Here is a 228,882-nt window from a genome sequence, read left to right on the forward strand (position 1 = left end):
CGTCTGTCGAAAACGGATCGCACCTCGATCTTTGAGGAAATCACGGCGCATATGGGAAGGCTGAGCGAACTGGATGCGGAGAAACTGCGAATCCAGTCAGCGCTCGATGCAGTCTGAACGCTCGCCACGCCAACCGGCTTATCGCCTCGGCGTCCCCCAATGCGGCGTCTGCTGATCACTCGTCTTCCGGAATAAACCCGCCGATCTGGCGTTTCCAGAGCCGCGCAAACAGCCCGCCCTGCTCGACCAGTTCCTCCGGCCTGCCCTCTTCGATAATCCGGCCATGATCCAGCACGATGATCCGGTCCATTCGTGCAATGGTCGACAGGCGGTGCGCAATGGCAATCACCGTTTTGCCCTCCATCACCAGATTGAGCTTGTCCTGAATGGCGGCTTCGGACTCGCTATCAAGGGCGGAGGTGGCTTCGTCGAGGATCAGGATAGGCGCGTCTTTCAACAGCACGCGCGCAATGGCGACCCGCTGCCGCTGCCCGCCGGAAAGCTTGATGCCACGGTCTCCGACAAAAGCGAGATATCCTTTTCGCCCCTCACTATCGGCGAGATCGGCGATGAAGGCATCGGCCTTCGCCACTTTCGCCACCTGCTCCACCTCCTCCCGCGTCGCCTCTGGTCGCCCGTAGCGGATATTGTCGCCAACCGACCGGTGCAGCAACGCCACATCCTGGGCAATCACCCCGATATTGCGGCGCAGGCTCATCTGCGTGACCTCGCGAATATCCTGACCGTCGATGCAGATGGCGCCATCCTGAATGTCGTAAAACCGCAGGAGCAGATTGACCAGCGTCGTTTTTCCCGCGCCAGACAGGCCCACCAGCCCGACCCTCTCTCCCGCGCGGACCTTGAGCGACAGATCATCGATCACCGGTCTGCCGGACTTGTAAGCAAAGCGGATATGGTTGAAATCGATATCTCCACGCGCGACATTCAGCTCCGCCGCACCGGCCCTGTCGGTAATGGTCGGCGGCGTCGTCATCACAGGCATGGCATCCTTGATGGTGCCGATCGCCTGGAATATCTGCTGGCCCATCTGCAGGAAGGTGAATGTGTGCCCTGACAGCCGCTGCAATATATAGACCGCGCCGACGAATTCTCCGACCGTGATGACCCCCTTCACCAGACCGGAAAACCCCACCGACAGGATCGCCAGCCACAACGCCATGTTGAGCGCAACCACGACCAGCTCAGACGCGCGGTAGACACGCTGCTCCCTGTGCTGCGTCTGCACCGCCTTGTTCAGAATGCGGCGGATTGCGCCCGCCTCGCTGTCTTCGGCAGCGAATTGCTTGATCATCTGCATGTTGCTGTAGAGATCGGTAATCGCGCCCGAGACAAGGCTCTTTTGTTTCGCCGACCGGCGTGACCGTTCCGTGAAGACGGGAGCCAGTTTGACGGCGAGAACCACATTCAGCACGATCCAGATGAACACCGGCAGCGCCAGCTGCCAGGACAAGGCGGCAAGAAGCGCAAGAGAGCCGATCATCTGCAGCAGAAAACGCGGTCCGATCTGGAATGCGTTGATGATCTGCTGCTGAACGGCTGACGAGACCTGCGAAAGACGCGAGGCGACCTGTCCGGCGTAGAGCTCATGGAAAAATGCCAGATCCTGCCGCTCCACGGCCTTGTGGCCCTGCCACTGGATGGCCACCGGCATGGCGATGCCGAGCGTGTGCGAATTGAGCGTATTGAGAAGAAACGAAGCCACCGGCATGGCGGGAAAGATCAACAACCCAAGGACGGTAAGCAGCGGCCATTCATCGCGCAGAAAAGCCTCCGCCCCCTGCGGCGTCACGCCATCAACGATAACGGACAATCCCCAGATGATCGACAGGTTGATGGCTTCCACCGCCATGGACGACAGGGCAAGAGCAATGAGGACGCCGCGAAACATCTCAATGAAATGCAACAGCACCGCGACGGGGCCTTTCGACGGCAGCGGCCGGAAGGGAATGTCGAGCGGCCGTATCAGCGTCTCGAAAGGGCGAAAAATCGTATCTGAAATCGACATGGGCCTCTCGGATCGCGGTTTGGCATCGACGGGGAGGAATCAGCTACGCGTCCGGCATGGAACCATGACCGGCCCTTGACCTCAATTGTAAAGAATAGCTGGTGCGCGCCCTGAACATGGCGTGAAATGAAACGTTCGCACGATCATGCCGATCATCGGCAAGTCGAAGCAGCGAAAATGATTGCGGGTGAACATGCCTGCAATGGAGAGCAGATAAGGCAAAACGGCGCAAAATCAACGTTTAACGGTTGTCTTCGATTTTCAAGGGCGAACACTGCGCCTTTTTTTAGTGTTTCGAACTTAACTGGGCATCAGAAGGTAATGTCCGACACCCCAGACCTCCCCACCCTGATGCCCGAACAGCCCGGCGGTTGCGAGGAAGAAAAGTCGCCAGCGGCGTTCCCACAGTCTCGCGTCGTTTCCGTAAACGCGCTTCAGGATCGGCCGGACACGGTCAATCTCCCGGTCAAAATTCGCCAGCCAATCAAGAGCTGTCCGTCGATAATGTAGACCGGACCATCGCCAGTCCTGTTCTACAGTGAAAATCTTCCCAAAACGATGGGGAAGATCGAAGGCAGGCATGATACCGCCGGTGAAGAAGTGCCGGGCGATCCAGTCTGCCGGATTATTGTGGTCAAAACGGTAGGATCGGTCACGGTGGTTGAAGACGTGCAGGAAGAACCTGCCTTCCGGCTGCAGCCAGGAACGAACCCGCGCGAATAACATCTGCCAGTTCGACATGTGCTCGAACATCTCCACCGACACGACACGATCGAAACGATTGCCTGTCGTGAAATCATTCATGTCGGCGGTTACCACCGAAAGGTTGGAGAAGCCGCGCTCCCGGGCGCAGCCGATTATGTAGTCACGCTGCGATGCTGAGTTCGAAACGGATGTGATCCGCGCATTGGGAAATCGGCCCGCCATATACAGGGAAAGCGAACCCCAACCGCAGCCGAGTTCCAGAATATCCATGCCATCACGCAGCCCGGCATGGGCCACTGTCTCGGAAAGCGCCACGGTCTCGGCTTCATCCAGCGTCGTCGTGGCGTCGGGATAATAACAGCAGGAATATTTGCGCTGCGCTCCGAGAACCAGCGAGAAAAACTCCGCTGGGACTTCGTAATGTTGTCTGTTCGCCTCGTCGGTGTGGCTGGCTATGGGAAACGTCGCCATATCCTTCGCAAAGGCCAATTCGGCATCATCGGGAATATTTGCAAGCCGCCGTTTCGTTCGCACGCAGAGCATATCTATACCGGCCAGTGTGACCGCGTCAGTGAGCGGTGCGCGTTCTGCGGCATTGATGGCGAAGGCGAGCATATTCATGGCGTTTCCTCGTTCTTGCGCGGGCCCGGAAAGAAGGCGTTGACGCGGCGTTGCAGGACGCGGAACCTCTCTCCGCGCGATTTCAGCATGTGCTCTTCAAGCGGCGGAATGCCGGAGACGTGGACGAGCAGCCAATACATCATGATGGGTGCAGCAAGCGACGCCCAGGACAAGACCTGCTCCTGAACGGCGAGCAGCGGGAAACTGCACCAGAAAAGCCATTCGAAGAAATAATTGGGATGGCGGGAATAACGCCAAAGGCCGGTTTCACAGACGCCGGTTTTTGCTTCCGGCGTTTTCCTGAATTTTGAAAGCTGGGCATCCGAGAGCGCTTCACCGGCCAGTGCGGCAAAAGCGACCGCCGTGGCGAAAATATCGATGAGACGCGGAAAACCCTGGCCGTTGCCGGCAGCGAGATAAACCGCAAGAACGAGCACGAAAGCGGCAATGGCCTGTATCTGGAGGAAGATGAAAAGTCTGAGAGGGGCTGCGCTGCCCCATTGCTTGATGAGCTTTGCATAACGGGGATCTTCTCCACCGCCCTGCGTGCGCATGCCTATATGCCCGGCAAGTCGCAACGACCAGACGACGACAAGGGAAAATAGGACCGCGCGCCGCCAGCCGTCTCCTTCCGCGAATAAAACTGCCGAAACTCCGCCAAACCCGACACTCGCCGACCAGACGGTGTCGATCCAGCCGCTAGAACCGGTTGCTCTCTGCAGCGCCCACGCGCCTGCCATCAGAAGCGACATGAGAATGGCAAGCGTCAGGATCACAGACAACATCACTACTTCACTCACGGTTTGAACAGATGGAGACCGGGTTTCGTGATGGCAAATACGACCGAACCGGCAAAAGAGTTTCAGGTTTCGGAAAAGATTCCAAAAAAACACCAGCCGCTGAAACTTATCCGCCCCCTCCCTCGTATCTGCGCTGTCCCAAGGCAAATTTCTGTAATGCGATGGCGAGGATAGATGACCGACACGGAAACGAGACAAAAAGATAGCCGGTACCGCATCGCAATTGTGGGAACAGGAATTTCCGGCCTGTCGGCAGCGTGGCTTTTGTCGAAACGGCACGATGTCACGGTCTTTGAGGCGGCTGATCGCGTCGGCGGCCACAGCAACACGGTGACATTCGATACGGATAAAGGACCGGCTCATGTCGATACCGGGTTCATTGTCTATAACGAGTGGACCTATCCCAATCTCACCGCGCTTTTTCGAACGCTTGACGTACAGACCGCAGCGTCGAACATGTCTTTTGCCGTTTCCCTCGACAATGGCGACTTTGAATATTCCGGTGGAACCGGTCTTGGCCTGCTGGCACAGAAGAGAAATGTGCTCAGACCACGTTTCTGGGCGATGGTTGCGGACCTCCTTCGGTTTTACCGCAATGCCCCTCGCGACCTGCATTTGATGGGCAATATATCGCTCGACGAATATCTCACGCACAACCGGTACGGATCGGCGTTCCGCGACGATCATCTTTACCCCATGGCGGCAGCCATATGGTCCACGCCGGCCATGGAGGTCGGCCGTTACCCGGCTGCGCATTTTATCAAATTCTGCCGCAATCACGGCCTGCTGTTGCTGCGCGATCGACCGGTCTGGCGCACCGTTGTCGGTGGCTCGCGCGAATATGTAAAACGCATCACGGCGCCATTTGCGGATCGAATTCGCCTCTCGACACCGGTGACACGCATTCGCCGCCTTCCGCGCGGCGTCGAACTCACCACCGCGGACGGGAAAACTGCCCGCTTCGATGACGTGGTGATGGCAACCCATGCAGATCAGGCGCTGGATATGCTCACGGACGCCTCGCCCGCTGAACAGCGCATCCTCGGCGCCTTTGGCTATACGAAAAACCGCGCCGTGCTTCACACCGACAGCAGTTTCATGCCCCGTCGCCGCGCTGCCTGGTCAAGCTGGAACTATGTTGCCGATACGCGCATTAAGGCGGGCCAGCCAAGCATCACATACTGGATGAACAGGCTTCAGCCGCTGGGAGAAACCCCGGACACTTTCGTAACGCTGAACCCGGTCCGGGAACCGGATCAAGGAAAGATCATCGCCGAGGAAACCTATCACCATCCCGTTTTCGACGCCGGCACAGAGCAGATGCGTCAGGAGCTTTGGGCTTTGCAGGGCCTGCGAAACACCTGGTTCTGCGGCGCTTATTTCGGATCGGGTTTTCACGAGGACGGACTTCAGGCCGGGCTTGCGGTTGCCGAAGATCTAGGCGGGGTGACACGGCCATGGAAGGTTGCCGACGATAGCGGCCGGATCATTCGCCTGGATTTGAAAACCATTGCGACGGACACGAAACTCATGGAGGCGACAGCATGACGCCTCCCTTCACGTCAGCGCTTTTTCCGGGCAATGTGACCCATGCGCGCTTCAAGCCGAAAATCCACAAACTGGCCTACCGGATTTATTCGCTGCTTCTCGATCTCGATGAACTTGAGACGCTCGACCGGAAATTGCGGTTTTTTTCCGTGGACCGGTTCAACCTCTTCTCTTTTCATCGCAGGGACCGTGGCGACGGCAGCGCGATTGGCCTGCGCCGGCAGATAGAGACAGCGATGACGGCGGCGGGTATCGCCGTGGATGGAGGGCCTATTCGCCTTCTCACCATGCCGCGCCTGCTCGGCTGGGCTTTCAACCCTCTGAGCGTGTTCTTCTGCTATGGGCGCGACACGTCGCTGAAAGCCATCCTCTGGGAGGTGGATAACACCTTCGGGCAACGGCATTCCTATCTGATCCCGGTGGAGGCCGGCAAAGAGACCGAGATCGTCCAGCGATGCGACAAGGCTTTCTATGTCTCGCCCTTCATGGACATGGACCTACGTTATGTTTTCCGCGTCATTCCGCCAGGTGACAGGTTGAAGATCGTCATCGAAACTTTCGACGATGACGGCGTGGTCCTGACGGCCCGTCATCTTGCCCGGCGCGTCGAGCTGACCGATCGCGCTCTGCTCAAAGCCTTCGTCACCATCCCGTTCCTGACGCTCAAGGTCGTTCTCGGCATTCACTGGGAAGCCCTTAAAATCTGGCTGAAAGGCGTGCGGCTCAAAAAACGTCCGCCGCCGCCCGCCGAACCCGTCTCATTCGTTCATCCATCATCGTCGCAAATCGAGGCCAGAATTCATGACCCCGTTTGAAAATCTCTCTGAATTATCGACGCAGGGCACTCGCCTCAACGGTCGTGCCGGCATGGGCACATGGCTCATCAGCCGGCTGCTGAACAATATCGAGCGCGGCCGACTGCGCGTAACCCTTCCTGGCGGTGGAAACATCGAAAAATCGGGCGATTCGGAAGGTAGCGAAGCCATTCTCGTGCTGCATAACTGGCGGGCCATCCGCAGGCTGCTCGTCAACGGCGATATCGGCTTTGCGGAAGGTTTCATCGAAAATGACTGGTCTACGCCTGACCTGCCAGCGCTCATCCGTTTCGCCGCTCAAAATCGCGAGGCATTTGCAAGGTCGATGCGCGGCAGCCTGCCCATGCGTCTCATCAACCGGCTTGCACACGGGCTGAATGCCAACACCAGACGCGGCAGCCGCCGCAATATCGAGGCGCATTACGATCTTGGCAACGAGTTCTACCGGCAGTGGCTCGATCCCACGATGCTCTATTCCTCGGCGATTTTCGACGAAACCACCACCAGCCTTGAGGCCGCGCAACGCAAGAAACTCGAGCGCATTGCGGAGAAGCTACAGCTGACCGGAAATAACAACGTACTCGAAATCGGCTGCGGCTGGGGTGCACTCGCCATCCATCTCGCCACGCAGCACAATACAAACGTGACCGGCATCACCCTTTCCCCCTCCCAGTTGCGCTGGGCAGAAAATGCGGCGGAGAAAGAAAACAACGCGGGCCGGATCGATCTCAGGCTGCAGGATTACCGCGACGTGCAGGGTCAATTCGACAATATCGTCTCGGTGGAAATGTTTGAAGCTGTCGGCGAAGCCTATTGGCCAAGCTATTTCGAAACGCTGAAACGCTGCCTGAAACCCGGCGGCCGTGCGGTGCTGCAAATTATCTCCATTGAAGAAAGCCGCTTTGACACCTATCGGCGCAAGGCCGATTTCATTCAGAAATACATCTTCCCGGGCGGTTTTCTGCCCTCCGATTCAGCGCTTGAAAAAGCCATGGGACAAACCGGCCTGAAACTCACGGAGACGGAGCTTTTCGGCCAGTCCTATGCGCTCACACTGTCGGAATGGCGCCAGCGTTTTCACGCCCGATGGCAAACGATTTCCCTGCTTGGCTTCGATGAGCGCTTCCGGCGGCTGTGGGACTATTACCTCTGCTACTGCGAAGCGGGTTTTGCCGAGGGAACCATAAATGTCGGCCTATACACGATAGAACACGGATGAGGCGGGGCGAACAAGCGGAGAAAGACAATGAAAATCAGCAGATTGGCAATTGTACCCGCCCTCTTCCCGACGCTGGCGGGCCTCGGTGCGGCAGCAGGCGAGATTGACGGAAACTGGGCGCGCGGCGACGGCAAGGCGAAAGTGCTGATCGCGCCCTGCGGCGAGAAAATATGCGCCACGAATACATGGATCAAACCTGGCACCGCAAAAGAAAAGACCGGTGATCGCCTGATCATGGACATCAAGCAGAGCGAGGCGGGCAGCTATTCCGGCACCGCCTTCGACCCGCAACGGGAAAAATCCTACAAGATAACGGTGACGGTCGCGGGCAATAACATGACCACGAAAGGCTGCATCGTCGCCGGCCTGCTGTGCAAGGGCATAAGCTGGACCAGGATCGACTAGCGCATACTCAAATCGCTTCTCTTTATTCTCGTCATCCCGAAAAAAACGTCGCCTGATCAAAGGCAAAGGAAACACCGATGAAGACATACCTTGCCGCTTATTCCTTCACCCTCATCGCATTTCTGGTGATCGATTTCATCTGGCTGAGCACCATGGCGTCGCGTCTTTACCGGCCAGCCATCGGCGATCTTCTGGCGGAAAATTTCCGCCTTGCTCCGGCAATCGTCTTTTATCTCATCTACGCCGCCGGCCTCACTTTTCTCGCCGTTCGTCCGGCTCTGATTTCGGGCGAATGGACCACGGCTCTGCTTTATGGCGCAGCGGTGGGCTTCATGGCCTATGCCACCTATGATCTGACCAATCAGGCCACACTGAAGAACTGGTCCACCACCCTGACTGTTGCCGATCTACTGTGGGGAACCTTCGTCTCGGCGGCAGCGGCCATCATCGGTTATCTCGTCACGGTCCGCCTCATCGGCCCGCTTGAAAACTCGGCGGGTCTGTCATGACACTTGTCATAACCTGCGGCTTGCGCCCGACGCTCAAAGGGAGTCCATGTAGCGAACGCCCCAAGCATCTCTTGTCTTCTTCCGAAAGACGACCCTATAAAGGAAGGACAGCAAGGAAGGTTCGAATGCAGGGCAAAGAGATCGCAACGCTTATCAACCGCGTCGGCATGGGTGATCGTTCAGCATTCGTCTCGCTTTACCAGGCAACAAGCCCGAAGCTTTTTGCGATCTGCCTAAAAATCCTGCGGGACAAAATGGAAGCCGAAGAGGCGCTGCAGGAAATCTATATCAAGGTCTGGCAGCGCGCCCGAACATTTGCCGTAAGCGCCGGCAAACCGGCGACATGGCTTGCCACCATCGCCCGCAACCACGCGATAGACACCATCCGTGCGCGTAAACCCGCAAGCGATGACATTGACGAGGCCTATGATCTCGTTGATGAGAGCATCCGCGATCCCGAGCAGCAGGTCGTTCTGGTGGATGAAGGCCGCAGGATCGATGACTGCATGCGGGAACTTGAGACTGTGCACGCACAGGCGGTACGTCGTGCCTATGTCGAAGGTTTGAGTTATCTTGAACTCGCCGACGAATTGCGCGTGCCTCTGAACACGGTCAGAACCTGGCTCCGGCGCAGTCTTCTCAAACTCAGAGAGTGCATGCAGCGATGACAACGGGCGACCAGAGTGGCGGAATGCACACGCGCGACGAAATCCTCGCCGGCGAATATGTGCTGGGCGTTCTGCCGCTCGAAAAGCGCCGCGAGGTGGAAAGGCGCATCCAGGACGAGGAAGCCTTCGCGCAACTCGTGCAGCGCTGGGAAACGGAGTTTTCCGACTTCAACGCCGAGTATCAGGAACAGACACCGAGCCCGACTGTCCTTGCCCGCATCGAAGAGCGCCTGTTTGGCAGCAGGGCTGTCAATACCAATGGCAGTCTCTGGAACTCCGCGCCTTTCTGGCGCTGGATATCAGTCGCCACCAGCGCAACCGCCGTCGCTGCCGTCGTCTATGCTGCGTTCCCCGACCAACGGCCGGATACCACCCCGCTTGTGGCCGAGCTTGCGACAACCGACAGTCAGGTCAATCTCCTCGCGTCCTACGATGCGGAATCGGGCCGGATGCGTATCGTACCGGTCGCAACCGGCAAGACGGACGAAAAATCATTGGAATTGTGGCTCGTCATGGATGGCGGCAAGACCCGCTCGCTTGGCGTTTTCCAGCCGGGCACGAACGGCGACCTCATCATTCCCGCCGACATGCGCGGCACCATAACGGATGGCACGACCTTCGCAATCAGCGTGGAACCCTTCGGAGGCTCTCCGACCGGTCAGGCAACCGGCCCAGTCATCGCTGTCGGCACCGCGCGGCATCTGTGAGGTTTCAAACCGGTTTTAGCATCGCCTGAGCGAAGCTTCTGCGCGGCTCTCATTACTGGCGCTGGTGAGAGCGGAAAATCAATCCTTACCGCTTCTCATGCCATGTCATAGTAAAACGCGTTCCCTGCCTCAGCTCGGGATGTGTATGGGTCTGCTCGACACGTGCACCGATATTCTGCGCCATCGCCATGATCAGCTTGGTACCGAGGCCTGTGCCACGCGGAGTCGAATCCGACGACACGCCGACGCCGTCATCTTCCACCAGCAGAACAAACTGCCCACTATCCTCGGAGAGTTTGACGCGAACCGTACCGGTCTGGTCAGGATAGGCATATTTCAGCGCATTGGTCAGAAGCTCGGTAATGATGACACCAAGCGCCACGGCATGATCAGCCTTGAGATCGATTTCGCAAAGCGAAGTCTCGACCGTGACGGAAGAAGAGCCGGGCACCGCCTGGAACAGGTCGCCGATGATAGAGGTCAGATAGGAACTCAGGGAGACCAATCCGACATTGGCGGTATTATAGAGGCTACGGTGCACGCCGGCGATGGCCGAAATCCTGCTTTGCGTTTCCAATAACGCGGTTTCCGCTTCCTGCGATTTCAGGGTGTTTATTTGCAGACGGATCATCGCCGACACCAGCGACAGGCTGTTCGCGACACGATGGTTCATCTCCTTCACCATCATTTCCGCGTGCTCTTTGGCCTTTACCAGCAAACGATCGGCCTCTTCCTTCGTTTGGCGCAGGCGATGGTTTTCCAATGCCTGCTCGATGGCTGTAAGCAGAAGCGGAAAGAAGTCGTCCCCGACATTCTTGATGACGTAGTCGGCAGCACCCGCCTTGAGCGCATCTATGGCGATTTGGGCCTCGTTGGACCCCGTCACATAGAGAACTGGCGCCCTTGCCGGTATCGTCTGGATCGCGGCAAGAAATTCCATGCCCGTCGCGGTCTGGAAATAGTGATCGAGAACGACAACATCGAACTGCCCGTTTTGAAAAAGCTCGAGGCCGGAAGCTACGGAGGTGGCATGAACCACCTCCATACCGTGACGACCGAGAACGCGGCTGGAAAGCCGCGCCAGAGCCGGGTCGTCATCGACATACAAAACGCGCAAAGCCATCATGCCTTCAAGGTATCTGAATTACGGAAAAGAACAGGCCGAGATTTTTGATGGCATTGGCAAAGCCCTCATAATCGACCGGCTTGGTTATATAAACATTCGCGCCAAGATCATAGCATTTCTGAATTTCAGTCTCGTCGTCGGTCGTTGTCAAAACCACCACGGGCAAACGGCGTGTATATTCATTGCTCTTGATCTGCTCGAGAATATTGATGCCCGACATGTCGGGGAGATTGAGATCGAGCAAGACGAGAAGATAACGGTCCTTGCTGACAAGCCCATCCCGACTTTCGCCTAATATAAAGTCCAGCGCCTTGGCGCCGAGCGTAAAAGGCACGATCTCGTTGTTCACGCCGGCGCGCCGCACGTTTTTCTCGATCAGCCGAGCATGGCCTTCGTCGTCTTCGATCATCACGATCGTTACTTCCTGACCGGTCGCTTTCATTTGTCGCTTTCCTTCGTCACGCGTCTGAGGTCACTCGGCATCAGCAGGATAAACGTGCTGCCTTCGCCAAGTTTAGACTCGACTTTAATGTCACCCCCTAAATTTCTGATTAGCGAACGAACATGCGCAAGACCAATGCCCTCTCCCGGCTGATCCTGATTGCCCGCCCGCCGAAAGAGCTCAAAAACCCGTTCGAGGTCCTGTTCGCCAATACCGCGCCCGTTGTCGGCGACTTCGATACAAATAGCTCCACGTCCAGCCGGATAGGCCCGGGCCGTCAGTCTCAGCGGGCGGCCAGGCATCTGGTATTTCACCGCGTTATCGAAGAGATTTCCGAGTATCTGATCGAGAGATATCCGGTCGGTCACGATCGTCAGCTTCGGCGTGTCGACTTCGATCTCGCCGCCATTGGCGTTGATCTGGTGGCGTACCGTCTCAGACAGTGACGAGAGCAACGTTTCTATGTCGACTTTCTCCGGCTGCAGCTTTCGCTGGCCGTCGCGGGATATTTTCAGGATGGCGTTGATCAGCTGATCCATTTTGCGGGTGGACGAGCGGATGAAGCCGATAGCCTCTGGAATATCCTCTTCAACCGCCAGCCGCGCCTCACGAATAACGTCCTCCGGGAGAGACTTGCCATCTGCGAGAACATAACTCGTTACCGGCTTCAGCGAAGTATCGAATTCGGATAGGAAGCCCATGATATTGACGAGCGGCGCGCGCAGGTCATGCGTCACGATATATGCGAAGCGCTGAATTTCCTGATTGGCGCGGCGAAGATCCCGCGTTCTTTCCTCGACACGTTCTTCAAGATGACGATTGAGTTCATCGACATCCTCCCGCGACCTGTTCAGGGCACGGATATAGGTGAAGACAAGGAAGATCGAACCACCGACCACAATGAGGATAGCGAGCGCACCGCCGACCGTTACCCAGCGCAGCTTATTGGCAGCCCCGAGTTGATCCGCAACGATGATGCGCAGGCGATCATCTGTGTCCGATTGCAGGTCCGACAGAATACTCCTGATCTCGTTCATGAAGCGTTTGCCGTCATTATTACGGACGACCTCAACCGCCTCCGTTATTCGGCCCGAACGCTGCAAATCGATGGTCTCACGGGTTTCAGCCAGCTTCGCGTCGATTGTCTGCCTCAAACCCGAAAGAAACTGCTTGTATTGCTCGTCTTCCGTCAGAAGATCGAAAAGTCTTGACTGGCGTTGGGGCAAGCCACGCAGGGCTTCTTCATAAGGCACGAGATAATCGCGATTATTGGTCAGCAGATATCCCCGCTGGCCGGTTTCGATGTCCTGCATCGTCGTCAGCACATCCAAAACAGCGGCACGAAAACGTCGGAGTTCCGCTGTTTCCTGGGAATAGCGGTTATTCACCTGCACCAGCCACAGCGACATGGAGACCATGCCAATCAAAATCGCAACACCCACGGCAAGCATCAAAAGGCTTCGTTGGGCAAACGGTGAAAAACCAGTCACAGAAATACATTCCCGGTAGGCACGAATTAAAGTTGCAAACTAGAATACGACGACATCAGAGGCGACTGTTTTCTTTTTATTTATGGAAGGAACCAGTTTGGGACTTAGGGGTTTTGCAATGTTGATTGGCAGTGCCCGACTGAGCCGAACTGACGAGAATGCGATAACGATGAGCTATAATTTCCAGGGAAAACAAATCCTCGTATTGGAGGACGACGCGCTTCTGGCGATGGATATGGAGGATTTTCTTTCCGATCTGGGGGTCAACGTCGTCGGGCCCGTTTCGCACATTGGCGCGGCCTTGGAAAAAATAAACGCCACTGATCTGGACGGCGCAGTCATTGACCTCAATCTGAGAGGCGAATTGTCCTTCCCGGTCATCGAGGAGCTCAAGGCGGCAAATATCCCTTTCGTCATATGCAGCGGATATGCGGAAATACCCGGAGTGCGTGCGCAGCTGGACGGGCTTACCGTCGTCTCCAAACCCTGCGATTTCGACAATCTCTCGCATGTTCTGGCAAATGAGTTTTCACTGACCAACTAGGGCGGGGCTAATCTCGGTCCGGTGCCCCAAGCCGCTTCTTTTCATGTGGCGACTTAGTCCAGGGGAAAGATGACCTGATATTGCAGGCCGTCGCGGTCGTAGCGAATTTCACTTTCCGCTTGCAATTCGTATTGCGCGCCCCTTGTTACAAGGGTGGTTCCAAAGCCCGTGTCTTCCGGCATTGAGACCGGCGGGCCTCCGCTTTCCCGCCACCGCAGATTGATACGGTCGCGTCCGTCTCCGTCACGAAGCTTTTTCCAGACAACGTCAACCTTTCCGTTCGCACCGGAAAGGGAACCGTATTTCTGCGCGTTAGTCACCAGCTCGTGCAGGATCATTCCCAGCGCCAGAGCGGATTTTGGCGATACATGAACGCCATCCGGACCGTCGAGTTCGACCCTGCTCGTGAAGGTATTATGCGGCTCGATCGCGCGCTTCACGACATCTCTCAAATCCGTCTCACCCCAATTGCTCTGAAAAAGCAGGGCGTGGCTTTCGGCCAGAGCGCTTACGCGGGCCACCAGCCGTTCCTGATAATCCTCGATCGAGGTGCTGCCTTTCGCCGTTCTGCGGATGATCGATATGACCATCGCCATCGTATTCTTGACACGATGGCTTAGCTCGCGGACGAGCAGCTCCTTGTGCAGCTCCGCCCGTTTTCGCTCCTGTTTCTCCCGAGCTTCCGCCAGGGCGCGCTCCACAGCGGATGGCAGTCTCACAAGCCGTTGCTTGAGGACGTAGTCCGTCGCGCCGCGCCGGAATGCATCGATGGCCGCATCCTCACCTAAAACACCGGACACGAAAATGAACGGCGTATCGGGTCTTGTCGCCATAACGACATCGAGCGCCGACATGCCATCGAAGTCCGGCAAAGAGAAATCCGCGAGAATGATATCGAACTGCTGTTTTTCCAACGCCTCGATGAACGATGCCTTGCCAACGGCCCTCGTTACCGCAGGCGGCGTCGAAAGACGTGAAAGCTGTTCTTCGATCAGTTCGGCATCCACCGAACTGTCTTCGAGGAGAAGAAGTCTGCTTGCCTCCATTCGCGACACAGTCTCATCCGCCATTGCGATGTGCACCCGGCGGCGGTTCGTTCAGGAGAGCCCAGAAGACGCCAAGATCCTGTATAGCCTTGAAGAACTGGTTGAATTCCACAGGCTTGACGACAAATGCGTTCACGCCGAGTTCGTAACTCCTGACGAGATCCTGTTCTTCTCGCGACGACGTCAGCATGACGACTGGAATATGCCGCAAGTGATCGCTGCCCTTGACCGTCTGCAAAACCTCAAGCCCGTCCACTTTCGGGAGTTTGAGATCAAGAAGAACCACGGCCGGATCACCGCCCGGGCGGTTATGATAGCTACCGGTTACATTCAGATAGTCGAGTGCTTCCGTACCGTCGCGTGCCACCACCACCTCATTCGCCAGCTGGCATTTCTCAAGAGCGGTCAGCGTTAGTTCCAGATCGCGTGGATTATCTTCCACCAGCAGAATGGGTCTGAGTTCAGGCAATTTTTTCCTCTTCAACTTTCGTAACCGGCAATGTGAAGAAGAACGTGGCTCCCTCACCGACAGTTCCCTCGGCACCGACCAAACCGTGATGGCGTTCGACAATTCGTCGGACCAGCGCAAGTCCAATGCCCGTTCCCTCGAAATCCTCTACCCGCTGCAATCTCTGGAACACACCAAAAAGCTTGCTGTAATATGCCATATCGAAGCCAACACCATTATCTTCGACCGAGTAAGTGACGTCGTCCTCGGTTTCGACCGCAGAAATAGTGATGATCGAGACCGGCTCCCGGGACGAATATTTGATGGCATTTTCGATGAGATTGTACCAGACCTGCCGCAGCAGGGTCGCATCCCCGAATATCACCGGCAACTCGCCGATGCGCCACTCGATCTCGCGATCGGCAACGGCGTGCCCGAGAGAGCGACGAACTTCGCTCACCACCTTCTGCATATCCACCGGTTTCAGGGACAGTTGCGTGCGACCAAGCTGTGAGAAATTCAGGAGATCATCCACCAGCCTGCCGGCGCCCAGCGCCGCCTCTGATATCATCTGCAGATAATGCGAGGATTTCTCGTCCAGGGCATTGCTGCGCTCCCGCAACAACTGCGCAAACCCGACGATATGACGGAACGGGGCACGCAGGTCGTGCGAAACGGAATAGGAAAAGGCCTCCAACTCTTTATTGGTCCGCTGCAATTCCCGCGTCAGATCTGCCATCTCCTCGGCCTTGCGCAGGACAATGCCGATGATCGCACTGCGAAGCTCCCTCGCTGCCGCAAGCTCGGGCTCCGACCAGGGAGATGACGTGTTGCGCAATTGCTCCTTCCAGATTTCAAAAGACTTGCGGGGATGAATGCGCCCGCTCTCCTGCACCGTCTTGTGCGGATCACCGCCCCAGCGTACCGTTTTTATGACTTCCGGCCGAAACCAGATAAGCCAGCTGCCGTGCAACTCCGAAACCCGCATCGCAATAATTCCGCTTGCGGTGGCGGCATAGGCCTCAGCGGCGGCGTAATCGCCGGATAGGTTGTCGGTTGCAAAAACATCGGCAACGTCCTGCTCACCGAGCCATAGGACAAGCTCTTCAACCTGCTGCCGTGACGGCGTCCTGCCGACCAGCTCATAGTCGTCGCCGAGGACGAGTGCCGCGCCGTCCGCTCCCACCTGTTTCAGCAGGTCGTTTTTTTCATCGTCACCCGCAAGCAGTCCATCAACCCATTTTTCGGCAGCAGCCATCCCCTTCAGCAGGCGCGCCTGAATGTGGCCAAGCTCCACCCGGCGGGATGCATCCTGGGAACTCTGCTCCATGGCGATCCGCATCGACAGGAGCTGCGCGGCAAAATCGCAGGCTTCACGGACGGCAAGGGATATCGAATGGGGTGTAGCGTGGTGGCAGGCAATCAAGCCCCAGAGAGCGCCATTGACGATGATCGACACCGACATCGAAGCGGCCGTACCCATATTGCGCATATATTCGAGATGAACCGGCGACACACTGCGAAGGTGAGAAAAGCTCATATCGAGCACTGCTCCCGTTTCCGCATTCACCGGCGGCCTGATCGGGACGGGCTTATAATCGACATCGGGAATCATTCGCAGGCGATTGATGGTGTAGAGCTGCCGCGCCTGCGGCGGGATATCGCCCGCCGGAAAGCGAAGTCCGAGATAAGACGGCAAAGTCCCGCTTCCGGCTTCCGCCACGACATGACCGCTCCAGTCCAGTCCGAAGTCATAGATCAGCGTACGATCATAACCGCTGATCAAAGACACCAATTGCGCCGTCCGAAAAAGCGCGTCCTCCAGCGACGGCGCGCTGTTCAGATATTGCGCCAGATTCGTAAGTTCGCCCATCAGCTTTTCAGCCGACTCGCCCTCTCTTGCCTTTTCGACCTCGAGAATAACCAAAGTCCCGGATCGATGCGCCGAAACAACGAGTTTCTTTTCAGCCCATGCATATCGGAAATTGCTCTCTTCGCCGGAATACCAGGCGGAAAGTTCAGAGATGAACGGCAAGATTGTTTCGGTGACGACGGCACCGATTGGTAAGGCCGCATCAATATAATCGGCAAGATTATCGCTCGCCTGCACAACGGAGAGTTCCCGCGCGGACAGAACCAAAAGGGCTCCATGTTCCTGAATAGCACCGGGAATGTGGATGGGCTCTGCGCCGCAACTATCCAGTTTCGGCGTATTTGAACTCATAACTTTCTCCAGCCGCTCTTTTTGCGAGAACGTTCGACCTGCTCAAAAGATGCGGCCAACCTATTGATTATTGCGGGGATGTAAACGCTCGTTTTCGCAAAATTGCCGAATGATTTCCACCGGATTTCCGGTTACGCAAACGTAGGACGTTCACGCGGCCATAGATTGAAACAATCACGCGATAAGAAATCCGGGCGCTGGCGCAGCAAAATCGGCGCTTGTTGGACGTCAATGATCTTTTTGGAAAAGTCACTGGAGCGGGTAGCGGGAATCGAACCCGCGTATTCAGCTTGGAAGGCTGCTGCTCTACCATTGAGCTATACCCGCGGTGGTGATTTCGATCCGTGCAGAATGGTGGAGGGAGTTGGATTTGAACCAACGTAGGCGTAGCCAACGGATTTACAGTCCGTCCCCTTTAACCACTCGGGCATCCCTCCAGCTTTCTGCTAGGATCGAGCAACCAAGCTCTTCAGATTTCGCTGCGGCGAAGCGCCGTTGCGTCGTCTGTGGCGCGTATATGACGGCCTCGTTCGTTTCTGTCAACACGCCCTTTCACGAATTTTCGGGAAAAAATTCAAACCTGTTTGCAGCCCTGTGGATTATCGCGGGGGCTGGTGCGCGCCTCTTTGCAGAGATATAAGGCGCCATGAGCAAAGACGATCCCAACAACAAATCCACCCGCGACACGCACTATGCCACCCTGCGCCGTGCCGTGCGCGACGCCAAACGCGAGCGGGGCGAAATTCCGACCCCGCAGCAGCCGAAGCGCCGGAACCGCGGTGCTGATGACTGGAAGCCGCCGCAGCTTGCGCCCGATCAGGTGCATCTTTACGGCCTGCATACCGTGCGCGCGGCGCTTACCAATCCCGAACGGCAACTCATCAAGCTATCCGTCACCCAGAACGCCTTTGCGCGGCTGGATATCGGCGAGGCGGATGCCCAGCCCTTCCCGGTCGAGATGGTTTCGCCGCAGGATATCGACAAGGTTCTCGGCCCCGATGCCATCCATCAGGGTGTGATGCTGGAAACCAGGCCGCTGCCGGTCAAGCGGCTCGGCGCGCTGAAGGACAGCCCGCTCATTCTCGTGCTCGATCAGGTCACCGATCCGCACAATGTCGGCGCCATCATGCGCTCGGCGGTCGCCTTCAACGCCGGCGCCGTCATCACCACCATGCGCCACAGCCCAACCGAGTCAGGCGTGCTGGCGAAATCGGCTTCCGGTGCACTGGAACTCATTCCCTATATCCAGATCACCAATCTGGCCGATGCGCTGGGCGAGCTGCACAAGCTCGGCTTCTTCTCCGTCGGTCTGGATTCGGAAGGCCCCGCCCCCATCGAACAGACCTTTAGCGGTGAAAAAATCGCACTGGTGCTGGGCGCCGAAGGCAAGGGCCTGCGCCAGAAGACGCGCGAAACCGTCTCGGCGCTTGCCCGTCTCGACATGCCGGGCGAGATCAAATCGCTCAATGTTTCGAATGCGGCGGCCATCGCCCTTTATGCAACGCAGCAATTTCTGGGCAAAGCGTCGTCCTGACGCTTGCCCTTCCTTGCGAAATCGCAAAGCGCAACGCATGCTGCGCCTTTGTCATTCGCATGGAGCAAATCTCAACATGACCAACCCGACCATCAAACCGACCGGCGAGCTGACTCTCAGAACGCTCGCCATGCCAGCCGACGCCAATCCGGCCGGTGATATTTTCGGCGGCTGGGTCATGTCACAGATGGACTTGGCGAGCGGCATCCGCGCCGCGGAACGCTCCCGCTGTCGTGTGGTCACGGCAGCGGTCAAGGAAATGGCCTTCGAACTGCCGGTGAAGATCGGCGACACGCTGTCCATCTATACCGATATCGCCCGCGTTGGCCGCACGTCCATCACGCTCACGGTGGAAGCCTGGGCGCAGCGGTCGCGTTATGACAAGCTGGAGAAAGTCACCGCCGGAACTTTCATCATGGTGGCAATGGACGAAAACGGACAACCCACGCCCATTCCCGCAGCGGAATAATCGCGTTGCGGCACTGGGCTCCAGTGCCGCTCTCAGCTCAAACGCCATATACAGCAGGCAGCATAGACATCTCGCGCATTGTCAGGATCATTCCTCACCGATGCGATCCCTGTTGTCTCTCCCCTGCCGTCATTGTGTCGCGGTGACATCTCGCCGCAAATATGACATTCCGATCCCATGGGATTCATTCGCAGGATCATGCAGGATAGAAGTTCGGCTGGCGCCATCGCCATGCTGGCGGTTCTGCTTTTCCTTTTGCAGGGTCTCGCCAATGGCCTGACCAGCGGCAATATGGCGACGGCCGCGCTGGCGGCGGATGAGATCATCTGTTCCAGCCATATGCCTGAAGGCGGCTCGGACAAACACGACCCGGCGGGCAAGATCGCCGATGACTGTTGCGGCACGCTCTGCCGTCTGGCCTCGGCCACGGCCGCCGCTCTTCCGGTTATTCCCGTCGAAGGCGCGGACAATATTCTCCCGGCGGTCGAAGTCGCCTTTTTGAATTTCGACGCGGTGCTGTCGCCATCGCCGCCCAATCTGGAATCGCGCCCACGCGCGCCGCCCTTCGCTCCGCAACGCTAGAACACTGTCCGGCCTGCCGGAAAATCCATTCTCTTGCGGAGACATCCATGTCCGTTACGACCTCTTTCGAGGGCGAGCGTGCGCCTGCGCATTCCTCGTCCGCAAATCTTTACCGCGCCGTGTGGCGTTGGCATTTTTATGCCGGTCTCCTCGTCCTGCCCTTCATGATATCGCTCGCCGTCACCGGCGCGCTTTATCTCTTCCAGGACGAGTTCGACAATTTTATCCATTCGGACCTGAAGCGCATCGAGGTAGCGCAAAACGCGCCAAAAGCCCTGCCTTCCGAGATCGTGGCCGCAGCGCTCACGGCCGTTCCCGGCACCGCCGTCAAATATACGACACCGGCCGATCCAGGTGCTTCGACGGAAATCACCGTCAATACGGCGGTTGGAAAGCGGGCCGTCTACGTAAACCCCTACACCGCTGAGGTGGCCGGTTCCTTGCCGGATCGCGGCACCATCATGTGGACGATCCGTTATCTCCACAGCCTGAAATATTTCGGCGCCTATGCCCGCTATCTGATCGAGATCGCGGCCGGCTGGTCCATCCTTCTTGTCGCCACCGGCATCTATCTCTGGTGGCCGCGAAAGCAGACGGGTGGAGTCGTCACCGTGCGCGGCACGCCGAAAAAACGGGTCTTCTGGCGCGATACCCATGCCGTCACCGGCATTTTCGTCGGCTTTTTCATCGTCTTTCTTGCGGTCACCGGCATGCCCTGGTCGGGCGTATGGGGCGCGAAGGTCAATGAATGGGCGAATGGCAGCAACTTCGGGTACCCGGCGGGCATCCGCACCGATGTGCCGATGTCCGGAGACCATCTCGATCATGTGGCGAAGACAAGCTGGTCGCTGGAGCAGGCAAAAATACCGGAATCCACCGCCGCCTCCGAAGGCCAGCCGATCGGAATCGACGAGGCGATCGCACGTTTCGATGCACTCGGCCTTGCCGCCGGTTATGCCGTCGCCCTGCCGGGAAAACCGACCGGCGTCTATAGCGGTTCGGTCTATCCCGATGATCTCGGTCAACAGCGCGTTGTGCACCTCGATCAATATAGCGGAGAGCCGCTGATCGACATGAGCTACGCCGATTACGGCCCGCTCGGCAAGGCGCTGGAATGGGGCATCAACGTGCATCTGGGACAGCAATATGGCCTCGCCAACCAGATCGTGCTTCTGGCGGCCTGTATCAGCATTGTGCTGCTTGCCGTGTCCGCCGGCGTCATGTGGTGGAAACGCCGTCCGAAAGGGTCGCTCGGAGTGCCGCCCTTGCCGCAGGAAAAACGCGTGCTTCGCGGCCTGCTGGTCATGCTCGCCATCGGCGGCGTCATTTTCCCGCTGGTGGGCGCGAGCCTGCTGGTCATGCTCGTGCTGGACCTGATCATACAGTCCCGTCAGAAACGGCGCACAATCTGAAAATGGGAACAGCCGGGCGAAAATCCCGGCTGTTCCCTTGTCATCGGTGAGGCGTCGAGGGGCTGCCCTCAGAACATCGTATTATTGTTCGCCGCCGTTTCCGGAACGGGCTGGATCACATCCCAGTGCTCGGTGATCTTGCCGTCGGTGACGCGGAAGATATCGACGATGGCCGTACCGCGATCGCCGTCCTTTTCGGTCGAATGAATATGCAGATAGACGAGATCGCCATCCGTGGCGCTGCGCACGATGCGCGCCTTCGACTGCGGGTTTTCCTTGAAGTGACCGGTGAAATAATCCACGAACGGCTTCTTGCCATCCGGCACCATGGGGTTGTGCTGCTTATAGCTGTCGACAATGACGGCAGCCCCCTTCTCCACTTCATGCTTATTGAAAACGGTATCGTAAAACTCGATCACCAGCTTGCGGTTGGCCTCTTCCTGGGCGAGATCCCGCTTGGCGGTTTCGGCCAGGACCGGAGCGGCCATCAATGCAGGCGCAAGAGCGAGAGCGGCGATGGCAAGACGACGTGTCACGAAATTCATGGGTGATACCTCTCAATAACCGACGGTGAAACGCTGGCGGGAATGCTGCGGCTTCTCGATTTCATCGACAAGCGCGATGGCGTAGTCCTCGAAGGAAATGCGGCTGCCTTCGGTATTGCTGAGAAGCCCATCCTTGCCGAGACGGAATTTGCCGGTTCTTTCCCCCGGCACAAATTCGGCCGATGGCGACAGGAAGGTCCAGTCGAGCTGTTTTTCCCCTCTCAGGCGGTCCAGAAACTCCGCGCCCTTGGTCGCTTCGGCCTTGTAGGCGGCCGGGAAATCCGGCAGGTCGACAACGCGCTGACCCGGTGCGATTTCAAGGCTGCCGGCACCACCCACCACGAGGTAACGGGGAACGCCGGAGGCGCGCACGGCCTCGATCAGCGTCACGGGATCGCTGGCGGTGAAGTGCACCGCGCTGATCACGGCATCGTGACCTTTAAGCAGCTCCGAAAGCCCTGCCCGATCGAAAACATCGCCCTGTTTTGCCACCACGTTCGGCAGGCTGGCGATCTTTTCAGGGCTGCGGGCGATCGCCGTCACCTTGTGGCCCCGGTCGGAAAGCTCCTTCAGAATACGGGATCCGGCATTGCCGGAGGCTCCGATGAGCGCGATTTTAGCCATGACTTCTTCCTTTGTCGGTATCGTTATTGGTCTAAATAATAGACCGCTAATGAAAGCTATGATATCGCAACCCCGGCCGCAAGAAGTCAGCCGCCGCTGATCAGGTCACACGGCGATGACCTGAAGGGGTAAGAAAATGGAAAGGGCGAGGCAAAATGCCGGATATGCAAACCAAAGAAATCTTCGTCTTCGACCAGCCCTGCCCCATACGCGACGTGCTGGATCGTATCGGCGATCAATGGAGCCTGCTGGTTCTGGAAGCGCTTCAGGGCGGCGTGCTGCGTTTCAACGAATTGAACCGCAAGATCGACGATATTTCCAAGCAGATGTTGTCGCGTACGTTGAAGCGGCTTGAGGAAGACGGTTTCATTCGCCGCACGCTTTATGCGCAGGTACCGCCGCGCGTGGAATACGAACTGACCAATCTCGGCCGTTCGTTTCTGGTGCCGATGCAATTGCTGGTGCAATGGGCCGATGAGAACCACGTCCGTATCTGCAAGGCGCGGCTGCAATATTCCGAAAACGACAATCGCAGCTGACAGGAAGCAGGCATCCAGAGCATTTCCAGTAAAAGTGCGTAGCGGTTTTACGTCCGGATAATGCGATAAACAAAGAGATGGAGCACGTCCGACGCTTCCGTTTAAACCGGACGTGCCCTAGCCCAGCCGGTAGACCTTGCAGACCAGCCCTTCCGGCTGGCGATAGGTCGTGAAGCCCATGGCGTCGTAATAACCCTGCCCGAGCATGTTGTCCGCGCCGATGCTGGCATCGATATTCTTGAGGCCCCGCGCCTCTGCCGCCCTTCGCGTTGCCGCGAAGAGGGCGGATCCTACTCCTCTTCGCGCCGCCTGCGGGCTGACATGGGTGCCGATGATGCCCCAGCCTTCCGCCACGCCATAGGGATTGTCTGCCCGCGCATAACGCAGCGACTGGAACCCCATAATGCGCCCGTCCTCATCCTCGGCGACCGAGCACTCGATACGATCGGTGTGCTGGATATAATTCTCCAGCACCGCCGTAATATCCGTCGGCGCTTTTCGGAGGCCGGCCGAGAATATCTCGTTCTGGACCGCCGCCATTCCCGTCGCGTCGTCAACTCTTGCAGGGCGTATTTTCATCGATACATCACCTCATACCCGTTGCGACTGGTTTCCGGCCGGCAAAGCGCCGGTCTCTTTCGTTTGTCTTCAGGAGCGGAAAATGAAGGAAGCGCCGAAGGCGATCAGCGCAAAACCGATCACGTGATTGATGGTGATGCTTTCCTTCAGCCAGAAGATCGAAAACAGCGCGAAGACCGCGAGCGTGATGACTTCCTGAATGGTCTTGAGCTGCGCGGTGGAATAGACCTCCGAACCTATGCGGTTGGCGGGAACGGCCAGCACATATTCGAAGAACGCGATACCCCAGCTGGCGACAATAGCCAGGAAGAGCGCGCTGCCCTTGTGCTTGAGATGGCCGTACCAGGCGAAGGTCATGAAAATATTGGAGGCGATAAGCATCAGGACAGGCCAGATGTGGGCAGGGCTGATTGAGAACGGCATGATGGGTCCTGGAAAAAGGGAGGGATGTCATGAAATGCAGTATAAAAAGCAGTCTGAAGGTAAACGTCATTCTGCCCGTATGGATTTGCTCTAGCGCATCCGCCCGAAAACCGGAATCGATTTTCTGCAGATTTTAGCAAAGCTGTTTTCAGCCGCTACGCAACGCATCCGGCCGAATTTTGTTCCGCACGCTTCGTTTCCTTTTTGTACTCATTTTTTCGCTGTATCCCCTTCACTTTGTGCGTGACTCCCTCCATATTTCGCCCATGGCCAGATCACCGAAAAACTCCACCTCCTCGCCCTCGGGCTTCGAGGAAGCTCCGCAATCGTCATTCGAAGGTGCGCCGCTCAGCGGCAGCGTCTCCGATTGGGTGAAGCAGCTCGAGGCGGAAGCGGAGGCATCCTCCGTGGAAACCCAGCGCGAAATCGCCTCAAAGGCGGGCAAGCACCGCAAGAAGATCGAGATCGAAGCACGCAAGGACGCGGAGAAGGCCGCCTCGAAGACGGCCAAGAACACCACGGCCTCCAAGACCGCGCGCGGTGTTTCCATCGGCGCATCGAGCGATCCGAAAACCCGCGCCGCCGCCGGCCTCAATCCGGTCGCCGGTATGGACGTATCGCTGGAGGATGCCGCCAACCTCGCGCCGGGCGCCGTCACCGCAACGGTGGACGCGCTGTCGAAGCTGATCGAAAGCGGCAATCCGCTGTTCAAGGACGGCAAGTTGTGGACGCCGCACCGGCCGGCCCGGCCGCCGAAATCCGAAGGCGGCGTTACCATCCGCATGGACTCGGAGTACCAGCCCGCCGGCGACCAGCCGACGGCCATCGCCGATCTTGTCGAGGGCATCAATTCCGGCGAGCGCAGCCAGGTCCTGCTCGGCGTCACCGGCTCCGGCAAGACCTTCACCATGGCCAAGGTAATTGAGGCGACGCAGCGCCCGGCTGTCATTCTCGCGCCTAACAAGACGCTGGCCGCGCAGCTCTATTCGGAGTTCAAGAACTTCTTCCCCGACAATGCGGTGGAATATTTCGTCTCCTACTACGATTATTACCAGCCGGAAGCCTATGTGCCGCGCTCCGACACCTTCATCGAGAAGGAATCCTCGATCAACGAGCAGATCGACCGGATGCGCCACTCCGCCACCCGCTCACTGCTGGAGCGTGACGACTGCATCATCGTCGCCTCCGTCTCCTGCATCTACGGTATCGGCTCGGTCGAAACCTACACCGCCATGACCTTCCAGATGCAGGTGGGCGACCGGCTGGACCAGCGCCAGCTTCTGGCCGACCTCGTGGCCCAGCAATACAAGCGCCGCGACATGGATTTCCAGCGCGGTTCGTTCCGCGTGCGCGGCGATACCATCGAAATTTTCCCCGCCCACCTTGAGGATGCCGCCTGGCGCATCTCGATGTTCGGCGACGAAATCGATTCCATCACCGAATTCGATCCGCTGACCGGCCAGAAAACCGGCGACCTGCAATCCGTCAAGATCTACGCCAATTCGCACTATGTCACCCCGCGCCCGACGCTGAACGGCGCGATCAAGTCGATCAAGGAAGAGCTGAAGGTCCGTCTCGCCGAGCTGGAAAAAGCCGGGCGTCTGCTGGAAGCCCAGCGACTGGAGCAGCGCACCCGCTATGATGTGGAAATGCTGGAGGCGACCGGCTCCTGCGCCGGCATCGAGAACTATTCGCGTTATCTCACCGGCCGTAATCCCGGCGAGCCGCCGCCGACGCTGTTCGAATATATCCCTGATAACGCGCTGCTGTTCATCGACGAAAGCCACGTCTCCGTCAGCCAGATCGGCGGCATGTATCGCGGCGACTTCAGGCGCAAGGCGACGCTGGCCGAATATGGCTTCCGTCTGCCCTCCTGCATGGACAACCGGCCGCTGCGCTTCGAGGAATGGGATGCCATGCGGCCTCTGACGGTCGCGGTTTCGGCTACCCCCGGCTCATGGGAGATGGAACAGGCCGGCGGCGTCTTTGCCGAACAGGTCATCCGCCCGACCGGCCTTATCGATCCGCCGGTGGAGGTTCGTTCCGCCCGTAGCCAGGTGGACGATGTTCTCGGTGAAATCCGCGAGACAGCCGCCAAAGGCTATCGCACCCTCTGCACCGTGCTGACGAAGCGCATGGCCGAGGACCTGACCGAATATCTGCACGAACAGGGCGTTCGCGTGCGTTATATGCACTCGGATATCGACACGCTGGAGCGCATCGAGATCATCCGCGATCTGCGCCTCGGTGCTTTCGACGTGCTTGTTGGCATCAACCTTCTGCGCGAAGGTCTCGATATTCCCGAATGTGGTTTTGTGGCGATCCTCGATGCCGACAAGGAAGGCTTCCTGCGCTCCGAAACCTCACTGATCCAGACAATCGGCCGCGCCGCCCGTAACGTCGACGGCAAGGTCATCCTTTACGCCGACAACATCACCGGCTCGATGAAGCGGGCGATGGAGGAAACCTCCCGCCGCCGCGAAAAGCAGATGGCCTATAACGCCGAACACGGCATCACGCCGGAATCGGTCAAGGCGAAAATCTCGGATATTCTTGATTCTGTTTATGAGCGCGACCACGTAAGGGCCGATATATCAGGCGCTTCCGGCAAGGGCTTCGCCGATGGCGGCCATCTGGTCGGCAACAATCTGCAGTCCCATCTCAACGCGCTGGAAAAATCCATGCGCGACGCCGCAGCAGATCTGGACTTCGAAAAGGCCGCCCGCCTGCGCGACGAAATCAAACGCCTCAAGGCGGCAGAACTCGCCACCATGGATGATCCCATGGCGAAGGAAGAGGCCCGCGCCATCGAAGGCGGCGGAAAAAACAACAGACGCAGCCACTTGTCGATCTCCCCGCCTGAGGGGGAGACATCCGGCAGGACGGAGGCGGGCGCCGCGCCGAACGAAAGCGGCAAATCCCTTTTCACCAAACCCTCACTGGATGAAATGGGCCCCGGCTCAGATGCGGGAAAACCGCTGTTCCGCAGGAACACGCTGGACGAGATGACCGTGGGCAGAACCGAAAAGCCCGTGCGCAGCGCAGTACCGGACAAGCCCGAGACCGAATCCGGCAAACGCTTGTCACCGCTCATGGAAGGCCAGCCGGAGCGTGCTACCGATGATCCGCGGCCGCTGGTGCGTGGCAAGATTGGCGCGGGGTCCTATGAAGATGCCGGCGAGCAGAAGCGCAAAAGCCGGACGAAGGGCAAGACGGGCCGACCGGGACGCTAACGCGCCCCAGGCGTTATGCAGCGCCATGCATGGCTATCGCGAAAATATGGCCGGAGCACTCGCGCGCCCCGGCAACGGCGATCAGCTTTCGCACTGTCTGATCCGCGCCGCGACCTGGCCCGCACCAAACACTTTCGTCAGATCCGCATCCACGGTCATGGCAATGTAGTCTTCATTTTCCGCAGGCTTGATGTAAGTCGAGAAATAGACCGGGCCGGTCGGGAGAACGCCTGTGACACAGGCGCGCAATATCTCGATCTCCGTACTCCCCCTGATGCGCGGCCCCTCGATGCGGGAAAGGCGCACCTTCTCCTGCAATGTTGCAAGCCTTGAAACCTCCTCAGGCTTTATTCTCCACACGCTTGTGGCGGTTCCCTCCCGCTTTTCCGCGTGGAACTGCGCGCGGGCGGCGGCGTCCTTATCCTCGATCAACGCAAACGTCTCGACAGTCTCGCCCTTTACGCCGTCTGTAACGCTGCGAATAATCATCACCGCATCACCGGAACCCAATGACAGATGGGCAGGAAGCTGCAGCCCTACACGCACATGCTCGAAATTCATCGTCAGAAAGTCGAGCCGCATCAGCTTGGGAATACTCGAGATGGGCGTGGTCATACAGCCGGTAAGGAGAAAAAGTAAAATAAGCGAGCGTGTGAAACGCGATAATATCAATGTCACCATGTTTTAAATCCAAAATTGTCAAATGTGCGCAATGGCCTTGGCGGGAACAATCCTTCCCGGAACTGAGACCGTCATACCGGTCCGCAGATGTGAGGGAATGACATTGCAGCAGAGTTACGTCTTCCGGAACTCACGGTTCCCTTGAACGTTGACCGCCCTTATGGAATGGCAACCAGCATGGAGACACGGCATGCATCTCAGAAATCTGGCGCTCTCATACCTTTTCCTCTCCTGCACCCCGAGCTTTGCCGGCCAGATCGAGGATGCCACCTTCCACAGCGCGGCCCTCAACGCGCCGCTTCCCGTCAATATCTACCGCCCGGATGGCGCTCCACCGGAAAACGGCTGGCCGGTGCTCTACCTCCTGCACGGCCATGATGGTGACCAGAATAGCTGGCGCGATCTCGGCAATATCGAAAAGACGCTCGATACGCTCATCGAGGCCGGCGCCATACGCCCGCTTGTCGTCGTCATGCCCGGTGTCAAGAACAGCTGGTATGTGGATTCCGCCGCCGTGGGCGGTCCCGGCGATTACGAAACCGCCCTGACCGGCGATCTGCGCCACCAGATCGAAAAAACACTGCCGGTGCGGAAAGATCGGGAAGGCCGCGCCATTGCCGGCCTCTCCATGGGCGGCTTCGGCGCCCTGCATCTCGCCTATGGCCACGAGGACCTCTATGGCGCCGTCGCCAGCCTGTCGGGCGCCATCTGGCAGAATGTCCCTGCCGCCGATCTCGACAAGACACCTGCCGAACTTAAGCTCATTCAGGACAGTGCTTTCTTTCACCGGGTTGACCGCGCCACCGTTACAAGCGGCATCGTGCTGCCCTCAACCGGCGACCATTTCTCCGGCGCCTTCGGCACGCCTTTCGATGCAAGGCTCTTCAACGAAAAGAACGTCTTCACCCTCGTGGCGCAGCATGTCGCTGAAAGCCAGGATCTGCCCGCCACCTATCTGACCGTCGGCGACGATGACGGCTTCTTCCTCTGGCGCGGCGCCATCGCCCTGCATGAGACGCTACAGGCCGACAAGCGCAAATCTGAATTGCGCATGACCGATGGCGATCACGTCTGGTCGGTGTGGAAGGTCTCGATCATCGACGCGCTGAAGTTCATCGATGGGGAGTGGGACAAGGCCGCGGACGTAGCCCGGGACTGAGGCATCGCCCTCCCCACCACCGGTTTCATCACTTTCCGGCTCGTTTCTTCCCGCTCGTCGCTGCCACATTCAACGCCACCGCAGCCTGTATCAGCGCCGCTAGCGCCTGGTCATCCACGACATCCCCCTCGTGAAAATCGATCGCGCGCCGCGTGTTTCCCTCCAGGCTGGAATTGAACAGCCCCGCCGGGTCCTCCAGCGACGCGCCCTTGGCAAATGTCATCTTCACCGCGCTTTTGTAGGTTTCACCCGTGCAGAGAATACCGGCATGCGACCAGACCGGCACGCCGCGCCATTTCACCTCTTCGATAACCTCGGGATCGGCCGTCCTGATCACCGCACGGATATGCGCAAGCGTGTCGCCGCGCCAGTCGTCCAGCTCTGCAATTTTCCGGTCGATGACCTCGGATGCCGCAGCCTCTTCCGCAGCTTTCTCCGTCACAGTTTTTGCCATGATACCCTCCCGATTTCGCCGCGCCGCCGCTCCCGGCCTGCTGCACATCTGTTCCGGTTTTCAGCATAGACCAAAATTTCCTGCGCTCCCATGCGGAACCAAATTCGCCCTTCACCGTTTCTTCCCCGAACGCAACGTTCAGCATACAAAGGGAAGAAACATCATGAAAATCAATGTCATCGCTCTCGCTGCCGCAGCAGCGCTCTCCTCTTCCGTGGCTTTTGCCCAGACGGCAACCACGGCTCCTGCTGCCGGCGCGGATGCCACTTTGTCCGGCCCCGGCATCACCATGGGCACCAAGGCCAGCGGCCCGCTGAAGTTCGTCAATGTCCAGAAGACCGATCTCACCGCCTCCCAGCTTGACGGCATGGACATCTATAACGCCCAGAACGAAAACATCGGCGAAATCGAAGATGTCGTCATCGGCGACGGCAAGTCGGTGATCGGCCTTGTCGCCAGCGTCGGCGGCTTCCTTGGCATCGACAAGAGCTATGTGGTTCTCGATCCCGTTTCCGTCGCCGTCCACAACGACAACGGCACCTGGAAGGCCTATGTCGACACCACCAAGGACGCACTGCAGAACGCACCCAAGCTCGATTACGACAAGCTGGACGACTGATTACCCCTGCAGTCGTACACTTGTCTCCCCCGCGCCGAGGCGCGGGGGTTTTCGTGTGGATTATTCCGCGCAGGAGCCGGCGATCCTCGCCCACACCCCCTTGCCTGACCGCATGCCCCTCGCCTATCTTCGGCGCGCAAACCACCAAGGATCGATGCGTGCCCGCCCATAGTCTTTTTTCCCTTTCCGTCAGCACCGCCCTGTTGCTGAGCGCCCTTCCGCTGTCAGCGCAGTCCGCCGGCTGGAAACCCGCCGAGCAGATAAAGACCTATGCCATCAGCGGTAATTCGGGTGGTGCGCTTTACCAGTCGATCGGCGAGCGCGGCCCCACTGCCGGCGTGCAGGCCATTGCCCACACCACCTTCAAGCTGACATGGCGGCGCGATTACCGCCCGCAGCCGGATGGTGCCTGTATTCTCGCCACAGCAAGGCCCAATCTCACCATCATCTATACCTGGCCGAAAGCGCCGGCCAATCTGCCGCCCGCCGTCGCCGCCAGCTGGAAGACCTTCATTTCCGGCGTGGAAACCCATGAGCGCGTCCATGGCGAACACATCCTCGACATGGTGAAAAAGATCGAGGCCTTCAGCACCGGCCTGAGGGCGGAAAACGATCCCAAATGCCAGAAGGTACGCGTCGTGCTGCAGCAGCGGCTGGGCGAGCTTTCCAACGAACAGCGCCAGCGCGGCCGCGATTTCGACCGCGACGAGCTTTCCCCGGGCGGACGGGTGCACCAGCTCATTCTCGCCCTCGTCAACGGTCCGTGACGGGCGCTTACTCCGCCGCCTCGCCTTTCAGCAAGGGCTCGGCCAGCATCACGCTTTCCAGCTCGTAGGAATAGCCCTCGAGCATCGTATAGGCCTGTTCGATCGCCTCGATCTGAGCTTCGGCGTTGCGGATCGCTTCAGCGATGGACTGGCTGCGGGCGCGCAGCATGGAACTCAGCACATCGGTTTCCGGCTTGCGGCCAAGACGGTCCATATGTTTGCGAACCCGGGTGCGGTGCCGTTCCAGTTCGAGAATATGGAAACGGCTTTTCAGAATATCATCGGTCAGCTTGCGGCGCATGGCGGCCACGGGGTCGAAACTGCCGGGCTCGCGTTCGTCCAGAATGAACTCATTGACCAGCGTTTCCAGCATCAGCAGGCCCTTCAGGTCCTTGGCGTCGGCAAGCTGCGGATCATAGCCGGTATCGTCGAACACCTTGCGGCGCACCGGATCCTTCAGAAGCTCATAGGCGGTTTGCAGGCGCGCGAACTGCTCGGCATCGCCACCGCTGTCGGGATGGGCGGCCTTGGCCACCTTGCGGTAAGCCGATTTGATCGCCGCCTCGTCGGCATCGCGCTCCACGCCAAGCAAAACATAGGGATCAATCACAAAAACACCTTCAAACGCAAACTGTTACCCGCACACCTGATGCCACCCTCATAAGGCCTGCGAGTGGATCATAGGCCAAATCCGCCCGGCACGGCACCCCGCCCCGGCGGTTAAACCGGCAAAGCCCACACAAAAGCCTTGCCGCAGGCGGCAGGACGACCGGCGGAAAGCCCTTGAGGCCGAATTTTGTCGGACCCAAGGCGACTATAATGACGGGCAGGACAAAATTGTGGAAAGCGGCGGCAAAACATGCCGCCCCTGCAGCACCGCATTTGCCGCAGCCGGCCCAAAACCATCCTGAAGAAAAGCGTTACCGGCGCGTTTTCAGGAGGTTATGGTGGAACCTCGCCAACGGGTGTAAGCTTGGCTTTTGGATCCTGAGGGAGGACGATCCGATGCCGCAAACCATTACCCAGACCGTCACGGACTACATCCATGCCATGGCCTATGCGGATGAAAGCCTGATGCGTGACGTTTTCGACCCGCGCGCCAGCATCGTCGGAACCTTCGAAGGCGAAATCGAATGGTTATCCCTGGAGGACTTTGTTGACCACATGCGCAAAAGCGAACGTGGCCTCCCCGATCATGATCCCGCTTTCGAAATCATGGGTATCGACAAGGAGGGCGACAGCGCCTCGGTGAAGCTGACGACCCGTTTCGACGGCATGGATTTTTATGAATATTTGTCCCTGCTGGAACGCGACGGCAACTGGTCGATCGTGCACAAGCTTTATCACGTAAAGCCATAGGGATTTTTAAAACCGCCACCCCGCTTTGTGCGCTTCTGCCCGCTCGCGTTCCACTCTCAGCGACGGGCCATAATTGCGATTCTGGTTGCTTTGCCGCTGGAAGAACTAAAACAGATCGCTGTAGATCGCCGTTATCCAGAGCGCGTTAACGAAGAGCCAGACAACACCGAGCCACATAATTTTGCGGCTGCTATCGGTTCTCATTGCCACAACAGCAATCAGCAGGCCGCCGACTATCCTTGCCAGATACCATGGCCCGAGCTGTTCAAAGTGTTCCTTCCCCTTGATGTAGGTGTCCATCAGATCGAAGACGAACGACGCGGCAAACAAGGCAAAAAACGCATGTCGCCTGCGCACGAAAAAACTTTCCCGCTCGGACAACTCCTGAATATGATCGGGATAAAGCAGCGTCGACATCAAAAAGAAGAGCGACGTGTAAACCAGAACGAAGATGTAGATCCAGAAATTCCAGTTATGGATGAGCCGCAGGGCAAACTCCCACCACCAGAAGTGGACCGCTCCAAGAAGCAGGACAATCGACCAGACGATCTGCGCGTGCATGCGATCGGTTTTTTGCGGCTCCTGCAACCTTCTGGAAAGACCAGACAAAACTCTGGTGATTGCCAAGCCGAGGATGAGGCTTACCAATATCCGCAAATGACCGTATGCATCCATTGGAAGCGCCCGCTGTTGCTCAACTTATCGCTGAACAATATGCTTAAACCCGCAGGCTTTACAATCATCCTGAAAGACCAGGCAATAAAGGGGTCTGTCTCGCGCCCCAGACTAAGCGGCAATCCCGTCGCCCTGTTGGGCGAATTGTTGCCGCATCACTGGGATCGACCGACCAATCCGAGGCGCCAAGGACATATTCGGCGGGCGCTTACGATCCGCCGTTTTTCTTTTCGTTCTTCGCTTGATCGTGGTGCCACTTAATGGCGAAGAACATGCCCGTGCCTAACACGAGAATCTTGAGCGGAAAGACGACTATAGGGAACCAGTCTACCCAATCCCAATCCATCATTTGCATATTTCCAGGCTGTTACTTGACACTATCTGTCGTGAGGAGCGCTACCTCAAAACTGCTGCTGCAACAACTTCATATGCGCGGTCTTTTTGACGCAGCCCCGCCGCTCCGCTTCATCTGCGGCTGTCGTATCCGCCGCGCCCGCCAATCGAAAAACTTGCTTTCCCTGGCGAAAACCGTGCCCGCGCCCCGCTCGAAATTCTTGTCTTTCTTGCTTGTGGCGTCTTGGTGAATTCATTCGGACAGAACTGGACGCCAAGCGGCTTCACGTCATCATGGCGCAGGGAAACGCGCTGGCGACGGAATGTAAAATGCGCCGCGCAGCAAAATGGATGATTTTGAACGACAAGATAAAACATTGATAAACAATGAGAAAACTGGTGCCCCCGACAAGGTTCGAACTCGTGACCCCCTGATTACAAATCAGGTGCTCTACCAACTGAGCTACAAGGGCAAGCCAGTGCCTTGCCAACTATCAGATTCTGACTTGGTGTAAAGCAAAAACTGTCGGCAGGCCGTCAGTCGGTTGCTTTTCCACACCGCGACGGCCCGCTTGTCCGCATGATCACTATTAAAGCAGAAGGCCCATAAAATAAGCGAAGTATTTACGCGGCGGAGATAGAATGGCCATGAACCATAACCATTCCAGCGAGAATAACGCATCAGATGCGCGCGAGCATACAGAAAATCCAGCTGACAGGCACGATCATCATTGCCGTAAGCTCCATCCTGCTGGCTACCCTTGCCGCGCTGCCCAGCGTCTCCAACTATCTGCGTTACCGGACGAATGCGCAGCAGCTTGGCCGCTTTGAAACCGCGCTCCAGTCCGCCTGGCTGGTTTCGGCAGAGCGCGGTCCTGCCAACAATCTGATGGCGTCGTCTGCCGTGGACGCAAGCCTGGTCGAAGCCCTCGCCGCGGCGCGCAAGGCGACGGACGACAAGTTGTCCCAGGTCGAGACCTCCTTCGCCGAGGAAATTAAAGCGCAACCCGGCTTGGCGAAATCGCTTGCCGAAACCCGCCAGAAGCTGGCGGATTCGCGAGAGGCGGTGGACGACGTTGCGGCCCTGTCGCCTGAAGCACGCAGCTACAGCGCCATGGCCAACGCCATTCAGTCGATGTTCAAGGCGGCGGACAGTGTCAACCTGCTTCGCGGCAGGGCTGCGCGCGCCATCATAACAAAGACGCCTGACGTGGCGATCGACATCGCCATGACCGGCACGGCCGGCGTGATGCGCGACAGGATCGGCCGCCTCGGTTCCTATGTCATCATGAGCATGCAGGCAAACCGGCAGGACAGGTTAAGCTATCGCGCAAAGTTCGACACCGAGATGCAAAGCCTGATGCTGGTGAAGTCATCATTGTGGAACTATACCGCCGCCTATCTCTCGACCCCGCGTCTGGACACCGCATTTCGTGAGTTTGAGGCCTATTATTTCGGTCAGGCGCTTCGCTATGCGCAGAATACGATTGCCATCGTCGTGCCATCTGCGCGCCCAAGCGTGCGTGAGTTTTCCGAAAGCTACATTCAGGGCATGCGGTCGTCGGACAAGCTGCGTGACCTCATTCTTGCCGAAACCCGGGCGAGAATCGAAAAGAAGAAGCAGGAAGCGCTCATCTATGGCGCAGCGTCTCTGTTAATCGCCTTCATTGCGGTTCTGGTCCTGCTTCGCCTCACATCGGTCTACAAGACAGCGCTGTTCCAGCCCATGCAGTCCGTCCGGACGCAGATCGCCGCGATAGCGGCAGGCGATCTTTCCGAGGCACACTATAAGGATGGCGTCGCTCCGGAAGTGAAGAAGATGTTCCAGGAACTTGATTTCCTGCGCGAACAGCTTCGCCAGAAAGGAGAAATGGAGGACCAGCAGCGAGCGCTGGCCGAGCAGCTGCGCAAGCTCTCCGAAACCGACGCCCTGACGGGCGTCTTCAATCGCCGCGCACTGGAAAAGGCCGTTCGCACCATCCTCAGCGGCAACGAGCAATGTCCGGCGCTGGGCGTGATGATTGTCGATATCGACCACTTCAAGTCGATCAACGACCGATACGGCCACGCCATGGGCGACCTCGCGCTGCAGAAAACGGCGAGCCTTTTGAAGGGCGCATTGCGCAAGGACGACATTCTTGCCCGATATGGCGGTGAGGAATTCGTCGTTGTGCTGCAGGATGTCAGCCACGCCACGGCGACGGCCACCGCCGACCGCCTTCGCCGCCTGATCGAGGCCCAGATCATCGATGAGCAGAGCGGCCTGTCCCTGACGGCAAGTTTCGGCGTGGTCTGGCAGGAAGCGCGTGCGATCAACAGCTGGGACGAATTGATCGCCATTGCCGACGACCGGCTTTACGAGGCCAAGCGCGCGGGCCGTAACCGGGTCTGGGCAACCTATTTCCCCAAGGTCGCGAACGGCTGAGCGACATTGCCGGCGGCAGGTTTCGCCTCGCCTATATCAGATCCAACGTCATGACCACGGGGCAATGATCGGAAGCCTTCGGGCGGTCCCATCCGGTGCGCGGATAACGTTCGACCTCCTGCCCCGGCGGGAATACCGTCCGGAAAGGCTGTCCATTGCGAATGATTTCGGGCACATGCGTGGCGTTCGTCTCGGCGAGACGCGGCGAAAGCCAGATATAGTCGAGCTGGCACAGATGCTGCTCCTGAGGACCGCGGGAATGATAAAGCGTCCAGCGGTCCATGACGTCACGGCGCATCATCGGATTGACCACGAAATCATCGGCCGTAAAAACATCAAGCGCGCTGCGCTCCTCCTCGATCGGCGCAAAGCTGTAGCCGCTGCGCCGGTCGCCGGAAATCGCAATACGCTCCTGATAGTCGTTCATATCACCGCAGATCGCGAAGTTCTTGTTACGGCTATTGCCGACACCCCAGCGGTTTTCGATGATGCGGCGAACGGCCATGGCCTCCGCCTCGCGGATAGGCATGGTGGCAAGCCGCGCATCGACCGGATCGCGGGAATTGGTCATGGATTTGAAATGCGTGACGTAGAGCGTCAACGGTTTGCCGCCGATCCTCAAATCGATTTCCAGACAATCCCGTTTGAAAATCTTGTCATCGATCTGGTTTGTGGCGGCCAGCGCAGGATTGAAGAGATCGAGATTGCGATAGGTCAGCGCCGCATGGCTCTTGATATCGACCACCTCGATCTTGTCGCCGTCTCGCGTTTCCTCGCGCATGACGACGGCGACATCGATACCGCGACTGTCATTACCCTCGACCAGATATTTCTGCAGGTAGCCATTACCGACCATGCGGTAGAGATAGCCATATTCGAAGGCCTGCAGCGCAGCCATGTTGTCGACTTCCTGCAGGCAGAGAATGTCGGCATCCGCATCGGCGATGGCGAGCGCCGAAAGCTGCCGCGTATCGTCGGTAGACGAGACCATCCGCGCGCTTTCCAGCGCCTGATAGGTTGCCTCATCCCTGATATCGAAAAGCTGGATCGCCCTGTCGCGCCGCGTCTGGTTGCGAAAGCCGGTGAAATCGAAACGGGTGAGGAGATTTTCGATATTGAAGGTGGCAAGTCGAAGCGACATGAATCAATCCTATTGCTGCGGGGAAAGCTTAGCCGGTGTCGCACCGCATCGCCAGTAGCCTAAAACACATCGCGTTTGACCAGATTGGCCCACAGAGGTGCCGTCAGGACTCCATACGCCAGTACATCTTCCATCCTCATTCCTGTGCTTGTCAGAGGAATCCGGCCGACGTGCGTCCGCGCGGCGGGGAGATTCCTTTCAGCCCAAAGACTTGGGCTGGCTGGATCCCTGTAACAAGCACAGGGATGAGGAGACGTCATTTTCAGGCTAAAGCCGCCACGCTGCACGAATGGCGACCGGCAACCGATCACCGATCGCAACCGCTTCCCGTGAATAGGCCCTGATCGCCTGCCCGTCCGGCAGATCGAGACGCAGGGCATAACGCTCGCCCTCGTAAAGAACCGAGGTGACAGTGCAGGTAATCCCCTCAGCATCCCGCACCACATCCTGCGGCCGCACCAGAATATCCATCTGCGATGCTGCTCCGCTCTCCATCGCCGCACGAAGCCCCGGCCAGTCGAGATCCCGCGAAGCGCCTTCCCGCAAGGGCACCGTCAGGATCGCCCCCTGCCCCACCAGAGAACCGACAAGCCTGCCCTCCGGCCGCGCATAAAGCTCCGCCGGCGGCGCGACCTGCAGCAGCTTGCCATGCGACATGACCGCGACATCAGTTGCGAGCGCCATGGCTTCGGCCTGGTCATGGGTGACATAGATCATCGTCGCGCCGGAGCGTGCGTGAAACTCGCGGAAGGTCTCCTCCATCTCCTGCCGCAGATGGCGGTCGAGATTGGCGAGCGGTTCGTCAAGCAGCACCACATCGGGCTCGGTGACGAGGCAGCGGGCGAGCGCCACACGCTGCCGCTGCCCGCCGGACAATTCGGCGGGACGGCGATCAGCAAAGCTTTCGAGGCGAACGGCGGCCAGCGCCTGTCGCACCTTCTCGCGATATTTCTCTCCCGAAATACCGCGCACCTTCAAGGGATAACCGGCATTGTCGGCGACCGACATATGCGGCCACAGCGCATAGGACTGGAACACCATCACCATGTTGCGCCGCTCCGGCGGCACCATGCTGTCGGCATCGGCCAGCACCCGCTCGCCGAGCAGGATGGAACCATCAGTCGGCTGTTCGAACCCGGCGATCATGCGCAGCACCGTCGTCTTGCCGCAACCGGAAGGTCCGAGCAGCGCCAGGAAACCGCCATCACGCACCGTCAGCGACACATCGTCAACGGCGGGCTTCGACCCCGCACCAAAAATTTTGGATAGGCGATTGAGGATCAGTTTCGCCACGGGACGACTCCTTTCGGCAGATAGCGCCCCAGAATTTCGAGCAGCAGCATGAGAAAAATCACCATGATGACAACGAGCACCGAAAGCGCCGAGGCGAGATCGAAGCTGCCGCTGTCATCGAGGTTGTAGATGAGGACGCCGAGCGTCTGCGTGCCAGCCGACCACAGCAGCGCCGAGACCGTCAGTTCATTGCAGGCGATCAGGAAAACGAGAATGACGGAAGCGCCTGCCGCCGGCCCGACCAGCGGCAGGATTATATCCTTGAGCCGCCTCCAGAAACCCGCGCCGGACAGCCGCGCCGCCTCTTCCAGCGATGGATCGAATTGCAGGAAGGCGCTGACCATCGGTTTCAGGCTGACCGCGAAGAAGGAGGAGAAATAGGCGAGCAGGATGATCCAGATCGTGCCGTAGAGCGTCACGCCGAGGAGCGGGATCGGGGCCGCGAAAAGCAGCACGAAGGAAACGGAAATAACCACGCCCGGAAGCGCATAGGGAATATCCACCAGCGCCGAGAGCAGGAACATGAAGCGGCTCTTGCCACGCACGAGGAAGTAGGCCGTCAGCACCGTCACCGCCAGCAGGCAAAGTGATGTGGCAGTCGCCAGAAACAGCGAATTACGGAAGGCCGTGCGGGTCACGCTCTGCCGGTAAAGCAGTTCCTCATAGGCATGCAGTGTCGCGGTCTTGAGGCTGAGCGGCACGCCGTAGGCGGGCGCGAGCGAACTTGCCACCAGTGCCGCAAGCGGCGCCACCAGCATGAAGAACAACACGAGCCACAGGGCAAGCTCCGCCGGCACCCGCCACCGCGCCAGCCCAAAAGTCGCCGCCTTGCCGGAAAGGCCGATGATGCGATAGTCCCTGCCCTTCATCGCCCGTTCCTGCAAAGCAAGCCCGGCCACGGAAATGATGGCGATCATGGTGGAGAGAATGGCGATATCGCCGAAGGTGCTGGTGCCGAAACTGGCGAAACGGCTGTAGATCAGCGTCGGCAGGGTAAAGATCGAGGCGGGAATGCCGAGGATCGCCGGAATGCCGAAATTGCCGACATTGGACACGAATGAGATTGCCGCCCCGGCGATCAATCCCGGTGTCGAAAGCGGCAGGATGATATCGAACAACACACGGCGCGGTGAAGCACCCGAGAGCTTGGCGGCCTCGATACCATCCTGTGGCAAGGCCAGCAGACCCGCGCGCAGCGACAGATAGACGAGCGGCGCATGCTGCACGCCGAGCAACAGCGCGATGCCGGCAGTGGAATAAAGCGGCTGCGGCGATCCCATCGCCGGCGCAAGGCCGATGGCCTTCAAAAGCGTGCTTGACGGGCCGGTCATGCCGATCCACGACAGCGCCGTCACCTGCGGCGGGATCATCATCGGCAGCATGAACAGAAAGCTCAAGATCGACTTGCCGCGTATGTCGCAGAGCGTCAGCGAAAGCGCAAAGGCGCCGCCGATGCCAAGCGAAATCAGCATGCCGAAAAACGAGGTGGAAAGCGTGTTCAGCGCCGCATCCCACAGGGCCGGATCGGCCAGAAGTCGCCATATGTCACCATTGAGTGACGAAATGATGCCGGTATAGGCGAGCCGCCCGAGCGGCAGGGCGCTCAGCGCAAAAACAACGCTGACCACAAAAGGAAACAGCCAGCGCGGCTGGCTGCTTCCATAGGCATTGGAACGGGTCATTCCGCTTTATCAGCCCTTAGAGCCGAAGATATCGGAGAAGGTCTTCAGGTCCTGTCCGGAGTTCTTCAACGCATCAGCAGCGTTGAGCGGCAGAACCTTGAGCTTGTCGCGGGCCGGGAAACCTTCCGGCATGCCGGCGTCGGCGCGCGCGGGAATGTAACCGAGCTTGACGAAGCCCTGCTGGCCCTTTTCGGAAAGCACGTAGTCAACGAACTTCTTGGCTGCTTCCTCGTGCTTGGTGCCCTTGATGATCGCGACCGGCTCGGTGACAGCAGAAACGCCCTCTTCCGGGAAGACGAACTCGACCGGCGCGCCCTTGGCCTTTTCGCGGATCGGCATGTAGTCGACGACCACGCCATAGGCCTTTTCGCCCGATGCGACGGACTTCAGGACCGCGCCGTTGCCGCCGCCGGCAATGGCTTCATTGGCCTTCAGCTGCTTGTAATAATCCCAGCCAAGATCCTTAACGGCGGCGAGTGTCTGCGCATGGATCAGCGCGGCACCCGAGGTCAGCGGGCTCGGCATGGTCACGAGACCCTTGGCTTCCGCCTTCGCCAGATCCTTCCAGCTGGTCGGCTTCATCGCGGCAGCGGTGTTGTACATGATGCCTGTTGTGATGAGCTTGGTGGAATAATAGAAGCCATCCGCATCATAGAGCGAGGCATCGATATTCTTGGCTTCAGGGGACTTGTGAGCCAGAAGCTGGCCGGCCTGCTTCATGCGCTCCAGCGTTACCGTGTCGGCGATCAGCAGTACGTCGGCAACCGGATTGCCGGCATTGATCTCGGCCATCAGCTTGGCCATGATCTTCGGCGTCCCGTCACGCACCCATTCAACTTCGAGACCCGGATTGGCGGCCTTGAAACCATCAACGGTCGCCTGCGCGTCCTCGTTCGGCTGGCTGGTATAAAGCACCAGATCGGCGGCATTGGCGGCTGTGGCGATGAAGCCGAGCGATACGATGGCGGTGAAAGCGGAGAGCAGCGTTTTCATGGGTCCAGTCCCTGTTGTTCGGTGGGACCGCTAAAACATGATTGCATAACATGTATGTGACAGGCAGGATTTTAGAGGTGTAATCCCTAGGGTTCGTCGGGATTGAGAGTAACAATGCTCCTTGGCGCTTGCGGCTTACCCCCCTCTGCCCTGCCGGGCATCTCCCCCTTAAGGGGGGAGATCGATTTGCGGCAAGGTTTCGCCTATCTCAACGCTTTAGAATGAAGTGGCAGGAGAGCGTCTTGCCGATCTCCCCCCTTGAGGGGGAGATGCCCGGCAGGGCAGAGGGGGGTGAAGCCGCAACCTCTGTAACTGCCGGAAAGTCACTCAAATCGCCGGAACCACCTCGCCCGTAGTTGCCTGCGCGGTCGCGATCAACCGCCCAAGCCGCTTCATGCCTTCCTCGATCATCGCCTCGTTAGCGCAGGAGAAGCTGATACGCAGCGTATTCGTGCCGGAACCATCCGCGAAGAAAGCGCGGCCAGGAACGAAGGCGACTTTTTCCGTAGCGATGGACTTTGCCAGCAGTGCGGCCCCATCCATGCCTTCCGGTAGGGTCACCCAGATGAACATGCCACCTTCCGGCTTCGTCCAGCGCGTGCCCTTCGGCATATATTTGTCGAGTGCGGCCAGCATCGCATCACGGCGGGCGCTGTAAGCAGCCTTGATCTTGGCAACCTGTTTGTCGAAGCCGCGCGAGGCGACCCGTTCGATGGCGATCTGGTTGATTGTCGAGGAATGCAGGTCGGCGGCCTGCTTCATCAGCACCAGCTTGCGGATAACAGGCGCAGACGCGACGATGTAGCCGACGCGAAGGCCGGGTGCGAGCGTCTTGGAGAAACTGCCGCAATAGATGGTGCGGGTATTCTCGATGCCGCCCGAGCGGGCGATATCGAGCGCCATGATCGGCGGAACAGCCTCGCCATCGTAACGCAGCGACTGGTAAGCAGCGTCTTCGATGACGGCGATGTCAAGCTCATCGGCCAGCGCCAGAACCTTTTCGCGGCCGGCCAGATCGACGGTTTCCCCGGTCGGATTGGAGAAATCGGCCGAGAGATAAGCGAACTTCACCGCGCCGCCGAGCTTGGCCGCGGTTTCGCGGTATGCCTCGGGCGTGTGGTTGCCGCCGGGGTTCAGCTGGTCGTAATTCGGCTCATAGGCGTTGAAGGCGGAAAGGGCGCCGAGATAGGTCGGCCAGGTGACCAGCGCTGTATCCTTCGGCGACAGGAACAGCTTGCCGAGATAATCGAGACCCTGCTGCGAACCGGAAACGATGAAGACGTTATCGGCAGTGCATTCGATGCCGATGTTGTCCATCTCGCCGGCCAGCCATTCGCGCAGCGGCTTGTAACCTTCGCTCACCGAATATTGCAGCGCTGCATTGACCTGCGCGCCGGAAAAAATTTCCGCGTAAGCCTGCTGGAATTCCTCTGCGGGGAAAAGAGCCGGGTCCGGAATGCCGCCGGCAAAGGAGATGATATCGGGCTGCTCGAGCAGCTTCAGCAGCTCGCGGATTTCAGACGCTTTCATGCGCGAAGAGCGCGTGGCGAAAATTTGTTCCCAATCAAGCATGGGTACGTTTCCTCTTGTGTCGTTTTTATGCGTGCATCTTTACAGAAATGTCGATACGTCAGCAATACTGACTTATCAGTTTTTCGAATTATTTCTGCCTCCCTGCACATTGTCCGCAACCGGCCCCTCTTGAGGCCCGATTTTGCGGACAAAGCCAAATACACCCTTGCGCAAAGCTTCACAATCACACCTTTGCGATTGACGCGACATGGTTTTCCGGCTGGATTGCGCGCGCGCCGCAACGCGGCGAAAGCATCATGGGAGTTTGACGACATGCTGAAAAATATCGACCCGGCGCTGAACGCCGACGTTCTGCACGCGCTGCGCGCCATGGGTCACGGCGATACGCTGGTGATCTCCGACACCAACTTCCCTTCCGATTCGGTTGCCCGCCAGACGACTGTCGGCAAGGTGCTGCATATCGACAATGTCTCTGCAGCCCGCGCCATGAAAGCCATCCTGTCCGTCCTGCCGCTCGACACGCCGCTGCAGCCCTCGGTCGGTCGCATGGAAGTGATGGGCGCGCCCGATCAGCTGGAGCCGGTGCAGGCCGAGGTGCAGAAGGAAATCGACGCGGCGGAAGGAAAATCCGCCCCCATGTACGGCATCGAACGCTTCGCCTTCTACGAAAAAGCCAAACAGGCCTATTGCGTCATCACAACAGGCGAAACCCGGTTCTATGGCTGCTTCCTGCTGACGAAGGGTGTCATTCCGCCGGCCGAATAAGGCCGGGAACCGGAAAATTCGCCAGCCGCCGGCCTTCATGACAATTTCAAGTTGTTGTGGCAAAAACTTCCACTAGGCTTGAAAAACCAACCGGAGGTGTGCGGATCATGACCCAATATGTCCTGGCGTTCTGGAATGTCGAAAACCTGTTTGCGCCGGAGGGCTATCCGGCGCGCGAGCCGTGGATTGCCGAGCGGCTGAAGAACGATCTGAAAGGCTGGACAGAGGACCTGTTCAGGACCAAGGTCAGGCAGCTCGGTCTGATCATAAGTCAGATCGGCGGTGCGGGACCGGATCTGCTCGGTGTGTGCGAAGTCGAGAACCGTTTCGTGCTGGAGACGCTGGCGGAACATCTGAACGACCTCATGCCCACGCGCGCCTATCGCGTCGTGCACGCCGATTCCAGCAAGGACCAGCGCGGCATCGACACCGCCTTCATCTACGACAGCAAAAAGCTGCTGATCAACGAAAACGAGATTTTCAGCCATTTCGTGATGCGCCGCACCGGCACACGCGACATTACCCAATGCACCTTCATCACCAAGGGCGGCCGCCAGCTTATCGCGCTCTCCAATCACTGGCCGTCGCGCTCGGGCGGCGCGGTGGAAAGCGCCGGTTTTCGCATGACCGCCGGTGAAACGCTGGGTTACTGGCACCAGCGGATCAGGGAAGAGAAAGGCAACGACATCGCCGTCATCGCTTTCGGCGATTTCAACGACGACCCTTCCGATGCATCGCTGCGCTATCACGCCAATTCCACCCGCGAGCGCGACGATGTCGAAAGCTCGCAATCGGCCATGTTCTACAATCTCACCTGGAATTATCTGCGCCAGCCGGTGGTGGATTCCGTCGGCACGGCAAGAACGATCTACGGCACGCTCTATTTTAACGGAGATGCCAATATCTTCGATCAGATCCTCGTCTCCCGATCACTTCTGAGCGGCAGCAGCGGCTTCAAGGTGCACGAGGAAACCGCGAAAATCGAAGCGATTGCCGCCATGGTCAGCCATAGCAAGAACGAGGGACCGATCCGCTTCGGTCTTTCGAAAGGCGATGCGGTCAAAAACGTCAATCTCGGCGGATTTTCCGATCACTTCCCGGTTTCGGTGGTTATCGAGGAAGACGACGCGATCGTGTGACCGGGAGCCCTCTCAGCCGGACAATACAGAAAAGGCCGGAGCTTTCGCCCCGGCCTTCCAATCTTCCATCAGCAATGAAGCTTAGTTGACAGCCTTGTCGACCAGCTTGTTCTTGCCGATCCAGGGCATCATGCCGCGCAGCTTTGCGCCGACTTCTTCGATCTGGTGGGCGTCGTTGTTGCGACGGATACCCTTGAAGCGGGCGCCGCCGGCCTTCCATTCCTGCATCCACTCGGAGGTGAACTTGCCGGTCTGGATGTCGTGCAGAACGCGCTTCATTTCAGCCTTGGTGTCGGCAGTGATGATGCGCGGACCGGTGACGTATTCGCCCCACTCGGCCGTGTTGGAGATCGAGTAGTTCATGTTGGCGATGCCGCCTTCATAGATCAGGTCTACGATCAGCTTCACTTCGTGCAGGCACTCGAAATAGGCCATCTCAGGTGCGTAACCGGCTTCGACCAGGGTTTCGAAACCGGCGCGGATCAGCTCGACCAGACCGCCGCAAAGAACGACCTGTTCGCCGAAGAGGTCGGTTTCGCACTCTTCCTTGAAGTTGGTTTCGATGATGCCCGAACGGCCGCCGCCAACGCCGCAGGCGTAGGAGAGAGCGAGTTCAAGGGCGTTGCCGGAAGCGTTCTGGTGAACGGCAACGAGGCAGGGAACGCCGCCGCCCTTCTGGTATTCGCCGCGAACCGTGTGGCCGGGGCCCTTCGGTGCGATCATGACGACGTCCAGCGAAGCCTTCGGCTCGATGAGGCCGAAGTGAACGTTGAGGCCGTGTGCGAAAGCGATGGCTGCGCCGTCGCGGATATTGCCGGCGATGTCGGCCTTGTAGATGTCGGCCTGGAGTTCGTCCGGCGTCGCCATCATCAGGAGGTCGCCCCACTTGGCGGCTTCGGCAACGGTCATGACCTTGAAGCCGTCGGCTTCGGCCTTCTTGACGGTCGGCGAACCGGCCTTCAGAGCGATGACGACGTTCTTGGCGCCGGAATCCTTGAGGTTCAGCGCATGGGCGCGGCCCTGGGAGCCGTAACCAACGATGACGACATTCTTGGACTTGATGAGATTGAGATCGGCATCACGATCATAATAAACGCGCATTTTATGGTCCTTCCCTAATGCTTGTCTCTCAGTTGTCTGAACCGGAATCTCAGGCGGGTTTGCCGCTGAGTTCCGAATGTACCTTTTCCGTGCCGTAGAGGGTCAGAAAGGCGACGACCGCCTTCTTCGCCCGGGCGGAAAAATCCTTGTCCGGCGCCTCGCCCAGCAGCATGCGCACATGCAGATCCGAAACGATGAGACCGTAAAAACTGCGATATGCCTCCTCGGCATCATCGAAACGCAGGTAACCCGAACGGCGACCCGCCTCGATCAGCCCGCGGGCGCGGCGGTCGATCTGGCGACGGCCGCGTTCCAGCAGCAGATCGCCGAGCTTCGAACCGTCACGGCTCGCCTGCCCTATCGCCAGACGGTTGAGCGCCAGCGACACCTCGCCCGCCAGCACATCAAGCAGATCATGCGCGAAAACCTCGAGGTGATCGGCAAGCTGCGGCGCAGACACGCGGTCGCCCGCCTTTTCGAAGGTGCGGACCTTGCTTTGCTGAAAGGTGATCATTGCTGCCAGCAGGCCATCGCGATCACCGAACCACTTGTAGAGGCTTTCCTTGGAACAGTTGGCCGCACGCGCCAGACCGGATGTGGTGAGCGCTTTCTCGCCGCCCTCGACCAATAGACGCAATGCCTGATCCAGAACGGCGTTCTGGCGCGGCGAAAATTCCTGCGCTGTGATCGGGTCGGAAGCCAAGTCTTTTCCACTCCAGGGGCTCGATTAATGTACCGTACGGTACGGTTCGAGCGCCATTTAAGCGGAGGCAGCTGTCCGGTCAAGCGGATTCTTGAGAGGAGGACGAAAATTGACGCGCTGTTGCGCAGTGTGAATGGGAGCGGGGGGCTCCAGGGGGTTATGCGTTCGTAGCGTGTCCGATGGCGCGTGGGACTTACCCCCCTCTGCCCTGCCGGGCATCTCCCCCACAGGTGGGGAGATCGATATGCGGCTAAGCTTCGCCCATCGCAATGGTAGAGAATGAAGCGACGCCAAAGCCGCTTGCCGATCTCCCTCCTTGTGGGGGAGATGCCCGGCAGGGCAGAGGGGGGTAAGTCCGACGCGCCATCGACCCGCTATGAATGGACAGTCCCTTCTACCCCGCCACAATTTCACGCGAGGCATCGACATCACGCGACGGCGACAGCCCGTAGAAGCGGCTATATTCACGACTGAACTGCGAAGGGCTCTGGTAACCGACGCGATGTCCGGCAGTGCCCGCATCCAGCCGCTCCAGCAGCATCAGCCGGCGCGCCTCATGCAGGCGCAATTGCTTCTGGTACTGAACCGGCGTCATGGCCGTGATCGTTTTGAAATGATGATGGAAGGAGGACACGCTCATGCCGATATGCTCCGCAAGATCCTCGACGCGCAGCTGGCGCGCGAAATTCTCGCGCAGCCAGGCAATGGCGCGGGCGATCCGGTTGCCGTGGCTGCCGGCCGCGATGATGTTCATCAGCTGCCCACCCGCCGGTCCGGTCAGGATGCGGTAGAGGATTTCCTGCTCGATCAGCGGCGCCATTGCCGCAATGTCCGCCGGGCGGTCGAGCAGGCGCATCAGCCGGATGGCCGCATCGAGCAGCTCCGGCGTGGCGGCATTGACGACGATGCCGCGCTGCGCGTTCGCCGGCTCCGCAGGCGGGTCGATAGGCACGCGCCGCATGAGATCGAGCAGCTTTTCACTATCGATCGCAAGCGCGATGCAAAAATGCGGAACCTCCTTGCTCGCCTCCACCACGCGCCAGGCAACCGGCAGGTCAAGCGATGTCAGGAGATAGTCGCCCGCACCGTAATTGATGGTGTCCGTTCCCAGCTGGACGCTTTTCGATCCCTGGATCACCAGTGCGAAACAGGGGCGGTAGCTGCCGTGGCACGGCGCGCTGGGCGTCGTGCGTCGGCTGATGCCGAGAGATTCGATCGCCGTCTGCACCTCGCCGTCGCTTGTGGCATATCGCGCGGCGATGGAGGCGATCTCCTGATAGAGATTAAACGGCAAGGACATAGGGGAATTCCCTTAACTGAAGGAGGAAATGCAGCGGATGTCATTTATCTAGAAAGCCTCCCGGCCCGCGCAAAGAGCACGCCCGCATATTTTTGCAGGATCGTGCAAAAAGGCTGGAGGATCGCTCTAACGCCTTCCCAAGCTTCCGTCGCATATTCCGCCGTCACTTCCCCACCCCCGAAAGGATATTCAGATGGCTATAGCAAGAGGTTACGCTGCGACCGACGCGTCAAAGCCGCTTACCCCGTTCACCTTCGAACGCCGCGAGCCGAACGATGACGACGTCGTCATCGACATCAAATATGCCGGCATCTGCCACTCGGACATCCACACCGTCCGCAACGAGTGGAAGAACGCCGTCTATCCGATCGTTCCCGGCCATGAGATTGCCGGTGTCGTGAAAGCCGTCGGCTCCAAGGTCACGAAGTTCAAGGTCGGCGACCATGTCGGCGTCGGCTGCTTCGTCGATTCCTGCATCGGCTGCGCCACACGCGATCTGGACAACGAGCACTACATGCCCGGCCTCGTCCAGACCTATAACGACGTCGATCCCTTCACGAAGACCGCGACCCATGGCGGTTACTCCGACTCGATCGTCGTCAAGGAAGGTTACGTCCTGTCGATCCCGGACAACCTGCCGCTCGACGCTTCCGCACCGCTTCTCTGCGCCGGTATCACCCTCTATTCGCCGCTGCGCCGCTGGAATGCCGGCCCCGGCCAGAAGGTCGCGATTGTCGGCATGGGCGGTCTCGGCCATATGGGCGTCAAGCTCGGCGCGGCCATGGGCGCGGATATCACCGTCCTTTCCCAGACCCTGTCGAAGAAGGAAGATGGCCTGAAGCTCGGCGCGAAGGACTATTACGCCACCAGCGACGCCTCGACCTTCGAGAAGCTGGCCGGCACCTTCGACCTGATCATCTGCACGGCCGGCGTCGCCATCGACTGGAACGCCTATCTCGGCCTCCTGAAGCCCAAGGGCAGCATGGTCGTGGTCGGTGCGCCGGAACATGCGATCCCGGTTCACGCCTTCTCGCTCATCATCGGCGCGAAGAACCTGTCGGGTTCGATGATCGGTTCGATCAAGGAAACCCAAGACATGCTGGATTTCTGCGGCGAGCACAACATCGTCTCGGAGATCGAGACGATCAACATCCAGGACGTCAACGAAGCCTATGAGCGCGTGCTGAAGAGCGACGTGCGTTATCGCTTCGTCATCGACATGGCATCGCTCGACGCTTGATGGACGTCAAATCGACGTCGTGATTTAAAAAGGCGGGGAGCAATTGCTCCCCGCCTTTTGATTGGGGCAAACCTCTCCTTCCACGCAAGTCATCCTCGGCCTTGTGCAGATGATCGGGACAGGCCCGAGCAGGACGACGGAGAGGTTGTCACCCTAAGGACAAGAAGCGGCGCGGGCTCCCCGCCCTTTCCGCCTGCGCCTCACGCCTCATCCTTCAGCGTCTCTTTCTGGGTAATCAGCCGCGCACTGTGCTGGCCGCTCAGATAGATCCACAGCCAGCTCCACGCCACCGCCAGCCGCGACCGCGTTCCAATCAGGAAGTAGATATGGGCAAGCCCCCAGATCCACCATGCCAGCACGCCCTTGAGCTTGAACCGGCCGAAATCGATCACCGCCGCACGTTTGCCTATGGTCGCCAGATTGCCCTGGTGGCTGTAGCGGAACGGTGATGGTAACGGCTGGCCGGAAAGCCGCGCCTTGATGACCTTCGCCACATAAGCGCCCTGCTGCTTTGCCGCAGGCGCGATGCCCGGCACCGGTTTGCCGTTTTCCTGATTGACAGCGGCCGTATCACCGATGACGAAGATGTCAGCATCATCTTCCAGATTGAGATGAGGCCCAACAATGGCGCGTCCCGCCCGGTCGGCGGCGGCATTGAGCCACTTCGCGGCGGGCGATGCCTGCACACCAGCGGCCCAGACCACGGTGCGGCAGGGATAATAGGTCTCGCCCACCGTCACACCGTCGTCGCTGCAGGCCGTCACGGGTGTTCCGAGCAGAACCTCGACGCCGAGCTTTTCGAGCGCCTCTTTGGCATAGGCTGACAGGTCTTCCGTGAAGACCGGCAGGACGCGAGGGCCGGCCTCTACGAGCAACACCCGGGTCTTTCGGGTATCCACATTGCGGAATTCCGGCGGCAGCGCCTTGTGGGCAAGCTCGGCGATCATGCCCGCCATTTCCACGCCCGTCGGGCCCGCCCCGATGATGACGAAGGTCAGCAGCGCCTGCCGCTCATCTTCACTGGTGGCGAGCTCGGCCCGTTCGAAGGCCAGCAGCAGGCGGCGGCGGATTGTCGTTGCATCTTCAAGCGTCTTGAGGCCGGGGGCGGAGCGCTCCCACTCGTCACGGCCAAAATAGGCGTGGCGCGCGCCGGTGGCCAGCACCAGCGTATCGAAGCCGATCACCTGACCCGAACTTAAATGCACGGTCCGCGCGGCCCGATCTATGCCATTCACCTCCGCAAGCAGGGTCGTGACCTCCTTGCGGTCACGATAGAGATGGCGGATCGGCCAGGCGATTTCGGATGTCGCGAGAGCCGTCGTCGCAACCTGATAAAGCAATGGCTGGAACAGGTGATGATTACGACGATCTATCAATGTAATACGGACAGGGGCCCCCTCCAGCCCGTGTACCAGTTGCAAACCGCCGAAGCCTCCACCCACGACGACAACATGATGTTCTTGCATATGTCTCTGCCTTCAAAAGCTCGCGCACGGAGCATGCGCCAGCTAACTATAGGCAAAAAAATTGACTTCGGTTATGAAATAGCCTGACCGCAGGCACGGCAAAAACGCCGGACTGTTTCAGCCATGCCATATTCCAGCGCATCCGCCGTCAGCCCGTGACCGATGGAAACCTCGGCCAGATAAGGGATACGTTTCATCAGCTTTGGCAGGTTTTCGACGGTCAGGTCATGGCCGGCATTGACGGCAAGCCCGAGCGCCGCAGCATGGTCCGCCGTCTGTCCGAGCTTTTCAAGAAGCGCGTCGCCCTTTTGCGGATCGTCAAAGCAGCCGCCATAGGGGCCGGTGTAGAGTTCGATACGCGCCGCCCCCGTTTCGAACGCCCGCTCAACCGGCTCGCGCTCGCCATCGCCATCGGCAAAAAGCGAGACGCGCATGCCGCCAGCCTTCAGGCGTCCCACCACTTCCTTCAGGAAAACGCCATGCTTGCGGAAATCCCAGCCGTGGTCGGACGTCGCCTGCGACGGGTCATCAGGCACCAGCGTCACCTGTTCCGGCTGCGTTTTCTCGCAAAGGACAAGGAAATCCTCGGTCGGATAACCTTCGATGTTGAATTCCGCGGCGGGGAAACGATCGTCGATCAGCGCACGCAGCACCGGCAGATCGGAAAAGCGGATATGGCGCTGGTCCGGCCGCGGGTGTACAGTCAGCCCGCTTGCCCCCGTCTCCAATGCAATATGCCCGAAATGCGCGACATCCGGCCACGGAAGATCGCGACGGTTGCGTAACATGGCAATTGCGTTCAGATTGACAGAAAGTTTTGCGGGCATGGCATCGGGCTCCGGTTCGGAATTGACATCCTGTTTCACGCAGGTTGAGGCCAATCGCAAGGAGGCCGGCAAATTTTTTATTATTGCGGGAACGAAAATAGGCAATACACGTTACGGTTCTGATGTAGCGTTTGGCATGAGGTCTTGATCGGAAAATATGTCCGTCTTGGGGGAACAAGCAACGGACACCTTTAAAAAGGCAGGCACACTGTCAAAGAGCGCGAAGGGGGAGACAATGCAGGATGGCCGGATGCCGTTCGAAAGTCACGGCGATGAGGACAAACCCAATCTAAGGATCAGCAGCTTTCTACCGGATGTAAGCCTGCCCTCCTCCCTGCCCGCAGAACCCGTCCCCATCGCCGACATGGCCAATATCTTCGGGGTAACTCACCGGACGCTGCATTTCTACGAGGAAAAGGCGCTGCTGACCTCCAGGCGCATCGGCCAGATGCGGGTCTATACCCACCGCAACGTCCAGCGCATGGCGGTCATCAACGTCTGCCGCGAAGTGGGTATTTCCGTCGCCGCCATTACCGAGATCATGGAAAAATTCGTCCGTTCGCTCTCGCAGGGCGAGGCGGACGACATATTCCACGCCGCGCTGCGGCAGCGGAAGCGGGAATTGACGGCCGAGCTTTCCACCCTTCAGCGCCAGGCCCAGCAGATCGAGGAGTTGCTGGTCGCCGACGCGGAAGCGGACGGCATGGATGGCGCGGAACGGGCGCCGGCAAAGGACATCGCCCTTACCGACACCGAGCGAAAATGTCTGGAACTGATGGCGGAGGGTTATGCGCCGGTGCGCCTCGCCCGCGCCCTTGGTCTTTCGGGCACCGATCTCAATGTTCTCGAGGCAAAGATCATCGGCAAGTTCAATGCCAGCAACCGTTTTCAGGCGGTCGCCAAGGCGGTTCTTCTCGGCGTCATCCGCGCCTGATCACGATCAGCGAACGATTGTCAGGGTCTCTGCCGCACGGGTGATGGCGGTGTAGAGCCACCTCTCGCGCGAGTCCCGGAAGGCATAGCTCTCGTCGAAGAGAACCACGTTGTTCCACTGCGAACCCTGCGCCTTATGCACGGTCAGCGCATAGCCGAAATCGAACTCGTCATACCGCTTGCGCGTGGACCACGGAATTTCCGTTTCCACATCCTCGAAAGCCGCCTTCAGCAATTTGATCTTGGCGGCGCCGCGATCCATATCGTCGTCTTCGGGCCGGATCATCAGGTTGATGCCGGGCTTCACCGTCTCGCGCGATGAGCTCATCACCTGCCAGAGCGAGCCGTTCAGCAGGCCCTTGGCCGGATCGTTCCGGAGGCAGACCAGCTTGTCACCGGATTGCGGGTAATCGGCGGTAAAGCCCTTCAGCTCGCGAAGCCGCTGATTGTAGCGGCGGCGGGTACGGTTGGTGCCGACGAGTACCTGATCGGCATCGAGCACCAGCGACTGCGTCACCTCCGACTTGGAAATCACCTGCGCGGAACCATAATCGCCGCGCATGATCTCCCGGCCTTCCCGCACATCCATGGCAAGATGGATGATCGGATTGTCCTTGGCCTGCCGATGAATCTCCGACAGCAGATAATCCGGCTCCTGCTCGGTAAAGAAGCCGCCGCCCGAAACCGGCGGCAGCTGCCCGGGATCGCCAAGCACGAGAATCGGCGTGCCGAAACTCATCAGATCCTTGCCAAGCTGCTCGTCCACCATCGAACATTCATCGATGATGATGAGCGCCGCCTTGGCGAGCGGGCTCTGGCGGTTGATGGAGAACATCGGCGCAATCGAGGTCTTGCCGGTTTCCTCGTCTTCGACAGTTTCTTCACCGCGCGGGCGGTAGATCAGCGAATGGATGGTGCGGGCATTGGTTGCACCACGCGAACGCAGCACCTGCGCCGCCTTACCGGTGAAGGCCGCAAACAGCACCTCGCCATCGACATTTTCCGCGAAATGCTTGGCAAGCGTCGTCTTGCCCGTTCCGGCATAACCGAACAGCCGGAAAACCGGTGTGCGGCCTTCCTTCAGCCAGCGGGAAACAGCCTTGAGCGCTTCGTCCTGTTGCGGTGAAAATAACATGCGCCCTCATCGCAGGATTCGAGCGTGGTGCGCAACAGAAAAAGAACGAAAGATGAATCGCCTGACGAGAATGACGGCCTCAATGGGCCGCCTGCTTCTCGACGAGTGCCGCCAATTGCTCCGCAACCGTATTCCAGCCGTCGAAGAACCCCATCTCCGCGTGCCTGTTGCGATCCTCAAGATTGTTGTGCATGGCGTAAGCCACATATTCCATGCCGTCGGGATGATCGCGAAACGTCATCACGGCCGTGAGGAACGGCTGGGCGGAGGGGCGAAAACCCGCGGTCAGCGCATCGGTGAAAACCAGACGCTCCTCATGATCCACCGCCAGAAAACATCCTTTGACATGCGGACCGAAGGCCGCGCCATCCTCGCTATACCGCGTTTCGAAGGCGCCGCCGGGATGAAGCTCCATTTTGTCGACACGGCATTGGCCGGGATGCGGCACCCACCACTGTTCAAGACTGGTCCTGTCCGTCCAGGCATTCCAGACGAGCCGGCGCGGCGCCCTTATGATGCGTGAAATTTTCAGGTCGAGATCGGGATTGAAAGTGTCGGTCATCGGTCATTCTCCCCTTTGCTGGACATCCTGTCCTGTTGTGCCATGACAAACTGTTCGAGCCGGTCGGTGCGGCCTTCCCAGATGGCGCGCTGTTGCGAAAGCCAGCCATCGAGCATGGAAAACCGCTGCTTCTCCAGGGAGCAGAACCGGACACGCCCCTGCTTGCGCGTCACGATCAGCCCCGCCTCTTCCAGCTGGCGGATATGTTTCATGAAGGATGGCAGGGCCATGTCGAAGGGTTCGGCCAGCGTTCCGATGCTCGCCTCCCCGCCGCCCAGCCTCAGGATCACCGCCCTGCGGGTCGGATCGGCAAGAGACTGGAAGATATCGTTGAGTGCATCTGAATAGTTTTCCATAAGGCTAACTATCACATCAAAACACTTAGCTCAATGGATAAGTTTAAAAATGCGTCGAGACAGGGAATAATTCGTCAGGTTGCGGTGTCTCTTGATGTGCTGGCGGCAGAGGCCGCCCGAACCAAGGAGGATATGTCCATGAAGATCCGCTTTATCGTTCCCGCCCTCGTTCTGGCTTTTGCCGGAACGGCCTATGCCGCCCCTGCGGTCGAAACGGTCAAGACCGCCAAAGGCGACGTGCTGGCGGGTGAAAAAGGCATGACGCTCTACACTTTCAAGAACGACAAGAAGGGCGTATCCAATTGTTATGACAAATGCGCGGTAAACTGGCCGCCGTTTTTCGCAGCCGCCAGCGACAAGGCCGAGGGCGCCTATTCCCTCGTGAAGCGCAAGGATGGCAAGATGCAGTGGGCAAAGGATGGCATGCCGCTTTATTACTGGGTCAAGGATACCAAGAAGGGCGATGCCACCGGTGATGGTGTGAACGGTGTATGGGATGCCGCAAAACCCTGATGGCATGAATGGCGAAAAGCGGGGGAACCATTCCCCCGCAGCCGGCAGCTTCGAAACGGAGATGCTGGCGCTGATACCCATGCTGCGCCGTTATTCCCGCAGCCTTTCCCGTTCTGACGCCGATGGCGAGGACCTCTTGCAGGACTGCGTGGAAAAGGCGCTGGCCAATCAAAGGCAATGGCGCGGAACAGGTTTAAAAACATGGGCTTACACGATAATGACGAATCTTTATCGTAACCGCCACCGCGCCGAGAAACGTCACCCGTCCGAAAGCCTCGACGGCCATGAGACCATCGCCGGCGCGGAGACGCTCTCCGACACGCTGGAGAATGACCGCCTGCACGGCGCGCTCGCCCTTCTTTCGCCCGACATGCGCGCGGTGCTGATGCTGGTGACGGTGGAGGGCTACAGTTATCAGGAGGCGGCCGAGACACTATCGATCCCGCTCGGCACCGTCATGTCCAGACTGTCCCGCGCCCGCGAAACCCTTCGCCAGCACCTGGCGGCGGATAATATCATACCCCTGCGGAGACCACGATGAAACGGCCCGACGCCATAACCGAAGACGACCTGCACGCCTATGTCGACGGACTTCTTTCCGACGACGACCGCGCGGCTGTCGAGGCCTGGCTGGCGGAAAGGCCGGAAGAGCAGGCCCGCGTGGAGGAATGGAGAAAACAGGCCGATATTCTGCGCAATGCCTTCGCCTCCTATGCCGCCGCACATCCGCATGACGCATCGATGCTCAGCCCGCAAAAGAGGGAGCGCGCATGGCGGGTAAAACCGGTTCTCCTGCAAACAGCGGCCGCCCTTTTGATCTTCGTGGCGGGTGCTGCGGCCGGCAGGCTTCTGCCGCCGTCTTTTTCCACGCCGCAGGACGTGACTCTGGCGTCGCTGACGACGGATATTCCGGCACAGGCGAAATCCGCCTATCTCATCTATGCGAGCGAGGTGCGCCATCCCGTTGAAGTCGGCGCCGGAGAGCAGCAGCATCTCGCGACATGGCTCGGCAAGCGGCTCGGCTACCCCTTCACCATCCCCGATCTCTCGAAGATCGGATATGACCTCGTCGGCGGGCGTCTTATCCCCGTCAGCGGCAAGCCGGGCGCGATGCTGATGTATCAGGACAAGACCGGCCGCAGGGTGACGGTGCTGATCGGCCACAACGAGGAAAACCGCACCACCAGCTTCCGCATGGCCAGCGCCGACGGTATCGAGACCTTCTACTGGATCGACAACGAACTGGGTTACGCCGTGTCCGCCGAACTGACGCGCGACGAGGTGCAGGCGATCGCCGAGGAATGTTACCGGCAGTTCCCGACGTGAAGACCGCTATTTCAGCATCGGCCAGAGGCTGATGACAAGAAGCACGGCCATGGTGATATTGAACCATTTGAGCCGGACGGGGACAGCGAGCCAGTCGCGCAAGGCGGAGCCGAAGCCGGCCCAGGTCGAAACACTGGGAAGATTGACCGCGGCGAAGGCCACGCCAACGACAAGAACGGTGAAGAAATATTGCCGCTCATCCGTATAGGTCGCCATCGCCGTCACCGCCATCACCCAGGCCTTGGGATTGACCCACTGAAAGGCGGCGGCAGCAATGAAACTCATCGGCGCCGATGCGGCCGAACCTTCGCTGAGGCTGCGGGAAGTACCGATCTTCCATGCGATCCAGACGAGATAGAGACCACCTGCGAATTTCAGGCCGGTGTAAAGCACGGGCACCGAATGCAGCAACGCGCCGAGACCGAAGCCGACCCCGATCAGCAGCGACAGGAACCCTGCGCCGATGCCCAGCATATGCGGGATGGTGCGGCGGAATCCGAAATTCACGCCTGACGCAAACAGCATCATATTGTTCGGGCCTGGTGTGATGGAGGTGGTGAAGGCAAACAGCACCAGCGCAACAAAGGTTTCGGCAGTCATGATTTCTCCTTGAGCAGAAACCCTATCCGTCGGACCATCATCAAGCCACCCCGCCGGATCGATGGGCGCGGTCAATTTTTTTGATGGATCAATACTTTCCATGCCGGGTTTGAGAAGTCGGAACAAAGGGCTATTGTCCAATCACCAATCGCTGGAGCGAACCGATGTATGACGACATTCCTTCCGTCACCCTGCCATCAGGAAAAGAGATTCCGGCCCTTGGCCTCGGCACCTGGAACATGGGGGAGACGCGATCATCCGCGCCGCAGGAGGTCGAAAGCATCCGCAAGGCGATCGATCTCGGCATGACGCTGGTCGACACGGCGGAAATGTATGCGGACGGCAGATCGGAGGAAGTGGTCGGCGCGGCAATCGCCGGCCGTCGCGACGAGGTGTTTCTGGTCAGCAAGGTCTACCCCTGGAACGCCAGCGCCAGAGGCACGGCGGAAGCCTGCGAGCGCAGTCTCGCAAGGCTCGGCACCGACCACATCAATCTCTATCTGCTGCACTGGCGTGGCGAGCACCCGCTTGCGGAAACCGTAGCGGCTTTCGAAAGGCTGAAGAGCGACGGCAAGATCGGCGACTGGGGCGTCTCCAATTTCGACAGCGACGACATGGAGGAGCTTTTCGCAGTTCCCGACGGCAAGAACTGCGCCGCCAATCAGGTGCTCTACAACCTGTCCCGACGCGGACCGGAGTTTTCGCTGCTGCCATGGTGCCAGGAGCATGGCGTGCCGCTGATGGCCTATTCCCCGATCGAACAGGGCCGTATTTTGAAGAACCATGAACTCATCCGCATCGCCAAGGCCTATCAGGCAACCCCGGCCCAGCTGGCGCTCGCCTTTCTTCTGGAAAGGGACGGCGTCATCGCCATTCCGAAATCCGCCAATATCGCACGGGTCGAGGAAAACCGCGGTGCGACCGATCTTGAAATAACCGATGAAGACTGGGCGGCGCTCGATGTCGCCTTCCCGCCGCCGACACGCAGAACAGCGCTGGAAATGCTTTGATATAACAGCGCTTTAAGACACTGTCCGGAATCTGTCTAACAGGCAGTTGAATCGGAATGTGAGCAAAACAATTGTGCCAGCGCCGCGGCAGACGGCGCTTGAAAAACGGCGCGGAAAACCGCGCCGTTGTGTCCAGAAAAGCACCGCTCCGTTACGGTATGCGCCGCTCATATTCCTCTTTCAGTCCCAGCCATGTATCCCAGAACGGCCCCGGCTCCTTCTCCTGAAGACGGGCGGCGAGAATGTCGAGATGCACATGCCAGCCAGCGCTGACGTCAAGCCTCGTCCTCCTGTCGGCCAACCGGCGATGAACCAGCGTCAGCAGCACATCCTTGCCAAGAGCCTGAAGTTCGATCGAGACCTCGCCACCTTCGCCCCAACTAAAGACGAGACGGTGCGGTGGAACCACGGTAATGATGCGGGAAGCCATACGGTCTTCTTCGGAAAAGCCTTCCGGGCGCCGGCCGGGCGGATCGGAAAGCTCATCGTTGCGCCACACCAGTTCGAACGGTGCATCCGGCGCAAGCCGCATTTCACCGGATGCCAGCCAGCGGCGGCGAAGTTCGCTTTGTGTCAGATAGGCCCAGACCCGGTCGATCGGTCCCGGCAGCAGCCGTTCGATCTTCAGGGTCGTCGGCTCGACGAGACGGCCATAGGCGTCAGGCATTGCAATATCAGCCATTGTCATTTCCTCCATCTGCAGGGATTTTTCCCTGATCATCCTCCCTGAGCATCTGCTCAAGAATATCGAGGCGACTGCCCCAGAACTGCCGGTAGAAATCCAGCCATTCATGCGCTTCCGCCAACCGTTCCGGCGAAAGGCGGCAGACATGGGTGCGCCCCCTCACCTCACGGCGGATGAGCCCGGCATTTTCCAGCGCCTTGATGTGCTTTGAAGCCGCAGCGAGCGATATGTCGAACGGCTGGGCCAACTGGCTTACCGTGCGCTCGCCGCGGGACAGATCACGCAGCATCGTGCGTCGCGTGGCGTCGCCAAGGGCATGAAAGACGGTGTCGAGATGTGAAGCGGATAATTCAACCATGTTGTTGAATATAGACTGCCGATCCAGAAAGTCAACCATACGGTTGAATGTTGGATCGAGCGGAACAACGCCATAAAAAACCCGCGGCGAACCGCGGGCTTATATTTCAGCATCTGCTCCAAATACGGAGATTACATTCCCTGCGAACCGCGATTCATCGCCGCAATACCGGTGCGGCAAATTTCGATCAGGCCGAGCGGCTTGATGATGGCCACGAACTGGTCGATCTTCGATGACTTGCCGGTGATTTCGAAGATGAAATGCTCGACAGTCGCATCCACCACCTTGGCCTGAAACGCATCCGCAAGGCGCAGGGCTTCAGCGCGCACTTCACCCGTGCCGGCGACCTTGATGAGCGCCACTTCGCGCTCGATAGGCCGCTCCTGCCCCAGTTCGCGGGCACGAACGGTGAGATCGAGAACCCGGTGCACGGGCACGATACGTTCCAGCTGCGCCTTGATCTGCTCCAGCACGATGGGGGTACCGCGCGTGACGATGGTGATGCGCGACAGATGCGCCTCATGTTCGGTCTCGGAAACCGTCAGGCTTTCGATGTTGTAGCCACGGCCGGAAAACAGGCCGATGACCCGGGCGAGAACACCCGGCTCGTTGCTGACGAGAACCGACAGCGTATGATTTTCGACGGCAGCCGTTTCCTTCTGGATGAAATAGGCGGAGCCGGTGGGCTGTAGGTGTGCGTTCATGTCCTTTTCCTCTCCCGGCTCAGACTAGCTGACGGCCCTTGGCGTCAATGGCGTTGGCAACAGCTTCATCCGTCGCCTCATCCGGCAACAGCATCTCGTTATGAGCCTTACCAGACGGGATCATCGGGAAGCAATTGGCAAGATTGGCAACGCGGCAATCGAAGATAACCGGCTTGTTGACCGCGATCATCTCGGCGATCTTCTCGTCCAATTCCCTAGGATCGTCGCAATACATGCCGACCGCTCCATAGGCTTCCGCGAGCTTGACGAAGTCAGGCATCGCTTCGGTATAGGAGTTGGACAGGCGGTTGCCATGCAGCAGCTGCTGCCATTGGCGCACCATGCCCATGTACTGGTTGTTGAGGATGAAGATCTTCACCGGCAGACCGTACTGGATGGCGCAGGACATTTCCTGAATGCACATCTGGATCGAGGCGTCACCGGCGATATCAATGACGAGCGCTTCCGGGTGTGCAACCTGAACGCCGATGGCTGCCGGCAGGCCGTAACCCATGGTGCCGAGACCACCTGACGTCATCCAGTGGTTCGGCTCCTCGAAGCCGAAGAACTGCGCCGCCCACATCTGATGCTGCCCGACTTCTGTCGTAATGTAGGTGTCACGCCCCTTCGAAGCCTCATAAAGCCGCTGCAACGCATATTGCGGCATGATGACATCGTTGGAGTTCTTGTAGGCGAAGGAGTTGCGGGCACGCCAGCGCTCGATCTGCGCCCACCAATCGGCGGTCTGCGCCTTTTCCGGTTTCTTCGGCAAGGCGCGCCACAGGCGGACCATATCTTCCAGAACATGGCCGACATCGCCGATAACAGGCACGTCGACGCGAACCGTCTTGTTGATCGACGATGGGTCGATATCGATGTGGATCTTCTTGGAATTCGGCGAAAACGCGTTGATGCGGCCGGTAATTCGGTCGTCGAAACGCGCGCCGACGCAGACCATGACATCACAATCATGCATCGTCATATTGGCTTCGTAGGAACCGTGCATGCCCAGCATGCCGAGCCAGTTCTTGCCCGATGCCGGATAGGCGCCGAGACCCATCAGGGTCGAGGTGATCGGGAAACCGGTCAGCTCTACCAGTTCACGCAGCAGACGGGTGGCCTCCGGGCCGGAATTGATGACGCCGCCGCCGGTGTAGAAAACCGGCTTCTTCGCCTTCGACATCAGCTCGATGGCCGCATGAATGGCATTGAGGTCGCCCTGGACCTTCGGCTTGTAGCTCTCATGCTGGATGGCGGCGGAAGGCGGCGTGTAGGTGCCGGTGGCGAACTGGATGTCCTTCGGAATATCGACAACAACAGGTCCGGGACGACCCGTCTGCGCGATGCGGAAGGCTTCATGGATAATGCCCGCCAATTCGTTGACGTCCTTCACCAGCCAGTTGTGCTTGGTGCAGGGGCGCGTGATGCCGACGGTGTCACATTCCTGAAACGCGTCGGAGCCGATCAGCGATGTCGGAACCTGGCCGGAGAGGCAGACGAGCGGAATGGAATCCATCAGCGCATCCTGCAGCGGGGTGACCGCATTCGTCGCGCCGGGGCCTGACGTGACGAGCATGACGCCGACCTTGCCGGTGGAGCGGGCATAACCTTCGGCGGCGTGGCCGGCGCCCTGCTCGTGGCGCACGAGAATGTGCTGGATGTCTTCCTGCTGGAAAATCTCGTCATAGATCGGAAGCACGGCACCGCCGGGGTAACCGAAGATGTGCTCGACGCCGTTATCCTTCAGCGCCTGCAGAACGATCTCCGCACCTGTCATGCGATTGCTGTTTTCCGTATTGTCCTTATCCGTCATTGCCTGTTTCCATCCCGCTTTGGCTTTGGATATCGAGGAGCCCGAGGGCCTGTTTGAAGACATAAAAAAAGGCCCCTAGAGGAGCCTCGTTCAGCGCATGGGTGCTTTCGCCGGATGGTTACACCATCCTGCCCATGCGCCGTCCCACCACGATAAGTACGTTAAGATTTTTCATGGGGCGGAGTGTTAGCCAGAAAACCCCCAGCCGTCAACGCATATTGCAGGAAAAAATCGCCGCCGCCTTCTTTTATTACCCGCAAGCAGACTTCCGCGAAATTTTCGAACGCAGCCGGTACACCTGTTGTTAAGCATAATATTTTAATATCGAGAGCGCAGATACTGCCCGAACCACCGCGATATCGCATGTACCGGGAAAAAATGTGAATAACGACACGTTTCATAACGCGTCCCGCATGGACGAAAACGAACGGCGGTCCGGCCAGCAGCCGGCGAACCGCATGCTCGGCCGCGTCATCGCCTGTAACGGCGCACACGCCACCATTGCCGCCGAAACCGAACCGGGCACCACCGTTGTGTCGCAGCTCTGGTCTGTCGGACGCCTGATCTCGATCGAAATGGGCACGAGCCGTGTCGCGGCCCTCGTCTTCGCCATGCGCACGGGCGAGGACTATTGGGCAGCGGACAGACCGAACAGGCTGCTGATCGACGTTGAACTCGTGGGCGAAGTTTACCGCACCGAGGACGGCAGCGAACGCTTTTCCACCGGCATCTCGCGTTACCCCTATCTCGGCGCGGTGGCGCACCGCATCCGCACCAGCGACCTCTCGAAGATCTACGACAGCGGCAAGCGTGACGCCTGCGTGATCGGCAGGCTGACGCAGGACGATACGATCGGCGCCACCATCAGCATTCCGCAGATGCTTGCCAAACATTTCGCCGTCGTCGGTTCGACGGGCGTGGGCAAGACCACCGCCGTTTCGCTGCTTCTGAACAAGGCGATCGAGACCGACCCGAAACTGCGTGTCCTCATTCTCGATCCACACAATGAATTCGCGGCCGCTTTTCCCGATCATTCCGTCGTCATCGATACGGATACGCTGGACCTGCCCTTCTGGCTGATGCGGCTTGAAGAATTTGCCGAGGTCATCTTCCGCGGTCGCAAGCCGGTGCCGGAAGAAATGGATGTCCTCCGCGACATCATTCCCGAAGCGAAGAAGGCGTTTCGCGGCACCGAAGGTTCCGCCGTCCGCCGCACCTCCGACAAAAGCGCGATCACACCGGATACGCCGGTACCCTACCGCATGGCCGATCTTCTCGCCCTCATCGACGAGCGTATCGGACGGCTGGAAGGACGCGGCGAAAAACCCGCATTGCGCACGCTGAAAGGCCGCATCCTCTCGGCCATTAACGACACGCGCTACAACTTCATGTTCTCCAGCAATACGATCAGCGACACCATTCTGGAAACGGTGGCGCATATTTTCCGTATTCCCGGCGAAGGAAAGCCGATTTCGGTATTCCAGCTGTCAGGCATTCCCTCCGAAGTGGTGAACTCGGTGGTTTCGGTCCTCTGCCGCATGTCCTTCGAACTGGCGGTGCTGGCGCGCGGCTCGCTGCATATGCTTGTCGTCTGCGAGGAAGCGCACCGTTATGTGCCTGCCGACCCCGAGCGCGGCTTTTTCCCCACCCGGCAATCCATCGCCCAGATCGCCAAGGAAGGCCGCAAATACGGCATTTCGCTCGGCGTCATCAGCCAGCGGCCGAGCGAACTGGACCAGACCATCCTGTCGCAATGCTCGACCGTTTTCGCCATGCGGCTCTCGAACGAGATCGACCAGAAGATCATCCTTTCAGCGGTACCGAACGCATCGACATCGACCACCAGTTTTCTGTCGTCCATCGGCAATGGTGAGGCCATTGCTTTTGGCGAGGCCGTCAATGTACCGATGCGCATGCGTTTTGACCGCGTCGTCACGGCCAAATTGCCGAAGGCGAGCGGCATCACCAGCCATGTGAACCACGAAACCCCTGATACGGTTGACCTGAACAGCATCGTCACCCGCATGCGCGCCACGCCAAAACCCGTTATCACCGGCTTCCAGCAAAGCGTTGAAGCGGCCTTTTCCGATCTGCCGGAACCGGCAGCACCGAACCGGTCAACGGATGAGGTCGATAGCTGGAAGCAGGAACTGGGCACAGCTGCAACGGAGGGATATGAACCCTATCGCCCGGACATGCTGCCTGGCCGCACGCTCCCTGCATCACCAAATCCGGCGGCACCCGATACCGCCTCTGGCGCCGTCAACGAATTGCGCAAGGCCAGTTTCCAGATGCAGGCGCAAAATGGCCCGCCGCCCGGCGATACACGCCCTTCGCTCCGCGAGAGCCTCCTGAAGAAGCCGCTCGGCAGCCTCTACCGGAAAGACTGACGCCCGTTCACGGCTGGATGCGTGTCCAGTCGTCTCCCATCTGATTGCGGAACCAGGTCATCTGCCGTTTGGCATATTGACGGGTCGCGGCCGCCGATTTTTCGATAACCTCCGCCTCGCCCATGCGCCCGGCCAGCATATCGGCGATCTGGGCAACGCCGATCGCCTTCATTGCCGTTGCATCAGGCGGAAGATTGAGCGCGAGAAGCGCCTGCACCTCCTCCACCGCGCCGCTCTCCACCATCGCCTCAAAACGACGATTGATGCGATCATGCAGCACCGGCCTTTCCGGCAGGACGACGAATTTCTGCGCCCGGTCGGGGTCGATAATCATAGGGCCCCGGGCCTGCTGGAAATCCCGGATCGATTTCCCCGTCGCCTCAAGCACTTCAAGCGCCCGGACGATACGCTGCCCGTCCCCCGGCTGGAGCGTGTCCGCCATGGCCGGATCACGGCCGGCGAGTTCCGCATGAAGGACCGCCCCTCCCTCCTCGACCAGCCGGGCGCGCAATCTCTCGCGGATGTCCTCTGGAATGTTGGGCATGTCGGAGAGGCCGCCCGTCAATGCCTTGAAATAAAGTCCCGTGCCGCCGACGATGACGGGGAAACGCCCCTGCGCCCGTAAATCCGCAAGCAGGGCAGAGATGTCCCGCAGCCATTCGCCCGTTGAATAGAGGCTGCTCGCCGACACATGGCCGTAAAGCAGATGCGGCACGCCCTCCATCTCGTCTTCGGATGGCCGGGCGGTCAACACCCGTAGCGTGTCGTAAACCTGCATGCTGTCGGCATTGATGACGACGCCGTCCCGCTCCCGCGCCAAACGAAGCGCAAGCGCGGACTTGCCGCTTGCCGTCGGGCCGGTTATCAGGATCGCATCAAAATTCTCATCAAGGTTTTTCATCATGGCTCTCGTTGCCACGCTTATCGCCAATCCGTCAAATCCTGTTCTGACACCGGCCCTCGGCGAAGCGGCCGCGAAGGCCGTCAACGCATCGGGCCTCTACTGGCTGGCCGATGGCATTGCCTGCGATATCGCCCTGCCCTCCGGCGCTGCCATCGAACAGGCACGCAGCGCGATTGCAGCCGCGCTTGCCGGAAAACCGATCGATATCGTCATCCAGGAACAGGATCAGCGGCGCAAGAAGCTTCTGATCGCCGACATGGATTCGACCATGATCGGCCAGGAATGCATCGACGAACTGGCGGCCGAAGTCGGGTTGAAGGACAAGGTCTCAGCCATCACCGCCCGCGCCATGAATGGCGAGATCGCTTTCGAACCTGCTTTGCGTGAGCGTGTGGCGCTGCTGAAGGGCCTGCCGGTCTCTGTCATCGATGACGTCATCGAAAAGCGCATCACGCTGACCCCGGGCGGCAAGGAACTGATCGCCACCATGAAGGCGAAGGGCTATTACACCGCCCTCGTGTCCGGCGGCTTCACCGTCTTCACCGGCCGCGTCTCCGCGATGCTCGGTTTCGACGAGGACCGCGCCAATCTGCTGGGCGAAGCCAATGGCGAACTTGATGGCACCGTTGCCGAACCCATCCTCGGCAAACAGGCAAAGGTGGATGCACTGAACGATATTGCAGCAAAGCTCGGCATTTCGCCGGAGGAGGCAATGGCAGTCGGCGATGGCGCCAACGATCTCGGCATGCTGCATCTGGCCGGCGCGGGCGTGGCCCTGCATGCCAAGCCGGCCGTGGCAGCCGAGGCGCAGATGCGCATCGACCATGGTGATCTGACCGCGCTTCTATACATCCAGGGCTACCGCAAGACGGATTTTGTCACTCCATGATCATCCGAGAGACACAGAGACTCATTCTGCGCGAGTGGAAGGAGAGCGACCGTGACCTGTTCCGCGAAATCAACGCCGACGAAAAGGTCATGGAGTTTTTTCCCTTCCGCCGCAGCCATGCGAAAGCGGACGCCGTGCTGGAAACCATCAACGGCATGATCCGCGGCAGCGGTTACGGCTTCTACGCCATGGAATTGCGCGAGACCGGCGAAGTCATGGGCTTCTGCGGCATTTCCCCCGTCATGAATCTCGACCCGCCCTTCCCGCTCGGAACCATGGAAATCGGCTGGCGGCTCGCCACCCGCTTCTGGGGCCACGGCTATGTCACGGAAGCGGCGCAATCGCTGCTCGTCATGGCCTTCGATGAAAAGGAGACGCCGGAAATCGTCTCCTTTGCCGTGCACAACAACCAGCGTTCAACGCGGGTGATGGAGCGTATCGGCCTCAAGCGTGATCCTTCACGCGATTTCGACCATCCGCGCGTGCCGGAAGAGACGCATCCGCATCTGCGCCCGCATGTGACCTATGCGTTGACGCTGGAGGAGTGGCGGGCGCGATAAGACCCTGCCCGCCAAGCCCGAACATCACTTCACGGCCGCATTGCCGCCATCGGCAAACAACGCCGCTCCGGCGACGAAGCTCGCCATGGGGCTAGCGAGGAAAAGCGCTGCCTGCGCGATTTCCTGCGGCTCAGCGATACGTTTCATCGCATGCAGGCCAGCGGCCCATTCCTTCTGCGCCGCATCGCCGGCGGCCGGTGTATCAACCCCGCCGGGCAGCAGCGCATTGGCACGAATACCGCTGATGGCATAATCGGCGGTAATGCCTTTCACCAGCCCCATCAACGCCGCCTTCGCCGCGCCGTAAGCCGCCATGCCCGGTATGCCGACGCTGGTGCCGACGAAGCTTGAGGTAAAGACGATGGAGCCGCCGCCACGCGTCAACATCAGCGGTATCTGGTAACGCGCCCCCAGAAAGGCGGAGGTAAGATTGACGTTGAGTACATCATCCCATTCCGCAGGCGAAATCTCCGCCAGCGGCTTCATGGCCCCCACCGCACCGGCATTATTGACGGCGATATCGAGGCCACCGAACACGCTCACGGCCGCCTCTGCCAGCCGGGAATGGGTTTCGGCAAGACCGGCATCACCCGCCACCGCGTGGACGCGGCCGCCGGTCTCACGAATGTCGCCGGCAACCTCCTGCAGCGCCTTTTCGCCGCGCGCATTGAGAACGACCGCCGCGCCGTGAGCGGCAAACAGCATCGCCGTCGCCCGGCCGATGCCGGATGACGCACCGGTGATGATGGCAACCTTGTTTTCAAGCAATTTCATATCCTTGGCCTCCGTTTAATGGAGCCCAAGGATTAGAGAGCGGCCGGAATGACAACCACCCGATTCCTGACGGATCGGACGAAAGGCGTTTATTCCAGCGGCAGCGCCACGACGCGCAGATTGCCCTGGGCATCCGCCACCATCATATGCGCATTCTTGCGGCCTTCGGATTTCAGGCCGTTGACGCGCACCAGCACATCGCCCGGAACCTCCATGAAGTCCTGCCCGACCTCGACGATGATATCGCCGGCCTTCATGCCCTTCTGTTCGGCGGGTGACCCCGCATCGACGCTGGCGACAAGCACGCCTTCCACGCTTTCGGCAATGCCCTTTTCGGTGCGCAGCTCGTTGCTCAGCACCACGAGATTCATGCCGAGCACGCTCTGCGGTGCTTCACGCACTTCCGGCGTCTGGTCCTGCGCCTGATCGTCGGTGCCGCCATCGTCTTCCGGTGCGACCACACCGCCATCGCCGTCTTCGCTCTGCTGGTCGTCGGCCGAGGCCTTCTCATCCGTCGCATCCTGCAACTGGCCGAGCTTGACCTTGACGGTCTCCTCCTTGCCATCACGCAGGATCACCACATCGACGTCCTTGCCGACAGGGCTTTCCGCCACGATCCGCAAAAGGTCGCGCATCTCGTGAATATCCTTGCCGTCGAATTTCAGCACGACATCGCCGGCCTGGATCGGGCCATTTTCCACCGGTCCGCCCTTGGCGACGCCGGAGATAAGCGCACCCTTGGCGCTGTCCATGCCGAGGCTTGCCGCCACATCGTCGGTGACGGGCTGGACACGAACACCGAGCCAGCCGCGGCGCGTCTCACCGAATTCGATGAGCTGCTGGACGATATTCTGGGCAAGCTCCGTCGGCACGGCGAATCCGATACCGATCGAACCGCCGCTCGGGGAAATGATCGCCGTATTGATGCCGATCACCTCGCCCTTCATGTTGAAGAGCGGACCGCCGGAATTGCCCTTGTTGATGGCCGCATCCGTCTGGATGAAATTGTCATAGGGGCCGGCATTGATATTACGCCCGCGCGCGGAAATAACACCGACCGTCAGCGATCCGCCAAGCCCGAAGGGATTGCCGATGGCCATCACCCAGTCGCCGATGCGCATGCTGCGCGAATCACCGAACTTGACGGCCTTCAACGGCGTTTTCGGCTCCACCTTCAAGACGGAAAGATCGGTTTTCGTATCGGTGCCAACCAGTGTCGCCTTGAGCTTCGAACCGTTAGGGAAAATCACCTCAATGGCGTCGGCGCCCTCGATGACGTGGTTGTTGGTGACGACGTAACCGGCCGGGTCGATCACGAAACCGGACCCCAGCGAATTGACCTTTTCACCGCCTTCCGGCTTCTGGCTGTCGAAATAATCCTTGAAGAATTCCTGGAAGGGCGAACCCTCCGGCAGTTTCGGCGGAACCGGGCCCTTGCCGTCGGTCTTGACGTTCTGCGAGGTGGAAATATTCACCACCGCGTCGAGAAGCGGCTCGGCAAGATCAGCCACCGATTCCGGCCCATGGCTCTGCGCCAATGCCGCAACCGGTGCCGTAAGGCTACCCGCCACAAGCGCGATGCCCGCGATTGCGGCGATGCTGCTGCGAAAAGGCGAAAGAAGGGTCACGGCCATAAGCGTCCTCGCGTTTCAAATAGTCCTGCCCTGCATATATCGGCAAAGCATAAGGCGGAATGATGAAGTGTAAAAATACCTTTTCGTGAACAGGCGGGGGACGCCTTGCCCGTAGTCACAGCTTTGGCACGAAAACGGACCAAAAAGAAAGGGCCGGTAAAAACCGGCCCTCCAAAATCATTTTATCCGTTATCAGTTCGCCGGCGCCGGCGCAGGTGCGGCAGGCGCCGTGGACGGAGCACCGTCGATGTTGTTGAAATAACGGAAGAAGGTAGAGTCCGGAGACAGAACCAGCGTCGTGCCTGTTCCGCTCAGTGAGCTGGAATAGGCGGCCATCGAGCGATAGAACTCGAAGAAGCTCGGGTCGCGCTGGAAAGCTTCACCGAACACCTTGTTACGCTCCGCATCGCCTTCACCGCGCAGCACTTCGGACTGACGACGCGCATCGGATTCGAATTCCACGACCTGACGGTCGGCGATAGCGCGGCGGCGCTGCGCTTCTTCGTTACCACGGGCGCGGATCAGTTCGGCCTCGGCCAGACGTTCCGACTTCATGCGCTCGAAGGTCTGCTGCGAGACTTCCTGCGTCAGGTCGGTACGGCGAATGCGCACGTCAACGATGCTGATGCCGAGCGATTCCGCATCGGGACGCAGATCGTCACGCACTTCCTGCATCATCGATGCACGTGCATCCGAGAGCGCGGATTCGAAGCCACGCAGACCGTAGACCCGGCGCAGCGATGCGTCGAGACGGGTACGCAGGCGCGATTCCGCCGACATCTGGTCACCCGAGACCGTCTGCCGGAAGCGGCGTGCATCCGTGATGCGATAGACCACGAAGGCATCAACCTCGTAGAACTTGCCGCCGGAGACCTGAACACGAATATTGTCGTGATCAAAACGCAGCGCGCGGTTTTCGACATATTGTACGCGGTCGGCGTCCATGAAGGCGAAGGGCAGCTTGAAATAGAGGCCCGGCGCGGTTTTGACATCCTGGATTTCACCGAAGCGAACGACGATGGCCTGCTGGCGCTCGTTGACGACGAAGATCGACGAATAACCGAGGAAAAGCACGACGGCGAGGCCGACGAGAATGGCCGTAAGACGGTTGCCCATATTAGTTGCCTCCCTGCTGTGCCGCGCCCGGATTGCCGCGCATGATCTCGTTCAGAGGCAGATAAGGCACCACACCCTGTTTTTCGTCGATGATGACCTTGTTGGAGCCCTTCAGGACCTGTTCCATCGTTTCCAGGAACATGCGCTGACGGGTTACATCAGGCGCGGTGCGATACTGGTCGTAGATGGAGATGAAACGCTGCGCTTCACCCTGTGCCTCGTTGACGACACGCGACTTGTAGGCGTTCGCTTCTTCGAGGATCTGCGCGGCCTGACCGCGGGCGGCACCGAGCTTCTGGTTGGCGTATTGGTTGGCTTCCTGAACGAAGCGGTCTTCGTCCTGTTCGGCGCGCTGCACTTCATCGAAGGCGTCGGCCACTTCGCGCGGCGGCGCCGCGTCTTCAATAGCCACCGCATTGATGGAGATGCCGGCGCCATAACCGTCCATCGTGGACTGGATGATGGTGCGCACATCCGCTGCGATCGCCTGACGGTTATCGCGGAAGATGTCCTGTGCCGGACGACGGCCGACGACTTCGCGCATGGCGCTTTCGGAAACCTGCTGCAGGGTTTCAGCCGGGCTGTCGACGTTGAAGAGGTAGGATTTCGGATCGGAGACCGTATAGAGCACCGAGAACTGCACGTTGACGATGTTCTGGTCGCCGGTCAGCATCACGCCGCTCGCTGAAGACGACGAAGCGCGCGAACCGATATTCTGCTGCTGCTCGGTCACCTTGACAATTTCCACCGTCTCGATCGGCCACAGATGGAAATGCAGGCCCGGCATCGAAATTTCATCCTTCGGACGCCCGAAACGCAGCTCCACGCCACGCTCGTCCGGCTGGACGGTGTAGATGGACTGGATGCCGAGGAAAACCAGAACGACGAGAACAACGATCGCAACCGCGCCGCCGTTGAAGCCGCCCGGCAGGACATTCCTGAAACGGTCCTGGCTGCGCCGGATGATCTCTTCCAGATCGGGCGGGCCGCCATTACCGCCGCCACCGCCGCGAGGCCGGTTAGGCCCCTGCCCCCATGGGCCGCCACCGCCGCCCTGGTTGTTTCCGCCACCACCGCCGCCGCCCCAAGGGCCGCCGCCGCCATTCTGATTGCTCCAGGGCATCAATACCTCTTTATAAAAGCCTCTCCCGATCCCGTTCGAAAGCGATTGCTCGCGTGCGGCGGGAATATGGACCCGTTATAAGAAGGAGAAGCGTGCGTTTCAACGCAGAGGTGGTAACTAAATACCCAATCAGGGTAAATAGTTCACTTTGACGCGGCTCTGCGCAAATAAGTGGTGAACAGAACCGGATAATTGTCCTTTTCCCCGGCGGGAACGGCATTTTCCTCGATTTTTTCAAACACGGCGGGATCGATCTCCGGAAAAAAAGTGTCGCCATCAAGCTTTACGGCCACATGGGTGACGGAAAGTTGATCGGCAAACGGCATGGCCTGACGGTAGATTTCCCCGCCACCGGCAACGAAAACCTCGTCCACACCCAGTTCCGCAGCCTTGCTTTTGCCAAGCGCGAGGGCGTCTTCAAGCGACGACACGACATCCACGCCATCAGGCCTGTAATCGGCATTGCGGCTGACGATGATGTGCGGCCGGCCCGGCAAAGGACGCTCGCCCACCGAGAGAAATGTCTTCCTGCCCATGATGAGCGGTTTGCCCATCGTCATCGCCTTGAAGCGCTTGAGGTCAGTGGAAAGCTTCCAAGGCATATCGAGGTCGCGGCCGATAACGCCGTTTTCCGACACCGCGACGATGATGGTGATGCGCGGCTCGCTCATACCGCGATCGGTGCCTTGATGGTTGAATCCGCCTCGTAGTTTTCCAGCGTAAAGTCTTCGAACTTAAAGGAGAAGAGATCTCGTACATCCGGGTTGAGGCGCATCGTCGGCAGGGCCTTGGGGGTCCGCGTCATCTGCAATTTCGCCTGTTCGAAATGGTTGGCGTAGATATGCGCGTCACCAAGCGTATGGACGAAATCGCCGGGCTTCAGCCCCGTGACCTGCGCCACCATCAGCGTCAGAAGTGCGTAGGAAGCAATATTGAAAGGCACGCCGAGGAAAATATCGGCCGAGCGCTGGTAAAGCTGGCAGGACAGCTTTCCATCCGTAACATAGAACTGGAACAGGCAATGGCAGGGCGGCAACGCCATCTCGTCCACCAGCGCGGGGTTCCAGGCCGAAACGATGTGGCGGCGGGAATTGGGATTGGTTTTCAGGGCCTCGATCAGAAGCGCGATCTGGTCGATATGGCGACCGTCAGGCGCCGGCCAGGAGCGCCACTGTGCGCCATAGACGGGGCCGAGATCGCCATTCTCGTCAGCCCATTCATCCCAGATGGAAACGCCATTTTCCTTGAGATAGGCAATATTGGTATCGCCCTTCAGGAACCACAGGAGTTCATGGATGATCGAGCGCAGATGCAGCTTCTTGGTGGTGAGAACCGGAAAACCTTGCGCAAGGTCGAAACGCATCTGGTAACCGAAAACCGAGCGCGTGCCCGTGCCGGTGCGGTCTCCACGGTCGGAGCCGGTTTCCATGACATGCCGGAGAAGATCGAGATATTGTTTCATGCGTTCTGCCGCCGATTCCCTGATATCGAGGGAATATAATAGCACAGGGCGGCAGAACCAATCACCTAATGCGGGCTTATCCCCGGATCAAATCAAAGCGACTGAAGCTTACCCAGTTCCTTGGCGACCAGGTAATAGAAAGTCACGCGCGACTTGGAGCGGTCCGCGGCCATGGCCTTGGCGACAGCATCGATTGCCTGATCGGCCGCACCGTCGGTAACGCCGAGCTTCTTGCCGCACCAGCTCGCCTTCACGCGCGCAAGCTCTTCCGGATCGGAAGCGGACACCAGCGAGGAATCCCGGTTGCGCAGGGCAATGCCGAGATGCTTGACGATCTTGCCGACAATGGCTTCGTCGGCTGCTGCGTCGTATTTCTTCACATCTGCGAGATAGTCAGTCATGTCCACTCCTTCGTGTGTCCCCGGCCCGGTGTTGCTTCTGGTGACCGGTTGCAGGGAGAATGGGACAGCAATCCCTCGTCGTCAAGAATTGTCTAAAGTGCGGGCCGCAATCACGAAACCTTTTCATGGAATTGTCATCACCCCCCTTTTCTCGGGCGGGTGAAACGCCTATATGAGCCTTGCCGGGGCAACCCGGCTATGGCGATAAACGGTCGGTGTAATAAACCTATTGGACCCGGGGGCGGTACCCGGCGCCTCCACCAAAAACCGGCGGGCTTTTCAAGATGAAGGCCGGCTTTTGATGGGGGCGAAATAGGATCGACAAGGGCGTAAAGATCGAACTTTTGCTCGGCATGATACCGCCGTTATCGGGTCACAAGTGTAGTTGCAAATGACAACAACGCTAAGGAATATGCTCTCGCTGCCTAATGGCGGTGCGGGAATTCCGCTCTAAGTCCTCACGGTTAGCCCCGTGAGGCGGGGTTCGGAGGTACCTGGCAACAGAAACCTCCACCTTCTCCATTTTGCCTGAATTGATTATATGATAGCTGACTTGCGAACGGCGTAGGCTTTTCCGTTGCTGCCGTTCAGGACATTGCGTATACTTGGGCAACGCGTGAGCGTCAGGATCGGAAATGATCCCGGCTCAAGGATTACGCGAAGATTCAAAGTGTTACAGCGTCCTTGGCGCGCGAGCCGCGCCGCACATGAAAAGACGTTCGAATAAGGGAAAGACAGGACCGCATGGGGCAGGATCATATCCGTTACGACATTCTCGCACAGGATGCCCTTCGCGGCGTTATTCGTAAGGTTTTGGGTGAAGTGGCCGCAACCAGCCGCCTGCCCGGCGACCACCATTTCTTCATTACATTCCTGACCGGCGCGCCGGGCGTGCGGATTTCCCAGCACCTCAAGGCGAAATATGCCGAACAGATGACCATCGTCATCCAGCACCAGTTCTGGGACCTCAAAGTAACCGAAACCGGCTTTGAAATCGGCCTCTCCTTCTCTGATACGCCGGAAAAGCTGGTCATTCCCTATAATGCCATCAGAGGTTTCTACGATCCTTCCGTCAATTTCGAACTCGAATTCGACGTGCCTCTGGCCGAAGAAGAAGAGATGGAAGAAGCCGAAATCACCGCTTATCCCGTTTCCCATGAGCCGAAGCCGGCTGCCGCTTCCGAAACGCCCAAGGCCGGCGAGGAAAAGAAGGAAGGCTCGGTCGTTTCGCTGGATGCCTTCCGCAAGAAGCAATAACGGCTTACCCCGAGCGTACGAGACCCGAGGAGACATATCCCCATGGCGGCCGATATCGTCAATCTGCGTCAGTTTCGGAAACAGAAAGCCCGTAGCGAAAAAGAAAAGCAGGCGGAGCAGAACCGCCTGTCCTTCGGCCGCGCCAAGGCGGAAAAAAATTTCACATCAGCCCTGAACGAAAAAGCCGAAAAGGCGCTCGATCAGGGGCGGCTCGAAAAACCCGATGACGGGGTCGGCAAAGACTGACAAGCCGACGGACCGCGCGAATTTCGGGACTATCGGAAAAGAATCGCAAAACAGGGACTTGCCGGGGAGATATGATTCAGACCTCCAACCGGATCCACCGGAGACCGATCTGATGATCCGCAAGCACTCCGCGACGTTGCACGGTCACCGCACCAGCATTTCACTCGAGGACGCCTTCTGGGACGAGTTGAAAATCATAGCGGACAGACGCAAGATCAGTTTCGCGGCCCTGCTTGCCGAAATAGATGACAACCGCGCCGCCGACAGCAATCTGTCCTCGTCGCTGCGGGTTTATGTGCTGAACTGGCTGAAAAACCGCTGAGATTTTCTGACGTACGGTAAAGACACGCAATCGATCACGACCTGCAACGCCTCTATCCGGATTTGTCTCCCGGACTACAAAAAATACTGCTGAAAACTCGTAACGCCGTGAAAGCATTCATTAAACATTGGCGGCCTAGTCTGCGCTGCAAGGCATTTCCCGTATTGCGTAGCCTTGCTTTCAAATACTGTTTCCAGACCTTTCCCATCCACCACGAGGCGTTCCGGGGCTCCCCCCGTTAGGGAACGAGTTTGCCGTGAGATTCTCGGCTCATGCTCGAGGATGATGCAACGTTCCGGGACAGGTTTCCGCACTTTCGCAATATGAAGGCCGATCAGCCTTCCCCTGCCCGCAAGCTTACGGCGTGGCAGGAGCGTTTTCCGGCGCCAGTTGCCGGATGGCGTTTTCCGTCGGAGGCACCACCAGAACCGGCGCGGATTGCCGCTCGGGTACCGGCTGTTGCCCCTGTTCCTGCTGCTGTTGTTGCAACCGCTCCTGCTGTTCCTTTTCCTGGCGCAGACGTTCTTCGGCTGCCGCCTTCAGACGCGCCTCTTCGTCAGCCTTGGCCTTGGCTTCCGCCTCCGCCCGCTCCTTCTCGGCCTGCCGCTCGGCCGCCTGAGAGCGATAAAGCGCGACTTCGCGGCGCAGGCGCTGCTTTTCAAGAACACTCGCCTGCATGGCCTCCACCCGGCGGCGTTCCTTTTCGAAAGCCCTGAGCGACAGGTAATTGCTGAGCGCTGAAACATCGGTCGTCAAAGCCGGCGCGGCAAGCGGACCGTTATAGTTGAGACGCACCGATGGCTCGGCCCCTGCGACCGTTTCGGTACCGGGATTGAACAGAAGATCGAGGTCGCCATTCACGGTCGAAGCCGCAAGATCAACCGTCGCGTCGGCCGTCAGCGTTACGGGATCGATCCCCGCACGCAGATTCTGGAAATGAAGCGCGCCGCCATTCAGCGAGAACGGCAAGGCCACATCGCCAAGCCCGATTTCACCCTGCCACAGGCTCTGGTCCACCAGCGGCCGCACCTTGGGCGCGTCGATCGGCTGCTGCAAACCATCAGCCGCCTGCAGGATCGGCGGGAAGGCACCGGGATTAAGTCCCTTCAGCACAAGCCCGCTGGCCCTAATTTCACCCGATCCACCCGCTGATTTCAGCATCTCACCGACACTTTTGCCCGTCGATTCGGCCGTCAGGTCAACGGCCACCCGACCTGTCGCAACCGGCCCGTTGGCATTGGCCCAAAGGATCGGCTCCGGATTGGCATCGGTCACCGCGATCTTGGTGCGGAAAATGCCCGCACCTTCGCCCGTCGACATGGCAAGCCGCCCCGTCAGCTTACCGCCCATGAAGGTGCCGGCAACGTCATCGAGCGACAGACTGCCCGCATCATGCGTGACCCTGGCCGAAACACCGGTGACGGTACCAAAGGGACCGGCCTCGAAGCTTTCCGCTTTCAAGGCGAGCGAAGCCTTGAGCTGCGGGAAGGCTGGCATGGCCAGAGGCTTGGCATTGAGCGCTCCGGTTTCCGGGTCGATCACCGGCCCATAGATCGCATCCCCCAGCCAGGCGAGTTCGACGGTTCTGACGGAGAGATCACCGTCTACAGGATGGGGCGTGGCACGCTGGAATGTCAGATTGCCCGAGAAAGGGTTTCCGCCCGCCTGCCCGCCGATCGAGGAAAGTGCGATCTTTTGCCCGTCCACCGCCACTTTCGCATTGGCCTTCAGCGCCATGCCGCCGCCAAGCTGCGGCAGACCGACAGCGTTCATGATGAGGTATGGCTCGATGTCAGCGCTTTCGAGCGCCACATCGGCGCTGCCCTCGCCGAAATTGGCGGCCGAAACGGCAAAGGAACCGTTCATCGAAAAATGCGTCCGTTCCGTCGAGAAGCGCAGCTCCGTCTGGGCGGGTGAGCCGAGCGTGCCGTTGAGCTTGACCGAGAGAAGTCCTTCGCCATCCGCATCAAAAGGCAGCGGATCAAGCCCCGCCTGCCCGAACAGGATTGCGGTCGACTGGTTCTTCAGGACGGCTTCCAGCGACATGGCCGTATCATCGGTGATCGACAGGAAATCTGGCATCTTGGCAACGGCCGAGAGCCGGCTGCCATTGACGGTGCCGGAGACGGCGACATTGGCCCCGCCATTTTCGCTGTTGACGGAAACATCCATGGCAAGGTCGGAATTGGCGTACCATGGCGCGCTCGCCGCCAGACGGCTGAGGAATGGATGGTTTGGCAATTTCTGCTGCAGCATGGTGAAGAACGGCTGCATATCCGCGGCATGCAGGTTCACCGTGCCCTTGCCGGCATATTTCAGCAGCGAACCCTGCAATTGCCCTCTGGCCTTCACCTCCGCGCCGGCAATATCACCGGCCGTCATGTTTTCAAGCGAGAGAACCCCGCCGGCCATGGTGAAGGCGGTTTCGACGTGATTGGCGGTCACACCGGCCATGTTGAACCGGTCGGCCTTGAATTTTGCGGTAATGCGGTGGTCGAGGACGGAACTGCCGACCTGATCGCCAAGCGCCAGACTGCCGAGCGCCCTCAGCGCATCGAGATCGATTTCGTTGCCCGAGAGATCGATGAAGAGATTGGAAGTCTTGCCGTCGGAACGCCGCTCCAGCTCGCCCTTCAGCGAGGCATCGCCGATCGCAAGCTCCAGATTGTCGAAACGCTGATTGAGCGTCGTCAGTGAAACATCGGCGGAAAAACCGGCGGCATTGAGCTGGCGGATCGCCGGATCGACGGAACCGGAAAGCCAGTTCGCCAGCCCCGAAGGCTGGTTGGAGGCGAGCAGCAGATTGCCGTTGAAAGCGGGGCCGCCAAGCAGCGTCAGCGATCCCTTGGCTTCAAGCTGGGTCCTGCCCGGCAGCGTCGCCACGGCATTCACCACCTGCCAGCCGCTGCCTTCCGGGCGCACATCCAGCCGGATGTCGCGGATGGTCGTATCGTCGGAAACGAGTGCGGGAAGGCTGATGCTCGCCTTGCCCGGCACCGGCGGAACCGGAATTCGGGCCACTACGGCCGCAAAGGCTTCAATGCGCTGGCGAACCGAGGCGGTGGGCTGGCGTGAGGTCTTGCCCGTTTGCACGACAGGCGGCGCGAAGCGGGCGACATCTATCTGCTGGCCATCGGCCGTCAGCAGGAATTCCGGCTTGGCGCCGGTATCGAGCGTCGCCTCGCCCGTCACGACATAAGGATTTTCGCTGCCACCGAGTTCCATGCGGTAACTCGGGATACGCACGCTTTCATTGGTCAGTTCAAAACTGCCGCGGGTGCGCGGCGAAGAAAACAGCGATTGGCCCGCCTGCTGCTTCTGTTTTTCATCCTCACGGAAACTGAAGGAGAAAGAACCGCTATAAGCGGGTTTTCCCGCCGTTGCAGCAATCGCACCATCGAGATCGACCTCAACCGGATGCTCATCCGGCACCACGCGGACCCTGAGGCCCATGCGGCCGGCGGCATAATCCGGCTCGCTGCTGGAGAGCGAGAACGACCCCGGATGCCCGTCAATGGCAGCGCGCCCTTCGGCCTTCCACGGCCCGGCCAGCGAATTGGCGGACATGTCGGCGTTGAGACCGGTCACCACGCGATTGCGGCCGGATTGCTCGTCGATGAATTCGATCTGCCCGCCTTCGATCTGCACGCTTTCCAGAACCACGGTGCGGGCGGGAATTTCCGCCCGGCTGCCGCGCATCCAGTCCAGCGTGCCATCTTTCAGCAGCCTGATCTTCGCCTTGGGCTCCTCGATGCGCATGTCGAAGATGCGGGCCTCGCCCGAAAGGAAAGGCGCAAGCTCGGCATCCATGGAAAAACGCGCGACCTGAATGAGCGGCGATCCATCCGCATCCGTTCCGGCGCGCACATCATGCAGCGTTACCGAGGGGAAAGGCAGGATGCGGGCCTCAACGCGGCCATGCACAACCACCTTCTTGCCGAGAATACGGCTCGCCTGGTCTTCAAAATCGCGGCGGAAATCCGTCCAGTCGACGAAATAGGGAATAAGCAGCGCCGAGAACAGCACCACGGCCAGCAGTCCGCCCAGAAAAACCAGAATACGCCCGAGCACTGACCTGCATCTCCCTTCGCGAACGCTGCAAACCTATTCTTTTCTGCCTTAACGGCAAGCAGCCTTTTGTACCAATCAATTGTGAGGATGATCAGACAAGCCGGAACAACTTGCCCGGATTGAAGATATTATCCGGATCGAGCGACGTTTTGATGGCGCGCATCACATCCAGTGCATTGCCGGCCTCTTCGGCAAGAAAACTCATCTTGCCCTGGCCGATGCCGTGTTCGCCGGTGCAGGTGCCGTCCATAGCAATGGCGCGGCGGTTGAGACGGGCGACGAAGGCTTCGGTTTTCGCGACGCTTTCGGCATCCTTGCCATCAAACAGAATAAGGACGTGGAAGTTCCCGTCACCCGCATGACCGACAATCGGCGCGAGAAAACCGTTTTCCTCAATATCCCGCTGCGTTTCCACCACGCAGTCAGCGAGGCGCGAAATCGGCACGCAGACATCGGTGGACAGCCCATCGAGATGCGGCGCGAGCGCCCGCGACGCCCAATAGGCGTCATGACGCGCTTTCCAGAGCTTGTTGCGCTCGGCGGCATCGCTCGTCCAGCGGAAGTCGACGCCGCCGCATTCCGCCGCGATCTCGGCAAACTGCTGCGATTGCAGCGCCGCCGTCTCCTCGGTGCCGTGGAACTCCACGAAAAGCGTCGGCTTCTCCGCGTAGTTCAGGCCGGAATAGGCGTTGCACGCCCGCACCTGCACCTCGTCAAGCAATTCGATGCGGGCAACCGGAACGCCCATCTGGATCGTCATGATGACGGCATCGCAGGCCGCCTTGATCGTGTCGAAGGTGCAGACACCGCCAGCGATCTTTTCTGGAATGCCCTGAAGCCGCAGCGTCACGGACGTGATGACGCCGAGCGTCCCCTCGGCCCCCACGAAAAGCCGCGTCAGGTCGTAACCGGCGGAGGACTTGCGGGCGCGGCGAGCGGTGCGGATTTCCTCGCCATTGGCGACAACAGCCGTAACGGCAAGCACATTGTCTTTCATCGTGCCATAACGAACGGCATTGGTGCCTGAGGCCCGCGTCGAGGCCATGCCGCCGATCGAGGCATTGGCGCCCGGATCGATCGGGAAGAACAGGCCGGTATCGCGCAGATAGACGTTGAGGTCCTCACGCGTAACACCCGGCTCCACCGTCACGTCAAGATCTTCGGCATTCACCTCAATGATGCGATTCATCCGGCTGAAATCGATGCAGATTCCGCCGTTGGGCGCATTGACCTGCCCTTCAAGCGAAGACCCCGTTCCGAAGGGAATGACCGGAACCTTGTATTGGGCGCAAGCCTTCACCACGGCCTTCACATCATCGGCGCTTTCGGCAAAAACGACCCCGTCAGGCGCCTGCAGGGTCAGATAGGTGGTGGTGTGGCCATGTTGCTCGCGAAACGCCTGGCCCGTCTGGACCTTGTCGCCGAGCTGCTGCTTCAGCACCGCGAGCGCAGACGCAATGCCCTCTTCATTCCGGTCACCCGCCACAACATCTTTCAGCGCCATCATCCGTCTCCACCGCAACATCTGCCCGTAACGGATTCGATCCGTTACGAAATTCCGTCAGGTGGTATGGGATAAGGTTAACGCTTTGTCCAGCATCGCGATTGCGCCTCATGCGGTTTGGCGACAACCCCACCTTACTCCGCTGCGAGCAACGGCTTGTCCTCCTCCAGCGCCTTGCGGCGGGCGGCAAGTTCGAGTTCGCGATGCAGACGGATTTCCTCATCCGCCTGCGGCTTGGCAAAGCGGGCGATAAGCAGATAGGAGACCGGCGTGATGTAAAGCGTCACCAGCGTCGCGAAACCGAGACCGCCGACAATGACCCAGCCGAGCGCAATGCGTGCTTCCGCACCTGCCCCCTGCGCCAGCACCAGCGGCACGCCGCCCAGAATTGTGGCGATCATCGTCATCATGACAGGGCGCAGGCGGATGCTGGTGGCCTTTTCAATGGCTTCCCGAACGGTCGCGCCCTGATCGCGCAGATGATTGGCGAATTCCACGATCAGGATGCCGTTCTTGGCCATCACGCCAACAAGCAGCACAAGACCGATCTGACTATAGACGTTGAGGCTCGATCCGGTGACCAGCAGCGCGATGACGGCGCAGGCAAGGCCGAGCGGCACCGTCGTCATGATGATAACCGAACTCAACACGCTTTCGAACTGCGCGGCCAGCACGAGGAAGATGATGGCGATGGCGAAACCGAAGGTCAGCAACATGCCGCTGGAGTTCTCCTCAAGCGTCGCCGCCTCGCCGAGCGGCAGCAGACGGGCGCCGGGCGGCAGGACGGATTGCGAAAGCTCGTTCACCTTCTCCAGCGCCTGACCGAGCGAAACACCGTCCTTCAGATTGGCCGTGAAGCCGACGGAGGGAAGCTGCTGCTCGCGATTGAGCTGCGGCGCGACCGCATTTTCCTTCAGCGAAGCAATGACCGACATCGGCACGATCTTGCCGTCGCCCGTTTTCAGGAAGACATTTTCAAGATCGGTCGGATCATTGATTGGCCGGGTGGAAGACAGGAGCCGCACCGGGATTGCATCGCCATCCACGAAAACGTCAACGACCGAGCGTCCTTCCAGCAACGACTGCATGGCGCGCGACAGCCCGGTGATATCGATGCCGAGATCGGAGGCGCGCTCGCGGTCGATGGAAACGGAAAGCTGCGCCTGATTGGGCTCATTGTCGAAACGCGGCGTATCGAACAGGCCGCTTTCCTCCATGGAAAGCAGCAGTTTCTGCGTCGCCGCCGTCAGCGCCGCATAGTTGCTGCCGACCATCGCCATCTGCAAACCGTTGCCGGCGCCACGAATACGCAGGCTGTTCGGCTGCATCGCACTGCCGCGCAGCGCCGGCACCTTGTTGGCGGCGGACGTGACGTCAGCGGCGATCTGATTCTGGGTGCGCTCGCGATCGGCCCAGGGGGCGAGCGTCAGCACCATGAAACCGGTATTGGAGGAACCGTTCATGCCCGTGATGGAATAGATATTGCGGATTTCCCCGCTGTCGCGCAGCGGTTGCAGATTTTCCTCGATGCGCTGCAGCTGGTCGCGGGTATATTCAAGGCTGACGCCCTGCGGCGCGGTAACCCGCATCATGATCGAGGCACGGTCCTCGCGCGGCGTCAGCTCGTTCTGGATCATGCCGAAGGCAATCCACGACAGACCCGAAAAGATCAGCGCCACGATAATGACGATCAGCGGATTGTTCAGGCAGGCGGAAAGCGTCGACTTGTAGGTGGAGGCAAAGACATTGCCAAACCAGGCGAGCGGTCCCGTCTGTTCCTTCAACCCCTCCTTCAGCATGCGGGAAGCCAGCATCGGGCAGAGCGTCAGCGCCACGATGGAGGACAAGCCCACGGCGAAGGCCAGCACGAAACCGAATTCGCGGAACAGGCCGCCAAGCTGGCCCGGCAGGAAGGAGAGCGGAATGAAGACGGCGGCTAGCGTTGCCGTCGTTGCGATGACCGCGAAGAAGACTTCCTGCGTGCCGAGAACGGCAGCGGCGCGCGGCCCCATGCCTTCCGCCCGGCGGCGCACGATATTTTCCAGCACCACGATGGCGTCATCGACCACCAGGCCGGTCGCCAGAACGATGGCGAGCAGCGTCAGAATATTCACCGAGAAGCCGACCATGTAGATGGCGACAATGGTGCCGATCAGCGCCACCGGCATGGTGATCGCCGGAATGAGGGTGGCCCGCCAGTCGCGCAGGAAGAGATAAAGCACGACGACGACGATGATCGCCGAAAGACCGAGCGCCAGCTCGACCTCGTGCAGCGCGCCTTCGATGAAGACCGCGTCATCGCTGGTGACGACGATGCGTGTGCCTTCTGGCAGATTGGCCGACATGGCATCGACGGCGGCCTTCACGCCGGTGGAAATATTGAGCGTGTTGGACTGCGCCTGACGGATGACGCCAAGACCGACACCCTGCACGCCATTGGAGCGCAGCGAGGTGGATTCGTCATCCGCACCGAGCATGACGGTTGCTACGTCGCGAAGGCGGATATTGTTCTTGATGAGAAGGTTGGAAAAATCCTCGGGCTTCGTCAGGCTCGCCGTGGCGCGCACGACGATGTCCTGCGTCGTGCTTTTCAGCGATCCCGCCGGCACGTCGAGTGCCGCGCTGGCCAGCGCGTTGGAAACATCGGTCACGGTCAGACCACGGCTGGCGAGTGCTGCCTGATTGAGATCGACGCGAAAAACCTTTTCCTGATCGCCATAAAGCTCGACATCGGCAACGCCGTCGACAGCAGCCAGGCGGTCGATGATCTCGTCATCCACCAGCTTGGTCAGATCTTCCATGCTGAGCGTCGACGAGGTGACGGCAAGGCGCATGATCGGCTGGCTGTCGGAATCCGCCTTGATGATCTGCGGCTCGTCGGCATCATCGGGCAGCTGATTGGTGACGCGGCCGATGGCGTCGCGCACGTCGTTGGCGGCAACGGCCATGTCGACATTGTCGCCGAATTCCATCGTCACGCGGCTGGTGCCGAATTGCGAATTGGAAGCGATGGATTTGATGCCGCTGACACGCGCCACCGCACCTTCGATGGTCTGTGTCACTTCCTGGTCGATCGTCTCAGGCGCAGCACCTTCATAGGTGGTCCTGACGCTGATCGACGGCCGGTCGACGTCAGGCAATTCGCGCACCTCGACGCCAACCAGAGCGGCGAGACCAGCCACGACCAGCAGCGTGTTGAGGACCGCCGCCAGAATAGGCCGGCGCACGAACAATGCGGTGAAAGCGAGCTTGGAATCCTGACCGGAAGGCGACTGCGTCATTGGCTGGCGACCTCCTCCGGCTTCGGCTGTTCGCCGACGCGGACAGCACCGCCTTCACGCACGCGCTGAAGGCCCTCGATCACGACAGGCTCGCCTTCCGCCAGCTCCGCCTTGACGAGAACCGCATCAGGGTTGCGCTGCACGATCTGCACCCGAACCTTGTTCGATTTGTTGTCGGTGACGCGCCAGACATAGGAGCCTTCCGCATCCCACTGCACGGCCAGAGGATCGACCGAAGCATAGGTCTCCCCGGCAAAACGCATGGTGACGCCGAAGGACATGCCGGCCCTCAGTTCGTCCTTCTCGTTACCGAACTTCGCCCGGATGCGGATCGTGCGGCTTGCTTCATCGACACGGTTGTCGACAGCTTCGATTTCACCCTTGAAGGTTTCGCCGGGACGCGAAATGGAGGTCGCCTCCACCGGCATTCCGACCTTGATCACGGTTGCAAACCGCTCGGGTGCCCAGAAATTGACGAGAATTTCCGACCGGTCGTCGATGCTGACGATGGTTGACTGCGTGGTGACGTTGTCGCCGATATTGGCGGCGACGATACCGGCCACACCCTCAATCGGCGCGACGATGTCGCGGCGCCTGAGATTGAGTTCGGCAGTGCTGAGCGCCAGCTTGGCGGATTCTTCGGCAATCTGCGCATCCATCACATCGAGGCGGGAAACGGATTTCAGGTTCTTGTAGGAACTGGATTTTTCAATCGCGCTGCGCAGCGCGACCTGCGCCTTGTCGCGTTCGATCACCTGCTCTTCGTCATCGAGCCGCGCAAGCACCTGCCCCTTCACGACACGCGCGCCGGCGGCCGTGCGGATTTCTGAAAGCGTGCCCGATGTCTGCGGCATGACGACGACTGACTGGATCGCCTGGCCGTTGCCGATGGCGTTCAGCCGATCATTGACCGTGCCCTTTTTCACCGGAGCCGTCACCACCAGGGTGGCGTTGCCGTTGCGCCGCGAACCACCATTCTGGCCTGTGGGCGAACCGGCCGTTGCGACCTCTATCGCGCCTGCCGGCGTTTTGCCGAGCCCCATGCTGGCGAGCACATTGCGGGCTTCGGGCGAATAAAAGCCCCAGAGACAGAGCCCTGCCCCCACCACGGCCAGACTGACACCCACCTGTTTCCAGACCCGCATATAGTTCTCCGGTTGATCATCGCAGCATAAAGCAGCCCCTGAAGCGCAGGCTTCGGGACATCAGCAGTATTCCCCCTCGTTTAAAACGAGGCAACGCACAAATCCGTTTCTTACGTAATTGTAATTTGTGATGGATTCTCGTCGAGCACACGACGAAGGCCATTTTTATCGCAAATATTCTTCAGCGCGGTAATCTGCCCCCAGGAAAAGAGCCGGAGGAAGCCATGAGCACCGTAACGAAAGTACAAAATCCCGAAGCCGATCCGCGCGTCAAGGCGGTATTTGACGACATCCGCACCACCCGCAAGTCGGACTTCATCAATAATATGTGGCTCTACCTCGCCTTCGATCCTGACCTTCTGGAAAAGACATGGGCCGAGGTCAAGGCGGTGATGGCGACACCTTCCGCGCTCGACCCCGTGGTCAAGGAAATGCTTTACATCGCGGTGTCCGTCACCAATGGCTGCTCCTATTGCGCCCATTCCCACACGGCCGCCGCCAAAGCCAAGGGCATGACCGGCGAGCAGCACGCCGATCTCCTGCGGGTCATCGCGCTTGCCGCCAAGACCAACCAGCTTGCGGTGGCGCTGCAAGTCCCGGTGGATGCCGCTTTTGATGCCGACAGGCAGGCATGAAGCAAAAAATGCCTTGGAATAGGCGTTTTGACCGATGATACCGGAATAAAAGCAGAACGCGGTTCTGGCCTTTATATCCCGAATCACTACATTGGGCCGCATGAGCAACAGTTTCGACGATATGCCGTTCTTCGATGAAGAACCCGTGACGCCGCGCAGAGCGACGAATAATGCAGGCGCGGAAAGCGCCGGCGGGCTCGGCATTGCCGCCCGCGCGATGGCTGCGCGCGATCAGACGCGTGCCGCGCCCGATTATCTTTCCGGCCTCAACCCGGAACAGCGCGACGCCGTGGAAACGCTTGACGGACCCGTTCTTGTCCTTGCGGGCGCCGGCACCGGCAAGACCCGCGTTCTGACGACCCGCATCGCCCATATTCTCGCAACCGGCCGTGCTTATCCCAGCCAGATCCTTGCCGTGACCTTCACCAACAAGGCGGCCCGCGAGATGAAGGAACGTATCGGCGTTCTGGTCGGCGGCGCTGTCGAGGGCATGCCCTGGCTTGGCACCTTCCACTCCATCGGCGTCAAGCTTCTGCGCCGCCATGCCGAACTCGTCGGCCTGAAATCGGATTTCACCATTCTCGATACGGACGACGTGGTGCGGCTGATCAAGCAGCTCATTCAGGCCGAAGGTCTCGATGACAAGCGCTGGCCGGCAAAGCAGTTTGCCGGCATGATCGACGGCTGGAAGAACAAGGGGCTGACGCCGCCGGATATTCCGGAGGGCGACAGCCGCGCTTTCGCCAATGGCAAGGGTCGCGAACTTTACACCGCCTATCAGAACCGGCTGAAAACACTGAACGCCTGCGACTTCGGCGATCTTCTGATGCACCCGATCAGCATCTTCCGCCGCCACACGGATATTCTGAAGGAGTATCACCAGAAGTTCCGTTACATTCTGGTGGACGAATATCAGGACACCAATACGGCGCAATATATGTGGCTGCGGCTTCTCGCGCAGCGCGCCAAGGACGAGCCGCAGAACGTCTGCTGCGTGGGTGACGATGACCAGTCGATCTATGGCTGGCGCGGCGCGGAAGTGGACAATATCCTCCGCTTCGACAAGGATTTTCCCGGCGCCAAGGTCATCAAGCTCGAACGCAACTATCGCTCCACCGAGCATATTCTCGGCGCAGCCGGGCATCTGATCGCCCATAATGAGGGCCGTCTCGGCAAGACGCTGTTCACCGAACGCAGCAGCCCTGACGATGAAAAAGTCGTGGTGCATGCCGCCTGGGATTCCGAGGAGGAAGCCCGCGCGGTCGGCGAGGAAATCGAACAGCTTCAGCGCAAGAACCACAAGCTGAACGACATGGCGATCCTCGTTCGCGCCTCCTTCCAGATGCGCGAATTCGAAGACCGTTTCGTGACGCTCGGCCTCAATTACCGCGTCATCGGCGGCCCACGCTTTTATGAGCGCCTCGAAATCCGCGACGCCATGGCCTATTTCCGCCTCGTCTGCCAGCCGGCCGACGATCTGGCCTTCGAGCGGATCGTCAATACGCCGAAGCGCGGCCTCGGCGATACGACCATCCGCAACCTGCACGACTATGCCCGCGCCCGTGATATTCCGATGCTGGCGGCAGCCGCCGATATCATCGAGACCGACGAGCTGAAACCGAAGGCCCGCAAGGCGCTGTTCGATGTGGTGCAGGATTTCCGCCGCTGGCAGGGTCTCCTGGAAAATACCGAGCACACCACGCTTGCCGAGCAGATTCTCGACGAAAGCGGCTATACCGCCATGTGGCAGGTCGACAAGACGGCCGAAGCGCCCGGACGGCTGGAAAACCTCAAGGAACTCATCCGCTCGATGGAGGCCTTTGAGAGCATGCGCGGCTTCCTCGAGCATGTGGCGCTCGTCATGGATGCCGAGCAGAACGAAAATCTCGATGCCGTCTCCATCATGACGCTGCATTCCGCCAAGGGCCTGGAATTCGACACCGTCTTCCTGCCCGGCTGGGAAGAAGGCCTGTTCCCGCACCAGCGGGCTCTGGACGAAGGTGGTCGCTCCGGTCTGGAGGAAGAACGCCGCCTCGCCTATGTCGGCATCACACGCGCCAAGAAGCTCTGCCATATCTGGTTCGTCTCGAACCGGCGCATTCACGGGCTGTGGCAATCCACCCTGCCCTCGCGGTTCCTTGATGAACTGCCGCCGGCCCATGTGGATGTCGCCGCATCCGACAGCAATTACGGCGGTTATGGCGGACGCGGCGGCTACGGCCAGTCGCGCTTCGACAAGGCCGACCCCTTCACCAACAACTATTCCACCCCCGGCTGGAAGCGCGCGCAGCAGAACCGCAGCGACGCCACCCGCGACAATTGGGGCACCCGCTCCGGCCATGCGGTGGAACGCATCGGTTACGGCGAAAGCGGCCCGCGCACCCGTACGATAGAGGGCGAGCTGGTGGCGAAATCCGTCGCGGACAAGCCGTCGAAATTCTTTGTCGGCGACCGCGTTTTCCACCTCAAATTCGGCAACGGCAATATTTCCGCCATCGAAGGCAACAAGCTGACCATCGACTTCGATCGCGCCGGACAGAAGCGCGTGCTGGATGGATTTGTGGAAAAGGTTTGATTCGACAACTATGAGTGCCCGCAGACCGCTTTTTCCGTAGCCCACGTCATGCCGTTGCAATAAAGGAGTTGCAATGGTGATGTGAAAACCGGGTGAGGACTGCTTTGCATATATTACCGAAAAGCCAGCGCAAGCTTGCGGTTTTCCTGATCAACATGGACAGCGCCACCAAACGCCTCGCGGATATGAACGCGCGCCTTGACGCCATGGGGCTGAAGGCGGAGCGCGTCCCCGGCGTCAATGGCAGGGAACTGAATTACCCGATCCCGGAATTCAGCGAGATTTCGTACATGCTCATGCATGGCCGCCGCACCTCGCCGCCGGAGATTGGCTGCTACCTCAGCCATGTCGCCTGCGCCCAAAAATTCATGGCGGGCGATGCCGATATCGCGCTCATCCTTGAGGATGACGTGGTCTTCGATGATGATTTTCTCAACGCCATCGATGAGGCGGTGCTGAACGGCGGCGACTGGGATCTGCTGAGGCTGACAACGGTCAGCAATGGCCGGAAATTTCCGTTCCGCCCGCTTTCCAATGGTCGTTCGCTCGCCATTGCGATCACACGGGAAAAAGGGTCGGGAGCCTATCTCGTCAACCGCCGCGCCGGAAAATGGATATCGAAACTGATCCCCATGCGGCTCGCCTATGACATCGCATTCGATCTGGAATATCTCGCGGGCCTCAAGGCGGCGTTCATCTACCCGCTTTGCGCCACGCAAGATGCGGACGGGGAAAGCCAGATCCAGAACAATCTGCGCATCTACCGCCTTCCGCGCTGGCGTTATTTCACCGTACTGCCCTATCGCGCCTTTCTGGAAACCAGTCGTTTCCTGCTGCGCGGCATCCGCTTCGTCATGGCGAAGGCGAAGGTGGCTATGGGAGGCGGCAAGGGCAAGACCGCTCCAGCCAGTCATTGAATTATCTATCTTACACTTCGCCGGGCGTGAATCCGACAAGATAGACGGCCGCGACCACGGCTGCGAGAAGGAAAATCGAAACGACGAAAATCGTCATCCGGTTCAATGGTTTGCGCGTCGTTTTCTTCATGGTGGAATAATGCGCGGCAGGGTGGCTTGTTCCGCAACGCACAGGATAATGTCGCGTGAAACATCAAAGCGGCGCAATTCGATTCCGCTTCAGGCACATATCGGCTAAAGCTCGGGTTCCTCTTCAGCTTTCCGGCCCGCCATGACAGACACGACGCATCCACGCCTCAACCCGCTGCATCTCGCCGCCGCCTTCGCCAGCGGCTGCCTTTTGACATTGATGGTGCATTTCAACGGTCAGCTTGCCCATTACGGCAATGCGCTGTTTTCCTCCTGGACAGCGCATGGAACCGGCACGGTGGCCGCCCTGATCTATCTCGCCATCATGCGCCCGAAGAAAGACGCAGCAGCGCCGGCAAAACCAAAAGCGCCGCTCTGGGCCTATTGCGGCGGGGTGGTGGGTGCCGCCATCGTCATCCTCACCTCCACCGCCGTCAATTCGCCGCTGGCGCTTTCCGGCACCATTGCGCTGGGGCTTGGCGGACAGGTGATCTTCAGCCTCCTGGCTGATCTTTTCGGCCTCTTCGGCCTGCCCAGAAGGAAGCCGGACCTGCGGGACATGGCCGCGGTGGCGCTGATCCTGTGCGGCAGCGCGCTTATCATCCTTGTGGGGAGAACGGCATGATACTCTGGATCGCCATGGCCTTTACCGGCGGCGTCTTCGTGGCGCTGAGCCGCCAGATCAACGGCCGCCTCAGCCTGTCGAACTCGCCGCTCATCGCCTCCTTCTGGAACCATATCGTCGGTTTTGGTGTGCTGACCGTCATCGGCCTTATCGTCGGCGGCCTCATTCCGCCGGGCGCGGCCGATGCGCCATGGCTCGCCTTTATCGGCGGCCCGATCGGCGTCGTCTTCATCGCTTCGGGAAGCTGGCTCATACCGCGCATCGGTGCGGTCAATACCGCCCTTCTGGTCATCAGCGGCCAGATGGTTTCAGGCGTGGTTCTTGATCTTTTCAGCGATCATCCGCCGAAAATCTGGGCAAGCGCACTTGGGATTCTGCTGATCCTGGCCGGCATGGTGCTGACACAGCGGCGCGGTCGCTAAAGCATTTTCAGTAAAAATGCGCAGCGGTTTTACGTCCGGAAAATGCGTAGAACTTAAGAAAGCTCAGGAGTCGCTGCCGCGCGAGAACATGCCGATCAGGGTCTTGCCGCCGCTTTTACCGCCGCTGCTGGCAAGTGTCGGCCGGTTACCGTTCAGTTTCGGCACCACCACCATGCGCTTGACTTCGCCGCGTTTGAAGGCCGCAAGGAAGCGCGAATAATCGCGGAACACCACGCAGCCGTTCGATTCACCGCGTTTTGCCAGCATGTAGGTGTGCGCCAGAAGACCGTCGCGGCCGTGCGGGTTGACGCCGCTTTCCGGCGTCAGACGAATGGCTTCGACTCCGTGGAACCGCGCCTCGCGCATCGTCAGACGATAGCTGGAGGGCGGCGTCGAACCGCGCATTCTCACATGCACATAATCGGGGTTGTCGCGCATCTTGCCGATGCCGGAATGCGCCTCCAGCTTCTCGCCGTTCGGCATATGCACGACACCGGAGGAAATATCATAGATCGCCGTTCCGTTGCCGCGATCCGGCCACGGAACCGCATCCATCTTGCTCGGCTCGCGTATCGGATTATCAGGCTTTGCAAAGGCGAGCATGGCGCCGGTGCTCTGCTTGGGCGGCGCAGGTGCGCGCAGGGGAACCGGCGCATCAAAAGCAGGCGCCGAAGCAACCTCGGCCCTGGACGGTGTGGCAGGACGCGGTGACGGCTCGACCGCCTGAGCCGTCGCGACTTCAGGCCGGAAACTCGGCAGCGGCACATCATCGGGCAGCAGGCTGCTTGCTTCTTCCTCGATCTGCGGCCGCGCCAGTGCCACTTCAAATGCCGGATGCTGCGGAACGGCGCTCTGATAGGCGACCTCGGAGGTGCGTCCAAGCGCCGAATCGACGATTGCCGAAGGCTTGAGCGCGGCGAGTTCCTTAACGGTCGCCTGCCCTTTCGCGTTCGCTGCCGCGCCGAAGCGCTCGCCGAATTCCTTCGCACCAATCTCGGGCATGATGCCGGCAAGGCGAACAGCCTTCTGCTGGCCGTGGCTATGGTCGCTCAAACGGGAAAACTTGCGGATGTGAATATCTCGCGCGGCCGTGCGAACAATCGCCGTCTCAGCCGAATCGAGCCTCGTCACCAGGGTCTTTTCAAACTGTCCGACACCATGCGAGGCAGCGGCCATGCTATGCAGCGAGGCAAAGGCTGCGACTGCGAAAAGGCTGGCAAAAACGCCGCCGCCGAGAAGCGCGGACATCCGTCCGAGCGAAGAGGATTTGCCTCTCTTGGCGGAAGACGAACCGGTAAAGCCGGCACCATTATAGGCCGCAGCAGAAAACGCCATGATACTCGTTACTCGAACCGTTCACGCATACCCGGCCGACGCCGGAGGGATTTTGGGACATCCGAAGAGCGGGCAGACACCACGCCGGTTTCGGAATTGACTGGCTCGAAGCATGACGAATTATGGTAACCAAAGTGTTTACGAGTCCCTGCAAAAATATTTCGTTAAGGTCTGCGCATTGTAAGGTGAAGGCAAAACAATGACTTGCGCGGGTACTGCGTGCATCCGCACTGCATCGTCCCGGGAAATACCCCTTAAAGGAGCGTCATCGGCCTAAAAATCTCCGTCGCCGCATTGTCAGGTAAATTCCGACTTGGCCGGAAATTTGCTGCAAATGCGGCAGGACTGCGACAGGGCAAGTCCCTGCCGGAAACACCCATGCTTACCGGAGAAATCGAAAGGGGCTTGATCCGCCAAAGCCGGCTTGGCATCCTGCCCTCAAAAGGGAGGCACATCATGAAGGCGCTGCTGCTCATCGATATCCAGAACGGGTTTTGCCCGGGCGGCAATCTGGCCGTTGCCGATGGCGACAGGGTCGTGCCCATCGCCAATGCCCTGATCGACAACGGCGGCTACGATCTCATCGTCGCCTCGCAGGACTGGCACCCGGAAAATCATGGCAGCTTCGCCTCGCAACATCCCGGCAAGAAACCCTTCGACATGGGCGAACTCTCCGGCAAACCGCAGATGATGTGGCCGGACCATTGCGTGCAGGGTACACCGGATGCGGAATTCCACCCTGATCTCAAGACGGAAGCCTTCGATTACATCCAGCAGAAGGGCGAAAACCCCGCCGTCGACAGCTATTCCGCCTTTCGCGACAATGATCAGGGCGCGACGACGGGACTGGCCGACTATCTGAGTCGCCAGGGTATCACGCAACTCGACGTCTGCGGCCTCGCCACCGATTACTGCGTCAGCTTTTCGGTGCTCGATGCCCTCGACATGCTGCCTGATGTGAAGGTGCGTTTCATCGAGGATGCCAGCCGCGGCATCGATCCGCAGGGCATCAAGGCCGCGATTACCACCATGCGGGAAAAGGGCGCAATCGTTCTCAAAAGCCGCGACATTCTGCGGGACTGAAGAACACTGGGCTTACCACTCTCCCTCATTCCTGTGCCCGTCACAGGAATCCAGCCGACGCGCGTCTGCGCGGCGAGAGAGTCTTTCCAGCCCAAGGACTTGGGCTGGCTGGATCCCTGTGACGAGCACAGGGATGAGGAAGGAGAGTGCCGTTACCGCGGCTTCGGTTTCTCCAGAACGTCGATATCGCCTGCTGCATCCTCAAGGCGTCTCAGGATCGCGGCATGCGCATCCCTGAGCCCCTCATTATAAAAAACATGCCCCAGCTCCTCTGCCAGAAAGTCGACGAAGATCTCCGCCTGCAGATGGCCGATCTCGGTTTCGGTCTCACGGGCAAGATAATCCCTGATACGTGCGGCCAGCGCGGCCTTTTCCTGCTTTTCCAGCATCGATCTTCCATCGTCTGACTGTTGAGGTGCACGAGAAGACGGCGGTGAAGCCGGCCCGGCACCGGCCATATGGGGCGATACCGTAACGGAAGCTTCAAGTTAATCAATCGATCCATTCATGCAATTCGTTTGCCAGCCGGACGGGACGGCGATAGAGCGGCGGCAAGGAGTTTCCAGACATGTTCAATGCAGATTTTCGCGAGGGATTGAAGAGCGGTTTCCCGATCGCCCTCTCCGCCGCCCCCTTCGGTGCGCTGTTCGGCGCCGTCGCAGTCGATAACGGGCTGAGCGTCACCGAAGCCACGATCATGAGCGGCACCGTCTATGCGGGTGCAAGCCAGCTCGTTGGTATCGAACTGTTCGGCCAGAAGGTTGCCCCCTGGCTGATCGTTCTTTCCGTCTTCGCCGTCAATTTTCGCCATATCCTCTATTCGGCCGCCATTGCCCGGATGATCTCGAACTGGTCATTCCTGCAGAAGGCTGCTGGTTTCTTCGTGCTGGTTGATCCGCAATTCGCCGAGTCGGTCAGGAAATACGAGAATACCGGCACGGTCGGCTTTTCCTGGTACATGGGCTTTGCCGCGCCCGTTTATGTGCTGTGGCTGGCCATGACCATTCTCGGCGCATCGCTCGGCAATATGGTCGGCGATCCGAAAGCCATTGGCCTCGATGTGCTGCTGCCGATCTATTTCATGGGCATGGTGCTGAGCTTCCGTCAGCGGGAGAATTTCTACCCTGTCATGCTGGCAAGCGCGGTTGGCGCAACGGTTGCCTATCACATCGTCGGCTCCCCGTGGCATGTGAGCCTCGGCGCGGTCGCCGGAATTCTCGTCGCGGTCCTTTATCCGCCGAAACCGAACGGCGCATCGAATTCTGAAAACGGGGTGGAAACGCCATGAGCGACATGCTGCACACCGATACGCTGATCCTGATCGCGCTCGCCGCCATCGCCACCTACCTCACCCGCATCGGCGGTTATGTGCTGATGACGCGGATGAAATCCATCCCGCCACGCATGGAAGCGGGATTGAACGCCGTTCCGGTCGCGGTTTTGACCACGCTCGTCGCACCCGCCTTTTTTGAAGGCGGATACGAGGTCAAGATCGGCATGGTGGCCGCCCTGCTGGTCTGCCTGCGGTTTCCCGGCCTCACGATGCTGGCCGTCGGCTGGGCCATCGTCATCGCCATCAGGCATTTCGGGCTGCTTTAAGCGACCCGCTCCAATGGCCTCGTGGCGGCAACGAGCCACGTCTTAACCTCCTCGTCGGTGATCAAGGGAGAAAGCTTCTCCAGAACCCCGGCGTGATAGGTGTTCAACCAGTCGAGTTCTTCGTCGGTCAGGAGAGCGGTGACCACCAGCCTGCGGTCGATGGGGCACCATGTCAGCGTCTCGAAGGAGAACATCGGCTGGTCGCCGCCGGAGACCTCTTCCGCCTCGCGCACATAGATGAGGTTCTCGATGCGGATGCCAAAAGCGCCGGGCCGGTAATAGCCCGGCTCGTTCGACAGGATCATGCCGGACAGCAGTTCCTGCGTCGAAAGCCTTGAGATACGCTGCGGCCCCTCATGCACCGAAAGATAAGAGCCGACGCCGTGGCCGGTGCCATGGGCGTAATCCGCTCCCGCTTTCCAGAGCGCGATGCGCGCCAGCGGGTCGAGATCGCAACCACGCGTTCCCTTGGGAAACCGTGCGGTGCTGATGCCGATCATGCCTTTCAGCACCAGTGTGAAGAAACGCTTCTGCTCCTCCGGAACGGCGCCGATCGCAATCGTGCGGGTGATGTCAGTGGTGCCGTTGACATATTGCGCACCGGAATCGACGAGGAACATCTCCCCATCCGCAAGTGTGCGGTCCGTATCTGTCGTGACGCGATAATGGATGATGGCGGCATGTTCGCCGGCACCTGAAATCGTGTCGAAAGATACGTCCTTGAGCGGGTTTTGCAGCCCCTGCCCCACCTTGACCCGAGCGGCCTCGAGCGCCCTGACGGCGGCAATTTCGGTGACGCTGCCGGGCTGCTGGCGGTCCAGCCAGCAGAGATATTCGACCATGGCCGCCCCATCCTGCACATGAGCGGCTGCCGAGCCGGCCAGTTCCGCCTTGTTCTTGCGCGCGCGCGGCAAGCGGACAGGATCAGCCTCCTCGATCAGGGTGCCGCCCGCCGCGGTGATCGCGCCGGTCAGCGCCACCGGCGTCAGATCGGCATCCACCATGACGCGACCTTTAGTGCTGGCAATGGCGTGCAGGCGGTCGGCGATTTTCGAAGGCGGCAATTGTGTCGCGAGCTGCGCCAGATAAGCCTCGGTCTCAATGCCGGTCTTCCGCTTGTCGAGAAAAATATCCGCCCTGCCATCCGCATAGATGATGGCGCGCGCGAGCGGATGCGGCGTATGCGGCACGTCATTGCCGCGAACGTTGAAAATCCAGGCAATGGACGACGGATCGGTAACCAGCAGGGCATCCGCGCCCTTTGCCGAGACCGTTTCCGCCAGCGAGGCGATCTTTTCCTTCGCCAGCTTGCCGGTAAAGGCCTCGGGCTGGATAACGACGGGCTCCAGCGGCTCGGATGGACGGTCCTGCCACAGGGCATCAAGCGGGTTCTTTTCGAGGAGAACGACCGAACCGCCTTTGCCGGCAAGCACCTTTTCCAGCCGCTTCAACTCCGCGCCGGTGTGCAGCCACGGATCGATGCCGAGCCGGAAACCCTGTGGGGCATGTTCGGCAAGCCAGACGGAGGGCGGCGCGCCAACCAGATCGCCGCCGCTGAAGATCGATTGATCGACCTGCGACTTGAGTTGCGTTGTGTAACGGCCATCGACAAAAGCCACCGCCTCCGCGTGCGTCACCAGCGCAATGCCGGCGGAACCGGTAAAGCCGGTCAGCCATGAGAGGCGCTCGGCGCACTCAGGCACATATTCTCCCTGATATTCATCGGCGCGCGGCACCAGAAAACCGTCGATGCCGAGGGCGTCGAAACTGGCGCGCAGCGCCTCGACACGGGCCTTGCCAAATTGCGGCGCGGATTTGTTTTCGAAGGTCTGGAACATGAGCGTCTTTCGGGAACTGTCATGAGAAAAACTGTATGATCGCGCCATCAAATCGTTGGCGCGGCACGACAATGCCATGCGGACAAAGCCGGTTTCAAGCCATATATGACAGAGCGGATTGCGGCGATAAATTGTGCATATTTTGCGAAATAAGTAATACTCAAGGCGATATGACATGCAAAATACGCATATCTACCCTGAGATATCTCCTCTAACCAAACAAAAACACATCGCTTATCTTCAGGGCAACACAGCGAGAGAGACACTCTCCTGGCAAACAAGGATTTGAAGCAATGGCAAAATCTTTCCTCCGTACCGCCTTCGATCGCGTCGTTGAAGCACGCGAGCGTCAGGTCAGCCGCCATGTCAACGCCGCCCTTCTGAACCTCGACGACAAGTCGCTCGAAGCGCTCGGCATGAACCGCGCCGATCTGCGTCGCAAGGCAAAGTCCAGCTACGTATTCTGATAGTGTCCGGTGCGGAGATCCTCCCTCCGCCGCGCCGAACAGGAATACGTCAACCCGCTTGAGCAAACTCCTCCCATCTGCTCGCGGGTTTCCAGGCGGCGCGAAAGCGCCGCCTTTTCTTTTACCCCGAAAGGGATGCTGCGGAAGCTTCAGTCCTTGCGCAGGTGCAGCGTCACCCAGCCATTACGCCAGATCGTGCGGACATGGGAAAGCCGCGCGCCATTATAGGCGGAAAGCACCTTCCAACGCTGTGACGCCAGAATGCCCGACAGGATGACGGTGCCCCCGGGCGCCAGATGCGTGACGAGCTGCGGCGCCATCTTGATGAGCGGCCGCGCCAGAATATTGGCAATGATGAGATCGAACGGGCCATGCTTGCGGAAAGCGTCCGAGTGGAAACCCGGCGCTGTCTCCAGCGCAAGCCCGGAGACGATACCGTTCAGCCGCACATTCTCCTTCGCCACCTTCACCGCGATGGGGTCGATGTCGGTTGCAAGCACGGGAATTGGACGCATCTTGCGTACAGCAATCGCCAGAACGCCGCTGCCGGTGCCGAGATCCAGCGCATTGCGCACCGTTCTCGCCCGCAGAACTTCCTCGATCATCTCAAGGCAGCCGGCCGTCGTGCCATGATGGCCCGTACCGAAAGCCTGCCCCGCCTCGATTTCGATTGCCAGATCGTTCGCCTGCACCTTATCGCGATCATGGGCGCCATACACGATGAAGCGCCCTGCCCTGACCGGCTTCAGCCCCTCGAGCGACTTGGCGATCCAGTCAACGTCAGGAACGGTCTCCTTCTCGATGACGAGACCGGGAAAGGCAGGAGCAAGCAGCGCGCTGACACGCTCGCGGAACTCTTCTTCCTGTTCAGCCATCAGATAGACTGAGGCTTCCCAGATATCGCGCTTTTCATCCACCTCGGTGGTGGCAATCGCGACATCCTCCTCGCCGAAATAGTCCGACATGAGATCGAGGATTTCACCCGCCTGGATTTCGGTCGTGGTGACGTAAAGTCGGATTTCGCTCACGGCGGGCTGCTTTCTCTGGCTAATAGTTCTGTGTCTGCCTTTGCCACAAAACCGCAGTCAGTCCAATAAGCCGCGCGTAATTAAACCTTCGTACCCTTCAGAAGATTCTGAAGTTTCTGCTCGGCGACATCGGGATTTTCACCATAGGCAATCGTCCCCGCAAAGCGGCCATTGGCATCGAGCAGGATGACGGACGCCGTGTGATCCATGGTGTAATCGCCATTCGGATCCTTCTCGTCCACCGGCACCTTCTTGGCATAGATGCGGTAGCCCTTCAGCGTCTCGGCAATCTTGTCGGCCGGGCCGGTGATGCCGGTGATCCGCTTCGAGACGTTGGAGACATATTGCTGCATGATCTCAGGCGTATCGCGCTCGGGATCGACGGAGACGAAATAGGCCTGCAGCTTGTCGCCGGCCGGGTCCACCTTCTCCATCCAGCCGTTCAGCTCGAACAGGGTTGTAGGGCAGACCTCCGGGCAATGGGTGAAACCGAAGAACAGCGCAGTAGGCTTGCCCTGAAAGGCTTTTTCGGTAATCGGCTGGCCGGTTTGCGCCGTCAGTTCGAACGGCACGCCATAGGCCGTCTCCACCATCTGCTCCCGGGTTTTCGTCATTTCGATCGTCAACCAGCTGACGACACCGGCGAGAACGAGCACGACAGCCCACAATACGATGCGAATATTTCTCATTTTCCAATCCTACCCCGAAAGCCGGCAGCATGTCGCAGGCCCTGGCAACAGATAACGAAAGGCGGTGGCGACGGCAAATCAACTGGGCGTATTTGAGCCGACCGCGCTGATTTGTCACAAATCCGCAGCGGAAAAACGTCAGAGGCACCAGGCGATGCCGCTCTGCACCGTAGACAGGAAAATATCCGTGCCGTGCCGCACCCAGCCGTCAAAGGCAAGAAGCACGATGGCAAGCGAGGCCACAGCCGCAAGACTTGCCAGAATAAACTTCAGCGGATGGGAAACGAGCGCGTTCATATGCCTATCATAACCTGTTTGCGTGGGCGCGAAAACCGCCAAAATACTGGGTTTTGCCGGCAGGCGCGGGGCAATTGTTAGGGAAAGTTTAAAATCTTGCTGTGCATTATGACCATAGCGGTTTTTAAGCCTCGACATGATGTCTCCCGGTCCATTCTCCGGCCACCGCATAAAGCTCAATCCTGCGCGGGCCTGTTAGAGAGCCATCAGAGGAAACCTGCCGTCATGTCCAACGCCATCAAGCAATCCGGCGCATATCTCGAAATCGTTTCCTTCCATCTGAGCGATCAGGAATTCTGCATCGACATCATGGCGATCCGCGAAATCCGCGGCTGGGCGCCGGTTACCCCGATGCCGCACACCCCGCCCTATGTTCTCGGCCTGATCAACCTGCGCGGCGCCGTCATTCCCGTCATCGACATGGCCGGCCGCCTTGGCATGAAAATGACCGAGCCCTCCGAACGCTCCGCCATCATCGTCACCGATATCGGCGGCAAGCTGGTCGGCCTTCTGGTGGAGCAGGTCTCCGACATGATGACCATCCGCTCCGAAGACCTGCAGCCCGCGCCCGACATCATTCCGGAAGAGCAGCGCAGCTTCTGCCGCGGCATCGTCGCGCTGGAAAAGAGCATGGTCTGCTTCCTCAACCTCGACACGGTCATTGCCGACGAGCTGGCGCGCGAAGCAGCCTGATCCAGGCATCTATAACGCAATTGCGGGGGCGAGCCTTACGGCTTGCCCTTTTGCCATGTGACCTGCTGGTTATAGAGCGGCACCGTGGAAATCGCCATCTTGGCCGAACCGTCAGTCAGCTCCCGTGCATGCACCAGATAGATAAGCGTGTCATTGGCCTTGTCATAGACGCGGCTGACGACCAGCTTCTTCCAGACCAGCGACATGCCTTGCCGGAATACTTCTTCCCCGCCCTTCGAGAGATCGATATCGCCGATCTCCACCGGCCCCGTCTGGCTGCAGGAAATGGCGTTGTTGGATGGGTCTTCAAACCAGTTGCCGTTCTTCAGCCGGTCGATGACGCCGCGCTCGAAATAGGTGACGTGGCAGGTCACGCCCTTGATCTTCGGATCGGCAATCGCCTCGATGACGATGTCGTTGCCGATCCAGTCGACGCCAACCTCACCCACGACCTGCGAATGCGCGGCAGTGACAGGAAGCAATGCCAGAAAGCCCGCAAACAAACCCGACAGAGTTTTCGTCGTCATCGCATCTTCTCCGTTACGCTGCTTCAAACATAAGTGCGCGGAACGGTTACGCAACCCGGGAGACGGCGCGTTTTTTCATGCTGCAGGGCTGGTAACCGGTGGAGGTGAGACGGCCTGCGACCATGCCGATCTTTTCCGGCAGGTCGCGAACATGGGTAACGCGCAGCGCCTTGGCCGCCGCAATCGACGCTGCCGCGCAGACAACGGCATCTTCGGCGGCATTATGGTGCACGAAACGCAGCTGGAGGTGATGGGCAATGACATTCAGCTTGTGCGATTCCAGCTGCGGCCAGACGTGCCGGGCGATCTTGACGCTGCACAGATAAGAAAGATCGGGATAGGACTGCCGGTACTTGTCGAACGACGCCCGCATGACGCTGAAATCGAAGGCGGCATTATGGGCGATCATCGTCGCACCGTGGAAGTCGTCGATGAACTCCTCCATCACCTCAGGGAATTCCGGCGCGTCCTCGACATCGGCAGGGCGAATCCCGTGTACGGCGATGTTGAAGGGCGAAAACCGCATGTCCTTCGGCCGGATGAGACGCTCCTCGACGCGAACGATCTCGCCGCCCTCTATCCACGCAAGCCCGACGGAGCAGGCGCTGCCCCGCTCCTCATTGGCGGTCTCGAAATCGATCGCGATGGTTTTCAAGAGTGATTCCCGTTGTTTCATTCCGGCATAAACCGGATTGGCCTCAAAGAGAACCGGCCTCGGCTGAACGCGCTTCCGAAAGCATCCAGTCGATGAGTGTGACCAGATCGGGATTATCGAGCATACGCCTGGGATAAACGAGGAAATAGGCAAGCGTGCTGGCCATGTCCTTGCCGAAGGGGGCGATCAATGCGCCTTCCGCAAGCTCGCGGGAAACGAGCGAACGCCGGGTCAGCGCAATGCCGTGCCCGGCCTTGGCCGCATCCAGCGCGCCGTTGCTGTCGATGAAGACGGTGCCGCCGGTGGCATCGACATCAGATGCCCCCGCCGCCTCCAGCCAGCGCCGCCATTCATTGCGGTTTTCATCATGCAGCAGCGGAACGGACTTCAGATCGCCCGCCTCCTGAAGCGGCCCGTATTTTTCAAGAAGCTGCGGCGAGCAGACCGGCAGCGTGCTGTCATCGATAAAGCGGATACTCTCAAGCCCTTCATACCGGCCAAAACCATGCCGCACCGCCAGATCGACGTCGTCCCTTGAAAAATCCACCAATCGGTTCGTCACGCTGATGCGGACATCCACATGCGGGTGTTGTTGCTGGAAGGCCGGCAATCGCGGCATCAGCCATTGCACGGCGAAAGTCGGGGTGCAGCTGAGCGTCAGAACGGTGATCTCAGATCGCGCCGTCAGTTCCGCCGTCGCCTCGCGCATCATCCGGAAGGCAGTGCGAAGCGCGCCGTAATAACGTTCCCCTTCACGCGTCAGCTGGATGCTGCGCGGTTTGCGGGAAAAAAGCTGCACACCAAGCCGCGCCTCCAGCTCCCGGATTTGCAGGCTAACCGCGCCGGGCGTGACATTCAGCTCATTGGAGGCAAGCGTGACGCTGCGATACCGCGCTGCGGCCTCGAAGGCCTGCAGTCCTTTCAGAGAAGGAAGTTCGGCTGCCATGATTTAGCTCACCTCAATTATCGCACGAGAAACAATCGTTTGAAAACACCATAAAACAGGGAGTAAATAGACGCAACAAGACCTGAAATGCAGTGAAAGCCATCCAACTTCGATTTGAGCTAAACTCAACCGATATCGGGTGGATGGCGGCGGTCCCGTCTGCGATCATGTCGGTGCTCATGCTTTGGGAGATGATGATGGCGATACAGAAACAGATGGATGCCCGCGAATGGGCGATGCTTGTCGCGCTTTCGCTCCTGTGGGGCGGATCGTTCTTTTTCATCGGTGTCGCGGTCAAGGAATTGCCGCCGGTCACCATCGTTACGCTGCGGGTCACCCTTGCCGCCACAGCGCTTCTAATCGTCTGCCGCATCATGGGCCTTCGCCTGCCGCGCGAAGGGGCGGTGTGGCGTGCGTTTTTCGGCATGGGCCTGCTGAATAACATCATTCCCTTCTGCCTGATTGTCTGGGGCCAGACCCATATTGCCAGCGGGCTTGCCTCGATCCTCAATGCCACGACGCCCCTCTTCACCGTCATCGTCGCGCACTTTCTGACCGCCGACGAGAAGATGACCGGCAACAAGCTCACTGGCGTGCTGATCGGCTTTGCCGGCGTGGCTACCATGATCGGCCCGGCCGCCTTTACCGGCTCATCTGGTCTCTGGGGCCAGATCGCCATTCTTGGCGCCGCCGTCTCCTATGCCTTTGCCGGCATTTTCGGCCGCCGCTTCAAGGCCATGGGCGTGCCGCCGCTGATGACCGCCACCGGCCAGATTTCCTCTTCAACACTGATGCTGATCCCGGCCGCCCTTCTCATCGATAAGCCTTGGACACTCGCCATGCCTAGCCTCGGCACCTGGGGCGCGCTGATCGGCATCGCCCTCCTGTCGACAGCGCTCGCTTACCTCATCTTCTTCCGTATTCTTGCCAGCGCCGGCGCCACCAACCTTGCCCTCGTCACTTTCCTCATCCCGGTCAGCGCCATCCTGCTCGGTTCGCTGCTGCTCGGCGAGCAACTGGAAATGAAGCACTTCGCCGGCATGGCAATGATCGCCGCCGGTCTTGCAGCGATTGACGGCAGGTTGCCGGCAAAACTCAGAAGCCTGCTGCGCAACGCCCCGGCTTGACAGAGCTACACGGCAAAAGCATTCTGCGCGCATGATCGCGAAACAGAACACCACCCGTCGCCATACCATCACCGGCCACCCGGCAGGGAAAGGTATGTCGTCGCTTTAAGCGATCCATTTCCACCCTGCCATTAGAGCAGGGTTCGCAAGCCTGCTCCCATACGCCCCAAGGAGACAGGCATGCAGAACGTGAAATTTGCCGATAATGAAGATGATCAGTTCCGGTTACGCGACATCCTCCTGCGCGCGCCGCGCCTGGATGATGCCGAAGCCCTGACCGAACTGTTCAACCTGCCGGGCGTCCGCCACGGCACGCTGCGGCAACCTTTCCAGTCTGTGGAAAAGACCAGAAAGGCAATGGAGAACCGCGGTCCGAACGATATTTCGATCATAGGCGAATGGCGCGGAAAGATCGTCGCCAATGGCGGGTTGTTTCGCAGGGCAGGACGACAGGCCCATATCGCCGACCTGGCGATCAGCGTTCACGACGATCTCGCGGGAAAAGGGGTGGGGTCGCACCTTCTTGGGGCGCTGATCGACACAGCGGATAACTGGCACGATATCCGCCGCATCGAGCTCAACGTCTTCACGGACAATCTCCCGGCAATCCGGCTCTACGAGAAATTCGGTTTCGAGCGCGAGGGCACCCTGCGCAACGATGCCTATCGTGATGGAAAATACGTCGATGCCCATGTGATGGCACGACTTCGATAGGCGCTTTCAGCGTAGAAGGTGATCCGCAAACACTTCCCGAATGGTCCGCCGCGACCATTCGGCCATTCTTTCGTTCCGCCCGCGCTCGGCATCCAGCACGATCAACGCCTTCCACAGCGCCCAGCCGCGCCCGCGCTGCCATGTGGCATCATCAAGCTCCAGCGCCTGACGAAAAACGGCACGGCTTTCGGCATTGAGCACATTCCAGGCGAGAATGAGATCGGAAGATGGATCGCCGACGCCGGAACTGCCAAAATCGATGACGGCTGAAAGGCGGCCGTTCTGCACCAGCAGATTGCCCTCGGCAATGTCGCCATGCACCCAGACACCCTGCCCCTGCCAGCGGCTGGAAAGCGCCAGCTGCCAGATCTCCATGGCCAGCGCATGATCCACCTCATCGGCAAGGCGTGCTGCCGAGGCCTGCGCCTCCCCGTCATAGACCGAGAGGGAGCCGCCGCGATGAAAGTTATGCGCGCCCGCGCGTGGGCCATCCGAAGCATCCACGCCGTGCAATGTTTTCAAAAACGCGGCAATATCAATAGCGACAGTCGAAAGATCGACGCGCTCCAGATGCCGTGCGAGAGGTTCGCCCTCAAGCCAGCGATAGACGGACCAGCAGAACGGATAGCCTTCTCCCGGCTGCCCCAGCGCCAATGGTGCAGGGATCGGAAAAGGCAGGAGCGGTGTAAGCGCCGGCAGCCACCGGTGCTCCTTTTCCACCTGCGCAACATAACGGGCGGCACTTGGCATGCGGATCAGCATGTCGCCACCAAGGCGAAAGCTGCGATTGTCCCAGCCGCTCAGTTCCACCGGCCGGACCTCGAGATCAGCCCATTGCGGAAACTGGTTGGTGACCAGCGCCCGGACCTGCTGTGTGGTGACGACGATGCGATCATCCATGCTGTGCTCTCCGTCTCAGGCGCAAAGCTTTAGCGGCAGAGGACAACATTGCCATGACGGCGCATCAGCCGCCGATCAGTGCCAGCCACTCGTCCTCGTCCATGGTCTGCACGCCCAGTTCCGTCGCCTTGGCAAGCTTGGAACCGGCTCCCGGTCCTGCGACCAGAATATCGGTCTTTTTCGAGACGGAACCCGCAACCTTGGCGCCGAGGCTTTCGGCCCGGGCCTTAGCCTCATCGCGGGTGAACTTTTCCAGCGAACCGGTAAACACAACCGTCTTGCCTGCCACCGGGCTGCCTTCGGTAGAGGGCTTTTCGGCCTCCTTCGGGCGAAGCTCCCGTATCAGACGGTCGATGACATCGAGATTGCGCGGTTCCTTGTAGAACTCGATGATGGCGCGGGCCACCACCTCGCCAATGCCGTCGATGCTGTTGAGTTCGGCCCAGGCATCGCTCGCCGGATCGGCCGCCGCCTTCATGCTCTCTTCGAAATGTTCGTAAGTGCCATAGGATCGCGCCAGAAGCTTCGCCGTGGTCTCGCCCACATGACGAATACCGAGCGCGAAGATCAGCCGGTGCAGATCGATCTCGCGGCGGGCGTCGATGGCATCGAACAGCTTCCTGACGCTGACCTTGCCGAAGCCGTCGATATTCTCGAGCTTGGTGAGGTGAGAGCCTTCCTGCCGCGCCTTCAGCGTGAAAATATCAGGCGCGGTCTTGATCGAGAGCGCCGGATCGTCGCTTTCGAAGAAGAAGTCTATCTGCTTGGTGCCGAGCCCTTCGATATCGAAGGCGTTGCGCGAGACGAAATGTTTCAGGTGCTCCACCGCCTGCGCCCGGCACACAAAACCGCCGGTGCAACGTGTGACCGAGTCGAGCTTGCCGGTCTTTTCATTGCGCTCCCGCACCGCATGGCTGCCGCAGACCGGACATTTCTCCGGAAAGGCATATTTCGCCGCCTCGGCCGGGCGCTTCTCCAACAGCACGTCCAGTACCTGCGGAATGACATCGCCGGCGCGTTGCACAATGACCGTGTCGCCAATGCGGATATCGTGATCCTCCGGGCGGATGCGCTCGCCGCTATTGCCGATACCTTCGATATAATCGGCATTATGCAGCGTCGCATTGGTGACAACGACACCGCCGACGGTGATCGGGGTGAGACGCGCGACCGGCGTCAAGGCGCCGGTACGTCCCACCTGAATTTCAATGTTCTCAACCGTCGTGAATGCCTGCTCGGCCGGGAATTTATGCGCGGTCGCCCAGCGCGGGCTGCGCGAGCGGAAGCCCAGTCTCTCCTGAAGGTCGAGCCGGTCGACCTTATAGACCACACCATCGATATCATAATCGAGATCGGGCCGCGCGACGCCGATTTCATTATAATGTTCAAGCAATTGCTGGGCGGAGGTGAATCGCTTCATCAGCGGATTGACCGGGAAGCCCCATTCCCTGAACTTCTCGACGATGCCGTATTGCGTATCGGCAATCCGCGTCGGCTGGCCGCCATTCGAAACCTCACCCAGGGCATAGGCAAAGAACCTGAGTTTGCGTTTCGCCGTCACATTGGCGTCGAGCTGGCGCAGGGAACCGGATGCCGTGTTGCGCGGGTTCACATAGGTCTGCTTGCCTTCCGCTTCCATAGTCGCATTGAGCGCCAGAAAGTCGCTCTTCGCCATATAGACCTCACCACGAACCTCCACCACATCGGGCGCGTCCGAAGACAGCTCGTTCGGGATTTCCTTGATGGTCCTGATATTGGCGGTGACGTTTTCGCCCGTCGTGCCGTCACCACGCGTCGCCGCGGTCTTCAGCCTGCGGTTCTCGTAGCGGATCGACATGGAAAGCCCGTCGATCTTCGGCTCGGCGGTAAAGGCGATGGAATCATCAGGCAGATGCCCGAGGAAGCGATAGACAGAACTCACGAAATCCCGCAGATCCTCTTCCGAAAACGTATTGTCGAGCGACAGCATCGGCCGCGCATGCACGATTGGCGCAAAGGTCGGAAGCGGCGCGAAGCCGACTTTCTTCGATGGGCTATCGGCCCGCACCAGCGCTGGAAAAGCCGTCTCGATGGCATCGTTGCGCCGCTTCAGCGCATCATAATCGGCGTCCGAAATCTCCGGCGCGTCCTTGCCGTGATAAAGGGCGTCATGGCGAGCAAGCTCGGCCGCCAGAAATGCGAGCTCGGAAGAGGCTTCAAGCTCGGTGAGGTTTTCGACGGATTTCTGGTCTTTCGACATGACGGCCTCTTTTCGGAATTACCGAACGCTTTTAGCCGAAATAACAAACATTAAAAACAGTTTTGCCGCTGGACTCACAACGCCGAAAGGCGCTCCAACGGCATTGTCGCGAACGATCAGTCCTTGGCGGCAAGCAGACGAGCGGCCGCAGCCCTCGCCTCGTCCGTTACCGATGCGCCGGCGAGCATGCGGGCGATCTCTTCGGTGCGGTGTTTCGGCTCCATGGTGGCCACGCGCGTGGCGATGCGCTCGCTGCCGTCGCCGGATGGGCCTTTGGAAATGAGGAGATGAGTGGCAGCCCGTGCGGCCACCTGCGGCGCATGGGTGACGGACAGGACCTGCACGGTTTTCGACAGGCGGCGCAGCCGCTGGCCGATGGCATCCGCCACAGCGCCGCCAACACCCGTATCGATTTCGTCGAACACCAGCGTCGGCGCCGATCCGCGATCGGCGAGCGCCACTTTCAACGCCAGCAGGAAACGGGACAGTTCGCCGCCCGAGGCCACCTTCATGATCGGACCGGGGCGCGTGCCCGGATTGGTCTGGACGTGAAACTCCACCGTATCGATACCGTCAGCCGTCGCCTGCTCGGGATCGGAGGTCACCTCGACGGTAAACCGCGCCCGCTCGAGCTTCAGCGCCGGAAGCTCGGCCATGACAGCGTTGGAAAGCGCTTCCGCCGCATTGCGGCGTTTGTCGGAAAGCGATTGGGCGGCACGGTCAAAATCGGCCTTTACGACGCCGAGATTGGCCTCGAGCTTGCCGAGTTTTTCTTCACCGGCATCGAGATCGGCGAGATCGGCCACCATTTTTTCGGCAAGAGCCGGCAGGTCTGGCACGGCGACATTATATTTACGGCCCGCCGCGCGCAGCGCAAAAAGCCGCTCTTCCACCCGCTCCAGCTCACGCGGATCGAATTCGGTGCGGCGCAATGCCGCTTCCACTTCCATCTGCGCATTGGAAAGGCTGTCCAGCGCGGCATCCAGCAATTGCACGGTGTCTTCAAGCAGGCCGGGAGCCTCGTGGCTCTTGCGCTCGAGCCGGCGCATCATCGATGCAATGACAGGCACGGGCGAGGCATTGCCGTTCAGAAACTCGCTGGCCTCAGCGATATCGCCGGCAATGCGTTCGGATTTCTGCATCACCGCCCGGCGCTCGGCCAGTTCTTCCTCTTCTCCGTCACGCGGCGAGAGCGTTTCCAGTTCCTCAACGGAAGAGCGCAGGTAATCCGCCTCGCGCGCCGCCGCCTCCACCTTGGCGCGGTGCGTCTTCAGAGCCCGGTCGGCATCTTTCCAGGTGCGGTAGAGGCCCTGAACAGCGCGAGCCTCATCGCTCAGCCCGGCAAAGGCATCCAGCAGCGTCCGGTGTGCATCGGTGTCGACAAGCGCGCGATCATCATGCTGGCCGTGGATTTCGACCAGGAATTGACCGAGCTGGCGCATCATCTGCACGCTGATGGCCTGATCGTTGATATAGGCCTTGGTGCGCCCGTCAGAGGATTGCACCCGGCGGAAAATCAGGTCGCCGTCGTCATCGAGACCGTTTTCGCGCAGGAGAAGCCGGGTCGGGTGATTGTTCGGGACTTCGAAAGTGGCAGTAACCTGCCCCTTTTCTTCACCGTGGCGCACAAGGCCGCCATCGCCGCGGCCGCCAAGCGCCAGCGAGAGACTATCGAGAAGAATGGATTTGCCCGCACCCGTCTCGCCCGTCAACACGGAAAGGCCTGCCTCGAAACCGAGGTCAAGCCTTTCGATCAGAACGATATCGCGAATCGAGAGCTGGACCAGCATGGCCTATGCCCCGGTCTCAGGCGCCGATAAGCTTCTTGCCGGCGCGCGAAATCCAGGACCCCTTGTTTTCACGCGGCTCCAGCCCCTGACCCTTCAGCAGCTTGTAGGAATCCGCATACCATTGGCTATCAGGATAGTTGTTGCCGAGAACGGCGGCCGCTGTCTGTGCTTCATCCACCAGGCCCATAGCGTAATAGGCCTCAGTCAGACGCGCCAGCGCTTCCTCGATCTGGTTGGTGTTCTGGTACTGCTCGACGACGATGCGGAAACGCGAAACGGCGGCGAGATATTCCTTGCGCTCAAGGTAATAACGACCGACCTGCATTTCACGGCCGGCGAGCTGGTCGCGGGCGAAACGGATCTTGGCCTGCGCGTCAGCGACATATTCCGAATCGGGATAGTCATTGACGACCTTGTTCATCGCCTCGACGGTGCGCTGTGCTGCGCGCTGATCCTGCGTCACGTCGGAAATCTGCTTCGAATAGGCAAGGCCGATCATGTACTGAACATAAGCGGCGTCCTTCGAGCGTGGATATTGCCGCAGGAAGCGGCTGCCGTTCGTGATGGCCACATCGTTCTTGTTGGTGCGCGTGGCAATGAAGGTCTGCATGACAAGCGCCTTCTGGCCCCATTCGGTAAAGGGATATTGCTTGTCGATCGCCTCGAACTTGCGTGAGGCCTCCGTCATGTTGCCGGCGTTCATGTTGGCAAGCCCCTGCTTGTACAGAACGTCAGGCGGATCGGTCTCGACGCCGAGCTTGGTAATGTCGATATCCGGATCGGACTGGCAGGCCGTGACGACGACACTCGCGCCGACCAACATCAACGAAACGGCGATCCCCCGCATCGTACCCTTCATTGCACCAGACCCTACATGCTTCATTCGACAGTTCCCACTTCCCGCGCAAATACATAAGCATCGGCTTTGCACTGGCGTTCTAGCCATAAAAGCATCCGCAGGGCAACGCAATGATGACGCATTAACGCATTTTTATGGCATCGACCCATGCAATCGCATGAATATCAGACGATATAACGCAACTTCTTGTTCGCATCACGAAAAAGCCGCCCCAAGGGGAGCGGCTTTTTCTGTCAATTGATAGCCTGCGAAGGAACTCAAGCAGACCAGGGTGCGAATTCCGGCATGTTGACCGCAACGAATTCGCGGGCGCGTACCATCTGGTTGCGGGCAGCCGGAGCCTCGACGATCTCGTAAGCGGTGCGGTCGCTCAGCAGGGCCTTCAGCGCATTCGCATTGACCTTGTGGCCGCCGCGATAAGAGCGGTAACAGCCGATGAACTGCGCGCCGGCAAGCGCCAGGTCGCCCACGGCGTCCAGCGTCTTGTGACGGACGAATTCGTCCTTGGCGTAACGCAGGCCTTCCATGTTGATGACGCTGTTGTCGTCGGAGATGACGACCGAGTTCTCAAGCGAGGAACCGAGCGCATAACCGGCGGCCCACAGACGCTCCACGTCACGCATGAAGCCGAAGGTGCGGGCGCGCGACAGTTCATTCTTGAACGTATCCGCCGTCAAGTCGCCCTTCCAGGACTGCTTGCCGATCAGCGGCGTGTCGAAATCGATGTCGACTTCAAAACGCGTGCCGTCATAGGGACGGAACTCCGCCCAGGAGGCGCCCGAATCGATACGCACCGGCTTGGTGACGCGGATGTAACGGCGCTTCACGCCCAGGTTCTTGATGCCAACAGATTCGATCGCCTCGATGAAAGGTGCGGAGCTGCCGTCCATGATCGGCGCTTCCGGACCATCGACCTCAACGACAAGGTTATCAAGACCCATGGCGTAGATGGCAGCCATGACGTGCTCGATCGTCGCTACCGACTGGGAGAGCGAACGGCCGAGCACGGTGCACAGATCGGTATTGCCGACATTGGCCGAAACCGCCTTAAGCTCTGTAACGCTGCCATTATCGTGAAGGCGGTGGAAGACGACGCCCGTTCCGGCTTCTGCGGGCTGGAAGGTCATCGAGACCGGATTGCCGGAATGCACGCCAATGCCTTTAAGCTGAACAGCATGTGCGATAGTTGTCTGAAATCCGAGCAGTCCGATAGTCATGCGTCTATGCCTTGTTTTGCAAACCGCGCTGCTTCAGCCAGCGCCGTTCAAGTTTTTCAAGCCGGTTTTTAACGACCGGAAAAGTCAATCTGTTCCTTCACCCAGCCTCATACATACGCACATGTAGGTGCCACGACAAATCACTGTTCGTTTCGGATTGTTACATGCGCAAGCCATTGAAAACGCGAATTAATTTAGTGTTAATAACGTAAAATAAACAAAACGCCCGGATCGTGTGATCCGGGCGTTTCAAGAGGCTTATGGAATCGCCTTTAGTTGGACTGGCGGCGCAGGAAGGCCGGGATTTCCAGCTGGTCATCGTCGTGATGGCTGGACGAGGCAGGCGTTGCACGGCCGTGATCGTCAAGCTGGCCACGACGCGGTGCGTAGAGGCTTGCTTCCGGCGAAAGCGGGGCGCGGCGCTGCTGCGGTGCCATGCTCGGCGCATCCATCATGTCGGACGGAACTTCTTCCTCTTCACGGCGGCCAAGCGAGTTGGTGATGCGCTTCAGAAGACCCATCGGGCCACGCTCTTCCTGTGCGGCAGGAGCGGCATGGGTGCGGTGGTCCAGCTCGGCCTTCACGACCGGCGGGAAGTCTTCGACCTTCGGCATGCGAACCGGCTCAGGCTGACGGGCAACCGGCGCGGGTTCCTGGTAGACAGGAGCCTGCGGCTGCTGCATCCGCGGAGCCTGAGCGGCAACCTGTTCCGGAGCGTGATAGACCGGCGCCTGCGCAACCGGTGCCGGAGCGGCCTGCTGAACCGGCTGGGCCGGACGGAGGGCAGCCGGTGCTTCAGCCGGAGAAGATGCGAACAGCTTGCTCTGCGGACGGAAATCCTGGGCGGGCTGCTGGTGTGCGGCGAAACCGAGTTCACGTTCCATTTCGGCTTCCGCCGAACGGATGGTCTGGGCGATCGGGTCTACGGCCTTCTGTGCCTGCGAGACTGCTGCAGGCTGAACTGCGGCCGGAGCGGGAGCAACGGCCGCGGAAGGACGGATAAGCGGCTTGGCAACAGCAGCTGCGGCGCGCATATCGGCAATGTTCTGTTCGCCAACGCCAGCAACGCGGTCGATGCCGGTTGCGACGACGGAGACGCGGATGAGGCCTTCAAGCGCTTCGTCGAAGGTTGCGCCGAGGATGATGTTGGCATCCGGATCGACTTCTTCGCGGATACGGGTCGCCGCTTCGTCGACTTCGAAGAGGGTGAGGTCGCGACCACCGGTGATGGAGATCAGGAGGCCCTGCGCACCCTTCATCGAGGTTTCGTCGAGCAGCGGGTTGGCGATCGCCGCTTCCGCAGCCTGCATTGCGCGGCCCGGACCGGAAGCTTCGCCGGTGCCCATCATTGCGCGGCCCATTTCGCGCATGACCGAACGGACGTCGGCGAAGTCGAGGTTGATAAGACCTTCCTTCACCATCAGATCGGTAATGCAGGCAACGCCGGAGTAAAGAACCTGGTCGGCCATGGCGAAGGCGTCCGCAAAGGTCGTCTTGTCATTGGCAATACGGAAAAGGTTCTGGTTCGGAATGACGATCAGCGTATCGACGGACTTCTGCAGTTCCTCGATACCCTGTTCGGCAAGACGCATGCGGCGGCCGCCTTCGAAGTGGAAAGGCTTTGTGACGACGCCGACCGTCAGGATGCCCTTGTTGCGCGCAGCCTGTGCGACGACCGGGGCAGCACCCGTGCCGGTGCCGCCGCCCATGCCGGCGGTGACGAAGCACATGTGGGTACCGTTCAGGTGATCGATGATCTCGTCGATGCACTCTTCAGCAGCCGCGCGGCCGACTTCCGGCTGGGAGCCGGCGCCGAGGCCTTCGGTGACGTTGACGCCGAGCTGAATGACCCTGTCTGCCTTCGTCATGGTCAACGCCTGCGCATCCGTGTTGGCGACGACGAAGTCGACGCCCTGGAGGCCGGCCGTGATCATGTTGTTGACAGCGTTACCACCACCGCCACCGACACCGAAGACGGTGATGCGTGGCTTCAGCTCTGTGATATCAGGCTTCTGCAGCTGTATCGTCATTTTAACATTCCTTCTTTCTCTGGCCGCATCGCCCCGCTGGCCGATTCTTGAAACTCAACTCTGAAACCTCCGGCTTGCGCCACGAGGCCACTCAAAAACTCTCTTTCAGCCATTGCCCCACCCGGGCTATCCGGCCGCTACCGTTACCAAACGGCGAGAACATTCCGCCTTGCGCCGCATGAATTTCGATGTCCGCCACCTGCGGGTAGATCATCAGTCCGCAGGCGGTTGAAAATGCCGGTCCCTTCGCCGCCACCGGAAGACCGGCAACGCCCATGGGGCGGCCGATTCGAACGTTGCGGGCGAGAATGCGCCGTGCCGTTTCCGGCAGCCCCGTCAGCTGGCTTGCGCCGCCGGTCAGGACAACGCGCTTGCCGACGATGGGACTGAAGCCGGACTTCTGGATACGATCACGGATCAATTCCAGCGTCTCTTCGATACGCGCCCGCACGATGCGGGTTACAAGTGCTCTTGAAACTTGCGATGGTTGATCGCGATCATCTTCGCCAATCGGCGGGATCGAAATCATGTCGCGCTCATCCGCGCCATTCAGCAAAGCCGAACCATGCACCACCTTCAGTCTCTCCGCATCTTCGATTCGTGTCGAGAGGCCTCGTGCAAGATCTGTCGTAACGTGATGACCGCCAAGGCCGATCGCGTCGGTATGAATGAGACGGCCTTCGGCAAAAACCGAGATCGTCGTGGTGCCGCCACCCATGTCGATGGCCGCGCAGCCAAGCTCGACTTCATCGTCCACCAGAGCGGCAAGACCGCTGGCATAGGGCGTCGCCACCATGCCTTCGACGGAAAGATGCGCGCGGTTGACGCAAAGCTCGAGGTTCTTCAGCGCCGTGCGTTCGACGGTCACGACATGCATATCGACGCCGAGAAGATCGCCATACATCGACAGCGGATCACGAATGCCGCGCTCGCCATCCAGCGAATAGCCCGTCGGCAGAGAATGCAGGATCGCCCGGTCCTGACGCATGGACTGCTGGCTTGCCGCCACCAGAACCTTGCGCAGGTCGCTTGCTTCCACTTCCTGACCGCCGAGATCAATGCTCGCGGTATAGATATCGCTCGCCAGTCTTCCAGCCGAAACATTGACGATCAGGCTGTCGACGGTAAGGCCCGCCATGCGCTCGGCCGCATCGACCGAAAGACGGATCACACCTTCGAGTGCGTCGAGATCGGCGATCACGCCGGATTTCACGCCACGCGAACGCTGGTGGCCAATGCCGATGATTTCCACCTTGTGGGTGCGGCCAGGCAGGATTTCACTCTCTTGACGCGGCGTCAGCCGGCCGATCATGCACACGACCTTGGTCGAACCGATGTCCAGCACCGAAACGATGTGGCTGCGCTTGGAAGAAAGCGGCTTCAGACGAGGCAGGCCGAAATGGGAAGAACCGAAAAAGCTCATGTGTTCTTCTCCGCTTTCTTGAGAGCCTTGGTGCGCGCGTCGACAGCAGCCTGACGGCGCTCCGTCGCACCTTCGGTCAGCTGGATCGTGGTGCGATCCGCCAGTCTGAGATCGACTGCGGCGACATCGCGCGACAGGACCTTTTCTTCGAGATCAAGCCGCGCCAGCAATTGCAGCGCCTGCGGCAGGTTTTCTTCCGGCAGCTTGACGACGATGCCGTTGTCGAGGTGCAGATCCCAGCGGCGGCCGGCAATGCGTACATAGGCGCGAACGCGGTTGCGGATTTCCGGCCAGTCGGCCAGCTGCTCGACGAAACCGGCAGCGCCCGTTTCCGCGTCGCGTCCAACGAACAGCGGCAGGGAAGCGAATTTATTGTCACGCAGCGGCGCGATGACGCTGCCGCTCTTTTCGATCAGCGACAGTTCCGAGCCATGCTGCCAGATGCCGAAGGCCTGGCGTTCTTTCAGGCGAACCTCGATCGTCTTCGGGTAGACCTTACGGATATCCACGTCTTCCACCCACGGAAGCTGCACGAGCTTGCGGCGCGCCGCATCGATGTCGAGTGCAATCAGCGAGGTGCTGCCATCAAGGCCGAGAAGCTGGAAGACATCGATTTCGGAGGTCTGCAGATTGCCGGAGACCTTCACGTCCTCAACGGCGAAACCCGCAGCAGAGGTCGTCGCCTGCGTAACGATATTTGTGTGGCCGCCGAGCGACATGCCATAAAGGCCAGTCACCGCGTAGAAGGCGACGGCCGAAATCGTGCCGGTATGGGCGGGAATGTGGATGCGTCCGGTCGCAAGGCTGACGCAGAAGCGCACAACACGACGCAGCGGGCGCGGCAGCACCATGCGGTCGTCGGCATTTGCCGTCGCTGCGAATTGCTCGCGCTTTTTTGCCGTCGACTTTTTGCCGGTCACCGCAAACACGAAGCGTCCTCCACCATCCAGCTGACAAGGTTACCAAAGGAGCGGCCAGCATGGGCCGCCATTTCCGGCACCAGGGAGGTCGGCGTCATGCCCGGCTGCGTATTCACTTCAAGCCAGATAACTTCGCCATCTTCTGAGAAGCGGTCGTCGTAACGAAAGTCTGAACGGCTTACGCCACGGCACCCGATCGCCCGATGCGCCATAACCGCCAGTGTTTGAATTTTTTGGTAAATTTTCGGTGAAATTTCTGCCGGAATGACATGTTTCGAGCCACCAGCAGCGTATTTAGCGTCAAAATCATAGAAATTGTGACCGAGCGGCACCACTTCGGTGACGCCAAGCGCCTCGCCGTCGAGCACACCGCAGGTCAATTCGCGGCCATGGATGTAGCGTTCGACCATCACCTGGTCACCATAACGCCATTCCGACGAAGTGAGGATTTGCGGCGGATGCGACTGGTCTTCCTTGACGATGACAACGCCGAAGCTCGAACCTTCACGCACCGGCTTCACCACATAGGGTGGAGCAAGCGGATGTTCGCTGGTGAAATCGAAGCGGTTCATGACGCGCTCGGCGGCAACCGGCACCCCGGCAGCCGCAGCGACTTTTTTCGCCTGCGCCTTGTCCATGGCGAGTGCGGAAGCCAGCACGCCGGAATGTGTATAGGGAATGGCCAGATATTCGAGAATACCCTGAATGGTGCCGTCTTCACCGAAGGGACCGTGCAGCGCATTAAAGGCGACATCCGGGCGCAGCTCATCGAGCACGGCCGCGACATCGCGCCCCACATCGACCCGGGTGACCTTGTAGCCCTCGCCCTCAAGCGCGAGCGCGCAGGCATTGCCCGACGACAGGCTGACTGGCCGCTCCGACGAAAACCCACCCAAAAGAACAGCTACGTGCTTGCCGCCCATCGATACCTCTGACACCAACTCTCCGTTACGAACCACGCTCCGAACCGACCGAATTTGAAGAACGGTGATTCTGGCACATGACCCTTGAGATCAGTTAAACGCCATTAAGGTTAATGAATCGTTTACTTTCGTTAACCACCGCGCCCAACGTGCCAAGTTCCGTTAAAGAATCAGCACCGATCCGGATTCCCTCCTTGGAATCAGAGAGTTGCATGGATTGCAACATGCAGGTTTTCAATGATCGGAAATAAAATCGCACGAGCGCACCTGCTGCTCCGCGATAAAGGCAAGATCGAAACGTTAACGGACGGGATTATTCCCCAGGGAAAATTATCTGGCGTTTCAGCGTTTTAAAACCGCAGCCTGAATCAGTCTCTCAATCGCCGAAGCGCATCCGGCAGCACGCAGCCGAGCCTGTCGCATTCATCAATCACATTATTTGCATTATTTCTTTTTTAGCATTCCATAGGAACAAAAATTGCGTTAACGCAGACATCGCCTCCCAAGGCATGACATTGCAATCATCCAAAATGGAACCAATACCATGACCGACGCGATATCTCCGGTATCGCCGACCGCTGACAATTCGAACGCTGTAAAGACAAATTCGCCTGCACGAGTTCTCACTGCCAGCCTGGTCGGCACGACCATCGAGTTTTTCGATTTTTACGTTTACGCCACGGCCGCAGTGCTCGTGTTCCCCGCCTTGTTCTTTCCGAACAATGACCCGATGACGGCGCTTCTGGCGTCCTTCGCCACCTTCTCCATCGCCTTTTTTGCCCGTCCGCTGGGTGCTGTGGTCTTCGGTCACTATGGTGACCGCGTCGGCCGCAAGACGACACTTGTCGCCGCGCTACTGACCATGGGTGTATCGACCGTCGTGATCGGCCTCCTGCCCTCCTATGAGACCGCCGGCGTCCTTGCACCGCTGTTGCTGGCGCTGTGCCGCTTCGGCCAGGGCTTTGGCCTTGGCGGCGAATGGGGCGGCGCCGTCCTGCTCGCCACGGAAAACGCGCCTCCCGGCAAGCGCAGCTGGTACGGCATGTTCCCGCAGCTCGGCGCCCCTGTCGGCCTGCTCCTCTCCTCCGGCGTGTTCTGGATCCTGCTGCACTTCATGTCGCAGGAAGCGCTGCTCAGCTGGGGCTGGCGCATTCCCTTCGTCGCTTCGATCATTCTGATCGCGGTCGGCATGTGGGTTCGCCTGTCGATCACCGAGACACCCGACTTCCAGAAAGCGATCGAAAAGGAAGAACGTGTGGCCGTTCCGGTCGCGGAACTGTTCCGCAACCACAAGCGCAGCCTCGTGCTCGGCACCTTCGTGGCGCTGGCCACCTTTGTGCTCTTCTACATCGGCACCGCCTATCTGCTGTCCTATAACGTCAAGGTCCTGAAAATCCCGTTCCTTGACGCGCTGGAAGTGCAGATTCTCGGCTCCATCGTTTTCGGCATCTTCATCCCGATCGCCGGCAAGCTCGCCGAAAAATTCGGCCGTCGTGAAATTCTGATCATTACGACGGTGCTGATCGGCCTGTTCTCCTTCCTGCTGCCCGGCCTGATGACCGGTAGCGAAGGCTCCATCTTCGTCTTCGCGGCCCTTGCCATGATGCTGATGGGCATGACCTACGGCCTGATCGGCACGGCGCTCGCAGCCCCCTTCCCGACCCGGGTGCGCTACACCGGCTCGTCGATCACCTTCAACATGGCCGGCATCTTCGGCGCATCGCTGGCGCCTTACATCGCCACATGGCTGCAGGTGAATTACGGCATGGGTTATGTCGGCTACTACCTCTGCGTATCCGCCATCATAACGCTGGCCTGCATTCTGCTTTCCCGCAAGGACGAAGTCTGAGCCACACAAGCGTTCCGAATATGGGAAGGCCCGCGAAACCTGGCGTTTCACGGGCCTTTTGCTATTCAGCATCTTTTACTGGAAACGCTCTAGGCGACGGACTGACGGATATCCCGCTGGCCCGCCACGCAGATACGATTACGCCCCGCGCCCTTTGCCTGATAAAGCGCAAGATCGGCATTATGCAGGACTTTTTCAAAGACTTCGGCGTCCTTCCGGACAGCCACTCCGATCGATATGGTGACACCGATCCGCATATCCTGATAGTCGACTGGCACCGCCTCGATGCTCGCCCGCAGCCTTTCGCAAACATCCAGAAACGATGACGACCCTGTCTCGCGCACGACGACGAATTCCTCGCCGCCTATTCTGGCGACTTTGGCAGAGGCGTCAAAGGAAGTACGTATCCGCTGTGCGACGCTGGAAATCACCGCGTCACCGGCCAAATGGCTGAACCTGTCGTTCACCGACTTGAAATGATCGATATCGAGGAACGCGACGCAATAATGCTGACCGAGATTCATGCATCCGGCATAAAGCCCGAGCCGATTGCTGAGGCCAGTCAATGCATCGGTATGGCTCAGATGCAAAAAACGCTCGTGCGATTGCGCAAGAATCTTCACTTCCCTGGCATTGAGCCAGCAGACCAGCCACGTCATCGTGAATGCGATGACGGAACACAAGGTCACGCCGAGTATAAGACCGTTGACAAGGTCCGTCACCAGCCCGAACTGCGCCAGGAGAACCAGACCGCCGGAACATATCAGCAGAGCCATGATCGTTGTGACACAGGCAACCCGAAACGAAAATTCCAAAGGTTCAAGCCGCCTGCGGCCCTCTGGCGTCGCAATCGAAAAACTCATCATTTCGATCAGTTTTCTCCAGAGATCCAAGACCGTCTCCAATAGTACCTAAATCAATCACTGAAAATTCTTGTCAAACACCCTTTGATCGACGAGCGGCATGCTATCTGAGATAACATGCCGCTCGTCGCTTATGTCAAAAAACTATAGGATACAACTATTGACCGACCGTTACGGCCAACGCCAACGGTCATATGACGGAGAAGCCCCTGTAAGAAAATCGGAAGCCAAAAACTCAGCTTCCCAGAAAAGGCTCCACCTCACGGCCCGGCATGAAAAGCCCTAGCCGCTTGATTTCCCACTCCAGCCGGATGCCCGACTTCTCGAACACGCGCTTGCGGATGGTCTCACCCAGATATTCCAGATCGTAGCCGGTCGCGTGGCCGGTATTGATCATGAAATTGCAATGCAGTGATGACATCTGCGCGCCGCCGATGACCAGACCGCGGCCGCCCGCCTCATCGATGAGTTCCCATGCGGAATGACCTTCGGGATTCTTGAAGGTCGAACCACCAGTCTGCTCACGGATCGGCTGAACTGTTTCGCGATGGTGACGCACGGCGTCCATATCGGCGCGGATTTTCGCCTTGTCTTCCGGATAACCCTCGAACAATGCGCCGGTGAAGATCAGGCCCTTGTCGGCGCCGGAATGGCGGTAGCTGTAGCCCATATCGGCATTGGAAAGCACATGCTGTTTGCCCTGACGGTCAACCGCATAGACTTCCACCACGCGCTCGCGCGTCTCACCGCCGTTTGCGCCCGCATTCATACGCAGCGCACCGCCGATGGAGCCGGGAATGCCGTAATAGAAATGGAAGCCGCCAATGCCGTTATCCATGGCCATGGCCGCAATATGCTTGTCCGGGCAGATCGCACCGGCCTTGATGCGGTTTTCGCCGGCAAGCTCCACCTGGCCGAAACCTTTGGCCGACAGACGGACGACAACGCCCGGGATGCCGCCATCGCGCACCAGAAGGTTGGAGCCGACGCCGACCACCGTCAGCGGCACGTCTTCCGGCAGAATTTTCAGGAAGGCAATCAGATCATCGGTATCGTGCGGCTGGAACATGACTTCCGCAAGACCTCCGGCTCTGAACCACGTCACGCGGTCCATGGGCGCATCCGGTGTCAGACGTCCCCTCAGTTCGTTTACCCCGTCGCCGAGCCTCCCCAGCAATTTAACCCCATCGACCTGTCTCATTCAGACTTTCCTGATATGCTCTTCAATTCCGAAGGCAGCGCTGCTGCCCATTGCGTGATATTTCCAGCCCCCAAGAGAACCACGAAATCACCCGGATTCGCAATGCCTGCAACCACTGAGGCGAGATCTTCCCGTTTCTCAAGAAAACGGGCGTCACGATGGCCGGCGGCCTTGATGGCCGAAACCAGCGCTTCCGAACTTGCGCCTTCGATCGGATCTTCGCCCGCAGCATAGACCGGGGCAAGAAGAATCGTATCCGCATCGTTGAAACAATGCGCGAAATCGTCAAACAGGCTGGAAAGGCGGCTGTAGCGGTGCGGCTGATGCACCGCGATGATACGGCCATTGCAGGCTTCCCGCGCCGCCGCCAGCACAGCCTTGATCTCGACCGGATGGTGGCCGTAATCATCGAAGACCTGTACGCCATTGGCTTCGCCCGTCAGCGTGAAACGCCGCTTGACGCCTGCGAAGGAGGCGAGACCCTTCTTGATGTCAGCTTCCGAAATACCGAGACGATTGGCGACGGCAATCGCGGCCGTCGCGTTCGAAACATTGTGTCGGCCGGGCATCGGCAGGACGAGATCCTTGAAGGAGAATATCTTGCCGGTACGACGACGGCGGATTTCCACGTCGAAAACCGAGCGTGTGCCATCGATGCGCACATTCGAAAAACGCACGTCGGCCTGCGGGTTTTCACCGTATGTGATGACCTTGCGATCCTCGATGCGGCCGACCAGCGCCTGCACTTCCGGGTGGTCAAGGCACATGACGCCGAAGCCGTAGAACGGCACGTTCTCGACGAACTGGCGGAACGCCGCGCGCACAGCATCAAAATTGCCGTAATGGTCCAGATGCTCCGGATCGATATTGGTAATGACGGCCACGTCGGCCGGCAGCTTCAGGAAGGTGCCGTCGGATTCGTCGGCCTCCACCACCATCCACTCGCCCTCGCCCATACGCGCATTGGTGCCATAGGCATTGATGATGCCGCCATTGATGACAGTCGGGTCGAGATTGCCGGCTTCCAACAGGGTCGCGACCATCGAGGTGGTCGTCGTCTTGCCGTGGGTGCCGCCAATGGCGATGGCGTTACGGAAACGCATCAGCTCGGCCAGCATTTCGGCACGGCGAACGATCGGCAGGTGTTTTTCCCGCGCGGCGATGAGTTCCGGATTGTTCTTCTTGATCGCGGTGGAAACGACCACGACCTCGGCGTCACCGAGATTGTCCGCCGTATGGCCGACGAACACCTCGATGCCCTTGTCGCGCAGACGCTGCACATTGGCGCTGTCGGCCTGATCCGACCCCTGAACGCGGTGGCCGAGATTGTGAAGCACTTCGGCAATGCCGCTCATGCCGATCCCGCCTATGCCGATGAAATGGACAAGGCCTATGGCTTTCGGCATCTTCATGCCCCAACTCCTTCATTCTTCTTCTTGAATTCCTGTACGGACTGGCCGGAAGCAATGGCCTCCACCAAATCGGCCAGCACATCCGCCGCATGCGGTTTACCCGTTGCCTTGGCCGCCGCTGCCGTTGCCGAAAGACGATCCGGTTCCGAAAGCGCCGAGGACAGGAGGCCGGAGAGCTTCTGCGGCGACAGTTCCGCCTGCTTGATGACGCTGGCCCCGCCCGCCACCGAAAGTGCTGCCGCATTGGCGGCCTGATCGTGATCCAGCGCATGCGGATAAGGCACGAGAATGGACGGGCGGCCGATCACCGAAAGCTCCGATACCGTCGAAGCGCCCGAACGGCTGATCACCAGATCGGCCTCGCCGATGCGCGACGCCATGTCGCCGAAGAAGGGCGAAACGTCAGCCTTTACGCCAAGCTTCTGGTAGGAGGCGATGACGCTGTCCTTGTCTTCAGGACGCGCCTGCTGGGTGACGACGATGCGCTTGCGCTGCTCGTCTTTCAGCAGGCAGATAGCCGCAGGCACCGCGCTCGAAAAGAACTGCGCGCCCTGGCTGCCGCCGAACACGACAAGCTGAAAAGTTTCACCCGTCTGCGACGGGGTATAGGGAATTTCAGATGCCGCCAGCACCGCCGGGCGCACCGGATTGCCGGTCGCCACCGTCTTGTCGGAATATTGGCCATTGGCGGGCGGCAGGAAGCCGCCGGCGATCGCCTTCACACGGCCTGCCAGCGCCTTGTTAGCGCGACCCATCACAGCATTCTGCTCATGAATGATGGAAGGCACGCCAAGGCCGGTGGAAGCCAGAAGCGGCGGCACGGTGGGATAACCACCGAAACCGACAACCGCGACCGGCTTCAGTTTCGCCACCAGCCGGCGCGCCGCGCGCAGGCCAACCCAGAGCTTCCAGAGCGAACGCGCCACGGAAATCGGGTTTTTCGAGCCGATGGTGGCAGACGGCACCACATGGATTTCATCCGCCGGGAACTTGCCGGCATAACGCTCGGCGCGGCTGTCGGTGACGAGATGCACCTGATAACCGCGCGCCTTCAGCGTATGCGCGAGCGCCTCCGCCGGAAAAACATGGCCGCCGGTTCCCCCGGCGGCAAGAAGAACAATACCCTTGCTCATGATCGTTTACTCCGCGGGAACGCCGGAACCGACGCGGAAGAAACTCCGCTCCTGCGCCCGCTTTTCGGGTCTGTGGCGTGTCAGCGCCAGAAGGAAGCCGGCGGTCACGCAGATCGCCATCATCGACGAACCACCATAAGAAATCAGCGGCAAAGTCATGCCCTTGGCGGGCATCAACTCGAGATTAACGCCGATATTGATCATCGACTGCATGCCGATCTGCAGCACGAGACCGGCCACGGCAAAGCGGCAGAAATCGTCCTTCTCCTTGAAGGCGTGCGACAGGCCGCGCAGCACGATGAAGGCGAAGATCGCAACGAGGAACATGCAGAAGACGATGCCGAATTCTTCCGCCGCCACCGAGAAGATGAAGTCGGTATGGCTGTCGGGAATGATCCGCTTGACGATGCCCTCGCCCGGTCCGCGACCGAACCAGTCACCACGAATGATCGCTTCGCGTGCGGTATCGACCTGAAACGTATCGCCCTCACCCGTCCAGAACCGGTCGATACGACCGGCGACGTGCGGCAACATGAGATAGGCGGTCACAATGCCGCCGACGCCAAGGCCGCCGAGCATGATGATCCAGAACCACGGCACGCCGGCCATGAAGAACATGCCGCCCCAGACCACGGATGTCAGAATTGTCTGGCCGAAGTCCGGCTGCGCGATCAGGAGTGCCGCCACGATGCCGAAAGTGATGATGGCGAAGAGATTGCCCGGAATTTCCGGATGGCGCGCCCGCTCGGCAAAGAGCCATGCGCAGACGATGACGAAGGCCGGCTTCATGAATTCCGACGGCTGGATCGAGAAGGTGCCGATGGAAATCCAGCGCCGTGCACCCTTGACCTCGATGCCGAAGAACAGCGCGAAGATCATCATCAGCAGCGAGGCGATCAGCATGATGACCGCCACACGGCGCACCTGGCGCGGTGACAGGAAGGAAAGGCCGACCATGATCGCCAGCGACGGCACCATGAACATCGCCTGACGCTCGACGAAAAAGAAGCTGTTGAGGCCGATACGTTCGGCAACCGCAGGCGATGCCGCAAAGGACAACATCAGGCCGATGCCCATCAGCGCGATGAACGCCGCCAGAAAGAAACGGTCGATGGTCCAGAACCATTCCGCGACCGGACCTCGATCAACTCGGCTTACCATGGCCTTCAGCCCCCTTTTCCAGAGTCAACCAGCATCGTCATGCCATCGAGCGCCGCGACCTGCGCGACGAACGAATCACCTCTGATTTCAAAGTTCTTATATTGATCGAAGCTTGCGCAAGCCGGGGACAACATCACGATATTGCCGGCCGTCGCATCTTTTTCCGCATCCGCCGCCGCATGCTGCACGGCTTTGTCCAGCGTGCCGGATATTTCGTATGGCACCGCCTCGCCGAGCGTTGCGGCAAATTCCGCCGCAGCCTCGCCGATCAGATAGGCCTTGGCGATGCGCGGAAACAGCGGCGAAAGACTGGTAATGCCGCCCGCTTTCGGCAGACCGCCGGCGATCCAGTAGATACGGTCGAAACTCGAAAGCGCTGGCGCTGCCGCATCGGCATTGGTCGCCTTGCTGTCGTTGACGAAAGTGACATTGCCGCGCCGGCCGACCGGCTGCATGCGATGTTTGAGGCCGGGGAAGGATTTGAGACCGGCGCGGATTTCCTCTTCCGAAACACCCACGGCAAGGCAGGCGGCAATTGCGGCCGCCGCATTCTGCGCATTGTGGCTTCCACGAAGAGTCTGGATACCGTCGAGATCGACCAGCAGCGAGAAGGTGCCGCCATGCGCCCGCAGGATGTGGCTGCCTTCGGCATAAAGACCTTCGGAAACAACATTGCGTTTCGAAATGCGCTCGACCTTCACGCCGGCACGCTCGATACGGTCGGCAATCAGCGTCGAATGGCTGTCATCAACACCAACGATTGCCGTGCCGCTACCCGCCACCAGCCGTTCCTTGACGTCGGCATAATGCTGCATCGTGCCGTGACGGTCGAGATGGTCAGGCGTCAGATTGAGCAGGATACCGGCAGTCGGATTGATCGTCGGTGCGAGATCAATCTGGTAGGACGAACACTCGACTACATAGAAGCGCTGCGCCTTCGGCGGATCGAGGCTCAGCACCGCCGTGCCGATATTGCCGCCGAGCTGCGTATCGCGGCCCGAAGCCTTGAGAATATGCGCGATCAGCGCCGTCGTCGTCGACTTGCCGTTGGTGCCGGTGATGGCGATAAAAGGGCAATCCGGCGCATGGGCGCGCCGCTCGCGGATGAAAAGCTCGATATCACCGATGATCTCCACGCCCGCTGCCTTCGCAAGGTCGACCGACCAGTGCGGCTTCGGATGCGTCAACGGCACGCCGGGCGCCAGCACAAAGGAAGAAAACGAGGCCCAGTCTATCGTGTGCAGGTCCGCCGTGGTGATGCCTTCGGCCTCGGCCTTCGCGACGCTGTCGGGATTGTCGTCGAAAGCAACGACATCGGCTCCGCCGGCAACCAGCGCCCGGGCGGTAACGAGGCCCGAACCGCCGAGCCCGAAGAGAGCGACTTTCTTACCCCTAAACGACGTGACCGGGATCATCGCTCACCTCAGCTTCAGGGTGGCGAGGCCGAGCAGCGCAAGGCCCACGGAGATGATCCAGAAACGGATCACCACCTGGCTTTCCGTCCAGCCTTTTTTCTCGAAGTGGTGATGGATCGGCGCCATCAGGAAAACGCGCCTGCCGGTGCGCTTGAACCAGAATACCTGGATGATGACCGACAGCGTTTCCATCACGAAGAGACCACCGACAATCACCATGACGATCTCGTGCTTGGTGGCGACAGCGATCGAGCCGATCAGGCCGCCGAGCGCCAGCGAACCCGTATCGCCCATGAAGATGGCGGCAGGCGGCGCGTTGAACCACAGGAAGCCGAGGCCCGCGCCGATGACCGCGCCGACGATAACGGCAAGCTCACCCGTGCCGGGCACGAAATTGATCTGCAGGTAATTGGCAAAAACCGCGTTGCCGGCGAGATAGGCGATCACGCCGAAGGTAGCGGCAGCGATCATGACGGGCACGATGGCAAGCCCATCGAGACCATCCGTCAGGTTCACCGCATTGCCCGCACCGACGATGACGAAAGCACCGAACAGCACGAAGAAATAACCGAGATTGATCACGAGTTCCTTGAAGAAGGGAAAGGCGATGGAGCTGCCGAGCGTGCCGCCATGCGGTGCGGAAGCTAGCGCCATCTTCATCATGAAGAAAACGGCAATCGCCGCAATCAGGAATTCGATGCCGAGACGGGCCTTACCGGAAAAGCCCTTGTCGCTCTGTTTCGTGACCTTGAGATAATCGTCGTAAAAGCCGATTGCCCCGAAACCGAGCGTCACCATCAAAACGGCAACGACATAGACATTCGAAAGGTCACCCCAGAGCAGCGAACCGCCGAGGATACCTGCAAGGATCATCAGCCCGCCCATGGTCGGCGTGCCGGCCTTCTTGAAATGCGTCTGCGGCCCATCGGCACGGATCGGCTGGCCCTTGCCCTGACGCACGCGCAGCGAGTTGATGATGGCCGGTCCAAACAGGAAGACGATCAACGCAGAGGTGAACATCGCCGCCCCCGCCCGGAAGGTGATGTACCGGAAGAGGTTGAAGACTTGAATTTTATCCGACAGTTCGACGAGCCAGATCAGCATAATTGCCCTTTCAAAAGGCTATTTCAGACTTGGCGTTCCGTCTCGGGGAATGCCGGATACTTGTCAAGCAGCGCGGCGACAATCTTGCCGAAACCGAGGCCAAGTGACGATTTTACCATCAGCGCGTCTCCCGGTTGCACCCATTGCAGGGCGAAATCGGTGAGTTCCGCCGTCGTCGGGAACCAGATGACGGTCACGCTATCAGGCAGCGCATCGCGCAGCGCCGCCATTGCCTCGCCCGCAAGCCACACATGTTCGATACCGGCTGCGAGCAACGGCCCGGCCAGTTCCTCATGCAGCTGCGCGGAAAACTCACCCATCTCCAGCATATCGCCGAGAACGGCGACGCGCCGGCCGTGACCCTGCGTTTCCGTTTCCGCCAGCACGGCAATCGCGGCGCGCATGGAGGCCGGATTGGCATTGTAGCTTTCATCAATCAGCAGGAAGGAGCCGCCATTGATGGAGAGATGGTGGCGCTGGCCACGCCCCTTCACCGCCTCGAGCGATCCCAGCGCCTCGAAGGCGCGGTCGAGATTGGCGCCCGTTACGGCAACCGCGCCAAGGACCGCCATGGCGTTGTCGGCGATGTGCCGGCCGGGAATATTGATGTGCAACTCGCTGGTTTCGCCGTTCAGTATCGCCCAGATCGTCGAGCCCGTCGCCGTGCTCTCGAAATCCGCGAGGCGGAAATCCGCCTTGGCGTGCTGCCCGAAGGTGAGGATATGTTCGATACCCTGTTCCTGCGCCGCCTCTTCAAGCTGCTCGAATTGGGCGTTGTCGCGGTTGAGGATGACGGAACCACCCTCCTCCAAACCTTCAAAAATCTCGGCCTTGGCTGCGGCGATCTCTTCAATATTCTTGAAATTGCCGAGATGGGCAGGCGCGATGGTCGTGATGATCGCCACATGCGGGCGGACCATCTTCACCAGCGGCCGGATTTCGCCGGAATGGTTCATGCCGATTTCGAACACGCCGAATTCCGTATCGGCGGGCATGCGCGCCAGCGTCAGCGGCACGCCCCAATGGTTGTTGAAGGAAGCCACCGCCGCATGCACCCGGCCGGATGGGGCGAGCGCCTGCCGCAGCATTTCCTTGGTCGTTGTCTTGCCGACCGAGCCGGTCACCGCGATGATGCGCGCTGACGTTCTTTCACGCGCCGCAATGGCGAGTTTACCGAGTGCGGTAAGAACATCTTCCACGACGATCATCGGCACCGTCAGACGGCCAAGAGCCGGCAGTTTGCCTTCGGCCACGACGAGCAGACTGGCCCCGTTGGCGACGGCAAAACTCGCATAGTCATGGCCGTCAACCCGGTCGCCCTTGATGGCGAAAAAGGCCTCGCCGGCTTTGACAGTCCGGCTGTCGATGGAAATGCCGGTGATTCCGGTCGACAGGTTGCCCACGGGGCGTCCTGCCGTAATGGCGATCATGTCGGCGACTGTCCATAACCAGCTCAAATTTTCGATCCTTCCAGCCCTGCCAGTGCAGCGCGCACCTGTTCATGATCGGAAAACGGCAGCGTCACGGAACCGACGATCTGCCCCTCCTCATGCCCCTTGCCCGCAACGATCAGCGTATCGCCATGCGACAGCATCGACACCGCATGCCGGATCGCCTCCGCCCTGTCGCCGATTTCCAATGCGCCGGGTGCCGCCGCCATGACTTCCGAACGGATCGTCGCGGCGTCTTCCGAGCGCGGATTGTCGTCGGTGACGATGACGATGTCGGAAAGCCGCGTCGCAACCTCGCCCATGATCGGGCGCTTGCCCTTGTCACGGTCGCCGCCGCAGCCGAAGACGGTGACGATGCGGCCAGAGGTGAAAGGCCGGACCGAGGTCAGCACGTTCTCCAGCGCATCCGGCTTGTGGGCGTAATCCACATAGGCGAGCGCACCGTTCCCCGTCTGGCCGACAAGCTCCAGACGTCCGGCAGCACCGATCAGCTTCTCAAGCGCCTTGAGCGCTGTTGTCGCGGCAACGCCGGTGGACATGGCGAGACCTGCAGCGACGAGAGCATTCGCAACCTGAAAATCACCCGCCAGCGGGATGTCGACTTCATGGATCACGCCGTCATGATGCACTTCGATCATCTGCTTGTGACGGAAGTGCTCCACCCGTTTCAAGGTCAAATAATCACCCTTGCGGCCGACGGTGCGCACATCGAGACCCGCTTCGCGCGCCGCCCGTATTGCTTGGTCCGACCACGGATCGTCAGCAAATATCACTGCGGGAGAGCCCTTCTCCATCAGCGTATCGAAGAGCCGCATCTTCGCGGCCATATAGTCCTCGACGGTCGGATGATAATCCATGTGGTCGCGGCCAAGATTGGTGAAACCGGCGGCTGCCAGCTTCACTCCATCGAGACGGCGCTGGTCGAGACCATGGCTGGACGCCTCCATCGCCGCGTGGGTCACGCCTTCGGCCGCAAGTTCGGCCAGAAGCGCATGCAGCGTCACCGGATCGGGCGTGGTGAGCGCGCCATAATCCTCGCGGCCGGGAGCGATGACACCCGTGGTGCCGATCTGTGCGGCGGCATGGCCGGCGAAAGCCCAGATCTGCCGCACGAAGGAGGCGACGGACGTCTTTCCCGCAGTGCCGGTGACGGCGACCATGGTTTCCGGCTGTTTTCCGTAAAAACGGGAAGCGGCAAGGGAGAGATAAAGGCGTGGATCCGTGACGGAAAGCACCGGCACGTCGGCATCCAGCGCATGTCCGGAAACGACGGCAACCGCACCCTTGGCAACCGCGTCCTTCACATAGGCCGCGCCATCCGCCCTGGTGCCCGCAACCGCCACGAACAGGCTGCCGGGCGCAGCCTTGCGGCTGTCTGCGGTGACCCCCCCGATTTCGATCGCCCCGATCTCAGACAGGAGCAATTCTTTCAATTCCGGAAACGCATTTCCGGATATATCTCGCAAATTCATCGACTGTGTCCGTCTTGTCCCCCCGGCGCGAATCGCCGGAATATCATAAGCTAACAATCAATAAGACACGAGCAAGGCCGAGCCATCCTTGCCGAACTTCGGCTTCACGCCCAGCACCGCCGCCGTGCGGGTGATGATATCGCGCACCATCGGCGCCGCAGACGTGCCGGCAAGCGCTGCGCCGTTGCCCTTGTCCGTCTTCGGCTCATCGATGAAAGACAGCACGACATATTGCGGGTCATCCATCGGAAAGGCCGAGAGGAAGGCGTTGAAGTTCTTGTCGTGCACGTAACGTCCGTTGACGACCTTGTCGGCCGTACCGGTCTTGCCCCCGACGTTGAAACCATCGACGCGCGCGTTGCGGCCCGAACCGTTGACACCGTTCCATTCAAACAGAAAACGCATGTCCTTGCTGGCGCCGGGTTTCAAAACCTGCCTCGCCACCTGATCGGCCTGTTCGCGGGTACGCGGCAGGAAAGTCGGTTCGATCAGTTTGCCGCCATTGACGAGTGCTGCACCGGCGACCGCCGTCTGCAGCGGCGTCGTGGAAACGCCGTGGCCGAAGGAAATGGTGATGGAGTTGATCTTCTTCCATTCGCGCGGCTGCGACGGCAGCGCCACTTCAGGCAATTCGGTCTGCATGCGGGTCAAAAGGCCAAGCCGCGTCAGGAATTCCTTGTGGCCTTCCGTTCCCACGGTGTCGGCGATCTTGGCCGTGCCGATGTTGGACGAAAACTGGAAGATTTCCGGCACCGAAAGCATTCGGCCCTTGCCGTGGAAGTCCTTGATGGTGAAACCGCCGATGCGGATCGGATAACGCGCATCGAAAGTATCGCCGAGACGGACGCGGCCCGAATCGAGACCCATGGCAATCGTGAAGGACTTGAAGGTGGAACCCATTTCGAACGTGCCGTTCGACATGCGGTTGAGCCAGCCTTCCTTGGCACCTTCGGCCGGGTTGTTCGGGTCGTAATCCGGCACGGAGGCCATGGCGAGCACTTCGCCGGTATGCACATCCAGAACCACCGCGCCAGCGCCGATCGCCTGGAACTTGGTGATGGCCGAGGTCACGACTTCACGGACAATGGACTGCACGCGCAGATCGATGGATAGCTTCACCGGTTCCAGCGGCTGGTCGCTGGTCATGCCGAGCGCCGTCAGATCGGCAAGGCCCTGGCTGTCGACGTAACGTTCCATGCCGGCAACGCCACGGTTGTCGATGTTGACGTGGCCGACGACATGCGCAGCGGTCGGCCCGCCGGGATAAAAGCGGCGCTTTTCCGGACGGAAGCCGACGCCGGGAATACCGAGCGCAAGAATCTGGCTTTGCTGCTTCGGCGTCAGCTGACGGCGCAGCCACTGAAAGCGCGAATTGGAAGAAAGCTTCTGATAGGTGCCGCGCTGGTCGAGATCCGGCAGGACAGTACGCAGCTTCTCAATGGCCTCGTCGATATCGACGATGCGATGCGGTTCGGCAAACAGCGAGACGGTGCGGATATCGGTGGCCAGAACCTCGCCGTTGCGATCAAGAAGATCGGGGCGCGACGCCATCAGCCGGTCTGCGGGCGCGATGCTCGACACTGTTTCCTGTTCCGCCATGCCATATTGCACGAGACGGCCGCCCACGACGGCATAAAAGGCGACAAAACCGAAAATCAGAAGGCCAACGCGGCTTTTCGCCTGGGCGGCCCGCTTCTTGCGGGCGCCCTCAAACGCCGCATGGTCGGTATAGACACCGGTGGTGCTGGCGGAAAAGTGAGCCTTGCTCTTCAAAACCATGACGCGGGAGAGAAAAGACATCAGCGGTTCACCGATCCTGTTATGGTTTCATCCATATCGCCGGTTTCATCACCAGCGGCGGCGGAGGCGACCGGTACAGGCGCCGGTGCCGGACGTGAAACGCGCGCACGTGGCGTGGGCACCGGAACGCCGTTGACAGCGATCTGGCCCGCAGGCGGCGATTTGGGCTTCGAAGCGCCACCGAGGGTAGCCCCCGGCTTGGAGCCATTGACGGCGGCGGCGATGACATCCTCGACGCTCATACCTTCAGGCTCAGGCGGCTGCGGCAATTGCGAGCGCAGCATGGGCAACTCGCGCGGCTGCGCCAGCTGCGTCGGCAGCGTCGGCGAAAGACCGAGTTCCGTTTGATAGGCATTCACCAGACGGTGCAGACGGTTCGGCTGCGTCAAGAGCGCCCAGTCGGCCCTCAAAAGATCGATCGTATCCTTTTCAAGCTTGATCTCGGCCTCCAGCTTGCGGACTTCCTCAAGCTTCAGATCGGCCTTGTGCTTGATCGAATAGGTCACCACAGCCGCAGCGACCATGACCCCCATCAAGATGACATCGAAAGTGCGCAGCATATCAGCCTCCCATCTTTTCAAGGCTGGCGAGATCAGGAAGCTCGAAAATCGAGAAATCTGCAGCGCGCGCCGGGGCTGTGGTGCGCAGGCCAGCGCGAAGCTTGGCCGAGCGAGCCCGCGGATTAAGTTCCGCCTCCTCGTCGCTGGCGGCGATCATTGGCTTGCCGATGTTCTCGAAAATGGCCGGCTTATCCTCCACCATCGGCAGATGCCGGGAACCGGCGGCCTTGCCCGAACGGTCGGAGAAGAATTTCTTGACGATACGGTCTTCCAGCGAATGGAACGTGACGACGACCAGCCTTCCGCCGGGCTTCAAAACCTGCTCGGCGGCAAACAAAGCCTGCGCCAGCTCGCCCAGCTCATCATTGACGAAAACGCGCAGCGCCTGAAACGCGCGCGTTGCGGGATGGATCTTGTCCTTCGCCTTGCGCGGCGTGACGATCTCGATAAGGCCCGCCAGATCACGGGTGGTTCGGAACGGCTCTTCCGCCCTCTTCTTTTCAATGGCGCGGGCAATGCGGCCGGGCTGCTTCTCTTCACCGAGAAAACCGAAGATGCGGATCAGATCGCTGACCTTGGCGCGATTGACGACATCGGCCGCCGAGACGCCGGAAGCGGACATGCGCATATCGAGGGGGCCGTTTTTCTGGAAGGAAAAACCGCGCTCGGCCTCGTCGATCTGCATGGAAGACACGCCGATATCGAGAACGACGCCGTCAAGCCCGCCTTCAGGCGCATGCTTCGCGAGATCGGAAAACTGAGACTGAATAAGCGAGAGCCGGCCGCCATTGGCGGCAACCATGGCCTGGCCGCCAGCGATCGCGGTCGGATCGCGGTCGAGCGCGATGACATTGGCGCCCTGATCGAGAATGGCCTGGCTATAACCGCCGGCGCCGAAAGTACCATCGAGAATGATCTTGCCGGGCGCAGGCTCCAGCGCGGCAATGACTTCGCGAAGCAGGACAGGGATGTGACGCTGAGGTCCGCCATCGGCATCAGAAGATCGTCCGCCAGAATTCGCCGCCATCCCGTGTCCCCGTCCTAGGCGGGGCGAGCAGCCGAAAAACCGCGCCCCGCTCTTGCTTCCGCCTGCGCCGCCAAAAACGCATCCGGTTGCCAAAGCTGAAAATGATCCGCCCGCCCAACGAAGGTGACCTCGGTGGATATGCCGGTGAATTCCCGCACAAAATCCGTCACCATCAATCGACCTTCCTGGTCGAGCTTCATGAAAACGCCGCCGCCGTGAACCAGCAGCGACATTGCGTTCGCCTCTGGCGAGAAAGCATCCATGGACGCAATCTGCCGCTCGTAGCGCTCCAGCAAATCCGGACCGCCGACACTGATTGCCGGAAACGCAAAATCCTGGAGACAATAAAGCTCCTGAATGCCGCGCTTCGCCAGCACCGAACGAAACGGAGACGGAACCGAGACGCGCCCCTTGGCGTCGATCCTGTTCGTCACGTTCGATAAAAAGCGGTCCATTACTCAACTCGCCAAAACCGCATGCCGCAAAGCGATCCATCCGCTCCGCAGCCGACACCGGTACGCACGACACATCGCCAAGCGCCAGGGCGACATGCCCTGCAGCAGCCCCTCGTAGGCTCCTCACTCGTTTCAGCGATTGCGGGTCAAAAACACGACCCAATGTGGTGTGCATTTGGGATATCATGGGACACTATGGGCGTCAATGGGAGAAGCCGGCACGATACCGACTTCGCATCGGAAATTCATAAGCCGTTAAGTTTAACGAATGGTTTACTTTGCGAACTCATGTGCCAGCAAAAACAATTAAAGCTTGGGCCGACATGCCTATTTTTCGCTTGAGAAACAGACACTTGCCGATCCTCGTCGGACACGCGCCATTTAAATCGCAAAAGGCGCTCTGATGCCGCCGCGGCAACGGCAGCCTGGCTGGTATCACGGCCATCTGTATGATTTAGCGATAGACCAGTTGCAGCGGCTCGATGTGATGCCGAAGCACTGCACATCTTGCGTCTCAGCCAGAACCGTCATTCTCAGCAAACAACAACGCCGCCACGGCTTGACTTTTTAAACTTTCAATTGATTTTGATTTCTGAAGTTGTGTTTTTCATTGTGAGATAATAATGCCGAATTACGTGGCGGGCTTACCTGCCTTCTTAAGTTATTTTTTGATTGGCCTGGTCTGCCTGGCAGCTTTTTCCGCCATCTACACCCGCCTTACTCCCCACCGCGAAGGGGAGTTGATCAAGGCCGGCAACATCGCCGCCGTCGTCGCTTTTTTAGGGGCGTTGATCGGCTTCAGCCTGCCTCTGGCCTCGGCTGCGGCCAACTCCGTAAGCCTTCCCGATTATGTGGTCTGGGCGGTAATCGGCCTGCTGGTTCAGATTTTTGCATTCTACCTCGCCAAACTCAGCATGACCGACCTGCACCTGAAAATCATCGAGGATAATGTCGCGGCCGGGCTCTGGAGCGGCGGCATCGCTGTGGTCATCGGGATTCTGAACGCCGCCTGCATGGCGTATTGAGGAACAGACATGTATTTGGACGTGACAGAACATCCGCGTCTCGCCCTCGGTACGATTGCCGCAATAGGCCTTTTTATAGCTTTTTCACCGGAGGAAGAGGTCCTTTACACCTCGGTTGACAAATGCCTCGCCTCCGGTGTCTATCCCAAGGCTTGCCAGGCGGCATCCGAAGACGCCAGCCAGCACCACCTTGCCACTGCACCGAAATTTCGCAACATGGTCGCATGTGAAATGGAATACGGCGCGGGAAACTGTTCTGAGCTAAGGCAAAATCTCAATTCCAATAACGCCACCGGCACGAGCGTATTCGCACCTTCACCGGCAGGATTTGTCATGCCTCGGTCCATCGAAAACTTTGCAGACTATAGCGAATATCGTCGCCGTCAGCAAAACAGCAAGTCGGGCTCCTCTGGCGCGATGTCCGCCTATCGAAAACGCAACGGTGACCTCGTCACACCGGATGTGAGTGCCAGCGAACAGAACGGCGGCTCATTCGGAGGCGGCCCAGGCGGCGCGCTGGTGAGTGACGTGAAGACGCTCAACGCCAAAACGAACGTCAAGGGCCGTGGCGGATTCGGCGGCCACTCCTTTTCCGGAAGCTGACATGCGCCGCATCACATTCCCACCGCGTCCAGATTGGCGTGAGAAGGCCAATGCTGTCGGTTTCTCCTTCCATGAAATGCACGGCGAACCTTACTGGGTGGACGATGCGGCCTATTGCTTCAGCCTTGATGAAATCGAACGCGATATCGAAGAACCGAGCCAAATCCTGCACGACATGTGCATGGATCTCGTCTCCGACATCGTAAACAGCGAGGAGGCGCTAACCCGTCTTGCCATCCCGCGCGATTATCACGACGTGATCCGAAATTCCTGGCAGCGGGGCGACCGCCACCTGTATGGCCGCTTCGATCTTGCCTATGACGGACATGGCCCCGCAAAGCTGCTCGAATATAACGCCGACACGCCCACTTCCGTCTTCGAAACGGGATATTTCCAATATAACTGGCTGACGGATCAGGTCGCCCTTGGGACGCTCCCGGCGCAAACCGACCAATTCAACTCGGTTCAGGAAGCCTTGATCGAAGCCTTTGGGCAATTCTCGCGAGACAGGATTTTCCATTTCGCGGCGGTCAGCGACAGCGCCGAAGATTGCGGCACGACGATTTACCTCATGGACTGTGCCATTCAGGCTGGCCACCGCGCCCAATTTCTCGATATCAGAGACATCGGCATCGATGCGAGCGGGCGTTATGCTGACCTCCAAAGTCGCGTCATCGAGCGCTGCTTCAAGCTTTATCCGTGGGAATTCATGTTACGGGAATCCTTTGCCGTCCATCTGCCTGCGCAGGACAGCATTTTCGTGGAGCCGGCCTGGAAAGCCGTACTATCGAACAAGGGCCTACTGCCCATGCTTTGGCAGCGGCATCCCAATCACCCGAATCTGCTGCCGAGTTTCTTTCCCGACCATCCGGCAATATATGAATTACGCGATTACGTGGTGAAGCCGCTTCTCTCGCGTGAGGGCGAAAATGTCAGCCTTTACCGAAACCGGCGCGAGATTTTATCGGCCCCGGGCAGTTACGGCAAAGAGGGGTATGTTTTTCAGGCCTACGCGCCATTGTTCAAGAGCGAGTTCGGATACGCCGTGCTCGGAAGCTGGATCGTCGCCGACCGACCCTGCGGGCTAGGCATTCGCGAGGACGTGTCGCCCATCACGGCAAATCTCTCCCGCTACGTTCCCCATATCATCGAGGGCTGATCCCCGCCGAAAAAGTCGGCAGGAAAATTCGCCAGTTGGCCTGTAAGCCGGGTTCTGTATGGCCCCGGTTTGACCCGGAACGTGGCAGCCATTCATCTGGGACGGCATTTGCATGCCGCCTCGCGCAACCCACCCGGATGACGGGCCTGGAAACCGGCTGTGAACGGGCTTTCGCCCATCCCGTGTCATCCCTATTCGGTCTTGCTCCCGGTGGGGTTTACCTTGCCGCCGCTGTTACCAGAAGCGCGGTGGGCTCTTACCCCACCCTTTCACCCTTACCATGCGATGCATGGCGGTTTGCTCTCTGTGGCACTTTCCCTGGGGTCACCCCCGCCGGACGTTATCCGGCACCGTATTTCCGTGGAGCCCGGACTTTCCTCACCTTACCGTCTTTCGACATTGGTAAAGCGCGGCTGCCCGGCCAACTGGCATGGGCTCCATAACCATGTTCCGGGGCGAAAGCCACCGAAAAGCGCAGGCAAGGACTAAAGAAATGTGGGTTTGAAATCCGTTGAGAAGGCCCCGTCGGCGATTTCTCCGTCCCGCAGCAGCACAGCGCCAAGCCGGCCGATCTCATCGGAGCTCTTGGCCGCCGTGCCGTTGCCGCCGGTCAGAACCGCGATGCGCGACGAGGCGGTGAAACCGATGGCCGGATAACCGCTCCCCGTTTTGGAGACGACGCAGGCGGCCATCGAGACACGCGAGAGATCAATGGAAGGCACGAGCGTTCCGACGATGTCAGAGAGATGATCCCGCACGCTTTCGCGTCCACCGGAGCGGAACCATTCCCGGATTTCCGGATCACTGCCGAGCCTCTTGTCATCGGGGTCGCCGCCGATCTTCAGGTAGAATTTGCCATCGGGATAGCGCACCGGCGGCAGCAGGTAGATATGTTTTGTCGGCTCACGCGGCTCATAGATCAGCGACGGCATGTCCGCATATTGCGCAAGGTCGCCCTCATCTATCTCGAAGAAAGCGACGGTGCGTGCATAGACATCAAGAGCCACCGGCTGCGGCAGCAGATCTTTGGTGATCGAGAAGCCACCGGCCGCCACCAGCACCCGGTCTGCGGTATAAACCGCACCTGAAGCCGTCTGAACCGATGCCCGGCCACCCTCTTCCCGCGTCGAAACGACGATATCGTCAATAAGCGTGACACCTGTTTTTTCAGCGAGAATAGTTTGCGCCTTCACCAGCGCCCGTGGATTGACGTATCCGGCATTGTTCCTCTCGAACACTCCCTCGCAACCCGGCTCGAAGGTGAAATAGGGAAAGCGGTTTTCGAGGCTTTGACCGTCCAGCAGTTCCGTCGAAACGTCGAGCCGCGCCGCCGCCTTGCGGACATCGTCAACAAAGGAATTGTCACCGCCCCGCTGAGGCCCCACCATCAGGCAGCCGACCGGAGCATAAAATTCAACGCCGCTTCTGGCCGCAATATCGGCATAACGCGCGATCGAGCGGTTGGCGAGCAGCGCCCAGTCTGCGTCACCATCGATGGTGCGGGTAATCCGCGCTGCGTCATAGTGGCTGGCGAAAACACCCTGATGCGATTTGATGTCGGCAGGTTCACCGGGACCGATCAGCGCGACGCCATCCGCCGTTTCCGCCAGATGGCGGGCGGCGGCCGCCCCCATCATGCCGCGACCCACGACAATATATCTGAAATGTCCCGACATGCCGCCCTCTTTACCCGCTCACTTCCGTCGCAACCTTTTAGCCGCTTCGTCCGTAAATGTCAGACGAAAACCGGCGACATTTCAGCGGCGAATTCATCCTCGGTCAGCTGGCCGTTCAGAAGCAGCACAGCACCCAGCCGTCCAATCTCGTCCGAAGACTTGGCGGAGACGAAATTGCCGCCGGTCAGAACCGCGATATTGGAGGATTGCGTATAGCCGATATAGGGATAGCCGCTACGGGTAATGGAGGCGACACAGGAGCCGGAGGTCACGGGGCAGCCGGCAAGCTCCGGCATCAGGGATAGCGCCCGCTTTTTCAAAAATTCCACCTCACCCGGCGTACCGTCCGAGTGGAACCAGTCTACCGCTTCGGTGAGCGTTTCAAGCCTGCCCTTCTCGCTTTCTCCGCCGATCTTCAGATAGACATTGCCATCGGGATAACGCACCGGCGGCAGGATATAGACGATGTCGTCCTCGGTTTCCGCGAGCACGATGGTGGAAGGCATCGCACCGAACAGGGCCTGCCTCGCCTCATCCAGCTCGAAAAACACGATGGTACGGCCCGTTGCCGCCATATCGACCGGCGATGGAAGAAGTTCCGCCATGTTGGTAAAACCGCCCGCCGCGACAATGACCTTTTCGGCGGTATGGACGGCCCCTTCGCGGGTCGAAACCTCCACGCCATGGGAGGTGTCGCGAATATGCGCCGCCGTCTCACGCAGCAGTTTCGCGCCCTGCACCTCGGCAACGGCGCACTGCGCTTTCACCAGGGCGCGTGGATTGACGTGACCGGCATTCTGCGCCTCGAAATAACCGCTGTGATCGGCCGGCAGGGAGAACATCGGAAACCGGTCTACCAGCACATCACGGCCCAGCGTCTCTACGCCGAGATCAAGACGGTCGGCCGAGGAAAGGGCGCGCGAGACATAATCTCCCGCAAGACCCTTGCCGTTGCCGGTGAAAAGGCAGCCTGCTTCAGTGAAAAAGCGGATACCGCTTTTGGCCTCGATCTCCGCATAACGGCGGATGGAGCGTTGCGCCAGTTCCGCCCAGACCGGATCGCCGTCAAACCCGCGTGTGATGCGCGCCTCATCGTAATGACTTGAAAACACACCTCGATGGGTCTTGCGATCGGCGGGTTCGCCCGGTCCGATCAGCGCCACGCCATCCGTTTGCGCCGAAAGATGCCGCGCCGCGGCCGCTCCCATCATCCCGGCCCCGACGACGATATATTTGAAATCCGGCATGTCATGCTCCGTATCAGCTTTGCTTCTGACTACAGCATGCCGGGCCGAACCGGAATCGCTTTTCGCAATTTAACAAGCAATACAAACCGGCCTCAGCCGGCCAGCAGCGCCTGCACCTTGCCGCAATAACGCTTGGAGACCGGGTTCATGCGGGTGGCGCCATGGCCGGCATTGTAACGCAGGATCGTGCTGCAGACCTGGCCCCCGCCCAGCTGGTGCGCCGTCGCCAGATATTGCATGCCCCAGCGAATATTGGTCTCGGGATCGTAGAGCGCCTTGGTGGTGCCGCGATAGCCCATCATCCGCGCCGTTGCCGGCTTGATCTGCATCAGCCCGACCTCGCCTGCGCTGCCGCGGGCCTTCGGATTGAACTTGCTTTCGACCGAAACCACGGCATGCGCCAGATTGGTGGGAACGCCGTAACGCTTGGCATATTTGACGATCAGATCGGAATAATCGTTCCTGAGCGAGGAAGGCAGGCTCTTTTCGGGGATGGGATAACCGGGCTTGCGGAAGAAGGTCTCCAGCGTCACGGTTTTGGTCTTGACGTCCTCGTCTTTGGCAAAAGCAATCCCCGCCTGCGAAGCGAGCATAACAACGCCCGCCACGACAGCAACAACAACCCTGTTCATATGTAGAAAAATTCTCCAGATCGGATGACCGGAACAATGAAGCGACACAAATAGTCTGCGCCCGGAAAGTCGATCGCGACCTTCCGCTGTCCAGTCTCCTTGATTGATATTGACGGTAAGTTCCCCTGAAGAACGACACCGCATGCAGTGACGTTCTTAAACTTCCTCAATGCGGATTAACTGTGGCACAAGAAAAAAAGCGACTTGAACACGCTGGAAAAGCGGGAATGCTTTTCCAGAATCGGCGGTTAAGCGCCCGAAAATCTCGGCAGGCTGGCGATCAGCCGGTGCAGCGTGTCAATGGTGGAGAAATCCGCGATGCCATCCACCAGAGCGGGGCGGAAATGCCGCTGGAAAGCAGCCACGGCGCCTTCGGTTTTTTCGCAATAAGCGCCTGTTATTTCAACGCCATAACCATAAATGGACAGCATCGACTGCAGCGCTTCGACCGGCTGGCCATGGTCCCCGCGCTGAAAAAAGCGCCCGCCACGGATCGGCGCAGGCTCCACCCAATGGCCGACACCTTGCTGCGACAGGATGTCCCACGGGAATTTTTCACCCGGATCGACCTTGCGGATCGGGGCGACATCCGAATGCGCCAACACCCTTTCAGGGGCGATATTCCAGCGCTGGCCGCAATCGCGACACAATTCGATGACGGCTTCGATCTGCTTTTTCGGAAATTCCGGCAGGCCGCCTGGATGGCCCTGATTGGCAATTTCGACACCAATAGAGCGGGAATTGATGTCTTCGTCCCCCGCCCAGGTACTTTTGCCCGCATGCCAGGCACGGCGGGTTTCCGACACGAGCTGGATGACGCGCCCGTCCTCGAAGACGAAATAATGGCTGGAGACCTGGCTTTCGGGATTGCAGAGCCATGACAGCGCACCATCGGCCGTCGTCATGCCGGTATAGTGCAGAAGAATGATGTCAGGACCGGCTACACCCAGCCTTTCGCCATGATTAGGCGAAGGCGCAACGGCTGCGCCCCCGAAATCCGGGGTAAAATCCGGCAGACATTCACTCATGCGACGCGGCGTTCTTTCTCAATGGCCGCATAAGCGGCGTTGAGAGCCGCCATACGCTCATTCGCGGCCGCATGCAATTCCATGGGAACGCCGCGGGCGATGAGCTTGTCGGGATGGTGTTCGGCAACCAGCGTTCGGTACCGCTTGCGGATATCCAGAAAATCGTCCGAAGGTGAAACACCGAGTACGCGGTAAGGGTCGCGCCCGTCCATGTGGACGTGCCGCGCCATGATCGTTTCGAAATGATCTTCGGTGATACGGAAGATTTCCGCGATCCGGCCGAGGAAGGCCAGTTCCCGCTCGTGGATCAGCCCGTCGGCCTTGGCGATGTGGAACAGGCCGTCGATGACACTTTCCAGCATCTCGCAATTGGCGTGCCCGGAACCGCAAAGACCCGCCAGCCGCTCCGCATAGGCTTCGTAACCTGCAACGTCCTGACGCGCGAGGTTATAAAGACGAGCGACGTTCTTGGCTTCTTCTTCCGGGAAATCGAAAATCTGCCGGAAAGCGCGAACCTCGGCATCGTTGACGACCCCGTCGGCCTTCGCCATCTTGGCGGAAAGTGCAATGATGGCCACGGAAAAGGAAACCTTGCGGCGGGTTTCCGGATCACCTTCGAAAAGGGTGCGGATGGCTTCCACCACGCGCCCGAGTGCACCGCCTGCCGCGTCGCCGATTGCGCCGAGCAGCCGTTCCCACAGGGATGAAATTTGCAGACACGCGAAATCGAACATCATGCGACAAGCATGACGGGATATTGCCGCGAATGCAATATGTCCAGCGGTCCGGCGGCATTAACTTTTATTCATCTTTGCGACAGTTTTGCTTCAGGAACAAGAGCGCGGCAGACGATGGGACCACGGTTTTCCACAGACGGCAGATAGCCGGCCACCGGCTATGCCGATTGAAACGATTATATTCCACCACTTTGCTCAAGCCGCTGAAAAACCGCGAGAAATCCGCGTTTTTCTTCATAAATTCACTTTACACCTACACGCGGCTGTCGCATCCATTTGCCAGACATGTCTTTGGGTATATGTGAAAAGGAGAGCCATGATGGCCAAACAGAAAGTCGCAATGCTGACCGCGGGTGGCCTTGCGCCCTGTCTCTCTTCGGCCGTGGGCGGCCTGATCGAGCGTTACAGCGACATTGCGCCCGAGATCGACATCATCGCTTACCGCTCGGGTTATCAGGGCGTGCTTCTGGGTGACCGTATCGAAATCAACAAAGACATGCGGGAAAAAGCGCATCTGCTGCACCGTTACGGCGGCTCGCCGATCGGCAACAGCCGCGTCAAGCTCACCAATGCCGCCGATTGCGCCAAGCGCGGTCTGGTCAAGGAAGGCGACAATCCGCTGCGCGTCGCCGCTGACCGGCTGGCGGCCGACGGCATCACCATTCTCCACACCATCGGCGGTGACGACACCAACACGACGGCTGCGGACCTTGCCGCCTATCTCGGCGCGAACGGCTATAACCTCACCGTCGTCGGCCTGCCGAAGACGGTGGATAATGACGTGGTGCCGATCAAGCAGTCGCTCGGCGCCTGGACGGCCGCCGAAGTCGGCGCCTCCTTTTTCGACAATGTCAGCAACGAGCAGAGCGCTGCACCGAAGACCTTCGTCATCCACGAAGTCATGGGCCGCCATTGCGGCTGGCTGACGGCCGCCACCGCCCGCGCCTATATCCAGAAGACCAGCGGCAATGAATATGTCGAAGGCCTGATGATGAACACGCAGATGAAGAACATCGACGGCATCTACCTGCCGGAAATGGCCTTCGACATCGAGGCGGAAGCCGAGCGCCTGAAGGAAATCATGGACAAAAACGGCTATGTCACGCTGTTCGTGTCGGAAGGCGCCGGCCTTGATTCGATCGTTGCCGAACGCGAAGCGTCCGGAGAGGCCGTCAAGCGCGACGCCTTCGGCCACGTCAAGATCGACACGATCAATGTTGGCGGCTGGTTCCAGAAGCAGTTCGCCAGCCTCATCGGTGCTGAACGCTCCATGGTGCAGAAATCAGGCTATTTCGCCCGCTCCGCCGCCGCCAATGGGGACGATCTGCGCCTCATCCAGGGCATGGTCGATCTCGCGGTCGAAAGCGCGCTCAACAAGGTCTCCGGCGTCACCGGCCATGACGAAGACCAGAATGGCAAATTGCGGACGATCGAGTTTCCGCGTATCAAGGGCGGAAAGCATTTCGACCTCTCTGCAAAATGGTTTACCGAAGTGATGGAACACGTCGGTCAGCCGTTCACAGCGGCCTGATTTTACGATAGTCTAAAATAAGACGGCGACAGGGAGGGCAAGGAGGAAGAGAATGTCTGGACAGGCCTGGCTGATTTTTTGTGCAGCATGTGCCGTTGTGTTCGCACTCCCCTCTCCCCTTGTATTCTCTGTTGCCTCCTATGCCGCCATCCGCGGCAAAAAGACGGTCTTCGCCTCCGCTGTCGGCGGCGCGCTCGGCATCGTCACGGCCATGATGATTTCGGCCATTCCGGTGGCCGGTCTCGCCTACCTGCCGCAATCCTTCGTGGAAATCGTGCAATGGGCCGGCATCGGCTGGCTGATGCTGTTTCTGTTGTGGACCTTCGCCACGCCGGCCGCCCAAGCGGCCAATGCCGATAATGACAATCTGCCGGGCAAATCCTGGAGCGGCATTTTCCGCGATTGTTACGCCATTGCCGCTTTGCGCCCGCGCTACTTCACTGTCTTTCTGGCGCTGTTGCCACAATTCGTTTCCACGTCAGGCAACACAATTGAAACGCTCGCCATGGCGCAGGCCGCCATCCTGCTTCTGGCGCTTGTGATTCTGACCGCGCAGGCGCTGTTTGCAGGCCCGACGCTCGCGCTGGTGCGCCGCATGTCGGGCGACAAGAAAATCCGGCCGAAATACCGCACTCACTTCATTTCCGGCCGCGCTGTCAGCGCCGGATACAGGCGCATCGCAGCCTGAAAAACCGGGCCGCCACGTCCCGGCTTGCCGCTATCCTTACAATAGGTTAATGAAGGCTCGACGGGACACTGCCTGCTTCGCTCGACGCGGGGGTATCGAAAGACAGGCATAACGAAGGCGGCAACATGCGAAATTCGGGCAAATTCCGCGGAAGAAGTGCACTTCTTCTGTCTTCCACCGTGGGTCTGGCACTGGCATTGAGCGCATGCACAAGCGTCGAATATACCGCGAAGGAAGGGCCTAACGGCCCGAAGATCGCGACGGTCAATCCCGCTACCACTCCTGCGCAAACATCGACGCAGCCGGCAACGGCCGAAGCCGCAGCGGGCGCAACCTCGGCAGCATCAGCGGTGCAGACCGCCGAAACCGCAACCTCTTCCCAGCCAGCAGCACTTCCCACTGCCGTCGCCGTCAAGGGCGGACGCGTGGCCCTGCCGCCGGCGTCCGAAATCGCAGCCGCCGCAGCCATCACCGCCCAGATGCAGCCGCACCAGACGGAAGTGGCTCAGGCCGCAGGAGCGACATCCGCACCCACCGCCGTTGCAGCACTCGCGCCGACAGGTGCCGCTCCCGCGGCAGCAGCCATCGAAACGGCGGCCAAGCCGGCTGCCCACAATGCCGCCGCCGATCTGCCGCAGGTGGTTGCCATCAAGGGCAGCTTCCCTCCCGCACCGCCGCCGCCCGGCTCGCCCTCCATCGGCACCGAACTGACGGCGGAACGCAAAGTCATTCCGCTACCGAAGCCGGACAGCACGGTTCTGGCCTATGCCGCCGGCCCCACCAATGCCGCACTTGCCGCCATCCGGCAGAACGAATCAATGACGGCGCCGCTTAATTCCGCGCCGGCTGGACGCGAAAAGCTGAGCGGCCTTATTACCAAATACGCCACCATGTATGATGTGCCGGAAGATTTGGTTCACCGCGTGGTGCAGCGCGAGAGCCGATACAATCCCGGCGCCTATAGCAGCGGCAATTTCGGCCTGATGCAGATTCGGCACGCCACGGCCCGCTCCATGGGCTTCGATGGCCCCGCCTCCGGCCTCTTCGATGCCGAAACCAATCTCAAATACGCCGTCAAATATCTGCGCGGCGCATGGGTTGTGGCTGGTAACGACCGCGACAATGCCGTCCGGCTTTACGCACGCGGTTATTATTACGATGCCAAGCGCAAGGGCATGCTGCACGTTCTGCGCAAGTGATGGCCTCTGGCGGCGCTGGGAGCGCCGTGCAGCTAAGCAGCCTTTCCAAATAAACGCCGCGACGTTTTTTTCGTCATCCTCGGGACCAGCCCGAGGATGACGCCGTATCCAATGGAAGCTTATCGGCAATCCGAGATACGGGCTGGTTTTCCGCCGTCTCCTTTATTCCCCGTCTTTGCCCACAGCCCCTGTCATCAAATTGTAGTGTCACGGCTGTAGACGCCTCTCAATCGACTGAGAGGTGAACATATGACGAGTGCGGCACCCAAGACCGGCTTCAGCAAGAACACAAAACTGAAGTCCGCATTGCTCCAGCACAAGGCGCTCTCAAAAAGCGGATTGTCCGAGCGCTTCTTCGGCGTCCTCTTTTCCGGCCTCGTCTATCCACAGATCTGGGAAGACCCTGAGATCGACATGGAAGCGATGGAGCTTGGCGAAGGCCACCGCATCGTCACCATCGGCTCGGGCGGCTGCAACATGCTGGCCTATCTCTCCCGCAACCCTGCCAGCATCGATGTGGTTGATCTCAACCCGCATCACATTGCGCTGAACAAGCTGAAGCTTGCCGCGTTTCGCCATCTGCCGGCCCATCAGGATGTGGTGCGCCATTTCGGCCGCGCCAACACCCGCAGCAACAGCCACGGTTATGACCGCTTCATCGCCGAGCATCTCGACGCCACGACCAAGGCTTACTGGTCGAAGCGCACCCTTTCCGGCCGCCGCCGCATCTCGGTGTTCGACAGGAACATCTACCGTACCGGCCTGCTCGGCCGCTTCATCGGCGCCGGCCATCTCATGGCCCGGCTGCATGGCGTGAAACTCACCGAAATGGCCAAGACCCGGACGCTGGACGAACAGCGCCAGTTTTTCGACAACAAGGTCGCACCGCTATTCGACAAGCCGGTAGTGCGCTGGCTGACGAAGCGCAAAAGCTCGCTTTTCGGCCTCGGCATTCCGCCCCGACAATATGACGAGCTGGCAAGCCTTTCCGACGACGGCACGGTTGCCTCCGTGCTGAAGGAGCGGCTCGAAAAGCTCGCCTGCAACTTCCCGCTCAGCGACAATTATTTCGCCTGGCAGGCCTTCGCGCGCCGTTACCCGGAGCCGCATGAAGGCGCACTGCCTGCCTATCTCAAGCCGGAATATTACGAGACGATCCGCAACAACACGGCGCGCGTCGCAGTGCACCACGCCACCTATACCGAGCTTCTCTCGCGCAAGCCGGCAAGCGCCGTCGACCGCTACATCCTCCTCGACGCGCAGGACTGGATGACGGACGTGCAGCTCAACGAATTGTGGTCGCAGATCAGCCGCACCGCCGCCTCGGGCGCACGCATCATCTTTCGCACCGCCGCCGAAAAGAGCGTCATCGAAGGTCGGCTTTCCCCTGATATCCGCAACCAGTGGGTCTATCTCGAAGAGCGCTCCAACGAGCTCAACGCCATGGACCGCTCGGCCATCTACGGCGGCTTCCATATTTACGAGAGGGCTATGGCATGAAAACCATCGGCGAGAATGTGGGCCTTGCAGACAGCGCGCATGCGAGCCTGATGGACCGCATGTATCGCCACCAGCGGCATATCTACGATATAACCCGCAAATATTACCTTCTCGGCCGCGACAGGACCATTTCCGGCCTCAACGTGCCGAAGGGCGGCACGTTGCTGGAAGTGGGCTGCGGCACCGGTCGCAACCTGCTGCTGGCCAGCCGCAAGTTTCCGGACGCGAAACTGTTTGGCCTCGACATTTCCGCCGAAATGCTACTGACCGCCTCCGAGAATTTCGCCGGCAAGGCGGAACGCCCCATTCTGCGCGTGGCCGATGCCACCGCCTTCCGTGCTTCTGAATTCGGCCAGTCCGAAGGCTTCGACCGCGTCATGATCCCCTATGCGCTGTCGATGATACCGGACTGGGAAAAGGCGATCGAACAGGCGCTCACGGCGGTAAAACCAGGCGGTTCGCTGCATATTGTCGATTTCGGCCAGCAGGAACAGTTGCCGAATTGGTTCCGCACGCTTCTGCAAGCCTGGCTCACCCGCTTTCACGTTACGCCCCGCGCCAATCTCCGCTATGTTCTGGCCAATATGGCCGGCCGTTTTGACGGTAACCTCGAATTCGAGGAAATCGCCCGGGGCTATGCGTGGCGGGCTGTCATCACACTTCCGGTCGTTGAAGCGCAGCAGCCGAAAATCCACCGCATATTGGCCGACGCCTGATTCCCGGGGGCGGTGCGAATCTTTGGGGGCCAAAGGGGGGGCGACCTCAAGGCTCCTGCCGGGCCAGATTTCGGCGTTAAAACCGCAAACCGCTTCGAATCCAGCGACTTGCGGGGTGCAAAAAGCACGTTGCCCCTTGCCATATCAGTTTGTTTACCATGTTATGCATAAATCGGGAGATACGGCGCGCCATTTTGCTGCCGTGGATGGGCAACATTTTCATCAGGATTCCAATGCGGCTGCGTTTATCGGCACTATTGTCGGCTTTGCTGTTGATCGGCGGCTGCACCTCCACCAGCTATGACCTGCTGGAAACCGCATCCGTTTCCAAACCGAAATTTTCCGATACCGATCCGCAGGATTTCGGCATGAACAACCCGCACCGTCATGAGGTGCACGGCATCGACGTGTCCAAATGGAATGGTGATGTCGACTGGCAGACCGTCCGCAAGTCAGGTGTTTCCTTCGTCTTCATCAAGGCGACAGAGGGATCGGACCGCATCGATCCGAAGTTCGGCGACCATTGGCGTAGCGCGGCAGCCGCGGATATTCTGCACGCGCCCTATCATTTCTATTATTTCTGCTCGACAGCGGATGCCCAGGCGGACTGGTTCATTCGCAACGTGCCAAAGGATGCCGTCACCCTGCCGCCGGTTCTCGACGTGGAGTGGAACCCCTCCTCGCCCACCTGCAAGACGCGCCCGGCGCCGGGCGTCGTTCGCACCGAGATGCAGCGTTTCCTTGATCGTATCGAGGCCCATTATGGCAAGCGCCCGATCATCTATACCTCTGTTGATTTCCACCGCGACAACCTCGTCGGTCAGTTCAAGGATTACCATTTCTGGGTGCGTTCCGTTGCCGCCCATCCGGCCAAGATCTACGAAGATCGCAAATGGGCCTTCTGGCAATATACGGCAACCGGCGTCGTGCCCGGCGTAAACGGTCCAACCGACATCAATGTCTTTGCCGGCACGGAGAAAAACTGGCGGAAATGGATTGCTTCGGCCAAATAAGACGGCCAAGAAGCAACACTTTCGAAAAATCGGCGTTGTTCTGCAACGTCAGATCGCACGGTCCGTTTTTTTGTCGCAAACATATGGGTAAAGCGGGCTAACAACCTATCGAGGAAATTCCCATGCCCACGTTCCGGTCGCGCAGCATCGTTTTTGCCGCCGCTTTGTCGCTTCTTTCCACCGCCTCCGCCTTTGCCACCCCGCCCGTTGCCTCGCCTGAGGATCCCAAGCAGGTTGCCTGCGGCGGCGATCTCGGCGCATTCCTTGAAGGCGTGAAAGCCGATGCGCTCGCCAAGGGCATTCCGGCCGATGCTATTCAGAAGGCGCTTGCGGGCGCGCAGATCGATCCGAAAGTGCTCTCGCGTGACCGCGCCCAGGGCGTCTTCCGCCAGACCTTCCTGGAATTCTCCCAGCGCACCGTCAGCCAGGCCCGTCTGGATATCGGCCGCAAGAAGCTGCAGGAACTCTCCTCCACCTTCGCCCGCGCCGAAGGTGAATATGGTGTACCGGCCGGCGTCATCGCCGCCTTCTGGGCCATGGAGACGGATTTTGGCGCCGTGCAGGGCGATTTCAACACCCGTAACGCGCTGGTGACCCTTTCGCATGATTGCCGCCGCCCGGAACTCTTCCGCCCGCAGCTACTGGCATTGATCGAAATGGTCCAGCATGGCGATCTCGATCCCGCTGCCAACACCGGTGCGTGGGCCGGTGAAATCGGCCAGGTGCAGATGCTGCCCAAGGACATCATCGCCTTCGGCGTCGATGGTGATGGCGACGGTCACATCAACGTCAAGAGCAGCGCCCCGGATGCGATCCTGACGGCTGCGAAATTCATCCAGCATCTCGGTTTCAAGAAGGGCGAACCCTGGATCCAGGAAGTGTCGCTGCCGGAAAACCTGCCCTGGGAAAAGTCCGGCCTTGGCGGCCCGCTGACCGCCGGTGACTGGTTCGCGCTGGGCGTAACCCCGCGCGACGGCAACAAGAACTTCGCCACCCTGCCCGCGGCCCTCATCATGCCGCAGGGGCGCAAGGGACCGACCTTCATCACCTATCCGAACTTCAACATCTATCTGGAATGGAACCAGTCGTTCATCTACACGACCTCGGCCGCGTATTTCGCCACCCGCCTGATGGGCTCCCCCGTTTACAACAAGGGCAATCCGGAGCCCGGTTTCGATGACGCGACGATGAAGGAGCTTCAGACCAAGCTCGAAGCGCGCGGACACAATGTCGGCAAGGTGGATGGCATTCTCGGTTCCGGCACCCGCGTCGCCATCCAGAAGGAGCAGCAGCGTCTCGGACTGCCCGCCGATGGCTGGCCGTCTACCGCACTTCTGCAGGCGCTTTAAGCAATCTTAACGGCGCCTTCCGGCCTTTAATCTATCGGCCGGAATCAAGGCATAAAGTGTTAATCTCGACCTGATGACTGGGGATAACACCCCGGTCATTTACTTTTTTTAAACATATGAAGCACTGCGTGATAAGAAAATAATCTTTTATTTTCAATTAATTACAGAAAATCCTTTTTTATATCGCCTGGCGACGTGCTGCACTGCATCACAAAAACCGCTTTTCAACCGCCACAAAACGGTCATATTATCGAACCTGTCAACAAGAGGAGGCACCCATGGGACTTACAAAATCTCTCAATGCCTTGGCAGTCGGTTTGGCGTTTTTGTTCGTAGCGATGATGCTTTTCATCTGACGCGACGTGAAGACCAAACGCAGATAAGAACCGTAGATGACACGAGTTTAAAAAGCGCAGGCCCCGAGGGACCTGCGCTTTTTTCATGTCGGTACTCTGCTGCTTTAAGTCAGGCGGCGCTGCGGCGCAGACGCTCCAGCCCAAGATTTTCAAGCACAGCGTCGACCAGCGGCGCGCGGTTCATGGTGTAGAGGTGGAACTCATTGACACCGCGACGCTGAAGATCGGCGATCTGTTCGGCGGCAACCTCCGCAGCCACGCGGGCACGACCCTCCAGATCGTCGTCATAGCCTTCAAAACGCTCATCCAGGAAACCGGGAACGCTGGTGCCGCAACGGCCGGCGAAACGCTTGAGCTGGGTGAGGTTCTGGATCGGCATGATGCCCGGAACCACCGGTATGGTGATCCCCGCCGCCGTCACCCGCTCCATATAGCGCTCGAACACGTCGTTATCGAAGAAGAACTGCGTCAGCGCACGCGTCGCGCCATTATCCGCCTTGCGCTTCAGCATATCGATATCAACGGCATCGCTCGCGCTCTCGGGATGTTTTTCCGGATAGGCCGAAACGGAAATCTCGAAATCGCCGATCTCGCGCAGTCCCTTCACCAGAGCCGCCGCGTTCTCGTAACCTTCCGGATGCGGCTGGTAAGCCGTGCCGATGCCGGTGGAGGGATCGCCACGCAGCGCCACGAAATGGCGAACGCCGGCGTTACGGAACTCTTCTATGACCTGATGCACGTCCTCACGGCTGGCATCCACGCAGGTCAGATGTGCTGCGGTCGACAGATGGCTGTCACCGATCATGCGGCGCACCGCATCCAGTGTCGGCGCTTTTGTGGATCCACCGGCGCCATAGGTGACGGACACGAAATCCGGATCCCACTTCTTCAGCTCGGCAACCGTTTCCCAGAGCTGGGTTTCCATCTCGGCATTCTTGGGCGGGAAAAATTCGAAAGACAACCGGATATCGCCATCACGGCGTGCGGTTTCCGACCTCAACATATCATGCCCTCCCGGCAGCAAGTAAAACGGCCTCTTGCACCACATCGTCTGCCATCAGCAGCCGCTGGTCTCGGGCAACCCAGATCGTCACGTCCAGAGCTTCGTCAGACGCTTTTTCAGAATGAAGATCGACGGCGCGGTCCGGAGCAAGTCCGGCCTTTTTCAGCCATTCTTCCATCAGCGGATGCGAGAAACCGAGCCGCACATGCGCATGTTCATCGCGCAGATATTCGAAGGAATGCGGCGCAAGGTCGATGACGATCAGCCGCCCACCGGGACGCAGCATGCGCGCGGCTTCCGAAAGCGCGATTTCCGGCTGGTCGAGGAAATGCAGGACCTGATGGATAACAATCAGATCGAAATCCTGTCCTTCCAGCGGCAGATTGAGAATATCGCCATGACGGACCGAGGCATTGACCACGCCCGCCTTGTCGAGATTGGCACGCGCCACCGACAGCATGTCACGGCTGGCATCGACGCCGATCGCGCGGCGATAGATGCCGCTCAGAAGCTGCAGGATACGGCCGGTACCGGTGCCCAGATCGAGAAGCGAATCGACAGGCGTGGTGCCCACCAGCTTCAGGAGCGCGCCTTCCACGGCCTCGTCACTGACATGCAGGCGACGCAGTTCGTCCCAGGCGGAAGCATTGCGGCTGAAATAATCCTGCGCCCGCTCCGCCCGCACCCGCTTGACAGTGGCAAGCCGTTCACTGTCACGCTGGAGAACGGCATCCGACGGCGACGCGGCGCCAAGCAGCTGCCGAACGACACCCGCAGGTTCGCCATCCTGCCGCAAACGGAAATAGGCCCATGCGCCTTCCTGATAACGCTCGATAAGCCCCTCTTCCGTCAAAAGCTTGAGGTGACGGGAGATACGCGGCTGCGACTGGCCGAGGATTTCGGTAAGATCGGTAACCGTCAGATCGCCTGCCGCCAGAAGCGCAAGCAAGCGAAAGCGTGTCGTCTCACCCGCCGCTTTCAACAGATCCACCAATTTGTCCAGACCGAACGTCACTCTGCCGTGCCTCGCAAGCTAATCAAGATATAAAGATATCTTTATGTCGATGTGGCGTTCGATGCAAGCGTAAAGTGTCGTGCGAGACGATCATGTCCACTTATTACACGGAAAAAGGCCCGCTTTACGGCGGGCCTTTCTTGAAGAGATGATGAAAGGATCAGCGTGTCAGGCGCTTGTAGCTCACGCGGCCGGGCTTGATGCTTTCCGGGCCGAGGCGGCGGACCTTGTCCTTTTCGTAGTCTTCGAAGTTGCCTTCGAACCATTCCACATGGCTGTCACCCTCGAAAGCGAGGATGTGGGTGGCCAGGCGGTCGAGGAACATGCGGTCGTGGCTGATGATAACGGCGCAGCCGGCGAAGGCTTCCAGCGCTTCTTCAAGCGCTGCCAGCGTTTCCGTATCAAGGTCGTTGGTCGGTTCGTCGAGCAGCAGCACGTTGCCGCCGGCCTTCAGCATCTTGGCGAGGTGCACGCGGTTACGCTGACCACCCGAGAGGTTGCCGACCTTCTGCTGCTGATCGCCGCCCTTGAAGTTGAAGGCGCCGCAATAGGCGCGCGAGTTCACTTCGAACTTGCCGAGCTTGATGATGTCGTTGCCGCCGGAGATTTCCTCCCAGACGGTCTTGTCACCCGCCAGCGTATCGCGGCTCTGGTCGACATAACCGAGCTGAACCGTCTCGCCGACAGTTACCGAACCGCTATCCGGCTGTTCCTGACCGGTGATCATCTTGAACAGCGTGGACTTACCCGCACCGTTCGGACCGATGACGCCGACGATGCCGCCGGGCGGCAGCTTGAAGGAAAGGTTTTCGATCAGCACGCGGTCGCCATAGGACTTGGTGAGGTTTTCGGCCTCGATGACAACGCGGCCAAGACGCTCGGCAACCGGAATAACGATCTGCGCGTCGCCGGGACGGCGGTTTTCAGCTGCTTCCACCAGTTCGTCATAGGCCTTGATACGGGCCTTGGATTTCGTCTGGCGTGCCTTGGGGCTGGAGGCGATCCACTCGCTTTCGCGGCTGATGGCCTTCTGGCGCGATGCATCTTCGCGGGCTTCCTGCTGCATGCGCTTGGCTTTCGCCTGCAGGTAAGCGGAGTAGTTGCCTTCATAGGGAATGCCGCGGCCACGGTCGAGCTCGAGAATCCAGCCCGTGACGTTGTCGAGGAAGTAGCGGTCGTGGGTGATCATCATCACGGCGCCGGGATAGTCGCGCAGGTGCTTTTCAAGCCACGCAATGGTTTCCGCATCAAGGTGGTTGGTCGGTTCGTCGAGCAGCAGCAGGTCCGGCTGCGACAGCAGCAGGCGGCACAGCGCCACGCGGCGGCGTTCACCACCGGAAAGGCCTGTTACGGCTGAGTCACCGGGCGGGCAACGCAGGGCGTCCATCGCCATTTCGACCTGGTTTTCGAGGTCCCACAGGTTCTGGCTGTCGATGATGTCCTGGAGCTTCGCGCCCTCATCCGCCGTTTCGTCGGAATAGTTCATCATCAATTCGTTGTAGCGGTCGACGATTGCCGTCTTGCTCGCCACGCCTTCCATGACGTTTTCCATCACGGTCTTGTTTTCGTCGAGCTTCGGCTCCTGCTCGAGATAACCAAGCGTCGCGCCTTCGGCCAGCCATGCCTCGCCGGTATATTCCTTGTCGAGACCGGCCATGATCTTCAAAACAGTCGACTTACCGGCGCCGTTCGGGCCGAGGATACCGATCTTGGCGTCGGGGTAGAAGGAGAGATGAACGTTCTCCAGAACCTTCTTCGCGCCATAAGCCTTGTTCAGCCCGGCCATGTGATAGATGAATTGACGTGCCATTGTAGCGAATGCTCCACATCGGATTTTTAAGAGTACGTATCGGGAAATTTGCCGCTATGTAGGGTAAATAGGACCTTGGGGCAACCTCTGGCACGATTATGACCCCATGATTATGACAAGGGATGTTATGGCAGGACAGGCGCGATCATGAATGAGACGACCGACGACTTGGCCTTCAGCCGTATTGAGAGACTGGAAGCCCCCTCCGGCGCATCCATCGCCTTTCGCCACCAGCCCTCCGCCCTTTCCCCGGCGCGCGGCGTGCTGATGATCTGCCACGGGCTGGTTGACCATGCAGGCCGCTATCGCCGGTTCGCGGATGTGATGTCGAAGCAGGGTTTCGAAGTCTATGCACACGACCATCGCGGCCATGGCCGCACGAGAGCGGCAGATGCGCCTCTCGGCCGTTTTGGCTGGAAGGACGGCGCGGAAAAGGTCGTTGCCGATGTCATGGCGATGCGCCGGATGGTTGGCGAAAGGCACCCCGGCCTGCCGGTGATCCTGTTCGGCCATTCCATGGGTGGCCTCGTGGCGCTTAACACCGCCGTCAGCCATCCGGATGCCTTCGACGGCCTGTCGATCTGGAATTCCAATCTCAATCCCGGCCTCATGGGCCGTGTCGCACAGGTTCTGCTGCGGCTGGAAAAAATGCTGAAAGGCTCTGATGTGCCGAGCGCCATTCTGCCGAAGGCAACCTTCCGCGCATGGAATGCCCGAATGCCGGAAAGGCGCACCCATGCCGACTGGCTGAGCCACGACAGGGCGGCGGTGGACGCCTATGTGGAAGACCCGCTCTGCCAGTTCGAGGCCAGTGTTTCCCTGTGGCAGGATGTTTTCCAAATGTCCTATCGCGCACCGAAACTCATCGAGCGCCTGCCAAAAGCCTTGCCGCTTCTGCTTGTCAGCGGCGATCAGGACGCCGCCACCAATGACGGCCAAGAGATCGTCTGGCTGGCGGAGCGTTTCCGGGAGGCCGGTTTCAGCCATGTCGAGCACACGATCTACAAGGGCATGCGGCACGAGACCTTGAACGAGATCGGCTGGCAGGCCGTGGCGGCGGATTTCGCCGCCTGGTGCGGGCGCGTCGTCGGCGATTGAGGCGGCCTTTGCCGAAACGGAATAAGTCCATGAGATAAAATCACATGCGACGCGGCAAGCAGCGGTCTATAAACCGGCAGACACAAATACCGGGGGACAGATGACCGACATGCCGAACAGGAAACCGCCGCTATCAGGCATTCGCGTCGTCGAGCTGGCGCGTGTTCTGGCCGGTCCCTGGGCAGGGCAGATGCTGGCCGATATGGGCGCCGACGTCATCAAGGTGGAAAACCCCGAGGGCGGCGACGATACCCGCGCATGGGGCCCGCCCTTCGTCGAAGATGCCGATGGAGAAAACCTCTCCGCCGCCTACTATCACGCCACCAATCGCGGCAAACGCTCCATCGTTGCCGATCTGAAGACGCCCGAGGGTTGCGAGCTGGTGCGCCGGCTGGTGCGCACCGCCGATGTCGTCATCGAGAATTTCAAGCGCGGCGGGCTTGCCAAATATGGCCTCGATTACGAGAGCCTGCGGGCGCTCAATCCGAAGCTGATCTATTGCTCCATCACCGGCTTCGGCCAGACCGGGCCTTACGCCGATCTCGCCGGATACGACTATATCGTGCAGGGCATGTCCGGCTTCATGTCGATCACGGGCGAAGCGGATGGCCAGCCGATGAAGGCGGGTGTTGCGGTTGCCGATATCTTTACCGGCATCTATTCCGTGTCAGCCATTCAGGCAGCCCTGATCCACGCCATTCGATCAGGCGAAGGCCAGCACATCGACATGGCGCTTCTCGACGTGCAATCGGCCGTGCTGGCCAACCAGAACATGAATTACCTGATTTCCGGCAAGCCTCCCGTCCGACTCGGCAACGCCCACCCGAATATTTCCCCCTATGAGGTGGTGCCGACGGCCGATGGCTTCCTCATCCTTGCGGTCGGCAATGACGGCCAGTTCCGCCGCCTCTGCAATATTCTCGGCATCGGTGCGATTGCCGATGACGAGCGTTACGCGACGAACAAGGCCCGCGTGGCCCATAAGGTCGAGGTGCGGCAGATCGTGTCCACGGAAACCTTGAAATGGCAGAAGCGCGATCTTCTGACCGCCTGCGAAAAGAACGCCGTCCCGGCCGGGCCGATCAACTCCATCGAGGAAATGTTCGCCGATCCACAGGTTCAGGCACGTGGCCTTCGCATCGATCTGGAGGCCGAAGACGGCACCGTCATCCCCGGTGTCCGCACACCGATTATCATGTCGCAAACGCCGCTGCGCTATGAACGCCCGAGCCCGAAGCTCGGCGAACATCAGGCGCAGGTGCTGGCCGAACTGGAAAACATCGAAAGGACCACGACGCCATGACTGCAGCCGGAATGAAAAGAACAGGCGGGCAATTGATCGTCGAAGCGCTGAAGGCCAATGGCGTCTCCCGCGTTTCCTGCGTTCCGGGGGAAAGCTATCTCGCCGTGCTGGATGCGCTTTATGAAAGCGGCATCGAAACCGTGGTCTGCCGCCAGGAAGGCGGTGCCGCCATGATGGCCGACACCTGGGGCCGGCTGACCGGCGAACCAGGCATCTGCATGGTGACCCGTGGTCCGGGCGCAACCAACGCCTCGGCCGGCCTGCATATCGCAAGGCAGGATTCCATTCCGATGATCCTCTTCATCGGCCAGGTGCAGCGCGAAGCGCGTGAGCGCGAGGCCTTTCAGGAAGTGGAATATCGCCGCGCCTTCACCGAATTCGCCAAATGGGTGGGCGAGATCGACGACGCCCGCCGCATTCCCGAATTCGTCACCCGCGCCTTTGCCGTCGCAACCTCCGGCCGCCCCGGCCCGGTGGTGCTGACGCTGCCCGAAGACATGCTGGTGGAAGAGGTCGAAGCGCCCCAGGCGAAGCCCTACACACCCGTCGAGGCACATCCTGGCCCGTCGCAGATGGCCGCCTTCGCAAAAATGCTTGATGAGGCAAAGCGCCCGGTCTTCATCATCGGCGGTACGCGCTGGTCCGAGGAAAGCGTCGCAGGCTTCAAGGCTTTTGCGGAAAAGCACAAACTGCCCGTCGGCTGTTCCTTCCGCCGCCAGATGCTGTTCGATCATCTGAGCCCCTCCTATGCGGGCGATGTCGGCATCGGCATCAACCCGGCGCTGGCCAAGGAGATCAAGGGATCCGACCTCGTGGTTCTGCTCGGCGGCCGCCTCTCCGAAATGCCGTCTTCCGGCTATACCTTGCTCGACATTCCCTATCCGTCGCAGAAACTCGTCCATATTTATCCGGAAGCGGAGGAACTTGGCCGCGTCTATCGACCGGATCTGGCAATCTGCGCCGCGCCGGATGATTTCGTTAGCGCCCTCTCCTTGCTCACGCTTTCTGCAAATGCCGCATGGGCGGATCGCACCGCCGCCATGCATGCGGCCTATCTGAATTGGTCCGCCCCACCGCAGACCGGCCCCGGCGCGGTGCAGATGGGTCCGATCATGGACTGGATCGAGGCCAATGTGCCCGAGGATGCGATCTTCACCAATGGCGCGGGCAACTATGCGACCTGGGTGCATCGCTTCCATCGTTTCCGTCGCTACAACACGCAATCGGCGCCAACATCAGGCTCGATGGGTTACGGCCTGCCGGCGGCGGTTGCCGCGAAGCACCTTTTCCCGGAGCGTGAGGTGATCTGCTTTGCAGGTGACGGCTGTTTCATGATGCACGGACAGGAATTCATCACCGCCGTGCGTTACGGGCTGCCGATCATCACCGTGCTGGTCAATAACGGCACCTATGGCACCATCCGCATGCATCAGGAGCGGGAATATCCCGGCCGTGTCAGCGGCACCGATCTCGTCAATCCGGATTTCAACGCCTTTGCCAAGGCCTATGGCGGCCACGGCGAAACGGTGGAAAAGACCGAAGACTTCGCCGCCGCCTTCGAACGGGCCCGTGCAAGCGGCAAGCCGGCCATCATCGAAGTAAAGCTGGATGCGGAAGCGATCACGCCGACACGTACCCTGACGCAGATCAGGACCCGAACCTGACATTGCCCTCCGATATTGGTGATAGACACGGCTCCGGCATGGTGTAAATCCTGACTGAGACTCACAGCTTAGGATACGACATGCCGGACGCAGCCCCTCCCGTCATCACTCCACGCGGCGCGAAGATCGAACCCTCGGCCGGCGCGCCTTTCGAGGCGGTGCGCGTAGCCCGCGACGTGCTGCACACATCCCGCACGGCAGCGCTCGCCACTCTCGATCCCGTCAGCGGTTATCCCTATACGACCGCGACCAATATCGGCATCGAGCCGGATGGCGCGCCGTTCTTCTTCGCGGCCGGGCTGACGCTGCACGCCCGCAACATGGAGGCCGACCCGCGCATCTCGCTGACACTCGCGCCGTTTGGCAAGGGCGATGCGTTGACGCTGCCAAGGCTGACACTGGTGGGCAAGGCGGAACAAATCGGCCCGGATGAAGTTCCACTCGCCATCGGGCGCTACATTGCCCGTTATCCCAAGGCCAAGCTCTATCTCTCCCTGCCCGATACGCGGCTTTACCGGCTGCGGACAGAGGGCGTGCAGATCAATGGCGGCCCGGCCCGCAATGCCAGCAACATCACCCCGGCCGATCTGCGCACCGATCTATCAGGCGCGGAAGAGTTGATGGCGGCGGCGGAAAGCGAAGCGACCCGCCTCAACGCCATCAAGGGCGAAGCATCCCGGCTTACCGTTCTGGCCGGCGCAAAATCAGGCCGCTGGACGATCACCTCCATCGACCCGGATGGAATCGATCTCGCCTCGGCCAGCGATCTGGCGCGGCTGTGGTTTGCTGAGCGGGTGACGACGTTGAAGCAATTTGAGAAGGCGCTTGCTTAGCCGGTGAGGTGACAGGCGCAAGCGATTCAAAAACCATGAAATTGCTTCTACTTGGCATTTTGTGGCCATGTCGCCCCGTCACCCCGGACTGGATCCGGGTCCAGCGCGATCAAGTCTTTGATCGCAGAAGACTCTTTTTACGGCGCAGGCGCGGCGTGGCTGGATGCCGGGTCAAGCCCGGCATGACGGGGAGAGTTTTTTGACCCCATCCCATCAAAAAAGGCCGGGCTGCAATCCGCAACCCGGCCTTTTCTCAGAAATCAAACCGTTGCTCAGAGAGCAGCGGTCACGATGAATTCAACCTTGTAGTCCGGGGTCGCAAGCGCTGCTTCGCTGGTGGCGCGGGCCGGCGGGTTTGCCGGGTCGATCCAGCCTTCCCAGACGGCGTTCATTTCGCCGAAGGTGGACATGTCGGAGAGGTAGATGATGGTCTGCAGGATCTTCGACTTGTCGGAACCGGCAGCGGCCAGCAGGCGATCGACTTCAGCGAGAGCCGACTTGCTCTGCTCGGTCACACCAGTGCCTTCGCCAACCTGGCCGGCCAGGTAAACGGTGTTGCCGTGAACGACGGCGCCGCTCATGCGCTTGCCCGGCTCGATACGCTTGATGGTCATGGAAAACTCCTGTTGATTGGCATTAAAAATCTAGATGCGCGGAAAATCAGCCGCGCAGGTGATGGGTCTTTTCGTAGATCGCCGTCGAGCGCGCGCCGGAGCGGCAATAACCAAGCATCGGGCGCTGCAATTCGTCCAGCGCATCCACCATGCCCGTAACGGCATCGGCGTCGACGCCGTAACGGCCAACAGGCACATGCATGATGGTGAGGCCAAGCTGCTCGGCACGCTCGGCAATATCGGCAAAAAGCGGCTGGCCCTCTTCTTCGCCGTCAGGGCGGTGGCAGACGATCGACTTGAAGCCGAGCGCCTTGATCTCGTCCAGATCAGCAACGCTGATCTGTCCCGTTACCGAATATTCGTCGTCTATGCGCCTGATATCCATGTCATACCTCCGCTGAAACCGGCGTCCGCGCCGCTGGCTGTCATCCTTAAATCCGCATCCGATGTAAGCGGTCAAACCCCATGCGTCAATGATGCGTGGCCTTCATTCGGTACAGCTCAGAGGATGGAAAAGCGCAGGCCGAAGGAACGGCTTTCGCCCGGCTGAAGAATATTGAACTCGCCCGCCGCCTCAAGCTGGCTACGCCCTACCCAGCGATGCGAAACCGGCTCGATGCCGAGCACATTGGCGGGCTCCTGCTGGTTACGCCACATCTGCAGATAGGGCAGCGTGTCCGTGCGAAAACGCATGGTCAGCGTCTTCCCGCTGATGGCCGCAATCGGCCCAAGCTTCAATTCCGCCCATTCATCTTTTCCAGCAGAGACACAGAAAACATTGCCCGGCTCCTCGCCAAAACGCCAGCCATGGCCGCCGCCCTCCAGCATCGTGCCTTCCAGCCGCACGGCATCGTCAAACAGGCGGGCGCCGACATTCATGTGATACATCAGGAACACCGGGATCGGCCGCTCGGACGTATTGACGATCCTGTCATCAAGGCTGACTTCACCGCTTTCGCCATCGATGCTCCATGTCCGTTCCAGCAGCGCTGTGCCGCCATCGGCAAGCTTCACGGGAACCTCGACACGCGCCAGCGCATTGGACTCCTGAACATCGAAGACGATGGTCGTCGCGGGATGCGAGGAGAAGGAGCCATGCAGCGGATATCGACGCCCCTCACCGTCGCCGTCGATCGGTTCGGGATGGCGGATATGGTCGGGACCGCAGGTGAACAGAAAGCCTTCCAGCGAATGGTCGATACGCGCATCGCCATCATCGGGAATGGCGCGGCCGGGCGCGATGTCAATGCCATCGACGACGCAGGCGCCGATATCGAAAACGGAGGTTTCATCGAGGAAAATGCGTGGCGATCTGCCAGCCTGAAACGAACGCAAGATAACCTCCCTGTGGCACTAAAAACGCATGGTTCACGGAAACGCTACTAACTGTGACGGAAATTAAGATTGCATTAACCGCGAATTCACCTTTTTCACAATAGGGTCAAGATTGCGGTGTGTTTATCGGTGAACAAGCAAGGGATAGCAGAATCGTGAAACAGTTTCTTAACGCAGCTCTGGGTCTGACGGTCGCGCTGGTGGCGGTTATCGCCCCGCTGCAGGCTGGTGCGCAGCAGCGTTATGGCGACCAACAGCAGACAATGCTGGTCACTCCGGACGGTCGTGTGCTCGACTTCATGCCGGAGCGCGGTGATATCGTCATCAGCCGTGATGCGATGGGTCGCACGGTGTTTTACGACCAGTACGGCAATCTCCTGGCCACCGAAATGCCCTCCGGTTATCAGCAGCGTCAGCAGGCACGCCAGCGCGACACCACCTATTATCCGCCCGCCCCCGGCGGCCAGTATCGCGAGCCGCAGCGCGACTATGGCTATCAGGACAATGGCAGCGTGCGCGATTACCGCGAATATCGCGGCGACGGCTCCGACGACAATTTCTATACCGGTTCCGTTCCCGCGCCCGGCGCGGTTGAAAGCGGCCCACTCGGTCAACCGATGCCCGGCGAGAGCACCACGGCCGCCGTTCCGCAGCCGGATCACCTGATTGAGCGGCATACGCCGGTGACCACACCTGTCAACCGCTCGCGTCAGGAAATCGTCGCGCTGCAGACCTTCCTCGATCGCGAGGGCATCTCGCCCGGCGTCATCGACGGCAAGATGGGCGACAACGTCAACAAGGCGATTGCCGCCTGGCAGGACATGACCGGCGAAAAGCTCGATCCGAACAACTCCGATGATATTCTGGAGCGGCTGCGCGCCTCCGGCGGCATGCCGATCGTGGATTATACGATTACCGCCGCCGACGCCGCCGGTCCCTATGTCGCCTCCATTCCGGACGACTATGCCGCAAAATCACAATTGCCGGCCCTCTCCTTCACCTCCACGTCCGAGGCGCTGGCCGAACGCTTCCACATGGATGAGAACTACCTGAAGGAACTGAACCCCGGCATCGATTTCTCCGTGCCCGGCACCATCATCAAGGTGGTCAATCCGGGTGAGACGAAGAAGGGGCAGGTCGCCCGTATCGTTGCACACAAGGGCATCAAACAGGTCTTCGCTTATGGTCAGGACGGCAATCTGATCGCCGCCTATCCCGCCACCATCGGCTCCACGGATACGCCGTCGCCGAGCGGCACGCATACGGTGGAGCGCATCGCGCTCAATCCGGGCTACACCTATAATCCGAAGATCAACTTCAAGCAGGGCCAGAACGACAAGATCCTGCAAATCCCGCCGGGTCCGAACGGCCCGGTCGGCACGGTCTGGATTGCCCTGTCGAAGCCGACCTACGGCATTCACGGCACGCCGGAACCGTCCAAGATCGGCAAGACCAACAGCCACGGCTGTATCCGCCTGACCAACTGGGATGCGACCGAACTGGCGAAAATGGTCCGTCCCGGCGTGGTGGTCGAATTCGCGGAATAGATTGACTGGAACAAAAAAAGAAAAAGCCCGGCGGTTTGGTCCGCCGGGCTTTTTTCGTTGATGGAGTTTCAGTCGCGCTTTTCCGTCAGGAAATATAGAAGGGCCGCCACCGGCAAGGCGAAGCCGATCCACGAGGCGGCCTGCCATTCGCCGACAGCATAGGCCCAGCCGCCCACGGCGGAACCGATCGCACCACCCATGAAGAACGTCGCCATGTAGATGCCGTTCAGGCGGCTGCGGAATTCCGCTCCGAGCGTAAAGATCGCCCGCTGGCCGAGCACCAGATTGGTGGTGACGCCGAAATCCAGAACGATGGCAGCGACGACCAGAATGGCGAGCGCCAGATGTGAGCCTTCAGGCGCCAGATGGGTGACGGCGAAGGAGAGCGCCACCGCCACCAGTGCAAAGAAGGTGGCCGCACGCGTCCAGCCGCGATCGGCCATCCGCCCGGCAATCGGGGCGGCCACGGTGCCGGCCGCACCGGCCAGTGCAAAGAGCGCAATCTCGCCCTGGCTCAGATTAAAATGCGGCCCGCTCAGATAAAGCGGCGTCGTGGTCCAGAACAGGCTGAAAGCCGCAAACAGGAAGGCATGATAGATCGCCCGCCGCCGAAGGATCGGCGTGTGAAGCGCCAGCCGGCCCATCGAGGCCATCAAGGCCCCATAGCTCAACCGCGCATCGGGCATGCGGGTGGGCAGAAGCCGGAAAAGCACCACGGCAAGAAGCGCCATGACTGCCGCAGACGTCAGAAAAACACCGCGCCATGACACCACTTCCGACAACAGGCTGGAAACCGGCCGCGCCAGCATGATGCCGGCCATCAGCCCGCTCATGACATTGCCGACGACCCTGCCGCGAATGGCGTGCGGCGCCATATGGGCGGCATAGGGAACGATGACCTGTACCGCGACCGAACTGACGCCGACCAGGAAGGCCGCAATCAGAAACGGGGCCGCATGCGGCGCGAATGCCGCTCCCACAAGGGAAAGCACCGCCATCGCGACGGAACTGACGACCAGCTTGCGGTTTTCAACGAGATCGCCAAGCGGCACGACAAACAGCAGACCGATACCGTAACCGATCTGAGTCAGGGTTACGATAAGGCCGGTAGCGCCGGCGGAAAGACCAAGTTCCGCCCCGATAATGCCGGCAAGCGGCTGGCCATAATAAAGGTTGGCGGCAATCAGTCCGCAGGCTGTCGCCAGGAGGAAAGTCAAGGCCGGGGAAATGGATGTTGCCTCAACATCATCCCCTTCAATTACACGCGTCGTCATCATTTTCTCCAATATGGAAACAATCGTTTCCTAAATAATCACAAAAATCACTCGGCAAGCTTCATGGCGATATCCACCACGGCCACCATGTCTTTGAGGCTGCGCCCCGTCTTTCCCACCACGCGCATGCCGTACATCATGCACAACATCGCCCGGGCGAGATCATCGGGATCAGCCTTTGAACCTACGGAACCATCCTTCTGCCCTTCGGCAACGAGACGGGCGACGATGCGCTCTCTCGCCTTCACGGCCCGCTCGACCACAACTGCAATGTCGTCGTCCAGGGCCGCCAGATCGGCAGCAGCACCAACCACCAGACATCCATCAGAACCGACACCGCCATGCGACCGTTCAGCATAGAACATCAGGCCTGCCCTAAGACGCTCGTAACCGGTATCGAAACCGGCCACCGCTGCCTCGAAACGCTCGGTCTGTACGATCCTGTAGCGCTCCATCGTGGCGATGAACACGGCCTTCTTGTCCTTGAAGGCCTTGTAAAGACTGCCCTGCGCCAGTTCCATCGCATCGGTGAGATCGCCAACGGAGGTGGCGTGGTAACCGCGTCTGGAAAAGACACGGATCGCGCCATCAAGCGCATGATCGAGATCGAACTCGCGTGGCCTGCCGCGATGGCGCTGTTCCTGAGAATTGGGTTGGGCGATATTGGTCATGGCCGCAATATAGGAAACGATCATTTCCAAATCAAGCAGATAATTTGTCGCCTGCGCCCGGTTAGTCGGATGAATCCGGGCGTCTCGCTATTTCCCGATACAACGCCTCGGCAGAAACGCCTATTTCAGCTGCGAGGCCCTTCCATTGACCCTTGGGCGGAAGCCTGCCTTCGTTGACGGTGATCCATGCATCGAGCCGCGCACTGACCGAGCGCAGCGCCAATATTTCCGCACGCGTTCTGACATTTTTCAGCTCGCCGGAAATATGGCTTATCCATTCCAGCGCGAATGCTGGCTCGCGTTCAAGCAATTGCCGCAGCGTGCCGATTGGCACGAACAATGCGCGCCCTGCCGTCATCGCAATGGCGTCGCAGTGATATTGCTGCGAGAAGACCGAGGCTTGGGCAAGAATCGCCAGGGGCCCCGCGCGCTGCAACACCGCACTATGTCCATCCGCCTGAAACCGCATCAGGTGGACGTAACCCTCGGCGACCAGCGCCAGCATGTGAATGGGGTCGCCCTGATGAAAAAGGTATTCACCTTTTTCAAAGGATCTGGAGATGGACGCCCTCGGGCGAAGCTGGTCAAAAATCGAACTCGACATGATTTCTATCATGTCCGGCAAACCGGCCGGCTGGCAAGCTCAGGGGATCGCAACAGCTCGGACAGCACCCATGAAATTCACGGTTCCTGTATTCCTCACCGCCCTTATCCCCCTCTCCGCCATGGCGGAAGAGCAGCATCGCCACCAGTCTCCCTATGCGGGCCAGCAGAGCCGAACCATCAAAAGCCTGTCGGCCGAGGATATGGCCGAACTGGAACAGGGAGGCGGATGGGGCTTTGCGAAGGCCGCCGATCTCAACGGCATGCCGGGTCCCTCACATGTCGGAAAGATGGCGACCGAACTGGCGCTGACGGTGGAGCAGAACACCGCCGTCGAGCAGCTGTTTCAAACCATGCGAAAAGATGCCGCGACAGAAGGCAGGCAAATGATCGCCGGCGAAGCGGCGCTGGATGCGAGCTTCCGTAACGGCGCAATCGATGCGGATCAACTGCGCGCGCAGCTCGACCGTATTGAAGAAAGCCGCGCCAGGCTGAGATACATCCACCTTGCCGCTCATCTCGAAACGGTGAAGCTGCTGACCAAGGAACAGATCGCACGTTACAACAAGCTGCGCGGCTATGCGCCTTGACGAGCCGGAGATGTCCTCTGGCCTTAAGCAGGCGGACGGAACCGTCCCTGCGTTTACGGCAGCTCCGGCTCTCAGGCGGCTTTGCGGGCGAAGAGGCGCGCAGGTTGCGTGCCGAGCCGCAGAAGCCGTTGCGGCAGAAGGTCGACGACCTCAGTCGCGAAGGCTTTCGCGTTCTCCACGGCCTTGTCGATATTGCTGACCTTGTCCTTGTCGAGACAGAGAAGCGTGCCGCCATAATCGAAAATATCGCGATAGGCCGCTCTCTCGACAATCGGCGTATTCAGAACCGATACGTTCTTTTCCGCGAGCAGCATCTTGACGAGAAGCAGGGAGCGTGTCGCCACCATGGCATTGACCCGCGTCAGCACGATGGAATGGGCGATCGCCTTGCCCATCTTGCGGTTCAGGAATTCGATATGATCGAGAACCTCGGCAGCGCCGCGCGCATCCATGGCTGAGCCCTGTACGGGGATCAGCACATGGTCGGAAATACCGAGCGCCATGGTCAGAAGCGGGGTTTTCGCTCCCGGCAGGTCGATGATGAAACAGTCGGTGTTCGCTTTATTCTCGCGAATATGGCCCTCGAGCGAGGCCATCGTCACATGCGAAATCACCGAGAGATTTTCGATGTCGCCTGATAATTCGTGCCAGCGGGAAATCCACAATTGCGGATCGGCATCCAGCACCGTCACACGGTGGCCGCTGCGGGCAAGTTCGGTTGCCAGAAGCAGTACGGCGGTGGTTTTTCCCGCGCCGCCCTTGGTGTTGGCAAAAGTAATGACAGGCATGATATTCCCGATTGATCAGAGCCGTTTCATGCTCATTCACGCACCGAAGCAATTCATGGTGCTTTCCGTAATCTTAACGAACAGGGTTAATAAAAGGCTAAGAACGGTTATGCCGCGCAACGAAAAGCCCGCGATGGAGTATCGCGGGCTGTCGATAATTGGCAGCGTCCTCTTCGGGCTTACATCGCACGGCGTGAAGGCGCGGCATATTTCCTCTCCCCGCCGGGGAGAAGCCTCTCGAGCTCTCACAAGCCTGACGAATAAAGGCTATCCCTAAAAGCAGTCCTCGAACAGTTTCCTGGTATTCTCCAGCGTCATCGGCACCGGATTGCCGCCGCAGCTCGGATCCTTGATCGCTTCCGCCGCCAGCTCATCGATGCGATCAGGCTTGATGCCCATGGCGGTCAGGTTATCAGGCACGCCGAGTTCCTTGCGAAGCTCCAGCACATAGTCATAGAACCCATCGAAACCGCCGGAAATGCCGAGATAGGCAGCCGCGCGGGCAATCTTGTCTTCGATGGCCGGGCGATTGAAGCGCAGCACCGCAGGCATGACAACAGCATTGGTCATGCCGTGATGGGTGTTGTAGACCGCACCGATCGGATGCGAGAGCGAGTGAATGGCGCCAAGTCCCTTCTGGAAGGCAACCGCCCCCATCGCTGCCGCCGCCATCATATTGGTGCGTGCTTCGATGTCAGTACCATCCTTATAGGCGCGCGGCAGGAATTCCTTGACGAGACGCAGACCCTCAAGTGCCACACCGGCACTCATCGGATGGAAGAACGGCGAGGAATAGGCTTCGAGGCAATGGGCAAAGGCATCCATGCCCGTTCCCGCCGTGATGACCTTCGGCATGCCGACCGTCAGCTCCGGATCGCAGATGACGACGCCGGGCAGCAGCTTCGGATGGAAGATGATCTTTTTCACATGGGTCTGCGAATTGGTGATGACGCTGGCGCGGCCGACTTCCGAACCGGTGCCCGCCGTCGTCGGCACAGCGACGATCGGCGCGATCTTGGCGGCGTCCGCCCGCGTCCACCAGTCGCCGATATCCTCGAAATCCCAGACCGGGCGCGTCTGCCCGGCCATGAAGGCGATGGTCTTGCCGAGATCGAGGCCCGAACCGCCGCCGAAGGCGACGACGCCGTCATGGCCGCCATCGCGATAGGCTTTGACGCCGGCTTCCATGTTGATCTCGTTGGGGTTCGGATCAACATCGGCGAAGATCGCCCGGCCAAGGCCAGCCTCTTCCAGCACGTCGAGCGCATGTGCGGTGATCGCCATGTTGGCAAGGCCGCGATCGGTCACGAGCAGCGGCTTTTTGATGCCGAGCGTCTTGCAGGCTTCCGCCAGTTCCTTGATCCGGCCACGGCCAAGCTTGACGGCGGTGGGATAGCTCCAGTTGGCGACGATATTCATTTCGTGACTTTCTTCAGATGGTAGGATTTCGGTCGGGTCAGGTTCTGGAAGCCGAGAATGGAGAGCGAGCCGCCGCGGCCCGTTTCCTTCACACCGGTCCAGCAAAGGGCGGGATCGAGATAATCGGCGCGGTTCATGAACACGGTTCCGGTTTCGATCTCACGGCCGATCCGCCCGGCGCGTGCGGCATCCTGCGTCCAGAGCGAGGCGGTGAGGCCATATTTGCTGTCGTTCATCAGCGCGATGGCTTCGTCGTCATTTTTGACCTTCATGATGCCAAGCGCGGGGCCGAAGGTTTCTTCGGTCATGAACTCCATGGAATGATCGACATTGACGAGGATTTGCGGCGCGACATATGCCCCCTCGCCGTCATCGGCGGGGAAAAGCTTCGGATCGACCAGAGCCTTGGCACCCTTTGCGACGGCGTCTGCGATCTGCGCGCGCACCACCTTGGCGAAACGTTTGTTGGCCATCGGCCCGAGCGTCGTTTCCTGTTCCAGCGGATTGCCGAGCTTGTAGTTGGACACCCAGGCGACGGACTTCTCGACGAATTCGTCATAGAGGTTTTCATTGACGTAGATACGCTCGATGCCGCAGCAGCATTGCCCGGAATTATAGGTGGCGCCATCCATCAGCGTATCGACGGCGGCGTCGAGATCGGCGTCCTCCATCACATAACCGGGGTCCTTGCCGCCGAGTTCAAGACCGAGGCCGGTGAAAGTGCCGGCAGCGGCACGCTCGATGGCGCGGCCGCCTTCCACCGAACCGGTGAAGTTGACGAAATTGAACAGCCCTTCGGAAATCAGCGCCGAGGTCGTGGCATGGTCGAGGAAGACATTGATGAAGACATCGTCAGGCACACCGGCCTCGACGAAAGCCCGCACCATGCGCTCGCCGACCAGCAGCGTCTGCGCCGCGTGCTTGATAACAACCGTATTGCCGGCCATCAGGGCAGGCGCGACGGTGTTGATCGCCGTCATGTAGGGGTAGTTCCACGGGGCGATGACGAAGACCACGCCATGCGCCTCACGCTCGATGCGGCGTTCGAAATTGCCGCTCTCCTCGATGACGAGGGGTGCCAGCGCATCGGCCGCGATGGAAGCGACATAGTTGGAGCGCTCATTGAAACCCTTGAACTCGCCACCATAACGAACCGGACGGCCCATCATATGCGCCAGCTCCGGCACAACTTCGGCCACCATTTCGTTAAGGCGCGCCACGCCTTTCAGAACCAGCTGAACGCGGTCCTCAAGCGGACGTCGCGCCCAGTCCTTTTGCGCCTTGCGCGCTTTCGAAACGGCGGCGCGCGCCGCTTCCAGCGACATCGCCTCCCGTTCGGCATAAACCGAGCCGTCGATGGGCGAGATATTCTGGATCATGGTCATGATGTTTTCCCGTAATGATTAGGCTCGTTCGAAACCGCGCGCCACTTCCCAGTCGGTCACGCGGCGGTCGTATTCTTCCTGTTCCCACCGTCCGGCATGGACATAATGGTCGATCACATCGTCGCCGAAGGCCTTTCGCAGCATTTTCGATCCGTCCAGAAACGCGGTGGCGTCACGCAGGGTCTTGGGTATCTCGCGCACGTCCTTGCCGCCATAGGCATCGCCGACAAAAGCGGGCTCAAGTCCGAGTTTATTTTCGATGCCGTCAATGCCTGCCGCAAGCAAAGCCGCCATGGCGAGATAGGGATTGAGATCGGAGCCGCCGACGCGGCATTCGATGCGGATGCCCTTGGTGCCTTCGCCGCAGAGGCGATATCCCGCCGTGCGGTTGTCGAGGCTCCAGATCGCCTTGGTGGGCGCAAACGTGCCAGCCATGAACCGCTTGTAGGAATTGATATAGGGGGCGAGAAAATAGGTGATCTCGCTGGCATGAGCGAGAAGCCCGGCAACATAATGCCGCATCAGCTCCGACATGCCGTGCTTGGCGTCCTTGTCGAGGAAAGCAGGCGTCTTGCCGTCGACGCTCCACAGCGACTGATGAATATGCGAGGAACTGCCGGCGGCATTGTAGTTCCACTTCGCAAGGAAGGTCACAGCCTTGCCCTTCGACCAGGCGATCTCCTTGGTGGCGTTCTTGATGATGGCGTGCCGGTCGGCCATGGTCAGCGCATCGGCGTAACGAACGTTGATTTCCGCCTGGCCGGCGGATGCCTCACCCTTGGAATTTTCGACCGGAATACCCGCACCCTGCAGGCCCTTGCGCAGCGCCCGCATGACGTCCTCTTCCTTGGTCGTCTGGAAGATATGATAGTCTTCATTATAACCGCTGGCGAGGTTCAGCCCCTTGTAGCCGTTGGCACGCGCCGCATCGAAGGTCTGGTCGAACAGGAAGAATTCCAGCTCGGTCGCCATATAGGCTTTCAGCCCCATGGCCTCCAGCCGCGCCACCTGCTTTTTGAGAAGCGCGCGCGGCGAATGCGGCACTTCCTCATGGGTGTGATGGTCAAGCACGTCGCACAGCACCAGCGCCGTGCCTTCCAGCCAGGGCACACGCCTCAGCGTCGAAAGATCGGGCTTCAGCACATAATCGCCGTATCCCTTTTCCCAGCTTGAGGATTTGTAACCGGGAACGGTTTCCATCTCCATGTCGGTGGCAAGCACATAGTTGCAGCTATGGGTTTCCTCAAAGGCGCTTTCGACGAAGAACTCCGCCTGGAACCGCTTGCCCATCAGACGCCCCTGCATGTCGACAAGGCAGGCCAGAACCGTGTCGATGCGCCCCTCGGCGACATCCATTTTAAGCGCGTCGAATGTGTAGCTCGTCATTTTTGTCCGTTCCCTTTTATTGTGGCGATCGGGCGGCCGGGATGCGGCCGCCCGTTTGTTTGTGCATCAGGCCTTTGCAGCCGCTGCGGTAACCGCAGCCTGCTTGTGCTCCATCGCGAATTCCTCTTCCGGCGACAGGATGAGGCGATGGCGTCCGACAAAGGCAAAATAGGCGATCGCCACGGCAAACCAGACGGCGACCCAGAGCACGCCCTTGGTGAAGTTTGGATCCTGGATCTGGTAAAGCAGCGTGACGATGGCGATGATAACAGTCAGCACCGCGCCCGGAATGCCGAAGGGCGAGCGGAACGGCCGCTCGATATGCGGCAGGTTTTTCCGCAGCAGAATGAAGGAAATCGCCTGCATGATGTAGGAGAACATCGCGCCGAACACTGCCATGTTCAAAAGCACGCTGCCGATGATGCTGCCGCCCTGTTCCGCACCCAGCGAGAACCAGATGACAAGCATGACAGCGAGGCCGACAATTGCGCCGGAGATATTGGCAACATACGGTGTGCGGTATTTGGAGTGTGTGATCGACAGAACGGTCGGGAAATAACCCGCACGCGACAGCGAATAGATCTGCCGGCCCTGCGCATAAAGGATCGTATGGAAGCTGGCGATCAGGCCGGTCAAGGCAACGAGACCCAGTACCACCACGCCGCCATCGCCGTAGATCGCCTTGAAACCATCAAGCAGCGGCTCGAGCGAGGAGCTGAGATGGAAAGCGCCAACGCCCGGCAGGGATGGGTTGAGCAGCACGATCATGAAGGCCGAGACCATCAGCGTCACCATGCCGAGAATGATGCCCTTGGGCATGTCTCGTTTGGGATCGACCGATTCTTCAGCCGCCAGCGGCAGCTGCTCGATGGCGAGGAACAGCCAGACCGCGAAAGGCAGCGTGGCGAGAACGCCCGAGAAACCGAAGGGGAAGAAGGAACCGCCACCTTCCGGCAGCTCCACCGCCTTGCCATCAGGTCCGACACCGATATTGAGCGCGAAACGCGAAAAATCGATATTGGGAATGGCGCTGATCCAGAAGAACACCAGAACGGCGAGCGAAATCAGTGTGATAACAAGTGTGACCTTGAAGGAAAGCTCAAGTCCGAAGACATTGAGCGCAAGAAAGATCAGATAGAACGCTATCCACACGAAGGGTGAATAGGCCGGATCAAGGCCGAGAATGGAGTTCACATAGGCCGTGATGAAGGTGACGACAACCGCCGGCGTCAGCACATATTCGACATTCTCGCAAAGTCCGGTGATGAACCCGCCCCATGGACCCATGGCCGTGCGGGCGAAGGAATAGGCCGCACCCGTATGCGGCAAGGCCGGGCTCATTTCCGCGATTGAAAATGTCAGCCCGAGATACATGATGGCGATGATGATGCCCGCCACCAGCATGCCGCCCCAGCCGCCGGTGGAAAAGCCGAAATTCCATCCGGAAAAATGCCCTGATATGACCGCGCCGACGCCGAGTGACCACAGCGACCACACGCCCGCATAACGGGATAGTCCGCGTTTTTCGAAATAGGATGCATCAGCCTTCTTGTAGCTGACGCCTGATGATGAACTGTCCATGCCCTTCTCTCCTGATAAGAAAAAAACAAGCCAGTCAGCCGTTATTGGCCGATTGTGCCCCAGTTTCCGGCTTCACGCGGGTGCTTCCCTCGCTCTGCCGCACGCACTTGCTGTTCCCTTGCCGCTTCGCGCCTTTCCGGCTTTATTGAATGGCGGCAGTCTCGTCTCAATGGCCGGCCCCGGTGCTTTCACCATCGGCCAGCCCTTGCTCCCTCACCCGTCAATCGATGAGAGCGCCTTCTCCATGAGCTCATGGAGAAAACCGGCAATGGCCGCCTGATCTCCTTCATTGGCGATGAGATCGTTGCGGATTTCGATCATGACGTTCAAAAGCCCGTCCGGCAGCGCATGCAGCCGAAGCGTATGCGTCACACCGTCTTCCGGGCCATAAGGATCATTGCGATTGACCGTGAGAGAAGATCCTTCGGCGCCCGCGAGCATCGCATCCGCCAGGCGGCTGTCGCTATCGTGCAGGATGCCGATCTCAACCTCGCGGAACCGGCCGTGATAAACGGGCGTGAAACTGTGAATGGTTACCACCACCGCCTTGCGGCCATCCGCCTGCCGCTTAGCGATAATCTCGCTCACCCGATCATGAAACGGCACATAAAGCGCTGATGTGCGGGCGAACCGCTCCGCTTCGCTGAGCTCGAAATTGCCGGGAATATCGTAAATTTCGCTTTTCACCGGCATGGCGGAAGGCGATTCGGGCGGCCGGTTGCAATCATAGACGAGACGCGAAAACCGCTGGTAGACGAGCGTGGCGTCAAATTTTTCAGAAAGCAGCCGGGCAACGGCGAGAGCGCCCGGATCCCAGGCCGCATGGCTCGAAAGCACCTCCGGCGAAAGACCCAACGTGCCGTATTTCTGCGGGATGGTGGCGGAGGCATGCTCGCAGACGAGAAGGACATCGCCTTTCGCCGCCGCATTCTCAACGCCGACGGCCTGCCCTTCCGCTTCTGTGAAAAACCGTGAACGCACCGTCATGCACGAACCCCACCCGGAAACCCCGTGTTCCGCCAATGACGAAAAGAATTCTTCACATTATTGCGAGTGTCAAATGGAATTTTGAAATTTTCTCTTCATTTTCCCCATTGACTCGATAGCTGGCACAGATGTTTATTTTAGCCTTGCACCGGCAGAAGACCGGAAAGGGGAAAAATTTGCGCAGCACGACGGCGACCGTGTCGGATGTCATCCATGCCCATTACGGCGCGCTGACCCGTTCGGAAAAACGGCTGGCGGAAAGCCTGCTCGGCAACTACCCCGTCTCCGGCCTCGGCAGCATCACCACGATCGCGGAAAATGCCGGCGTTTCGACGCCAACGGTGGCGCGCATGGTGCAGAAACTCGGTTATAAGGGCTATCCGGAATTTCAGGCGCATCTGCATCAGGAACTGGAAGCAACGATCTCCGGACCCGTCGCCAAACACGACCGCTGGGCCACCAATGCGCCCGGCCTGCACATTCTCAACCGCTTCGCCGACGCCATTACCGGCAATCTGCGCGATACGCTGAGTGACCTCGACACCGCTGTCTTCGACAATGCCGCCGCGCTGCTTTCCGACCGCAAGCGCAGTATCTATTTCGTGGGTGGGCGCATCACCGGCGCGATTGCCGAATATTTCTTCACCCATATGCAGGTGATCCGCCCGAAGACGACGCTGATGTCGTCCAATTCCAGCGCCTGGCCGCAATATATGCTGAACATGAGCGCCGGCGACGTGCTCGTCATATTCGACATCCGACGCTACGAGCACGACATGACGACGCTCGCCGAGGTGGCCAAGGCCAACGGCGTGCAGATCATCCTCTTCACCGATCAATGGACATCGCCGGTGGCGCGCCATGCGCTGCACATTTTCCGCGTCAGGATCGAGGCTCCCTCGGCATGGGATTCCTCCGTTGTCACCCTGTTCGTGGTCGAAGCCCTGATCGAGGCGGTGCAGAGCGGCACCTGGGATGAAACCAAGGAACGCATGAACGCGCTGGAAGGCCTGTTTGAACAGACACGGCTGTTCCGCAGGCCGGAAAGAACATGAATTTGCATAGCCGGCATACGACTTGACGCGGATGCCGCACGCTGATTGGATACCTGTCATCGCCACCAGCACGATAAAACAGGGGAAAACACCAAGCTGGGGAACGCATCTGGTCTAACGGACGAAAACGGGCAACTCCCGCAATTACAGGCATACAATCCTGATAGTGGCGGAAAACGAGTGTAAAGTGGCGGAATCCGGATAAATAATTTGTAATCTGGCCGTCACATTAGCTTCATCGAGAATCCGTATCAGCGTCCGCAATATGAGAACACGAAGAGGAGAAAAAAGTGATCTCTCACTGCCGCCGACTGCTTGCTACGACCACCGCGCTGGTCATCGCCTCCACCGCGATTGCCGCCGCTGAACCGAGCGCCGAACTGATCGCCGCCGCCAAGAAGGAAGGCATGTTGACCACCGTCGCGCTGCCGCACGACTGGTGTGGTTACGGCGACGTGATTGCCGCTTTCAAGGCAAAATACCCGGAAATCACCGTCAACGAGCTGAACCCCGACGCCGGCTCCGCCGATGAAGTCGAAGCCATCAAGGCGAACAAGGACAACAAGGGCCCACAGGCTCCTGACGTCGTTGACGTCGGTCTCGCCTTCGGCCCGCAGATGAAGGCCGAAGGCCTGCTGCAGCCTTACAAGGTCTCCACCTGGGACGAAATTCCTGACAATGTGAAGGATCCGGAAGGCTACTGGTACGGCGACTATTACGGCGTCATGTCGATGTTCGTGAACAAGGACCTCGTCAAGAACACGCCGAAGGACTGGGCAGACCTGCAGAAGCCGGAATATTCCGGTCAGGTAGCGCTTGCCGGCGATCCGCGCGCCTCCAACCAGGCGATCCTCGGCGTTCTCGCCGCCGGTCTTTCCACCGGTGCGAAGTCTGGCAAGGAAGCCGGTGAAGCCGGCCTGAAGTATTTCGCCGACCTCAACAAGGCGGGCAACTTCCTTCCGGTCATCGGCAAGGCCGGCACGCTGGCCCAGGGTGCGACCCCGATCATCATCGCCTGGGACTATAACGCCCTTTCCTGGAAGAAGACGCTGAACGACAACCCGCCGACGGAAGTCGTCGTTCCTGAGAAGGGCGTTCTCGCCGGCGTTTACGTTCAGGGCATTTCCGCCTACGCACCGCATCCGAACGCTGCAAAGCTCTGGATGGAGCATCTCTACTCCGACGACGGTCAGCTTGGCTGGCTGAAGGGCTATTGCCACCCGATCCGCTTCAACGCCATGGTCAAGGCCGGCAAGGTTCCGCAGGAACTGATCGACAGCCTGCCGCCCGCAGCAGCCTATGAAAAGGCGATCTTCCCGACACTCGAGGAAGTCGACGCCAACAAGGCTGCCGTCACCGGCGGCTGGGACAGCGTCGTCGGCGCGAACGTGAAGTAAACTGTTGAAAATGCACCCCGGCCGATCAAAGCCGGGGTGCTTCTTTTATAATGAATACCTTAATAGACAGACCGTTTTAAAAACGGCGTTTGGGGACAAGGCATGTCATCAACCAACACCGGCGGACCATCCGATGCGGGCAGGAAGTTGCCTCTTCACTGGATAGGGATCGTACCTTTTGCCGTTTTTGTTCTGCTGTTTCTGATCCTGCCGACGATGAAGATCGTCATCGGCGCGTTTCAGCAGACGGATGGCAGCTTCACGCTGGAAAACATTGCCGGGCTTTTCACCTCATCAATCCTTGCCGCCTACTGGATTTCGATCAAGATCAGCCTCGCCTCGGCGGCTCTCGGCTGCCTGATCGGTTTTGCGGTCGCCGCCGCCGTGGTGCTGGGCGGATTACCGCAACGCATTCGCGGACCGCTTCTGACTTTTTCTGGCGTCGCCTCGCAATTTGCCGGCGTGCCGCTCGCCTTCGCCTTTATCGCCACGCTCGGCCCGGTCGGCCTCCTCACCGTCTTCCTGAAGACGCAGATCGGCATTGATCTGAGGCTCCTCGGCTTCAACATCCTGTCCTTCTGGGGCCTGACAGTCACCTATCTGTTCTTCCAGATACCGCTGATGATCCTCATCATCACGCCCGCGCTTGACGGGCTGAAGCGCGAATGGCGCGAGGCGGCGGAAATCCTCGGGGCGACCGGCCTGCAATATTGGCGCATGGTGGCCTTCCCCATCCTGCTGCCGTCGCTGCTCGGCACCATGTCGCTGCTGTTTGCCAATGCCTTCGGCGCGGTGGCCACGGCAATCGCGCTCACCGGTTCCTCGCTCAATATCGTTCCGATCCTGCTTTTCGCGCAGATCCGCGGCGACGTTCTCGGCAATCCGCATCTCGGTTATGCGCTTGCCTTCGGCATGATCGTCGTCACCGGCATCGCCAATGCACTTTATATCTGGCTGCGCGCCCGCAGCGAAAGGTGGCTGAAATGAAGCGTTTCTTCGCCTGGGGCGCGCTGATTTTCGGCCTGCTCTATTTCGCCCTGCCGCTGATCGGCATGACCAACTTCTCGCTGAAAATGCGGCGCGGCGAATATTCCTTCGACGCCTATGCCAAGGTGCTTACCGATCCGCGTTTTCAGGAAACCTTCAGCTACTCCGTCGTGATGGCGCTGTTCACCATCGTCTTCGGCGTTCTGCTGGTCGTGCCAACGGCCTATTGGGTGCGTCTGAAACTGCCGGGCCTGCGGCCCTATATCGAATTCATTACTCTTCTGCCGCTGGTTATCCCGGCCATCGTCATCGTGTTCGGTTACATCCGTCTCTACAACACCTCGAGCTGGCTGCCGCTGACCGGCACGACCTTCGGCACAAACCTTCTTCTGATGTTCGGATATGCCACGCTTGCCCTGCCCTATATGTACCGCGCCGTCGACACCGGTCTCAGAACCATCGACGTCTCGACGTTGACGGAAGCAGCGCAAAGCCTTGGCGCAGGGTGGACGACCATCCTGTCGCGCATCATCCTGCCCAATGTTCTGGTCGCGGTGCTCTCGGGCGCGTTTTTGACCTTCGCCATCGTCATCGGTGAATTCACCATGGCGGCCCTTTTGAACCGCCCGGCCTTCGGCCCCTATATGCAGCTGCTCGGCGCCAACCGCGCCTATGAACCGGCGGCCCTTGCCGTGATTTCCTTCGGCATCACCTGGGGTTGCCTGGGTCTGATCCAACTCGTTTCACGCTACCAGAAGGGCGCGCCTCCCAAGGCCTGAGGACAAGATTTTCATGAGCTTTTTGACACTTAGCAATATCAAGAAATCCTTCGGCTCCGTGCAGGTCGTGCATGATTTCAACATGGCCATCGAAAAGGGCGAGTTCGTCTCCTTTCTTGGACCATCGGGCTGTGGCAAAACCACCGTGCTGCGCATGATCGCCGGCTTTGAAATCCCGACTGGCGGATCGATCGTCATCAATGGCAAGGACCAGACGACGCTGAGACCAAACCAGCGCAATATCGGCATGGTGTTTCAGGCCTATGCGCTGTTCCCGAACATGAATGTCTACGAGAACGTCGCCTTCGGGCTCAAAGTCGCCGGCAAGCCGAAAGCCGAGATCGATGCGCGCGTAAAGGAAATGCTCCAGCTCATCCATCTGGAACATCTGGCCGACCGTTACCCCTACCAGATGTCGGGCGGCCAGCAGCAGCGCGTGGCGCTTGCCCGCGCTCTGGCCCCCAAGCCGGAAGTCCTTCTGCTCGACGAGCCGCTTTCGGCGCTCGACGCCAAAATCCGCGTCTCACTGCGTGAGGAAATCCGCCAGATTCAGCAGAAACTCGGCATCACCACCATTTTCGTGACCCACGATCAGGAAGAGGCCCTGTCGATTTCCGACCGGATCGTTGTCATGAATGGCGGCCGCGCCGACCAGATCGGCTCGCCCTTCGATATTTACAACAAGCCCGCGACCCGCTTCGTCGCCTCCTTCGTCGGTACGCTCAACCTCATCGACGCGACCATCGTGGATTCCTCCTCCAACACCATCCGTGTCGGAGAGCAGCAGATCACCCTCCACAAGCCGGTCGATGCGGCGAACGGCGAAAAAATTACTCTTGCCCTGCGACCGGAAGCGGGCTCGCTCGGCAGTGATGCGAAAGGCGATGTCGCCATTTCCGGCACGGTCACCTCCAGCCAGTTCCTCGGCTCCGTCATCCGCACCCGCCTCGATCTTGGCGGCTCGACCCTGTCTTTCGACATGTTCAACGATCCCGGCACAGCGCCCCCCGCCGTCGGTGAGCCGGTGACGCTGAAATTCGCGGCCGGCGACCTGATGGTCATCAAGGACTGAACCACCTTTCCGGATGCAAAACCGCTCCGCCCCCTTGCTGGAAATGGTAGAGCAGGTATCACTTCGAACCTGCATACCAACGATGTGAGGCCATGATGCGCGCGCTTTATTACGAACGATTCGGCGAAACCCCGGTAGTCGCATCCCTGCCCGATCCGGAACCGACCGATGGCGGCGTCGTCATCGCGGTGAAAGCGACGGGCCTGTGCCGGAGCGACTGGCACGGCTGGATGGGGCATGACCCGGATATTCGCCTGCCGCACGTTCCCGGCCACGAATTTGCCGGCGTCATCGCCGCGGTCGGCAGACACGTCACCCGCTTCAAGACCGGCGACCGCGTTACCGTTCCTTTCGTCTCCGGCTGCGGCCATTGCCATGAATGCCGTTCCGGCAACCAGCAGGTCTGCGAAGCGCAGTTCCAGCCCGGCTTCACCCATTGGGGTTCCTTCGCCGAATATGTCGCGATCGATTATGCCGACCAGAACCTCGTGCACCTGCCTCAATCGATGAGCTACGCCACCGCCGCCGGCCTCGGCTGCCGTTTCGCCACCTCCTTCCGTGCCGTGACCGATCAGGGACGCCTGAAGGGCGGCGAATGGCTGGCGGTTCATGGCTGCGGCGGCGTCGGCCTCTCCGCCATCATGATCGGCGCTGGTCTTGGCGCGCAGGTCGTCGCCATCGACATCGCCGAAGACAAGCTTGAGATGGCCCGGCAGCTCGGCGCGACCGCGACAATCAACAGCCGCACGGTTGCCGATGTTGCCGACGCCGTGCGCGAGGTGACAGGCGGCGGTGCGCATGTCTCGGTCGATGCGCTTGGCCATCCGCAAACCTGCTGCAACTCCATCAGCAACCTGCGCCGGCGTGGACGCCATGTGCAGGTGGGCCTCATGCTCGCCGACCATGCCATGCCCGCCATTCCCATGGCCCGGGTGATCGCCCATGAGCTGGAAATCTACGGCAGCCACGGCATGCAGGCGTGGCGTTACGGGGACATGCTGGCCATGATCGAAAGCGGGAAGCTTGCACCGGAAAAGCTGATCGGCCGCCACATCACGCTTTCCGAGGCCGCAACCGCCCTGCCCGCCATGGATAGCTTCAGGGAAAGCGGCATCAGCATCATAGACCGGTTCGAATAGTCCCGGTCCTGTGACGGTTCGCGGACGGAGCCGGGTCAGGCTCAGGCGTTCCTGCGCCCGAAAGCCCGGACAGGAGCGCCGGCCCGGGACGGCGCCTGCTCTGAGGAAGGTGCCGGCACACTTGCGCCCGGACTAGCCTGGTTGTCGCTCCACTGGCGGTTCATCAGTTGTTTCTTGCGTATCTCCAGCGGATCGGACACGGCGTCCGCGGAGCCATTGTCAGTGACGGCTGGTGTCGTCAGTGACCGCGCAAACCACCGTATGATCTGTAGCCCCTTGTGGATGAAAACCAAAAAGCCGACCGCAAGCACGGCAATGAAAATCACCAAGCCCCAGCGGCTGTTCTGCTCGTCACGGGCTGCGCGTTCCATGCGGTGTTTGGTCGTTGGATCAAAACCAAGCGTCGCCTTCAGGCTCGCAATATCCGCATGGCTGAGCTTGGTATATCGGTCGCCGTGATACAGAACATAGCCGCTAGTGCTACCATTCAGATAACCGAGATCGAGCGCCTTCCCGTCCCGGAGGAAAGCTGCGGTGTTCGGCAGATCATAGACGAGATCGATCGTCTCACCGCCGCCAAATCCGGGTATGGCAAATAATCGAACCTTCCGCGCCTCTGCCCCACTCGCGAATATCGCGGAAAAAAGGGTCACGGCGGAAAATAGTGCAATGTAATTCATCCATTCCCCACAACAGCAATGAGAATGCATGACGATTGACACCACTGTATTAATACGGAGTATATATCTGGTTTAGTCTTTTAATTACACAATAGTTATTATGTCCAATCGTATATACGAAATCATACTATATTACAAGTTATGAATTATTATTTTATAATACACTAAGAAATATAGCCCTGCAAAGCCGAATTGAGACCGAACAGTCCGGCGCCATTGGCGCAGGCCGCAGACCACGTTAAACTGCAGTCCTACTGACACACCTCGGGTCTCCAAGACGCGCCGAGGCTCACCACCTCCGCACAGGATGGATATTGGCAAGGACTGCGACATGCTGTTTCTCGACAGCGTAACCATGAAGGAAAGCACGGGCGGGAGGGATGATTACCCTTTCTCGGTTCCGGCGCTGCGCCATCTGGAACGCCTCGAATTCAAGACGCCAATCACCTTTTTTGCCGGCAATAACGGCTCCGGCAAATCGACGCTGCTGGAGGGGCTGGCGGCGGGGATGACGGCTTATGCCATCGGCAATCACGGCCAGGTGGCCGGCGACCTCTATCTCCAGCATGCCGAGACCGTGGCGAAGTCTTTCTATTTCGCCCGTAAGAAATATCCGAAGATTCGCATGTTCCTGCGCGCGGAAGATGTCCTCGGTTATGTCCGTCGCCAGAATGAGGAGGCGCTGGACGATTTTCGCTGGGAGCGGGAGAAGGCTCTGAAAAAAGGCGAAGACTTTCCCGAGGAAACTCCGGAGACGTTTCGCGGGATCATCAGGAACAATGCCATAGACCGGCGGTCGCATGGCGAGGGTTTTCTCGACATTCTGCACCGGCGGGTCCATGGCGCCGGCCTCTATTTTCTCGACGAACCGGAAAGCCCGCTTTCGCCGCAAAAACAGCTCGAACTGGCGGCCCTCATCCGTGACGCCGCCGATAGTGGCGGCCAGTTGATCATCGCCACCCATTCACCGGTGCTCTTGGCCATTCCCGAGGCGACGATTTATTGTTTCGATGAGGATGGCGTCACCGAGCGCCTCTATGACGAGCTGGAGAACATCAGCTTCCTACGACGCTTCCTCGACCGTCCCTCGAAATACCTGAGCGATTGAACATCGATAAGGCTTGAAATCGCGCTGCGCTTGCCGCATGCCCATAAGTAATACGTAATTTAGAAAAGAAGCAGCTTCATGTCTCCCACCACCACACCGGCAGCAGCCCGGCCACTCAACAGCCAGGATTACAAAACTCTCGGTCTTTCGGCCCTGGGCGGTGCGCTCGAATTTTACGACTTCATCATTTTCGTATTTTTCGCGACTGTCATCGGCCATCTGTTTTTCCCGCCGGAAATGCCCGACTGGCTGGTGATGATCCAGACCTTCGGCATCTTCGCCGCCGGTTATCTGGTGCGGCCGCTGGGCGGCATCGTTCTCGCGCATTATGGCGACCGTTATGGCCGCAAGCGCGTCTTTGCCTTCTCGATCCTGCTGATGGCGCTCTCCACGCTGGGCATGGCGCTGATGCCGACCTATGCCACCATCGGCGTCGCCGCCCCCATCCTGCTCATCATCCTGCGTATGCTGCAGGGTGCTGCCATCGGCGGTGAAGTGCCGGGGGCCTGGACCTTCGTTGCCGAACACGTGCCGTTCCGCCGCGTCGGGCTTGCCTGCGGTTTTCTCACATCCGGCCTCTCTTTCGGCATCATGCTGGGCTCGCTAATCGCTTTCGCCATCAACTCGCTCTTCACACCGGAAGACGTGGCCGGTTACGCCTGGCGCATTCCCTTCCTGCTCGGCGGCATTTTCGGCCTGATCGCTGTTTATCTGCGCCGCTGGCTGGAAGAAACGCCGATCTTCATGGAGATGAAGAAGTCAAAATCGCTGACGGACAAGCTGCCGCTCGGGCTGGTACTGAAGCACCATATGCGTGGCGTGATCATCTCCGCTCTGCTGACATGGGTTCTGTCGGCCGCCATCGTCGTCACGACGCTGATGACCGCCACCTTCCTGCAGAAGCTCTATGGCTACACCCCGACGCAGGCGCTCGCCGGCACCAGCTTCGGCACGCTGTTCCTGATCTTCGGCGTCATCATCGCCGGCGCCCTGATCGACCGTATCGGCTCCGGCCTCTTCTTCATGGGCGCGAGCATCTTTTTCGGCATCGCCACCTTCACCTTCTACAGCTACGCCGGCACCTCGCTTCAGACCATGTTCGTGCTTTATGGCGTGATGGGCCTCTCGGTCGGCATGGCGGGTGCGGTGCCCTATGTCATGGTTCGCGCCTTCCCGGCATCGGTCCGGTTCTCCGGCCTCTCCTTCGCCTACAACGTCTCCTATGCCGTCTTTGGCGGGCTGACGCCGATCGGCGTGACGACGGCGCTTGCGATCAATCCGATGGCCCATGCCTGGTATCTGGTCTTCATCGCCATCCTCGCCTTCGCGATCGGCCTCTACCTCTATCTGCGCGGCAGCGAGATCGAGAGCCATGTCGGCATCGAGGAACTGGCGGCGTTAAGGTCGTAAGTTCAACAGTTAACAAAAAAAGCGCGGGCAAAACCCGCGCTTTTTTATTTCAACGACGATGAGTGAAACCTCACGCAGCGCTGTCGATTTCCTCGGCAGCATTCGTCGGCACGTAGTTGAGAACAGGCCCCAGCCAGCGCTCCACCTCTTCCACCGGCATATCCTTGCGGCGGGCATAATCCAGCACCTGGTCGCGCTCCACCTTGGCGACGCCGAAATAATAGCTCTCGGGGTGGCCGATATAGAGGCCTGACACCGACGAGCCGGGCCACATGGCATAGCTCTCCGTCAGTTCCACGCCCGCCGCATTGGTGGCGTCGAGCAGGGCAAACAGCGTCTTCTTTTCGGTGTGATCGGGCTGGGCCGGATAACCGGGCGCGGGGCGGATACCGGCATAGGCCTCGCCGATCAGCTCGTCGCCGGCAAACGCTTCGTTCGGCGCATAACCCCAGAACTCCTTGCGGACGCGCTCATGCATGCGCTCGGCAAAAGCTTCCGCAAAGCGGTCGGCCAGCGCCTTGACGAGGATGGACGAATAATCGTCATTCGCCCGCTCGAAACGTTCGGCAATCGCCACTTCCTCGATACCCGCCGTCACCACGAAACCACCGACATAATCGGCAACGCCGCTATCGACAGGCGCCACGAAGTCGGACAGCGCCACATTGGGACGACCGTCGCGCTTGGAAAGCTGCTGGCGCAGCGTGAAGAAGGTCGCAAGCTCTTCCTTGCGGCTCTCATCCGTGAACAGCCTGATATCGTCGCCCACCGCATTGGCGGGCCAGAACCCGATTACCGCGCGCGGACGGAACCAGTTCTCTTCGATGATCTTCTTCAGCATGGCCTGCGCATCGCTATAAAGCTGACGCGCCGCTTCACCCTGCTTTTCATCCTCGAGGATCGCCGGGAAACGGCCCTTTAACTCCCAGGTCTGGAAGAACGGCGTCCAGTCGATGTAACGGGAAAGCTCCTCAAGATCGTAGGTTTCGAACACCTTGGTGCCGAAGAATTGCGGCTTGACGGCGCTATAGCTCGACCAGTCGATCTTGTGGGCATTCTCCCGGGCACGGGAAAGCGGCAGGCGCAGCTTTTCGCGCTCGTTGCGAGCATGGGCCTCCGCCACCTTGGCATATTCGCTGCGAATGCCATCGATATAAGCGGGCTTCTGCTCGGCGGAGAGAAGTGCCGACACGACGCCGACCGCGCGCGAAGCATCGGTGACGTAGATCGCCTGACCCTGCTCGTAGCGCGGATGAATTTTCACGGCCGTATGCACGCGGCTCGTCGTTGCACCGCCGATCAACAGCGGAATGTCGAAACCCTGCCGCTCCATTTCAGCCGCCACATGCACCATCTCATCCAGCGATGGCGTGATGAGGCCCGAAAGGCCGATCACGTCAACCTTTTCGGCAATAGCCGTTTCAAGGATTTTCGTCGTCGGCACCATCACGCCGAGATCAATGATCTCGTAATTGTTGCAGGCGAGAACGACACCAACGATGTTCTTGCCGATATCGTGCACGTCGCCCTTCACGGTCGCCATCAGCACCTTGCCGGCAGCACTGCGCTCAGACCCGCCATTGAGGCGTTTTTCCTCTTCCATGTAAGGAAGCAGCACGGCCACGGCCTGCTTCATCACGCGGGCGGATTTCACCACCTGCGGCAGGAACATCTTGCCCGAACCGAAGAGGTCGCCGACCACATTCATGCCGGCCATCAGCGGCCCTTCGATGACGTGCAGCGGACGCTCCGCCTTCTGGCGCGCCTCTTCCGTATCGGCCTCGATGAAATCGGTGATACCGTTGACCAGCGCATGTTCCAGACGCTTCTCGACGGGAAGTTCGCGCCAGGAGAGGTCCTGCACCTTGGTGTCCTTGGCGCCTGTGCCGCGGAAACGCTCAGCCACCTCGAGCAGACGCTCCGTCGCGTCGTCGCGGCGGTTCAGCACCACGTCCTCGCAGGCCTCGCGCAGTTCCGCATCGATATTGTCGTAAACCGCAAGCTGCCCGGCATTGACGATGCCCATATCCATGCCGACCTGAATGGCGTGGTAGAGGAACACGGCATGCATCGCCTCACGCACCGGCTCGTTGCCGCGGAAGGAGAAGGACAGGTTGGAAACACCGCCGGAAATATGCGTGAGCGGCATGGTTTCGCGGATGGTCTTGGTGGCCTCGATGAAATCAACGCCGTAATTATTGTGCTCTTCGATACCCGTCGCCACCGCAAAAACGTTCGGATCGAAGATGATGTCCTCAGGCGACAGGCCGGCCTTTTCGGTCAGCAGCTTGTAGGCGCGCGAGCAGATTTCCACCTTGCGCTGATAGGTGTCGGCCTGCCCGACCTCGTCAAAGGCCATGACGACGACCGCCGCACCGTAATTGTGAACGAGCCGCGCCTGCTGGAGAAACTTCTCCTCGCCTTCCTTCAGCGAAATCGAGTTGACGATGGGCTTGCCCTGAACGCATTTCAGGCCGGCTTCGATGATCTCGAACTTCGAGCTATCGATCATGACAGGCACGCGGGCGATGTCAGGCTCGGCGGCGATGAGGTTCAAAAACTCCACCATCGCCTTTTCGGAATCGATCAGGCCTTCATCCATGTTGATGTCGATGATCTGTGCACCGTTTTCCACCTGGTCACGGGCAACGGCGAGAGCCGCCGTATAGTCGCCAGCGGTGATGAGCTTACGGAACTTGGCCGAGCCGGTGACGTTGGTGCGTTCGCCGACATTGACGAAGGGAATGTCCTTGGTCAGCACGAAGGGCTCAAGGCCGGAAAGCGACATGAAGGGCTTGTGCTCGGGAATCGGGCGCGGCTTGTAATCCTTGACCGCTTCGGCAATCGCCCGGATATGCTCGGGCGTCGAACCGCAGCAGCCGCCGACGATGTTGACGAGACCGTCGCGCACGAAGCCTTCCACCTGCCGCGCCATCATCTCAGGCGTTTCGTCATACTGACCGAATTCGTTCGGCAGGCCGGCATTGGGATAGGCGCAGACGAAGGTATCGGCGACGTCAGACAGTTCCTGCAGATGCGGACGCATCGCATCCGCACCAAGCGCACAGTTCAGGCCGATGGTGAAGGGGTTGGCGTGACGCACCGAATTCCAGAACGCCGAAGGCGTCTGACCGGAAAGCGTGCGGCCGGAGAGGTCGGTAATCGTGCCTGAGATCATCACCGGCAGGCGGATGCCCTTGGCCTCGAAACGCTCCTCGCAGGCGAATATCGCCGCCTTGGCGTTCAGCGTATCGAAAATCGTCTCGATGAGGATGATATCGGCACCGCCGTCGATCAGGCCGTCGATCTGCTCGCCATAGGCGATGCGCAGATCGTCGAAGGTGACGGCGCGGTAACCGGGATTGTTCACGTCAGGCGAAATAGAGGCCGTGCGGTTGGTCGGGCCGATGGCGCCGGCCACGAAACGGCGGCGGCCGTCTTCCCGCTCGGCGCGCTGGGCGGCGCGGCGGACAATCTGCGCCCCTTCGCGGTTTAGATCGTAGACCGCATTTTCCATCTCGTAATCGGCCTGCGCGATGCGTGTGGACGAAAACGTGTTGGTCTCGAGAATATCCGCACCCGCCATGGCGTAGCGGTAGTGAATTTCTTCGATGGCGTCGGGCTGGGTCAGGATCAGAAGGTCGTTATTGCCCTTCTGGTGACAGGCGCAGCCGATGAAACGGTCGCCGCGAAAATGGTCTTCGTCAAAACCCAGACCCTGGATCTGCGTGCCCATGGCACCGTCGAGAATGAGGATGCGTTCGCTGGCAGCCTCGCGCAGCGCCTTGAAAATTTCCGCGCCGTCGCGCTTTGCCCCTTCAGGGCCAAACAGATCGTCAAACACGGGCACACTCCTCATTTCGATTTGCAAGATCGCAAGTCGTCAAGTCACATAAAGATATGTTTATGTCAATATATCTTTAAGGGACAGGCATGGCTTTGCGTCGTTGCGTCACGTTACGAAATATCGCTGACAGATGACAGGTTTATACGGCAAGGATATAAGCCGAAGCAGCAAACGCATGGAGGACGCAATGCCCGAAGACGATCACAACAGCCGCAACTGGAATACCCTGCCCTGGCACCGCCAGTGGCTGGTGAAACAGGCCGAGGGACTTTTCGACTTCTTCCAGTATCGCGCCCTCAATCCCGCCGGCGGTTTCTTCGATCTCGACGCCAAGGGCGCGCCGCTGCAGGCAAACGATCCCGTGCGCGGCATCCATGCCTCTGCGCGCATGGTGCATTGCTTCTCCATCGGCCACCTGCTCGGCCGGCCGGGCTGCGGCGATATCGTCGATCACGGCATGACCTATCTCTGGAACAAGCACCGCGATGGCGAACATGGCGGTTATTTCTGGCAGGTGAACGATGCCGGCCCAGTGGACGCCACCAAGCAGGGTTATGGCCATGCCTTCGTGCTTCTGGCCGCCTCTTCCGCCAAGACCGTCGGCCACCCGCTGGCCGACCCGATGTTGGCTGATATTACCGAAGTGCTGGAAAGTCGTTTCTGGGAAGAAAAACATGGCGCCATCGCCGAGGAATTCAATCGCGACTGGTCGCCCATCGACAATTATCGCGGCCAGAACTCCAATATGCACCTCACCGAAGCGCTGATGGCCGCCTATGAGGTGACCGGCGACAATAACTATCTCAGCAAGGCCGAACGCATCGCCGATCTCGTCATCCGTCGCCGCGCCGGCGAGCTGGATTTCCGCGTGCCCGAGCATTTCGACGACAACTGGACGCTGGACAAGGACTATCGCGGCAACGAAATGTTCCGCCCCTCCGGCTCCACCCCCGGCCACTGGCTGGAATGGGCGCGTCTCATCCTGCAATTGTGGATACTGGGCGAACGCCGCCACGACTGGATGCCGGTCGCGGCCAAATCCCTCTTCGTGCAGTCCATGGCGCTGGGCTGGGACCGGGAAAAGGGCGGCTTCTTTTATACGCTGGACTGGAATGACAATCCCGACAAGCGGGCAAAGCTCTGGTGGCCCATGTCCGAGGCGGCGGGTGCGGCCCATTTCCTCAACGAGAACCTGCCGGCGGATGGCTTCTACGAAGACAGCTATCGTCGCATCTGGAGCACCATCGCCAACAACTTCATCGACCATGCCAATGGCGGCTGGCATGAGGAACTGACGGAAGATCTGGTTCCCGCCCACACGCTATTCCCAGGCAAGGGCGATATCTACCATGCGCTCCAGGCCTGCCTCATCCCGCTTTTCCCGGCGACGGGCAGCCTGACGAAGGTGATCAAGGAAAGCGGCAGGGATTATTAAGGCGCTCTGCGGCCAATAGCCCCTCTGCCGTCATGCTCGGGCTTGCCCCGAGCATCTGCGGCCTATGTATCGGACGCAAAGTGGTTGGATCCTCGGCACAGGGCCGAGGATGACGTCGAGCATAAAGCAACCCTCAAAACCCGATGGTTTCCTCGAAATCATCCCATGACTGGTACATTTCATAACGCCCGATTCCGGGGATCGGCACATGCCCGTAATAGGGCGAAAGCTGAAACTCGGCTGCCGCCTCGCCCTTGCCGGCCACAGCAGCCACATAGATGGCGGAGGCAAGCCCGGTGCGGTTGGCGCCATGTTCACAGTGGATGAGAACAGGCTTTTCCGCATTGCGCAGCACGGCCGCCAGCGTTTCCGAATCCTCCACCGAGACCTTTTCGCTTGAACTCAGCGGATAATCGACAAGCCGGATGCCATTGTTTTTCGCCGCGCGGCTTTCGGCTTCATACCAGCCTTCACGCTTTTCATCGCGCAGGTTGATGATCGTCTTGATGCCATAGGCCTTGGCATAGGCCGCGATGTCCTTGCCGCTCGGCTGGGCCGAACGATAGAGTTCGCCGGGAATGACTTCATGGAAATTTCCGGTCAGCTGGCCGATGCCCATATGCGCACCCGCCAGAACCGGCAGGGCGACAAGGCCAATGGCCGTTATTTTCAGAAACTTCAAAACAATACGCAAAACATCAACCCGCGACATCAATCGAATGAAGGGGGAAGTGGCATCGCAAATGGACGAAAACAAGTCAGCGACCATCCCGACCCGTTCCGGCGCGGACGATGGAAGTTGACCTTTCCGCCCGAAGCAACTGTGATGCAAGGGTTTTACGACGGCCGCTCACCGGAGTGAAAATTCTCAAAATACCGTGATCGCCGGAAGCAGTCGAACCGTTCAGTCGAATTCTGCGGATATGACGGTAACGCGCCATTCCAGACGTTGCGGCTCTACCCTTTCATTGTTGCGCAGCCTGAAGGAACGGCAGGCCGCGAACGTCTCCCCGGCCTCGATCCGTCTTTCGCTCACCTGATAGGGATCGAAGGTGACCGAGGCGCGGAAGGCCGGTTCGAACCCTTCGAGCGTATAGGTCAGCCGCTGCACCGCGACATTGTTGTCGTTGCGGAAGCTGAGGCGGATTGGCAATGCCGCATCCGGGCAGGCCGCGTCGAAGCCGGCGGTCGCGACGATATGGTCAAGCCGCTGGTTGCCGCGTCGCCAGTCATAAATCACAAAGGCGGCGGTGGTCGTCCAGATCAGCAACAGGCAGATGACAACGGATTTGAGATGCCGCGGAAACGCAATGAGGGTGAGGAGAAGAATGGCGCTGAGAACGGCTCCGACAATCACGTCGTCCCTCCTCCGCTAAAATAAAGCCTCATGTGAACTCATCCTCCCATGCCCTTTCCGCCCGCAACGATCCTCCTCACCGGGAGGTCGCGACGGTGTACTCTCAGCCGCAGCTTATGCCGCTTCTGGCGCAGCGCAAAGCACCGGCCCCGCCGTAGTCAACCACAACTCTATGGTCGCGTCCCCCGCTGTCAAGACAACCAAGCGTGACACCCGCCCAACACTTTTCCGAACCTTTGACGAAACACCAAAGGGAACCAAACGCGGCTGAAGGCGTTCGCAGCATCAGAACAGCATGGCGGGGCGATAAAACGCCGCGAACCGGGGCAAGACGGCAGCAAGGCCGGGAGGACATGAGCGCCTCTTGGAACCGCCGAACCCCGCCCCATATTAAAAGCAGCTAATCTATGCTATGGATGTCAGTCAGCTCAGGGAGAAAAACGATGAAAACGCTGATCGTAACGTCACTCCTGGCCCTGTCGGCCAGCACCGCAATGGCCGCGGATGCCGTCTACGAAACGCCCGCACCTCCGGTCGCGCAGGAAACCCTGCCGGTCTTCACCTGGTCTGGCCCCTATCTTGGTATTCAAGGCGGCGCGGGCTGGGCAAATGGCGATTTTTCGGCCGGCGGCCCGGTCGCCTCGGATAATTTCGATGGCGGCATTCTCGGCGCCTTCGTTGGTTACAATTACCAGTTCGACAATAATCTGGTGCTCGGCATCGAAGGTGATGTCGATTATAACTGGAACGACAATGACTATGCCGGCGTGCAGATCGGTACCGACTGGCAGGGTTCCGTTCGCGGCCGCGTCGGCTATGCCTTCGACCACGCCCTGCTCTATGCCACCGCTGGCTGGACCGCGACACGCGGCTTCATCGAAACGCCCGGAGCCGGCAAGGACAGCACCACGTTCAACGGCTATACCGTCGGCGCGGGTCTGGACTATGCCTTCACCGACAACGTGTTCGGCAGGCTGGAATATCGATACAACGACTATAGCGACAAGGACATCTTCGGTATCAACACCGATGTCGACCAGCACACTGTGAAAGTGGGTCTCGGCGTGAAGTTCTGATCGCGACCGAAGGATTTCGACAAGAAGCCCGGCCGTCCGCCGGGCTTTTTTATTGCGGAAAGCGTGCATCTTCCGCGATCCCTGCAGTCTGAAATCAGGAAAATATGAACCGCTTGAAAATGAAATATTCACAGGCCGTTCACCCGTCCCGTGCCATCATCCGGGCATAATGAGCCTCTATCTCCCGAAGCAGGCTTATGGAGTAGCGCCCGATGAAAAAGATAATTCTTTCCACTATTGCCGCGCTGGTCGCCACCGGCAGCATTTTTGCATCCTATGGCACCGCTGCCGCGCAGGACTATCCCTATCGCCCGCGCTACGACCGGGGTTATGACCGTGGCGGGCCACCCCCACCGCCCTACCGCGAACATCGCCGCCACAATGATGGCGCAGCGATTGCCGGCGGCCTCGCCGCAGGCGTCATCGGCGGCCTGATCGGCGGCGCCATCGCCAACGGCAACGGCGGCCCCCGCTACTACGAACCGCCACCGCCGCCCCCGCCGCGCTGCTGGTTCGAAGACCGCCGCGTTCCCAATTCCTATGACGGCGGCTGGCATACGGAGAGTATGCGGGTTTGTAACTGACCCGATAGCCGAAAATTTAATCTTGATGATCCGATCAGCCTAACCGGCTGGTCGGATTTTTTGTTGGATGGAACAAAAAATCCAGAAGAGGGCAATGATCGATGGAAATAGGGATCCGCTGCCTGGAATCTCGCTATTTTGTCTAAAATATGAGAAAAATGGTGGGCCCGGAGAGACTCGAACTCCCAACCAAGCGGTTATGAGCCGCCGGCTCTAACCATTGAGCTACAGGCCCTTTCGGAAAACCGATCCGAAACACCGGCTTCGCAATGGTTCGAATCCGGTGGTCACGCTCTAACGTAATTTTTTGAGCCCGACAAGCCATTGATGCTTTCCCAAAACAGCGCCGCCGTATTAGCTACACAATCTAAGGCAATACCCTTCAAAGGGACTCAATCAACGAGGAAACACCATGAAGACAAAAACGGCCCGCCTTTTCGCACTCACCGCAATGACCGCAGCTGCCATGATGCCGCTTGCCGCCCAGGTGTCTGCGCAGGAGGCTTCCCCGCGCGAAGCCACCATCAGTGTTTCCGGTGAAGGCCAGGCGGCCATTGCCCCTGATATGGCGATCCTGTCCTTCAGCGTCGTCAAGCAGGCGGAGACCGCGGCTGCGGCTCTTACCGAAAATTCCAAGGCGCTCGCCGACGTTCTGAAAGCGCTGAAAGAGGCCGCCATTGAAGACCGCGACCTGCAGACCAGCAATTTCTCCGTGCAGCCGCTCTACAAGCACTATGAACCCAAGGACGGCGTCTATGTTGCGCCCGAGATCACCGGCTATCAGGTATCCAACGGCCTGACCGTGCGGGTGCGCGACCTCAAGAAGCTCGGCACGATCCTCGATACCTCCGTCAAGCTCGGCATCAACCAGGGCGGCGACATCACCTTCACCAATGACAAGCCCGAAGCGACGGTGACCGAGGCCCGCAAGCAGGCCGTCGCCGATGCGCTGGCCAAGGCGAAGACGCTGACGGAAGCGGCGGGCGTGAAGCTTGGCCGTGTCATTCAGATCAGCGAAAACTCGCAGCGCCCGATGCCGGTACCGGCGGGCGTGATGCGTGCTTCGATGATGAAGGAAGCCGACAGCGTGCCGATCGCGTCGGGTGAGAACAGCTACAGCGTGGTGGTCAACGTCACCTTCGCTCTCGAGCAGTAAGATCGGCGGCGGGCGGCACTCCTGTGCCGCTCTTCCCCATCCTGAATTCAGCCATTGGCATGATGCAAAACGAAATGCCCCTCGCCTGCCTTTCCGGACAAGCGAGGGGCATTTTTTAATCGTTCTGCCCGACGGGGATATCAGCAGATCGATAAGACTGGCCGCTGTTAGCGCCGGATCACCGGGCAACCGCGCTCATTGGCGAAAACGATGCGATCACGGCCGCGACGGTCAAAGCCTGCCACCACGACACGGCGCGGCGATACATCAACCACGCGGGCACGGCGAAGACCCATGCGGCTTGCCTTTTCTTCCGCAAGCGAAACCGAGCAGCCGCGGCGCGGGCGGTCCGGACGGCCCCAGCCGGGACGATGACCATAGCCGTCCTGAACCTGAACTCTGAACTGGACATCCGAGCCTGCGGAAGCCGCTGGCGCCGTAAAGGAAATTCCACCGAGGGCTATGAGGGTAGCCAGGCCGGCTTTTGCAAAGGTGCTGAACATGAACTTCACTCCGTTTGTTTCTTTGCCGACAGGGGAACATCCCCCGGCGATTGACGAGACCCTAGACCCGCCCGTCTGAATATCAGCAGAACCGAATGTTCAGCAGGCGTTCAGAGAGGTTAACGCGCAATACATCAATCCGGATCCAGACATCACGGCGAGATATGCAGCACGATTTCCCGCCGATGCGGCTGGTCGCGATGTTCGAAAAGATAAAGGCCCTGCCAGGTGCCGAGCACAAGCCTGCCGTCGCTGATCGGCACACCGATGGAAACCGTGGTCAGCGCCGATTTGATATGGGCGGGCATATCGTCGGAGCCTTCAAGGGTGTGGATGATCCAGCGCATGGAAGGATCATCGGAAGGCGGCACGAGCCGGGAGAAAAACACCGTGAGATCACGCCGCACATCGGGATCGGCATTTTCCTGAATGAGCAGCGAGCAGGATGTGTGCCTGACGAAGATTGTCAGCAGGCCTTCCTCCACCCCGGCATGATTGACGAATGCCCTGGCCTCGGATGTGAACTCGTAAAGGCCCTGTCCATGGGTGGGGACGATCATCTTCTTCTGCGGCACAATTTTTCCTTCAAATAATTTGGAACAAAATCGACGCTGCCAACGTTGCAACATGTCAAATTGTATCCGATGACACCACGGATACGACAATCGCATGACGGCGGCTCATAAAAGCACAACGGAAAACCGGCGTCACAGTTGCAAAAATCGGGGAAGGGTTGGCACTATCAGAATGGACTATTCAGGCTTTCCCATCTCACGACAACCAGATTATCTTCGGCACAGACAGACACAGGGTGCGAAAGACTGATTCATGGCACCCAGTGACTATCAAGTCGACCTGACCAATTGCGACCGCGAACCCATCCACATCCCAGGCTATATTCAACCGCATGGCTGTCTCATCGCCTGCGATAACGCCATGCGCATGGTGGTGCGGCATTCCGAAAACTGCCGCGAACTGCTGGGCATTGACGGCGATATCAATGGCAAAACCGCCGAGGACGTGCTCGGTAAAAAACTCGTCCACGATCTTCGCAATGCGCTGACCGTCACCGGCAGAACCACGCGTCCCGCCATGCTGCCGGCCATGGAAATGAGCGACGGCCGCAGCTTCGATATTTCGCTTCACCGCTACAAGTCCACAACGATCATCGAATTCGAACCCTCCGGCAGCGAAACGCAGCCGCTCGGCACGGCGCGCAAGATGGTGGACCGCATCCGCGAGGCGGACAGCCTCGAAAGCCTGATTTCCAGAACGACGCGGCTGGTAAAGGCGACGCTCGGTTACGACCGGGTGATGATCTACCGTTTCGAGGAAGATGGCGCCGGCAAGGTCGTGTCGGAGGCGAAGCAGCCGGAACTGGAAAGCTTTCTCGGGCAATATTTCCCCGCCAGCGACATCCCGCAGCAGGCCCGTGCGCTCTATCTCAAGAACACGCTTCGCATTATCTCCGATGCCAGCGGCGCCCGCGTTCCCGTCCTGCCGGCCGTCGATGCATCCGGCGAGCCGCTCGATCTGTCCTTCGCGCATCTGCGCAGCGTCTCGCCCATCCATTGCGAATATCTCCGCAACATGGGTGTCGGCGCTTCCATGTCCATTTCGGTGATTGTCGACGGGGCTCTGTGGGGCCTCATCGCCTGTCATCACTATTCCCCGCGCGTGCTGACCATGCCGGTCCGGATCGCCGCGGAAATGTTCGGGGAATTTTTCTCCATGCATCTGCAGGTCCTGAAACAGAAGCGCAGGCTCGATACCGTCAACCACGCCCATGCCGCGCTCGACCGTTTCCTGCGGCTTGCCGCGCATCACGCCAATATTGAAGAACTGCTGATCGACAGTTTCCAGGATTTTGCCGATCTGATGCCGTGTGACGGCGTTGGCCTGTGGGTGGGAAACAACTGGCACTGCCATGGCGCAACGCCGCCGCATGACGCCATTCCAAGGCTGGCGCGTTTCGTCGCCTCGGCTTCCGAAGGCAAGGTCTGGGCGACCCATGCGCTGTCACAGGCCATACCGGAAGCGGAAATCTACGCCGGCACCGCGGCCGGAATGCTCGCCATTCCGCTCTCGCAGGTAAAGAACGACTATCTCCTGTTTTTCCGCAAGGAGATCGTGCAGAACCTGAACTGGGCCGGCAATCCGGAAAAATCCTATGAGACCGGCCCGATGGGGGATCGTCTCACGCCGCGCAAAAGCTTTGCGATCTGGAAAGAGACGGTGCGTCTGCAGGCGCAGCCCTGGTCGGAAGCCGACCGGGAAATCGCCGAAGCCGCCAGAATTGCGCTGGTCGAGGTCGCATTCCATCACAGCGAGCTGATGGCGGGCGAAAGGGAACGCGCCGAAGTGCGCCAGCGCATGCTGAACGAGGAACTCAACCACCGCGTCAAGAATGTTCTGGCCATCATCAAATCGCTGGTCGGCAATCCCTCGCAGGAGGGCAAGACCCTGCAGGAATATGTCACCGCGCTGAAGGGCCGCATTCAGGCTCTGTCCTTTGCTCATGACCAGATCATACGCGGTGAAGGCGGCGGCGCGCTTCGCGATCTTCTGGACGCCGAATTGTCGCCCCATCGCTCGCCGGAAACGACGGTGAAACTTGAGGGGCCTCAGGTCACGCTCGATTCACGCGCCTTCTCGGTGATGGCGCTGGTTCTGCATGAACTGGCGACGAATGCCGCCAAATACGGCGCGCTTTCGCAAAATGGCGGGCAATTGCATGTGCGCTGGCAGATCAGCGAAAACCGCGATTGCGAGATTGGGTGGCGCGAAATCCTGCCCACCAAACTGCCCACCCCGTCGCGCGCCGGTTTCGGCACGGCGCTCATCAGCCGCAGCATCCCCTACGATCTCGGCGGGCGCAGCACAATGCGTTATTTGCCTGATGGGCTGGAGGCGGAAATTTTCCTGCCCGCCCGTCACGTCTCATCGGCGACGGTCGCATCCAGCGCGCAAACCGAGGATGAAACCGCACCACAGCCCAGACGCTATAACCGGGAGGAGCCGTTGAAAGTATTACTCGTTGAAGATCAGATGCTGATCGCCATGGATGTCGAGAACATGCTGGAGGATAACGGCATCAAGACCATCGAAACGGCGACCTCGTCGGCAATGGCACTTGAAAAACTGAAGAGCTACGTGCCTGACGTGGCCATTCTCGACATCAATCTCGGCTCAGACACCTCGATCCCGGTCGCGAGAGAACTTCACCGCCGCGGCGTCCCGTTCCTCTTCGCCACCGGCTATGCGGATGGCAGCATGGTGCCGGATGAATTCGGCAATGTGCCGGTTATCCGCAAGCCCTATGATGAGGATGCGCTGATGGCGGGCATTGGGCTACTGGTGGGTGATACGGAGCGGGTGTGAGGTAGCTCTCTAAGCACGCACCCCTTGCAGCCACATGGAGTACGACACGATGCTTCCCGGCTGGTGTATAGGGAGGCCGTTTTGCAGCGCACTTCCCTCCCTCATCTCTGTGCTTGTCACAGAGATCCAGCCAGCCCAAGTCCTTGGGCTGAAAGGACGTTCTTCGCCGCGCGGACGCGCGCCGGCTGGATTCCTGTGACAAGCACAGGAATGAGGGAGAAGGGATGGAATCGACGAATGGAACCTTTGTTTCACTTACCCTCGCGAGGGACAAATGGTCTGCTACCGCCCCGTGAAACCTCGTTTCTTTGCTTCAGCCGCCGTAATGACATCACCTATTTTAAATCTGAAGGCCGTCACCGCGTAATTCTCGACATCCACCTCACATTGAAACGTGACATCGCGCCAGACGTCGCCGACGTTGAATGCACCTCCGGTAGCGTCAAGTAGATTGCCGGATATGCGTCCACCGGTGTCGGAAAAGCCGTACATGCCTCGGGTGGCCGTATAAACCTCTCTTATTTGGGCCAATGCTTCCGCCTGACAAAGTTGCACGATGCGACGACGGGGCGGTAGATCGCCAAAAATCTGCCGTCGCTGCGCTGGAGTTAACACAGCAGACGACAATAAGCTTTTGGCCGCCGGAAGTTTCGCGGGCTTCTCTTCCGCCACCTCCGCAGGCTTTTCCTCAACCGGCTTTGCCTGCGGCACTGGCGGCTGATCCGGCTGCGATTCTTCCTTGATAGGTGAAACCGCGATTTCCCCCTGCGCGGCGGAAGCCTGAAGATCGCGGTTGGCGGCGGGCGGCGCGGGCTTTTCCTCGGCCGCCTTTTCAGGCTGGCTTGCGGGCTCCTCGGAAGGCTCGGTCTTTTCCGCTTCTTCCGCCTTTCCCGGCTTGTCCTCGCGATCCGCCTGCATTTCCTCAGGCCTCATGGCGATGGCCGGCAACGTCGCCTGCGGCTGCGGCAAAGGTTTTGCCTCTTCCGCCGGTGGGGCCGGCGGTGGTGGCGGAGGTTGCGGCTTTTCCTCTTTCGCCTTCTCTTCACCCGGTGGCGGCGCCTCTTCCGCCTTTTTCTCCTCGGGCGGCGGCACCAGATCGACGCTGATGCTCTCCGGCTCCTGCGGTTCGACTATCCGCTCGGGCAGTTCGAAAAGGAAGATCGCAACGACGGCAAGATGCAGGAGAACGGAGACGGGCACAGCCCATCCCTTCCACCGCCATCTGCCTGCCGAAACCTGTTGCATCTCATCGAACCAAATCGAACCGGAGCATTTCCAATAAAAGCGGAATGCCTGTTTTCACACATAAGGCTTGTCGCAGAGTTCGCCAGTGCGGGAAACAAAAAACCCGGCCAGAGGTGACTGACCGGGTTCAATTTTAAAGGAAGCAAAAGCTTAGCTGTCGAGGAAGCTGCGGAGCTTTCTGGAGCGGCTCGGATGCTTCAGCTTGCGCAGCGCCTTCGCTTCGATCTGACGGATACGTTCGCGGGTAACCGAGAACTGCTGGCCGACTTCTTCCAGCGTATGGTCGGTGTTCATGCCAATGCCGAAGCGCATGCGCAGAACACGTTCTTCACGCGGCGTCAGCGAGGCCAATACGCGGGTCGTCGTTTCGCGCAGGTTCGCCTGAATGGCGGCGTCGATCGGCAGCAGCGCATTCTTGTCCTCGATGAAGTCACCGAGATGCGAATCCTCTTCGTCACCCACGGGGGTTTCGAGCGAAATCGGCTCCTTGGCGATCTTCAGAACCTTGCGCACCTTCTCAAGCGGCATGGCAAGCTTCTCGGCCAGTTCTTCCGGGGTCGGCTCGCGGCCGATCTCGTGCAGCATCTGGCGCGAGGTACGAACGATCTTGTTGATCGTCTCGATCATGTGCACCGGAATACGGATCGTGCGCGCCTGGTCGGCGATCGAGCGGGTGATCGCCTGCCTGATCCACCATGTCGCATAGGTCGAGAACTTGTAACCGCGGCGATATTCGAATTTGTCGACCGCCTTCATCAGGCCGATATTGCCTTCCTGAATGAGATCGAGGAACTGAAGACCACGGTTAGTGTATTTCTTCGCAATCGAGATCACGAGACGCAGGTTGGCCTCGACCATCTCCTTCTTGGCGATACGCGCTTCGCGCTCACCCTTCTGCACCATCGAAACGATGCGGCGGAATTCGGCGATGGAAATGCCGGTTTCCGTGGAGAGGTTCTGGATTTCCTGGCGGATTTCCCGGATCGTGTTGCTTTCCTCGCGCGCAAATTCCTTCCAGCCGCGGGCGGCCAGATTGGCGATCGACTTCATCCAGTTCGGATCAAGTTCCGCACCGTGATACTGCTCGAGGAAGCTGTCGCGCTTGACGCCGTAGGATTCGGCAAGGCGCAGCAGACGGCCTTCGTTCTGCATCAGGCGCTTGGAAATGTCGTAGAGCTGCTCGACAAGGCTGTCGATACGGTTCTGGTTCAGCGACAGCGACTTGACGGCCGTGATCAGCTGATCCTTCAGTTCCTTGTAACGACGCTCCTGGCCGGAAGACAGCGTCCCGGTGCAGGCAAGACGCGCCTCGACCTGCTGGTCCTGAAGCTTGCGCAGCTTCTTGTAGGTGTCAGCGATAGTGTCGAGCGTTTCCATGACCTGCGGACGCAGTTCGGCTTCCATCGCGGCAAGCGAAAGATTGGACTCGTCGTCGTCCTCTTCTTCCTCTTCCGGCGGAAGGCCATCGCCACCCACATCAGTCACATCCTCGTCACCGGTCGGCGCACGCAGCTTGCGGGTCTTTTCCTTCTCTTCGGCGGCCTTGCGGTCAGCCTCGATCTTTTCCGGGCTCTGGAACTGGGGAGCCGCCTTGGCTTCCGGACCGGAATAGGTCGTTTCGAGATCGATGATCTCGCGCAGAAGCGTAGTGCCTTCGTTGAGTTCGTCGCGCCAGATGATCAGCGCCTGGAACGTCAGCGGGCTTTCGCACAGGCCCGAAATCATCGTTTCGCGGCCGGCCTCGATGCGCTTGGCGATGGCGATTTCGCCTTCGCGCGACAGAAGCTCGACGGAACCCATTTCGCGCAGATACATGCGCACGGGGTCATCGGTGCGGTCGGTCGGTTCTTTCTTCTTTGCGGTCGCAAGCGCGGTTCCGCCGGAGGGGGCGAGTTCGCCACCTTCGGACTCTTCGCCGTCGGAATCGCTGTCGTCGTCGCTTGCGGTTGCTTCCTCGGCATCCTCGTCCTCGATGACATTGATGCCCATGTCGGACAGCATCGCCATCGTGTCTTCGATCTGCTCGGAAGTCACCTCTTCGGACGGCAGGACGGAATTCAGCTCGTCCATCGTCACATAGCCGCGCTTCTTGGCGGCCTTGATCATTTTCTTGACCGCGTCATCCGAAAGGTCGAGAAGCGGGCCGTCCGTCGCACCGTCGCGTTCGTTTTCTGCTTCTTCGTTTTCTTTGACTTTGGTTGCCATCTATCTCGTCGCTTTCCCTGACGCTAACACCTGTTCCGCCGCATCGCCGTCCGCCCCTTGAGCATCCAGCGGTTTGCCGCGAATCACTGTCAGACACCTAACGGAGTGATCTTTAATTGCCGATTAACCACGGCAGCCTCAGGCAGAATGCAAAGACAGTGCACCCGGAAATGCTTGCTCATGCAATTTCTATCCGCCAAGGCTCATTCCACCTTACTTTTCCTGAAATGGTGATTCCCGCTATTTCCCGCCCCGTCAAGCCTTTGCGGGCGAGACAGACACGGAAATTCTTAAAAAGAGCCGCATTTTGCGGGTTATCACCAAACTATCCCCTATTTAGGACGCTTGCCGCAAAAGGCAACCCCAAACACCTTTCAATTCTGCCGACCATCATCAGCCATGGCCAACAGCCGGCCCCTTCACCCGGCCGGACATGACCCCGAAACCATCGATGATCGCTTCCTGGTTTTCCATGCGGCCGATTTCCAGCTGGACCTCGGCAATCGCCCGCACCAGAAGCGTGCCACGCTCATCATCGGTCGCCTCGGCGATTTCCCGCTCCAGCTCCCGTTTCTGCCAGAGCAGGGATTTGGTTCTCTTGTGCAGTGAAAGAGCCTGCACATAGCCTTCGCGCGCATCCTCCATCGCCGCCTGTTCGGTCGCCGTCCACAGGCGGGCATTACGCACCTGCTGATCCATGGTTTTCAAAAGCGGCTCGAAACCCTGCTGCGACAACCGGTCGATCAGCCCTGCCCGCGATATATCCGCCGCACTCTCGGCCGCGTAGGTCAACACCGTCGACCACAGCCGCTGCAGATCGCGGTTCTCGTAATCGATAGCAGCGATCTCGTCATATTCCTCCAGCAGCAGCTCGGGGTGATTGACGATGGTGATGGCGAGAACGCTTTCCCTGAGAGACGGCTTGGTCTGATGCCCCCTGACAAGACCGGATTGCGTCAGCCGGTCGGAAATGCTGCTGGCCGGTGCGGCCATCGCCCCGCCCCGCCCCGGCGCATTGCGCTGGAAACCGCGACCAGTGCCCTGACCGCCTTCGCGGCGGAAATTCCCGCCCTGCGAGCCACCAGACTGAAAACGGGGCTGGAAAAAGCCATTCAGCCTGTCGCGCATATCCTGCTGGTAAAAGCGGCGCACCGTCTCGTCGGCAATCACGGCAACGATCTGGCGCAGACGGCTTTCAAGCTGCGCCCGTTTTTCAGGCGTATCGAACGTGACGCCCGAGGTCTCCCGGCTCCAGATCATCGCGGCAAGCGGCTTGGCTTCCGAAAGCACCCGGTCGAACGGCGCGCGCCCCTCCAGCCGCACGAGATCGTCCGGATCCTTGCCATCGGGCAGCAGCGCAAAGCTGACCGACCGATCCGGCTTGATATGCGGCAAGGCGAGATCGGCTGCACGGTTGGCGGCGCGAATGCCGGCGCCATCGCCATCGAAGCAGAGAACAGGCTGCGGCGACATCTTCCAGAGGAGATCGAGCTGGCTTTCCGTCAGCGCCGTGCCGAGCGGCGCGACGGCATTTTCGACACCCGCCTGATAAAGCGCGATGACGTCCATATAACCTTCGACGGCAATGACAGAACCGCCTGCCGCCTGCGACGCACGCCGGGCGCGGGCAAAATTGTAGAGGACATTGCCCTTGTGAAAGAGCTCGGTCTCGTTGGAGTTCAGATATTTCGCCACCGCATCCGAAGCCATGGCGCGACCGCCGAAAGCGATCACCTTTTCCCGCGAGGACAGGATCGGGAACATGATGCGGTCGCGAAACCGGTCATAGGAGACCGGTACGTTTTCATGCACCACCAGTCCGCAGGCTTCCATCTGTTCCTTCGACACGCCCTTGCTTGCCAGGTGCTCCTTCAGCGCATTACGGCTATCAGGCGCATAACCCAGCCGGAACGTCTCGATGGTGCGCCCGGTCAACCCTCGATCGCGCAGGTAAGCCCGCGCCCGCGCGCCAAGCGCGGTCTGCAACTGGTCCTGAAAGAACAGCGTCGCCATTTCCATGACGTCCTGCAGCGAGGTCCGCTCGCGCTCGCGCTTTTCCGCCTGCGGATCGGGCTGCGGCATGGAAATGCCGGCCATATCGGCGATCTGCTGCACGGCCTCCGGAAAACTCAGCCCCTCAAGCTCCGTCAGAAAACGGAAATGGTCGCCCGAAACACCACAGCCAAAGCAATGGTAGCGGCCCTTACGGTCCTCGCAGTGAAAGCTCGGGCTTTTCTCGCCATGGAACGGGCAGCAGGCCCAATAATCCCCACGCGACGTGTTGGTCTTCTTCTTGTCCCAGGACACACGTCGGCCGATCACATCGGAGATGTGCACGCGGTCGCGTATCTCATCGAGGAAAGGATTGGAAAAGCGCATGGGTTACCTGTTCGAGGCCAGTCTTTCATATAAGCGCATAAGAGCGGCAATACAAAATGGAGAGATAAACAATACCCACTATTCACAGGCGGCATTGACATTGGTGTATATACAGAAGAATATACGAGTGTATATACATACTCGGTGCATGAGTGCCTATGAACTGACATCAGTTGTAGGCAGCGCATGGAAATCGTGATGAAGGATTTCATCTCCTTTGAATGGATGAAAACAAGCGGTTGATCAATATCGAGAAACACGGGATCGACTTTCTGAGAGCGGCAAAAGTTCTGTCGATGCCCCATCTGGAAAAGAGATCTGACCAAAACGGAGAGAGCCGGGTTCTGGCCATATGTCCGGAAACGGACACATTGATCGCAATTGTGTATACGATGCGTGGAGACGTGTGCCGGATCATATCGGCAAGAGCGGCGAGACAAAATGAGCGAAGAACCTACCGTCAGCTATTCCCTGGATGAAATCCAAAAGAAGATCGCCAAGGGCGACGACCGAACGGACTGGAAACGCGTCGATGCCCTGACCGACGAGGATATTGACCGCGCCACGCGCGACGATCCCGACTGGGCCGGCTTTGAGGATATCGACTGGTCGAAGGCCGAAGTGGTTTTCCCTACTCCCAAACAGTCAATTTCCATTCGCGTCGATCAGGATGTCGTGGATTTCTTCAAGGCCACCGGGAAAGGTTATCAGACCCGCATGAATGCCGTCCTGCGCCACTATGTGCATGAGCAGAAAAAGCGGCAGGGCTAAGCGTGGCAACGTCCTTTGCGCCTGCTTCGGGCAAATTTGTGGCGCCGCAACCTCACCAAAAATTATGTTTTTGTAATTTGAGTGCCACGCAGCCGCGATGTAAAAACATACTTACAGACAGAGCGATGAATTTTCGCAGAAATCTGCCGACGCCCGCAGGCACGTCCCCCGAAAAAACGCCTGCGCTTGAGAGCATTCTGATCCGCCGGAATGCGTTTTCGTCGACAGAAAAAAGGCAGGGCAGCCCACATCTGCCCTGCCTTTACTTTTTCGGAGCACCGAAAATTACTTCAGCAAATCCTTGACGACACCGGAGGCTTTCGCGAAGTCGATCTGGCCCGGATAACGCTCTTTCAGCGCATTCATGCACTTGCCCATGTCGCGCAGACCGGAAGCGCCGGTCTCCGTGATGACGGCCTGGCAGAGTTCGCGCACCTTCTCGGCCGGGATTTCTTCCGGCATGAATTCCTTGATGATGACGATTTCCTCGCGCTCCTGAGCGGCAAGCTCGGGACGGCCGGCACCTTCGTAGATGGTGGCGGATTCTTCCCGCTGCTTTACCATCTTGGTCAGGATCTGCATGATATCTTCATCGCTGACGGGGTCCTTGCCCACGCCGCGATTGGCGATATCGCGATCCTTGATGGCCGTCTGGATGAGACGCACGGTCGATGTACGTCGGGCGTCACGAGCCTTCAGCGCATCTTTCAAAGTATTAGCGAACACGTCGCGCAGCATTTTTCTTCTCCTTGGGAAAGCCCGTTCCGCAGCTTCCTGACCGGCAAACTTTCCGCCTTATTTTTCGCAACGACATAAACGAGCAAACACGCTCAAGCAAATCAATTGCATAAGCCATTGAATCTACGACAGCTTAAATCCGCGTAAATCTTAGACCTGCGGTTGACCGCTTGGGCTGCTTTCGTTATTTTCCGGCACCTGCACGAGATTTTAACGAAGGGTCGGAACGCGAGCTTTATCGCGCGCCCCTTTATGTCACGAAGCCTGCGACAAAAATGGCCCCTTACCCCCTGCCTTTCAAGAGGCGGGGTGCGAAGCGGCAGAAACGGAACGAGATGACCGAGACAGCGCCCTGGACTACCCGCAAACCGACCGCAATGCTTGTTCTTGCCGATGGCACAGTGATCGAGGGAACAGGCATCGGCGCAACCGGCAAGGTTCAGGCCGAAGTCTGCTTCAACACGGCGCTCACGGGTTACGAGGAAATCCTCACCGACCCTTCCTATCTCGGCCAGATCGTCACCTTCACCTTCCCGCATATCGGCAATGTCGGCACCAATGAGGAAGACATTGAAGACCTGACGCCTGCCGCCCGCCGCGGCGCTGTCGGCGTCATCTTCAAGGCCGACATCACCGATCCCTCGAACTTCCGCGCCGCCAAGCATCTGGATGCCTGGCTGAAGGCCCGCGGCGTCATCGGCCTTTGCGGCATCGACACGCGCGCGCTGACGGCATGGATTCGCGAAAACGGCGCGCCGAACGCGGTCATCGCCCATGACCCGAACGGTGTCTTCGACATCGAAGCGCTGAAGGCGGAAGCCAAGGCGTGGAGCGGCCTCGTTGGTCTCGATCTCGCCATCGAAGCGACCTCCGGCCAGTCCTCCACCTGGACTGAAACCCCCTGGGTCTGGAACAAGGGTTACGGCACGCTCGGTGAAGCCGATGCCAAGTATCACGTCGTCTGCGTCGATTTCGGCGTCAAGCGCAACATCCTGCGCCTCTTTGCCGGTTTGGATTGCAAAGTCACCGTCGTTCCAGCCCAGACTTCGGCCGAAGACATCCTGGCGCTGAAGCCGGATGGCGTGTTCCTGTCCAACGGCCCGGGAGACCCGGCCGCAACGGGCGAATATGCCGTGCCTGTTATCCAGAACCTCATCAAAAGCGATCTGCCGATCTTCGGCATCTGCCTTGGTCACCAGATGCTCGGCCTCGCCGTCGGCGCCAAGACCGAAAAGATGCATCAGGGCCACCACGGCGCGAACCATCCGGTCAAGGACTTCACGACAGGCAAGGTGGAAATCGTCTCCATGAACCACGGTTTTGCGGTCGATACCAAGTCGCTGCCCGAAGGCGTCGAAGAGACCCATATCTCGCTGTTCGACGGCACCAATTGCGGCCTGCGCATCGTCGGCAAGCCGGTCTTCTCCGTCCAGCACCATCCGGAAGCATCGCCCGGCCCGCAGGACAGCCATTACCTCTTCCGCCGCTTCGTCAACCTGCTGCGCGAGAACAAGGGTGAGGCAGCGCTCGCCGAGCGCTGATACCTCCGGAGATCAGGAAAGATTATGCGGCCCGCTTTTCAGCGGGCCGTTTGCATTTCACGCTTCACCAGAAGCACGAAGCGAATGGTGAGCAGAACAGCCGCCGTCGAAAGACCGATCACGAAACCGAACCAGACGCCGCGTCCGCCAAAGCCGAGCGGAAAAGCCATGATCCAGGCAAGCGCCAACCCGATCGGCCAATAGGAAATCAGCGCCAGCATCGCCGGAATGCGCGCATCCTTCAATCCGCGCAGCAGACCTGCCGTCACAGCCTGAATGCCGTCGACCAGCTGGAAGATACCGGCGATCACCACGAGGCTGCTGGCATAGGCAAGCACTTCCGCCGCCTCGGGCAATTTCGCATCCAGGAACCACTTCGCCAGAAATTCCGGCACGGCCGCAAACAGGATGCCACCGCAAATCGCAATACCGCAGGCGATCGCATAAATCATGATGGCGGCGCGGATGAGATTCTTGAAATCGCCCTGACCGCGGGCGATGCCCACCCGCACGGTCGCCGCCTGCGACAGGCCGAGCGGGATCATGAAGGCGATGGAAGCAAGCTGCAAGGCAATGCCATGCGCCGCAAGCTGCACGGTGCCGATTTGCCCCATCAGGATCGAGGCGGCGGCAAACAGCGTCACTTCGGCGAGAATGGTGATGCTGATCGGCAGACCAAGCCGCAGCACTTCAAAAAGCGCGTGCCAGTCCGGCCGCCAGAAGCGCACGAACAGCTCGTATTTCCTCGTTTCCTCGCGCGTCTGCACATAGGCGACGATGAAAATGAAGCTGAAGGCATTGACGATGACGGCAACGACAGCCGCACCATTCATGCCCATCGCCGGCAATCCGAAATGGCCGAATACCAGCATATAGGCCAGCACGCCGTTCATCACGAGCATGATGATGGTGACATAAAGAATGATGCCCGCACGCCCGATGGCGCTGACGAGACTGCGCAGCACGTAAAACAATAGCGCCGGCAGGAGGCCGAACTTGGCGATGGCGAGATAATGCCCGGTCAGCGCCGCAACATTGGGGTTCTGCCCGAGCGAAACGAGAATACGCTCGGCATTAAAGAAGATCGGCAGGGCAAGCAGCCAGTAGGCAATCGCCACCCACATGCCCATGCGCAGCGAGCGCCGCGCCGCCGTCGCATCACCCTGCCCATAGGCCTGCGCCACCATCGGCACCACGGCGACGGAAAAACCAGAGCCGAAAATGAAGACGACAAAGAAGAACTGCCCGGCCAGCACCATGGCCGCCAGTTTTTCGGCGCCAAGCTGGCCGACGATGATCATGTCAGTGGTGTGGATGCCAAGCTGCGCGAGCTGAGCGCCGATGAGCGGAATTCCCAGCACAAGCGTAGCCTTGAAATGCGAAAACCACGACCCCGATCCGGACGGAACGGTTCCTGCAACAACCGACGAAGACATTGTAATTCACCTGAACCTTGGCCGTTGCCCGCGAATTGCGCAACGGCAGCATGGTGATGAATAAAATATTCCCTTCCTGCACGCAACCTTTGCAGATCGATGATCAAAATTTACGCAAAACGGCAATCTGGCGCGCCGCGGCCGAGCCCGACTGACATAAGACAAATTTAGCTGAATTTTACCATTTCGCTTTACTTATTAGAATATCGCGTAGTTCTTCTAAACCACAAGCTGCATGACGCAGAATATTCCCGCCTTTGAGGCATGTCTTTCCCACCATTTTCCAAGATGAGCCGAACGGGTTCACCCGGTTTCAAGGACGTGTAGCTTGCCCAAAAAAACCAATCTCATGACGCGCATTCTCGTTGCGGCGTCGTCACTTGTCGTCGCCGCCTTTGCCGGTTTCTCTTTCTACATCGACAGTCTTCAGCACCGGGTCACGACGGAAGCGGTGGCGGAGAATATCGATTCTTCCGGCAAGCAGGCCGCGCAAAGCATCGCCAACTGGCTGAATGGCCGCATCATGCTGACCGAAACGGTGGCAAAGACGCTCGCCAAGCTGCCTGATGACGAGGCCAAGCTGCGGTTTCTGGAAAACGACGTTCTCACCGCCCAGTTCATGTCGACCTATTTCGGCAATGCCGACACCGGCAGCTTCACCACCTTCCCGAAAACACCACTGCCTGAGGGTTATGATCCTCGCAAACGCCCGTGGTATCTGGATGCGGTGAAAGCCGGTAAGACCGTCCTGACCGAACCCTATAATGATGCATCGACCGGCGGCCTCATCATCACCGCCGCCATTCCCGTTTCCATCGATGGCAAGCTTGCCGGCGTGACGGGCAGTGACTTCTCGCTGGATTCGCTGGTGAAGATGATCAAGTCGGTGGATGCCGGCACGGATGGATACGCTTTCCTCGTCAGCAAGGATGGCAAGATCCTCATCCATCCCGATCCGAAATTCGTCGACAAGCCGCTGGCCGACCTCTTCAAGGTCGACACACCGGCTATTTCCTCCGCCATTTCCCAGACCGAGATCGACGGCAAGGGCAAGATCACCAGCTTCATTCCGGTCGCCGGCCTGCCCTCGGTTGACTGGTATCTCGGTTTCGTCGTCGATTCCGATGTTGCCTACAGCGCAATCGGCCAGTTCCGGTTGGCGGCAACCATCGCCACGATCCTCGCAGCCACGATCATGATCGGACTTCTCGCAACCGTCCTTTCACGCTTCATCGTCCGCCCCGTCACGCAGATGACCTCGGCCATGGAAGGCCTTGCAGCCGGCAATCTCGATGTCGCCATTCCCGGTCAGGAGCGCACCGACCAGATCGGCTCGATGGCGGCAGCGGTTGCCGTGTTCCGGTCGAACGCCATGGAACGTCTGCGCCTCGAAGGCGATGCCGAGCAGAACCGCACGCTTTCCGAACAGGAACGCAGCGACCGCGAGAGACTGGCGGCAAAAGACGCGGCGGACATCCAGTTCGCGGTCGATTCGCTTGCCAAGGGACTGGCTCATCTTTCGAACGGCGATCTCAACTATCGCATCGACACGCCCTTCGTGACCCGCATCGACCGCCTGCGCGACGATTTCAACAATTCCGTCGCCAAGCTGAACGCAGCGCTCAGCACCGTCGGCCAGAATGCCCGCGCCATCGATGCCGGCGCCGGAGAAATTCGCCAGTCGGCGGATGATCTCGCACGGCGCACCGAACAGCAGGCAGCCTCCGTGGAAGAAACGGCGGCGGCGCTTGAGGAAATCACCACGACGGTGAAGGATTCCGCCCGCCGTGCGGAAGAAGTCGGCCGTCTGGTCGATCGCGCCCGCAACAATGCCGAACAATCAGGCGTCATCGTGGAAGATGCCGTGCGCGCCATGGAAGGCATTGAAAAGTCATCGTCGGAGATCAGCAACATCATCGGCGTGATCGACGAGATCGCCTTCCAGACCAACCTGCTTGCGCTGAATGCCGGTGTGGAAGCCGCCCGCGCCGGTGAGGCGGGCAAGGGTTTTGCCGTCGTCGCACAGGAAGTGCGCGAGCTTGCCCAGCGCTCCGCCAATGCCGCGAAGGAAATCAAGACGCTGATCAACGCCTCGACATCGCAGGTGCAGTCCGGCGTCGATCTCGTCGGCAATGCCGGCAAGGCGCTGGAAACCATCGTCCGCGAAGTGCAGGAGATCAACCGTCATATCGACGCCATCGTGACCTCGTCGCGCGAGCAGTCGACCGGGCTTCAGGAAATCAACACCGCCATCAACACCATCGATCAGGGCACGCAGCAGAATGCCGCGATGGTCGAGGAACAGACGGCGGCAAGTCATGGGCTGGCGTCCGAAGCGGCGGCGCTTAACGATCTGCTCGCACAGTTCCAGCTCGCCACGGCCACGCGGCGGCAGGCGGAATATGGGCGTGCTGCTTAAGGAACCGCCTGATCGTTTGGCGGAGGCAAAGCATACAAACGCCGTCACCCCGGACTTGATCCGGGGTCCAGCGCGATCAAGTCCTTGATCGCGAAAGACTCATTCCCCACGGCGCAGACGCGCCGTGGCTGGATGCCGGATCATCCTCGGGCTTGTTCCGGGGACCGGCATGACGGAGGAGAGGTTTCAACCTCTTTCATGGCCGGAGCGATCCGGCCATTTTTATTTGCCGCGCGAACGATACCCGGTTCTCTCTACCGGCCCGATCCGCTAGAGCTTGATCGATCATGATTTGCGGAGGGATCTATGCTGGATTTGATTTGGCGCGGCATTGCCATGGGCATTGGCGGTACCGTGTTTATGGACATATGGGCAATCATACTGCACCGGTTTTTTGGCCAGTCCGCCCCCAACTGGGCGCCGGTCGGCCGCTGGTTCTGGCATGTGCCGAAGGGCAGGATATTTCACGACAGCATCGCCACGGCGGCACCTTACGAGCATGAGCTCGCGGTCGGCTGGATTTCGCATTACGCCGTCGGCATTCTCTATGGCATCATTCTTGCGCTGGTGGTCCCGGCCGCGTGGTTTGCAAACCCGTCCTTCATTGAGCCGTGGATCATCGGCATCATAACGGTGGGCGCGGGCTGGTTCCTGCTGCAGCCGGGTCTCGGCATTGGCTGGGCCGCATCGAAAACGCCGAACCCCACGAAGGTTCGCGTCCTCAACCTCGTGGCCCATACCATCTTCGCCCTCGGCATGTATGCCGTAGCGCTTTTGATGCGTTGAATGAAAAGGGGGCTGAAAAGCCCCCTCTCCTTAGATATTCGCCGAGAACGTATCGCAATCCTCGACACGGCCGCTCTGGAAACCGCGCTTGAACCATTCCGCGCGCTGTGCCGAGGTGCCGTGGTTGAAACTGTCAGGCACAACATAGCCTTGAGTCTGCTTCTGCAGCGTATCGTCGCCAATCTGGTGGGCGGCATTAAGCGCTTCCTCGAGGTCGCCGGTTTCGAGAATGCCCTTCTGTTCGGTAAACTTGCCCCAGATGCCGGCATAACAATCCGCCTGAAGCTCGACTCGCACCGACATCTTGTTCGCGTCCACCTGGCTCATGGACTGGCGGCGGCGGTTGAATTCCGGCAGAACGCCGGTCAGGTTCTGGATGTGGTGGCCCACCTCATGTGCAATCACGTAAGCCTGTGCGAAATCGCCGGCCGCACCGAAACGCTTGTCCAGTTCATTGAAGAAACTGGTGTCGAGATAGACCTTGCGGTCACCCGGGCAATAGAACGGGCCGCTGGCGGCAGAGGCATAACCACAGGCGGATGACACCTGCCCGGAGAACAGAACCAGCGTCGGTTTCTGATAGGTCTCCCCGGCGGACTGGAAGATGCCGCTCCAGGTATCTTCCGTCTCAGCCAGCACGGTGCGCACGAAAGCCGTCGTCTCGTCCGACGATTCGCCCTGCGGGCGTGTGCCGGATTGCTGGGTGCCGGATTGTTGCGTCGTGCCACCGCCGTCCATCGAGATGTCGCCACCCGTAAGCAGCGTCAGCGGGTTGATGCCAAGCACCCAGCTGATCAGCAGGATGACTACAATGCCGCCGATACCGATGCCGCCACCGCGACGCCCGATCGGCACGCGCATTCCGCCACGGGAAAAAGGATCGTTACCGCCTGGCCCCGATCCCGCCGACATGCCACGCCGATCCTCGATATTGTCCGACTGGCGGCGCCCTCTCCATTCCATGCTATTCTCCCGGCGGATACCGCCTTAACAAGCTGCCATATAACGGCACTATAATACATCTTGTTCCGGAAGAAAGCAGAGGCGGCGAACGGAGTCTCTCAAGCGGCTCTGCGTCTTTGTTTCAATACGGTCAGAAACAGGACGGCGAACACGAGAGCGCCGGCGGAAAGGGCCGCAAAACCGGCTTTGCCATCACCAAAAGCAACCTCATGCATGAGGCGACCGGGAACGAAGGTGAAACCTCCGGCAACAACGATGCCGCCGAGATAAACGCTCTGCATGATGCGCATATGACGTCTGATATCGCCGCGTCGCGCGAAATAGACCGATTGCAGACAGCCATAGAGGGTGAAGGCGGAGAGCAGATGGATCGGGCTGAAACCGTAAAACACCCTTAATTCATGGATGAAGAACGTCGAAACGGAAGTCGTGACCATCAGCATCACCCAGATCTTGCCGAGCAGCCGGTGGATGGCGGTTCCCTTGGGGCGCAGGAAGATGAAGGCGCCGAGAATGGCTGCGGGCACGACGGTGGCGACATGGAATTGCACGGCGAGCGGTGCGTCTAACAATGGCTGGAATGACATGGTTGCTGTTTCGGCTCGGTTGAAATCACCGGCAATTTCGGCAAAACATGCGCTCAAGAAAAACGGATTGACGCCAACCGCAGGAAAACTTCGTGGATCACCCGTATCTGCAATCCACGCTTCGTGAAATGCACGCCGTCCTGCAATCGCGCAGGCTGTGGCTGACATTTCTCGCCGTGCTGTCGATCTTCATCGTGACCGGGCCTTTCGGCACGAGCGAAACCATGAGTTTCGCCGACCGGCTGCTTTACTGGACAATCATTCAGGCCGGCGCCTGGACATTCGCGATATCCTTTTCCATCATCGCCAACAGCATCCTCGCCGGTAGCATCGAAAACATGCTGACGCGCATGATGATCGGCTCGCTGACGGCCGCCCTGCCGATCGGGCTCCTGCTTACCATCACGAACCGGGTCTTTTCAGGCAAGGAAATGGGTTTCGACCCCTTTTTAGAAAGCAGCCTGTCGGCCCTGCCTCTCTGTGCCATCTTCTGCCTGCTGAGTTATCTCACCACCGGCCAGTCGCTCGAAACAACGGCCAACGCCGTTACGGACACAGACGATGATACCAAGCGTGAGGTGAAAGGCGTCGCGCCGCTGCTGGAGCGGCTGCCACCGCAAAAGCGCGGAGAATTGCTGCGGCTTTCGGTGCAGGACCATTATACGCAGATCGTCACCACGCGCGGGCGTCAGCTCGTTCTGCTGCGTTTTGCCGATGCTCTGAAAGAGATTGGCGAGACGCAGGGCTTGCAGGTACACCGGTCGCACTGGATCGCCGATGCCGATGTCGTCGCGCTGCGTAAACAGGCGGGCCGTCTGCTTCTCATGACAAGGGACGGTTCGGAAATCCCCGTCAGCCGCTCTTATAATGCAGCGGTGCAGGCCCGTTTTGCGGCCCTTGCCCCAGCCCGTTAAGAGTTTCTGTCGATTCCGGAATTTATGGGGTTCCGTTCTCAAAAACATTTGCCTATAAGCCGCTTCTAGCCTGAAAACTTTGAATTGCGCGCCCCGGCCGGTGATCCTTCACCCTGGCTGGTGTTTTGCGCAACCAAAAAGCGGAACGAGAGAGCCCATGCCGAAGCGCCAAGATATCAAGTCCATCCTCATCATCGGCGCGGGACCGATCGTCATCGGTCAGGCATGTGAATTCGACTATTCCGGCACGCAGGCCTGCAAGGCGCTGAAGGAAGAAGGTTACCGGGTCATTCTGGTCAACTCCAACCCGGCCACCATCATGACCGACCCCGGCCTTGCCGACGCCACTTACGTTGAGCCGATCACGCCTGAAGTTGTCGCCAAGATCATCGCCAAGGAGCGCCCGGACGCGCTTCTGCCGACCATGGGCGGCCAGACCGCGCTCAACACCGCGCTTTCTCTCAAGCGCATGGGCGTTCTCGACCGCTACAATGTGGAAATGATCGGCGCGAAGCCCGAAGCCATCGACATGGCCGAAGACCGCGCCCTCTTCCGCGAGGCGATGGCCCGCATCGGCCTCGAAACGCCGAAGTCCATGCTCGCCAATGCGACCGAAATCAAGGACGCCGACCGCAAGAAACACGAAGCCGCCCGCACTGAGCTGAAGGGCAAGCTTTCCGGCTCCGACCTCGACAAGGCGCTGGACGACCTCGAAAACCAGTGGAACCTCGGCGAAACAGACCGCAAGCAGCGTTACATGGCGCACGCCATGGCAATCGCCGCCCAGGCCATCGACCATGTCGGCCTGCCCGCCATCATTCGCCCGTCCTTCACGCTCGGCGGCACCGGCGGCGGCATTGCCTATAACCGCTCGGAATTCTTCGACATCGTCTCCGGCGGCCTCGACGCTTCGCCGACGACAGAAGTGCTGGTCGAAGAATCGGTTCTCGGCTGGAAGGAATATGAGATGGAAGTGGTCCGCGACACCGCGGACAATTGCATCATCATCTGCTCCATCGAAAACATCGATCCGATGGGCGTCCACACGGGCGACTCGATCACGGTTGCGCCAGCGCTGACGCTGACCGACAAGGAATACCAGATCATGCGCAACGCCTCCATCGCGGTGCTGCGCGAGATCGGCGTTGAGACCGGCGGCTCGAACGTGCAGTTCGCCGTCAATCCGAAGGACGGCCGTCTCGTCGTCATCGAAATGAACCCGCGCGTCTCGCGCTCTTCGGCTCTCGCTTCCAAGGCCACCGGCTTCCCGATCGCCAAGATCGCCGCCAAGCTCGCCATCGGTTATACGCTGGACGAGCTGGAAAACGACATCACCGGCGGCGCGACGCCTGCCTCGTTCGAACCGTCGATCGACTACGTCGTCACCAAGATCCCGCGTTTCGCCTTCGAGAAATTCCCCGGCGCCTCCCCGATCCTCACCACCGCCATGAAGTCCGTCGGTGAAGTCATGGCCATCGGCCGCACCTTCGCGGAATCGCTGCAGAAGGCGCTGCGCGGCATGGAAACCGGCCTCACCGGTCTCGATGAAATCGAAATCCCCGGCTTTGAGGAAGGCGAAGGCTCCAAGAACGCTATCCGCGCCGCCATCGGCACGCCAACGCCGGATCGCCTGCGCATGGTCGCACAGGCGCTGCGCATGGGCATGACAGCGGAAGAAGTTCACGAAAACTCGAAGATCGACCCCTGGTTCATCGCCCAGTTCAAGGCAATCGTGGATATGGAAGCCCGTATTCGCGAGCAGGGCCTGCCGCAGGACGCCGAGAACCTGCGCATGCTGAAGGCCATGGGCTTTTCCGACGCCCGTCTCGCAATTCTGACGGGCAAGCGCCCGAAGGAAGTGGCGGAGCTGCGCAACAGCCTCAACGTCCGTCCGGTCTTCAAGCGCATCGATACCTGCGCGGCCGAGTTCGCTTCGCCCACCGCCTATATGTATTCGACCTATGAAATTCCCTTCGTCGGTGCTGCCCGCTCTGAAGCGCAGGTTTCCGACCGCAAGAAGGTCGTCATCCTCGGCGGTGGCCCGAACCGTATCGGCCAGGGCATCGAGTTCGATTATTGCTGCTGCCATGCCGCCTTCGCGCTGAAGGATGCCGGCTTCGAAGCGATCATGATCAACTGCAACCCGGAAACGGTTTCCACCGACTACGACACCTCCGATCGCCTCTATTTCGAGCCTCTGACGGCCGAAGACGTGATCGAGATCATGCGCGCCGAGCAGGAACGCGGCGAGCTGGTCGGCGTCATCGTGCAGTTCGGTGGCCAGACTCCGCTGAAGCTTGCCGAAGCGCTGGAAAAGAACGGTATCCCGATCCTCGGCACCGCGCCTGACATGATCGATCTTGCCGAAGACCGCGACCGCTTCCAGAAGCTGCTGATGAAGCTCGATCTCGCCCAGCCAAACAATGGTATTGCCTATTCGGTCGAGCAGGCACGCCTCGTCGCCTCCGAAATCGGCTTCCCGCTGGTCGTGCGTCCGTCCTACGTTCTGGGTGGCCGCGCCATGCAGATCATCCATTCGGAAGGCCAGCTGCAGACCTACCTGCTCGATACGGTTCCGGGCCTCGTGCCTGAGGACATCAAGCAGCGTTACCCGAACGACAAGACCGGCCAGATCAACACCCTGCTCGGCAAGAACCCGCTTCTGTTCGACAGCTACCTGACCAACGCCGTCGAAGTGGACGTCGATGCGCTGTGCGACGGCGAAAACGTCTTCGTTTCGGGCATCATGGAACATATCGAAGAAGCCGGCATCCACTCGGGCGACTCGGCCTGCTCGCTGCCTTCGCGTTCGCTGAGCAAGGAAACGCTCGACGAACTGGAACGCCAGACGACGGCTCTTGCCAAGGCGCTCAACGTCGGCGGCCTGATGAACGTTCAGTACGCCATCAAGGACGGCACGATCTACGTTCTCGAAGTCAACCCGCGCGCCTCGCGTACCGTGCCTTTCGTGGCGAAGACCATCGGCGCGCCGATCGCCAAGATCGCCGCCCGCGTCATGGCCGGTGAAAAGCTCGATGCGGCGATTGCCGCCTATGGCCAAAAGCCTGATCCGCGCAACCTGAAGCACATTGCCGTCAAGGAAGCGGTCTTCCCCTTCGCCCGCTTCCCCGGCGTCGACATTCTGCTCGGACCAGAAATGCGCTCGACCGGCGAAGTCATCGGCCTCGACACGGATTTCGCGCTTGCCTTCGCCAAGAGCCAGCTTGGCGCCGGCGTCGACCTGCCGCGCTCCGGCACGGTCTTCGTTTCCGTGCGTGACGACGACAAGGAAGGCGTTCTGCCGGCCATCCGCATTCTGGTGGAAAGCGGCTTCAAGGTGCTGGCAACCGGCGGCACCCAGCGTTTCCTCGCTGAACAGGGCATCAACGCCGAAAAGATCAACAAGGTGCAGGAAGGCCGTCCGCATATCGAAGACGCCATCCGCAACCGTCAGGTCCAGCTGGTCATCAACACCACCGACAGCAACAAGGCGATCTCTGACTCGAAGTCGCTGCGCCGCGCGACGCTGATGCAGAAGGTGCCTTACTACACGACGATGGCCGGTGCGGAAGCCGCAGCCCTCGCCATCAAGGCGCTGAAGGCCGGCAATCTGGAAGTGAAGCCGCTGCAGAGCTACTTCAACTAAGTTTCTGCGGAAAAAGTCCGCAAGATTGAAAACAAAACGCCGCGGATCGCCATGTCCGCGGCGTTTTGCATCTCGTAATCCCGCTGCAATCCGTTGCGGGTATCAAAAAGACATCATTCCCACGCGAGGCCCATGATGTCTTTTCCTACACCTGAAAAATCCGCTCCCGCCAGCGGTCGCATGATTTCCCTGAACTTGAAGCTGCAGGGTTAAATCATGGCTGGACGTCCGCCAGGCCCGGAGCGCGTGGCTTTTCCGCTGCGGATCGAACCCGCAATCTTGAATGAAATCCGCCACACCGCGAGCGATGAACTGCGCAGCATCAATGCCCAGATCGAGATATTGTTGAAAGAGGCCCTACGGCATCGCGCCGCGATGGATGCGAGTGCGCCGAGCGGCTGAGCCGCAAGCTGCCAGCCGCAGAAACGAGGATGCCCCTAGGCCGCCAGCGCCTCGCGGACACAGTTGCGCCCTTCGGTCTTTGCCCGGTAAAGCGCACGATCCGCCATTTCGGCGAGCGTCTGGAGATCGCAACGCATGTCGCCGGTGGCGGCAACGCCGATGCTGATCGTCACGCCGACACGCAGACCGCCGCAGTCGACCTCGCTGACCGCAATCGCATCGCGAATGCGTTCGCCGATCATGCAGGCTTTGTGAACGCCGGCGCCCGGCAGGTAGATGATGAATTCCTCACCACCGTAGCGCGCCAGCACGTCCCCACCGCGAATGCTGCCGCCGATGCGCTTCGCCACTTCCTGCAGCACGCTATCGCCGACGGCGTGGCCGAAACGGTCATTGATCGACTTGAAGTGGTCGATATCCAGCAACATGGCCGCGTCAGTGGGATGAGGCGTCGCAGGCATGGCCTGGAAGAAGAAGCGTCGGTTCTTGACGCCGGTCAGGGGGTCCGTATTGGCAAGAACCAGCAGTTTCCGTTCCGACCGCTCGGCAACCAGCATCATCACGAACAGGGCGATGGCAAAGTTCAGCATGATGATGAAGAAAAACGCATTGACCAGATTGAGGGCGGCATAAGCCGGGAAAAGCACGCTTTTCATCACCGCCAGCGAAATGAGACCGGAGACGCCGGTAATCGCACCCAGCGCCAGACGGGAAAGCAGCGGCTCCCTGCGCCATCCTTCAAGAAGCACCAATGCCCCGGCGAGATAGGCCAGCGACGCGCAGCCATTAAAGAGCGCCGCGCGAAGCGCATTATTGTCCGCCACCTGATACGCGACAACCATCGCCAGCACGGTGATAAAACACACAAAGAGTAGGATTCGCCGGTCGACGGCGCGTCCATCGCTCAACGTTTTCAAGCCGAGCCAGATCAGCGCATAGCCCACAATACCAAAAACGACACTGCCGAGTTGCCACAAGGCCGGCGACAATATTCCCCATTCTCCGTAACCGGCAAGCGTGGAGCCAATCGTCATCGTCGCAAAACCCGCCGCGAGAGGAATGGGACCGCGCAAATCGCGATTGGTCATTTTCAGGTAGATAAAACTCAAAAGCCCAACGATGTAGGAACACTTTTGCATCAATATGACTGTCGTAAGGTCGAGCTCACCCAACATGATTTGTCCATATAAATTCGGAGGACTTAATTATAATATTAAGTATAAAATTTTAATAAAAATAACATATAAATAATCCATAAATTATACTACTGTAAGTTAATATTCGCCTATTGAAATAAATCTCCAATCGCAGATAGAAATCTATTCGAACGCTCTAATAAACTGCATATCCTTTGTGAATTTTGCCATTTCCGCCTCTTTCGCCTGCGTATCGACAAGGCGCAGTAGATAGGACGGGTGCACGGTGACAAAAAGCGTCCGGCCCTCCTCCATTGGTAAAGGACGCCCCCGTATCTCCGTGACCTTTTCCTTGCCGCCGGTCAGCGCATAAAGCGCCGTTGCGCCCATGGCAACGATCAGTTTTGGCCGAACAAGCGCGATTTCCTGATTGAGCCACCAGCGGCATTGCTCCACTTCGCCCGCATTCGGACGCTGATGAATGCGCCGTTTGCCGCGCGTTTCGTATTTGAAGTGCTTGACGGCATTGGTGACGTAAAGCTTTTTGCGTTCGATGCCGATTTGGGCGAGAGTCCGGTCAAAGAGCTGGCCGGCCGGGCCGACGAAAGGTTTGCCGGCGAGATCCTCGTGATCGCCCGGCTGCTCGCCCACGATCATGATGTTCGCATCCTCTGGGCCAGAGCCGAAAACCGTCTGCGTGGCGTTGCAATGCAGGGGGCAGCGGGTGCAATGGCCCGCCTCCCGCGCCAGCGACGCGAGCGTACCATCCGGCGCCGGTTGCGGCGTCTCCCGTGCAGCGGCCGCAGCCTGCAGGCGGTGGTGAAACGGCTGCGGCTGGCTTGCCGCTTTGGCGGCCATCTCCAGCACCCGCGCCTCTGCTCCGAGAACCAGACCGGGAATGAGATCGGCTTCCGGCAGGTTCTTCCAGTATTTCTTTGGCATCTCCGCCGTCATGGCTTTGATCTTCAGGCGGGCCGGATTGAATATATTGGCATAATAGGTCCGCCAGAGTTCATCCGTCTCGTCCGTCAGATCAGGCTTTTCCGCCGCTTCCCGCGATGTCTCCAGCGCGTTTCCGTCCCACCGTGCAGAGCCCTTCGGCGTGGCGATCAGCCAGTCCATGTCGGTAAACCGCCGCTGGAAAAACGCGGCCGTGCGCTCGACGATGAAATGGTCAGGCTCAAACCAGGCAATAAACCGCCGCCGCCCGCCCTGCCCCTGAGGCAAGGGCACTTCCTTGAAACGGACAAAAGCAGTCATCTTGTGACAATCGCGTCTGACGGATTTCTCAAGCAGCCGGACCTCTGAAACATCCGGATCGGACTTGAACTGCAACAGTGCGCGATCCTGCCTCAGCCGCCACAACAGCCGGTAAAGCAGTGCAAAACGCCCGGGATCGCCATGACAGATGACGGCCTGCGCCTGCGCCACGAACGAAGCTGGAACAGAAACCTGCCCGGACCCAGAACCGGCCGCCGGCAAGGGCTCGCCGGCAAAATCCAACAGCCCTGCCCCGTCATCCCGCAACCGCCAGTCAATCATCTCGGGTCGAATATCGGCGGCAAGCGCCGCGCGGGCGGCATCGCGCCACTCGCCGAAATCACCCCGCCCTTCCAGAACCGGGCCGTACATCACAGGAGCGACAATTGCTCGGGCTGCGGCGCAAACATCGCCCGCAAATCCGGCCGCTCGGTCAGCTTGCCCGGCGTCCAGCCCTCTGCGACGATGAAGGCCTTCACCTTTTTCAGGGAAACACCAAAGCGGGCGATATCCTCCAGCCGCAACCGCCGGAACCGTCGCGACGACAGAATGGATGCGACCGTTTTCGTACCGAAACCGGGCACGCGCAGCAGCATTTCCCGATCCGCCACGTTGACGTCCACAGGGAAACGCTCGCGATGCTTCAGCGCCCAGGCGAGCTTCGGGTCGATATCGAGATCGAGCATGCCATCGCCCCCGATCGCGGTTATCTCACCGATGTCGAAGCCATAAAAGCGATACAGCCAGTCGGCCTGATAAAGCCGGTGTTCACGCATGAGCGGCGGCTTGATGAGCGGCAGGTTCTTCGACGAATCCGGAATGGGGCTGAAGGCCGAATAATAAACGCGCCGCAAACCGTAGCTGCCATAAAGCCGGGCGCTGGTGGAGAGAATGGTGCTATCGTCTGCGCCATCGGCCCCCACGATCATCTGTGTGCTCTGACCGGCCGGCGCAAAGCGCCTGGTCTTGCGTGTCCGGACGGTCGGCTCCCCCGCCTCCTCGATCTTCAAACGGATATCGGCCATGGAGCGGCGAATATTGGCGGGCTGCTTTTCCGGCGCGAAACGGCCAATGCTGTTATCGGTCGGCAATTCGATATTGATCGAAAGACGATCCGCATAAAGCCCCGCCTCCTCGATCAGCCTGGGCGATGCTTCGGGAATGGATTTCAGGTGGATATAGCCGCGAAAACCATGGGTAACGCGCAGTTCACGCGCCACGCGCACCATCTCTTCCATCGTGTGATCGGAGGAGCGGATGATGCCGGAGGACAGGAACAGCCCCTCGATATAGTTGCGCCGATAAAACTCCAGCGTCAGCCAAACCACTTCTTCTGGTGTAAACCGCGCTCGCTCGACATTGCTGGAAGAGCGGTTGATGCAATAGGCGCAATCATAGATGCAGAAATTGGTCAGCAGAATTTTCAGGAGCGAAATGCAGCGCCCGTCCGGCGCATAGGCATGGCAGATGCCCGACCCTTCCGTTGAACCCAGACCGCCTGACGCTGCGGAGTTGCGTTTTGTCGTGCCGCTCGATGCGCAGGAGGCATCATATTTCGCCGCGTCGGAGAGAATGGCCAGCCGTTGCCTGATCGACTTCTTCATAGCTATGTTCACTATATGTTCCATTGAGAGATGTCAATAATGGCAGTCAAGCCTTTGATTGAATGAGGAAATACTCACACCTCAAATTTGCTGGCATTTCGCTGTCGTCTTCTGATATAGTCGGCTCAGTTATGATTTTGGCATGGTTCCGGAGTTCCTCTCCGGAACCTGTTTCTTTTTGTGTCTGCAAGTAAAGCGACCGGAATGCGAAGGATAAAAAAATGGTAGAAAAAGTACCGATGACTCAGGGTGGATTCGTAAAGCTGCAGGAGGAGCTGCGCTTTCGCCAGCAGGAGGAGCGTCCCCGTATCATCGAGGCAATTGCGGAAGCGCGCGCCCATGGCGACCTTTCGGAAAACGCCGAGTACCATGCTGCCAAGGAAGCCCAGAGCCACAATGAAGGCCGCATCACCGAACTCGAAGACCTGACCGCACGCGCGGAAGTCATCGACCTGTCCAAGATGTCCGGTTCCAAGATCAAGTTCGGCGCCACCGTCAAGCTGATCGACGAAGATAGCGACGAGGAACGAACCTACCAGATCGTCGGCGACCAGGAAGCCGATGTGAAGGCTGGCCGCATCTCCATCTCCTCGCCGATTGCCCGCGCCCTGATCGGCAAGGAAGTCGGCGACAGCATCGAGGTCAACGCGCCCGGCGGCGCCAAGGGCTACGAGATTCTCGCGGTACAGTGGGGCTGATTGCCCCGACGTGCAATGCGCCCCACGCGGGCGCATTGTTTTTTGACGTATTGAATCTCCAAACCAGCCGCAGAGACGGAAGCCCATCTTGTCCCACGTCAGTCTGAAAGATGTGCAGGTGCTTGCGCCGAACTTCAAGCGCAGGCTCTCCGGCGTCACCTCCACCATCGTCCAGCTGATACCGGTGCAGAACCGGCTGAGACAGAAGGTGGCCACCATCGGCCCCGGCCTGCCACCGCATCTGCCGCATGTGCGCTTCCGCGATCTGTGGCGGCTCTGGCAGAATGGCCCTGTCGGCAGCCCGCGCATCTGGCATGCCCGCCGCAATCTCGAAATGTTGCCGGGTCTTCTGATGCGTGATGTGCTGCGCATGAAGGTGAAGCTGCTCTTTACCTCCGCGGCACAGAGGCGGCATTCCGCCTATACCCGTTTTCTGATTTCGAAGATGGATGCCGTGGTTGCGACCAACGCCCGCTCCGGCTCGTTCCTGGAAGTGCCCCATCGCGTCGTCATGCATGGCGTCGATACCGACCTTTTCCACCCGGCCACCGGTCCGGAAGATACGATCGCGGCAACCGGCCTGCCGGGCCAATATCTGATCGGCTGTTTCGGACGCGTGCGCCACCAGAAGGGCACCGATCTATTCGTGCGCGCCATGATCGAACTTCTGCCCAACCATCCGCAATGGACAGCCGTAGTGTCCGGCCGCGTCACGGCGGAACACAAGGCCTTCGGTGATGCGCTCAAGGCCGATGTCGCCGCAGCCGGCCTTGCCGACCGCATCGTATTTCAGGGCGAAGTTGACGACATCAAGCCCTGGTACCGGCGGCTGACGCTCTATGTCGCCCCATCCCGCAATGAAGGTTTCGGCCTGACACCGCTCGAAGCCATGGCCTCCGAGACGGCCGTTGTCGCCAGTAATGCCGGCGCTTACGAGGAAATGATTGTCACGGGCGAGACCGGGGCGGTTGTCGATGCGGGTGACTATGCCTCGCTGAGAGACGCGATAAAGACCTATCTCGCCGATCCTGCTCTGGCCAAAGCCCACGCAAGTGCCGGACTTGCGCATGTGCGCAGCACTTTTCCGCTGGAAAAAGAAGCGACAAGTCTCGGCGAAGTCTATGAGGCGTTGCGGCGGGGGTAATGCCCCCCGAAGCCGACAAAAAGCCGGCCGATCAGATTTCCACCAGACCGACGCGCTTGACCTGACGGATGGTGAGCATGGTGCGCACCGTATCGACATTTTCGTCCGCCGTCAGAACCTCGATGACGAAATCCTGAAATTCCGTCAGGTTCTTGGCGACGCAATGCAGCAGAAAGTCGCTTTCGCCCGACACCATCCAGGCCTGCCGCACCAGCGACCAGCCGGCAGTTGCCGCCGCAAAAGCCTTCAGATTGCTGTCCGACTGGCGCTTGAGACCGATCATGCAGAAGGCGACGAGGTCGAAACCGAGCTTCGGGGCGTTCAACATGGCGTGATAACCCTCGATCACGCCCGCCTCCTCCAACTTGCGGACCCGCCTCAGGCAGGGCGGCGCGGAAATACCGACCCTTTCGGCCAGTTCCACATTGGTCATACGCCCGTCGCGCTGCAATTCGCGCAGGATTTTCAGATCGATGGCATCGAGTTCGACGCTGGTCACGGAGGAGTACCTCGTTAAGCTGGAGAACTTCCTTGTACTATTCGGCGCGGGATTCGCAACATTATGCCACCTCCCGGTCACAAAATTGCGCGCGCATCCACAACTGCCTTGTTGGTAACGCAAGGCTGCCCTTGAATAAAGACACTAGACAACCTTAAATACCGGGCAATGAAGGGGTTGTGGCCTGTCCGCCGTGTTGCGGCTGGAAGGTCTTGCTGCTGAAAGGCCCCGCTACCGTAAAAAGGAATGTTTCCATGTCTGCCCGCCATACCAAGGTATTGATCATTGGCTCTGGTCCCGCCGGTTATACCGCGGCGATCTACGCGGCCCGCGCAATGCTGAAACCCGTGCTGATTGCCGGCATGGAACAGGGCGGCCAGCTGATGATCACCACCGATGTCGAGAACTATCCGGGCTTTGCCGATCCGATCCAGGGCCCTTGGCTGATGGATCAGATGCTGAAGCAGGCGACCCATGTGGGTGCGGAAATCGTCAGCGACCTCGTCACCGAAGTTGAAACCAATGTACGGCCTTTCGTGGTCAAGACCGATTCCGGTCAGGTCTGGACCGCCGACACGCTGATCATCGCAACCGGCGCCAAGGCCAAGTGGCTGGGTATCGAGAGCGAACAGCATTTCCAGGGCTTCGGCGTTTCGGCCTGCGCCACCTGCGACGGCTTCTTCTACCGCAACAAGGATGTGATCGTGGTCGGCGGCGGTAACTCCGCCGTGGAGGAAGCGCTCTATCTCGCCCATATCGCTAAATCTGTGACCGTCGTGCACCGCCGCGACAGCTTCCGCTCGGAAAAAATCCTTCAGGAACGGCTGTTCGCGAAGGAAAACGTCAAGATCCTGTGGAACACGGAAATCGCCGAAATCACCGGCGCTCCCGCCAAGCCGCCAATGCCGCCCTCCGTCTCGGGCGTGAGGTTGCGTGACACCAAGACCGGCGCGATCAGCGACACGCCGATCGACGGCGTCTTCGTCGCCATCGGCCACGCGCCGGCGGTTGAACTGTTCAAAGGCAAGGTGAAGCTCAAGGACAACGGCTATATGTGGACCGCACCCGATTCCACCGCAACCGATGTTGAGGGCATTTTCGCCGCCGGCGACGTCACCGACGACATCTACCGCCAGGCAATCACCGCCGCCGGCATGGGCTGCATGGCCGCCCTCGAAGCAGAACGGTACCTCACCGCGCAACAACCGCTCGCGGTAGCAGCGGAATAACCGAAAGGCAGGATAGGCATGGCAATGCCATTGGACTGGGATAAACTGCGCATTTTTCATGCCGCAGCCGAAGCAGGGTCTTTCACCCATGCTGCCGACAAGCTGCATTTGTCCCAGTCGGCCATCAGCCGTCAGGTCAGCGCGCTGGAACAGGATGTCGGCGTCAAGCTGTTCCATCGCCACGCCCGAGGCCTGATCCTCACCGAACAGGGCGAGCTGCTTTATCGCACCGCCCATGACGTGCTGCTGAAGCTCGAAACCGTCAAGATGCAACTGACGGAGACGACGGAGAAGCCGAGCGGCAAGCTGCGCGTGACGACGACCGTCGGTCTCGGCCAGGGCTGGCTGACGGACAAGGTGCAGGAGTTCCTGCAGCTCTACCCGGAAATGTCGATCCAGCTCATCCTCGACAATGAGGAGCTGGACGTGAACATGCGCCACGCCGATTGCGCCATCCGCCTGCGCCAGCCGCAGCAGTCGGACCTCATCCAGCGCAAGCTGTTCACGGTGCATATGCACGTCTATGCCGCGCCGTCCTACATCAACCGTCACGGAGAGCCGCAGTCGATCGAGGATCTCGACAACCACCGCATCATCTCTTTCGGCGAGCCGGCGCCCAACTATCTCCTTGATGTCAACTGGCTGGAAAATGCCGGACGGTCTTCCGACAATACGCGCACGCCGCATCTGCAGATCAACAGCCAGACATCGATCAAGCGCGCCTGCCTGTTGGGAATCGGCATCGCCTGTTTGCCTGACTATATCGTCGGGCGCGATCCCGGCCTCATCCAGCTGTCGCTCGCCGCAGATATTCCGTCATTCGATACCTACTTCTGTTATCCCGACGAGATGAAAAACGCTGCAAAGCTGAAAGCCTTCCGCGACTTCATCGTCGCCAAGGCGCGGAACTGGAACTTCTGACGTTAAAATAGACGGTGCTTGGCTATCGCGCTTTAATTTCAACAGCTTACGCAAAGCGTTGCGTGAGCGGAATGCTTGCGCTCTCCGGCAGCATTGCACATAAAATATACCGGAAATATCGAGGGCTGCGTGGTACGCATGCCTGACCTGCACAAAAAAGAGTTGTTTCGTGCACAAAAAAGCACCATATCGCTCTCAGCTGATGCACACGGTGGCTTTTCCTCCCAGTTCCACCGCATCAGCTGTTCCCCTCTGGAGGTTTTTGACCTTCACACTTAAAGGGCCCTGGATCTATCCGGCGGCCCTCTTTTTTTACCCGCAAGAATTTTCTCCAAATTGGCGAAATATCGCATGATGCAACCTTGTTTTGCATTATTGCCGCTCCCATATTTTAGCTGGCTGTCACGCACGCCCAAGGCACGCGACAGCTGTTCCCCTCTGGAGGTTTTGACCTTCAAACTTGTCAGGCCGCGGAGACATCCTGCGGCCTTCTTTTTTGGGACCGCCTGCCCACTCCCCACGGTCCTCACAGAGACGTGACTTGTATATCGAAAATGATCGATATAAATATCGTTCATGTCAGATATTAAAGAAACCCAGATGAACCCGGAGGAAATCCTCAAGGCCCTTTCGCACCCTGCAAGGCTGAAATTTCTGGAATGGCTGAAGCGCCCGGAAAGTCACTTCTGTCAGGAGCACCCGCTCAGCATGGGGGTGTGCGCCAACCAGTTTCAGATCAGCGGCCTGTCGCAATCCACCGTCTCGTCGCATCTGGCGGTGTTGCAGACAGCCGGTCTCATCAGGTCGAAAAAGGTCGGGCAATGGGTGTTTTTCGAACGCAACGAGGAAACCATCGACGCTTTCCGCAATTATCTGCAAGCCAATCTCTGAGCCTCCCAAGCTTTGAGCCCCGGGGTGCCGGACAGGAACCGCAACGCGGGTTTCGATCCGGCACCCGACCCAGATAGCGCGCCTGCCGCGCAATTTCGCCAACCGACCAGAAAGTGAAGTCGCATGACCAGTCTTTTCGAACCGGCACAGGCCGGCGATATCGCACTCGCCAACCGTATCGTCATGGCCCCCCTCACCCGCAACCGCTCGCCGGGCGCAATTCCCAACAATCTCAACGCCACCTATTACGAGCAGCGCGCCACAGCCGGGCTGATCGTCACCGAAGGCACCCCGATTTCCCAGCAGGGTCAGGGTTATGCGGACGTTCCGGGTCTCTACAAGCGGGAAGCGATCGAAGGCTGGAAACAGGTCACCGATGGCGTGCATTCAGCCGGCGGCAAGATCGTCGCGCAGATCTGGCATGTGGGCCGCATTTCCCACACCTCGCTGCAGCCGCATGGCGGTCAGCCGGTTGCTCCTTCCGCCATTCCCGCCAAGTCGAAGACCTATATCATCAATGATGACGGCACCGGCGCCTTTGCCGAAACCTCAGAGCCCCGCGCGCTCACCATCGACGATATCGGCCTCATCCTCGAGGATTACCGCAGCGGCGCACGCGCGGCTCTGGAGGCCGGTTTCGACGGCGTCGAAATCCATGCCGCCAATGGCTACCTGATCGAGCAGTTCCTGAAATCCAGCACCAACCAGCGCACGGATGAGTATGGCGGCTCGATCGAAAACCGCGCCCGCTTCCTGCTGGAAGTTGTCGATGCGGTGGCGGAAGAGATTGGCGCGGGCCGCACCGGCATCCGCCTTTCCCCCGTTACCCCCGCCAACGATATTTTCGAGGCCGACCCGCAGCCGCTCTACAATTACGTGGCGGATCAGCTCGGCAAGCGCAATCTCGCCTTCATCCATGTGGTTGAAGGCGCAACCGGCGGTCCGCGCGATTTCAAGCAGGGCGACAAGCCTTTCGATTACGCAGCCTTCAAGGCCGCCTATCGCAATGCCGGCGGCAAGGGCCTGTGGATCGCCAATAATGGTTACAACCGCGAGAGCGCCATCGAAGCCGTCGAAAGCGGCAAAGTCGATGCCGTAGCCTTTGGCAAGGCTTTCATCGCCAATCCGGATCTGGTGCGCCGCCTGAAAAACGATGCGCCGCTCAACGAGCCGAACCAGCCGACCTTCTATGGCGGCGGAGCCGAGGGTTATACCGACTATCCGGCGCTCGCCTGATAAAGGATCAAGCAAAGACGCCGCATTGCTCAAGAGCGGTGCGGCGTTTTTGTTTCAGCGCAGGCTTCGCGCCTGTCGCGCGGCAAAATCGGAAAACGCGCCCATGACAAAGGCGTTGGGCACATGCAGCGCCTGCAGAAAGCCATTGCCCGTTTCCCGGCCGATGCTCATCAGCGCCACCTGAAGACAATAAAGACCGAGCAGGACCAGCGCGCGGGCAAGGTTAGGCCGCAGCTCGTCATATCGCAGAGCGAGGACCATCAGCGACAGGATCGGAACGGCGATCAGGAAACCGAGCCCCTTGTGCAGCGAAAGCAGCGATCCATCATAATAGAGCGAAAGCCCGGCCAGCAGCACCTGCGCGAAGATCAGCACCGGCACGCTTGCCGAAATTACGACAAACAGGCGACGCCGAGCCGACACCCCATTCGCAACCGTCGCCATCACACCCTGCCCCCGGCATCGGCCGGATGAGGAAGGCTCGCCGGGTCCTGCCTCTGCTCAAGGCAGCCGAGGCTCGCCAATGTCGCGGATACCGCGACATCGATTGGTGTTTTGGGTTCCGTTCCAAGGAAATCCGTCAGCTTGCGATTGCTCATCCGGATCGGCATCTGCCAGAGATATTGCATTTCCAGCACTTCGCGGAACAGGGGAACGAAAGGGGCGGCCAATTTGATGCCCGACCAGAATAGCCGCCTCCGCTTGACCGGATGCCCCACAACCCGCTCGATCGCGTCAATCAGCTGCAGCCCGTCGAAATCCCAGAAACCTTCCATGTGATAGACGGCGAAAGCCGGAAGCTCGCCTGCCCGGTCCAGCAGCCGGCCAATCGTCTCCGCCACGTCAGGCAGATAGGCCCATTGATGCCCCGCATGAGGGGCGGCGGGATTCTGGACGCTGCGGACCGGCTTTCCGGGCTTCACCAGCATCTGCGAAAACCAGTTATTTCTCGCATCCGGCCCAAAGAAATCCCCCGCCCGGACGATCAGAACCGGCACACCACGCATCGACGCCATTTTCAGCCGCCGCTCCATTTCCACACGCAGCGTACCCTTGCGGGTAAAGGGCTTTTGCGGGCTCTCTTCCGTCAGGAGGGGAAAAGCATCCGGGCCGAAATTATAGACGCTGCCCGGAAAGACGATCCTCGCCCCGCAGGCCTCGGCGGCGGCGATGGTGTTGTCCAGCATCGGCAATACCTGCCTGTCCCAGTTGCGATATCCGGGAGGGTTGACCGCATGGACGATCAGCCGCGCATCCTTTGCCGCGTCCAGAACGTCCTGCCGGTTCATGGCGTCGCCGGTCACCAACTCGATATCACCAGTGGTCCGGGACCCTGTTTGCTGGCGCGTCATTGCCCTCACCCGCCATCCGCGTTGCTGCAGCATCCTGGAGACCTGGCTGCCGACACCGCCATTCACCCCCAAAATCAGGGCCAGAGGCCGATCATTCGCCGCTGTATCTGCGTTGTTTTCATATATCATCGCCGTACTCCATGTTGTGGGCTGGAGTATCGTCCCGTTCTGCGATATACGAAATTATCGAAATAAGTGGAGCAGCTATACAAAATCTTATGACCAGAAGCCGTGACATCAGCTGGGATTTTTATCGCACCTTCCTCAGCGTGCTGAGCGACGGTTCGCTTTCCGCCGCCGCGCGCGAACTCGGCATCACCCAGCCGACGGCGGGACGCCACATCGGCGCTCTGGAAGAAGCCGTCGGTTTTCCGCTGTTCATTCGTTCGCCCCATGGATTGATGCCGACGGAAGCAGCGCTTGCGCTCCGTCCCTATGCGGAAAATCTGGCGGCGACGACCGCAGCCCTCATGCGCGCGGCCTCCGGTGAGGTCGGCAAGATCGAAGGCACCGTGCGCATCAGCGCCTCTGATATCATCGGCGTGGAAATGCTGCCGCCGATCATCACGGCCATGCAGGAGGTGCACCCGCGGCTTGAAATCGAGCTTTCGCTTTCCGATACGCTGGAAGACCTCTTGAGGCGCGAGGCCGATATCGCCATTCGCATGACCGAACCGCAGCAGGATGCGATCGTCATGCGTTACATCGGTAATTTCCGTCTGGGATTTCACGCGACGCGCGACTATCTCGCGAGAGCCGGCGCTCCGAAGAGCATGGAAGATTTGAACCATCACCGCATGGTCGGCTTCGACCGCAAGACGCCTTTCATCCGGGCGGCCATCCAGCGGATGCGCTCGCTCGATCCTGAAATACCCGATATTGAGGAAATTTCCTTCGAAATCCGCGCCGACAGCAACCTCGCCCAGCTTGCCATGATCCGCGCCAGCGCGGGCATCGGCGTCTGTCAGATCGGTCTGGCGCGCAAGGACCCTCGGCTTGTGCAGGTGCTTCCGAAAATCGACATCCCGCTCCACACCTGGGTCGCGATGCATGAAAATCTCAAGACTTCACCGCGATGCCGTGCCGTCTTCAGCGCCCTCGTGGAAGGCCTCAAGGGTCATCTCAAAGAAACCGATCCGGGTGCTCCGCCGAAACGGCGCTAGCGCCAGTCCAGCATCGATACCGCAAAACTCGCTCATCAAAACGGTCTGGCCGGCTGTGACGTCTTGTCGACCACCTCGGCTTCCGGCCGATCGCCGCCCTGGCTATATTCCTCATGCCAGTGGCCGCTCTCATCCTGATAGCTGATTTCCTCGTCATCGCCTCCCACCTGCTGTTCGGCGGCAACGATGCGCGCGGCCTCGACCGCATCGGCATAGGTAGGAAATGTTTCGGAATAAGCGCCGTTCATGCGGTAGGCGAAGCCTCCGTCATGTTCGACGATTTCATACACCACTTTGGTCATGCATGGTCCTCCTGTCTCGGTAGGCGACATGGCAACCACAACCGCGTTTCAAGCATTGCACCCAATGGGACAGCGCGGCATGAGCAGCATGTCCTGCAACACCACTATCCTACCAAAAGCATTCAAGCGCAAATCCTGCTTGATCTCACGGACGATACGTCACAGCCTGGGTCTGACAGGGGAAGGGAAATCAATGGCGGGTTCTATTCTGAAACAGGAGCGGCTGCTGCTTCTCGCGATACCGGCGGCAATCATCGCCTATATGACCGAGCATGCCATATTCGAAGCCGGAAAAACGGCGGCGCTCATTGCCGCAATCGTGCTGATCGGACTGATCGTTCTCATCTCGATGCGGGTCGCCCACCACGCTGAAATCCTCGCCGCCAAGGTCGGCGATCCCTATGGAACGATGATCCTCACCCTCTCGGCGGTCGCCGTGGAAGTGCTGATCCTCGCCATCATCATGAGCGAATCCAGTTCACCCACCCTCGTGCGCGATACGATCTATTCCGCCGTCATGATCGACATCAACGGCATTCTGGGCCTCGCCGCCCTGCTCGGTGGCCTCCGCCATGGCGAGCAGCCCTATAATGACGATTCCGGCAAGACCTATGGCGTGATGATCCTCACGGCCATGGGTATTTCGATGATCGTGCCGGAGTTCATTCCAGAGCAGAGCTGGCACGTCTATTCCGCCTTCACCATCGTCGCGATGATCGCGCTTTATGCGCTCTTCCTCAAAATGCAGGTTGGCCCTCACAGCTATTTCTTCAGCTACGCCTATCCCCGCAAGGCGCATCCGGCCGGCCAGCCGTCACACGGTCATGCCGAGGAGGAAGACGAAGGCAGCGTTCCGCTTTCCATCGGCCTCATCATCGCCGGCGTGGTGCTGATCGGCGTGCTGGCGGAATTCATGTCGACCTTCCTGAGCGAAAGCCTCGAGGGCACCAGCGCACCGCCCGCACTGATGGCGGTCGTGGTGGCAACAATCTCGGCATCACCGGAAATCCTCACCGCGCTCCGCTCCGCATTGCGCAACCGCATGCAGGCCGTGGTCAATATCGCCATGGGCGCATCGCTCTCGACTGTTATCCTGACCGTGCCTGTCATGGAGGGCATCGCGCTCTATACCGGCCAGCCCTTCATCATGGCCATGACGCCGGTTCAGACCGTCATGGTCTTCATCACCCTCATCGCCGCCGCCATCAACCTCAATGACGGTGAAACCAACGCGATCGAGGGAATGACGCATTTCATCCTTTTCGCCACCTTCATCATGCTGCTGTTTCTTGGGCTTTAAAAAACGGGCGTCGCGCCTGGATTTCAGGCATCTGACAAGGCGTAGAAACCTCTCCTCCGTCATCCTCGGATCAAGCCCAAGGATGACGTCTAGCGTGCGGAAGCCCCATCGAACAAAAAAGCCCGGCATCGCTGCCGGGCTTCTTTCAAGACTGTATCAACCGATCAGCGGCAATCGGCGCAGAAGCGCTGGATGCGCTTGCAGGCTTCTTCCAAGAGCGCTTCCGACGTGGCGTAGGAAATGCGGAAGTTCGGGCCGAGGCCGAAA

The 228,882-nt window shown here is 59.5% G+C and carries 211 protein-coding genes, 4 tRNA genes and 2 other RNA genes (2 of these 217 only partly in view); 94 read left to right on the plus strand and 123 right to left on the minus strand.

Features of this window, described 5'->3' with window-relative positions; translation table 11 throughout:
- Positions 1-117 carry the 3' portion of a hypothetical protein gene (locus MRBLRC7O_RS08130; protein WP_003507677.1) on the plus strand. Its footprint begins 78 nt before the window's first position, so only the last 117 of its 195 coding nucleotides appear in the window; the start codon falls outside the window, past its left edge; its stop codon occupies positions 115-117.
- Positions 118-175: 58 nt separating this feature from the next.
- Here the strand turns inward: MRBLRC7O_RS08130 and MRBLRC7O_RS08135 are convergent, their stop codons facing one another.
- The 3 genes from MRBLRC7O_RS08135 to MRBLRC7O_RS08145 form a co-directional block, all read right to left on the minus strand.
- Positions 176-2,026 carry an ABC transporter ATP-binding protein gene (locus MRBLRC7O_RS08135; protein ID WP_112539529.1) on the minus strand — a complete coding sequence of 617 codons (1,851 nt, stop codon included), beginning with the start codon at positions 2,024-2,026 and terminating at the stop codon, positions 176-178.
- A 300-nt stretch (positions 2,027-2,326) separates the two neighbouring features.
- Positions 2,327-3,352, minus strand: coding sequence for an SAM-dependent methyltransferase (locus MRBLRC7O_RS08140; RefSeq protein ID WP_003507675.1), 1,026 nt, complete (start codon positions 3,350-3,352; stop codon positions 2,327-2,329).
- Positions 3,349-4,137, minus strand: a complete 789-nt coding sequence (locus MRBLRC7O_RS08145; RefSeq protein WP_003507673.1) for a DUF1295 domain-containing protein — start codon at positions 4,135-4,137, stop codon at positions 3,349-3,351. The genes MRBLRC7O_RS08140 and MRBLRC7O_RS08145 overlap by 4 nt, the downstream gene beginning before the upstream one ends.
- Positions 4,138-4,326: 189 nt before the next feature.
- On the opposite strand from MRBLRC7O_RS08145, the gene MRBLRC7O_RS08150 reads away from it, so the two are divergent.
- From MRBLRC7O_RS08150 to MRBLRC7O_RS08180, 7 genes are all read left to right on the plus strand, one after another.
- Positions 4,327-5,700, plus strand: a complete 1,374-nt coding sequence (locus MRBLRC7O_RS08150) for an NAD(P)/FAD-dependent oxidoreductase (RefSeq protein ID WP_003507671.1) — start codon at positions 4,327-4,329, stop codon at positions 5,698-5,700.
- Entirely contained in the window at positions 5,697-6,515 is an 819-nt protein-coding gene (locus MRBLRC7O_RS08155) for a DUF1365 domain-containing protein (protein WP_060723326.1), read from the plus strand. Before MRBLRC7O_RS08150 ends, MRBLRC7O_RS08155 begins: the two co-directional genes overlap by 4 nt.
- Complete coding sequence (locus MRBLRC7O_RS08160) at positions 6,502-7,734, plus strand: SAM-dependent methyltransferase (protein WP_080866266.1); 1,233 nt, start codon at positions 6,502-6,504, stop codon at positions 7,732-7,734. The genes MRBLRC7O_RS08155 and MRBLRC7O_RS08160 overlap by 14 nt, the downstream gene beginning before the upstream one ends.
- A 27-nt stretch (positions 7,735-7,761) precedes the next feature.
- Entirely contained in the window at positions 7,762-8,139 is a 378-nt protein-coding gene (locus tag MRBLRC7O_RS08165) for a DUF2147 domain-containing protein (protein WP_003507664.1), read from the plus strand.
- Positions 8,140-8,216: 77 nt separating this feature from the next.
- Entirely contained in the window at positions 8,217-8,648 is a 432-nt protein-coding gene (locus MRBLRC7O_RS08170; protein WP_003507662.1) for a DUF2177 family protein, read from the plus strand.
- 125 nt (positions 8,649-8,773) lie between these two features.
- Positions 8,774-9,316, plus strand: coding sequence for a sigma-70 family RNA polymerase sigma factor (locus tag MRBLRC7O_RS08175; RefSeq protein WP_003507660.1), 543 nt, complete (start codon positions 8,774-8,776; stop codon positions 9,314-9,316).
- Positions 9,313-10,023, plus strand: a complete 711-nt coding sequence (locus MRBLRC7O_RS08180; RefSeq protein ID WP_003507657.1) for an anti-sigma factor — start codon at positions 9,313-9,315, stop codon at positions 10,021-10,023. Before MRBLRC7O_RS08175 ends, MRBLRC7O_RS08180 begins: the two co-directional genes overlap by 4 nt.
- An 85-nt stretch (positions 10,024-10,108) precedes the next feature.
- On the opposite strand, the gene MRBLRC7O_RS08185 is transcribed toward MRBLRC7O_RS08180, so the two are convergent.
- From MRBLRC7O_RS08185 to MRBLRC7O_RS08195, 3 genes are read right to left on the minus strand one after another with little or no spacing between them, the layout of a single operon-like run.
- Positions 10,109-11,149, minus strand: a complete 1,041-nt coding sequence (locus MRBLRC7O_RS08185) for a sensor histidine kinase (RefSeq protein ID WP_003507655.1) — start codon at positions 11,147-11,149, stop codon at positions 10,109-10,111.
- A 4-nt stretch (positions 11,150-11,153) separates the two neighbouring features.
- Positions 11,154-11,591: a response regulator gene (locus MRBLRC7O_RS08190; protein ID WP_003507653.1), complete on the minus strand. Its 438-nt coding sequence runs from the start codon at positions 11,589-11,591 to the stop codon at positions 11,154-11,156.
- Positions 11,588-13,042, minus strand: coding sequence for a sensor histidine kinase (locus tag MRBLRC7O_RS08195; RefSeq protein ID WP_003507651.1), 1,455 nt, complete (start codon positions 13,040-13,042; stop codon positions 11,588-11,590). Before MRBLRC7O_RS08195 ends, MRBLRC7O_RS08190 begins: the two co-directional genes overlap by 4 nt.
- 157 nt (positions 13,043-13,199) lie before the next feature.
- Here MRBLRC7O_RS08195 and MRBLRC7O_RS08200 point away from each other — a divergent pair, with 157 nt between their 5' ends.
- A complete protein-coding gene (locus tag MRBLRC7O_RS08200; protein ID WP_223566956.1) occupies positions 13,200-13,625 on the plus strand; it encodes a response regulator in 426 nt (141 codons plus the stop codon).
- Between the two features lie 53 nt (positions 13,626-13,678).
- Here the strand turns inward: MRBLRC7O_RS08200 and MRBLRC7O_RS08205 are convergent, their stop codons facing one another.
- The 5 genes from MRBLRC7O_RS08205 to MRBLRC7O_RS08225 form a co-directional block, all read right to left on the minus strand.
- Positions 13,679-14,695: a sensor histidine kinase gene (locus MRBLRC7O_RS08205; RefSeq protein WP_223564863.1), complete on the minus strand. Its 1,017-nt coding sequence runs from the start codon at positions 14,693-14,695 to the stop codon at positions 13,679-13,681.
- Positions 14,685-15,140: a response regulator gene (locus MRBLRC7O_RS08210; protein WP_003507648.1), complete on the minus strand. Its 456-nt coding sequence runs from the start codon at positions 15,138-15,140 to the stop codon at positions 14,685-14,687. The genes MRBLRC7O_RS08205 and MRBLRC7O_RS08210 overlap by 11 nt, the downstream gene beginning before the upstream one ends.
- Entirely contained in the window at positions 15,133-17,343 is a 2,211-nt protein-coding gene (locus MRBLRC7O_RS08215) for a sensor histidine kinase (protein ID WP_080866267.1), read from the minus strand. Before MRBLRC7O_RS08215 ends, MRBLRC7O_RS08210 begins: the two co-directional genes overlap by 8 nt.
- A 253-nt stretch (positions 17,344-17,596) precedes the next feature.
- A tRNA-Gly gene (locus MRBLRC7O_RS08220) sits at positions 17,597-17,670 on the minus strand.
- Positions 17,671-17,695: 25 nt separating this feature from the next.
- Positions 17,696-17,780: transfer RNA gene (locus MRBLRC7O_RS08225), tRNA-Tyr, on the minus strand.
- 209 nt (positions 17,781-17,989) lie between these two features.
- Here MRBLRC7O_RS08225 and rlmB point away from each other — a divergent pair.
- The 4 genes from rlmB to MRBLRC7O_RS08245 all read left to right on the plus strand — a co-directional run bounded on the left by rlmB (position 17,990) and on the right by MRBLRC7O_RS08245 (position 21,340).
- Positions 17,990-18,877, plus strand: a complete 888-nt coding sequence (rlmB, locus tag MRBLRC7O_RS08230; protein ID WP_060723331.1) for a 23S rRNA (guanosine(2251)-2'-O)-methyltransferase RlmB — start codon at positions 17,990-17,992, stop codon at positions 18,875-18,877.
- Between the two features lie 76 nt (positions 18,878-18,953).
- Positions 18,954-19,346 carry an acyl-CoA thioesterase gene (locus tag MRBLRC7O_RS08235; RefSeq protein WP_003507645.1) on the plus strand — a complete coding sequence of 131 codons (393 nt, stop codon included), beginning with the start codon at positions 18,954-18,956 and terminating at the stop codon, positions 19,344-19,346.
- Between the two features lie 177 nt (positions 19,347-19,523).
- Entirely contained in the window at positions 19,524-19,928 is a 405-nt protein-coding gene (locus tag MRBLRC7O_RS08240) for a DUF2946 family protein (RefSeq protein ID WP_080866268.1), read from the plus strand.
- Positions 19,929-19,975: 47 nt separating this feature from the next.
- Complete coding sequence (locus tag MRBLRC7O_RS08245) at positions 19,976-21,340, plus strand: PepSY-associated TM helix domain-containing protein (RefSeq protein WP_080866269.1); 1,365 nt, start codon at positions 19,976-19,978, stop codon at positions 21,338-21,340.
- Between the two features lie 68 nt (positions 21,341-21,408).
- On the opposite strand, the gene MRBLRC7O_RS08250 is transcribed toward MRBLRC7O_RS08245, so the two are convergent.
- On the minus strand, positions 21,409-21,885 hold the full coding sequence (locus MRBLRC7O_RS08250; protein WP_003507634.1) for a nuclear transport factor 2 family protein: 477 nt from the start codon (positions 21,883-21,885) through the stop codon (positions 21,409-21,411).
- Positions 21,886-21,897: 12 nt separating this feature from the next.
- Entirely contained in the window at positions 21,898-22,509 is a 612-nt protein-coding gene (locus tag MRBLRC7O_RS08255) for an NAD(P)-dependent oxidoreductase (RefSeq protein ID WP_080864212.1), read from the minus strand.
- Between the two features lie 155 nt (positions 22,510-22,664).
- Between MRBLRC7O_RS08255 and MRBLRC7O_RS08260 the strand changes: the two genes are divergently transcribed.
- Positions 22,665-23,048 carry a winged helix-turn-helix transcriptional regulator gene (locus tag MRBLRC7O_RS08260; RefSeq protein ID WP_003507622.1) on the plus strand — a complete coding sequence of 128 codons (384 nt, stop codon included), beginning with the start codon at positions 22,665-22,667 and terminating at the stop codon, positions 23,046-23,048.
- 117 nt (positions 23,049-23,165) lie between these two features.
- On the opposite strand, the gene MRBLRC7O_RS08265 is transcribed toward MRBLRC7O_RS08260, so the two are convergent.
- A complete protein-coding gene (locus tag MRBLRC7O_RS08265; RefSeq protein WP_003507621.1) occupies positions 23,166-23,588 on the minus strand; it encodes a GNAT family N-acetyltransferase in 423 nt (140 codons plus the stop codon).
- A 108-nt stretch (positions 23,589-23,696) separates the two neighbouring features.
- Positions 23,697-24,050 carry a DMT family protein gene (locus MRBLRC7O_RS08270; RefSeq protein ID WP_020009373.1) on the minus strand — a complete coding sequence of 118 codons (354 nt, stop codon included), beginning with the start codon at positions 24,048-24,050 and terminating at the stop codon, positions 23,697-23,699.
- 266 nt (positions 24,051-24,316) lie between these two features.
- Between MRBLRC7O_RS08270 and uvrB the strand changes: the two genes are divergently transcribed.
- Positions 24,317-27,283, plus strand: a complete 2,967-nt coding sequence (gene uvrB / locus MRBLRC7O_RS08275) for an excinuclease ABC subunit UvrB (RefSeq protein ID WP_080866603.1) — start codon at positions 24,317-24,319, stop codon at positions 27,281-27,283.
- A gap of 81 nt (positions 27,284-27,364) precedes the next feature.
- Here the strand turns inward: uvrB and MRBLRC7O_RS08280 are convergent, their stop codons facing one another.
- Positions 27,365-27,898, minus strand: a complete 534-nt coding sequence (locus MRBLRC7O_RS08280) for a hypothetical protein (protein ID WP_233282760.1) — start codon at positions 27,896-27,898, stop codon at positions 27,365-27,367.
- Positions 27,899-28,154: 256 nt separating this feature from the next.
- Here MRBLRC7O_RS08280 and MRBLRC7O_RS08285 point away from each other — a divergent pair, with 256 nt between their 5' ends.
- The gene (locus MRBLRC7O_RS08285) at positions 28,155-29,123 is read left to right on the plus strand and encodes an alpha/beta hydrolase (protein WP_003507617.1); all 969 of its coding nucleotides are present in this window, start codon (positions 28,155-28,157) and stop codon (positions 29,121-29,123) included.
- Positions 29,124-29,151: 28 nt separating this feature from the next.
- Here MRBLRC7O_RS08285 and MRBLRC7O_RS08290 read toward each other — a convergent pair whose 3' ends face one another.
- Positions 29,152-29,577 carry a DUF1801 domain-containing protein gene (locus MRBLRC7O_RS08290; protein WP_003507616.1) on the minus strand — a complete coding sequence of 142 codons (426 nt, stop codon included), beginning with the start codon at positions 29,575-29,577 and terminating at the stop codon, positions 29,152-29,154.
- Between the two features lie 163 nt (positions 29,578-29,740).
- On the opposite strand from MRBLRC7O_RS08290, the gene MRBLRC7O_RS08295 reads away from it, so the two are divergent.
- Positions 29,741-30,196 (plus strand): PRC-barrel domain-containing protein, encoded by a 456-nt coding sequence (locus MRBLRC7O_RS08295; RefSeq protein WP_003507615.1) that lies wholly within the window; start codon positions 29,741-29,743, stop codon positions 30,194-30,196.
- A 158-nt stretch (positions 30,197-30,354) separates the two neighbouring features.
- On the plus strand, positions 30,355-30,963 hold the full coding sequence (locus MRBLRC7O_RS08300; RefSeq protein ID WP_003507614.1) for a DUF922 domain-containing Zn-dependent protease: 609 nt from the start codon (positions 30,355-30,357) through the stop codon (positions 30,961-30,963).
- Between the two features lie 7 nt (positions 30,964-30,970).
- On the opposite strand, the gene MRBLRC7O_RS08305 is transcribed toward MRBLRC7O_RS08300, so the two are convergent.
- The gene (locus MRBLRC7O_RS08305; protein ID WP_003507613.1) at positions 30,971-31,573 is read right to left on the minus strand and encodes a J domain-containing protein; all 603 of its coding nucleotides are present in this window, start codon (positions 31,571-31,573) and stop codon (positions 30,971-30,973) included.
- A gap of 395 nt (positions 31,574-31,968) precedes the next feature.
- Here MRBLRC7O_RS08305 and MRBLRC7O_RS08310 point away from each other — a divergent pair, with 395 nt between their 5' ends.
- Positions 31,969-32,322: a nuclear transport factor 2 family protein gene (locus MRBLRC7O_RS08310; protein ID WP_003507612.1), complete on the plus strand. Its 354-nt coding sequence runs from the start codon at positions 31,969-31,971 to the stop codon at positions 32,320-32,322.
- Between the two features lie 90 nt (positions 32,323-32,412).
- Entirely contained in the window at positions 32,413-33,258 is an 846-nt protein-coding gene (locus MRBLRC7O_RS08315) for a hypothetical protein (protein ID WP_162690857.1), read from the plus strand.
- A gap of 469 nt (positions 33,259-33,727) precedes the next feature.
- Here MRBLRC7O_RS08315 and MRBLRC7O_RS08320 read toward each other — a convergent pair.
- Positions 33,728-33,803: transfer RNA gene (locus tag MRBLRC7O_RS08320), tRNA-Thr, on the minus strand.
- A gap of 212 nt (positions 33,804-34,015) precedes the next feature.
- Between MRBLRC7O_RS08320 and MRBLRC7O_RS08325 the strand changes: the two genes are divergently transcribed.
- Complete coding sequence (locus MRBLRC7O_RS08325) at positions 34,016-35,755, plus strand: GGDEF domain-containing protein (protein ID WP_003507597.1); 1,740 nt, start codon at positions 34,016-34,018, stop codon at positions 35,753-35,755.
- 31 nt (positions 35,756-35,786) lie between these two features.
- Here the strand turns inward: MRBLRC7O_RS08325 and MRBLRC7O_RS08330 are convergent, their stop codons facing one another.
- From MRBLRC7O_RS08330 to MRBLRC7O_RS08350, 5 genes are all read right to left on the minus strand, one after another.
- On the minus strand, positions 35,787-36,896 hold the full coding sequence (locus MRBLRC7O_RS08330) for an endonuclease/exonuclease/phosphatase family protein (protein ID WP_003507596.1): 1,110 nt from the start codon (positions 36,894-36,896) through the stop codon (positions 35,787-35,789).
- Positions 36,897-37,163: 267 nt separating this feature from the next.
- A complete protein-coding gene (locus tag MRBLRC7O_RS08335) occupies positions 37,164-38,189 on the minus strand; it encodes an ABC transporter ATP-binding protein (protein ID WP_080866271.1) in 1,026 nt (341 codons plus the stop codon).
- Positions 38,177-39,871 carry an ABC transporter permease gene (locus MRBLRC7O_RS08340; protein WP_060726381.1) on the minus strand — a complete coding sequence of 565 codons (1,695 nt, stop codon included), beginning with the start codon at positions 39,869-39,871 and terminating at the stop codon, positions 38,177-38,179. The genes MRBLRC7O_RS08335 and MRBLRC7O_RS08340 overlap by 13 nt, the downstream gene beginning before the upstream one ends.
- Before the next feature lie 9 nt (positions 39,872-39,880).
- Positions 39,881-40,864, minus strand: coding sequence for an ABC transporter substrate-binding protein (locus MRBLRC7O_RS08345; protein WP_080866272.1), 984 nt, complete (start codon positions 40,862-40,864; stop codon positions 39,881-39,883).
- 327 nt (positions 40,865-41,191) lie between these two features.
- On the minus strand, positions 41,192-42,436 hold the full coding sequence (locus MRBLRC7O_RS08350; protein ID WP_367727410.1) for an aminotransferase-like domain-containing protein: 1,245 nt from the start codon (positions 42,434-42,436) through the stop codon (positions 41,192-41,194).
- Positions 42,437-42,709: 273 nt separating this feature from the next.
- Between MRBLRC7O_RS08350 and MRBLRC7O_RS08355 the strand changes: the two genes are divergently transcribed.
- Both MRBLRC7O_RS08355 and MRBLRC7O_RS08360 read left to right on the plus strand, forming a co-directional pair.
- Complete coding sequence (locus tag MRBLRC7O_RS08355) at positions 42,710-43,162, plus strand: RbsD/FucU family protein (protein WP_060726384.1); 453 nt, start codon at positions 42,710-42,712, stop codon at positions 43,160-43,162.
- Positions 43,163-43,269: 107 nt separating this feature from the next.
- Positions 43,270-44,301 (plus strand): endonuclease/exonuclease/phosphatase family protein, encoded by a 1,032-nt coding sequence (locus MRBLRC7O_RS08360; protein ID WP_080866274.1) that lies wholly within the window; start codon positions 43,270-43,272, stop codon positions 44,299-44,301.
- A gap of 81 nt (positions 44,302-44,382) precedes the next feature.
- On the opposite strand, the gene ilvC is transcribed toward MRBLRC7O_RS08360, so the two are convergent.
- From ilvC to MRBLRC7O_RS08375, 3 genes are all read right to left on the minus strand, one after another.
- Positions 44,383-45,402 (minus strand): ketol-acid reductoisomerase, encoded by a 1,020-nt coding sequence (ilvC, locus tag MRBLRC7O_RS08365; protein WP_046798127.1) that lies wholly within the window; start codon positions 45,400-45,402, stop codon positions 44,383-44,385.
- A gap of 49 nt (positions 45,403-45,451) precedes the next feature.
- Positions 45,452-46,105, minus strand: a complete 654-nt coding sequence (locus tag MRBLRC7O_RS08370; protein WP_080866275.1) for a TetR/AcrR family transcriptional regulator — start codon at positions 46,103-46,105, stop codon at positions 45,452-45,454.
- Positions 46,106-46,499: 394 nt separating this feature from the next.
- Positions 46,500-47,405 (minus strand): AraC family transcriptional regulator, encoded by a 906-nt coding sequence (locus MRBLRC7O_RS08375; protein ID WP_003507579.1) that lies wholly within the window; start codon positions 47,403-47,405, stop codon positions 46,500-46,502.
- A gap of 193 nt (positions 47,406-47,598) precedes the next feature.
- Between MRBLRC7O_RS08375 and MRBLRC7O_RS08380 the strand changes: the two genes are divergently transcribed.
- On the plus strand, positions 47,599-48,645 hold the full coding sequence (locus tag MRBLRC7O_RS08380; protein ID WP_035223964.1) for an NAD(P)-dependent alcohol dehydrogenase: 1,047 nt from the start codon (positions 47,599-47,601) through the stop codon (positions 48,643-48,645).
- Positions 48,646-48,845: 200 nt separating this feature from the next.
- On the opposite strand, the gene MRBLRC7O_RS08385 is transcribed toward MRBLRC7O_RS08380, so the two are convergent.
- Positions 48,846-50,111: an NAD(P)/FAD-dependent oxidoreductase gene (locus MRBLRC7O_RS08385; RefSeq protein WP_080866276.1), complete on the minus strand. Its 1,266-nt coding sequence runs from the start codon at positions 50,109-50,111 to the stop codon at positions 48,846-48,848.
- Between the two features lie 71 nt (positions 50,112-50,182).
- Positions 50,183-50,938 carry a pyridoxine 5'-phosphate synthase gene (locus tag MRBLRC7O_RS08390; RefSeq protein WP_080866604.1) on the minus strand — a complete coding sequence of 252 codons (756 nt, stop codon included), beginning with the start codon at positions 50,936-50,938 and terminating at the stop codon, positions 50,183-50,185.
- 235 nt (positions 50,939-51,173) lie between these two features.
- Here MRBLRC7O_RS08390 and MRBLRC7O_RS08395 point away from each other — a divergent pair, with 235 nt between their 5' ends.
- The gene (locus MRBLRC7O_RS08395; RefSeq protein WP_003507573.1) at positions 51,174-51,872 is read left to right on the plus strand and encodes a MerR family transcriptional regulator; all 699 of its coding nucleotides are present in this window, start codon (positions 51,174-51,176) and stop codon (positions 51,870-51,872) included.
- Between the two features lie 6 nt (positions 51,873-51,878).
- On the opposite strand, the gene MRBLRC7O_RS08400 is transcribed toward MRBLRC7O_RS08395, so the two are convergent.
- The 3 genes from MRBLRC7O_RS08400 to MRBLRC7O_RS08410 form a co-directional block, all read right to left on the minus strand.
- A complete protein-coding gene (locus MRBLRC7O_RS08400) occupies positions 51,879-53,006 on the minus strand; it encodes an ATP-dependent DNA helicase (protein WP_003507572.1) in 1,128 nt (375 codons plus the stop codon).
- A gap of 79 nt (positions 53,007-53,085) precedes the next feature.
- Entirely contained in the window at positions 53,086-53,568 is a 483-nt protein-coding gene (locus MRBLRC7O_RS08405; protein ID WP_080866277.1) for an SRPBCC family protein, read from the minus strand.
- Positions 53,565-53,924: an ArsR/SmtB family transcription factor gene (locus MRBLRC7O_RS08410; RefSeq protein ID WP_003507570.1), complete on the minus strand. Its 360-nt coding sequence runs from the start codon at positions 53,922-53,924 to the stop codon at positions 53,565-53,567. The genes MRBLRC7O_RS08405 and MRBLRC7O_RS08410 overlap by 4 nt, the downstream gene beginning before the upstream one ends.
- A gap of 132 nt (positions 53,925-54,056) precedes the next feature.
- On the opposite strand from MRBLRC7O_RS08410, the gene MRBLRC7O_RS08415 reads away from it, so the two are divergent.
- The 3 genes from MRBLRC7O_RS08415 to MRBLRC7O_RS08425 are packed head-to-tail and all read left to right on the plus strand — an operon-like array spanning position 54,057 to position 55,763.
- The gene (locus MRBLRC7O_RS08415; protein ID WP_077998921.1) at positions 54,057-54,437 is read left to right on the plus strand and encodes a COG4315 family predicted lipoprotein; all 381 of its coding nucleotides are present in this window, start codon (positions 54,057-54,059) and stop codon (positions 54,435-54,437) included.
- Positions 54,421-54,978, plus strand: a complete 558-nt coding sequence (locus tag MRBLRC7O_RS08420; RefSeq protein ID WP_035213146.1) for an RNA polymerase sigma factor — start codon at positions 54,421-54,423, stop codon at positions 54,976-54,978. The genes MRBLRC7O_RS08415 and MRBLRC7O_RS08420 overlap by 17 nt, the downstream gene beginning before the upstream one ends.
- Complete coding sequence (locus MRBLRC7O_RS08425; RefSeq protein WP_003507567.1) at positions 54,975-55,763, plus strand: anti-sigma factor family protein; 789 nt, start codon at positions 54,975-54,977, stop codon at positions 55,761-55,763. The genes MRBLRC7O_RS08420 and MRBLRC7O_RS08425 overlap by 4 nt, the downstream gene beginning before the upstream one ends.
- 6 nt (positions 55,764-55,769) lie before the next feature.
- Here MRBLRC7O_RS08425 and MRBLRC7O_RS08430 read toward each other — a convergent pair whose 3' ends face one another.
- Positions 55,770-56,363 carry a LysE family translocator gene (locus MRBLRC7O_RS08430; protein ID WP_026363426.1) on the minus strand — a complete coding sequence of 198 codons (594 nt, stop codon included), beginning with the start codon at positions 56,361-56,363 and terminating at the stop codon, positions 55,770-55,772.
- Positions 56,364-56,527: 164 nt separating this feature from the next.
- On the opposite strand from MRBLRC7O_RS08430, the gene MRBLRC7O_RS08435 reads away from it, so the two are divergent.
- Positions 56,528-57,373 (plus strand): aldo/keto reductase, encoded by an 846-nt coding sequence (locus MRBLRC7O_RS08435; protein WP_080866278.1) that lies wholly within the window; start codon positions 56,528-56,530, stop codon positions 57,371-57,373.
- A 151-nt stretch (positions 57,374-57,524) separates the two neighbouring features.
- Here the strand turns inward: MRBLRC7O_RS08435 and MRBLRC7O_RS08440 are convergent, their stop codons facing one another.
- From MRBLRC7O_RS08440 to MRBLRC7O_RS08455, 4 genes are all read right to left on the minus strand, one after another.
- A complete protein-coding gene (locus MRBLRC7O_RS08440) occupies positions 57,525-58,055 on the minus strand; it encodes an SRPBCC family protein (protein ID WP_003507564.1) in 531 nt (176 codons plus the stop codon).
- Positions 58,048-58,416 (minus strand): ArsR/SmtB family transcription factor, encoded by a 369-nt coding sequence (locus MRBLRC7O_RS08445; protein ID WP_026363425.1) that lies wholly within the window; start codon positions 58,414-58,416, stop codon positions 58,048-58,050. The genes MRBLRC7O_RS08440 and MRBLRC7O_RS08445 overlap by 8 nt, the downstream gene beginning before the upstream one ends.
- A 131-nt stretch (positions 58,417-58,547) precedes the next feature.
- On the minus strand, positions 58,548-59,120 hold the full coding sequence (ilvN, locus tag MRBLRC7O_RS08450; protein ID WP_003507555.1) for an acetolactate synthase small subunit: 573 nt from the start codon (positions 59,118-59,120) through the stop codon (positions 58,548-58,550).
- A gap of 19 nt (positions 59,121-59,139) precedes the next feature.
- Entirely contained in the window at positions 59,140-60,933 is a 1,794-nt protein-coding gene (locus tag MRBLRC7O_RS08455; protein ID WP_035213143.1) for an acetolactate synthase 3 large subunit, read from the minus strand.
- A 380-nt stretch (positions 60,934-61,313) separates the two neighbouring features.
- Here MRBLRC7O_RS08455 and MRBLRC7O_RS08460 point away from each other — a divergent pair, with 380 nt between their 5' ends.
- Positions 61,314-63,323 carry an ATP-binding protein gene (locus MRBLRC7O_RS08460; protein ID WP_367727411.1) on the plus strand — a complete coding sequence of 670 codons (2,010 nt, stop codon included), beginning with the start codon at positions 61,314-61,316 and terminating at the stop codon, positions 63,321-63,323.
- Between the two features lie 7 nt (positions 63,324-63,330).
- Here the strand turns inward: MRBLRC7O_RS08460 and miaA are convergent, their stop codons facing one another.
- A complete protein-coding gene (gene miaA, locus MRBLRC7O_RS08465) occupies positions 63,331-64,227 on the minus strand; it encodes a tRNA (adenosine(37)-N6)-dimethylallyltransferase MiaA (protein WP_060725070.1) in 897 nt (298 codons plus the stop codon).
- Between miaA and serB the strand changes: the two genes are divergently transcribed.
- Both serB and MRBLRC7O_RS08475 read left to right on the plus strand, forming a co-directional pair.
- Positions 64,226-65,116, plus strand: a complete 891-nt coding sequence (gene serB, locus MRBLRC7O_RS08470; RefSeq protein ID WP_003507547.1) for a phosphoserine phosphatase SerB — start codon at positions 64,226-64,228, stop codon at positions 65,114-65,116. The genes miaA and serB overlap by 2 nt on opposite strands.
- Positions 65,113-65,676 carry a GNAT family N-acetyltransferase gene (locus MRBLRC7O_RS08475; RefSeq protein WP_367727412.1) on the plus strand — a complete coding sequence of 188 codons (564 nt, stop codon included), beginning with the start codon at positions 65,113-65,115 and terminating at the stop codon, positions 65,674-65,676. The genes serB and MRBLRC7O_RS08475 overlap by 4 nt, the downstream gene beginning before the upstream one ends.
- Before the next feature lie 24 nt (positions 65,677-65,700).
- Here the strand turns inward: MRBLRC7O_RS08475 and MRBLRC7O_RS08480 are convergent, their stop codons facing one another.
- The 7 genes from MRBLRC7O_RS08480 to MRBLRC7O_RS08510 form a co-directional block, all read right to left on the minus strand.
- Complete coding sequence (locus MRBLRC7O_RS08480; protein ID WP_060727393.1) at positions 65,701-66,450, minus strand: SDR family oxidoreductase; 750 nt, start codon at positions 66,448-66,450, stop codon at positions 65,701-65,703.
- Positions 66,451-66,539: 89 nt separating this feature from the next.
- On the minus strand, positions 66,540-68,084 hold the full coding sequence (locus MRBLRC7O_RS08485) for a Do family serine endopeptidase (protein WP_060727394.1): 1,545 nt from the start codon (positions 68,082-68,084) through the stop codon (positions 66,540-66,542).
- Between the two features lie 192 nt (positions 68,085-68,276).
- Complete coding sequence (hflC, locus tag MRBLRC7O_RS08490) at positions 68,277-69,200, minus strand: protease modulator HflC (protein ID WP_003507540.1); 924 nt, start codon at positions 69,198-69,200, stop codon at positions 68,277-68,279.
- A 1-nt stretch (position 69,201) separates the two neighbouring features.
- Complete coding sequence (hflK, locus tag MRBLRC7O_RS08495) at positions 69,202-70,323, minus strand: FtsH protease activity modulator HflK (protein ID WP_080866280.1); 1,122 nt, start codon at positions 70,321-70,323, stop codon at positions 69,202-69,204.
- Positions 70,324-70,466: 143 nt separating this feature from the next.
- On the minus strand, positions 70,467-70,994 hold the full coding sequence (locus MRBLRC7O_RS08500; protein WP_019565314.1) for a dihydrofolate reductase: 528 nt from the start codon (positions 70,992-70,994) through the stop codon (positions 70,467-70,469).
- Entirely contained in the window at positions 70,991-71,785 is a 795-nt protein-coding gene (locus tag MRBLRC7O_RS08505) for a thymidylate synthase (protein ID WP_080866281.1), read from the minus strand. The genes MRBLRC7O_RS08500 and MRBLRC7O_RS08505 overlap by 4 nt, the downstream gene beginning before the upstream one ends.
- A gap of 92 nt (positions 71,786-71,877) precedes the next feature.
- Entirely contained in the window at positions 71,878-72,186 is a 309-nt protein-coding gene (locus MRBLRC7O_RS08510; protein ID WP_003507532.1) for a DUF2853 family protein, read from the minus strand.
- A 142-nt stretch (positions 72,187-72,328) separates the two neighbouring features.
- Here MRBLRC7O_RS08510 and ssrA point away from each other — a divergent pair.
- The 4 genes from ssrA (at position 72,329) to MRBLRC7O_RS08530 (ending at position 74,011) form a co-directional block, all read left to right on the plus strand.
- Positions 72,329-72,701, plus strand: a transfer-messenger RNA (tmRNA) gene (ssrA, locus tag MRBLRC7O_RS08515).
- A 229-nt stretch (positions 72,702-72,930) separates the two neighbouring features.
- The gene (locus MRBLRC7O_RS08520; protein WP_020009331.1) at positions 72,931-73,443 is read left to right on the plus strand and encodes an SspB family protein; all 513 of its coding nucleotides are present in this window, start codon (positions 72,931-72,933) and stop codon (positions 73,441-73,443) included.
- Positions 73,444-73,485: 42 nt separating this feature from the next.
- Positions 73,486-73,689: a DUF4169 family protein gene (locus MRBLRC7O_RS08525; RefSeq protein ID WP_080866282.1), complete on the plus strand. Its 204-nt coding sequence runs from the start codon at positions 73,486-73,488 to the stop codon at positions 73,687-73,689.
- Positions 73,690-73,801: 112 nt separating this feature from the next.
- The gene (locus MRBLRC7O_RS08530) at positions 73,802-74,011 is read left to right on the plus strand and encodes a ribbon-helix-helix domain-containing protein (protein WP_003507527.1); all 210 of its coding nucleotides are present in this window, start codon (positions 73,802-73,804) and stop codon (positions 74,009-74,011) included.
- A 357-nt stretch (positions 74,012-74,368) separates the two neighbouring features.
- Here MRBLRC7O_RS08530 and MRBLRC7O_RS08535 read toward each other — a convergent pair whose 3' ends face one another.
- The 4 genes from MRBLRC7O_RS08535 to MRBLRC7O_RS08550 form a co-directional block, all read right to left on the minus strand.
- Positions 74,369-78,082 carry an AsmA family protein gene (locus MRBLRC7O_RS08535; RefSeq protein WP_080866283.1) on the minus strand — a complete coding sequence of 1,238 codons (3,714 nt, stop codon included), beginning with the start codon at positions 78,080-78,082 and terminating at the stop codon, positions 74,369-74,371.
- Positions 78,083-78,173: 91 nt separating this feature from the next.
- Positions 78,174-79,586: an FAD-binding oxidoreductase gene (locus MRBLRC7O_RS08540; protein ID WP_003507523.1), complete on the minus strand. Its 1,413-nt coding sequence runs from the start codon at positions 79,584-79,586 to the stop codon at positions 78,174-78,176.
- A 134-nt stretch (positions 79,587-79,720) separates the two neighbouring features.
- Positions 79,721-82,867 carry an efflux RND transporter permease subunit gene (locus tag MRBLRC7O_RS08545; protein ID WP_080866284.1) on the minus strand — a complete coding sequence of 1,049 codons (3,147 nt, stop codon included), beginning with the start codon at positions 82,865-82,867 and terminating at the stop codon, positions 79,721-79,723.
- A complete protein-coding gene (locus MRBLRC7O_RS08550) occupies positions 82,864-84,012 on the minus strand; it encodes an efflux RND transporter periplasmic adaptor subunit (RefSeq protein WP_003507520.1) in 1,149 nt (382 codons plus the stop codon). Before MRBLRC7O_RS08550 ends, MRBLRC7O_RS08545 begins: the two co-directional genes overlap by 4 nt.
- A gap of 224 nt (positions 84,013-84,236) precedes the next feature.
- On the opposite strand from MRBLRC7O_RS08550, the gene MRBLRC7O_RS08555 reads away from it, so the two are divergent.
- From MRBLRC7O_RS08555 to MRBLRC7O_RS08575, 5 genes are all read left to right on the plus strand, one after another.
- Positions 84,237-84,647 (plus strand): carboxymuconolactone decarboxylase family protein, encoded by a 411-nt coding sequence (locus tag MRBLRC7O_RS08555; RefSeq protein ID WP_003507518.1) that lies wholly within the window; start codon positions 84,237-84,239, stop codon positions 84,645-84,647.
- A 100-nt stretch (positions 84,648-84,747) separates the two neighbouring features.
- Entirely contained in the window at positions 84,748-87,222 is a 2,475-nt protein-coding gene (locus MRBLRC7O_RS08560) for an ATP-dependent helicase (protein WP_080866605.1), read from the plus strand.
- Positions 87,223-87,326: 104 nt separating this feature from the next.
- Complete coding sequence (locus MRBLRC7O_RS08565) at positions 87,327-88,139, plus strand: glycosyltransferase family 25 protein (protein WP_004430821.1); 813 nt, start codon at positions 87,327-87,329, stop codon at positions 88,137-88,139.
- A gap of 271 nt (positions 88,140-88,410) precedes the next feature.
- Entirely contained in the window at positions 88,411-88,893 is a 483-nt protein-coding gene (locus tag MRBLRC7O_RS08570) for a DMT family transporter (RefSeq protein WP_004430816.1), read from the plus strand.
- The gene (locus MRBLRC7O_RS08575; RefSeq protein WP_004430812.1) at positions 88,890-89,315 is read left to right on the plus strand and encodes a DMT family transporter; all 426 of its coding nucleotides are present in this window, start codon (positions 88,890-88,892) and stop codon (positions 89,313-89,315) included. Before MRBLRC7O_RS08570 ends, MRBLRC7O_RS08575 begins: the two co-directional genes overlap by 4 nt.
- A gap of 63 nt (positions 89,316-89,378) precedes the next feature.
- On the opposite strand, the gene MRBLRC7O_RS08580 is transcribed toward MRBLRC7O_RS08575, so the two are convergent.
- Positions 89,379-90,650: a DUF2778 domain-containing protein gene (locus MRBLRC7O_RS08580; RefSeq protein WP_004430811.1), complete on the minus strand. Its 1,272-nt coding sequence runs from the start codon at positions 90,648-90,650 to the stop codon at positions 89,379-89,381.
- A 456-nt stretch (positions 90,651-91,106) separates the two neighbouring features.
- Between MRBLRC7O_RS08580 and pncA the strand changes: the two genes are divergently transcribed.
- Entirely contained in the window at positions 91,107-91,733 is a 627-nt protein-coding gene (gene pncA / locus MRBLRC7O_RS08585) for a bifunctional nicotinamidase/pyrazinamidase (protein WP_080866606.1), read from the plus strand.
- Positions 91,734-91,885: 152 nt separating this feature from the next.
- Here the strand turns inward: pncA and MRBLRC7O_RS08590 are convergent, their stop codons facing one another.
- The gene (locus MRBLRC7O_RS08590) at positions 91,886-92,122 is read right to left on the minus strand and encodes a DUF2164 domain-containing protein (RefSeq protein WP_004430806.1); all 237 of its coding nucleotides are present in this window, start codon (positions 92,120-92,122) and stop codon (positions 91,886-91,888) included.
- A gap of 179 nt (positions 92,123-92,301) precedes the next feature.
- Between MRBLRC7O_RS08590 and MRBLRC7O_RS08595 the strand changes: the two genes are divergently transcribed.
- Positions 92,302-93,021: an AzlC family ABC transporter permease gene (locus tag MRBLRC7O_RS08595; protein WP_060725086.1), complete on the plus strand. Its 720-nt coding sequence runs from the start codon at positions 92,302-92,304 to the stop codon at positions 93,019-93,021.
- Positions 93,018-93,332 (plus strand): AzlD family protein, encoded by a 315-nt coding sequence (locus MRBLRC7O_RS08600; RefSeq protein ID WP_065655824.1) that lies wholly within the window; start codon positions 93,018-93,020, stop codon positions 93,330-93,332. Before MRBLRC7O_RS08595 ends, MRBLRC7O_RS08600 begins: the two co-directional genes overlap by 4 nt.
- Here the strand turns inward: MRBLRC7O_RS08600 and MRBLRC7O_RS08605 are convergent.
- Entirely contained in the window at positions 93,329-95,170 is a 1,842-nt protein-coding gene (locus tag MRBLRC7O_RS08605) for an aminopeptidase P family protein (RefSeq protein ID WP_080866285.1), read from the minus strand. The genes MRBLRC7O_RS08600 and MRBLRC7O_RS08605 overlap by 4 nt on opposite strands.
- Positions 95,171-95,463: 293 nt before the next feature.
- Here MRBLRC7O_RS08605 and MRBLRC7O_RS08610 point away from each other — a divergent pair, with 293 nt between their 5' ends.
- Complete coding sequence (locus tag MRBLRC7O_RS08610) at positions 95,464-95,637, plus strand: hypothetical protein (RefSeq protein ID WP_003522343.1); 174 nt, start codon at positions 95,464-95,466, stop codon at positions 95,635-95,637.
- Between the two features lie 149 nt (positions 95,638-95,786).
- Here the strand turns inward: MRBLRC7O_RS08610 and MRBLRC7O_RS08615 are convergent, their stop codons facing one another.
- The 3 genes from MRBLRC7O_RS08615 to MRBLRC7O_RS08625 all read right to left on the minus strand — a co-directional run bounded on the left by MRBLRC7O_RS08615 (position 95,787) and on the right by MRBLRC7O_RS08625 (position 97,789).
- Entirely contained in the window at positions 95,787-96,665 is an 879-nt protein-coding gene (locus MRBLRC7O_RS08615) for a 50S ribosomal protein L11 methyltransferase (protein ID WP_004430796.1), read from the minus strand.
- A gap of 80 nt (positions 96,666-96,745) precedes the next feature.
- Entirely contained in the window at positions 96,746-97,354 is a 609-nt protein-coding gene (gene sco / locus MRBLRC7O_RS08620; RefSeq protein ID WP_004430794.1) for a cytochrome oxidase assembly protein Sco, read from the minus strand.
- A gap of 138 nt (positions 97,355-97,492) precedes the next feature.
- A complete protein-coding gene (locus MRBLRC7O_RS08625) occupies positions 97,493-97,789 on the minus strand; it encodes a hypothetical protein (protein WP_223564867.1) in 297 nt (98 codons plus the stop codon).
- Positions 97,790-97,876: 87 nt separating this feature from the next.
- Here MRBLRC7O_RS08625 and MRBLRC7O_RS08630 point away from each other — a divergent pair, with 87 nt between their 5' ends.
- Entirely contained in the window at positions 97,877-98,344 is a 468-nt protein-coding gene (locus MRBLRC7O_RS08630; RefSeq protein ID WP_004430791.1) for a chemotaxis protein CheW, read from the plus strand.
- Between the two features lie 35 nt (positions 98,345-98,379).
- On the opposite strand, the gene MRBLRC7O_RS08635 is transcribed toward MRBLRC7O_RS08630, so the two are convergent.
- From MRBLRC7O_RS08635 to gcvA, 3 genes are read right to left on the minus strand one after another with little or no spacing between them, the layout of a single operon-like run.
- A complete protein-coding gene (locus MRBLRC7O_RS08635) occupies positions 98,380-98,871 on the minus strand; it encodes a CreA family protein (RefSeq protein ID WP_020809653.1) in 492 nt (163 codons plus the stop codon).
- A gap of 46 nt (positions 98,872-98,917) precedes the next feature.
- Positions 98,918-99,526, minus strand: a complete 609-nt coding sequence (locus tag MRBLRC7O_RS08640) for a 3'-5' exonuclease (RefSeq protein WP_004430786.1) — start codon at positions 99,524-99,526, stop codon at positions 98,918-98,920.
- 43 nt (positions 99,527-99,569) lie between these two features.
- Positions 99,570-100,472: a transcriptional regulator GcvA gene (gene gcvA, locus MRBLRC7O_RS08645; protein WP_020809655.1), complete on the minus strand. Its 903-nt coding sequence runs from the start codon at positions 100,470-100,472 to the stop codon at positions 99,570-99,572.
- A 197-nt stretch (positions 100,473-100,669) separates the two neighbouring features.
- Here gcvA and MRBLRC7O_RS08650 point away from each other — a divergent pair, with 197 nt between their 5' ends.
- Entirely contained in the window at positions 100,670-101,599 is a 930-nt protein-coding gene (locus tag MRBLRC7O_RS08650) for a DMT family transporter (protein ID WP_060725254.1), read from the plus strand.
- 180 nt (positions 101,600-101,779) lie between these two features.
- Positions 101,780-102,313 carry a GNAT family N-acetyltransferase gene (locus MRBLRC7O_RS08655; RefSeq protein WP_004430779.1) on the plus strand — a complete coding sequence of 178 codons (534 nt, stop codon included), beginning with the start codon at positions 101,780-101,782 and terminating at the stop codon, positions 102,311-102,313.
- Positions 102,314-102,319: 6 nt separating this feature from the next.
- Here the strand turns inward: MRBLRC7O_RS08655 and MRBLRC7O_RS08660 are convergent, their stop codons facing one another.
- From MRBLRC7O_RS08660 to MRBLRC7O_RS08700, 9 genes are all read right to left on the minus strand, one after another.
- A complete protein-coding gene (locus MRBLRC7O_RS08660; RefSeq protein WP_080866286.1) occupies positions 102,320-103,213 on the minus strand; it encodes an aminoglycoside phosphotransferase family protein in 894 nt (297 codons plus the stop codon).
- A 64-nt stretch (positions 103,214-103,277) separates the two neighbouring features.
- The gene (gene ligA / locus MRBLRC7O_RS08665) at positions 103,278-105,452 is read right to left on the minus strand and encodes an NAD-dependent DNA ligase LigA (protein WP_080866287.1); all 2,175 of its coding nucleotides are present in this window, start codon (positions 105,450-105,452) and stop codon (positions 103,278-103,280) included.
- A 116-nt stretch (positions 105,453-105,568) separates the two neighbouring features.
- A complete protein-coding gene (gene recN / locus MRBLRC7O_RS08670) occupies positions 105,569-107,242 on the minus strand; it encodes a DNA repair protein RecN (RefSeq protein WP_020809660.1) in 1,674 nt (557 codons plus the stop codon).
- Positions 107,243-107,258: 16 nt separating this feature from the next.
- Positions 107,259-108,125 (minus strand): outer membrane protein assembly factor BamD, encoded by an 867-nt coding sequence (locus MRBLRC7O_RS08675; RefSeq protein ID WP_060725092.1) that lies wholly within the window; start codon positions 108,123-108,125, stop codon positions 107,259-107,261.
- Between the two features lie 233 nt (positions 108,126-108,358).
- Positions 108,359-109,318 carry a UDP-3-O-acyl-N-acetylglucosamine deacetylase gene (gene lpxC / locus MRBLRC7O_RS08680; RefSeq protein ID WP_004430769.1) on the minus strand — a complete coding sequence of 320 codons (960 nt, stop codon included), beginning with the start codon at positions 109,316-109,318 and terminating at the stop codon, positions 108,359-108,361.
- A 272-nt stretch (positions 109,319-109,590) separates the two neighbouring features.
- The gene (gene ftsZ, locus MRBLRC7O_RS08685) at positions 109,591-111,348 is read right to left on the minus strand and encodes a cell division protein FtsZ (RefSeq protein WP_080866288.1); all 1,758 of its coding nucleotides are present in this window, start codon (positions 111,346-111,348) and stop codon (positions 109,591-109,593) included.
- Positions 111,349-111,439: 91 nt separating this feature from the next.
- Complete coding sequence (gene ftsA / locus MRBLRC7O_RS08690; protein WP_004442783.1) at positions 111,440-112,771, minus strand: cell division protein FtsA; 1,332 nt, start codon at positions 112,769-112,771, stop codon at positions 111,440-111,442.
- Complete coding sequence (locus MRBLRC7O_RS08695) at positions 112,768-113,700, minus strand: cell division protein FtsQ/DivIB (protein ID WP_004430763.1); 933 nt, start codon at positions 113,698-113,700, stop codon at positions 112,768-112,770. Before MRBLRC7O_RS08695 ends, ftsA begins: the two co-directional genes overlap by 4 nt.
- Positions 113,688-114,614, minus strand: coding sequence for a D-alanine--D-alanine ligase (locus tag MRBLRC7O_RS08700; RefSeq protein ID WP_004430761.1), 927 nt, complete (start codon positions 114,612-114,614; stop codon positions 113,688-113,690). Before MRBLRC7O_RS08700 ends, MRBLRC7O_RS08695 begins: the two co-directional genes overlap by 13 nt.
- A gap of 544 nt (positions 114,615-115,158) precedes the next feature.
- On the opposite strand from MRBLRC7O_RS08700, the gene MRBLRC7O_RS08705 reads away from it, so the two are divergent.
- Positions 115,159-116,463, plus strand: a complete 1,305-nt coding sequence (locus MRBLRC7O_RS08705; protein WP_080866289.1) for an MFS transporter — start codon at positions 115,159-115,161, stop codon at positions 116,461-116,463.
- Positions 116,464-116,552: 89 nt separating this feature from the next.
- Here MRBLRC7O_RS08705 and MRBLRC7O_RS08710 read toward each other — a convergent pair whose 3' ends face one another.
- The 13 genes from MRBLRC7O_RS08710 to mraZ form a co-directional block, all read right to left on the minus strand.
- Positions 116,553-117,356, minus strand: a complete 804-nt coding sequence (locus MRBLRC7O_RS08710; protein WP_080866290.1) for a GGDEF domain-containing protein — start codon at positions 117,354-117,356, stop codon at positions 116,553-116,555.
- Between the two features lie 205 nt (positions 117,357-117,561).
- Positions 117,562-118,527, minus strand: coding sequence for a UDP-N-acetylmuramate dehydrogenase (gene murB, locus MRBLRC7O_RS08715; RefSeq protein ID WP_004430753.1), 966 nt, complete (start codon positions 118,525-118,527; stop codon positions 117,562-117,564).
- Positions 118,524-119,939 (minus strand): UDP-N-acetylmuramate--L-alanine ligase, encoded by a 1,416-nt coding sequence (gene murC / locus MRBLRC7O_RS08720; RefSeq protein WP_004430751.1) that lies wholly within the window; start codon positions 119,937-119,939, stop codon positions 118,524-118,526. The genes murB and murC overlap by 4 nt, the downstream gene beginning before the upstream one ends.
- Positions 119,936-121,072 carry an undecaprenyldiphospho-muramoylpentapeptide beta-N-acetylglucosaminyltransferase gene (murG, locus tag MRBLRC7O_RS08725; RefSeq protein WP_080866291.1) on the minus strand — a complete coding sequence of 379 codons (1,137 nt, stop codon included), beginning with the start codon at positions 121,070-121,072 and terminating at the stop codon, positions 119,936-119,938. Before murG ends, murC begins: the two co-directional genes overlap by 4 nt.
- 6 nt (positions 121,073-121,078) lie before the next feature.
- Positions 121,079-122,233, minus strand: coding sequence for a putative lipid II flippase FtsW (ftsW, locus tag MRBLRC7O_RS08730; RefSeq protein WP_004430748.1), 1,155 nt, complete (start codon positions 122,231-122,233; stop codon positions 121,079-121,081).
- Positions 122,234-122,238: 5 nt separating this feature from the next.
- Positions 122,239-123,648 carry a UDP-N-acetylmuramoyl-L-alanine--D-glutamate ligase gene (murD, locus tag MRBLRC7O_RS08735; protein ID WP_080866292.1) on the minus strand — a complete coding sequence of 470 codons (1,410 nt, stop codon included), beginning with the start codon at positions 123,646-123,648 and terminating at the stop codon, positions 122,239-122,241.
- Positions 123,649-123,651: 3 nt separating this feature from the next.
- Positions 123,652-124,752, minus strand: a complete 1,101-nt coding sequence (gene mraY / locus MRBLRC7O_RS08740; protein WP_004430746.1) for a phospho-N-acetylmuramoyl-pentapeptide-transferase — start codon at positions 124,750-124,752, stop codon at positions 123,652-123,654.
- A gap of 23 nt (positions 124,753-124,775) precedes the next feature.
- Positions 124,776-126,209, minus strand: a complete 1,434-nt coding sequence (locus MRBLRC7O_RS08745; RefSeq protein WP_004430744.1) for a UDP-N-acetylmuramoylalanyl-D-glutamyl-2,6-diaminopimelate--D-alanyl-D-alanine ligase — start codon at positions 126,207-126,209, stop codon at positions 124,776-124,778.
- Positions 126,206-127,675 (minus strand): UDP-N-acetylmuramoyl-L-alanyl-D-glutamate--2,6-diaminopimelate ligase, encoded by a 1,470-nt coding sequence (locus MRBLRC7O_RS08750; RefSeq protein WP_080866293.1) that lies wholly within the window; start codon positions 127,673-127,675, stop codon positions 126,206-126,208. The genes MRBLRC7O_RS08745 and MRBLRC7O_RS08750 overlap by 4 nt, the downstream gene beginning before the upstream one ends.
- Positions 127,676-127,732: 57 nt before the next feature.
- Positions 127,733-129,475 carry a peptidoglycan D,D-transpeptidase FtsI family protein gene (locus MRBLRC7O_RS08755; RefSeq protein ID WP_080866294.1) on the minus strand — a complete coding sequence of 581 codons (1,743 nt, stop codon included), beginning with the start codon at positions 129,473-129,475 and terminating at the stop codon, positions 127,733-127,735.
- Positions 129,475-130,035, minus strand: a complete 561-nt coding sequence (gene ftsL / locus MRBLRC7O_RS08760; RefSeq protein WP_004430738.1) for a cell division protein FtsL — start codon at positions 130,033-130,035, stop codon at positions 129,475-129,477. The genes MRBLRC7O_RS08755 and ftsL overlap by 1 nt, the downstream gene beginning before the upstream one ends.
- A gap of 1 nt (position 130,036) precedes the next feature.
- A complete protein-coding gene (gene rsmH / locus MRBLRC7O_RS08765) occupies positions 130,037-131,062 on the minus strand; it encodes a 16S rRNA (cytosine(1402)-N(4))-methyltransferase RsmH (protein WP_080866295.1) in 1,026 nt (341 codons plus the stop codon).
- A gap of 14 nt (positions 131,063-131,076) precedes the next feature.
- The gene (mraZ, locus tag MRBLRC7O_RS08770; RefSeq protein WP_004430734.1) at positions 131,077-131,517 is read right to left on the minus strand and encodes a division/cell wall cluster transcriptional repressor MraZ; all 441 of its coding nucleotides are present in this window, start codon (positions 131,515-131,517) and stop codon (positions 131,077-131,079) included.
- 623 nt (positions 131,518-132,140) lie between these two features.
- Between mraZ and MRBLRC7O_RS08775 the strand changes: the two genes are divergently transcribed.
- The 3 genes from MRBLRC7O_RS08775 to MRBLRC7O_RS08785 are packed head-to-tail and all read left to right on the plus strand — an operon-like array spanning position 132,141 to position 134,304.
- The gene (locus MRBLRC7O_RS08775) at positions 132,141-132,542 is read left to right on the plus strand and encodes a DUF350 domain-containing protein (protein WP_004430732.1); all 402 of its coding nucleotides are present in this window, start codon (positions 132,141-132,143) and stop codon (positions 132,540-132,542) included.
- A 9-nt stretch (positions 132,543-132,551) separates the two neighbouring features.
- On the plus strand, positions 132,552-133,145 hold the full coding sequence (locus tag MRBLRC7O_RS08780) for a DUF1190 domain-containing protein (protein WP_004430730.1): 594 nt from the start codon (positions 132,552-132,554) through the stop codon (positions 133,143-133,145).
- A gap of 1 nt (position 133,146) precedes the next feature.
- On the plus strand, positions 133,147-134,304 hold the full coding sequence (locus tag MRBLRC7O_RS08785; protein ID WP_080866296.1) for a glutathionylspermidine synthase family protein: 1,158 nt from the start codon (positions 133,147-133,149) through the stop codon (positions 134,302-134,304).
- A gap of 27 nt (positions 134,305-134,331) precedes the next feature.
- On the opposite strand, the gene rnpB is transcribed toward MRBLRC7O_RS08785, so the two are convergent.
- The 6 genes from rnpB to MRBLRC7O_RS08815 all read right to left on the minus strand — a co-directional run bounded on the left by rnpB (position 134,332) and on the right by MRBLRC7O_RS08815 (position 139,624).
- Positions 134,332-134,733, minus strand: an RNA gene (gene rnpB, locus MRBLRC7O_RS08790) — RNase P RNA component class A.
- 56 nt (positions 134,734-134,789) lie between these two features.
- Positions 134,790-135,980, minus strand: a complete 1,191-nt coding sequence (locus tag MRBLRC7O_RS08795; protein ID WP_080866297.1) for an FAD-dependent oxidoreductase — start codon at positions 135,978-135,980, stop codon at positions 134,790-134,792.
- 59 nt (positions 135,981-136,039) lie between these two features.
- On the minus strand, positions 136,040-137,227 hold the full coding sequence (locus tag MRBLRC7O_RS08800; RefSeq protein WP_080866298.1) for an FAD-dependent oxidoreductase: 1,188 nt from the start codon (positions 137,225-137,227) through the stop codon (positions 136,040-136,042).
- A 92-nt stretch (positions 137,228-137,319) separates the two neighbouring features.
- A complete protein-coding gene (locus tag MRBLRC7O_RS08805; protein WP_003522187.1) occupies positions 137,320-137,859 on the minus strand; it encodes a lytic transglycosylase domain-containing protein in 540 nt (179 codons plus the stop codon).
- Between the two features lie 248 nt (positions 137,860-138,107).
- Positions 138,108-138,887, minus strand: a complete 780-nt coding sequence (locus tag MRBLRC7O_RS08810; RefSeq protein ID WP_035263585.1) for an N-acetylmuramoyl-L-alanine amidase — start codon at positions 138,885-138,887, stop codon at positions 138,108-138,110.
- The gene (locus tag MRBLRC7O_RS08815; protein ID WP_004430712.1) at positions 138,884-139,624 is read right to left on the minus strand and encodes a J domain-containing protein; all 741 of its coding nucleotides are present in this window, start codon (positions 139,622-139,624) and stop codon (positions 138,884-138,886) included. Before MRBLRC7O_RS08815 ends, MRBLRC7O_RS08810 begins: the two co-directional genes overlap by 4 nt.
- Before the next feature lie 319 nt (positions 139,625-139,943).
- Here MRBLRC7O_RS08815 and MRBLRC7O_RS08820 point away from each other — a divergent pair, with 319 nt between their 5' ends.
- The 7 genes from MRBLRC7O_RS08820 (at position 139,944) to MRBLRC7O_RS08850 (ending at position 147,620) form a co-directional block, all read left to right on the plus strand.
- The gene (locus MRBLRC7O_RS08820) at positions 139,944-141,155 is read left to right on the plus strand and encodes a pyrophosphate--fructose-6-phosphate 1-phosphotransferase (RefSeq protein WP_004430709.1); all 1,212 of its coding nucleotides are present in this window, start codon (positions 139,944-139,946) and stop codon (positions 141,153-141,155) included.
- 52 nt (positions 141,156-141,207) lie between these two features.
- Positions 141,208-141,843 (plus strand): LysE family translocator, encoded by a 636-nt coding sequence (locus MRBLRC7O_RS08825; protein WP_080866299.1) that lies wholly within the window; start codon positions 141,208-141,210, stop codon positions 141,841-141,843.
- A gap of 125 nt (positions 141,844-141,968) precedes the next feature.
- On the plus strand, positions 141,969-143,042 hold the full coding sequence (locus MRBLRC7O_RS08830) for a lytic transglycosylase domain-containing protein (RefSeq protein ID WP_020009278.1): 1,074 nt from the start codon (positions 141,969-141,971) through the stop codon (positions 143,040-143,042).
- A gap of 249 nt (positions 143,043-143,291) precedes the next feature.
- Positions 143,292-144,542 (plus strand): BtaA family protein, encoded by a 1,251-nt coding sequence (locus tag MRBLRC7O_RS08835; RefSeq protein ID WP_060727415.1) that lies wholly within the window; start codon positions 143,292-143,294, stop codon positions 144,540-144,542.
- Positions 144,539-145,258 carry a class I SAM-dependent methyltransferase gene (locus MRBLRC7O_RS08840; RefSeq protein WP_004430702.1) on the plus strand — a complete coding sequence of 240 codons (720 nt, stop codon included), beginning with the start codon at positions 144,539-144,541 and terminating at the stop codon, positions 145,256-145,258. The genes MRBLRC7O_RS08835 and MRBLRC7O_RS08840 overlap by 4 nt, the downstream gene beginning before the upstream one ends.
- A 233-nt stretch (positions 145,259-145,491) precedes the next feature.
- Entirely contained in the window at positions 145,492-146,271 is a 780-nt protein-coding gene (locus MRBLRC7O_RS08845) for a glycoside hydrolase family 25 protein (protein WP_060725255.1), read from the plus strand.
- A gap of 122 nt (positions 146,272-146,393) precedes the next feature.
- Positions 146,394-147,620 (plus strand): lytic murein transglycosylase, encoded by a 1,227-nt coding sequence (locus tag MRBLRC7O_RS08850; protein WP_004430698.1) that lies wholly within the window; start codon positions 146,394-146,396, stop codon positions 147,618-147,620.
- Positions 147,621-148,085: 465 nt separating this feature from the next.
- Here the strand turns inward: MRBLRC7O_RS08850 and metF are convergent, their stop codons facing one another.
- From metF to ettA, 3 genes are all read right to left on the minus strand, one after another.
- Positions 148,086-148,979: a methylenetetrahydrofolate reductase [NAD(P)H] gene (gene metF, locus MRBLRC7O_RS08855; RefSeq protein ID WP_004430696.1), complete on the minus strand. Its 894-nt coding sequence runs from the start codon at positions 148,977-148,979 to the stop codon at positions 148,086-148,088.
- Between the two features lies 1 nt (position 148,980).
- Positions 148,981-149,994, minus strand: coding sequence for an ArsR/SmtB family transcription factor (locus tag MRBLRC7O_RS08860; protein ID WP_004430694.1), 1,014 nt, complete (start codon positions 149,992-149,994; stop codon positions 148,981-148,983).
- 160 nt (positions 149,995-150,154) lie between these two features.
- Positions 150,155-151,804 (minus strand): energy-dependent translational throttle protein EttA, encoded by a 1,650-nt coding sequence (gene ettA, locus MRBLRC7O_RS08865; protein ID WP_004430692.1) that lies wholly within the window; start codon positions 151,802-151,804, stop codon positions 150,155-150,157.
- Between the two features lie 147 nt (positions 151,805-151,951).
- Here ettA and MRBLRC7O_RS08870 point away from each other — a divergent pair, with 147 nt between their 5' ends.
- From MRBLRC7O_RS08870 to MRBLRC7O_RS08885, 4 genes are all read left to right on the plus strand, one after another.
- The gene (locus MRBLRC7O_RS08870) at positions 151,952-152,902 is read left to right on the plus strand and encodes an alpha/beta fold hydrolase (RefSeq protein ID WP_060727418.1); all 951 of its coding nucleotides are present in this window, start codon (positions 151,952-151,954) and stop codon (positions 152,900-152,902) included.
- Between the two features lie 100 nt (positions 152,903-153,002).
- Positions 153,003-154,205: a succinate--glutarate CoA-transferase gene (gene caiB / locus MRBLRC7O_RS08875; RefSeq protein WP_080866301.1), complete on the plus strand. Its 1,203-nt coding sequence runs from the start codon at positions 153,003-153,005 to the stop codon at positions 154,203-154,205.
- Entirely contained in the window at positions 154,202-155,869 is a 1,668-nt protein-coding gene (locus MRBLRC7O_RS08880) for a thiamine pyrophosphate-binding protein (RefSeq protein WP_162690748.1), read from the plus strand. Before caiB ends, MRBLRC7O_RS08880 begins: the two co-directional genes overlap by 4 nt.
- 80 nt (positions 155,870-155,949) lie before the next feature.
- Positions 155,950-156,702 carry a HugZ family pyridoxamine 5'-phosphate oxidase gene (locus MRBLRC7O_RS08885; protein WP_107675788.1) on the plus strand — a complete coding sequence of 251 codons (753 nt, stop codon included), beginning with the start codon at positions 155,950-155,952 and terminating at the stop codon, positions 156,700-156,702.
- 272 nt (positions 156,703-156,974) lie between these two features.
- On the opposite strand, the gene MRBLRC7O_RS08890 is transcribed toward MRBLRC7O_RS08885, so the two are convergent.
- The 3 genes from MRBLRC7O_RS08890 to MRBLRC7O_RS08900 form a co-directional block, all read right to left on the minus strand.
- Positions 156,975-157,316, minus strand: a complete 342-nt coding sequence (locus tag MRBLRC7O_RS08890; RefSeq protein WP_006310481.1) for a RidA family protein — start codon at positions 157,314-157,316, stop codon at positions 156,975-156,977.
- Between the two features lie 46 nt (positions 157,317-157,362).
- Positions 157,363-157,701 (minus strand): protein tyrosine phosphatase family protein, encoded by a 339-nt coding sequence (locus MRBLRC7O_RS08895; RefSeq protein WP_004430682.1) that lies wholly within the window; start codon positions 157,699-157,701, stop codon positions 157,363-157,365.
- 116 nt (positions 157,702-157,817) lie between these two features.
- The gene (locus tag MRBLRC7O_RS08900; protein WP_080866303.1) at positions 157,818-158,651 is read right to left on the minus strand and encodes an aldose 1-epimerase family protein; all 834 of its coding nucleotides are present in this window, start codon (positions 158,649-158,651) and stop codon (positions 157,818-157,820) included.
- Positions 158,652-158,806: 155 nt separating this feature from the next.
- Here MRBLRC7O_RS08900 and MRBLRC7O_RS08905 point away from each other — a divergent pair, with 155 nt between their 5' ends.
- A complete protein-coding gene (locus tag MRBLRC7O_RS08905; protein WP_020009265.1) occupies positions 158,807-160,198 on the plus strand; it encodes a L,D-transpeptidase family protein in 1,392 nt (463 codons plus the stop codon).
- Between the two features lie 68 nt (positions 160,199-160,266).
- Here MRBLRC7O_RS08905 and MRBLRC7O_RS08910 read toward each other — a convergent pair whose 3' ends face one another.
- From MRBLRC7O_RS08910 to MRBLRC7O_RS08920, 3 genes are read right to left on the minus strand one after another with little or no spacing between them, the layout of a single operon-like run.
- Positions 160,267-161,472 carry an MFS transporter gene (locus MRBLRC7O_RS08910; RefSeq protein ID WP_004430678.1) on the minus strand — a complete coding sequence of 402 codons (1,206 nt, stop codon included), beginning with the start codon at positions 161,470-161,472 and terminating at the stop codon, positions 160,267-160,269.
- Between the two features lie 47 nt (positions 161,473-161,519).
- Positions 161,520-162,167: a TetR/AcrR family transcriptional regulator gene (locus MRBLRC7O_RS08915; RefSeq protein ID WP_031234587.1), complete on the minus strand. Its 648-nt coding sequence runs from the start codon at positions 162,165-162,167 to the stop codon at positions 161,520-161,522.
- Between the two features lie 37 nt (positions 162,168-162,204).
- Positions 162,205-162,759 (minus strand): Crp/Fnr family transcriptional regulator, encoded by a 555-nt coding sequence (locus MRBLRC7O_RS08920; protein ID WP_080866304.1) that lies wholly within the window; start codon positions 162,757-162,759, stop codon positions 162,205-162,207.
- Between the two features lie 58 nt (positions 162,760-162,817).
- On the opposite strand from MRBLRC7O_RS08920, the gene MRBLRC7O_RS08925 reads away from it, so the two are divergent.
- Complete coding sequence (locus tag MRBLRC7O_RS08925) at positions 162,818-163,336, plus strand: Spy/CpxP family protein refolding chaperone (RefSeq protein ID WP_004430673.1); 519 nt, start codon at positions 162,818-162,820, stop codon at positions 163,334-163,336.
- 71 nt (positions 163,337-163,407) lie between these two features.
- Here MRBLRC7O_RS08925 and MRBLRC7O_RS08930 read toward each other — a convergent pair whose 3' ends face one another.
- The 6 genes from MRBLRC7O_RS08930 to MRBLRC7O_RS08955 all read right to left on the minus strand — a co-directional run bounded on the left by MRBLRC7O_RS08930 (position 163,408) and on the right by MRBLRC7O_RS08955 (position 170,882).
- On the minus strand, positions 163,408-164,124 hold the full coding sequence (locus MRBLRC7O_RS08930) for an AAA family ATPase (RefSeq protein WP_080866305.1): 717 nt from the start codon (positions 164,122-164,124) through the stop codon (positions 163,408-163,410).
- 273 nt (positions 164,125-164,397) lie between these two features.
- On the minus strand, positions 164,398-165,543 hold the full coding sequence (locus MRBLRC7O_RS08935) for an iron-containing alcohol dehydrogenase (RefSeq protein ID WP_080866307.1): 1,146 nt from the start codon (positions 165,541-165,543) through the stop codon (positions 164,398-164,400).
- Positions 165,540-166,928, minus strand: a complete 1,389-nt coding sequence (locus tag MRBLRC7O_RS08940; RefSeq protein WP_080866308.1) for an aldehyde dehydrogenase family protein — start codon at positions 166,926-166,928, stop codon at positions 165,540-165,542. The genes MRBLRC7O_RS08935 and MRBLRC7O_RS08940 overlap by 4 nt, the downstream gene beginning before the upstream one ends.
- An 18-nt stretch (positions 166,929-166,946) precedes the next feature.
- Complete coding sequence (locus MRBLRC7O_RS08945) at positions 166,947-168,314, minus strand: glutamine synthetase family protein (protein WP_080866309.1); 1,368 nt, start codon at positions 168,312-168,314, stop codon at positions 166,947-166,949.
- Between the two features lie 66 nt (positions 168,315-168,380).
- Entirely contained in the window at positions 168,381-169,895 is a 1,515-nt protein-coding gene (locus MRBLRC7O_RS08950; RefSeq protein WP_004430663.1) for an amino acid permease, read from the minus strand.
- 213 nt (positions 169,896-170,108) lie between these two features.
- Positions 170,109-170,882 carry an N-formylglutamate amidohydrolase gene (locus tag MRBLRC7O_RS08955; RefSeq protein ID WP_080866310.1) on the minus strand — a complete coding sequence of 258 codons (774 nt, stop codon included), beginning with the start codon at positions 170,880-170,882 and terminating at the stop codon, positions 170,109-170,111.
- Positions 170,883-171,058: 176 nt separating this feature from the next.
- On the opposite strand from MRBLRC7O_RS08955, the gene MRBLRC7O_RS08960 reads away from it, so the two are divergent.
- From MRBLRC7O_RS08960 to MRBLRC7O_RS08985, 6 genes are all read left to right on the plus strand, one after another.
- Positions 171,059-171,937 carry a MurR/RpiR family transcriptional regulator gene (locus MRBLRC7O_RS08960; RefSeq protein WP_026363416.1) on the plus strand — a complete coding sequence of 293 codons (879 nt, stop codon included), beginning with the start codon at positions 171,059-171,061 and terminating at the stop codon, positions 171,935-171,937.
- 290 nt (positions 171,938-172,227) lie between these two features.
- Positions 172,228-173,334: an ABC transporter substrate-binding protein gene (locus MRBLRC7O_RS08965; RefSeq protein ID WP_020009254.1), complete on the plus strand. Its 1,107-nt coding sequence runs from the start codon at positions 172,228-172,230 to the stop codon at positions 173,332-173,334.
- Between the two features lie 102 nt (positions 173,335-173,436).
- A complete protein-coding gene (locus tag MRBLRC7O_RS08970) occupies positions 173,437-174,321 on the plus strand; it encodes an ABC transporter permease (RefSeq protein WP_080866311.1) in 885 nt (294 codons plus the stop codon).
- The gene (locus MRBLRC7O_RS08975) at positions 174,318-175,100 is read left to right on the plus strand and encodes an ABC transporter permease (RefSeq protein ID WP_004430656.1); all 783 of its coding nucleotides are present in this window, start codon (positions 174,318-174,320) and stop codon (positions 175,098-175,100) included. Before MRBLRC7O_RS08970 ends, MRBLRC7O_RS08975 begins: the two co-directional genes overlap by 4 nt.
- Positions 175,101-175,113: 13 nt before the next feature.
- On the plus strand, positions 175,114-176,172 hold the full coding sequence (locus MRBLRC7O_RS08980) for an ABC transporter ATP-binding protein (protein WP_060727419.1): 1,059 nt from the start codon (positions 175,114-175,116) through the stop codon (positions 176,170-176,172).
- A gap of 95 nt (positions 176,173-176,267) precedes the next feature.
- Complete coding sequence (locus MRBLRC7O_RS08985; protein ID WP_080866312.1) at positions 176,268-177,311, plus strand: zinc-dependent alcohol dehydrogenase family protein; 1,044 nt, start codon at positions 176,268-176,270, stop codon at positions 177,309-177,311.
- 41 nt (positions 177,312-177,352) lie between these two features.
- Here the strand turns inward: MRBLRC7O_RS08985 and MRBLRC7O_RS08990 are convergent, their stop codons facing one another.
- Entirely contained in the window at positions 177,353-177,991 is a 639-nt protein-coding gene (locus MRBLRC7O_RS08990; protein ID WP_060725120.1) for a hypothetical protein, read from the minus strand.
- 331 nt (positions 177,992-178,322) lie between these two features.
- On the opposite strand from MRBLRC7O_RS08990, the gene MRBLRC7O_RS08995 reads away from it, so the two are divergent.
- Both MRBLRC7O_RS08995 and MRBLRC7O_RS09000 read left to right on the plus strand, forming a co-directional pair.
- Positions 178,323-179,099, plus strand: coding sequence for an AAA family ATPase (locus MRBLRC7O_RS08995; protein ID WP_060725257.1), 777 nt, complete (start codon positions 178,323-178,325; stop codon positions 179,097-179,099).
- A 78-nt stretch (positions 179,100-179,177) separates the two neighbouring features.
- Complete coding sequence (locus MRBLRC7O_RS09000; RefSeq protein ID WP_060727421.1) at positions 179,178-180,509, plus strand: MFS transporter; 1,332 nt, start codon at positions 179,178-179,180, stop codon at positions 180,507-180,509.
- 70 nt (positions 180,510-180,579) lie between these two features.
- Here MRBLRC7O_RS09000 and metH read toward each other — a convergent pair whose 3' ends face one another.
- The gene (metH, locus tag MRBLRC7O_RS09005; RefSeq protein WP_065695171.1) at positions 180,580-184,353 is read right to left on the minus strand and encodes a methionine synthase; all 3,774 of its coding nucleotides are present in this window, start codon (positions 184,351-184,353) and stop codon (positions 180,580-180,582) included.
- 178 nt (positions 184,354-184,531) lie between these two features.
- Between metH and MRBLRC7O_RS09010 the strand changes: the two genes are divergently transcribed.
- Positions 184,532-185,791 (plus strand): AGE family epimerase/isomerase, encoded by a 1,260-nt coding sequence (locus MRBLRC7O_RS09010; RefSeq protein ID WP_162690290.1) that lies wholly within the window; start codon positions 184,532-184,534, stop codon positions 185,789-185,791.
- Positions 185,792-185,924: 133 nt separating this feature from the next.
- Here MRBLRC7O_RS09010 and MRBLRC7O_RS09015 read toward each other — a convergent pair whose 3' ends face one another.
- Both MRBLRC7O_RS09015 and MRBLRC7O_RS09020 read right to left on the minus strand, forming a co-directional pair.
- Positions 185,925-186,485: a dual specificity protein phosphatase family protein gene (locus MRBLRC7O_RS09015; RefSeq protein ID WP_035212709.1), complete on the minus strand. Its 561-nt coding sequence runs from the start codon at positions 186,483-186,485 to the stop codon at positions 185,925-185,927.
- A gap of 210 nt (positions 186,486-186,695) precedes the next feature.
- Entirely contained in the window at positions 186,696-187,148 is a 453-nt protein-coding gene (locus MRBLRC7O_RS09020; protein WP_080866314.1) for a hypothetical protein, read from the minus strand.
- A gap of 443 nt (positions 187,149-187,591) precedes the next feature.
- Here MRBLRC7O_RS09020 and MRBLRC7O_RS09025 point away from each other — a divergent pair, with 443 nt between their 5' ends.
- Both MRBLRC7O_RS09025 and MRBLRC7O_RS09030 read left to right on the plus strand, forming a co-directional pair.
- A complete protein-coding gene (locus MRBLRC7O_RS09025) occupies positions 187,592-188,224 on the plus strand; it encodes an outer membrane protein (protein ID WP_004430633.1) in 633 nt (210 codons plus the stop codon).
- A gap of 212 nt (positions 188,225-188,436) precedes the next feature.
- Entirely contained in the window at positions 188,437-188,808 is a 372-nt protein-coding gene (locus MRBLRC7O_RS09030) for a hypothetical protein (RefSeq protein WP_004430631.1), read from the plus strand.
- 159 nt (positions 188,809-188,967) lie between these two features.
- Here the strand turns inward: MRBLRC7O_RS09030 and MRBLRC7O_RS09035 are convergent.
- A tRNA-Ile gene (locus MRBLRC7O_RS09035) sits at positions 188,968-189,043 on the minus strand.
- 177 nt (positions 189,044-189,220) lie between these two features.
- Between MRBLRC7O_RS09035 and MRBLRC7O_RS09040 the strand changes: the two genes are divergently transcribed.
- The gene (locus tag MRBLRC7O_RS09040) at positions 189,221-189,964 is read left to right on the plus strand and encodes an SIMPL domain-containing protein (RefSeq protein WP_004430464.1); all 744 of its coding nucleotides are present in this window, start codon (positions 189,221-189,223) and stop codon (positions 189,962-189,964) included.
- Positions 189,965-190,131: 167 nt separating this feature from the next.
- Here the strand turns inward: MRBLRC7O_RS09040 and MRBLRC7O_RS09045 are convergent, their stop codons facing one another.
- Positions 190,132-190,467, minus strand: a complete 336-nt coding sequence (locus MRBLRC7O_RS09045; RefSeq protein WP_004430463.1) for a hypothetical protein — start codon at positions 190,465-190,467, stop codon at positions 190,132-190,134.
- A gap of 152 nt (positions 190,468-190,619) precedes the next feature.
- On the minus strand, positions 190,620-191,042 hold the full coding sequence (locus tag MRBLRC7O_RS09050) for a secondary thiamine-phosphate synthase enzyme YjbQ (protein WP_004430462.1): 423 nt from the start codon (positions 191,040-191,042) through the stop codon (positions 190,620-190,622).
- Positions 191,043-191,295: 253 nt separating this feature from the next.
- On the opposite strand from MRBLRC7O_RS09050, the gene MRBLRC7O_RS09055 reads away from it, so the two are divergent.
- Positions 191,296-193,848 carry an HWE histidine kinase domain-containing protein gene (locus MRBLRC7O_RS09055; RefSeq protein WP_004430460.1) on the plus strand — a complete coding sequence of 851 codons (2,553 nt, stop codon included), beginning with the start codon at positions 191,296-191,298 and terminating at the stop codon, positions 193,846-193,848.
- Positions 193,849-194,130: 282 nt separating this feature from the next.
- Here MRBLRC7O_RS09055 and MRBLRC7O_RS09060 read toward each other — a convergent pair whose 3' ends face one another.
- The 3 genes from MRBLRC7O_RS09060 to dnaG all read right to left on the minus strand — a co-directional run bounded on the left by MRBLRC7O_RS09060 (position 194,131) and on the right by dnaG (position 199,677).
- Complete coding sequence (locus MRBLRC7O_RS09060; RefSeq protein WP_060725258.1) at positions 194,131-195,048, minus strand: DUF930 domain-containing protein; 918 nt, start codon at positions 195,046-195,048, stop codon at positions 194,131-194,133.
- A gap of 195 nt (positions 195,049-195,243) precedes the next feature.
- Positions 195,244-197,298, minus strand: a complete 2,055-nt coding sequence (rpoD, locus tag MRBLRC7O_RS09065) for an RNA polymerase sigma factor RpoD (protein ID WP_003494761.1) — start codon at positions 197,296-197,298, stop codon at positions 195,244-195,246.
- A 393-nt stretch (positions 197,299-197,691) separates the two neighbouring features.
- Positions 197,692-199,677 carry a DNA primase gene (gene dnaG, locus MRBLRC7O_RS09070; protein ID WP_112539518.1) on the minus strand — a complete coding sequence of 662 codons (1,986 nt, stop codon included), beginning with the start codon at positions 199,675-199,677 and terminating at the stop codon, positions 197,692-197,694.
- Positions 199,678-199,898: 221 nt separating this feature from the next.
- On the opposite strand from dnaG, the gene MRBLRC7O_RS09075 reads away from it, so the two are divergent.
- Together MRBLRC7O_RS09075 and MRBLRC7O_RS09080 are read left to right on the plus strand one after the other, a co-directional pair.
- The gene (locus tag MRBLRC7O_RS09075) at positions 199,899-200,156 is read left to right on the plus strand and encodes a BrnT family toxin (RefSeq protein WP_004430452.1); all 258 of its coding nucleotides are present in this window, start codon (positions 199,899-199,901) and stop codon (positions 200,154-200,156) included.
- Entirely contained in the window at positions 200,119-200,448 is a 330-nt protein-coding gene (locus MRBLRC7O_RS09080; protein ID WP_004430450.1) for a BrnA antitoxin family protein, read from the plus strand. Before MRBLRC7O_RS09075 ends, MRBLRC7O_RS09080 begins: the two co-directional genes overlap by 38 nt.
- 285 nt (positions 200,449-200,733) lie before the next feature.
- Here MRBLRC7O_RS09080 and MRBLRC7O_RS09085 read toward each other — a convergent pair whose 3' ends face one another.
- On the minus strand, positions 200,734-201,186 hold the full coding sequence (locus MRBLRC7O_RS09085) for a GatB/YqeY domain-containing protein (RefSeq protein ID WP_004430448.1): 453 nt from the start codon (positions 201,184-201,186) through the stop codon (positions 200,734-200,736).
- A gap of 335 nt (positions 201,187-201,521) precedes the next feature.
- On the opposite strand from MRBLRC7O_RS09085, the gene carA reads away from it, so the two are divergent.
- Positions 201,522-202,727: a glutamine-hydrolyzing carbamoyl-phosphate synthase small subunit gene (carA, locus tag MRBLRC7O_RS09090; RefSeq protein ID WP_004430447.1), complete on the plus strand. Its 1,206-nt coding sequence runs from the start codon at positions 201,522-201,524 to the stop codon at positions 202,725-202,727.
- 38 nt (positions 202,728-202,765) lie between these two features.
- On the opposite strand, the gene MRBLRC7O_RS09095 is transcribed toward carA, so the two are convergent.
- The gene (locus MRBLRC7O_RS09095; protein ID WP_020808732.1) at positions 202,766-204,163 is read right to left on the minus strand and encodes an MATE family efflux transporter; all 1,398 of its coding nucleotides are present in this window, start codon (positions 204,161-204,163) and stop codon (positions 202,766-202,768) included.
- Between the two features lie 328 nt (positions 204,164-204,491).
- On the opposite strand from MRBLRC7O_RS09095, the gene mcpU reads away from it, so the two are divergent.
- Complete coding sequence (gene mcpU, locus MRBLRC7O_RS09100; RefSeq protein WP_080866317.1) at positions 204,492-206,582, plus strand: methyl-accepting chemotaxis protein McpU; 2,091 nt, start codon at positions 204,492-204,494, stop codon at positions 206,580-206,582.
- 306 nt (positions 206,583-206,888) lie between these two features.
- On the plus strand, positions 206,889-207,368 hold the full coding sequence (locus tag MRBLRC7O_RS09105) for a DUF2938 domain-containing protein (protein ID WP_004430443.1): 480 nt from the start codon (positions 206,889-206,891) through the stop codon (positions 207,366-207,368).
- A gap of 30 nt (positions 207,369-207,398) precedes the next feature.
- Here MRBLRC7O_RS09105 and ypfJ read toward each other — a convergent pair whose 3' ends face one another.
- On the minus strand, positions 207,399-208,331 hold the full coding sequence (ypfJ, locus tag MRBLRC7O_RS09110; RefSeq protein WP_004430442.1) for a KPN_02809 family neutral zinc metallopeptidase: 933 nt from the start codon (positions 208,329-208,331) through the stop codon (positions 207,399-207,401).
- A 98-nt stretch (positions 208,332-208,429) separates the two neighbouring features.
- The gene (locus tag MRBLRC7O_RS09115) at positions 208,430-208,918 is read right to left on the minus strand and encodes a DUF2306 domain-containing protein (RefSeq protein ID WP_004430441.1); all 489 of its coding nucleotides are present in this window, start codon (positions 208,916-208,918) and stop codon (positions 208,430-208,432) included.
- A 92-nt stretch (positions 208,919-209,010) separates the two neighbouring features.
- Here MRBLRC7O_RS09115 and MRBLRC7O_RS09120 point away from each other — a divergent pair, with 92 nt between their 5' ends.
- The 3 genes from MRBLRC7O_RS09120 (at position 209,011) to MRBLRC7O_RS09130 (ending at position 213,880) form a co-directional block, all read left to right on the plus strand.
- On the plus strand, positions 209,011-209,832 hold the full coding sequence (locus tag MRBLRC7O_RS09120; RefSeq protein ID WP_162690747.1) for a LytTR family DNA-binding domain-containing protein: 822 nt from the start codon (positions 209,011-209,013) through the stop codon (positions 209,830-209,832).
- 157 nt (positions 209,833-209,989) lie between these two features.
- A complete protein-coding gene (carB, locus tag MRBLRC7O_RS09125) occupies positions 209,990-213,478 on the plus strand; it encodes a carbamoyl-phosphate synthase large subunit (RefSeq protein ID WP_080866318.1) in 3,489 nt (1,162 codons plus the stop codon).
- A 216-nt stretch (positions 213,479-213,694) separates the two neighbouring features.
- Positions 213,695-213,880: a type II toxin-antitoxin system antitoxin gene (locus tag MRBLRC7O_RS09130; RefSeq protein ID WP_020011319.1), complete on the plus strand. Its 186-nt coding sequence runs from the start codon at positions 213,695-213,697 to the stop codon at positions 213,878-213,880.
- 35 nt (positions 213,881-213,915) lie between these two features.
- Here MRBLRC7O_RS09130 and MRBLRC7O_RS09135 read toward each other — a convergent pair whose 3' ends face one another.
- From MRBLRC7O_RS09135 to MRBLRC7O_RS09145, 3 genes are all read right to left on the minus strand, one after another.
- The gene (locus MRBLRC7O_RS09135; RefSeq protein ID WP_080866319.1) at positions 213,916-215,055 is read right to left on the minus strand and encodes a GGDEF domain-containing protein; all 1,140 of its coding nucleotides are present in this window, start codon (positions 215,053-215,055) and stop codon (positions 213,916-213,918) included.
- Between the two features lie 144 nt (positions 215,056-215,199).
- Positions 215,200-216,648 (minus strand): UdgX family uracil-DNA binding protein, encoded by a 1,449-nt coding sequence (locus tag MRBLRC7O_RS09140; protein ID WP_080866320.1) that lies wholly within the window; start codon positions 216,646-216,648, stop codon positions 215,200-215,202.
- Positions 216,648-217,880 carry a putative DNA modification/repair radical SAM protein gene (locus MRBLRC7O_RS09145; RefSeq protein ID WP_080866321.1) on the minus strand — a complete coding sequence of 411 codons (1,233 nt, stop codon included), beginning with the start codon at positions 217,878-217,880 and terminating at the stop codon, positions 216,648-216,650. The genes MRBLRC7O_RS09140 and MRBLRC7O_RS09145 overlap by 1 nt, the downstream gene beginning before the upstream one ends.
- A 221-nt stretch (positions 217,881-218,101) precedes the next feature.
- Between MRBLRC7O_RS09145 and greA the strand changes: the two genes are divergently transcribed.
- Together greA and MRBLRC7O_RS09155 are read left to right on the plus strand one after the other, a co-directional pair.
- Positions 218,102-218,578, plus strand: a complete 477-nt coding sequence (gene greA, locus MRBLRC7O_RS09150; RefSeq protein WP_004430419.1) for a transcription elongation factor GreA — start codon at positions 218,102-218,104, stop codon at positions 218,576-218,578.
- Positions 218,579-218,666: 88 nt separating this feature from the next.
- Positions 218,667-219,722: a glycosyltransferase family 4 protein gene (locus tag MRBLRC7O_RS09155; protein ID WP_004430416.1), complete on the plus strand. Its 1,056-nt coding sequence runs from the start codon at positions 218,667-218,669 to the stop codon at positions 219,720-219,722.
- Positions 219,723-219,753: 31 nt separating this feature from the next.
- Here the strand turns inward: MRBLRC7O_RS09155 and MRBLRC7O_RS09160 are convergent, their stop codons facing one another.
- A complete protein-coding gene (locus MRBLRC7O_RS09160) occupies positions 219,754-220,221 on the minus strand; it encodes an Lrp/AsnC family transcriptional regulator (protein WP_004430414.1) in 468 nt (155 codons plus the stop codon).
- 254 nt (positions 220,222-220,475) lie between these two features.
- Between MRBLRC7O_RS09160 and trxB the strand changes: the two genes are divergently transcribed.
- From trxB to MRBLRC7O_RS09180, 4 genes are all read left to right on the plus strand, one after another.
- A complete protein-coding gene (gene trxB, locus MRBLRC7O_RS09165; protein WP_004430412.1) occupies positions 220,476-221,450 on the plus strand; it encodes a thioredoxin-disulfide reductase in 975 nt (324 codons plus the stop codon).
- 24 nt (positions 221,451-221,474) lie between these two features.
- Positions 221,475-222,371, plus strand: coding sequence for a LysR family transcriptional regulator VtlR (locus tag MRBLRC7O_RS09170; protein ID WP_020011327.1), 897 nt, complete (start codon positions 221,475-221,477; stop codon positions 222,369-222,371).
- 600 nt (positions 222,372-222,971) lie between these two features.
- The gene (locus tag MRBLRC7O_RS09175) at positions 222,972-223,262 is read left to right on the plus strand and encodes an ArsR/SmtB family transcription factor (RefSeq protein ID WP_004430405.1); all 291 of its coding nucleotides are present in this window, start codon (positions 222,972-222,974) and stop codon (positions 223,260-223,262) included.
- A 123-nt stretch (positions 223,263-223,385) separates the two neighbouring features.
- Positions 223,386-224,498: an alkene reductase gene (locus MRBLRC7O_RS09180; RefSeq protein WP_060725136.1), complete on the plus strand. Its 1,113-nt coding sequence runs from the start codon at positions 223,386-223,388 to the stop codon at positions 224,496-224,498.
- Between the two features lie 54 nt (positions 224,499-224,552).
- Here the strand turns inward: MRBLRC7O_RS09180 and MRBLRC7O_RS09185 are convergent, their stop codons facing one another.
- Together MRBLRC7O_RS09185 and MRBLRC7O_RS09190 are read right to left on the minus strand one after the other, a co-directional pair.
- Positions 224,553-224,942: a DUF6220 domain-containing protein gene (locus MRBLRC7O_RS09185; protein ID WP_080866322.1), complete on the minus strand. Its 390-nt coding sequence runs from the start codon at positions 224,940-224,942 to the stop codon at positions 224,553-224,555.
- Positions 224,942-225,979, minus strand: a complete 1,038-nt coding sequence (locus MRBLRC7O_RS09190; protein WP_080866323.1) for an NAD-dependent epimerase/dehydratase family protein — start codon at positions 225,977-225,979, stop codon at positions 224,942-224,944. The genes MRBLRC7O_RS09185 and MRBLRC7O_RS09190 overlap by 1 nt, the downstream gene beginning before the upstream one ends.
- A gap of 89 nt (positions 225,980-226,068) precedes the next feature.
- Here MRBLRC7O_RS09190 and MRBLRC7O_RS09195 point away from each other — a divergent pair, with 89 nt between their 5' ends.
- Positions 226,069-227,013 carry a LysR family transcriptional regulator gene (locus MRBLRC7O_RS09195; RefSeq protein WP_004430398.1) on the plus strand — a complete coding sequence of 315 codons (945 nt, stop codon included), beginning with the start codon at positions 226,069-226,071 and terminating at the stop codon, positions 227,011-227,013.
- Positions 227,014-227,048: 35 nt separating this feature from the next.
- Here the strand turns inward: MRBLRC7O_RS09195 and MRBLRC7O_RS09200 are convergent, their stop codons facing one another.
- Entirely contained in the window at positions 227,049-227,315 is a 267-nt protein-coding gene (locus MRBLRC7O_RS09200) for a DUF2188 domain-containing protein (RefSeq protein WP_004430396.1), read from the minus strand.
- Between the two features lie 193 nt (positions 227,316-227,508).
- Between MRBLRC7O_RS09200 and MRBLRC7O_RS09205 the strand changes: the two genes are divergently transcribed.
- Positions 227,509-228,615, plus strand: coding sequence for a calcium:cation antiporter (locus tag MRBLRC7O_RS09205; protein WP_080866324.1), 1,107 nt, complete (start codon positions 227,509-227,511; stop codon positions 228,613-228,615).
- 164 nt (positions 228,616-228,779) lie between these two features.
- On the opposite strand, the gene MRBLRC7O_RS09210 is transcribed toward MRBLRC7O_RS09205, so the two are convergent.
- Positions 228,780-228,882, minus strand: partial view of a pyridoxal phosphate-dependent aminotransferase gene (locus tag MRBLRC7O_RS09210; RefSeq protein ID WP_004430390.1) — the end only. It continues 1,100 nt past the right edge of the window; the window shows 103 of its 1,203 coding nt (coding positions 1,101-1,203); the start codon falls outside the window, past its right edge; its stop codon occupies positions 228,780-228,782.

The organism is Agrobacterium radiobacter, assembly GCF_040801995.1.
In the GTDB taxonomy this organism is placed as follows: domain Bacteria; phylum Pseudomonadota; class Alphaproteobacteria; order Rhizobiales; family Rhizobiaceae; genus Agrobacterium; species Agrobacterium radiobacter.

Coding starts and splice junctions, on each gene's coding strand:
- MRBLRC7O_RS08810 (WP_035263585.1), bottom strand. CDS start 138,887: ATGAGTGAATGTCTGCCGGATTTTACCCCGGATTTCGGGGGCGCAGCC.
- rlmB (WP_060723331.1), top strand. CDS start 17,990: ATGAGCAAAGACGATCCCAACAACAAATCCACCCGCGACACGCACTAT.
- MRBLRC7O_RS09000 (WP_060727421.1), top strand. CDS start 179,178: ATGTCTCCCACCACCACACCGGCAGCAGCCCGGCCACTCAACAGCCAG.
- MRBLRC7O_RS08285 (WP_003507617.1), top strand. CDS start 28,155: ATGCATCTCAGAAATCTGGCGCTCTCATACCTTTTCCTCTCCTGCACC.
- MRBLRC7O_RS08205 (WP_223564863.1), bottom strand. CDS start 14,695: ATGGCGGATGAGACTGTGTCGCGAATGGAGGCAAGCAGACTTCTTCTC.
- MRBLRC7O_RS08390 (WP_080866604.1), bottom strand. CDS start 50,938: ATGCCCGCAAAACTTTCTGTCAATCTGAACGCAATTGCCATGTTACGC.
- MRBLRC7O_RS09185 (WP_080866322.1), bottom strand. CDS start 224,942: ATGGCGACGGTTGCGAATGGGGTGTCGGCTCGGCGTCGCCTGTTTGTC.
- greA (WP_004430419.1), top strand. CDS start 218,102: ATGGTAGAAAAAGTACCGATGACTCAGGGTGGATTCGTAAAGCTGCAG.
- MRBLRC7O_RS08755 (WP_080866294.1), bottom strand. CDS start 129,475: ATGTCTTTTCTCTCCCGCGTCATGGTTTTGAAGAGCAAGGCTCACTTT.
- MRBLRC7O_RS08675 (WP_060725092.1), bottom strand. CDS start 108,125: ATGAAGCATGTAGGGTCTGGTGCAATGAAGGGTACGATGCGGGGGATC.
- carB (WP_080866318.1), top strand. CDS start 209,990: ATGCCGAAGCGCCAAGATATCAAGTCCATCCTCATCATCGGCGCGGGA.
- ilvC (WP_046798127.1), bottom strand. CDS start 45,402: ATGCGCGTTTATTATGATCGTGATGCCGATCTCAATCTCATCAAGTCC.
- MRBLRC7O_RS08560 (WP_080866605.1), top strand. CDS start 84,748: ATGAGCAACAGTTTCGACGATATGCCGTTCTTCGATGAAGAACCCGTG.
- miaA (WP_060725070.1), bottom strand. CDS start 64,227: ATGATGAAAAACCTTGATGAGAATTTTGATGCGATCCTGATAACCGGC.
- MRBLRC7O_RS09105 (WP_004430443.1), top strand. CDS start 206,889: ATGCTGGATTTGATTTGGCGCGGCATTGCCATGGGCATTGGCGGTACC.
- MRBLRC7O_RS08915 (WP_031234587.1), bottom strand. CDS start 162,167: ATGATCGTTTCCTATATTGCGGCCATGACCAATATCGCCCAACCCAAT.
- uvrB (WP_080866603.1), top strand. CDS start 24,317: ATGGCCAGATCACCGAAAAACTCCACCTCCTCGCCCTCGGGCTTCGAG.
- MRBLRC7O_RS08200 (WP_223566956.1), top strand. CDS start 13,200: ATGTTGATTGGCAGTGCCCGACTGAGCCGAACTGACGAGAATGCGATA.
- MRBLRC7O_RS08650 (WP_060725254.1), top strand. CDS start 100,670: ATGGCGATACAGAAACAGATGGATGCCCGCGAATGGGCGATGCTTGTC.
- MRBLRC7O_RS09085 (WP_004430448.1), bottom strand. CDS start 201,186: ATGCTGCGCGACGTGTTCGCTAATACTTTGAAAGATGCGCTGAAGGCT.
- MRBLRC7O_RS09080 (WP_004430450.1), top strand. CDS start 200,119: ATGAGCGAAGAACCTACCGTCAGCTATTCCCTGGATGAAATCCAAAAG.
- MRBLRC7O_RS08570 (WP_004430816.1), top strand. CDS start 88,411: ATGACAGACACGACGCATCCACGCCTCAACCCGCTGCATCTCGCCGCC.
- MRBLRC7O_RS08850 (WP_004430698.1), top strand. CDS start 146,394: ATGCCCACGTTCCGGTCGCGCAGCATCGTTTTTGCCGCCGCTTTGTCG.
- MRBLRC7O_RS08830 (WP_020009278.1), top strand. CDS start 141,969: ATGCGAAATTCGGGCAAATTCCGCGGAAGAAGTGCACTTCTTCTGTCT.
- MRBLRC7O_RS08330 (WP_003507596.1), bottom strand. CDS start 36,896: ATGTCGCTTCGACTTGCCACCTTCAATATCGAAAATCTCCTCACCCGT.
- MRBLRC7O_RS08435 (WP_080866278.1), top strand. CDS start 56,528: ATGTATGACGACATTCCTTCCGTCACCCTGCCATCAGGAAAAGAGATT.
- MRBLRC7O_RS09030 (WP_004430631.1), top strand. CDS start 188,437: ATGAAAAAGATAATTCTTTCCACTATTGCCGCGCTGGTCGCCACCGGC.
- lpxC (WP_004430769.1), bottom strand. CDS start 109,318: ATGACTATCGGACTGCTCGGATTTCAGACAACTATCGCACATGCTGTT.
- MRBLRC7O_RS09130 (WP_020011319.1), top strand. CDS start 213,695: ATGGCTGGACGTCCGCCAGGCCCGGAGCGCGTGGCTTTTCCGCTGCGG.
- ftsA (WP_004442783.1), bottom strand. CDS start 112,771: ATGAGCTTTTTCGGTTCTTCCCATTTCGGCCTGCCTCGTCTGAAGCCG.
- rpoD (WP_003494761.1), bottom strand. CDS start 197,298: ATGGCAACCAAAGTCAAAGAAAACGAAGAAGCAGAAAACGAACGCGAC.
- MRBLRC7O_RS08175 (WP_003507660.1), top strand. CDS start 8,774: ATGCAGGGCAAAGAGATCGCAACGCTTATCAACCGCGTCGGCATGGGT.
- MRBLRC7O_RS08395 (WP_003507573.1), top strand. CDS start 51,174: ATGCAGGATGGCCGGATGCCGTTCGAAAGTCACGGCGATGAGGACAAA.
- MRBLRC7O_RS08995 (WP_060725257.1), top strand. CDS start 178,323: ATGCTGTTTCTCGACAGCGTAACCATGAAGGAAAGCACGGGCGGGAGG.
- MRBLRC7O_RS09200 (WP_004430396.1), bottom strand. CDS start 227,315: ATGACCAAAGTGGTGTATGAAATCGTCGAACATGACGGAGGCTTCGCC.
- caiB (WP_080866301.1), top strand. CDS start 153,003: ATGACCGACATGCCGAACAGGAAACCGCCGCTATCAGGCATTCGCGTC.
- MRBLRC7O_RS08485 (WP_060727394.1), bottom strand. CDS start 68,084: ATGGCCGTGACCCTTCTTTCGCCTTTTCGCAGCAGCATCGCCGCAATC.
- MRBLRC7O_RS08950 (WP_004430663.1), bottom strand. CDS start 169,895: ATGGACAGTTCATCATCAGGCGTCAGCTACAAGAAGGCTGATGCATCC.
- MRBLRC7O_RS08555 (WP_003507518.1), top strand. CDS start 84,237: ATGAGCACCGTAACGAAAGTACAAAATCCCGAAGCCGATCCGCGCGTC.
- ftsW (WP_004430748.1), bottom strand. CDS start 122,233: ATGGTAAGCCGAGTTGATCGAGGTCCGGTCGCGGAATGGTTCTGGACC.
- MRBLRC7O_RS08520 (WP_020009331.1), top strand. CDS start 72,931: ATGGGGCAGGATCATATCCGTTACGACATTCTCGCACAGGATGCCCTT.
- MRBLRC7O_RS08170 (WP_003507662.1), top strand. CDS start 8,217: ATGAAGACATACCTTGCCGCTTATTCCTTCACCCTCATCGCATTTCTG.
- MRBLRC7O_RS08530 (WP_003507527.1), top strand. CDS start 73,802: ATGATCCGCAAGCACTCCGCGACGTTGCACGGTCACCGCACCAGCATT.
- MRBLRC7O_RS08360 (WP_080866274.1), top strand. CDS start 43,270: ATGACCCAATATGTCCTGGCGTTCTGGAATGTCGAAAACCTGTTTGCG.
- MRBLRC7O_RS08405 (WP_080866277.1), bottom strand. CDS start 53,568: ATGACCGACACTTTCAATCCCGATCTCGACCTGAAAATTTCACGCATC.
- MRBLRC7O_RS08550 (WP_003507520.1), bottom strand. CDS start 84,012: ATGCGGGTCTGGAAACAGGTGGGTGTCAGTCTGGCCGTGGTGGGGGCA.
- MRBLRC7O_RS08385 (WP_080866276.1), bottom strand. CDS start 50,111: ATGCAAGAACATCATGTTGTCGTCGTGGGTGGAGGCTTCGGCGGTTTG.
- ettA (WP_004430692.1), bottom strand. CDS start 151,804: ATGGCACGTCAATTCATCTATCACATGGCCGGGCTGAACAAGGCTTAT.
- ypfJ (WP_004430442.1), bottom strand. CDS start 208,331: ATGGAATGGAGAGGGCGCCGCCAGTCGGACAATATCGAGGATCGGCGT.
- MRBLRC7O_RS09145 (WP_080866321.1), bottom strand. CDS start 217,880: ATGAAGAAGTCGATCAGGCAACGGCTGGCCATTCTCTCCGACGCGGCG.
- mraZ (WP_004430734.1), bottom strand. CDS start 131,517: ATGGACCGCTTTTTATCGAACGTGACGAACAGGATCGACGCCAAGGGG.
- MRBLRC7O_RS08635 (WP_020809653.1), bottom strand. CDS start 98,871: ATGACGACGAAAACTCTGTCGGGTTTGTTTGCGGGCTTTCTGGCATTG.
- MRBLRC7O_RS08940 (WP_080866308.1), bottom strand. CDS start 166,928: ATGACCATGATCCAGAATATCTCGCCCATCGACGGCTCGGTTTATGCC.
- MRBLRC7O_RS09190 (WP_080866323.1), bottom strand. CDS start 225,979: ATGATATATGAAAACAACGCAGATACAGCGGCGAATGATCGGCCTCTG.
- MRBLRC7O_RS08815 (WP_004430712.1), bottom strand. CDS start 139,624: ATGATGTTCGATTTCGCGTGTCTGCAAATTTCATCCCTGTGGGAACGG.
- sco (WP_004430794.1), bottom strand. CDS start 97,354: ATGAGAAATATTCGCATCGTATTGTGGGCTGTCGTGCTCGTTCTCGCC.
- MRBLRC7O_RS08590 (WP_004430806.1), bottom strand. CDS start 92,122: ATGCTGGAAAAGCAGGAAAAGGCCGCGCTGGCCGCACGTATCAGGGAT.
- MRBLRC7O_RS08990 (WP_060725120.1), bottom strand. CDS start 177,991: ATGAATTACATTGCACTATTTTCCGCCGTGACCCTTTTTTCCGCGATA.
- MRBLRC7O_RS09040 (WP_004430464.1), top strand. CDS start 189,221: ATGAAGACAAAAACGGCCCGCCTTTTCGCACTCACCGCAATGACCGCA.
- MRBLRC7O_RS09025 (WP_004430633.1), top strand. CDS start 187,592: ATGAAAACGCTGATCGTAACGTCACTCCTGGCCCTGTCGGCCAGCACC.
- MRBLRC7O_RS08430 (WP_026363426.1), bottom strand. CDS start 56,363: ATGACTGCCGAAACCTTTGTTGCGCTGGTGCTGTTTGCCTTCACCACC.
- MRBLRC7O_RS08575 (WP_004430812.1), top strand. CDS start 88,890: ATGATACTCTGGATCGCCATGGCCTTTACCGGCGGCGTCTTCGTGGCG.
- MRBLRC7O_RS08255 (WP_080864212.1), bottom strand. CDS start 22,509: ATGGCTAAAATCGCGCTCATCGGAGCCTCCGGCAATGCCGGATCCCGT.
- MRBLRC7O_RS08660 (WP_080866286.1), bottom strand. CDS start 103,213: ATGGATGATCGCATCGTCGTCACCACACAGCAGGTCCGGGCGCTGGTC.
- MRBLRC7O_RS08195 (WP_003507651.1), bottom strand. CDS start 13,042: ATGCTTGCCGTGGGTGTTGCGATTTTGATTGGCATGGTCTCCATGTCG.
- MRBLRC7O_RS08955 (WP_080866310.1), bottom strand. CDS start 170,882: ATGACGGTGCGTTCACGGTTTTTCACAGAAGCGGAAGGGCAGGCCGTC.
- MRBLRC7O_RS08150 (WP_003507671.1), top strand. CDS start 4,327: ATGACCGACACGGAAACGAGACAAAAAGATAGCCGGTACCGCATCGCA.
- MRBLRC7O_RS08500 (WP_019565314.1), bottom strand. CDS start 70,994: ATGAGCGAGCCGCGCATCACCATCATCGTCGCGGTGTCGGAAAACGGC.
- MRBLRC7O_RS08970 (WP_080866311.1), top strand. CDS start 173,437: ATGTCATCAACCAACACCGGCGGACCATCCGATGCGGGCAGGAAGTTG.
- MRBLRC7O_RS08975 (WP_004430656.1), top strand. CDS start 174,318: ATGAAGCGTTTCTTCGCCTGGGGCGCGCTGATTTTCGGCCTGCTCTAT.
- MRBLRC7O_RS08400 (WP_003507572.1), bottom strand. CDS start 53,006: ATGTTATTTTCACCGCAACAGGACGAAGCGCTCAAGGCTGTTTCCCGC.
- MRBLRC7O_RS09195 (WP_004430398.1), top strand. CDS start 226,069: ATGACCAGAAGCCGTGACATCAGCTGGGATTTTTATCGCACCTTCCTC.
- ligA (WP_080866287.1), bottom strand. CDS start 105,452: ATGTCGAAAGACCAGAAATCCGTCGAAAACCTCACCGAGCTTGAAGCC.
- MRBLRC7O_RS09010 (WP_162690290.1), top strand. CDS start 184,532: ATGGAGGACGCAATGCCCGAAGACGATCACAACAGCCGCAACTGGAAT.
- MRBLRC7O_RS09175 (WP_004430405.1), top strand. CDS start 222,972: ATGAACCCGGAGGAAATCCTCAAGGCCCTTTCGCACCCTGCAAGGCTG.
- MRBLRC7O_RS08870 (WP_060727418.1), top strand. CDS start 151,952: ATGAATGAGACGACCGACGACTTGGCCTTCAGCCGTATTGAGAGACTG.
- MRBLRC7O_RS08180 (WP_003507657.1), top strand. CDS start 9,313: ATGACAACGGGCGACCAGAGTGGCGGAATGCACACGCGCGACGAAATC.
- MRBLRC7O_RS08880 (WP_162690748.1), top strand. CDS start 154,202: ATGACTGCAGCCGGAATGAAAAGAACAGGCGGGCAATTGATCGTCGAA.
- murB (WP_004430753.1), bottom strand. CDS start 118,527: ATGAGACAGGTCGATGGGGTTAAATTGCTGGGGAGGCTCGGCGACGGG.
- MRBLRC7O_RS08630 (WP_004430791.1), top strand. CDS start 97,877: ATGTCCAACGCCATCAAGCAATCCGGCGCATATCTCGAAATCGTTTCC.
- serB (WP_003507547.1), top strand. CDS start 64,226: ATGGCTCTCGTTGCCACGCTTATCGCCAATCCGTCAAATCCTGTTCTG.
- MRBLRC7O_RS08580 (WP_004430811.1), bottom strand. CDS start 90,650: ATGGCGTTTTCTGCTGCGGCCTATAATGGTGCCGGCTTTACCGGTTCG.
- MRBLRC7O_RS08780 (WP_004430730.1), top strand. CDS start 132,552: ATGTATTTGGACGTGACAGAACATCCGCGTCTCGCCCTCGGTACGATT.
- MRBLRC7O_RS09180 (WP_060725136.1), top strand. CDS start 223,386: ATGACCAGTCTTTTCGAACCGGCACAGGCCGGCGATATCGCACTCGCC.
- murC (WP_004430751.1), bottom strand. CDS start 119,939: ATGAAGATGCCGAAAGCCATAGGCCTTGTCCATTTCATCGGCATAGGC.
- MRBLRC7O_RS08350 (WP_367727410.1), bottom strand. CDS start 42,436: ATGCTTGATTGGGAACAAATTTTCGCCACGCGCTCTTCGCGCATGAAA.
- MRBLRC7O_RS08295 (WP_003507615.1), top strand. CDS start 29,741: ATGAAAATCAATGTCATCGCTCTCGCTGCCGCAGCAGCGCTCTCCTCT.
- MRBLRC7O_RS08545 (WP_080866284.1), bottom strand. CDS start 82,867: ATGACGCAGTCGCCTTCCGGTCAGGATTCCAAGCTCGCTTTCACCGCA.
- MRBLRC7O_RS08750 (WP_080866293.1), bottom strand. CDS start 127,675: ATGAATTTGCGAGATATATCCGGAAATGCGTTTCCGGAATTGAAAGAA.
- MRBLRC7O_RS08155 (WP_060723326.1), top strand. CDS start 5,697: ATGACGCCTCCCTTCACGTCAGCGCTTTTTCCGGGCAATGTGACCCAT.
- dnaG (WP_112539518.1), bottom strand. CDS start 199,677: ATGCGCTTTTCCAATCCTTTCCTCGATGAGATACGCGACCGCGTGCAC.
- MRBLRC7O_RS08835 (WP_060727415.1), top strand. CDS start 143,292: ATGACGAGTGCGGCACCCAAGACCGGCTTCAGCAAGAACACAAAACTG.
- MRBLRC7O_RS08805 (WP_003522187.1), bottom strand. CDS start 137,859: ATGAACAGGGTTGTTGTTGCTGTCGTGGCGGGCGTTGTTATGCTCGCT.
- MRBLRC7O_RS08775 (WP_004430732.1), top strand. CDS start 132,141: ATGCCGAATTACGTGGCGGGCTTACCTGCCTTCTTAAGTTATTTTTTG.
- MRBLRC7O_RS08140 (WP_003507675.1), bottom strand. CDS start 3,352: ATGAATATGCTCGCCTTCGCCATCAATGCCGCAGAACGCGCACCGCTC.
- MRBLRC7O_RS08420 (WP_035213146.1), top strand. CDS start 54,421: ATGCCGCAAAACCCTGATGGCATGAATGGCGAAAAGCGGGGGAACCAT.
- MRBLRC7O_RS09095 (WP_020808732.1), bottom strand. CDS start 204,163: ATGTCTTCGTCGGTTGTTGCAGGAACCGTTCCGTCCGGATCGGGGTCG.
- murD (WP_080866292.1), bottom strand. CDS start 123,648: ATGATCCCGGTCACGTCGTTTAGGGGTAAGAAAGTCGCTCTCTTCGGG.
- MRBLRC7O_RS08190 (WP_003507653.1), bottom strand. CDS start 11,591: ATGAAAGCGACCGGTCAGGAAGTAACGATCGTGATGATCGAAGACGAC.
- MRBLRC7O_RS09140 (WP_080866320.1), bottom strand. CDS start 216,648: ATGTACGGCCCGGTTCTGGAAGGGCGGGGTGATTTCGGCGAGTGGCGC.
- MRBLRC7O_RS09170 (WP_020011327.1), top strand. CDS start 221,475: ATGCCATTGGACTGGGATAAACTGCGCATTTTTCATGCCGCAGCCGAA.
- MRBLRC7O_RS08605 (WP_080866285.1), bottom strand. CDS start 95,170: ATGTTCCAGACCTTCGAAAACAAATCCGCGCCGCAATTTGGCAAGGCC.
- MRBLRC7O_RS08890 (WP_006310481.1), bottom strand. CDS start 157,316: ATGACCATCAAGCGTATCGAGCCGGGCAAGCGCATGAGCGGCGCCGTC.
- MRBLRC7O_RS08235 (WP_003507645.1), top strand. CDS start 18,954: ATGACCAACCCGACCATCAAACCGACCGGCGAGCTGACTCTCAGAACG.
- trxB (WP_004430412.1), top strand. CDS start 220,476: ATGTCTGCCCGCCATACCAAGGTATTGATCATTGGCTCTGGTCCCGCC.
- MRBLRC7O_RS08265 (WP_003507621.1), bottom strand. CDS start 23,588: ATGGCGGCGGTCCAGAACGAGATATTCTCGGCCGGCCTCCGAAAAGCG.
- MRBLRC7O_RS08165 (WP_003507664.1), top strand. CDS start 7,762: ATGAAAATCAGCAGATTGGCAATTGTACCCGCCCTCTTCCCGACGCTG.
- MRBLRC7O_RS08355 (WP_060726384.1), top strand. CDS start 42,710: ATGCTGAAAAATATCGACCCGGCGCTGAACGCCGACGTTCTGCACGCG.
- pncA (WP_080866606.1), top strand. CDS start 91,107: ATGAAGGCGCTGCTGCTCATCGATATCCAGAACGGGTTTTGCCCGGGC.
- MRBLRC7O_RS08655 (WP_004430779.1), top strand. CDS start 101,780: ATGCAGAACGTGAAATTTGCCGATAATGAAGATGATCAGTTCCGGTTA.
- metF (WP_004430696.1), bottom strand. CDS start 148,979: ATGTTGAGGTCGGAAACCGCACGCCGTGATGGCGATATCCGGTTGTCT.
- MRBLRC7O_RS08415 (WP_077998921.1), top strand. CDS start 54,057: ATGTCCATGAAGATCCGCTTTATCGTTCCCGCCCTCGTTCTGGCTTTT.
- MRBLRC7O_RS08540 (WP_003507523.1), bottom strand. CDS start 79,586: ATGGCGCTGAAAGATGTTGTGGCGGGTGACCGGAATGAAGAGGGCATT.
- MRBLRC7O_RS08290 (WP_003507616.1), bottom strand. CDS start 29,577: ATGGCAAAAACTGTGACGGAGAAAGCTGCGGAAGAGGCTGCGGCATCC.
- ftsL (WP_004430738.1), bottom strand. CDS start 130,035: ATGCTGCGCACTTTCGATGTCATCTTGATGGGGGTCATGGTCGCTGCG.
- rsmH (WP_080866295.1), bottom strand. CDS start 131,062: ATGGCGGCGAATTCTGGCGGACGATCTTCTGATGCCGATGGCGGACCT.
- MRBLRC7O_RS09045 (WP_004430463.1), bottom strand. CDS start 190,467: ATGTTCAGCACCTTTGCAAAAGCCGGCCTGGCTACCCTCATAGCCCTC.
- gcvA (WP_020809655.1), bottom strand. CDS start 100,472: ATGGCAGCCGAACTTCCTTCTCTGAAAGGACTGCAGGCCTTCGAGGCC.
- MRBLRC7O_RS08445 (WP_026363425.1), bottom strand. CDS start 58,416: ATGGTTGAATTATCCGCTTCACATCTCGACACCGTCTTTCATGCCCTT.
- MRBLRC7O_RS08270 (WP_020009373.1), bottom strand. CDS start 24,050: ATGCCGTTCTCAATCAGCCCTGCCCACATCTGGCCTGTCCTGATGCTT.
- MRBLRC7O_RS08945 (WP_080866309.1), bottom strand. CDS start 168,314: ATGACGAGCTACACATTCGACGCGCTTAAAATGGATGTCGCCGAGGGG.
- MRBLRC7O_RS08785 (WP_080866296.1), top strand. CDS start 133,147: ATGCGCCGCATCACATTCCCACCGCGTCCAGATTGGCGTGAGAAGGCC.
- MRBLRC7O_RS08595 (WP_060725086.1), top strand. CDS start 92,302: ATGTTCAATGCAGATTTTCGCGAGGGATTGAAGAGCGGTTTCCCGATC.
- MRBLRC7O_RS08985 (WP_080866312.1), top strand. CDS start 176,268: ATGCGCGCGCTTTATTACGAACGATTCGGCGAAACCCCGGTAGTCGCA.
- MRBLRC7O_RS08980 (WP_060727419.1), top strand. CDS start 175,114: ATGAGCTTTTTGACACTTAGCAATATCAAGAAATCCTTCGGCTCCGTG.
- MRBLRC7O_RS08625 (WP_223564867.1), bottom strand. CDS start 97,789: ATGTCGAGGCTTAAAAACCGCTATGGTCATAATGCACAGCAAGATTTT.
- MRBLRC7O_RS08510 (WP_003507532.1), bottom strand. CDS start 72,186: ATGACTGACTATCTCGCAGATGTGAAGAAATACGACGCAGCAGCCGAC.
- hflK (WP_080866280.1), bottom strand. CDS start 70,323: ATGCCCTGGAGCAATCAGAATGGCGGCGGCGGCCCTTGGGGCGGCGGC.
- MRBLRC7O_RS08345 (WP_080866272.1), bottom strand. CDS start 40,864: ATGAAAACGCTGCTCTCCGCTTTCACCGCCATCGTATCGCTCGGCTTC.
- hflC (WP_003507540.1), bottom strand. CDS start 69,200: ATGGGCAACCGTCTTACGGCCATTCTCGTCGGCCTCGCCGTCGTGCTT.
- MRBLRC7O_RS08425 (WP_003507567.1), top strand. CDS start 54,975: ATGAAACGGCCCGACGCCATAACCGAAGACGACCTGCACGCCTATGTC.
- MRBLRC7O_RS08610 (WP_003522343.1), top strand. CDS start 95,464: ATGGCAAAATCTTTCCTCCGTACCGCCTTCGATCGCGTCGTTGAAGCA.
- MRBLRC7O_RS08440 (WP_003507564.1), bottom strand. CDS start 58,055: ATGGCTGATATTGCAATGCCTGACGCCTATGGCCGTCTCGTCGAGCCG.
- MRBLRC7O_RS08840 (WP_004430702.1), top strand. CDS start 144,539: ATGAAAACCATCGGCGAGAATGTGGGCCTTGCAGACAGCGCGCATGCG.
- MRBLRC7O_RS09075 (WP_004430452.1), top strand. CDS start 199,899: ATGGATGAAAACAAGCGGTTGATCAATATCGAGAAACACGGGATCGAC.
- MRBLRC7O_RS08310 (WP_003507612.1), top strand. CDS start 31,969: ATGCCGCAAACCATTACCCAGACCGTCACGGACTACATCCATGCCATG.
- MRBLRC7O_RS08480 (WP_060727393.1), bottom strand. CDS start 66,450: ATGAAATTGCTTGAAAACAAGGTTGCCATCATCACCGGTGCGTCATCC.
- MRBLRC7O_RS08160 (WP_080866266.1), top strand. CDS start 6,502: ATGACCCCGTTTGAAAATCTCTCTGAATTATCGACGCAGGGCACTCGC.
- carA (WP_004430447.1), top strand. CDS start 201,522: ATGACCGAGACAGCGCCCTGGACTACCCGCAAACCGACCGCAATGCTT.
- MRBLRC7O_RS08185 (WP_003507655.1), bottom strand. CDS start 11,149: ATGATGGCTTTGCGCGTTTTGTATGTCGATGACGACCCGGCTCTGGCG.
- MRBLRC7O_RS08455 (WP_035213143.1), bottom strand. CDS start 60,933: ATGACGGATAAGGACAATACGGAAAACAGCAATCGCATGACAGGTGCG.
- MRBLRC7O_RS08825 (WP_080866299.1), top strand. CDS start 141,208: ATGTCTGGACAGGCCTGGCTGATTTTTTGTGCAGCATGTGCCGTTGTG.
- MRBLRC7O_RS08910 (WP_004430678.1), bottom strand. CDS start 161,472: ATGACGACGCGTGTAATTGAAGGGGATGATGTTGAGGCAACATCCATT.
- MRBLRC7O_RS08700 (WP_004430761.1), bottom strand. CDS start 114,614: ATGGGCGGCAAGCACGTAGCTGTTCTTTTGGGTGGGTTTTCGTCGGAG.
- MRBLRC7O_RS08145 (WP_003507673.1), bottom strand. CDS start 4,137: ATGTTGTCTGTGATCCTGACGCTTGCCATTCTCATGTCGCTTCTGATG.
- MRBLRC7O_RS08600 (WP_065655824.1), top strand. CDS start 93,018: ATGAGCGACATGCTGCACACCGATACGCTGATCCTGATCGCGCTCGCC.
- MRBLRC7O_RS08340 (WP_060726381.1), bottom strand. CDS start 39,871: ATGACCCGTTCCAATGCCTATGGAAGCAGCCAGCCGCGCTGGCTGTTT.
- MRBLRC7O_RS08380 (WP_035223964.1), top strand. CDS start 47,599: ATGGCTATAGCAAGAGGTTACGCTGCGACCGACGCGTCAAAGCCGCTT.
- MRBLRC7O_RS08410 (WP_003507570.1), bottom strand. CDS start 53,924: ATGGAAAACTATTCAGATGCACTCAACGATATCTTCCAGTCTCTTGCC.
- MRBLRC7O_RS08935 (WP_080866307.1), bottom strand. CDS start 165,543: ATGAATATCGTCGCCAACTGGAGCTATCCCACCGCCGTCAAGCTTGGC.
- MRBLRC7O_RS09205 (WP_080866324.1), top strand. CDS start 227,509: ATGGCGGGTTCTATTCTGAAACAGGAGCGGCTGCTGCTTCTCGCGATA.
- MRBLRC7O_RS08215 (WP_080866267.1), bottom strand. CDS start 17,343: ATGAGTTCAAATACGCCGAAACTGGATAGTTGCGGCGCAGAGCCCATC.
- MRBLRC7O_RS08245 (WP_080866269.1), top strand. CDS start 19,976: ATGTCCGTTACGACCTCTTTCGAGGGCGAGCGTGCGCCTGCGCATTCC.
- MRBLRC7O_RS08525 (WP_080866282.1), top strand. CDS start 73,486: ATGGCGGCCGATATCGTCAATCTGCGTCAGTTTCGGAAACAGAAAGCC.
- ftsZ (WP_080866288.1), bottom strand. CDS start 111,348: ATGACGATACAGCTGCAGAAGCCTGATATCACAGAGCTGAAGCCACGC.
- MRBLRC7O_RS08135 (WP_112539529.1), bottom strand. CDS start 2,026: ATGTCGATTTCAGATACGATTTTTCGCCCTTTCGAGACGCTGATACGG.
- MRBLRC7O_RS08705 (WP_080866289.1), top strand. CDS start 115,159: ATGACCGACGCGATATCTCCGGTATCGCCGACCGCTGACAATTCGAAC.
- MRBLRC7O_RS08325 (WP_003507597.1), top strand. CDS start 34,016: ATGCGCGCGAGCATACAGAAAATCCAGCTGACAGGCACGATCATCATT.
- MRBLRC7O_RS08920 (WP_080866304.1), bottom strand. CDS start 162,759: ATGATAGAAATCATGTCGAGTTCGATTTTTGACCAGCTTCGCCCGAGG.
- MRBLRC7O_RS08375 (WP_003507579.1), bottom strand. CDS start 47,405: ATGTCCTTGCCGTTTAATCTCTATCAGGAGATCGCCTCCATCGCCGCG.
- MRBLRC7O_RS08925 (WP_004430673.1), top strand. CDS start 162,818: ATGAAATTCACGGTTCCTGTATTCCTCACCGCCCTTATCCCCCTCTCC.
- ilvN (WP_003507555.1), bottom strand. CDS start 59,120: ATGAACGCACACCTACAGCCCACCGGCTCCGCCTATTTCATCCAGAAG.
- MRBLRC7O_RS09135 (WP_080866319.1), bottom strand. CDS start 215,055: ATGTTGGGTGAGCTCGACCTTACGACAGTCATATTGATGCAAAAGTGT.
- MRBLRC7O_RS09115 (WP_004430441.1), bottom strand. CDS start 208,918: ATGTCATTCCAGCCATTGTTAGACGCACCGCTCGCCGTGCAATTCCAT.
- mraY (WP_004430746.1), bottom strand. CDS start 124,752: ATGCTGATCTGGCTCGTCGAACTGTCGGATAAAATTCAAGTCTTCAAC.
- MRBLRC7O_RS08475 (WP_367727412.1), top strand. CDS start 65,113: ATGATCATCCGAGAGACACAGAGACTCATTCTGCGCGAGTGGAAGGAG.
- MRBLRC7O_RS08885 (WP_107675788.1), top strand. CDS start 155,950: ATGCCGGACGCAGCCCCTCCCGTCATCACTCCACGCGGCGCGAAGATC.
- MRBLRC7O_RS08930 (WP_080866305.1), bottom strand. CDS start 164,124: ATGCCTGTCATTACTTTTGCCAACACCAAGGGCGGCGCGGGAAAAACC.
- recN (WP_020809660.1), bottom strand. CDS start 107,242: ATGCTGGTCCAGCTCTCGATTCGCGATATCGTTCTGATCGAAAGGCTT.
- MRBLRC7O_RS08795 (WP_080866297.1), bottom strand. CDS start 135,980: ATGTCGGGACATTTCAGATATATTGTCGTGGGTCGCGGCATGATGGGG.
- murG (WP_080866291.1), bottom strand. CDS start 121,072: ATGAGCAAGGGTATTGTTCTTCTTGCCGCCGGGGGAACCGGCGGCCAT.
- MRBLRC7O_RS08505 (WP_080866281.1), bottom strand. CDS start 71,785: ATGAAACAATATCTCGATCTTCTCCGGCATGTCATGGAAACCGGCTCC.
- MRBLRC7O_RS09055 (WP_004430460.1), top strand. CDS start 191,296: ATGGCACCCAGTGACTATCAAGTCGACCTGACCAATTGCGACCGCGAA.
- MRBLRC7O_RS08240 (WP_080866268.1), top strand. CDS start 19,524: ATGGGATTCATTCGCAGGATCATGCAGGATAGAAGTTCGGCTGGCGCC.
- MRBLRC7O_RS08280 (WP_233282760.1), bottom strand. CDS start 27,898: ATGACCACGCCCATCTCGAGTATTCCCAAGCTGATGCGGCTCGACTTT.
- MRBLRC7O_RS08250 (WP_003507634.1), bottom strand. CDS start 21,885: ATGAATTTCGTGACACGTCGTCTTGCCATCGCCGCTCTCGCTCTTGCG.
- MRBLRC7O_RS08895 (WP_004430682.1), bottom strand. CDS start 157,701: ATGGATATCAGGCGCATAGACGACGAATATTCGGTAACGGGACAGATC.
- MRBLRC7O_RS08820 (WP_004430709.1), top strand. CDS start 139,944: ATGGCCAAACAGAAAGTCGCAATGCTGACCGCGGGTGGCCTTGCGCCC.
- MRBLRC7O_RS08845 (WP_060725255.1), top strand. CDS start 145,492: ATGCGGCTGCGTTTATCGGCACTATTGTCGGCTTTGCTGTTGATCGGC.
- MRBLRC7O_RS08800 (WP_080866298.1), bottom strand. CDS start 137,227: ATGCCGGATTTCAAATATATCGTCGTCGGGGCCGGGATGATGGGAGCG.
- MRBLRC7O_RS08260 (WP_003507622.1), top strand. CDS start 22,665: ATGCCGGATATGCAAACCAAAGAAATCTTCGTCTTCGACCAGCCCTGC.